Origin of the sequence: Nocardia sputorum (assembly GCF_027924405.1) — a bacterium.
GTDB lineage: Bacteria > Actinomycetota > Actinomycetes > Mycobacteriales > Mycobacteriaceae > Nocardia > Nocardia sputorum.
The window spans coordinates 7,090,281-7,319,568 of record NZ_AP026978.1; the positions used below are offsets into that span (position 1 = coordinate 7,090,281).

The 229,288-nt window shown below is 68.5% G+C and carries 209 protein-coding genes, 4 tRNA genes and 1 pseudogene (2 of these 214 only partly in view); 110 read left to right on the forward strand and 104 right to left on the reverse strand.

What is annotated here, in order from left to right:
- Window positions 1-1,961, reverse strand: partial view of a bifunctional lysylphosphatidylglycerol synthetase/lysine--tRNA ligase LysX gene (gene lysX, locus QMG86_RS31935; protein ID WP_434086134.1) — the 5' portion only. Its footprint begins 1,363 nt before the window's first position; 1,961 of the gene's 3,324 nt are visible here — the first part of the coding sequence; its start codon is at window positions 1,959-1,961; its stop codon lies off the left edge, out of view.
- A 303-nt stretch (window positions 1,962-2,264) separates the two neighbouring features.
- Between lysX and QMG86_RS31940 the strand changes: the two genes are divergently transcribed.
- On the forward strand, window positions 2,265-2,483 hold the full coding sequence (locus QMG86_RS31940; protein WP_039794186.1) for an RNA-binding S4 domain-containing protein: 219 nt from the start codon (window positions 2,265-2,267) through the stop codon (window positions 2,481-2,483).
- A gap of 35 nt (window positions 2,484-2,518) precedes the next feature.
- Here QMG86_RS31940 and rraA read toward each other — a convergent pair whose 3' ends face one another.
- The 9 genes from rraA to QMG86_RS31985 form a co-directional block, all read right to left on the reverse strand.
- Entirely contained in the window at window positions 2,519-3,007 is a 489-nt protein-coding gene (gene rraA / locus QMG86_RS31945) for a ribonuclease E activity regulator RraA (protein WP_281876597.1), read from the reverse strand.
- 534 nt (window positions 3,008-3,541) lie between these two features.
- Window positions 3,542-3,907 (reverse strand): DUF5313 family protein, encoded by a 366-nt coding sequence (locus QMG86_RS31950; protein ID WP_195085088.1) that lies wholly within the window; start codon window positions 3,905-3,907, stop codon window positions 3,542-3,544.
- Window positions 3,908-3,957: 50 nt separating this feature from the next.
- A complete protein-coding gene (locus QMG86_RS31955) occupies window positions 3,958-4,266 on the reverse strand; it encodes a DUF5313 family protein (protein WP_281881229.1) in 309 nt (102 codons plus the stop codon).
- A gap of 320 nt (window positions 4,267-4,586) precedes the next feature.
- Window positions 4,587-5,042 (reverse strand): SRPBCC family protein, encoded by a 456-nt coding sequence (locus tag QMG86_RS31960; RefSeq protein ID WP_281876598.1) that lies wholly within the window; start codon window positions 5,040-5,042, stop codon window positions 4,587-4,589.
- Between the two features lie 33 nt (window positions 5,043-5,075).
- Entirely contained in the window at window positions 5,076-6,029 is a 954-nt protein-coding gene (locus tag QMG86_RS31965) for a CopD family protein (protein ID WP_281881231.1), read from the reverse strand.
- Between the two features lie 5 nt (window positions 6,030-6,034).
- Complete coding sequence (locus tag QMG86_RS31970) at window positions 6,035-6,574, reverse strand: copper resistance CopC family protein (protein ID WP_281876600.1); 540 nt, start codon at window positions 6,572-6,574, stop codon at window positions 6,035-6,037.
- Entirely contained in the window at window positions 6,571-7,227 is a 657-nt protein-coding gene (locus QMG86_RS31975) for a YcnI family copper-binding membrane protein (protein ID WP_281876601.1), read from the reverse strand. Before QMG86_RS31975 ends, QMG86_RS31970 begins: the two co-directional genes overlap by 4 nt.
- 40 nt (window positions 7,228-7,267) lie before the next feature.
- Window positions 7,268-7,798, reverse strand: a complete 531-nt coding sequence (locus tag QMG86_RS31980; RefSeq protein WP_281876602.1) for a hypothetical protein — start codon at window positions 7,796-7,798, stop codon at window positions 7,268-7,270.
- A 14-nt stretch (window positions 7,799-7,812) separates the two neighbouring features.
- On the reverse strand, window positions 7,813-8,457 hold the full coding sequence (locus tag QMG86_RS31985) for a DUF6474 family protein (RefSeq protein WP_281876603.1): 645 nt from the start codon (window positions 8,455-8,457) through the stop codon (window positions 7,813-7,815).
- A 379-nt stretch (window positions 8,458-8,836) separates the two neighbouring features.
- Here QMG86_RS31985 and QMG86_RS31990 point away from each other — a divergent pair, with 379 nt between their 5' ends.
- The 3 genes from QMG86_RS31990 to QMG86_RS32000 all read left to right on the forward strand — a co-directional run bounded on the left by QMG86_RS31990 (window position 8,837) and on the right by QMG86_RS32000 (window position 13,627).
- Window positions 8,837-10,648: a TM0106 family RecB-like putative nuclease gene (locus QMG86_RS31990; protein WP_281876604.1), complete on the forward strand. Its 1,812-nt coding sequence runs from the start codon at window positions 8,837-8,839 to the stop codon at window positions 10,646-10,648.
- Window positions 10,649-10,674: 26 nt separating this feature from the next.
- A complete protein-coding gene (gene htpG, locus QMG86_RS31995) occupies window positions 10,675-12,633 on the forward strand; it encodes a molecular chaperone HtpG (RefSeq protein WP_281876605.1) in 1,959 nt (652 codons plus the stop codon).
- Between the two features lie 175 nt (window positions 12,634-12,808).
- Window positions 12,809-13,627, forward strand: a complete 819-nt coding sequence (locus tag QMG86_RS32000) for a class I SAM-dependent methyltransferase (RefSeq protein WP_281876607.1) — start codon at window positions 12,809-12,811, stop codon at window positions 13,625-13,627.
- A gap of 62 nt (window positions 13,628-13,689) precedes the next feature.
- On the opposite strand, the gene QMG86_RS32005 is transcribed toward QMG86_RS32000, so the two are convergent.
- Window positions 13,690-14,457, reverse strand: coding sequence for an SDR family NAD(P)-dependent oxidoreductase (locus QMG86_RS32005; RefSeq protein WP_063019304.1), 768 nt, complete (start codon window positions 14,455-14,457; stop codon window positions 13,690-13,692).
- Window positions 14,458-14,767: 310 nt separating this feature from the next.
- On the opposite strand from QMG86_RS32005, the pseudogene QMG86_RS32010 reads away from it, so the two are divergent.
- Window positions 14,768-14,824, forward strand: a pseudogene (locus QMG86_RS32010) (hypothetical protein); the annotation flags it as partial.
- 379 nt (window positions 14,825-15,203) lie between these two features.
- Here QMG86_RS32010 and QMG86_RS32015 read toward each other — a convergent pair.
- The 3 genes from QMG86_RS32015 to QMG86_RS32025 form a co-directional block, all read right to left on the reverse strand.
- A complete protein-coding gene (locus QMG86_RS32015; RefSeq protein ID WP_281876610.1) occupies window positions 15,204-15,980 on the reverse strand; it encodes a TMEM165/GDT1 family protein in 777 nt (258 codons plus the stop codon).
- Between the two features lie 295 nt (window positions 15,981-16,275).
- Entirely contained in the window at window positions 16,276-16,803 is a 528-nt protein-coding gene (locus QMG86_RS32020; RefSeq protein WP_159849138.1) for a peptidase, read from the reverse strand.
- 306 nt (window positions 16,804-17,109) lie between these two features.
- The gene (locus tag QMG86_RS32025; protein ID WP_039794275.1) at window positions 17,110-17,733 is read right to left on the reverse strand and encodes a superoxide dismutase; all 624 of its coding nucleotides are present in this window, start codon (window positions 17,731-17,733) and stop codon (window positions 17,110-17,112) included.
- Between the two features lie 191 nt (window positions 17,734-17,924).
- On the opposite strand from QMG86_RS32025, the gene msrA reads away from it, so the two are divergent.
- The gene (gene msrA, locus QMG86_RS32030) at window positions 17,925-18,605 is read left to right on the forward strand and encodes a peptide-methionine (S)-S-oxide reductase MsrA (RefSeq protein ID WP_281876611.1); all 681 of its coding nucleotides are present in this window, start codon (window positions 17,925-17,927) and stop codon (window positions 18,603-18,605) included.
- Between the two features lie 64 nt (window positions 18,606-18,669).
- On the opposite strand, the gene QMG86_RS32035 is transcribed toward msrA, so the two are convergent.
- Entirely contained in the window at window positions 18,670-19,281 is a 612-nt protein-coding gene (locus QMG86_RS32035; protein WP_281876613.1) for a hypothetical protein, read from the reverse strand.
- 516 nt (window positions 19,282-19,797) lie between these two features.
- Here QMG86_RS32035 and QMG86_RS32040 point away from each other — a divergent pair.
- The 4 genes from QMG86_RS32040 (at window position 19,798) to QMG86_RS32055 (ending at window position 23,022) form a co-directional block, all read left to right on the forward strand.
- Window positions 19,798-20,166 (forward strand): rhodanese-like domain-containing protein, encoded by a 369-nt coding sequence (locus tag QMG86_RS32040; RefSeq protein ID WP_434085624.1) that lies wholly within the window; start codon window positions 19,798-19,800, stop codon window positions 20,164-20,166.
- Between the two features lie 20 nt (window positions 20,167-20,186).
- The gene (locus QMG86_RS32045; protein ID WP_281876614.1) at window positions 20,187-21,236 is read left to right on the forward strand and encodes a DUF4328 domain-containing protein; all 1,050 of its coding nucleotides are present in this window, start codon (window positions 20,187-20,189) and stop codon (window positions 21,234-21,236) included.
- A complete protein-coding gene (locus QMG86_RS32050) occupies window positions 21,233-22,000 on the forward strand; it encodes a glycerophosphodiester phosphodiesterase (protein ID WP_281876615.1) in 768 nt (255 codons plus the stop codon). Before QMG86_RS32045 ends, QMG86_RS32050 begins: the two co-directional genes overlap by 4 nt.
- A 101-nt stretch (window positions 22,001-22,101) precedes the next feature.
- Complete coding sequence (locus tag QMG86_RS32055) at window positions 22,102-23,022, forward strand: DUF5926 family protein (protein ID WP_281876616.1); 921 nt, start codon at window positions 22,102-22,104, stop codon at window positions 23,020-23,022.
- Between the two features lie 218 nt (window positions 23,023-23,240).
- Here QMG86_RS32055 and QMG86_RS32060 read toward each other — a convergent pair whose 3' ends face one another.
- The 5 genes from QMG86_RS32060 to QMG86_RS32080 all read right to left on the reverse strand — a co-directional run bounded on the left by QMG86_RS32060 (window position 23,241) and on the right by QMG86_RS32080 (window position 27,655).
- Complete coding sequence (locus QMG86_RS32060) at window positions 23,241-23,789, reverse strand: ferritin (protein ID WP_281876617.1); 549 nt, start codon at window positions 23,787-23,789, stop codon at window positions 23,241-23,243.
- A 71-nt stretch (window positions 23,790-23,860) separates the two neighbouring features.
- Window positions 23,861-24,412, reverse strand: a complete 552-nt coding sequence (locus QMG86_RS32065) for a ferritin (RefSeq protein WP_281876618.1) — start codon at window positions 24,410-24,412, stop codon at window positions 23,861-23,863.
- A gap of 10 nt (window positions 24,413-24,422) precedes the next feature.
- A complete protein-coding gene (locus tag QMG86_RS32070) occupies window positions 24,423-25,691 on the reverse strand; it encodes an LCP family protein (RefSeq protein ID WP_434086221.1) in 1,269 nt (422 codons plus the stop codon).
- A 261-nt stretch (window positions 25,692-25,952) separates the two neighbouring features.
- The gene (locus QMG86_RS32075; RefSeq protein WP_281876620.1) at window positions 25,953-26,747 is read right to left on the reverse strand and encodes a CPBP family intramembrane glutamic endopeptidase; all 795 of its coding nucleotides are present in this window, start codon (window positions 26,745-26,747) and stop codon (window positions 25,953-25,955) included.
- 140 nt (window positions 26,748-26,887) lie between these two features.
- Window positions 26,888-27,655 (reverse strand): DUF2470 domain-containing protein, encoded by a 768-nt coding sequence (locus QMG86_RS32080; protein WP_281876621.1) that lies wholly within the window; start codon window positions 27,653-27,655, stop codon window positions 26,888-26,890.
- A gap of 144 nt (window positions 27,656-27,799) precedes the next feature.
- Between QMG86_RS32080 and QMG86_RS32085 the strand changes: the two genes are divergently transcribed.
- From QMG86_RS32085 to QMG86_RS32095, 3 genes are all read left to right on the forward strand, one after another.
- Window positions 27,800-28,213 (forward strand): hypothetical protein, encoded by a 414-nt coding sequence (locus tag QMG86_RS32085; RefSeq protein WP_281876622.1) that lies wholly within the window; start codon window positions 27,800-27,802, stop codon window positions 28,211-28,213.
- 95 nt (window positions 28,214-28,308) lie between these two features.
- Complete coding sequence (pheA, locus tag QMG86_RS32090) at window positions 28,309-29,223, forward strand: prephenate dehydratase (RefSeq protein ID WP_281876623.1); 915 nt, start codon at window positions 28,309-28,311, stop codon at window positions 29,221-29,223.
- The gene (locus tag QMG86_RS32095; protein WP_281876624.1) at window positions 29,220-29,888 is read left to right on the forward strand and encodes a histidine phosphatase family protein; all 669 of its coding nucleotides are present in this window, start codon (window positions 29,220-29,222) and stop codon (window positions 29,886-29,888) included. The genes pheA and QMG86_RS32095 overlap by 4 nt, the downstream gene beginning before the upstream one ends.
- 7 nt (window positions 29,889-29,895) lie before the next feature.
- Here QMG86_RS32095 and QMG86_RS32100 read toward each other — a convergent pair whose 3' ends face one another.
- The 6 genes from QMG86_RS32100 to QMG86_RS32125 all read right to left on the reverse strand — a co-directional run bounded on the left by QMG86_RS32100 (window position 29,896) and on the right by QMG86_RS32125 (window position 35,678).
- Window positions 29,896-30,723, reverse strand: coding sequence for an ESX secretion-associated protein EspG (locus QMG86_RS32100; RefSeq protein WP_281876625.1), 828 nt, complete (start codon window positions 30,721-30,723; stop codon window positions 29,896-29,898).
- Window positions 30,720-31,883 carry a PPE domain-containing protein gene (locus QMG86_RS32105; RefSeq protein ID WP_281876627.1) on the reverse strand — a complete coding sequence of 388 codons (1,164 nt, stop codon included), beginning with the start codon at window positions 31,881-31,883 and terminating at the stop codon, window positions 30,720-30,722. Before QMG86_RS32105 ends, QMG86_RS32100 begins: the two co-directional genes overlap by 4 nt.
- A gap of 48 nt (window positions 31,884-31,931) precedes the next feature.
- A complete protein-coding gene (locus QMG86_RS32110) occupies window positions 31,932-32,243 on the reverse strand; it encodes a PE domain-containing protein (protein ID WP_159849106.1) in 312 nt (103 codons plus the stop codon).
- A 164-nt stretch (window positions 32,244-32,407) separates the two neighbouring features.
- Entirely contained in the window at window positions 32,408-32,758 is a 351-nt protein-coding gene (locus QMG86_RS32115; protein WP_281876629.1) for a metallopeptidase family protein, read from the reverse strand.
- 10 nt (window positions 32,759-32,768) lie between these two features.
- On the reverse strand, window positions 32,769-33,908 hold the full coding sequence (locus QMG86_RS32120; protein WP_281876630.1) for a septum formation family protein: 1,140 nt from the start codon (window positions 33,906-33,908) through the stop codon (window positions 32,769-32,771).
- A 69-nt stretch (window positions 33,909-33,977) separates the two neighbouring features.
- Window positions 33,978-35,678 (reverse strand): aldehyde dehydrogenase family protein, encoded by a 1,701-nt coding sequence (locus QMG86_RS32125; RefSeq protein WP_281876631.1) that lies wholly within the window; start codon window positions 35,676-35,678, stop codon window positions 33,978-33,980.
- 92 nt (window positions 35,679-35,770) lie between these two features.
- Here QMG86_RS32125 and serS point away from each other — a divergent pair, with 92 nt between their 5' ends.
- The 6 genes from serS (at window position 35,771) to QMG86_RS32155 (ending at window position 43,222) form a co-directional block, all read left to right on the forward strand.
- Entirely contained in the window at window positions 35,771-37,033 is a 1,263-nt protein-coding gene (gene serS, locus QMG86_RS32130) for a serine--tRNA ligase (RefSeq protein WP_195085061.1), read from the forward strand.
- 206 nt (window positions 37,034-37,239) lie between these two features.
- On the forward strand, window positions 37,240-38,997 hold the full coding sequence (locus QMG86_RS32135) for a putative bifunctional diguanylate cyclase/phosphodiesterase (RefSeq protein WP_281876633.1): 1,758 nt from the start codon (window positions 37,240-37,242) through the stop codon (window positions 38,995-38,997).
- Between the two features lie 144 nt (window positions 38,998-39,141).
- Window positions 39,142-40,650, forward strand: a complete 1,509-nt coding sequence (locus QMG86_RS32140) for an MFS transporter (RefSeq protein ID WP_434086135.1) — start codon at window positions 39,142-39,144, stop codon at window positions 40,648-40,650.
- A gap of 44 nt (window positions 40,651-40,694) precedes the next feature.
- Complete coding sequence (locus tag QMG86_RS32145) at window positions 40,695-41,636, forward strand: DMT family transporter (protein WP_281876635.1); 942 nt, start codon at window positions 40,695-40,697, stop codon at window positions 41,634-41,636.
- Between the two features lie 54 nt (window positions 41,637-41,690).
- Window positions 41,691-42,716, forward strand: a complete 1,026-nt coding sequence (locus QMG86_RS32150; protein WP_281876636.1) for a MauE/DoxX family redox-associated membrane protein — start codon at window positions 41,691-41,693, stop codon at window positions 42,714-42,716.
- Between the two features lie 164 nt (window positions 42,717-42,880).
- A complete protein-coding gene (locus tag QMG86_RS32155; protein WP_159849085.1) occupies window positions 42,881-43,222 on the forward strand; it encodes a BP74-related protein in 342 nt (113 codons plus the stop codon).
- A gap of 51 nt (window positions 43,223-43,273) precedes the next feature.
- Here QMG86_RS32155 and QMG86_RS32160 read toward each other — a convergent pair whose 3' ends face one another.
- Complete coding sequence (locus QMG86_RS32160) at window positions 43,274-44,812, reverse strand: Rieske 2Fe-2S domain-containing protein (protein ID WP_281876637.1); 1,539 nt, start codon at window positions 44,810-44,812, stop codon at window positions 43,274-43,276.
- Between the two features lie 42 nt (window positions 44,813-44,854).
- On the reverse strand, window positions 44,855-45,775 hold the full coding sequence (locus QMG86_RS32165) for a hypothetical protein (protein ID WP_281876638.1): 921 nt from the start codon (window positions 45,773-45,775) through the stop codon (window positions 44,855-44,857).
- A gap of 121 nt (window positions 45,776-45,896) precedes the next feature.
- Here QMG86_RS32165 and QMG86_RS32170 point away from each other — a divergent pair, with 121 nt between their 5' ends.
- The 3 genes from QMG86_RS32170 (at window position 45,897) to QMG86_RS32180 (ending at window position 48,752) form a co-directional block, all read left to right on the forward strand.
- Window positions 45,897-46,643 carry a lysophospholipid acyltransferase family protein gene (locus QMG86_RS32170; protein ID WP_281876639.1) on the forward strand — a complete coding sequence of 249 codons (747 nt, stop codon included), beginning with the start codon at window positions 45,897-45,899 and terminating at the stop codon, window positions 46,641-46,643.
- Between the two features lie 11 nt (window positions 46,644-46,654).
- Window positions 46,655-47,398: a lysophospholipid acyltransferase family protein gene (locus tag QMG86_RS32175; protein ID WP_281876640.1), complete on the forward strand. Its 744-nt coding sequence runs from the start codon at window positions 46,655-46,657 to the stop codon at window positions 47,396-47,398.
- Window positions 47,399-47,558: 160 nt separating this feature from the next.
- Window positions 47,559-48,752: a glycosyltransferase gene (locus QMG86_RS32180; RefSeq protein ID WP_281881235.1), complete on the forward strand. Its 1,194-nt coding sequence runs from the start codon at window positions 47,559-47,561 to the stop codon at window positions 48,750-48,752.
- A gap of 84 nt (window positions 48,753-48,836) precedes the next feature.
- Here the strand turns inward: QMG86_RS32180 and QMG86_RS32185 are convergent, their stop codons facing one another.
- The 3 genes from QMG86_RS32185 to QMG86_RS32195 all read right to left on the reverse strand — a co-directional run bounded on the left by QMG86_RS32185 (window position 48,837) and on the right by QMG86_RS32195 (window position 51,832).
- Entirely contained in the window at window positions 48,837-49,244 is a 408-nt protein-coding gene (locus QMG86_RS32185; RefSeq protein WP_281876642.1) for a hypothetical protein, read from the reverse strand.
- A gap of 104 nt (window positions 49,245-49,348) precedes the next feature.
- Window positions 49,349-50,176: an alpha/beta fold hydrolase gene (locus QMG86_RS32190; protein WP_281876643.1), complete on the reverse strand. Its 828-nt coding sequence runs from the start codon at window positions 50,174-50,176 to the stop codon at window positions 49,349-49,351.
- A gap of 195 nt (window positions 50,177-50,371) precedes the next feature.
- Window positions 50,372-51,832, reverse strand: coding sequence for a sugar transferase (locus tag QMG86_RS32195; RefSeq protein ID WP_281876644.1), 1,461 nt, complete (start codon window positions 51,830-51,832; stop codon window positions 50,372-50,374).
- Window positions 51,833-52,340: 508 nt separating this feature from the next.
- Here QMG86_RS32195 and QMG86_RS32200 point away from each other — a divergent pair.
- Genes QMG86_RS32200 through QMG86_RS32215 form a run of 4 tightly spaced genes read left to right on the forward strand, consistent with a single transcriptional unit; the run spans window position 52,341 to window position 56,081 of the window.
- Window positions 52,341-53,624: a class I SAM-dependent methyltransferase gene (locus QMG86_RS32200; RefSeq protein WP_281876646.1), complete on the forward strand. Its 1,284-nt coding sequence runs from the start codon at window positions 52,341-52,343 to the stop codon at window positions 53,622-53,624.
- On the forward strand, window positions 53,621-54,394 hold the full coding sequence (locus tag QMG86_RS32205) for a sugar phosphate nucleotidyltransferase (protein WP_281876648.1): 774 nt from the start codon (window positions 53,621-53,623) through the stop codon (window positions 54,392-54,394). Before QMG86_RS32200 ends, QMG86_RS32205 begins: the two co-directional genes overlap by 4 nt.
- On the forward strand, window positions 54,391-55,041 hold the full coding sequence (locus QMG86_RS32210) for a PIG-L deacetylase family protein (RefSeq protein ID WP_281876649.1): 651 nt from the start codon (window positions 54,391-54,393) through the stop codon (window positions 55,039-55,041). The genes QMG86_RS32205 and QMG86_RS32210 overlap by 4 nt, the downstream gene beginning before the upstream one ends.
- A 5-nt stretch (window positions 55,042-55,046) precedes the next feature.
- Window positions 55,047-56,081 carry an NAD-dependent epimerase/dehydratase family protein gene (locus QMG86_RS32215; RefSeq protein WP_281876650.1) on the forward strand — a complete coding sequence of 345 codons (1,035 nt, stop codon included), beginning with the start codon at window positions 55,047-55,049 and terminating at the stop codon, window positions 56,079-56,081.
- Here QMG86_RS32215 and QMG86_RS32220 read toward each other — a convergent pair.
- On the reverse strand, window positions 56,059-56,622 hold the full coding sequence (locus tag QMG86_RS32220; RefSeq protein WP_281876651.1) for a dTDP-4-dehydrorhamnose 3,5-epimerase family protein: 564 nt from the start codon (window positions 56,620-56,622) through the stop codon (window positions 56,059-56,061). The two genes, QMG86_RS32215 and QMG86_RS32220, sit on opposite strands and share 23 nt — an antisense overlap.
- Before the next feature lie 14 nt (window positions 56,623-56,636).
- Here QMG86_RS32220 and QMG86_RS32225 point away from each other — a divergent pair, with 14 nt between their 5' ends.
- Both QMG86_RS32225 and QMG86_RS32230 read left to right on the forward strand, forming a co-directional pair.
- Window positions 56,637-57,737 carry a class I SAM-dependent methyltransferase gene (locus QMG86_RS32225; protein ID WP_281876652.1) on the forward strand — a complete coding sequence of 367 codons (1,101 nt, stop codon included), beginning with the start codon at window positions 56,637-56,639 and terminating at the stop codon, window positions 57,735-57,737.
- 89 nt (window positions 57,738-57,826) lie between these two features.
- Window positions 57,827-58,033, forward strand: coding sequence for a hypothetical protein (locus tag QMG86_RS32230; protein ID WP_281876653.1), 207 nt, complete (start codon window positions 57,827-57,829; stop codon window positions 58,031-58,033).
- Window positions 58,034-58,075: 42 nt separating this feature from the next.
- Here QMG86_RS32230 and QMG86_RS32235 read toward each other — a convergent pair whose 3' ends face one another.
- The gene (locus QMG86_RS32235) at window positions 58,076-58,894 is read right to left on the reverse strand and encodes a glycosyltransferase family 2 protein (RefSeq protein ID WP_281876654.1); all 819 of its coding nucleotides are present in this window, start codon (window positions 58,892-58,894) and stop codon (window positions 58,076-58,078) included.
- A 260-nt stretch (window positions 58,895-59,154) separates the two neighbouring features.
- Here QMG86_RS32235 and QMG86_RS32240 point away from each other — a divergent pair, with 260 nt between their 5' ends.
- The 10 genes from QMG86_RS32240 to QMG86_RS32285 all read left to right on the forward strand — a co-directional run bounded on the left by QMG86_RS32240 (window position 59,155) and on the right by QMG86_RS32285 (window position 71,732).
- Window positions 59,155-60,231, forward strand: coding sequence for a glycosyltransferase family 4 protein (locus QMG86_RS32240; protein WP_281881237.1), 1,077 nt, complete (start codon window positions 59,155-59,157; stop codon window positions 60,229-60,231).
- Window positions 60,228-61,358 carry a glycosyltransferase family 4 protein gene (locus tag QMG86_RS32245; protein ID WP_281876655.1) on the forward strand — a complete coding sequence of 377 codons (1,131 nt, stop codon included), beginning with the start codon at window positions 60,228-60,230 and terminating at the stop codon, window positions 61,356-61,358. Before QMG86_RS32240 ends, QMG86_RS32245 begins: the two co-directional genes overlap by 4 nt.
- 158 nt (window positions 61,359-61,516) lie before the next feature.
- Complete coding sequence (locus QMG86_RS32250) at window positions 61,517-62,776, forward strand: lipopolysaccharide biosynthesis protein (protein WP_281881239.1); 1,260 nt, start codon at window positions 61,517-61,519, stop codon at window positions 62,774-62,776.
- On the forward strand, window positions 62,773-63,789 hold the full coding sequence (locus tag QMG86_RS32255; protein ID WP_281876656.1) for a CgeB family protein: 1,017 nt from the start codon (window positions 62,773-62,775) through the stop codon (window positions 63,787-63,789). Before QMG86_RS32250 ends, QMG86_RS32255 begins: the two co-directional genes overlap by 4 nt.
- Before the next feature lie 14 nt (window positions 63,790-63,803).
- Window positions 63,804-65,138: a hypothetical protein gene (locus QMG86_RS32260; protein ID WP_281876657.1), complete on the forward strand. Its 1,335-nt coding sequence runs from the start codon at window positions 63,804-63,806 to the stop codon at window positions 65,136-65,138.
- Window positions 65,139-65,149: 11 nt separating this feature from the next.
- Entirely contained in the window at window positions 65,150-66,415 is a 1,266-nt protein-coding gene (locus QMG86_RS32265; RefSeq protein ID WP_281876658.1) for a Wzz/FepE/Etk N-terminal domain-containing protein, read from the forward strand.
- Complete coding sequence (locus QMG86_RS32270; protein ID WP_281876660.1) at window positions 66,412-67,770, forward strand: glycosyl hydrolase family 28-related protein; 1,359 nt, start codon at window positions 66,412-66,414, stop codon at window positions 67,768-67,770. Before QMG86_RS32265 ends, QMG86_RS32270 begins: the two co-directional genes overlap by 4 nt.
- Window positions 67,767-69,101 (forward strand): GNAT family N-acetyltransferase, encoded by a 1,335-nt coding sequence (locus QMG86_RS32275; RefSeq protein ID WP_281876662.1) that lies wholly within the window; start codon window positions 67,767-67,769, stop codon window positions 69,099-69,101. Before QMG86_RS32270 ends, QMG86_RS32275 begins: the two co-directional genes overlap by 4 nt.
- A 172-nt stretch (window positions 69,102-69,273) precedes the next feature.
- Complete coding sequence (locus tag QMG86_RS32280) at window positions 69,274-70,641, forward strand: glutamate-1-semialdehyde 2,1-aminomutase (RefSeq protein ID WP_281876663.1); 1,368 nt, start codon at window positions 69,274-69,276, stop codon at window positions 70,639-70,641.
- Complete coding sequence (locus tag QMG86_RS32285; protein WP_281876665.1) at window positions 70,638-71,732, forward strand: glycosyltransferase; 1,095 nt, start codon at window positions 70,638-70,640, stop codon at window positions 71,730-71,732. Before QMG86_RS32280 ends, QMG86_RS32285 begins: the two co-directional genes overlap by 4 nt.
- 114 nt (window positions 71,733-71,846) lie before the next feature.
- On the opposite strand, the gene QMG86_RS32290 is transcribed toward QMG86_RS32285, so the two are convergent.
- Together QMG86_RS32290 and QMG86_RS32295 are read right to left on the reverse strand one after the other, a co-directional pair.
- Window positions 71,847-72,320, reverse strand: coding sequence for an NUDIX domain-containing protein (locus QMG86_RS32290; RefSeq protein WP_281876667.1), 474 nt, complete (start codon window positions 72,318-72,320; stop codon window positions 71,847-71,849).
- Window positions 72,321-73,499: a helix-turn-helix domain-containing protein gene (locus tag QMG86_RS32295; protein ID WP_281876668.1), complete on the reverse strand. Its 1,179-nt coding sequence runs from the start codon at window positions 73,497-73,499 to the stop codon at window positions 72,321-72,323.
- 67 nt (window positions 73,500-73,566) lie between these two features.
- Here QMG86_RS32295 and QMG86_RS32300 point away from each other — a divergent pair, with 67 nt between their 5' ends.
- Entirely contained in the window at window positions 73,567-74,055 is a 489-nt protein-coding gene (locus QMG86_RS32300) for a DNA-directed RNA polymerase subunit beta (RefSeq protein WP_281876669.1), read from the forward strand.
- Complete coding sequence (locus QMG86_RS32305) at window positions 74,045-74,320, forward strand: hypothetical protein (protein ID WP_281876670.1); 276 nt, start codon at window positions 74,045-74,047, stop codon at window positions 74,318-74,320. The genes QMG86_RS32300 and QMG86_RS32305 overlap by 11 nt, the downstream gene beginning before the upstream one ends.
- Window positions 74,321-74,641: 321 nt before the next feature.
- On the opposite strand, the gene QMG86_RS32310 is transcribed toward QMG86_RS32305, so the two are convergent.
- Window positions 74,642-75,469, reverse strand: a complete 828-nt coding sequence (locus tag QMG86_RS32310) for an AraC family transcriptional regulator (protein WP_281876671.1) — start codon at window positions 75,467-75,469, stop codon at window positions 74,642-74,644.
- Between the two features lie 85 nt (window positions 75,470-75,554).
- On the opposite strand from QMG86_RS32310, the gene QMG86_RS32315 reads away from it, so the two are divergent.
- Both QMG86_RS32315 and QMG86_RS32320 read left to right on the forward strand, forming a co-directional pair.
- On the forward strand, window positions 75,555-76,418 hold the full coding sequence (locus QMG86_RS32315; RefSeq protein WP_281876672.1) for an NAD(P)H-binding protein: 864 nt from the start codon (window positions 75,555-75,557) through the stop codon (window positions 76,416-76,418).
- Between the two features lie 105 nt (window positions 76,419-76,523).
- On the forward strand, window positions 76,524-76,868 hold the full coding sequence (locus QMG86_RS32320; RefSeq protein ID WP_159849012.1) for a hypothetical protein: 345 nt from the start codon (window positions 76,524-76,526) through the stop codon (window positions 76,866-76,868).
- 229 nt (window positions 76,869-77,097) lie between these two features.
- Here QMG86_RS32320 and QMG86_RS32325 read toward each other — a convergent pair whose 3' ends face one another.
- The 3 genes from QMG86_RS32325 to QMG86_RS32335 all read right to left on the reverse strand — a co-directional run bounded on the left by QMG86_RS32325 (window position 77,098) and on the right by QMG86_RS32335 (window position 79,511).
- Window positions 77,098-78,168, reverse strand: a complete 1,071-nt coding sequence (locus tag QMG86_RS32325; protein ID WP_281876673.1) for a threonine aldolase family protein — start codon at window positions 78,166-78,168, stop codon at window positions 77,098-77,100.
- Entirely contained in the window at window positions 78,165-78,560 is a 396-nt protein-coding gene (locus tag QMG86_RS32330) for an ectoine synthase (protein WP_281876674.1), read from the reverse strand. Before QMG86_RS32330 ends, QMG86_RS32325 begins: the two co-directional genes overlap by 4 nt.
- Before the next feature lie 159 nt (window positions 78,561-78,719).
- Complete coding sequence (locus tag QMG86_RS32335) at window positions 78,720-79,511, reverse strand: SDR family NAD(P)-dependent oxidoreductase (RefSeq protein ID WP_281876675.1); 792 nt, start codon at window positions 79,509-79,511, stop codon at window positions 78,720-78,722.
- A 147-nt stretch (window positions 79,512-79,658) separates the two neighbouring features.
- On the opposite strand from QMG86_RS32335, the gene QMG86_RS32340 reads away from it, so the two are divergent.
- Window positions 79,659-80,120 (forward strand): winged helix-turn-helix transcriptional regulator, encoded by a 462-nt coding sequence (locus QMG86_RS32340; RefSeq protein WP_281876676.1) that lies wholly within the window; start codon window positions 79,659-79,661, stop codon window positions 80,118-80,120.
- Between the two features lie 59 nt (window positions 80,121-80,179).
- Here QMG86_RS32340 and QMG86_RS32345 read toward each other — a convergent pair whose 3' ends face one another.
- The 5 genes from QMG86_RS32345 to QMG86_RS32365 form a co-directional block, all read right to left on the reverse strand.
- Window positions 80,180-82,426 carry a heavy metal translocating P-type ATPase gene (locus QMG86_RS32345; RefSeq protein ID WP_281876677.1) on the reverse strand — a complete coding sequence of 749 codons (2,247 nt, stop codon included), beginning with the start codon at window positions 82,424-82,426 and terminating at the stop codon, window positions 80,180-80,182.
- A 37-nt stretch (window positions 82,427-82,463) separates the two neighbouring features.
- The gene (locus tag QMG86_RS32350; RefSeq protein ID WP_281876678.1) at window positions 82,464-83,402 is read right to left on the reverse strand and encodes a DUF8832 domain-containing protein; all 939 of its coding nucleotides are present in this window, start codon (window positions 83,400-83,402) and stop codon (window positions 82,464-82,466) included.
- A gap of 16 nt (window positions 83,403-83,418) precedes the next feature.
- Window positions 83,419-83,625, reverse strand: coding sequence for a heavy-metal-associated domain-containing protein (locus tag QMG86_RS32355; RefSeq protein ID WP_281876679.1), 207 nt, complete (start codon window positions 83,623-83,625; stop codon window positions 83,419-83,421).
- A 134-nt stretch (window positions 83,626-83,759) separates the two neighbouring features.
- A complete protein-coding gene (locus QMG86_RS32360) occupies window positions 83,760-84,377 on the reverse strand; it encodes a carboxymuconolactone decarboxylase family protein (RefSeq protein ID WP_281881240.1) in 618 nt (205 codons plus the stop codon).
- Entirely contained in the window at window positions 84,362-84,505 is a 144-nt protein-coding gene (locus QMG86_RS32365) for a hypothetical protein (RefSeq protein ID WP_281881292.1), read from the reverse strand. The genes QMG86_RS32360 and QMG86_RS32365 overlap by 16 nt, the downstream gene beginning before the upstream one ends.
- Window positions 84,506-84,623: 118 nt before the next feature.
- On the opposite strand from QMG86_RS32365, the gene QMG86_RS32370 reads away from it, so the two are divergent.
- Window positions 84,624-85,181 (forward strand): TetR/AcrR family transcriptional regulator, encoded by a 558-nt coding sequence (locus QMG86_RS32370; protein ID WP_281876680.1) that lies wholly within the window; start codon window positions 84,624-84,626, stop codon window positions 85,179-85,181.
- 501 nt (window positions 85,182-85,682) lie between these two features.
- Here QMG86_RS32370 and QMG86_RS32375 read toward each other — a convergent pair.
- Complete coding sequence (locus tag QMG86_RS32375) at window positions 85,683-86,399, reverse strand: sterol desaturase family protein (protein ID WP_434086136.1); 717 nt, start codon at window positions 86,397-86,399, stop codon at window positions 85,683-85,685.
- Between the two features lie 8 nt (window positions 86,400-86,407).
- The gene (locus QMG86_RS32380) at window positions 86,408-87,145 is read right to left on the reverse strand and encodes a FadR/GntR family transcriptional regulator (protein ID WP_281876681.1); all 738 of its coding nucleotides are present in this window, start codon (window positions 87,143-87,145) and stop codon (window positions 86,408-86,410) included.
- A gap of 484 nt (window positions 87,146-87,629) precedes the next feature.
- Here QMG86_RS32380 and QMG86_RS32385 point away from each other — a divergent pair, with 484 nt between their 5' ends.
- Window positions 87,630-88,148, forward strand: coding sequence for a GNAT family N-acetyltransferase (locus QMG86_RS32385; protein ID WP_281876682.1), 519 nt, complete (start codon window positions 87,630-87,632; stop codon window positions 88,146-88,148).
- Window positions 88,149-88,217: 69 nt separating this feature from the next.
- Here the strand turns inward: QMG86_RS32385 and QMG86_RS32390 are convergent, their stop codons facing one another.
- From QMG86_RS32390 to QMG86_RS32420, 7 genes are read right to left on the reverse strand one after another with little or no spacing between them, the layout of a single operon-like run.
- Window positions 88,218-88,880 carry a hypothetical protein gene (locus QMG86_RS32390; protein WP_281876683.1) on the reverse strand — a complete coding sequence of 221 codons (663 nt, stop codon included), beginning with the start codon at window positions 88,878-88,880 and terminating at the stop codon, window positions 88,218-88,220.
- Window positions 88,877-90,547, reverse strand: a complete 1,671-nt coding sequence (locus QMG86_RS32395) for an ABC transporter family substrate-binding protein (RefSeq protein WP_281876685.1) — start codon at window positions 90,545-90,547, stop codon at window positions 88,877-88,879. The genes QMG86_RS32390 and QMG86_RS32395 overlap by 4 nt, the downstream gene beginning before the upstream one ends.
- Before the next feature lie 38 nt (window positions 90,548-90,585).
- Window positions 90,586-92,235, reverse strand: a complete 1,650-nt coding sequence (locus tag QMG86_RS32400; protein ID WP_281876686.1) for an ABC transporter family substrate-binding protein — start codon at window positions 92,233-92,235, stop codon at window positions 90,586-90,588.
- Window positions 92,236-92,273: 38 nt separating this feature from the next.
- Window positions 92,274-93,959: an ABC transporter family substrate-binding protein gene (locus tag QMG86_RS32405; RefSeq protein WP_281876688.1), complete on the reverse strand. Its 1,686-nt coding sequence runs from the start codon at window positions 93,957-93,959 to the stop codon at window positions 92,274-92,276.
- 13 nt (window positions 93,960-93,972) lie between these two features.
- A complete protein-coding gene (locus QMG86_RS32410) occupies window positions 93,973-95,850 on the reverse strand; it encodes an ABC transporter ATP-binding protein (RefSeq protein WP_281876689.1) in 1,878 nt (625 codons plus the stop codon).
- Window positions 95,847-96,767 (reverse strand): ABC transporter permease, encoded by a 921-nt coding sequence (locus QMG86_RS32415; RefSeq protein ID WP_281876690.1) that lies wholly within the window; start codon window positions 96,765-96,767, stop codon window positions 95,847-95,849. The genes QMG86_RS32410 and QMG86_RS32415 overlap by 4 nt, the downstream gene beginning before the upstream one ends.
- A complete protein-coding gene (locus QMG86_RS32420) occupies window positions 96,764-97,741 on the reverse strand; it encodes an ABC transporter permease (protein WP_281876691.1) in 978 nt (325 codons plus the stop codon). Before QMG86_RS32420 ends, QMG86_RS32415 begins: the two co-directional genes overlap by 4 nt.
- Before the next feature lie 154 nt (window positions 97,742-97,895).
- On the opposite strand from QMG86_RS32420, the gene QMG86_RS32425 reads away from it, so the two are divergent.
- A complete protein-coding gene (locus tag QMG86_RS32425) occupies window positions 97,896-98,735 on the forward strand; it encodes an HAD family hydrolase (RefSeq protein WP_159849150.1) in 840 nt (279 codons plus the stop codon).
- A 113-nt stretch (window positions 98,736-98,848) separates the two neighbouring features.
- On the opposite strand, the gene QMG86_RS32430 is transcribed toward QMG86_RS32425, so the two are convergent.
- Complete coding sequence (locus QMG86_RS32430; RefSeq protein ID WP_281876692.1) at window positions 98,849-101,422, reverse strand: N-acetylmuramoyl-L-alanine amidase; 2,574 nt, start codon at window positions 101,420-101,422, stop codon at window positions 98,849-98,851.
- A gap of 290 nt (window positions 101,423-101,712) precedes the next feature.
- On the opposite strand from QMG86_RS32430, the gene QMG86_RS32435 reads away from it, so the two are divergent.
- The 3 genes from QMG86_RS32435 to QMG86_RS32445 all read left to right on the forward strand — a co-directional run bounded on the left by QMG86_RS32435 (window position 101,713) and on the right by QMG86_RS32445 (window position 105,129).
- Complete coding sequence (locus tag QMG86_RS32435) at window positions 101,713-103,239, forward strand: SpoIID/LytB domain-containing protein (protein ID WP_281876693.1); 1,527 nt, start codon at window positions 101,713-101,715, stop codon at window positions 103,237-103,239.
- Window positions 103,240-103,500: 261 nt separating this feature from the next.
- The gene (locus tag QMG86_RS32440) at window positions 103,501-104,259 is read left to right on the forward strand and encodes a MerR family transcriptional regulator (protein WP_281876694.1); all 759 of its coding nucleotides are present in this window, start codon (window positions 103,501-103,503) and stop codon (window positions 104,257-104,259) included.
- Between the two features lie 150 nt (window positions 104,260-104,409).
- Window positions 104,410-105,129 (forward strand): hypothetical protein, encoded by a 720-nt coding sequence (locus QMG86_RS32445; RefSeq protein ID WP_281876695.1) that lies wholly within the window; start codon window positions 104,410-104,412, stop codon window positions 105,127-105,129.
- 50 nt (window positions 105,130-105,179) lie between these two features.
- On the opposite strand, the gene QMG86_RS32450 is transcribed toward QMG86_RS32445, so the two are convergent.
- Window positions 105,180-105,812, reverse strand: a complete 633-nt coding sequence (locus QMG86_RS32450; protein WP_281876696.1) for a TetR/AcrR family transcriptional regulator — start codon at window positions 105,810-105,812, stop codon at window positions 105,180-105,182.
- A 109-nt stretch (window positions 105,813-105,921) separates the two neighbouring features.
- On the opposite strand from QMG86_RS32450, the gene QMG86_RS32455 reads away from it, so the two are divergent.
- From QMG86_RS32455 to QMG86_RS32530, 16 genes are all read left to right on the forward strand, one after another.
- Complete coding sequence (locus tag QMG86_RS32455; protein WP_281876697.1) at window positions 105,922-106,644, forward strand: SDR family NAD(P)-dependent oxidoreductase; 723 nt, start codon at window positions 105,922-105,924, stop codon at window positions 106,642-106,644.
- A gap of 239 nt (window positions 106,645-106,883) precedes the next feature.
- Entirely contained in the window at window positions 106,884-108,110 is a 1,227-nt protein-coding gene (gene glf / locus QMG86_RS32460; RefSeq protein WP_281876698.1) for a UDP-galactopyranose mutase, read from the forward strand.
- Window positions 108,111-108,117: 7 nt separating this feature from the next.
- The gene (locus tag QMG86_RS32465) at window positions 108,118-110,052 is read left to right on the forward strand and encodes a glycosyltransferase (RefSeq protein ID WP_281876700.1); all 1,935 of its coding nucleotides are present in this window, start codon (window positions 108,118-108,120) and stop codon (window positions 110,050-110,052) included.
- A gap of 128 nt (window positions 110,053-110,180) precedes the next feature.
- Entirely contained in the window at window positions 110,181-110,690 is a 510-nt protein-coding gene (locus QMG86_RS32470; RefSeq protein ID WP_434085637.1) for a phosphatase PAP2 family protein, read from the forward strand.
- 1 nt (window position 110,691) lies between these two features.
- Complete coding sequence (locus tag QMG86_RS32475; protein ID WP_281876702.1) at window positions 110,692-111,618, forward strand: decaprenyl-phosphate phosphoribosyltransferase; 927 nt, start codon at window positions 110,692-110,694, stop codon at window positions 111,616-111,618.
- Window positions 111,619-111,622: 4 nt separating this feature from the next.
- Entirely contained in the window at window positions 111,623-113,554 is a 1,932-nt protein-coding gene (locus QMG86_RS32480; RefSeq protein WP_281876703.1) for an arabinofuranosyltransferase AftB family protein, read from the forward strand.
- Window positions 113,555-113,783: 229 nt separating this feature from the next.
- Entirely contained in the window at window positions 113,784-114,851 is a 1,068-nt protein-coding gene (locus QMG86_RS32485; protein WP_281876704.1) for an alpha/beta hydrolase, read from the forward strand.
- Window positions 114,852-115,156: 305 nt separating this feature from the next.
- Window positions 115,157-116,218, forward strand: coding sequence for an alpha/beta hydrolase (locus QMG86_RS32490; protein ID WP_281876705.1), 1,062 nt, complete (start codon window positions 115,157-115,159; stop codon window positions 116,216-116,218).
- Window positions 116,219-117,097: 879 nt separating this feature from the next.
- Window positions 117,098-118,138, forward strand: a complete 1,041-nt coding sequence (locus tag QMG86_RS32495) for an alpha/beta hydrolase (RefSeq protein ID WP_281876706.1) — start codon at window positions 117,098-117,100, stop codon at window positions 118,136-118,138.
- Window positions 118,139-118,359: 221 nt separating this feature from the next.
- A complete protein-coding gene (locus tag QMG86_RS32500; RefSeq protein ID WP_281876707.1) occupies window positions 118,360-120,156 on the forward strand; it encodes an alpha/beta hydrolase-fold protein in 1,797 nt (598 codons plus the stop codon).
- A gap of 146 nt (window positions 120,157-120,302) precedes the next feature.
- Window positions 120,303-120,797: a DUF732 domain-containing protein gene (locus tag QMG86_RS32505; RefSeq protein WP_281876708.1), complete on the forward strand. Its 495-nt coding sequence runs from the start codon at window positions 120,303-120,305 to the stop codon at window positions 120,795-120,797.
- On the forward strand, window positions 120,788-121,780 hold the full coding sequence (locus tag QMG86_RS32510; protein WP_434085636.1) for a cutinase family protein: 993 nt from the start codon (window positions 120,788-120,790) through the stop codon (window positions 121,778-121,780). The genes QMG86_RS32505 and QMG86_RS32510 overlap by 10 nt, the downstream gene beginning before the upstream one ends.
- A 170-nt stretch (window positions 121,781-121,950) precedes the next feature.
- Window positions 121,951-122,994: an LLM class F420-dependent oxidoreductase gene (locus QMG86_RS32515; RefSeq protein ID WP_159844753.1), complete on the forward strand. Its 1,044-nt coding sequence runs from the start codon at window positions 121,951-121,953 to the stop codon at window positions 122,992-122,994.
- A gap of 190 nt (window positions 122,995-123,184) precedes the next feature.
- Window positions 123,185-125,098, forward strand: coding sequence for a long-chain-fatty-acid--AMP ligase FadD32 (fadD32, locus tag QMG86_RS32520; RefSeq protein WP_195085007.1), 1,914 nt, complete (start codon window positions 123,185-123,187; stop codon window positions 125,096-125,098).
- 222 nt (window positions 125,099-125,320) lie between these two features.
- Entirely contained in the window at window positions 125,321-130,480 is a 5,160-nt protein-coding gene (gene pks13 / locus QMG86_RS32525; protein ID WP_434086222.1) for a polyketide synthase Pks13, read from the forward strand.
- Complete coding sequence (locus QMG86_RS32530; RefSeq protein ID WP_281876714.1) at window positions 130,477-132,021, forward strand: acyl-CoA carboxylase subunit beta; 1,545 nt, start codon at window positions 130,477-130,479, stop codon at window positions 132,019-132,021. The genes pks13 and QMG86_RS32530 overlap by 4 nt, the downstream gene beginning before the upstream one ends.
- Window positions 132,022-132,089: 68 nt before the next feature.
- On the opposite strand, the gene QMG86_RS32535 is transcribed toward QMG86_RS32530, so the two are convergent.
- Window positions 132,090-132,587: a peptidylprolyl isomerase gene (locus QMG86_RS32535; RefSeq protein ID WP_281876716.1), complete on the reverse strand. Its 498-nt coding sequence runs from the start codon at window positions 132,585-132,587 to the stop codon at window positions 132,090-132,092.
- Window positions 132,588-132,782: 195 nt separating this feature from the next.
- On the opposite strand from QMG86_RS32535, the gene QMG86_RS32540 reads away from it, so the two are divergent.
- Window positions 132,783-136,148 (forward strand): arabinosyltransferase domain-containing protein, encoded by a 3,366-nt coding sequence (locus QMG86_RS32540; RefSeq protein ID WP_434085621.1) that lies wholly within the window; start codon window positions 132,783-132,785, stop codon window positions 136,146-136,148.
- Between the two features lie 173 nt (window positions 136,149-136,321).
- Here the strand turns inward: QMG86_RS32540 and QMG86_RS32545 are convergent, their stop codons facing one another.
- Window positions 136,322-136,480: a hypothetical protein gene (locus QMG86_RS32545; protein WP_168434190.1), complete on the reverse strand. Its 159-nt coding sequence runs from the start codon at window positions 136,478-136,480 to the stop codon at window positions 136,322-136,324.
- A gap of 85 nt (window positions 136,481-136,565) precedes the next feature.
- A complete protein-coding gene (locus tag QMG86_RS32550) occupies window positions 136,566-136,967 on the reverse strand; it encodes a winged helix-turn-helix transcriptional regulator (RefSeq protein WP_281876718.1) in 402 nt (133 codons plus the stop codon).
- 97 nt (window positions 136,968-137,064) lie between these two features.
- Between QMG86_RS32550 and QMG86_RS32555 the strand changes: the two genes are divergently transcribed.
- A complete protein-coding gene (locus QMG86_RS32555) occupies window positions 137,065-137,997 on the forward strand; it encodes an NADP-dependent oxidoreductase (RefSeq protein ID WP_281876719.1) in 933 nt (310 codons plus the stop codon).
- A gap of 217 nt (window positions 137,998-138,214) precedes the next feature.
- Here the strand turns inward: QMG86_RS32555 and QMG86_RS32560 are convergent, their stop codons facing one another.
- The 5 genes from QMG86_RS32560 to dprE1 form a co-directional block, all read right to left on the reverse strand.
- Window positions 138,215-141,562, reverse strand: coding sequence for an arabinosyltransferase domain-containing protein (locus QMG86_RS32560; RefSeq protein WP_281876721.1), 3,348 nt, complete (start codon window positions 141,560-141,562; stop codon window positions 138,215-138,217).
- 11 nt (window positions 141,563-141,573) lie between these two features.
- The gene (locus QMG86_RS32565; protein ID WP_434085635.1) at window positions 141,574-143,445 is read right to left on the reverse strand and encodes a DUF6541 family protein; all 1,872 of its coding nucleotides are present in this window, start codon (window positions 143,443-143,445) and stop codon (window positions 141,574-141,576) included.
- A gap of 136 nt (window positions 143,446-143,581) precedes the next feature.
- Window positions 143,582-145,540 (reverse strand): galactan 5-O-arabinofuranosyltransferase, encoded by a 1,959-nt coding sequence (locus QMG86_RS32570; protein WP_281881246.1) that lies wholly within the window; start codon window positions 145,538-145,540, stop codon window positions 143,582-143,584.
- Window positions 145,541-145,751: 211 nt separating this feature from the next.
- Complete coding sequence (gene dprE2 / locus QMG86_RS32575; RefSeq protein WP_281876723.1) at window positions 145,752-146,513, reverse strand: decaprenylphospho-beta-D-erythro-pentofuranosid-2-ulose 2-reductase; 762 nt, start codon at window positions 146,511-146,513, stop codon at window positions 145,752-145,754.
- Window positions 146,510-147,997: a decaprenylphosphoryl-beta-D-ribose oxidase gene (gene dprE1, locus QMG86_RS32580; protein ID WP_281876725.1), complete on the reverse strand. Its 1,488-nt coding sequence runs from the start codon at window positions 147,995-147,997 to the stop codon at window positions 146,510-146,512. The genes dprE2 and dprE1 overlap by 4 nt, the downstream gene beginning before the upstream one ends.
- 118 nt (window positions 147,998-148,115) lie before the next feature.
- Between dprE1 and QMG86_RS32585 the strand changes: the two genes are divergently transcribed.
- Entirely contained in the window at window positions 148,116-148,571 is a 456-nt protein-coding gene (locus QMG86_RS32585) for a GtrA family protein (protein WP_281876726.1), read from the forward strand.
- A gap of 1 nt (window position 148,572) precedes the next feature.
- Here the strand turns inward: QMG86_RS32585 and QMG86_RS32590 are convergent, their stop codons facing one another.
- Window positions 148,573-149,400, reverse strand: coding sequence for an alpha/beta fold hydrolase (locus QMG86_RS32590; protein ID WP_281876727.1), 828 nt, complete (start codon window positions 149,398-149,400; stop codon window positions 148,573-148,575).
- Window positions 149,401-149,609: 209 nt separating this feature from the next.
- Here QMG86_RS32590 and QMG86_RS32595 point away from each other — a divergent pair, with 209 nt between their 5' ends.
- The 3 genes from QMG86_RS32595 (at window position 149,610) to QMG86_RS32605 (ending at window position 151,988) form a co-directional block, all read left to right on the forward strand.
- Window positions 149,610-150,545 carry an AraC family transcriptional regulator gene (locus QMG86_RS32595; protein WP_281876728.1) on the forward strand — a complete coding sequence of 312 codons (936 nt, stop codon included), beginning with the start codon at window positions 149,610-149,612 and terminating at the stop codon, window positions 150,543-150,545.
- Between the two features lie 360 nt (window positions 150,546-150,905).
- On the forward strand, window positions 150,906-151,187 hold the full coding sequence (locus QMG86_RS32600) for a hypothetical protein (RefSeq protein ID WP_281876729.1): 282 nt from the start codon (window positions 150,906-150,908) through the stop codon (window positions 151,185-151,187).
- A 201-nt stretch (window positions 151,188-151,388) separates the two neighbouring features.
- Window positions 151,389-151,988: a hypothetical protein gene (locus QMG86_RS32605; RefSeq protein WP_281876730.1), complete on the forward strand. Its 600-nt coding sequence runs from the start codon at window positions 151,389-151,391 to the stop codon at window positions 151,986-151,988.
- 294 nt (window positions 151,989-152,282) lie between these two features.
- Here QMG86_RS32605 and QMG86_RS32610 read toward each other — a convergent pair whose 3' ends face one another.
- The 3 genes from QMG86_RS32610 to QMG86_RS32620 all read right to left on the reverse strand — a co-directional run bounded on the left by QMG86_RS32610 (window position 152,283) and on the right by QMG86_RS32620 (window position 156,076).
- A complete protein-coding gene (locus QMG86_RS32610) occupies window positions 152,283-152,942 on the reverse strand; it encodes a pyridoxamine 5'-phosphate oxidase family protein (protein WP_281876732.1) in 660 nt (219 codons plus the stop codon).
- A 230-nt stretch (window positions 152,943-153,172) separates the two neighbouring features.
- Entirely contained in the window at window positions 153,173-155,359 is a 2,187-nt protein-coding gene (locus QMG86_RS32615) for a molybdopterin-dependent oxidoreductase (RefSeq protein ID WP_281876733.1), read from the reverse strand.
- Window positions 155,360-155,557: 198 nt separating this feature from the next.
- Complete coding sequence (locus QMG86_RS32620) at window positions 155,558-156,076, reverse strand: hypothetical protein (RefSeq protein ID WP_281876734.1); 519 nt, start codon at window positions 156,074-156,076, stop codon at window positions 155,558-155,560.
- A 710-nt stretch (window positions 156,077-156,786) separates the two neighbouring features.
- Between QMG86_RS32620 and QMG86_RS32625 the strand changes: the two genes are divergently transcribed.
- Window positions 156,787-157,362 carry a DUF4282 domain-containing protein gene (locus QMG86_RS32625; RefSeq protein WP_281876736.1) on the forward strand — a complete coding sequence of 192 codons (576 nt, stop codon included), beginning with the start codon at window positions 156,787-156,789 and terminating at the stop codon, window positions 157,360-157,362.
- Between the two features lie 204 nt (window positions 157,363-157,566).
- Window positions 157,567-158,436, forward strand: coding sequence for a helix-turn-helix domain-containing protein (locus QMG86_RS32630; protein WP_281876737.1), 870 nt, complete (start codon window positions 157,567-157,569; stop codon window positions 158,434-158,436).
- Window positions 158,437-158,459: 23 nt separating this feature from the next.
- Here QMG86_RS32630 and QMG86_RS32635 read toward each other — a convergent pair whose 3' ends face one another.
- Window positions 158,460-158,888, reverse strand: a complete 429-nt coding sequence (locus QMG86_RS32635; RefSeq protein ID WP_281876738.1) for a MarR family winged helix-turn-helix transcriptional regulator — start codon at window positions 158,886-158,888, stop codon at window positions 158,460-158,462.
- An 85-nt stretch (window positions 158,889-158,973) separates the two neighbouring features.
- Between QMG86_RS32635 and QMG86_RS32640 the strand changes: the two genes are divergently transcribed.
- Window positions 158,974-160,440, forward strand: a complete 1,467-nt coding sequence (locus tag QMG86_RS32640) for an MFS transporter (protein WP_281876739.1) — start codon at window positions 158,974-158,976, stop codon at window positions 160,438-160,440.
- Window positions 160,441-160,589: 149 nt separating this feature from the next.
- Here QMG86_RS32640 and QMG86_RS32645 read toward each other — a convergent pair whose 3' ends face one another.
- Window positions 160,590-161,138: a dTDP-4-dehydrorhamnose 3,5-epimerase family protein gene (locus QMG86_RS32645; protein WP_281881248.1), complete on the reverse strand. Its 549-nt coding sequence runs from the start codon at window positions 161,136-161,138 to the stop codon at window positions 160,590-160,592.
- Between the two features lie 2 nt (window positions 161,139-161,140).
- Entirely contained in the window at window positions 161,141-162,013 is an 873-nt protein-coding gene (rfbA, locus tag QMG86_RS32650) for a glucose-1-phosphate thymidylyltransferase RfbA (RefSeq protein WP_159844696.1), read from the reverse strand.
- A gap of 228 nt (window positions 162,014-162,241) precedes the next feature.
- Between rfbA and QMG86_RS32655 the strand changes: the two genes are divergently transcribed.
- Complete coding sequence (locus QMG86_RS32655) at window positions 162,242-163,231, forward strand: alpha/beta hydrolase (RefSeq protein WP_281876740.1); 990 nt, start codon at window positions 162,242-162,244, stop codon at window positions 163,229-163,231.
- Window positions 163,232-163,521: 290 nt separating this feature from the next.
- Here QMG86_RS32655 and QMG86_RS32660 read toward each other — a convergent pair whose 3' ends face one another.
- Window positions 163,522-164,229 (reverse strand): DUF8020 domain-containing protein, encoded by a 708-nt coding sequence (locus QMG86_RS32660; RefSeq protein WP_281876741.1) that lies wholly within the window; start codon window positions 164,227-164,229, stop codon window positions 163,522-163,524.
- 305 nt (window positions 164,230-164,534) lie between these two features.
- Between QMG86_RS32660 and rfbB the strand changes: the two genes are divergently transcribed.
- Window positions 164,535-165,551 carry a dTDP-glucose 4,6-dehydratase gene (rfbB, locus tag QMG86_RS32665; protein WP_281876742.1) on the forward strand — a complete coding sequence of 339 codons (1,017 nt, stop codon included), beginning with the start codon at window positions 164,535-164,537 and terminating at the stop codon, window positions 165,549-165,551.
- 57 nt (window positions 165,552-165,608) lie between these two features.
- Here the strand turns inward: rfbB and QMG86_RS32670 are convergent, their stop codons facing one another.
- Window positions 165,609-167,198, reverse strand: coding sequence for a DUF2142 domain-containing protein (locus QMG86_RS32670; RefSeq protein ID WP_281876744.1), 1,590 nt, complete (start codon window positions 167,196-167,198; stop codon window positions 165,609-165,611).
- On the reverse strand, window positions 167,195-168,169 hold the full coding sequence (locus QMG86_RS32675; protein ID WP_281876745.1) for a glycosyltransferase: 975 nt from the start codon (window positions 168,167-168,169) through the stop codon (window positions 167,195-167,197). The genes QMG86_RS32670 and QMG86_RS32675 overlap by 4 nt, the downstream gene beginning before the upstream one ends.
- A 144-nt stretch (window positions 168,170-168,313) precedes the next feature.
- On the opposite strand from QMG86_RS32675, the gene QMG86_RS32680 reads away from it, so the two are divergent.
- Together QMG86_RS32680 and QMG86_RS32685 are read left to right on the forward strand one after the other, a co-directional pair.
- Window positions 168,314-168,850 (forward strand): GtrA family protein, encoded by a 537-nt coding sequence (locus tag QMG86_RS32680; RefSeq protein ID WP_281876746.1) that lies wholly within the window; start codon window positions 168,314-168,316, stop codon window positions 168,848-168,850.
- Between the two features lie 134 nt (window positions 168,851-168,984).
- The gene (locus QMG86_RS32685) at window positions 168,985-170,901 is read left to right on the forward strand and encodes a glycosyltransferase (RefSeq protein WP_281876747.1); all 1,917 of its coding nucleotides are present in this window, start codon (window positions 168,985-168,987) and stop codon (window positions 170,899-170,901) included.
- A 109-nt stretch (window positions 170,902-171,010) separates the two neighbouring features.
- On the opposite strand, the gene QMG86_RS32690 is transcribed toward QMG86_RS32685, so the two are convergent.
- The 7 genes from QMG86_RS32690 to QMG86_RS32720 form a co-directional block, all read right to left on the reverse strand.
- The gene (locus QMG86_RS32690; RefSeq protein ID WP_281876748.1) at window positions 171,011-171,862 is read right to left on the reverse strand and encodes an SDR family oxidoreductase; all 852 of its coding nucleotides are present in this window, start codon (window positions 171,860-171,862) and stop codon (window positions 171,011-171,013) included.
- Window positions 171,863-172,004: 142 nt separating this feature from the next.
- Window positions 172,005-172,718, reverse strand: coding sequence for a PAT1 family protein (locus QMG86_RS32695; protein WP_236567058.1), 714 nt, complete (start codon window positions 172,716-172,718; stop codon window positions 172,005-172,007).
- A gap of 57 nt (window positions 172,719-172,775) precedes the next feature.
- Entirely contained in the window at window positions 172,776-173,822 is a 1,047-nt protein-coding gene (gene rsgA, locus QMG86_RS32700) for a ribosome small subunit-dependent GTPase A (protein ID WP_281876749.1), read from the reverse strand.
- A gap of 265 nt (window positions 173,823-174,087) precedes the next feature.
- A complete protein-coding gene (gene glfT1, locus QMG86_RS32705; protein ID WP_281876751.1) occupies window positions 174,088-175,023 on the reverse strand; it encodes a galactofuranosyltransferase GlfT1 in 936 nt (311 codons plus the stop codon).
- Window positions 175,024-175,093: 70 nt separating this feature from the next.
- Window positions 175,094-175,930: a galactan export ABC transporter ATP-binding subunit Wzt/RfbE gene (gene wzt / locus QMG86_RS32710; RefSeq protein ID WP_063019080.1), complete on the reverse strand. Its 837-nt coding sequence runs from the start codon at window positions 175,928-175,930 to the stop codon at window positions 175,094-175,096.
- 11 nt (window positions 175,931-175,941) lie between these two features.
- On the reverse strand, window positions 175,942-176,820 hold the full coding sequence (wzm, locus tag QMG86_RS32715) for a galactan export ABC transporter permease subunit Wzm/RfbD (RefSeq protein WP_434085620.1): 879 nt from the start codon (window positions 176,818-176,820) through the stop codon (window positions 175,942-175,944).
- Window positions 176,821-177,033: 213 nt separating this feature from the next.
- On the reverse strand, window positions 177,034-177,636 hold the full coding sequence (locus tag QMG86_RS32720; RefSeq protein WP_281876753.1) for a bacterial proteasome activator family protein: 603 nt from the start codon (window positions 177,634-177,636) through the stop codon (window positions 177,034-177,036).
- Window positions 177,637-177,888: 252 nt separating this feature from the next.
- On the opposite strand from QMG86_RS32720, the gene QMG86_RS32725 reads away from it, so the two are divergent.
- On the forward strand, window positions 177,889-179,091 hold the full coding sequence (locus QMG86_RS32725) for a cysteine desulfurase-like protein (RefSeq protein ID WP_281876754.1): 1,203 nt from the start codon (window positions 177,889-177,891) through the stop codon (window positions 179,089-179,091).
- Window positions 179,092-179,098: 7 nt separating this feature from the next.
- Here QMG86_RS32725 and QMG86_RS32730 read toward each other — a convergent pair whose 3' ends face one another.
- Window positions 179,099-180,103 carry an NAD(P)H-quinone oxidoreductase gene (locus QMG86_RS32730; protein WP_281876755.1) on the reverse strand — a complete coding sequence of 335 codons (1,005 nt, stop codon included), beginning with the start codon at window positions 180,101-180,103 and terminating at the stop codon, window positions 179,099-179,101.
- A 149-nt stretch (window positions 180,104-180,252) separates the two neighbouring features.
- On the opposite strand from QMG86_RS32730, the gene QMG86_RS32735 reads away from it, so the two are divergent.
- The 3 genes from QMG86_RS32735 (at window position 180,253) to QMG86_RS32745 (ending at window position 182,082) form a co-directional block, all read left to right on the forward strand.
- Entirely contained in the window at window positions 180,253-181,431 is a 1,179-nt protein-coding gene (locus tag QMG86_RS32735; RefSeq protein WP_281876756.1) for a lactate 2-monooxygenase, read from the forward strand.
- 131 nt (window positions 181,432-181,562) lie between these two features.
- The gene (locus QMG86_RS32740) at window positions 181,563-181,973 is read left to right on the forward strand and encodes a MarR family winged helix-turn-helix transcriptional regulator (RefSeq protein ID WP_350356422.1); all 411 of its coding nucleotides are present in this window, start codon (window positions 181,563-181,565) and stop codon (window positions 181,971-181,973) included.
- 24 nt (window positions 181,974-181,997) lie between these two features.
- Window positions 181,998-182,082: transfer RNA gene (locus QMG86_RS32745), tRNA-Ser, on the forward strand.
- A 61-nt stretch (window positions 182,083-182,143) separates the two neighbouring features.
- On the opposite strand, the gene QMG86_RS32750 is transcribed toward QMG86_RS32745, so the two are convergent.
- Entirely contained in the window at window positions 182,144-183,217 is a 1,074-nt protein-coding gene (locus QMG86_RS32750; protein ID WP_281881249.1) for a nitric oxide synthase oxygenase, read from the reverse strand.
- Between the two features lie 514 nt (window positions 183,218-183,731).
- Between QMG86_RS32750 and nicT the strand changes: the two genes are divergently transcribed.
- Window positions 183,732-184,763, forward strand: coding sequence for a Nickel transporter NicT (gene nicT / locus QMG86_RS32755; RefSeq protein WP_281881251.1), 1,032 nt, complete (start codon window positions 183,732-183,734; stop codon window positions 184,761-184,763).
- A 70-nt stretch (window positions 184,764-184,833) separates the two neighbouring features.
- Window positions 184,834-185,907 (forward strand): alpha/beta hydrolase, encoded by a 1,074-nt coding sequence (locus QMG86_RS32760; protein ID WP_281876758.1) that lies wholly within the window; start codon window positions 184,834-184,836, stop codon window positions 185,905-185,907.
- On the opposite strand, the gene hisC is transcribed toward QMG86_RS32760, so the two are convergent.
- Window positions 185,904-186,977, reverse strand: coding sequence for a histidinol-phosphate transaminase (hisC, locus tag QMG86_RS32765; RefSeq protein ID WP_281876759.1), 1,074 nt, complete (start codon window positions 186,975-186,977; stop codon window positions 185,904-185,906). The genes QMG86_RS32760 and hisC overlap by 4 nt on opposite strands.
- Window positions 186,978-187,094: 117 nt before the next feature.
- Here hisC and QMG86_RS32770 point away from each other — a divergent pair, with 117 nt between their 5' ends.
- The 4 genes from QMG86_RS32770 to QMG86_RS32785 all read left to right on the forward strand — a co-directional run bounded on the left by QMG86_RS32770 (window position 187,095) and on the right by QMG86_RS32785 (window position 188,870).
- Entirely contained in the window at window positions 187,095-187,799 is a 705-nt protein-coding gene (locus QMG86_RS32770; RefSeq protein ID WP_281876761.1) for a dienelactone hydrolase family protein, read from the forward strand.
- 88 nt (window positions 187,800-187,887) lie between these two features.
- A tRNA-Ser gene (locus QMG86_RS32775) sits at window positions 187,888-187,977 on the forward strand.
- A 34-nt stretch (window positions 187,978-188,011) separates the two neighbouring features.
- Window positions 188,012-188,084 (forward strand) — tRNA-Arg (locus QMG86_RS32780).
- Window positions 188,085-188,345: 261 nt separating this feature from the next.
- A complete protein-coding gene (locus tag QMG86_RS32785; protein WP_281876762.1) occupies window positions 188,346-188,870 on the forward strand; it encodes a YybH family protein in 525 nt (174 codons plus the stop codon).
- 78 nt (window positions 188,871-188,948) lie between these two features.
- Here QMG86_RS32785 and QMG86_RS32790 read toward each other — a convergent pair whose 3' ends face one another.
- The 5 genes from QMG86_RS32790 to QMG86_RS32810 all read right to left on the reverse strand — a co-directional run bounded on the left by QMG86_RS32790 (window position 188,949) and on the right by QMG86_RS32810 (window position 192,612).
- Window positions 188,949-189,665, reverse strand: coding sequence for a maleylpyruvate isomerase family mycothiol-dependent enzyme (locus QMG86_RS32790; RefSeq protein WP_281876763.1), 717 nt, complete (start codon window positions 189,663-189,665; stop codon window positions 188,949-188,951).
- A 65-nt stretch (window positions 189,666-189,730) separates the two neighbouring features.
- Window positions 189,731-190,123, reverse strand: a complete 393-nt coding sequence (locus QMG86_RS32795) for a RidA family protein (protein ID WP_281876764.1) — start codon at window positions 190,121-190,123, stop codon at window positions 189,731-189,733.
- Complete coding sequence (locus tag QMG86_RS32800; protein ID WP_281876765.1) at window positions 190,116-190,838, reverse strand: DUF998 domain-containing protein; 723 nt, start codon at window positions 190,836-190,838, stop codon at window positions 190,116-190,118. Before QMG86_RS32800 ends, QMG86_RS32795 begins: the two co-directional genes overlap by 8 nt.
- 218 nt (window positions 190,839-191,056) lie before the next feature.
- Complete coding sequence (locus QMG86_RS32805; RefSeq protein WP_281876766.1) at window positions 191,057-191,482, reverse strand: very short patch repair endonuclease; 426 nt, start codon at window positions 191,480-191,482, stop codon at window positions 191,057-191,059.
- Window positions 191,479-192,612 carry a DNA cytosine methyltransferase gene (locus QMG86_RS32810; protein WP_281881253.1) on the reverse strand — a complete coding sequence of 378 codons (1,134 nt, stop codon included), beginning with the start codon at window positions 192,610-192,612 and terminating at the stop codon, window positions 191,479-191,481. Before QMG86_RS32810 ends, QMG86_RS32805 begins: the two co-directional genes overlap by 4 nt.
- A 328-nt stretch (window positions 192,613-192,940) precedes the next feature.
- Here QMG86_RS32810 and QMG86_RS32815 point away from each other — a divergent pair, with 328 nt between their 5' ends.
- Both QMG86_RS32815 and fadD32 (QMG86_RS32820) read left to right on the forward strand, forming a co-directional pair.
- Complete coding sequence (locus QMG86_RS32815) at window positions 192,941-194,191, forward strand: KasA/KasB family beta-ketoacyl-ACP synthase (RefSeq protein WP_281876767.1); 1,251 nt, start codon at window positions 192,941-192,943, stop codon at window positions 194,189-194,191.
- A 108-nt stretch (window positions 194,192-194,299) separates the two neighbouring features.
- Complete coding sequence (fadD32, locus tag QMG86_RS32820) at window positions 194,300-196,228, forward strand: long-chain-fatty-acid--AMP ligase FadD32 (protein WP_434086137.1); 1,929 nt, start codon at window positions 194,300-194,302, stop codon at window positions 196,226-196,228.
- Here fadD32 (QMG86_RS32820) and QMG86_RS32825 read toward each other — a convergent pair.
- Window positions 196,225-196,503: a putative quinol monooxygenase gene (locus QMG86_RS32825; RefSeq protein WP_281876769.1), complete on the reverse strand. Its 279-nt coding sequence runs from the start codon at window positions 196,501-196,503 to the stop codon at window positions 196,225-196,227. The genes fadD32 (QMG86_RS32820) and QMG86_RS32825 overlap by 4 nt on opposite strands.
- A 349-nt stretch (window positions 196,504-196,852) precedes the next feature.
- On the opposite strand from QMG86_RS32825, the gene QMG86_RS32830 reads away from it, so the two are divergent.
- From QMG86_RS32830 to QMG86_RS32840, 3 genes are read left to right on the forward strand one after another with little or no spacing between them, the layout of a single operon-like run.
- On the forward strand, window positions 196,853-198,547 hold the full coding sequence (locus QMG86_RS32830; protein WP_281881258.1) for an ABC transporter ATP-binding protein: 1,695 nt from the start codon (window positions 196,853-196,855) through the stop codon (window positions 198,545-198,547).
- Window positions 198,544-200,499 (forward strand): ABC transporter ATP-binding protein, encoded by a 1,956-nt coding sequence (locus QMG86_RS32835; protein WP_434086138.1) that lies wholly within the window; start codon window positions 198,544-198,546, stop codon window positions 200,497-200,499. The genes QMG86_RS32830 and QMG86_RS32835 overlap by 4 nt, the downstream gene beginning before the upstream one ends.
- Before the next feature lie 49 nt (window positions 200,500-200,548).
- The gene (locus tag QMG86_RS32840) at window positions 200,549-201,163 is read left to right on the forward strand and encodes a putative glycolipid-binding domain-containing protein (RefSeq protein ID WP_195084967.1); all 615 of its coding nucleotides are present in this window, start codon (window positions 200,549-200,551) and stop codon (window positions 201,161-201,163) included.
- 310 nt (window positions 201,164-201,473) lie between these two features.
- On the opposite strand, the gene QMG86_RS32845 is transcribed toward QMG86_RS32840, so the two are convergent.
- Window positions 201,474-202,424 (reverse strand): prephenate dehydrogenase, encoded by a 951-nt coding sequence (locus QMG86_RS32845; RefSeq protein WP_434086139.1) that lies wholly within the window; start codon window positions 202,422-202,424, stop codon window positions 201,474-201,476.
- A 58-nt stretch (window positions 202,425-202,482) separates the two neighbouring features.
- On the opposite strand from QMG86_RS32845, the gene QMG86_RS32850 reads away from it, so the two are divergent.
- From QMG86_RS32850 to QMG86_RS32865, 4 genes are all read left to right on the forward strand, one after another.
- Complete coding sequence (locus QMG86_RS32850) at window positions 202,483-203,022, forward strand: tRNA adenosine deaminase-associated protein (RefSeq protein ID WP_063019013.1); 540 nt, start codon at window positions 202,483-202,485, stop codon at window positions 203,020-203,022.
- 43 nt (window positions 203,023-203,065) lie between these two features.
- Window positions 203,066-203,500 (forward strand): nucleoside deaminase, encoded by a 435-nt coding sequence (locus QMG86_RS32855; RefSeq protein WP_281881260.1) that lies wholly within the window; start codon window positions 203,066-203,068, stop codon window positions 203,498-203,500.
- A gap of 57 nt (window positions 203,501-203,557) precedes the next feature.
- Window positions 203,558-203,645, forward strand: a tRNA-Ser gene (locus tag QMG86_RS32860).
- Between the two features lie 88 nt (window positions 203,646-203,733).
- Window positions 203,734-204,189: a deaminase gene (locus tag QMG86_RS32865; protein ID WP_281876771.1), complete on the forward strand. Its 456-nt coding sequence runs from the start codon at window positions 203,734-203,736 to the stop codon at window positions 204,187-204,189.
- A 6-nt stretch (window positions 204,190-204,195) separates the two neighbouring features.
- Here the strand turns inward: QMG86_RS32865 and QMG86_RS32870 are convergent, their stop codons facing one another.
- The 5 genes from QMG86_RS32870 to QMG86_RS32890 are packed head-to-tail and all read right to left on the reverse strand — an operon-like array spanning window position 204,196 to window position 207,896.
- Window positions 204,196-205,143, reverse strand: a complete 948-nt coding sequence (locus QMG86_RS32870) for an antibiotic biosynthesis monooxygenase (RefSeq protein ID WP_281876772.1) — start codon at window positions 205,141-205,143, stop codon at window positions 204,196-204,198.
- A gap of 6 nt (window positions 205,144-205,149) precedes the next feature.
- On the reverse strand, window positions 205,150-206,556 hold the full coding sequence (locus tag QMG86_RS32875; protein WP_281876773.1) for an amidohydrolase family protein: 1,407 nt from the start codon (window positions 206,554-206,556) through the stop codon (window positions 205,150-205,152).
- 52 nt (window positions 206,557-206,608) lie between these two features.
- Window positions 206,609-207,226, reverse strand: a complete 618-nt coding sequence (locus QMG86_RS32880) for a carboxymuconolactone decarboxylase family protein (RefSeq protein ID WP_281876774.1) — start codon at window positions 207,224-207,226, stop codon at window positions 206,609-206,611.
- Between the two features lies 1 nt (window position 207,227).
- Window positions 207,228-207,551 (reverse strand): hypothetical protein, encoded by a 324-nt coding sequence (locus tag QMG86_RS32885; RefSeq protein ID WP_281876775.1) that lies wholly within the window; start codon window positions 207,549-207,551, stop codon window positions 207,228-207,230.
- A 57-nt stretch (window positions 207,552-207,608) separates the two neighbouring features.
- A complete protein-coding gene (locus QMG86_RS32890) occupies window positions 207,609-207,896 on the reverse strand; it encodes a DUF6191 domain-containing protein (protein WP_281876776.1) in 288 nt (95 codons plus the stop codon).
- Between the two features lie 181 nt (window positions 207,897-208,077).
- On the opposite strand from QMG86_RS32890, the gene QMG86_RS32895 reads away from it, so the two are divergent.
- Both QMG86_RS32895 and QMG86_RS32900 read left to right on the forward strand, forming a co-directional pair.
- Window positions 208,078-208,278: a hypothetical protein gene (locus QMG86_RS32895; protein ID WP_281876777.1), complete on the forward strand. Its 201-nt coding sequence runs from the start codon at window positions 208,078-208,080 to the stop codon at window positions 208,276-208,278.
- Between the two features lie 261 nt (window positions 208,279-208,539).
- On the forward strand, window positions 208,540-208,737 hold the full coding sequence (locus tag QMG86_RS32900) for a hypothetical protein (protein ID WP_281881261.1): 198 nt from the start codon (window positions 208,540-208,542) through the stop codon (window positions 208,735-208,737).
- 52 nt (window positions 208,738-208,789) lie between these two features.
- Here the strand turns inward: QMG86_RS32900 and QMG86_RS32905 are convergent, their stop codons facing one another.
- Window positions 208,790-211,084: an MMPL family transporter gene (locus QMG86_RS32905; RefSeq protein WP_281876781.1), complete on the reverse strand. Its 2,295-nt coding sequence runs from the start codon at window positions 211,082-211,084 to the stop codon at window positions 208,790-208,792.
- Between the two features lie 203 nt (window positions 211,085-211,287).
- On the opposite strand from QMG86_RS32905, the gene QMG86_RS32910 reads away from it, so the two are divergent.
- The 6 genes from QMG86_RS32910 (at window position 211,288) to QMG86_RS32935 (ending at window position 217,890) form a co-directional block, all read left to right on the forward strand.
- A complete protein-coding gene (locus tag QMG86_RS32910) occupies window positions 211,288-211,878 on the forward strand; it encodes a TetR/AcrR family transcriptional regulator (RefSeq protein ID WP_281876783.1) in 591 nt (196 codons plus the stop codon).
- A gap of 36 nt (window positions 211,879-211,914) precedes the next feature.
- The gene (locus QMG86_RS32915; protein ID WP_281876784.1) at window positions 211,915-212,418 is read left to right on the forward strand and encodes an RrF2 family transcriptional regulator; all 504 of its coding nucleotides are present in this window, start codon (window positions 211,915-211,917) and stop codon (window positions 212,416-212,418) included.
- Window positions 212,419-212,505: 87 nt separating this feature from the next.
- Entirely contained in the window at window positions 212,506-214,239 is a 1,734-nt protein-coding gene (locus QMG86_RS32920) for an ABC transporter ATP-binding protein (protein WP_281876785.1), read from the forward strand.
- A complete protein-coding gene (locus QMG86_RS32925; protein WP_281876787.1) occupies window positions 214,236-216,140 on the forward strand; it encodes an ABC transporter ATP-binding protein in 1,905 nt (634 codons plus the stop codon). The genes QMG86_RS32920 and QMG86_RS32925 overlap by 4 nt, the downstream gene beginning before the upstream one ends.
- Window positions 216,141-216,393: 253 nt before the next feature.
- Window positions 216,394-216,984 (forward strand): TetR/AcrR family transcriptional regulator, encoded by a 591-nt coding sequence (locus tag QMG86_RS32930; protein WP_281876788.1) that lies wholly within the window; start codon window positions 216,394-216,396, stop codon window positions 216,982-216,984.
- Between the two features lie 21 nt (window positions 216,985-217,005).
- Window positions 217,006-217,890: an alpha/beta fold hydrolase gene (locus tag QMG86_RS32935; RefSeq protein ID WP_281876789.1), complete on the forward strand. Its 885-nt coding sequence runs from the start codon at window positions 217,006-217,008 to the stop codon at window positions 217,888-217,890.
- A 25-nt stretch (window positions 217,891-217,915) separates the two neighbouring features.
- On the opposite strand, the gene QMG86_RS32940 is transcribed toward QMG86_RS32935, so the two are convergent.
- Window positions 217,916-218,422 (reverse strand): SgcJ/EcaC family oxidoreductase, encoded by a 507-nt coding sequence (locus tag QMG86_RS32940; protein ID WP_281876790.1) that lies wholly within the window; start codon window positions 218,420-218,422, stop codon window positions 217,916-217,918.
- A gap of 62 nt (window positions 218,423-218,484) precedes the next feature.
- Between QMG86_RS32940 and QMG86_RS32945 the strand changes: the two genes are divergently transcribed.
- Window positions 218,485-218,952, forward strand: coding sequence for a MarR family winged helix-turn-helix transcriptional regulator (locus QMG86_RS32945; RefSeq protein ID WP_281876792.1), 468 nt, complete (start codon window positions 218,485-218,487; stop codon window positions 218,950-218,952).
- Window positions 218,953-219,020: 68 nt separating this feature from the next.
- Window positions 219,021-220,253 (forward strand): tRNA guanosine(34) transglycosylase Tgt, encoded by a 1,233-nt coding sequence (gene tgt / locus QMG86_RS32950; RefSeq protein ID WP_281876793.1) that lies wholly within the window; start codon window positions 219,021-219,023, stop codon window positions 220,251-220,253.
- A 100-nt stretch (window positions 220,254-220,353) separates the two neighbouring features.
- Here the strand turns inward: tgt and QMG86_RS32955 are convergent, their stop codons facing one another.
- Window positions 220,354-221,133, reverse strand: coding sequence for a queuosine precursor transporter (locus QMG86_RS32955; protein ID WP_281876795.1), 780 nt, complete (start codon window positions 221,131-221,133; stop codon window positions 220,354-220,356).
- Between the two features lie 29 nt (window positions 221,134-221,162).
- Here QMG86_RS32955 and QMG86_RS32960 point away from each other — a divergent pair, with 29 nt between their 5' ends.
- Entirely contained in the window at window positions 221,163-221,675 is a 513-nt protein-coding gene (locus tag QMG86_RS32960; RefSeq protein WP_281876796.1) for a DUF4190 domain-containing protein, read from the forward strand.
- Window positions 221,676-221,750: 75 nt separating this feature from the next.
- Here the strand turns inward: QMG86_RS32960 and QMG86_RS32965 are convergent, their stop codons facing one another.
- The 3 genes from QMG86_RS32965 to QMG86_RS32975 are packed head-to-tail and all read right to left on the reverse strand — an operon-like array spanning window position 221,751 to window position 223,934.
- Window positions 221,751-222,431, reverse strand: coding sequence for an RDD family protein (locus QMG86_RS32965; protein ID WP_281876797.1), 681 nt, complete (start codon window positions 222,429-222,431; stop codon window positions 221,751-221,753).
- Between the two features lie 46 nt (window positions 222,432-222,477).
- A complete protein-coding gene (gene gluQRS, locus QMG86_RS32970) occupies window positions 222,478-223,395 on the reverse strand; it encodes a tRNA glutamyl-Q(34) synthetase GluQRS (RefSeq protein WP_281876798.1) in 918 nt (305 codons plus the stop codon).
- Between the two features lie 56 nt (window positions 223,396-223,451).
- A complete protein-coding gene (locus QMG86_RS32975) occupies window positions 223,452-223,934 on the reverse strand; it encodes a DUF309 domain-containing protein (RefSeq protein WP_281876799.1) in 483 nt (160 codons plus the stop codon).
- A 491-nt stretch (window positions 223,935-224,425) separates the two neighbouring features.
- On the opposite strand from QMG86_RS32975, the gene QMG86_RS32980 reads away from it, so the two are divergent.
- Window positions 224,426-224,569, forward strand: a complete 144-nt coding sequence (locus QMG86_RS32980) for a DUF397 domain-containing protein (RefSeq protein WP_350356423.1) — start codon at window positions 224,426-224,428, stop codon at window positions 224,567-224,569.
- 95 nt (window positions 224,570-224,664) lie between these two features.
- On the opposite strand, the gene qcrB is transcribed toward QMG86_RS32980, so the two are convergent.
- Entirely contained in the window at window positions 224,665-226,305 is a 1,641-nt protein-coding gene (qcrB, locus tag QMG86_RS32985) for a cytochrome bc1 complex cytochrome b subunit (RefSeq protein WP_281876801.1), read from the reverse strand.
- Between the two features lie 172 nt (window positions 226,306-226,477).
- Between qcrB and QMG86_RS32990 the strand changes: the two genes are divergently transcribed.
- Window positions 226,478-228,103: a WS/DGAT domain-containing protein gene (locus tag QMG86_RS32990; RefSeq protein ID WP_281881262.1), complete on the forward strand. Its 1,626-nt coding sequence runs from the start codon at window positions 226,478-226,480 to the stop codon at window positions 228,101-228,103.
- Between the two features lie 18 nt (window positions 228,104-228,121).
- Here QMG86_RS32990 and QMG86_RS32995 read toward each other — a convergent pair whose 3' ends face one another.
- Complete coding sequence (locus tag QMG86_RS32995) at window positions 228,122-228,760, reverse strand: hypothetical protein (RefSeq protein ID WP_281876803.1); 639 nt, start codon at window positions 228,758-228,760, stop codon at window positions 228,122-228,124.
- Window positions 228,761-228,860: 100 nt separating this feature from the next.
- Window positions 228,861-229,288 carry the 3' portion of a hypothetical protein gene (locus QMG86_RS33000; protein WP_281876805.1) on the reverse strand. It continues 52 nt past the right edge of the window, so the window shows 428 of its 480 coding nt (coding positions 53-480); its start codon lies off the right edge, out of view; its stop codon occupies window positions 228,861-228,863.

A 229,288-nucleotide genomic window follows, 5' to 3' on the forward strand; every position in this document is an offset into this window, starting at 1 on the left:
TGCGTCGGGGGATAGGCGACCGGATAGGGATCGATACCGGCATCGGCCAAGCGCGCCAGTTTGTCCATGCGCACGCGGACCTGTTCGGGCCTGCGCGGCAGTTGCTCCTCGGCCTCCGCCTCGGTGATGTCCGGCGGGCTGCCGTCGGTGTGCAGCCCGGTCACGGTGGCAGGCACCGCGACATGCTCACCGGTGTGGGCGGCGGCGTCGGGTTCCTTGCCGAACCGGGGCAGGAATCCCTCGGCCAGCGCGCTGGCCACCGCGACGCGCGGCAGCTGCCTGCGCTCTTCGAACAGGAAGAAGCGCGGCGCCCAGTACGGCTGGTACTTCACGTTCGATCGATACAGCGCCTCCAGCTGCCACCAGCGGGAGAAGAACAGCAGCACGCCGCGCCACAAGCGCAGCACGGGACCGGCTCCGATCCGCCCGCCTTCCTCGAACACCGAGCGGAATACCGCGAAATTGAGCGACACCTTGGTGATGCCGTACTGCTCGGAGTTCAGCGCGAGCTGCGAGATCATCAGCTCCATCACGCCGTTGGGCCCGCCGGGGTCGCGGCGCATCAACTCCAGCGAGGCGCCCGTGCGGCCCCACGGCACCAGCGACAACATGCCGAGCACCCGATCCTGCGGGTTGACGGCCTCGACCAGCAAACAGTCGCCGTCCAGCGCATCGCCCAAGCGGCCGAGCGCCATGGAGAACCCGCGCTCGGTCTCGGTGTCGCGCCAGGCGTCGGCGCGGGCGATGATCCGGGCGAACTCCTCCGCGGGGATGTCGCGGTGCCTGCGGATACGGACGATGACGCCGTGTTTGCGCAGCCGGTTCGCGGCCTGGCGCACCGGTTTCATCTCCGGCCCCGCCAGCGAGAAGTTCCTGGTGTCCAGAATGGCCTCGTCGCCGAGGCGCAGCGCGGACAGGCCCGCGCGGCGGTAGGCCGTCGCACCGAGTTCGCTCGCGCCCATCACCGCGGGAGCCCACCCGAAACGATCGGCCAAGCGCAGCCAGGCATCGATCGCCTGCGGCCACGCCTCGCGGATGCCGACCGGGTCGCCACTGGCCAGGCACACGCCGAGCTCCACCCGATAGGTCACCGCCGCTTTGCCGCTGGGGGCGAACACCACCGCCTTGTCCCGGCGGGTGGCGAAGTAGCCGAGGGAATCCTCCACGTCCGAGCGGTCCAGCAAACCGCGGATGGCCGACTCGTCGGTACCGGTCATCGCGTTCGCCGCCCGCTGCGAGCGCAGCAGGATGACCACCGCGGCCAGCAGCGCGACCGCGCCGAACAGGCCGAGCAGGAAGTTGACGAACGGCGGCGGATGTCCGTCGAAGTGCTCGTTGTCCGCCAGCACGGCAGCGGTCACGCGATAGACCGCCCACCCCGGTCGCTGCACGCCCTGCGGGAGGCTGCCGGGGAACAATTCCACCAAGCCCCACCCGAGCAGCGCGCCGATGGCCAGGCCGCCGGCCAGCACGCCGAGCGCCTTCCACCCGGCGCCGCGGCGCACCTTGGTGTAGAACTCCGGCCAGGCCGCGACGAGCACACCGATCGTGGCCAGGTGCAGCACCATCGCCACCAGCGCGTGAATACTGCCCCGATCGGCGAAGGTGACGGCGTTGACCACGGCGTAGATCGCGAGATAGCCGACCAGCAACCACCAGGCGATCCGTTTGCGGCTGGCGATCGCGCCTGCCGTCAGCCCGACGACCAACGCCCACATCAGGTTCGTGTCGGGCGCGTCGAAGTAATACGTATCGATATAGCGGCGCGGCACCTGGGTCAGGAAACGCAGGCCGGGTGAGAGGCTCCAGAGGAAGCACAGCACCGCGAATACCCCGAGCGTCAATCCCGCGATATGCGGCACTTCCGAAAGTCGTCCGTGACCCCGGTGGGGAACCGGCGGAGTCGGTTTATCCGCGCGTGGTGCGGTATCGAGGTGTTGCTGGGCTTGCGTGGAGGTCACGGAACCAGTGTGTACGTGAGTGTGTCGGATTTGCCAAGCCTGCGGGGCGCGTGTTTGTGCGGTGTTTGTGCGGGCGGTACTTCGTCGCGACGAGTATGCCGCAGGTCGGAGCCGAACACGAACTTTCCTGATTCCGCGGCGCCCTGCACGACAGGGCCGAGCGAATCGGAGTGAATTTCGATACGTGCGATAGCAGCGATCGGATTTCGGTCGATGCCCGGCGAGGGTTCGAGTTGCTCCGAGATCGCTGGGCGTGTGGGGCGGTGTCCGGCGAGTTGGGGTGAGGGAGTAAGTATTTACCCCATGTCGGAACCAGTCGAAGTACCGATCGATGACGACGTTATTCGGCTCGGCCAGTTTCTGAAGCTGGCCAACCTGATCGACTCGGGTTCGGAGGCGAAGACGGTCATCGCCGCCGGATTGGTGCGGGTGAACGACGAGGTCGAACTGCGGCGCGGGCGGCAACTGCACATCGGCGACGTGGTGGCTCTCGCCGGTCACAAGGCGATCGTGTCCGCCTGACGGCCGGAGCGGTCCGGCCGCGCCGCCGAACCGGCTCAGTCCTCGGCGCGCACCACGATGCCGTCGTGGTCGCTGTAGAGCATGTCGCCGGGCACGAACGTCACCCCGCCGAACTCCACCGGCACATCGCGGTCACCGCTCCCGGTCTGCGTGCTCTTGCGCGGGTTGGTGCCCAGCGCCTTGATACCGATGTCCAGGGTCCGCAAGATGGCGGAGTCGCGAACCGCGCCGTTGACGACGACGCCCGCCCAGCCGTTCTCGACGCCGCGCCCGGCGATGATGTCGCCGACCAATGCCGTATGCACGCTCGCGCCGCCGTCGACCACCAGCACCTTGCCCTCGCCCGGCTCACCGAGCGTCTGCTTCACCAGGAGATTGTCCTGGAAACAGCGGATGGTGGTGATGCGTCCGGAGAACGCCGCCCGCCCGCCGAACTGGATGAACTGCGTATCGCAGCTGCGGATCTCCGGGCCGATCTCGTCGGCCAGGTCGGCGGTGGCGATTACATTCTGCGATTCGGTCACGGTGTTTATTCTCCAGCGCCTGCGGCGCTGGGTGTTCGCGGCCCCCTCATGGCTCGCGTTTGCGCGACCGCCGCTTGCTCCTTCGTCGCGTGCGCGGCGGCCGCGCAAACGCGAGCCGGGTCGCGAACGGCGGATGCTCGGGTCTCGCTTCGCTCGAAACCGGGAGTCGAGGTGCGCTGGGTGCGTGGGGTTCGAAGGTCGGCCCCCGGCACGCGGTTCAGCGTGGCTGGTGGCACGAGACTCCCTCGTCTAGACGGCAGTAACGCGAACGGGAGCTTGGCCGTGAGCGGTGAGGGCTCGACCTCGCTTGCTCGGAAGACGTGGGCAGGTGTGATTGCGGTGGCGCAGGGTCGTCGCTTGCTCATTTGTTGCGGAGCAGGTCGTTCGGGTGTGCTCCTTGGGGGTGACCGGCCGGGTTCGGATTGCCGGGTGGTCGGAGGGGGATGGGGTGGCGCTACCCGGTGGATCGGCTTCGTTCCGTAGGCGTGCACAGGCGGCGCGCGTGGTTGTCAGCGCGCGAGGCGGTGGGCGGCGTTATCGGTGGCCGTAGCGCAGTTCGTACAGGTCGCGGTCGTGTTCGGTGCACTTGCCGTGGTCGACCAGGTCTGGGTTGAGGCCGTGCTGGACCAAGCGGAAGCGGCGCCATACGTAGCTGAGGGCGACCGTGAAGACCACCATCGGGACGATCATCATCACGATCAAGCCGATCTTCAGGGGCATCGGCCCGGGGAACAGCAGCACCAGGGCGAAGAACGGGATGATCGGCCCGAGGAAACGGACGAGATAGCGTTCCATGGCCCCGTGCCCGACGAGGTCGTGGGTGACCCACTCGTGCAGCTCCTCGGGGAGCTCGCGGCCCAGATCGTAGGCGACCCGCTGCCTGAACGTGGGGGTTTGCATATCACAAGGCTATGCCTGTGGTATAAGTCACCGCTAGTTCCCGGCGCGGCTCACCCGCGTCCGTGCCTGCGCTCGTAGTCGAGCCGTTCGCGCTCGTCGCGGCGACGGGCGTCGGCGTCGGCGAGCGCGGGGTCGAGACCGTGCTTGATCAGCCGATGGCGCCGGTAGACGTACAGCAGCGCCACCGTGAAGTAGATCAACGGGATGTACAACAGCGCCATCATCGCCAGACCCATCCACAACGGGCCGGGCAGCAGCAGGAAGAGCATGAGCACCGGAAGCACGGGCACCAGGAATCGCACCAGATAGCGCCGCGTGGCCCCGGGCCCGACCAGGTCGTCTCGCACCCAGTCGGACATCGATTCCGGCAGGGTACGGCCGAAGATATAGCCGACCCGTTGGCCGAACGAGGGGGAAGCGCGCACGCCTCCAGCATCCCGACTCCGCAATCACCCGCGCAACTACGCCCCACCCGCTTCGCGGAACGCGACCGGACCAAGATTGCGGCCATCGTCCCGCCTCATGGCCACCGCCGGTGGACTCTGGATCGATAGCGCGGCCGGGCATACGACATCTCCTGACGTAACTGCTCGCCCTGCCGGCCGATGGCGCGGTACCAGTCACTGACCGCGAACACTCAGCGCCGCAGGCGCTGAAAACCCAACACAGTCGCGGCCGATCAAACACGTCCCGCATGGAACGCGGCGATCTGCGTAACCAGGTTGTGCGTCGTGTGCTGCACGGCGATCTTCACGAACGGTTCGATGGTCTTACCGAGGGCTCGCCCCGCCAGGCCGCCGGGCACTCGGAAGTCCACGATCGCGTCGACGGTGCACAAGTCGTCGCCCTTGGCGTGGAACAGGAACGTGGATTCGACGTCGAAACCCTTGATCGACTCGACGCCGATCGCGAAGTTCTCCTCCCACCGAATCACCCGGATCCGCGATTTCAGTGCGGCGGGACCCAGCTTCATGTGCCCATCGAACGTGGCGCCGACCCCTTCGGTCTGCTCGCCGACCGGAGTGAAGGACTGGATGCCGTGCAGGAATCGCGACAGGTTCCGGTAATCGTTCACATAGGCGAACGCTGACTCGGCCGAGGCCACGCAATCCTCGACGATCTTCACTTCGGTCATGCGCAGACCCTAACCGGGGCGGGCCGATCCGGCTCAGGCTGTCACCGCCAAGGTGGCGGCGAGGCCGAAGGCGAGCGCCATCACGATCACCTCGGCTATCGCGCGGCGCAGCGAGTCGTCGGCGTCCATCCGGTGGTCGGCCGCCTTCGGCACCCAACTGCGCCGCCACCACCAGCCGAGAGCGAGCAAGCCGAGCAGCACCACGGTCTTGGCGAGCAGGATCCGGCCGTAGCCGGTGCCGACGAACGGAGCTACCCCTCCGACCCGGATCAGCCCGTTGAGCAGCCCCGTCACCGCCACGATCGCCACCAGGGGCAGCGCCACCGCCGAATACCTCGGCAGCACCACCGCCCACTCGCCGCGGGTCCGCACGACCAGTGCCAGCGCGATCAGCAACCCGAACCAGGCGCCCGCCGCCAGCGCGTGCACCGCGGCGAGCACCGACCCGAACGCCTGCTGCGACATGTGTCCGGTGATCGGCCGCAACGCCAGCGCGACCGCGGCGAACACCAGCACCAGATCCGCGGAGGCGGACCCGGGTCGCCGGAAGGCGAGCGCCGACCCGCAGGCCACCGTCGCGACGCCGGCCAGGATCGCGATCCCGATCTGCCCGCCGCTGACGTCGACCAGATAGGTGCCGAACTCCTCGGCGCCGAGTTCGCGTACCGGAACGCCGACCACCTCGGCTGCCTCGAAGATCAGCACGGCGAATTCCGCGACCGCCCAGATTCCGGCGAGCACCGCCAGCAGCCGCCACGGTGTCGTCAACCGCGGCGTCACGCGGGGCAGGGCCGCCAATCCCAGTGCGGTCGCCCCGACACCGTCGGCCACCACCCGGACCACGGCCTCACCGGGCAGCGGACTCGGCAGGATCAGCACCCAGGCGAGTGCGACGCCGAGCAATCCGGCCGGGAAGGCCAGGAGCAGCGCGGGCCAGGGCGTTCGGCCGGGAGCGCGCCGCGCGCCGCCTCGGCCGCCGGTCTTCACGTCGCTCACCGCTTCTGGTCGCGGCTCCTGCCGCCGAACAACGCGAACGCGAGTCCGCCACCGAACAGGACCACCGCCCCGGCGACGAACACCCACAGCGGAATTCCGTCCGAGCCGTCGGAGCTGTCGTGCGCCTTCGCGTTCGGTTTCGGTCCCGGCGTGCCGTTGCCCGGCTTGCTGAGCGTGAAGTGCCGTTTGCCGCTGACGGGGTGTCCGTCGGCCGAGGTCACCCGGTAGGCGATGGTGTATTCGCCGACCGGCCCCAACTCGCCCAGGACGACGCTCACCGTATTGCCTTCGACCACGGGGTCGCCCTTGGACCAGAGGTTGCCGTCCGGTCCGACGACGGTGAGCGACGGGAAGCTGGGCTGCAGTGCCTCGTTGAACGCCACGCTGGCGCGCTCGGGCCCGGCGTCCACTGTCGCGTTGTCGTCCGGGACGCTTCCGGTGGCCGCGGAGTGCGCGGCGGCGACCCCGGTTGCGGCGATACCGAATCCGAGCAGGAACAGGCCCGTGACAAGGGCGGCGAGGAGTCGGCGGTTCATGAGCGACGTCCGCGAACGACATTGCCGAGGCCGAGCGCGACACCGAGCAGGCCGAGCGCGAGGCCGATCCCGCCGAGCCAGCGGGCCGTCTCGTCCTCGTGCTCGGAGTCCTCGTCCGCGGCTTCGCTGCTCACTTTGTGCCCGTCCCCATCCTCTTTCCCGGGGGCCAAGGTGACCGACGGGGCCGGATGTTCGGGTTCGTCGCCGTCCTTCTCGACCGGTTGGTCCCAGCTGACCACCTTGCCGTCGGAATAGGTCTGCTTGGCGGGGAAGCTCACCGAATCCTGCGCGGGCAGGGGGCCGAGGGACACCGCGAAGCGCTGGAACTGACCGGGCGGGATACCCGGCGCGCCGGGATCGGCGGTCCAGGTGATCGCGGTGATCTCCTTCTTGTCGTTGCGTTCGACCTTGGCCGACCATCCCGGAATCGGCTCGGTCCGCGCCGATTTGAGATTGGGCAGGGTGACGGTGAGCGCTGTAGTGCCCGCGGTATCCGATTCGGTGGGCACCCGGAAGGTGGCGACGGCGTATCCGCCTTGTGTCGCGCCGGGAGCGTCCACCGTGACGTGGGCGGCGGCGGTGCCGCCCGCGAGGAGGACGAGTGCCGTTGTCGTGACGGTCGTTCCGACGGCGCGCGAAAGAGAGCTGTGCATGCTGAAGCTTCCTGTGCGAAGGTACATGGGTGTCGGGCGGTCAGGCCGACACCGGCGGCGCGCGCGGGCCGAGCGCACCGAGCGGAGCACAGCGATAGGGCGGAAGGCCGGAATCCGGCCAGAGCGGCGCGCCGACGATCCGTGCCCTCCGCGGCGGCGCGAGTATCGCGCGAAGTGCGCCGGAGGCGGCGGCGTAGAGCCGCTCGGTGAGCACGATCAGCGCCGCGCAGGCGGCAGTCGCGACGATGTGCGCGAGCAGCATCCCTCCGGTCGGCAATGGGGATGACGTTGCGCTGGAGCCGCTTTCGGTGTGGTCGTGGCCGAGCAGAACCGACAGCGCGACGTGGCTCAGCAGCTGACCGGCGCCGAGCGACCCGGCCACGACGCACGGGTGCGCCCGCAGGGTTCCCGCGGCCGAACCGAATCCGGCGGCGATCAGCAGCAGCAACGTCAGTTCGGTGGTGCGCGGCGCACCTCCGCCCGCCGCCCCGTGCGCCGCCACGGCCAAGACGCCGACGAGCACGCCGACCAGGCCACCACGCAGGTGGCCGGTGATCGGGTGCGGGGACATCGGGACGGGGACGCTCAGCGCACGCCGAGCCGGGCCAGGATGTCGGACTCGATCCCGGACAGTTCGTGGGAGATGGACGCGTGCACCGAACGGCGGCGGTTGGCAGGCATCTGGTCGGAGGTGTGCACCGCCGCCGTCAGACTGCCGAGACGGTCCTTGGTGGCGGTGACGAACTTCTGCGTCTCGCCTTTGTCCTTGCCGTCCTGCGCGCCGATCTTCGCCAGGGCCGCTTCGGCATTCGTGATGCGCGCCTGCAGTTTGGCGCCGTGTCCGCTGAAGTCGCCGAGCTGGTCGATGCCCACGCCGAGTTGCTGGGCGCGGCGGGTGTCCAACTGCCCGCGCAGGAAGGTGGCGCCGCGGTAGGCGAGCGGGGCGAGCACCGGGATGAGCACCCGCGCCACGCCGAGATACTTCTTCACCTGGCCGGCGCTGAACGGATCGCGTTCGGCCTTGGCGGCCACCTTCAGCGCGGCCTTCTCCTCCGCCTGGAACGCCGCGATCTGCGCTTTGGCCACCTTGCGCTGGGTGCGGGCCTCGGCGCGGCGTGCCTTGCGGTCGTTCTTCGCGGCGAGCTTGGCCTCGATCGCGGCCTTGTGCTTGAGGGCTTTCGCCTCGGCCCTGCGGCTCGGCCGCCGCTTGCGCTTCGTGAACAACCCCATCGAAGGCCCTCCGTCATGCTGGTTCGCCATGGCAGTACGACGCCGGGGAAGCCCGTCCGCCCATGTCACACGCTTTGCCGCTACCCTATCGGGTCCCCGGTCTCAGCTGCGAGGGTAGTGCGGCCCCCGCACTCCGCACCTGCCGAAGCGGCATCACCTCGGTCGACCGAACTTTCGGCCCCGAGCGAGCCGGCCAGATATCTCGCGTCCCTGCTGCCTGCGCTGGATGCGGCGATTACCACCTGACGCAACCACCCACCTGAACTCCCGGTTTCGAGCGGAGCGAGACCGAGCATGCGCCGTTCGCGGCCCGGCTCGCGTTCGAGCGGCCGCCGCGTCCGCGACGAAGTCGCCAGCGGCGGTCGCTCGAACGCGAGCCATGAGGGGGCCGCGAACACCCAGCGCCGCAGGCGCTGGAAATTTAATACTGTCGGGGGTAGGGACCATACTGCTTAGCGTGGATTCGGACATCGGTGACCGGGATGGTCGCAAGCGCAACGGAACGGCCGTGGATCGGGCCACCGACGTGCCGACCGCCTTCATCGATGCCAGGGCGCTGATCGGCTGCCGCCATCGGCTGCATCTGGACGCCGCGCACCCCGGCGCGCTGGCGGGCGTCGTGGAGGACGCGGGCGTACGCCAGCGGCGGGACGCCGCCGCCGCGCACCGCGCCCGGGTGCGCGACGCGCTGGTCGGCGCCGATCCCGACGCCTGGGTGGTGATCGATCCCGGTCTACGCGCCACCGAGCGCGCCGAAGCGACTATGCGCGCGTGCGAAGCCGGCACGCGGCACATCTGGGGCGGACTGCTACCGCAGGAGCCGGACACCGGCAGGCGCGGCGGCTCGGAGATCCTGTTGCGCGACGCCGACCGCGGCGGGTACATCCCGGTCATCGTGGTGAACCACAAGGTGACCGACCCGCGTCAGCCCGAACCGGCCGACTTCCACCCCACCACCTCCGACCCTTACCACTGGAATCCGCGACCGGACCCGCACCGCAAGCTGCGGCAGCAGCCCCGCGACCAACAGCGGCTCGCCCATCTGCACCGGATGCTGCAACGTCACGGTCTGGCCAGTCCCGCGCTGCTCGGCGGTGTCATCGGCTTCGACTTCGATCGCATCCTGGTCCACGATCTGGCCCCGCTGCTGGCCGATTACGACCGTCGTTACGCCGACCGGATCGCGGTGGTGCGCGGGGAGCTGCCGACCGTCCCCTCCAAGGTGCCGGAGTGCAGGCAGTGCCCGTGGTGGACGCGCGGCATCGAGGGCCCGAGCTGTGAGGACTGGCTGATCGAGCACCGCGACGTCAGCCTGGTGGCGCCCGGCTCGCGGGCGGACGTGCTGCGCAGGCACAACGTCGAGACGATCGACGAGCTCGCCGCCTGGGTGGGGGAGGATCCCGAGGATTGGCAGCACGGCCCGTTCGACGAGGCCGTGGTCACGGCGCGGGCGTGGATCGCGGGCGCGCCGGTGGTGCGGCGAGTCGAGCGCGTGCGGGTGCGGCGGGCGGACGTGGAGGTCGACGTCGACCTGGAGAGTTTCCAGGAATACGGCGCCTACCTCTGGGGGACGCTGCTGAACGGTGTCTACCGCCCATTCGTCACCTGGGATCCGCTGCCCACCGAGGACGAGGGCCGCTCCTTCGGCGAGTTCTGGACCTGGTTGATGACGGTGCGCGCCGAGGCGGCCGCGGCGGGCAAGACGTTTGCGGCGTATTGCTATTCGCGCACCGCCGAGGACAAGTGGCTGTACGAATCGGCGCGCCGGTTCGCGGGCCGACCGGGCGTGCCGACGGTGGAGCAGGTGCGCGCGTTCGTGGACGGGCCGCAGTGGGTGGACATGTTCCAGGCCGTCTCCGACCAGTTCATCTGCCCGAACGGCAAGGGGCTGAAGAAGATCGCGCCGGTCGCCGGGTTCTCGTGGCGCGACCCCGAGGCGGGCGGCGAGGCGTCGATGAGCTGGTATCGGCTCGCGGTCGGCTACGACGGCGCCGCGCCGGATGCGACCCAGCGCACCCGGTTGCTGGAGTACAACGAGGACGACGTCCGCGCCACCCAGGTGCTGCGCGAGTGGATGACGAACCGCGCCGACGCCGAGGTCCCCGGTCTCGCCGACTTCCCGCCGCTTTCCGATCCGCGGTCGCCCGAGGCCGTCGCGGGTTACGCGGTGGTGCCTCCTTCGACTCCCTAGCCGGCGCGCAGCGGTACCATCGCGACGTGACAGAGCACGTCGAACAACTCGAGTTCCAGGCAGAGACCCATCAGCTGCTCGAGCTGATGATCCATTCCGTCTACTCCAACAAGGACACCTTCCTGCGGGAGCTGATCTCGAATTCCTCCGACGCGCTGGACAAGCTGCGGCTGGAGTCCTTCCGGGACAAGGATCTGCACGTCGATACCTCCGACTTGCACATCGAGCTGGAGGTCGACAAGGACAACCGGATCCTGACCGTGCGGGACAACGGCATCGGCATGTCGCGCGCCGAGGTCGTCGACCTGATCGGCACCCTCGCCAAGTCCGGTACCGCCGAGCTGCGCAAGAAGCTGAACGAGGCCAAGTCCGAGGCGGCGGCCGAGGAGCTGATCGGCCAGTTCGGCATCGGTTTCTACTCGACTTTCATGGTGGCCGACAAGGTCACGCTCACCACCCGCCGGGCGGGGGAGACCACCGGCACCCGGTGGGAGTCGAGTGCGGGCAGCTCCACCTACACGATCGAAGAACTCGACGAAGCCCCGCAGGGCACGTCGGTCGCGCTGCACCTCAAGCCGGTGGACGAGGAGGATCACCTCTTCGACTACACGCTGGAATGGAAGCTGCGGGAGATCGTCAAGAAGTACTCCGACTTCATCGCGTGGCCGATCCGCATGCAGGTCGAGCGGACCGTCACCGAGGGCGAGGGTGCGGACGCCAAGGAGACGACCGTCCTCGAGGACCAGACGCTCAACTCGATGAAAGCGCTGTGGACGCGCCCGAAGAGCGAGGTCTCCGACGAGGAGTACAAGGAGTTCTACAAGCACGTCAGCCACGGCTGGGACGATCCGCTGGAGATCATCCCGTTGAAGGCCGAGGGCACCTTCGAGTACCAGGCGTTGCTGTTCATCCCCTCGCACGCGCCGTTCGACCTGTTCACCCGCGAGCACAAGCGCGGCGTGCAGCTCTACGTGAAGCGCGTGTTCATCATGGACAACTGCGAAGAGCTCATGCCGGAGTATCTGCGCTTCGTCAAGGGCGTGGTGGACGCGCAGGACCTGTCGCTCAACGTCTCCCGCGAGATCCTGCAGCAGGACCGGCAGATCCAGATGATCCGCAAGCGCCTGGTGAAGAAGGTGCTGTCCACGGTCAAGGATCTGCAGGGCGCCGAGGACCAGACCAGCTACCAGACCTTCTGGAAGGAGTTCGGCCGCGTCCTGAAGGAGGGTCTGCTCTCGGATTTCGACAACCGCGAGACGATCCTGCAGGTCTCCTCGTTCGCCTCGACGCACTCCGATACCGAACTGACCACGCTGGCGCAGTATGTGGAGCGGATGCCCGAGGGGCAGGACACGATCTACTACATGACCGGCGAGACCCGTCAGCAGGTCGAGAGCTCCCCGCACTTGGAGGCGTTCAAGGCCAAGGGCCGCGAGGTGCTGATCCTGACCGATCCGGTCGACGAGATGTGGGTCGGTTCGGTGCCGGAGTTCGACGGCAAGGCGTTCCAGTCCATCGCCAAGGGCGAGGTCGATCTGGAGACCGAGGAGGAGAAGAAGGCCTCCGAGGCGCTGCGCGAGCAGCAGGACAAGGACTTCGCCGATGTCCTGACCTGGCTGGGCAAGACGCTGGAGCAGAACGTCAAGGAGGTGCGTCTGACCAACCGGCTCACCACCTCCCCGGCCTGCCTGGTCGGCGACGTCTTCGACTTCACGCCGATGCTGGAGCGGATGTACCGCGCGTCGGGCCAGGCGTTGCCGGAGAGCAAGCGCATTCTGGAGCTCAACCCGACCCACCCGCTGGTCACCGGCCTGCGCGATGCGTACGCGGCGAAGAAGGACGAGGCCGACGCGGGTACGGCGACCGAGCTGTCGGAAACCGCCGAACTGCTGTTCGGCACGGCGGTGCTCGCCGAGGGCGGTGAACTGAAGGATCCGGCGCACTTCGCCCATATCCTCACCGATCGGCTCACCCGCACCTTGTGACATCGCCCGCGACCGGAGGACCACGCCGTTGTCCTCCGGTCGCGGCCGGTGCGGTCGGCGGTATTTCGGCCATTTCTCGGCTACGGTGACCGCCGAGATGGCATATTCGCAGGACTGGGGAGTTCGCCCCCGGGTGGCGCGGTTAGATGTGGATGTCTGAAAGGATTGTCACAACATGTCCGCAAACCCGCTTGCCGTGTCCGAGCCGTGGGATCTGGTCGCCGACGGATACGCAGAGTTCGCACCCGCCATCATGCAGCCGTTCGCGGTGCGGGCGCTCGAGTTCGCGTCGTTGTCGCCCACATCGCACATCGTGGATGTGGCGGCGGGGCCGGGCACGCTCAGCTTGCCGGCCGCGGGCCAGGTGGCGCAGGTCGAGGCGCTGGATTTCGCGGAGTCGATGATCGCGCGTCTGGCGAAGGACGCCGCCGCCGCCGGGCTGACGAACATTCGCGCGAGGGTGGGCGACGGCCAGGATCTGCCGTACGAATCCGACCGCTTCGACGCGGGGTTCTCCATGTTCGGCCTGATGTTCTTCCCGGATCGCGCCCGCGGGTTCGCCGAACTGTTCCGCGTGCTGCGGCCGGGTGGCACCGCGGTGGTGTCGAGCTGGGCGCCGATCGCGGACTCGCCGCTGATGCGGATGATGTTCGGCGCCTTGGCCGCGGCCGACCCGAACATCCAAGAGCCGCAACCGAACTTCCTGAGCCTGGAGAATCCCGAGGTCTTCGAATCGGAGATGCGCGGCGCGGGCTTCGAAGCCGTGTCCATCCAGCGGCATTCGATCGCGCTGACCTTCGGCGACCCCGAGGAGATGTGGGAAACCATGGTGCGCAGCAGCGCCCCGCTGGAACTCATGCGCCACAGCGTGAGCGCGGAGGAGTGGGCTCGGCGCGCCGCCGTCATGAAAAGGTTCCTGGCCGAGAAATACCGGCCGAACTCCCCGTTGTCCACCACGGCGTACCTCGGCATCGGTCACAAGCCGCAGGCGTGACAGACGACAGCGCGCGACTCTTCCGAGGAAGAGCCGCGCGCTGCCGGGAGAGCGGAACGGAATTACCGCGGCGCCATGCGCAGTGCGCCGTCCATGCGGATCGTCTCGCCGTTCAGGTAGTCGTGCTCGACGATGTACTGCGACAGCTGCGCGTACTCGTCCGGACGGCCCAGCCGGGACGGGAAGGGCACGCCCGCCTCGAGGCCCTTGCGGTACTCCTCGGTGACGCCGGCCAGCATCGGGGTGTCGATGATGCCGGGGGCGATGGTGTTCACCCGGATGCCGAACTGAGCCAGGTCACGCGCGGCCGGGACGGTCATGCCGTGCACGCCGCCCTTGGACGCGGAGTAGGCGATCTGACCGATCTGGCCCTCGAAGGCGGCGACCGAGGCGGTGTTGATGATGACGCCGCGCTGGCCGTACTCGTCCACGGCGTCGGTCTTGGCGATCGCGTCGGCGGCCAGCCGCATGACGTTGAAGGTGCCGAGCAGGTTAACCGTGATGACCGTGCGGAACAGCTCCAGGTCGTGCGGGCCGTTCTTGGACAGGATGCGGCCCGCCCAGCCGACACCGGCGCAGTTGACCACGATGCGCAACGGCGCGCCGGACTCGGCGACCTGCGCGACGGCCGCGCTGACCTCGTCATTGCTGGTGACATCGGCGGGAATGAGGGTGACCCCGGCGGGTACATTGTCGCCGGCGCGCTCGATCGACTGCGGTACATCGAGTCCGAAGACGGTGGCGCCGAGCTCGGCGAAACGCTTGGCGGTGGCGGCGCCGAGGCCCGATGCGCCTCCGGTGACAATGGCGGCGGAACCCGAAATCTCCACGATGGTCCTCTCGTTTGTGACAGCCAGTTGGCCTTTCGTCAATTGCACCCTAACCGGTGCTCGGCGCGCGGCCCCGCATGGCTCCCGCGACTCGTTACCGATCGGTGTTCCCGGCGCGCCCCCTGTCCGGCCGGACGATAGAACCGACCGCGCAGAATGGAACAGCCCAGTCAGCTCGACCGAACACCGGAGTCTCCGTATGACCGAATCGGCCCTCAGCGCACGTCTGCCCCGCGGGAGGCACGGCCTGCCGCGGGAGCAGGTGATCGCCTCGCAGCGCGAGCGGATCCTCGTCGCGACGGCGGAGGCCATGGCCGAGAACGGTTACATCGGAACGTCTGTCGCGGCGATCCTCAAGCGGGCGGGCGTGTCGCGGGAGACGTTCTACGAGCAGTTCCGTTCCAAAGAGGACTGTTTCGAGGCGGCCTATCAGCGCGCGGTGCAGTTGTTGCTGGACCGGATCGCCGAGGCCACCGAACAGGAGGAGGCCGCGCCTGGGCAAGGCGACAGCGACGCCGTGGCTCGGATGGATCGGATCCTGCGCGCCTATCTCCACTATCTGGTGGACGACCCGGCGAGCGCGCGGCTGTTCTTGGTCGAAGTCTTCGCGGTGGGGTCGGCGGCCATCGCGCGCCGGGCCCAGTTGCAAGAGCGGTTCGTCGAGTTGATCGCCGCCGTGCTCGACGCGCGGACCGAGCAGCAGCGTTTCGCCTGTCAGGCCCTGGCCGCGGCGGTCGGTGCGATGGTCACCGCTCGGATCGCGGCCGGGGACTCGGCCGGCCTGCTGGCGCTGCGGGAACCGCTGCTGGATCTGTTGCGCCGGGGCGGCGGACTGTACGGGGCCGCGCTGGACGTGCGCGGCGAGCCATCCGCGTGAGCAGCAGCGCCGCACCGGCCAGCGCGGGGGCGAGCGCCGCGAGCCCGGCCACCGCGACGCCGCCGAGACCGGGTGCGGCCGCGCCGAACAGCGTCGCCGCACCGAAGTAGAGGAACAGCAGGCCCGAGCCGATGCCGATGGCGTGCTCCGGCAGATGCTTGCCGACCAGGATGCCCAGCGCGATGGCGAGCGCGTCGGCGGCGACCATGCCGATGGTCGAGCCCAGCCAGACGCCTACCCAGTCGTAGTCGGTGGCCAGCGCCGCGGTCGCGAACATGGTGCGGTCGCCCAGCTCGGCGAGCAGGAACGCGGACAGCACCACGAAGAACGGCGCACCGGCGGCCTTCGGCGTCTTCGGCTCGGGGTCGTCGTCGCCGGGACCGAAGTGCTCGCGCAGGGTCCACAGGCCGACGGCGAGGAAGGTGACGGCGGCGATCAGCGCGATCGCCGTGGTCGGCAGGGCGGCACCGAGGAAGTGGCCGACGCCGACCGAGATCAGGTGTACCGCGGCGGAGGCGGTCGCGATGCCGCCGAGCACCACCCACCAGCGATAGCGCAGCGCGAACGTCAGCGCCATCAGCTGGGACTTGTCGCCCAGTTCGGCGAGGAAGACGATGCCGATACTCAGCAATACGGTGGCGATCATGTGTTGGCGGCTCCCAGGTCTCCGGCCTGCCGGCCGGAGATACGGGTGGACTCCGGCCGACAACGAAATGGTTGTCCAGGCCGAAGGTCTCGCCCACCGGACGGATGCCGGTTCACACAGCCGGACCCGGGCCCGAATGGACCGGCGGGTCAGTATGTCGACTGCGCAATTGGGGGCTACTCCCCTTCGCTGCAGCCGACTCTACCGGCGCGAGCCGCTCCTGCCAACCCGCTGTAATCGAAATCGCAATGCGCACAATAAGTTTGGCGATCCACGTCCGGAAATTCGGTTACCCTCACGCGGCCAGCAGCATGGCCAGAACCGCGGTGTCGGGATCGCTGATCGGATCGAGCCCGACCCGGCTGACCAGGGAGGTAACCGTTCCGTCCGACTCCGCCTCCACCCAGGCCGCGCGGTGTTCCAGCCCCAGATGGGGCACACCGGGCAGCAAGACGCAGCCGGATGCCGCGCCCGCGCATTCGGGCAGCGAGGGGCGCGTCTCGCAGGGCGGATGCAACATCAGCAGCGCCGGTGGCACGTGCTCGGCGAAATGACCCGGCTCGACCGCTTCGTCGCCGAGAACGGGGCCTTCGGCGATCACCAAGCCGACCGTGCCAGGGGCGGGATCGTCGGGCAGGTCCTCGCGGACTCCGAACACCGTCGAGGTCGTCAGCAAGCCCGGTAGCGTGGCCACACGCACCGCTAGTACCAGTACCTGGGCCCACTCTTTGGTCGTGTCCGGCCAGCGGCCGGAGATCACGAAGCCGCGTAGCGACCCGCGCGAGTGAAAAGGCGTGATGCCGATCGGTTCGTTCGTGCGCATTCCTGCCTCCCGTTGTCGAACCCGGGGGCGACCTTGCCCGTGCTATTTGTGTGGATTTCCGAATATGAACCACGAGTCACCTGGCACACAAGTACCAAAGAGTGCCAATCGGACAGCCGGAGACCGGTCGGCGGGCAATCGTGCTGCGTACGCGGCGGATAGGGCCTCACCTCGCCGAGCCCGCATACGCGGCGCGGGGCGGCGTGCTCGGCAAAGCGTCCGCGTCGCCGGAAAACAGAACGGGCCCGCGATCCCGGCCGCGCGGGGCGGACGGATTCGCGGACCCGGTTCGGGTGCTGAGCCGGCTCAGCCGAAGATGAGGCCCTTGGCCTGCGAGGTCGCCTTGGCGAAGCGCTCCTGCACGTCGGCCCAGTTGACGACGTTCCAGAAAGCGGTGACGTAGTCCGCCTTGACGTTCTTGTACTGCAGGTAGAAGGCGTGCTCCCACATATCGACCTGCAGCAGCGGGATGATGCCCAGCGGGACGTTGGCCTGCTGGTCGTAGAGCTGGAAGGTCAGCAGCTTCTGGCCGAGGGTGTCGAAGCCGAGCACCGCCCAGCCGGAGCCCTGCAGGCCGTTGGCCGCCGCGGTGAACTGCGCGCGGAACTTGTCGAACGAACCGAACTGGTCGTCGATCGCCGCGGCGAGCTCGCCGACCGGCTTGTCGCCGCCGTTGGGGGAGAGGTTCTTCCACCAGATCGAGTGGTTGACGTGCCCACCCAGGTGGAACGCGAGGTTCTTCTCGTGCAGGAAGATGGCGCTGTGATCGCCCGACTCGCGAGCGGCTTCCAGCTTCTCCAACGCGGTGTTCGCGCCGGCGACGTACGCGGCGTGGTGCTTGGAATGATGAAGCTCGTTGATCTGCCCGGAGATGTGGGGCTCCAGGGCGCTGTAGTCGTAATCCAGATCTGGCAGCGTGTACTCAGCCACGATGTCCCTTCCTATGTCGGGCCGGTTGTGCCCGTTGTTCCGAGCACAGCCAACCATCATTCGTACACCCGGTCGATTCCAACTCGGGCCCACGCCCGCACATTCCGGTGACGCCGCTCACACACATCGGGTCGCGCACCGTCACATCCCGCACATCGGCCCCAGTGGAAACGCACGCGTAGCATCGAACCATGTCGTGGTACGACGAACTAGTGGGGCGTCTGAGCCTCCCCGAACCCGCCATGGTCGCGCCGGAGCGAGCACTGCCGGGCCGGGCGGAGCCGCTCGACGTGCCGGATACCCACTACGTCAACGGTCACCCGATCCATCCGCCGTTCCCCGAGGGGCTCCAGCTCGCGGTCGTCGCGATGGGGTGTTTCTGGGGTGCGGAGAAGAGTTTCTGGGAACTCGACGGCGTCTACACCACGGCAGCCGGTTATGTCGGCGGGTACACGCCGAATCCAACCTACGAAGAGGTCTGCAGCGGGCGGACCGGGCACACCGAAGCGGTGCTCGTCGTATTCGATCCCGCCGTGATCGGCTACGCAGGCATCCTCAGGCACTTCTGGGAGAACCACGACCCCACCCAGGGCATGCGTCAGGGCAACGATCGCGGCACCCAATATCGTTCGGCCGTCTTCACCTTCGGCGCCGAGCAGGCCGATCTGGTCCGGTCGACGGCCGAGGCATACGGCAAGCGCCTCGCCGCGGCGGGATACGGGCAGATCACCACGGAGATCTCGCCGCTGCCCGGCCTGGCGGCCTTCTACTATGCCGAGGGCTATCACCAGCAGTACCTGGCGAAGAACCCCGGCGGATACTGCCCGGTGCATGCCACCGGAGTGAGCTGCCCGGTGGGCACGGGCGCCTGAACACAGGAACCGCACCTCCGTCGACGGATGCGCGGTTCGCTCGTGATGATCGCGGAGGCAGCGCTCACAGCGGGGGAGCGATGCCGGGACGGGTCGCCCGGGGATCACCCGCGTCATGCGCCTGCCACCACCGCGCGCCGCCCGCGATGAAGTCCGCCAAGGGGATCTCTTTGCCGCGCGCGTCGTGCACGACGATGTCGTCGAACCACACCCGGATGTCCAGTTCGCGCGGATCGATGCCCTCCTCCTGGGAGAACTCCAGCACGTGCGTGGACTCGTGATCGCGGATCCGGGTGTCGAAGCTGAGCAGTTCCCTCCACAACGCCCAGCTGCTGTCGTCGAGGTCGACGAACTCCCAGCCGTGCAGCCGACCGCCGCCGAAACTCCGGATGGCCTCGTCCAGGCCATCCATTTGCAGCGGCAGCACCTGCGGCTCGAGGTCGTCCCAGTGCTGTGTGCGCAGGGACGCGGCGACCCGGCTCACGCCGGTCAACGTCACCTGCACCCGATAGTCCTCGTTCGCCGTCCCCTGCTCGGGGAGAGTCAGCACCTCGAGGTCGAGCCGCAATTCGCCCGCGGGCTCGTCGACCGCGAGACCGAGGCACGTGGCCTCGGACAACGCGATGTTCAGCCCTGCGGTATCCAGTCCGTGGCGTAGCCCCCTGCTCGCGTTCATAGCCCCAGGCTACCGATCGCCACTGCCGGATCGCGGTATTTCGGCGGTGTTCACGATTCGATGGAACCGATCGCGGGCCGGGCCCGTCCAAGTAGTTATCGGAACCTCTTCGGCCGCAGGTTCCGAGGTCGGCGACGAATGGCCGCTCCGGGATGGACAGGAGGGGAGTCCCGGATCGGCCATTCGCATCGCTGCCCGTTGGGGCCGAATCCAGTCATCAGGTATGGGCACACCGCTCGATTGCGGACCAGAAGTATGGAAAATCCCCGCAGTAGGTAACTGAACAGTAGCTAATGAGTGCCGCGAGCTGGGTGGACGCTGGTCGGCAGCACGCCTTGTGGATCAGGCTGTGGATTATGTGGATAACTTCGCCCGAGTTATGCACAACCCGCATCGAGCGGGGGCGCGGTCGAGTTCCGGAGCAGAGAACATACCTGAAGTCGTCGCGCGCTGTCGAGGCCGCTCCCCGGGCATGGAACTGCACGGCGGCCCGCCGCCCATGGCAGGATCGAATCTGTGACGAGCCCCCACGTTCCGTCGGTGACGGTGGAGGACGTGCCTGCCGAATTCGACAGCGTCCCCGCGTCGGCCGACACGCCGCGACCGATCCTGCTCGACGTCCGCGAGGACGACGAGTGGCGGCTCGGACACGCCCCGGGAGCGATCCACATCCCGATGGTCGACGTCCCCGCCCGGATCGACGAGCTGGAGTACGACGCGGAGCTCTATGTCATCTGCCGGCAGGGCGGCCGGTCCCTGCAGGTGGTCGAATACCTCACGCACATCGGCTATGAGGCCGTTCAGGTCCACGGGGGCATGGTGGCGTGGCAGCAGGCCGGTCGACCGCTGGTCGCGGAAGGCGACCACGAGGCGAAGATCTACTGACGAAAGAACGAGGTGCGCGGGTGAGTACGGTGGTGCAACCTTGTGCGCGCTGCGGGGCGCGCTGGGCCGTGCAAGGGACGCCGATGCACTGGTGCCCGCGCTGCCGCGGCGTTCTGCTCTCGCCCGCGCCGATCGACGCGCCCGCCGACCGCCGCAACTATCGCTGGGTGGCACGCAGACCAGACCAGCGCGGTCGCCGAGCGCAGCCGCCCGCCCGGCCGGTCACGCAGAGTCGCACGCCCCGGTACACGCAGATCCCGCGCTGGGGGCTGATCGACCCGCCACCGCAGGCCGGTGCTGCCGCACGCCGCCCGTTCGAGAAACTGACCGACTCGGTGACCAAGTTGCTCGTCGCGACCGCGAGCGTGTTCGGGCTCGCGGCCGGCGCCGAGCTGGCGCGGTACGGGGTCTTGCTGCGCAACCGGACGCGCCTGATCCACCCCGCCGTCCTCTTCGCTTCCGATGCCCTGGTGATCGGCGCGGGCGTGCTCGCCATCGTGCTCGCTCTGCTGGCGGCCGCGGCCGCGACCGGAAGGCTGATCGAGGTCAGGCGGTCGGCCTACGCGGCCGAGGGCAGGCGCGACCCGCGGTCGCCGCGAGCGCTCGCGCTCGGGTCTCTGGTCCCGGTGGTCAACTTGCTGTGGCCCGGGGTTTTCCTGAGCGAAGTGGCCGCGCTGCGAGGTGATCCCCGGATCGGCCGGGCGGTCCGGATCTGGTGGGCAGCCTGGGTCTTCGGCGGCCTCGTCGCGGCCGCCGCGCTACTGTGGCGGACCGCGGATTCGTTGCAGGCCCAGGCGGACGGGGTGCTGTTCACCGCGTTCGCCGACGCGGTCGGCGCGGCGGTCGCGCTGCTGACCCTCTGGCTGCTGCGCACCATCGAGGGGCGTGATCTGCTCGGACGCCACCGGACCGCGCGCCGCTGGCTGATTGCGGTCGACCCCGCCGTGCCGGTGATCGAACCGGTGCATCCCGGCGGACGGCGAACCGCGGCCGAACCGGTGGACGCCGGACCGGCGCACGAGGAAAACGGTGCTGAGGACCGTGAGCAGGAGGAGGTTATGGCCAAGTGAGCCAGGGCAGTCGCGCGCCTTTCGTCGTCGCGCATCGAGGCGCCTCGGCGGCGCGCCCCGAGCACACGCTCGCCGCCTACGAGCTGGCGCTGCAGGAGGGCGCCGACGGGGTCGAATGCGATGTCCGGCTGACCAGGGACGGGCATCTGGTATGCGTGCACGACCGCACCGTCGACCGGACGTCCTCGGGCAGCGGGCTGGTCAGCGAGATGACGCTGGAGGAGCTGCGGGCCCTGGATTTCGGCGCGGACGGCTCGCCCGCCTCGGTGCTGACCCTCAGCGAGCTGATCGGCCTCGTGCTGGACTGGCGCAGCAGGCCGACCAAGCTGTTCATCGAAACCAAGCACCCGGTTCGCTACGGCGCGCTGGTGGAGAACAAGTTGCTCGCCGAACTCCAGCGCTTCGGCATCGCCACCCCGGCCTCGGCCGACCATTCCCGAGCCGTCGTGATGTCGTTCGCGGCCACCGCGGTCTGGCGCATTCGCCGCGCCGCGCCGCTGCTGCCCACCGTCCTGCTCGGCGAATCGTCGCGCTACCTGGGCGGATCCGCCGCCACGACGGTCGGCGCCACGGCCGTCGGCCCCTCGGTGAAGACGTTGCGCGAGCACCCCGATCTGGTCGACAAGGCCGCCGCCGCGGGCCGCGCCACCTACTGCTGGACCGTCGACGACCCCGACGACGTCCAACTGTGCGCCGACCTCGGCGTCAGCTGGATCGCCACCAACCACCCCGGCCGCACCAAGTCGCTGCTGCCTGCCGCCTGATCCGGTCAGATCGGGCGGACCGGATCGTTTCACCGACCGGTCATACGCGACACGCCGCGCCGCGGGCGCGGCAAATCAAACACTGTGTAGGTTGACCCCTCGTGGGTAAGAGCAAGCGCAATAGTCCTAAGCCCGGCGGTAACCGGGCGCAGCGTCTCGCCGAGCGGCGGGCAGCGCAGGAGCAGGCGGCACAGGCCGTCACGCGTCCGTTCGAAGGTCTGGCCGCGGAGTGCGATCTGGTCGCGCTGCGCGAATTCGTGCCGTCGGCCACCGCGGAGTTGACGCTGGCGGCAGCGGTCGCGGCGGAGCGCCCGGTGGTGCTCGCCACGGTGCTGCCCGGCGCGGTGGCCGCGTTGGTGCGCGCCGGCGACGAGCCGAGCGGGTATGTCGGCGCGCAGGTGCAGTTCCAGGGTGCGGACCCGGCCGCCGATCTGGCCGCGGCGATCTTGTGGACCCAGTCCGCCGAGCCCGGTGACTCGCTGACCTCCGTGGAGAGCGTCGCCGGTGGGCCGCGGCTGGCCGACGTCATCGATCCCGGCGCGAGCCTGGACCTGACCGTGCACCAGGACTTCGATTGGTGGGTGCCGGCGGGTGTCGAGCCCGATCCGCAGGTTGCCGCCACCATCGAGCAGGCCAAGCAGGCGATCATGCCTTCGGCGCGGCTCGGGCTGGACGCGGACGCGATCGGCGCGGCCTGGTGGGTGGACGCCGGCGAGAAGGCGCATATCCGCTGGGTGCGTCCGGAGGACGAGGACGCGCTGATGCTGGCGCTGGCGCGGGTACACGCGTCCGGCGGTCTACACCTCGGCGAGGGTTCTCGGTTCGCGGGGTCGTTCCGCACGCACGGCCTGCTGGTCCCGGTGTTCGATCTGGATCGGGAGCGGCACCCCGACGAATGGGTGAAGCCGGCGGTCGAGTTCGGTGCGCGACTTTCCGAGGCGCTGGCTGTCGACGCCCCGCTGAATGCCGACGAGCGGCGCTCCCGCGACGGCTTGCGGTCACGTCAGGTCACTTTGCGCTGAGTACCGGAATCCTGCGAGATGTCCCGCGACTGTCGAGCGGCGAACAAGGTTTACTGTTTGCCGCCGATATCGCTGGGGATAGGTAAGTCTGACCGAACTGCCGCGAATGCGGGAGAATCCTTCTCCCGGAATTTCGGATTTCGACAGGCAATGGGCCCGGGCAGCGACAAGCCCGGTTCCTGGGGAACCGGGCCTGTGCACCTTTCCGGCAAGCTCCGTCAGACGGAGCCGCCGGCCACCGAAGGCGCACCGGAGGCGTCGCTCGGGCCGCTCATTTCCCGGGCGACGAATTCCTCCAAGTCGAACAGGTTCGACCCGGCGCGATCGGCGATGGTGAGCAGTGTGGTCATGTTCGCGACTTCCTCGACCTGTTCCTTCAGGAACCACTGCATGAACTGTTCGCCGAGGTAATCGCCCTCTTCGCGGGCGGTGCTCGCCAGTTGGATGATCTGCTCGGTGACCGTCTTCTCCTGCGCGAGCGCGAGCGCGATCGGTTCCCTGGCATTCTCGAACCGTGATTTCGCGGCGTCGATGCCGGAGAGTTCGATGCTGATATCCCGGTCCAGGAAGTACCGCACGATCATCATCGCGTGATTGCGTTCTTCGACGGCCTGCTTGTAGAACCGCTTCGCCAGCTGCGGCAGGTCGGCATTGTCGAACCACACCGCAATCGCGATGTACTGATGCTCGGCATTGAATTCGTGCCGGATCTGATCGTGCAACAGGCTGTGAAATTTGCTGCGTGGGGATTCCGGATGGCTTGACATGGCATCGACATTAGCGCCGGTGCGGTCGCGTGTCATCCAAGTACAACCTTAATGAGGCTAGTGTTGCCTAATTAATTCTGCGCCGCTCCAGCCATTTTCGGCGCCGGGATTTCGGTGTGCGGCCGCGTCCGCATCTCGCGGGCGACGAACTCCTCCACATCGAACAACTGCCCGTCGGCGCGGTCGAGCACAGACAGTAGCGTGGTCATCCGGGCGACGCTCTTCACCTGTTCCTCGAGGAACCATCGGACGAATTGCTCACCCAGATAGTCCCCGGAGTTGCGGGCCGCGCGAGCCAGACCGCTGATCCGGGTGCTGCGGTCCTGCTCCAGCTCCAGCAGCAAAGCGATTGCGCCGCGCGGGCTTTCGAACGTTGACGTGATCGCCTCCAGGCCGCCGATCTGCACCGGGAGATCCCGGTCCAGCAGGTACTGCACCATGCGCAGCGCGTTGCCGTAGTGCTCGCGCGACCGGCCGTAGGCATGTCCGGCCAACTGCGGCAGCCGATGCGCGTCGAAGTACACGGCGGCGGCGAGATACTGCTGGGCGCTGGTGAATCCGTGTCGGATCTGCGTGCGCAGCAAGTCGGGGAAGGACTCGTCGGCCTCGTCGATGTCCGGCATGGCAATGACGCTACCGCGTCAGCAGGTCCTCGGGGATAGGGCGGTCGGCGGCCAGCGCGTCGAAGAACCGCCCGGCCTTCTCCTTGTCCCAGAGCAGGACGTTGCCGCTGTCCGTGTCGTCGAATCCACCGACCGGCACCGTCGTGGCGACGGTCTCGCCGCGCAGCGCCCAGCCCAGCCCGCCGAGGTTCCAGATGTGATCGCCGTTGTCGACCTTCAGCGACTTGGCGGTGTCGGAGGCCAGCGGCCAAAGTTTGAACGGGTTGGCCAGCGTGGCGCCGCTGGTCGCCTTCTTCAGCAGGGCGGCCATGAAGATCCGCTGGTTGTTCATCCGGTCCAGGTCGGCCAGCGCGGTCGCGCGGCTGCGGACGAAGCCCAACGCCTGCGGTCCGTTCAAGCGTTGACAGCCGGCGGGCAAATCAATGCCGGCGAGGGGGTCGTCGATCGCTTTGGGGACGCACACGTCGATACCGCCGAGCGTATCGACCACACTCGCGAAGCCGCTGAAACCGATCTGCGCGTAGTGGTCGATGCGCAGGCCGGTGGCGATCTCCACCGTCTGCACCAGCAGCGCGGGGCCGCCGACGGCGAACGCCGCGTTGAGCTTGTCCTTGCCCTGGCCCGGGATGCTGACGTACGAGTCGCGCGGAAGGCTGACCAGGGTGGTTTTGCCCGATTTCGGCACGTGCACGAGCATGATCGTGTCGGTGCGCTCCGGACCGACCTCGCCGCCGGTGGCGAGTTCCTGCTCCTGTTCAGGGGTCAACCCGCCGCGGCCGTCGGAGCCGACCAGCAGCCAGTTCGTGCCGGGTGTGTCGCCGACTCGCTTGGCGTAGTTCGCCAGCGCGGGGATGCGGTTGAGGGAGTTGTCCAACTGGATGACGGCGCCGACGGCGGCCAGTACCAGCACCAGGAGGATCACCAGGAACCAGCGGAACGGGTGGCGCTTGCGGCGCGGTCGCGGCGGGCGTTGGCCGCGCGGCGGCACCGGGGGTGGTCCCTCGCGGAACCGTCGTGGTTTCCGGGGCGGTGCGGGAGGTGGACCTTCGTGGTAGGGCATCGGGCGCTGTGTGGGCGCGTGCGTCGGCCCGTCGTGATGCGGCACCGGCCGCTGTGTCGGGGCGTGTGGTTGACCTTCGTGATGCGGCACCGGGCGCTGTGTGGGGGCGTGCCTGCGGGCCGGGGGAGGCGGTGGCATTCGCCGGGCCTGTTCCGGCGGGACCTGCGAATACGCCAACGGCTGCGCGTGCGGGTCGCCCGTTCCGTCGCGGCGCACCACCTGGGTGGGCTCGATCGGTGGCGGCGCGCCGGGACCCGGAGGAGGCATGCGCCGGCGCATCGGAGGTTCACCGGGTCTGCCGGGCGGCGGCATCCGGCGCGTACGCGCGTTGCGCTGGGGGTCGTCGCCGTTCATCACTGAAACTCTACTTATCGGGCGGTTGTGCGGTGCCGCATGTGGACACTGGCGCACGCGAAGCGGCGCTGTTTCCTAATTCGCGGGCGGCATCAGGTTGTTAGCGTTCCGGAGGGCACGGTTGCGTCACGGGAGCCACGAAACATGGCCGCGCAGAACGGTGTAGCCGATGTAGGCGACCGCGTCGATGGTCGCATGGGCGAGGACCAGCGGCCACAGCCGGTTCGTGCGCTGCCAATAGCGCCCGAATATGACGCCCATCACACAGTTTCCGAGCCCGCCGCCCAGTCCCTGATACAAGTGATAACTGCCACGCAGGAGGGCCGAAGTCAGCAGAGCCGAGTTCTCCGACCAGCCGAGCCTGCGCAGCCGGGTGAGGAGGAACGCCACCACGATGACCTCCTCGGCCAGGGCGTTCGCGCAGGCCGACAGGACGAGCGCGGGCAGCCGCCACCAGTAGTCGCCGAGCGAGGCGGGCACGATCGTCACGCTGAAACCCAGCGCATGGGCCACGAGGTAGAGCCCCAAGCCGGGCAGGCCGATGATCGCGGCGAGGGTCAAGCCGGGTAGCACGTCCGCGCGCCACCGGATTCGGTTCGCCAGCCCGATCAGTCGCGGTCCGATGCCGCCGCGCCACAGCAGATACAGGCCCAGTGCCGCCCACCCGAGCAGCCGTAGCACGCTGAGCAGCTGGAACAGCAGGTCGATGGTGGATTGCGTGGACCGCGACGGGTTCAGCGCGACGGTCCGCCCACCGATCCCGCCCGGCGCGAGCGCGCTCTCCACCAGCGAGAGCGCGGCGCTGAGCCCGCTGAGCCCGAACGTGACGAGCAGCACCACCGCGATCTCGAGTTTGATCGCCAGCCGCTCCCGATCGGTCGGCTCGGTCTCGTCCCACTGGGCATCGGACTCCGCGCGCATGAGTCGAATCTATTGCGCTCCCCCTGTCCGGCGCGCGGCGCGTCGCCGTGGAAAAGTGCGACCGGCCGGACCACGGTCTTTACGGCCGCCGTCGGTCGCGTGCGCCCGATGCTCGCGCCTGATCCCCTTACAGCGGGCGGTCAGATGCGGCGCAGGCCGTTGAGGAACGGGCACCCGGCCAGGGTGCGTACGGCACGGCTGAGGCCCTCGATGTCGTCGGCCGGGGCGTTGAACGGCAAGCGGACGTCGTGATCGCCATCGTGTCCTTCCACCCGCAGAGTGAGCCCGTACCGGTCGATGGCCAGCGGGTGCACGATGCCGCGCTGCAGGTGCGCGGGCAGGTGCCTGGCCAGCTGGGCGACGATATCGGCGTGGTCGGCCTGCATGTGCTGCAGCCACGCGGATTCCATGGCGCAGAACGGATCCGGTTGCGCCAGGCGCAGCTCGTCGCTGGACACCGATTCCGCGCCGGTCGAGTCGGCCACCACCGCCGAGTTGATCACCAACCGCAGCAGCGTGGCGCCGAAGCCGACGTCGAGCAGTCCGGGATGGGGGAGCTCTTTGGCCACCTCGCCGGCCAGCGCGCGCTGCGCCTGGGTGGGCACCGCGCGCACCCAGCCGCGCAGCCAGACCAGCGCGCGCACCGGCTCGCGCAGCGGCAGCGGCGCGTGATCGGTGAGTTCCAGCACCGCGGGTGCGCCGTGCTCCCCGGAATTGCCTGCCAGGATCGCGGCGACCGAGGCGGTCGGCACCGCGATCACGGCGTCGCCGCACTGCCGTACGTGGTGCACGGACGCGGGCGTCGGGTCGATGCCCGGCATGGCCAGCACCGCCTGCTCCGCGTGGGCGCACGCGCTACGCACCCGCTCGGCGGTGGACGGTGCGACGGTCGGAGATGGACGCGGCATTCAAACCTCCGGGGAGCGGGCGACGCAGCAAGCTGAGGATTAGGTTACCCTAAGCTAAGTGACGATGCTCGGTTCCGCAAGCGTTCCGATCGGACTGAGCGAAGTGCGTCGATTTCGTTCGACGCGGGTTGTTACGGTTGGGGCGTGTCGGAAGGAATGGAACCGGGCGAACCGGTGCTGGTGTCGTTGTCGGCGCCTCCGCGGCGCAGTCTCTCGGATGGGTTGGTCCGCAACATCGGCGCAAGCCCCGCCGCTCCGACGCTCGAGCTGGACGCCCCGGACGCGGAGATCGCCGCCTTCCTCGCGCACGTCGCCCACTCCGATACCGGCTTCGTCGCGCGTACCTCTTCCGGCGACCGCGCGGTGGCCGTCGTCGCCGCCACGGCCGCCGCCCTGTGCGGCGAAGACATCGGCACCGCCTTGCGCAACCCCGATATCGCCTTCCTCACTTCTCTGAAACCCCCGGCGATCGACGCGGTCCGGTCCGTCCTGCTCGCCATCGAAACCGAAGCCGTTGACCAGGTGAACGCCGCATTGCGGGTGTTCGGGAGAGGTTGAACGCCGCTCGTGCGGCCGTCGAACAGATGCCGCGCGGTGGCCGTGCCTCCGCAATTGGTGGGGAGCCGGGCGAACGCGCAAGTAATCTCGTAACCGTGCCGCGAATCGCGTACTTCGGGCCGTCCGGAACCTTCACCGAGATGGCCCTCGCTCAACTGGAATCCTCGGGAACCTTCGACGGACCCGTCGAGCGGGTCGCCGCGCCCAGCCAAGGGGCTGCGCTCGAGCTGATCCGCTCCGGCGACGTGGAGGGCGCGGTGGTGCCGATCGAGAGCTCCGTGGAGGGGTCGATCTCGGCGACGCTCGACTCGCTGGCAATCGGCCCGCGGCTGCAGATCGTCGCCGAGACCGAACTCGAGGTGAGCTTCACGATCCTCGGCAAGCCGGGCACGGCGCTGCCCGACGTGCGCACCCTCGCCGCATACCCCGTGGCCGCCGCGCAGGTGCGGCTGTGGGTGGCGCGGCATCTGCCCCAGGCGCAGCCCTACACCTCGACGTCCAACGCCGCGGCCGCGGAAGACGTGGTGGCGGGCCACGCGGATGCCGCCGTGTCGACCGCCCTCGCCGGTGAACGGCTGGGGTTGATGGCACTGGCCTCCGGGGTCGCGGACCATGAGCAGGCGATCACGCGGTTCGTACTGTGCACCCGGCCCACGGTGGCGCCACCCCCCACGGGAGCCGATCGCACCTCGATCGTGCTCGAGCTGCCGAACGTCCCGGGCTCGCTGATGCGCGCCTTCGCCGAGTTCGCCACGCGCGGCATCGATCTGACCAGGATCGAGTCCCGGCCCACCCGGACCGGCATGGGCACCTATCGTTTCTATCTCGACTGCGTCGGACACATCGACGACACCGCCGTGGCGGAAGCGCTCAAGGCATTGCATCGCACCGCGCGGATCCGCTTTCTCGGGTCGTGGCCGGCGACTTCCGCGACCGGCACGCCACCACCGTCGGACGAAGCCTCGGCGGAGTGGTTGATCCAGTTGAGAAAGGGGATGGCGGACCTATGACCGGGAGGTTGATCCTGGTCCGGCACGGGGAGACCGAAGGCAACGTCGCCAAGCTGCTGGACACCAGGATCCCAGGACTGCCGCTGACCGAACGCGGTGCGGCACAAGCGAAGACGTTCGGGGAGAACCTGCTCCGACCCCCGAAGGTGTTGTTCTCCTCGGCGGCGCTGCGTGCGCGCCAGACCGCCAGTTACATCGAGGCGGCGACCGGTGTCGCCGCCATGGTGCTCGACGGGCTGCACGAGGTGCAGGCGGGTGACCTGGAGGGACAACACAGCGAGGAAGCGCACCACACCTTCCAGGAGATCTACCGTGCCTGGCACGAAGGCGATCTCACGCTGCGAGTGCCCGGCGGCGAATCCGCCCAGGACGTCCTGAATCGGTTCCTGCCTGCGATCGCGGAATTGCGGAACACGTATCTGACGTCGGATGACGACGAGCACGGCGACGTGATGGTGGTCAGTCACGGCGCGGCCATGCGGCTCGTCGGCCGCACGCTGGCGGATGTGCGGCCGCCGTTCACCACGAACAACCACCTGGACAACACCGAGACCATCGAGCTCGTGCCGATGCCGGATGGCGGGTGGGAGTGCATTCGGTGGGGCCGGTTCACGCCGCCGTTCGGCTACGACGTCGCGCCGACCTCCGACGATCCCATGGGTTAGCGCCTGTTCAGGACAGTTTCGGATTCCGCGGGAACTCTTCGCGCTCCGGCAGCGAATGGATCAGATCCTGCACCGCCGTGCGCAGTCGAGCGGGGGTTCCGCTGCTGAGCGATGTCCACTTCACGCCGTCGTCGGACTTGCTCGCGGTCGCGATGAATCGTCCTGCCCGCGTGTTGAAGACGGCGATGTGATTGTCGGCCATGTCTCTCGTGCCGTCGCCATAGACCACGCCGACGATCTCGGCGAACGAGTGGATCTCGACCAATGCCGCCGCCAAGGTCTTCGCATCCTGGGCAGGGTTGCCCACTTTCGTGAGCCGCTCCGCGGTGGCCGCGGCGTCACCGGTGTCGCCGAAGATCGTGGCGAGTTCTTCGGTCGGGGCGTTCATCCCGTACAGCTCCAGCGGCTCGGCGTAACCGAGTGCCGCGAGAACCGTGCCGGGCAGATCGTTGCCCGCCTCGTCGATGACGTAGGAGTCCTGCCCTCGAAGGGCGACGACCTCGAGGTCGACGCCCTTCGCCAGGCAGAAACGACTCACCCAACCATCGACGATCAATCGCAGCGCGATGATCCAGTGTGGCCGGTTCAGCGCGCGCAGCCGATTCTCCAGATCGCGATGCAGCACATCGTCGAAGAGGAGTTCCCGCTGGGCGAGCGACTCGGCGGCCGCGTCCATCGCCGCTTTGTGATCGGTCAGGTTGTCGTAACGCGCCCGAGCGTTCAAGACGACGGGGACTTCGATTTGCAGTTTCTCTACGAGAAACTGCATTTCGTCGAGCGACAGGACGACCGCATCCAGCGTGGACGGATCGCGGCCCGCACCGAGTACGGTCACCTAACCGTCCCGCTGAGGTCACCGCCGATGACTCCATCGGCGGTGAAACGGCCGTCGTTGAAGTGCTCGGTCGACCGCAGGTAGTCCCGGCCGTTGTGCTCGGCCTCGTCGTCCTCGTCGCTGCGCGCCTGGTTGCCGAGCAGGGGGTTGCCGTTGCCGTTGGTCGCCGACCGGACCGGCGCCGCTTCGACGGGCTTGACCCCGACCGTCTCCTGCACCGGGGCGGCGCCACCGATCGTGCCGCTGGAGCCCCAGCCTTCCGGAAGCTTCAGCGAGCCATTGCTGATGCCGGCCGCCGACCCGAGGCCGGAGAACGACACCGCGCGAGTCGCGGCGCCGGTGGCCGCCGCACCGGCTCCCATGACCATCGGAGCCATGCCGGAGAAGGTCGGCGCGGAGGTGGTGGTCGCCGCCGCGATCGCGCTGCCCGCGACGTTTCCGACGGTGGAGACACCGGTGGTGGCGATCGAACCGACCGCCTGCGCGGCCTGGGTGGCAGCGCTCGCCACGCCGGGGTTGCTCAAGAACGCCTGGGTGGCGGCGACGGCGGCCTGGATCGGATCCGCCGGAACCTCGGTGGTCGTGTCCGCCGCCTGCTCGGGGCTGGCCGTTCCGGCGCCCTTGGCGATCGGCGGCGGCAGCAGGAACTCGGCGGGCGTGGCGACCATGGCGCTGGTGGCGGCCTCGTAGGTCTCCATGACCAGAGCCGCACGGATGTCCATGGCGTTCCTGGCGACTTCCGCGACCTCGAATGCGCCGCTGAGCACACCGGGCGGGTTCGCCGACGCGGCCAAGGCGGCGTTGACGGCCGCGATCTCCGGCGGGCTCGGCATCGCCAAAGATGCGACGGTGTAGGCGGTGGCGTTCGCCGCGGCCTTCGCACCCATCGCGGCCGCTTGCACGCCCTGCTGCTCGGACCAACCGAGGAAACCGGTGAGCTTGCTCAGCGCGGCGATACCGTTGATGCCCTGCATCCCGACGCCGAGTTCGGCCATCACCCTGGCGACGGTGGTCGTCGCGTCGATCCAGGCGGCGGTGAGGCCGCCCCAGGCGGTGGCGGCGGCCGAGATCGGAATCGCGTGCGCGCCCGCGTGAAGCGTGGCCGAATTGATCTCCGACGGGCGCGCCGCCCAGATCACCCCGGTGACTCCTGCAACCATGTTTGACTTCTCCCCTGCTTGGCGTTGCTGATGGATCCGGTTCCGGAACTACACCTGAATGGCGCTGATGCCCGCGGCGCGCACCACGTCACCGGCGACGTGCTGCGCCAGCTGCATGCGCAATGTGGCCGCGGCGTGGTGGCATTCCAGAATCGCCTGCGCGATCGCGCGGTCGTGCGACATGGCCCCCTGGTTGAAGTGGCTCGCGCTGAGGAAGGAGACCTCCTCGGCGCCGGAGGGCAGCACGTGTGTCGCGGGCGCGGTGATCGCCGCGGCGGCGGCCAGACGTTCGGCGACGAGGTCGAGTTCGGCCGCGGCGGCGAGAATGGCTTCGGGTGCGATCAGTACATGTCCAACCATGACTCGACTCCTTCTAGTGGCTGTGGGGCGGAACCACGAGAATTCCCCCTTCGAGTGATAGGACGCGACAGCAACGCGATCGGTTCCATCGAATCCCCAACTTTTCGATCTCCGTGCCGATTACACACCCACCGGTCGGGGCGCGCAATACAGCTCGGATCAGACTATCCCCATCCCAGCTGATGCAGGCGGTCTTCGTCAATGCCGAAATAGTGTGCGATCTCATGGATCACGGTGATGGCCACCTCTTCCACCACTTCCGACTCGTCGGCGCAGTGCTCGAGAATGGCGTCCCGGTAGATGGTCACGGTGTCGGGAAGCGCTCCGCCGTAATGACTGTCACGTTCGGTGAGGGCGATGCCGTGATACAGACCGAGCAGATGCGGATCCTCCGGATTGCGCGGCTCGATCAGCACGACCACATTGTCGATCGCGCGAGCCAGCTCGGGCGGAATGAGATCCAGTGCGTCGCCGACCAATTCCTCGAAGCGGTCGGCGGACATCGATACGGGCATCGGCGTGCGGCTACCTCGGCTGGGGCTGCGGCGGCAGCGGCGCGGCGCCGGGCAGCGGTGCAGGCGTGGAACGTCCGCTGTTGGGCGGCGGCACCGGAGCCTGGCCGTTGATCAGGATGTCGCCCCTGGCCGAGCCGGTGATCGGCGCGAAACCCTCCCGGTCGGCTCCCTTGCCGATCATGCAGTCCAGCTTGCGGCTGCCCGCCATCCAGCTGCGGGCATCGATGTAGTCGAAGAACAGCGTGAGCGTCTTGTTGCGGATGACGTCCGGCGCGCCCAGGTATTCGGTCGAGGTGCGGGTGCACTCCTCCTCGACGAATTTGTCCTGCTCTTCCTTCGCGGGCGGGCCGCCGGTGAAGTGGGCGGACAGATCGACGGTGGAGACGATCTCCACGGCGTGCGGCTGGGCGCAGTCCACCGGATCGGTGGGCAGATTCTGATTGATGCCGAGGCACACGCCCGGCTCGTACACCCTGGATTGGTCGTGCTCGGTGGCGCTGCCGACCGACGGCGGGGTGCCCGCGCTGGCCGCGACCTGCAGGCCGCAGCGCAGGGTGCGGTCACCGTGCTGCCAGCCGTCCGGACTCGGGTACATCAGGCCGACGATGTACTTGCCGCGCGGGTCGAAGCGCCCGCCCATGTACTTCTGCACCGCGGGCACGCAGTGCTCTTCCTTCAGCTCGGTGAGCCGCAGCGAGTCCGGGAACCGCGAGCCGGGACCGAACTCCTTGCCCGGATACCTGCTCATGTCGATGTCGGCCGCGACCTCGAACATGTGCTTGCTCGAGCAGTTCACCTTGACCAGATCGGCCCGGTCGGGCTTGGTCCAGCTCAGGCAGTCGCCCTTGGAAGCGGTGCCGAACTCCTTGTCCAGCAGGGGCTGTGCCGGGGCGGCGGGATTGTGCGCCTCCAGGCCCTTCTCGTTGTCGAAGCCGGTGATGAACAGCGTCACCAAGGCCGCGACCACGGCGCCGACGGCAACGGCGAGCAGGCCCCGGCGCAACGTGGGCGCCGACAGGTGGACATCGCGCAGATCGCGGTCGGCGAGGGCGGCCTTGGCCGAGTCGAACGAGCGGCGTACCGAGTCGGCACGCGACGATGCGCCGCGCTTGGGCGCCTGCGGGGACCGGGACCTAGGTTCGGAGGACATCGCGGTCCATCATGGCAGCGTCCGTGCCGTGGTGCCACGACCTGCCCCGATCGGCGCGGCACGGATGGTTCAGCCGCGCATAGCCGACAGGAAGACGCCGGGCAGCCGGGCGGGGTTGGTGTCGGCGTAGAACTCGGTGAGCTTGCGGCCGGTGGTCGCGGCGGTGGCGTTGCCGACGAACCACGGCGGTTTCGGGGAGAGCGCGAGTTCGCCGCCCAGCAGTGAGCGCGGCGCGGGCCGGAACGGGCCGCGCACCACCGTGCGTTCCACGTCGTCGAGCAGCAGGGCGTTGTGCACTACGCCGATTCCGCTCTGCACGTCGTCGAGGGTGTGCCCGGGGAAGGCTCCCCAGGACGCGCGCGGTGCGAGGAAGGCCAGCCCCGTCCAGGTGTTCACCGCGATAGCGCCGTAGCGCAGCCGCTCGATCGCGCGGTCGAAGGCGACGCCGAGCCTGCGGATGGTCGTGGGATGGGCGATCACGTTCGCGCCGAGCGTCCCGGTGAGCTCGGCATTCGCGAAGTCCACCGCCCGTTGCAGGAAATCGCCGCCCGCGTAGGGCAGCTCCACCACGCCGAGCACGGGGGAGAAGTACTCCGTGCGCAGCAGGGGCGTGCCGGTCCGCGGCAATCCGTCGACCAGCAGCCGTCCCGCGCCGAGCCGCTCGGCCTCCGGATACGAGGCCAGCGCGTCGGCGACGCGGGCGTCGCTGCCCGGGTAGTACGCCGTGCGCTGCGGCGCCCGCTCCATGGCCAGGCGCAGCTCGGCGAGGAATTCATCTCTGCGGTCCCACTCGGAGGCGATCACCACCGCCTGCGCGGCCACACAGTTGTAGCCGCCGTTGTGCAGCCGCTGGGTGGCCACGTGCTCGGCCTGGTAGCGCAGATCGGCGTCGGACCAGTCGCCGGGCACCACGATGGTCGGCGAGACGCCGCCCAGCTCGCTGGTGATCGGCTTGTCCAGCAGGGGACGGCTGTCCTGCTTGCGCTGCGAGCCCTCCGCACCGGGGCCCCACACGATGGCGTCGTGGGTGTTGGCGCTGCCGGTCATGTGCACATGCGCGACGTCGGGATGACGCACCAGATAACCGCCCTGCTCCGCGCCGCCGGTGAGGATCCGCAGCACGCCGAGTTCCAGTAGCGGTTCGAACACCATCTCGAACACGGTGAACAACGGGTCGGTGATCGGGTTGAGCTTCAGCGCCACCACGCGGTTGTGCGCGTACAGCTCGTACAGCGCGTCCAGCGGCGGTATCGAGGTGATGTTGCCCGCGCCGAGCACGGCGCCGATCCCGCCGGTGGCGGTGGGATCCAGCTGGGCCAGTCCGGCTCGCCTGCGCGCGGTGTCGGCGTCTACGCCGGGCCGCAGCCACACCTCCCCGCGAAAGCCGTTGAGCAGTAACCGGTCGTAGACGCCGAACGGAAAGATCGGCACCGCGACTCGTCCGCCCGGCGCCTCGCGCAGGGTGACGCCGGTGAGCGGGCTGCGCCCGGACTCCAGTGCGGCGAGGGTGACCGACAGCGCGTCCGTGGCTTGCAGCAGGGCCAGCGGGCCCGACATCCATTCCTCGCCGACCAGCGGGGAGTGCGCGTCCAGGTCTTTGACGACGCACGCGGCCCGCACCCAGTCCTCGGCGAAGCGGCCGGTCCGGGCGTGGATCTCGTCGAGCAGCTCACGGCGTCGGCGCAGCGAGGTCGCGGCCCACGTTTTCTCGCCGGCGGTGAGGTCGGCCAGCGCGTTGTCGATGGCTGTCTCGTCGAAAGGCGTGCCCACAAGCCCACTATGCGCGCGATCCGGCGGGTATGGACCGCATCCTGGGATATCGGCGTGAAACGGCAACACATCGACTACTAGGCTGATGGCCCATGATCGACCTCCGATTCCTGCGGGACGACCCCGACGCGGTCCGCGCCTCGCAGCGCGCCCGCGGCGAAGACCCCGCCCTCGTCGACGCGCTGCTCGAGGCGGACGCGGCGCGGCGTGCCGCGGTGGCCACCGCGGACAACCTGCGCGCCGAGCACAAGGCGATGGGCAAGCTGATCGGCAAGGCGAGCAAGGAGGAGCGGTCCGCGCTGCTGGCGCAGGCGTCGGAGATGTCGGTCAAGGTCAAAGAGGCCGAGGCCGCGCAGCACGCCGCCGACTCGGACCTGGACGCCGCGCACCGCGCCATCTCGAACGTGGTGCAGGAGGGCGCGCCCGCGGGCGGCGAGGACGATTACGTCGTGCTGCAGACCATCGGCACGCCGACCGAGTTCGACTTCGAGCCGAAGGACCACCTCGAGCTCGGCGAGTCGCTCGGTCTGATCGACATGGAGCGCGGCGCCAAGGTCTCCGGCGCCCGGTTCTACTTCCTGACCGGCTACGGCGCGCTGCTGCAGCTCGGCCTGCTGCAGTTGGCCGCGCAGAAGGCCGTGGCCAACGGCTTCACCATGATGATCCCGCCGGTGCTGGTGCGCCCCGAGGTCATGGCGGGCACGGGGTTCCTCGGCCAGCACTCGGCCGAGGTCTACCACCTCGCCGACGACGACCTCTACCTGGTCGGCACCTCGGAGGTGCCGCTGGCGGGTTACCACTCGGACGAGATCCTCGACCTGAGCGGCGGCCCGAAGCGGTATGCGGGCTGGTCCTCGTGTTTCCGCCGGGAGGCGGGCAGCTACGGCAAGGACACCCGCGGCATCATCCGGGTGCATCAGTTCGACAAGGTGGAGATGTTCGTCTTCACCACGCCCGACCAGGCGGACGCCGAACATCAGCGCCTGCTCGCGTGGGAACAGGAGATGCTCGCGGCGATCGAGGTGCCCTACCGGGTGATCGATGTCGCGGCCGGGGATCTCGGCAGCTCCGCCGCGCGCAAGTTCGACTGCGAGGCGTGGGTGCCCACGCAGCAGACCTACCGGGAGCTCACCTCGACGTCCAACTGCACCACCTACCAGGCGCGGCGGCTGGCCGTCCGCTATCGGGACGAGAACGGAAGGCCGCAGATCGCCGCCACTTTGAACGGCACGCTCGCGACCACCCGCTGGATCGTGGCGATCCTGGAGAACCATCAGCAAGCCGACGGGTCGGTCCGGGTTCCGCCCGCCCTGGTTCCCTTCGTCGGCACGGACGTGCTGCGACCAGCCAACTGACAACGCGCGAATGACATCCAGATGAATAGCTACTGGTTCGCCATGCCGGATTCCCGGGATGTGGCAACCGGCGGGATTCCTTGTGTCTAGGCTATTCGTCGTGCGAGGAATCGGGTCTCGCGGCGATACCCGAACCCGGGTGCGGGCCGCGTCTGCGCTGGCGACGGCAATGGTCATGGCTCGGACTACCGGGGCCGTTCTACGTCATGGGCGGGGTGCTCGGTCTGCTGATCACCGCCATCGCCCCTGGTGAGGAGGGTAATCGCCCGCTGGTAGGTGGGGCGGCAGCGGTAGCGCTGGTGCTCGGCCTGACGCTGCTCGCCTGGGGGCCGCGACTGCCGCATTCGATCCACCACGTCTACGTCGCGATCGCGACGGTGCTGGTGACGATCGCGGTGCACTCGTTCCCCAACACGGTGGGCGCGATCAGTCTCGCGGCGTTCTACGTGTTCATCGCCTGCGACGCGGCGCTGTTCTTCGCCTGGTCGCAGGCCGCCGCCCATATCGCCTTCGCTTTGGCGCTGTGCCTATGGGTGCTGCCGGCGCGGCCGGTGAGTCCCGGGCTGCCGTGGTGGTCCGGCCTGATCCCGGCCGGGGTGACCTTCGGCGTGGGCGTGGTGGTCGGGATCCTGACCAGGATGGCGTCCGAAGCCGACATCGACGTGCTCACCGGTCTGCTCAACCGGCGCGGGTTCGACCGGGCATTGAACACCGCGATCCAGCAGGCCACCAGGTCCGGGCACGGCCTCGCGCTGGTCTTGGTCGACCTCGACCGCTTCCAGAAGATCAACGACCATCTCGGGCACCGCGCCGGTGATGCCGTCCTCCAGCGGGTGGCCGACACCTGGTCGAAACTGCTGACTCCCGAGCAGCGCCTGGCCCGCTACGGCGGCGACGCGTTCGCCTTGCTGCTGCCGAACACCACCGAACAGGCCGCGATCCTGCTCACCGAACAGCTGCGCGCGGCGGTGACCACCGGCTGTTCGGCCGGTGTGACCTCCTGGCAGCCGGGCGAGTCCGGGTCGCTGCTGGTCAGCCGCGCCGACGTCGGTCTGTACCGGGCCAAGCAGGCCGGGCGCAACCGGACGGTGCTGGAGTCTTCCCGGCAGCTGCCGCTGGCGGTGGAACTGCGCGAGGCGATCGACCGCGGCGCCCTGGACGTGCACTACCAGCCGATCGTCAGCCTGACCGAAGGCGGCGGCAAGGCGGTCGGCGTGGAGGCGTTGCTGCGCTGGTCGTCCAGCGCGCAGCCGGACGTCACCACCGAGGGCTTGATCCGCGTCGCCGAGGAGTACGACCTCATCGCCGATCTGGACGAGCTGGTGCTGCGCCGGGCTTGCGCCGACGCCGCGCGGTTGCAGGAGACCTTCGCGCAATTGGATCTGACGCTGAACGTGAACGTCAGCGGGTTGGAGCTGGCCGAGGCCGGCTACGCCGACCGGGTGGCGGGCATCCTCGCCTCCACCGGATGGCCCGCCGATCAGCTGGTGCTCGAGGTGACCGAGAGCGAGCTGGCCGCCGAATCGCAGACCGCGATCGAGAATCTGCACCTCCTGCGCGACCGGGGCGTGCGCATCGCCATCGACGATTTCGGCACCGGCTACTCCTCGCTCAGCCGACTCGCCACCCTGCCCAGTGACATCCTCAAGGTCGATCAGTCGTTCGTCGCCGCGATCCGCTCCGACTCGCCCGCGCCGCCCTTGCTCGGCGTGATCGCCGCCCTGTCCAACGCGCTGGACCTGCAGGTCATCGCCGAGGGTGTGGAGACCGAGTACCAAGCCGCCGTGCTCACCGAACTCGGCTTCGCGCTCGCGCAGGGTTATCACTACAGCGACTCGCACCCGGTGTCGGAGCTGATCAGTGACCTCAACGAGAACAAGGGCCGGATCGGATCCGGCGTCGCCGACGGGGAACTGGGTGACGGAGACTCGGTGGCCGCCAACGGCTGGGTACCGCTGCCGTAATTCGCTTGACCGCGCGGGCCCACGGTGCGCATGCTGATCGACATGCGGTTGCTCGTCTACGCCTATTGATTCGCCGAATCGCTGCGCCCTTCCCGGGCGGATAGCACACGTACCATCGGCCTGCGCTCGCTGACGGTTCGGGCGGTGCTCTTCAAGAGCATCGGTGAACTGATTCCGCTGTACGCGCTGTACGCCCTGCTGTTCGCCGACCATGGCCTGAGCACGGGGCAGATCTCTTCGCTGTTCGCGCTCTGGTCGGCGACGTCGTTCCTGCTCGAGGTGCCCTCCGGTGCTTGGGCCGACACGGTCTCGCGGCGCGGGCTGCTCGTCCTCAGCGGTGCGTTGCTGACGGCAGGCTTCGCACTGTGGACGGCGGCGCCCTCGTTCGCGGGTTTCGCCGCCGGATTCGTGCTGTGGGGAACCTCGGGGGCGCTGGCTTCCGGCACCTTCGAGGCGCTGCTGTACGACGACCTCGCCGCCCGGGGCGAATCGTCGGCCTACCCGCGCATCCTCGGTTACACCCGGGCCGGCGCGGAAGTCGCCGTCGTCATCGCGATCGTCGCGGCGACGCCCCTGTATCTCTACGGCGGCTACGCCCTGGTCGGTTGGGCCAGCGTCGCGGTCGCGGCCGTGCACACACTGATCGCGCTGGCGCTGCCCACCGCGCCCAAGGCGGTGTCCGCAGTGCATGTGGACGACCTGGAAGAGGAAGAGTCGGTCGTTCCCGCGCGCGTGTCGATGTCGGCCGATGACGTGGGCAACTCCGGCCCGGTCGGGGCGTGGGCTCCCGGCGCGGAGGCGGACGGACGTGGTTCCGTGGCGGTATCCAACGGGTGGGACGGGATACGGCCGAACGATCCGGCGCTCACGAGCGATCACGACGACGGCGGTCGGATGCCGCGCGCCGTCGGGGCACCGCCTACCGCTGATTTCGCCGCTGCCCGTGCCCACGTTGCCGGGGAGGCTTCTGTGGATCGCATGCCCGAGCGAACCGGGGTCGAACAGATTGCGCGACATCCCGGCCCGTTCGCGCGCTACCTCGCCATGTTGAAGGCCGGTGTGGGCGAAGCGGTTCGGGTACCGGTCGTGCGCTACGGCGTGCTGCTGGAGGCGCTGCTGTTCGGGATCACGGCGTTCGACGAGTATTTCGCCCTGCTCGCGGAGGAATCGGGGGTCTCGACAGCCGTGGTGCCACTGCTGGTCGGTCTGACCGTGCTCGGTTCACTGACCGGTTCGGTGCTGGCGGGGCGCACCGAGGGGATGTCGGGCCGGACGATGTCGATCGCGGTGGCCGCCGCCGGCGTGCTGTTTCTCGGCGGCGCGCTGATCGCCGGTCTCGCGACCGGCCGTCCGGACGCGGTCTACCTGCTCACCGGCCTCGGTTTCGGTTCGATCGGCGTCTCCTACGGCATCGTCTACAACGCGGGAATCGTCGCGGCCGCCCGCCTCCAGGACGCCATCGAAGGCCCCGCCCGAGCCACCGTGACCTCGGTCTCCGGACTGCTCGGCGAGGTGTTCGCCCTGGCGGTCTTCGGCTTCGCCGCGCTGGTCGCCCTCCACGCCTCCATCTCCACCCTCCTGGCCCTCCTGGGCGCGTCCCTCCTCGCCATCGCCACCCTCACCCCCCGCTGGCTCCCATCCCGCGCCGCCTGACGCGCAACCATGTGCCGCTCGCGACGGTTGGGTAGCGTGCGGGAGTGCGGTTGGGGCTGGTGTTCGGGTTCGGGATCGGTGCCGGGGTGGCGGTGCAGGGGCGGATCAACGGTGCGCTGGGGGCGCGGCTGGCGGATGGGATCGCCGCGGCGACGATCAGTTTCGGGGTGGGGCTGGTTGTGCTCGCGGCGGCGTTCGCGGTCAGTGGGCGGTTGCGGGAGGGCGGGCGACGAGTGCGGCGGGCGTTGTCCGCGGGCGCGCTGCGGCCCTGGCAGTTGCTCGGGGGTCTGTGCGGAGCGTTCTTCGTCGCGTGCCAGGGGCTCACCGTCGCCGCCATCGGCGTTACCGCGTTCACCGTTGCGACCGTCGCCGGGCAGTTGCTCAGCAGCCTGGCGGTCGACCGGCTCGGCCTCGGCCCGAGCGGACGCACGCCGGTCACCGCGGTGCGCCTCGTCGGGGCGACACTCGGCGTGGTCGCCGTGCTGATCGCCGGAGTCGGGCACACCCGCGCCGCCGGTGGTCTGTCCGTGCCCGAGGCGCTGCGCGGCACGCCGACCGTGCTGCTGATCGCGTTGCCCGCGCTGGCCGGCATCGGGCTGGCCTGGCAGCAGGCGGTGAACGGCAAGGTGGGCGCCGTCGGCGGAGCGCTGACGGCGGCGCTGGTGAATTTCGGCGTCGGCTTGGCCGCCCTGCTCGTCATCGAGGGGCTGGTCATCGTGTCTTCCGGCGGCCCGGCCGAATTTCCGGCCGAGCCGTGGCTGTATCTCGGCGGATTCATCGGCGTCGCGTTCATCGCCCTCGCCGCGCTGACCGTCCGCTGGATCGGCGTCCTGCTGCTCGGGCTCACCTCGGTGGCAGGGCAGCTGCTGGCGTCTCTGATTCTCGACGTACTCGCCCCGACCAGCGCGGGACTGTCGATCACCGCCGTCGTCGGCTGTGCGCTGACTCTGGTCGCGGTCGCCGTCGCCGCTCGGTCGCAGTCCTGAGGACACTCGCCGCGCATTCATACGTAAACCGCATAAGTGTGGAATGGTGCGCTCATGCTGATCGAATACGGGGTGTGGGTTGCGCGGCTGGGTCTGGCTGTCGTGTTCGGGTTGTCGGCGTGGGGCAAGCTGGCGGATCGGAGCGCGACGCGGCAGGCGGTGGGGGACTTCGGGGTGCCGCTGCGCTGGGTGCCCGCGGTGGCATGGGCGTTGTCCATCGCGGAGGCGATCATCGCGGTAGCGGTGCTGATTCCCGGGGTTTCCGGCGTGGCCGCGCTGTCGGTGCTGGTTTTGCTCGCTGTGTTCACGGCGGTGATCGCGCGCCTGCTGCGGCGCGGCGAGCACCCTTCCTGTTCCTGCTTCGGCGCCGCGAGCGCCACGCCGATCGGGCCGAAGATCTTGGTGCGCAACGGTCTTTTCGCAGTGCTCGCCGTGCTGGTCGGCATCGGCTCGCAGACCCATCCACGGGTGCCGATGGACCTGCCCGCCGATGACGCGATCGGCTGTGCCGTAGTCGCGGTGCTGGTCGCGGTTTTGATCAGGCTCGCCGGACAGCTTCGGATCCTGCGCCGCCGGGTGGACGAGCAGGCGCTGTCCACGTTGGGCGCGGAGGGCCTGCCGGTCGGCGCGGTGGCGCCGGAGTTCGAACTGCTCGGCCCGGATGGAGCGAAGACCACGCTCGAGGATCTGCTGAGCGCGGCGAAGTCGGTGCTGCTGGTCTTCGTGCACCCCGGGTGCGAACTGTGCGCGGCGCTGGCCCGCGAACTGCCCCGCTGGCGCGCGCGAACCGGTGACGCCCTGGCGATCGTGGCGGTCGGCAACGGTGATGCCGCCGAACAGGCGGCGTGGGGCATCGAGCACGGGTTGGGCGATATTCCCTCGCTGGTGCAGCAGGGCAACGAGGCGGCCTTGCGTTACCGGGTGCGCGGTACGCCTTCCGCCGTGCTGATCGATCCCGACGGGCGCGTCGCCGCGCCGGTGGCCAGGGGCGGGATCGCGATCCGCGAGTTGATCGGCACGGTGCGACCGGCGTCGCGCGAGCCCGCGCGCGACAGGATCCCGGCCGGCGCGGCCCGCTAGTTTCGGGGCGTACCTCTTTTCCTGCCGTCGAGACCGACCGCGGTTCGGTTATCCATCGGTTGGCTAATTTCTAGCTAATTTCTGGCGGTGCGCCGATAGGATCGAGTCGCACCGGTGCGGAATTCGCCATCCATCGACCAGACCCATCGACAGAGGGGAAAGACATGGCGCTCTTCGCATTCACCGACTACTCCGGCAAAGAGTTCATCATCCAGCTGACCAACGAACAGCGGATCGCCGAAGCCCGCCGCATCCTGTCGGGTGACGAGCAGATGTCGGTACACGTCATGGGACGGATCAGGAAGGTTCCGGCTCCCTACAACCCCGGCTGGAGCTTCCATCTGGACCCGGACACCATCACCTTCTTCACCATGGCGATCGAGGTCTGTGACGCCAGCATCATGTACGTCGAGGATCACCTGGACGAAGCGTGCGGCGCGTTCCTGCCGGGCTGCTTCTGGTGTCCGTGGTCGTCGAAGATGACTCGTGAGGTTGCGGACAGGTAATCTCCTGGCAAATGCTTCCGGCCGGCGGAATCGCCGGCCGGAAGTCTGGGGTCAGTCCAGCTTGCGCGAGCGCAGTTCGTGCCCCTTGGACGTCTTGCACCGTCCCGACTCCAGGTCCCACTGCCAGCCGTGCAAGTTGCAGGTGAGCGTGTTGCCCTCCACCACACCGAATTTCGACAGGTCCGCCTTCAGGTGCGGGCAGCGGCGCTGCACCTCCCAGCCGCTGAGCTCGGTGGAGGCGGAATCGTCGTGCGCCTCGGCGAACCAGCCGTCGGCGTAGGCGATCCGCTCGTCGGTGAGGCACTTGAAGAACGTGTAGAGGAATTCGTTGTACCCGCCGATGCGCCAGGCCTGGAAGCGGGTGGACAGGAAGATGGTGTTCACCCAGTCCGGCTCCCGGTCGCGCAGCACCGTGCGCACCAGTTCCGGCGCGATGCGGAAGCCGTAGCGGTAGCGGCCCTCGCCCTCGATCGGCTCGCGTACCGTGCGCTTGGGGAAGTCCAGCACGATGGTTTCCTCCCCGATCACCAGGCCGACCGGGTAGCCGATGCCGTCGCAGATCACATCGCTCTGCGCCATGATCGGCTCGAACAGCTTCTGCAGCGGTTCCAGCAGGGAGCCGTCGCCGCGCTCCCAGGTCGCCTTCTCGGCTTCCAGCACCGGCGCGAGACGCTGGGCCATCCGCTCGATGTACTCGGCCTTGTTGTCGTAGATCTCGGCCGGGTCGCTGGGATGGGTCAGCGTCAGCTGGGCGCCGCGCACGTCGGCGACCGAACCGGGGATCATCAGGATTCCGCCGGCATTGCCGTGGATCTCCATCTGCTCGAGGAACACCTTCTGGTCCGGGAAGATGTTGCCCTCGTCGCCGCGGTCGTCGTTGAGGTAGCGCAGCTCGTCGTCCAGGAACACCGGCGGGCCCGCCGACGGCACCACCCACGTCGCGCCGACCTGCTCGATGTAGCTGCGCGCGCGGTCCATGCCGCGCTGACGCTTCTGCTTGCCGAAATTCGACTTCGTGCGCGCGGGAATGTCGTAGACCATCGGGTACCAGATCGCGCCCGAGTACTGCAGCAAGTGGATGTCGACGTGGCCGAACGCGTCGTGCAGCACGTCCATGTCGACCGGCCGGGCGTCGTTCATGTTGAAGCAGGTGGTCTCGCCGTCGGAGACGACCAGCCCGGAGTCGCCGATCGGGCCGTCGGCCGGGGCGCGCAGCGCGATGATCATGACGTCCAGGTCCCCGCCGGGGCCGGTCACCGTGTGCTTGACCGAGTCCTCGGTCTCGAAGAACTTGTGAAAGCCCAGCTGCTCGAGCTCGCGGCGCAGGTCCGGCACGGGATAGTCGGGCAGCAGGACGGTGGCGTCCTTGTTCACGTGCTCGGTCAGCGTCTTCGCGTCGAAGTGGTCGCGGTGCAGGTGCGAGACGTACAGGAAGTCGCACGCGCCCAGCTCGTCCCAGTCCAGCTGGGTGTTGTCGGGGAACGGGAACCACGAACCGAAATACGCGGGGTTCACCCAGGGATCGCAAAGGATCGACCCGGCCGCGGTGCGGATGTGGAATCCGGCGTGTCCGACGCTGGTGATCTGCACTAGCTGCTCCTCCTGCTGTTTACCAGCCAACCAGGGTAGTAGTTACGGCGAGATGTCGCCGATGCAGTAGCCGTCCGGTCCGGAGCGCAAGGTGAAGGTGCGGGTCTGCGTCACACCGGAGGAGTTGGTCACCGGCACGAGCACCGCGATGTAGTCGGTGTTCACCTGCTCCGACCGGATCTGCTGGTCGGCGAACTCGGTGGCCCCGGTGAGCGCGCCCTGGTTGTTCGCCAGCGGCGCGGGGCTCGGACGCCCGGTGCCTTTGGGGTCCCAGGTCGCCGGGGACGCCTTACAGATCAGAGGGTAGTCGCCTTCCTTGTCGGCGGGGTCGAGCGGAGTGCCGACGAACCGGGACAGGTACCGGCGCACGGTGTGGCGGGCGTCGGCGTCGTCGTAGGCGATCTCCGAGCCCGCCGTGGCGACGCGCGGGCAGGCGTAGCCGGTCGCGAGCTCGGCGCGCCGGACGGCGACCGTGGCGTCGGCGCCCTTCCACACCACGGCGTCCTCGGTCGCAGCGCCGGGCTGGGCCAAGGCGGTGAGGACGGCCTGCTGGTCGGCGTACATGTCGGCCACGTTCTTCGGCGCGACGGTCCAGCACTTGTCCTGCATCTCGGCGAGGGTGTGCGAGCGCAGGTCGGCGGCCCAGCGCTGCAACACGGGGGCGGCGGCGGGTAGTCCGTCGACCGCGCCGACCGGCGGCGCGTCGGGGGGGACCGGCGGCAACGCCGAGGTGCTCGGCGGGGGCGCGGCGGGAATGGCGGCCGGTGGTGTCGTGCGTCCCGCCGCCTGCGGGGCGCTCTCGTCCGGGATGCCGACGACGGAGTCACAACCGGTGAGGGCGAGCGCCGCGATCAGGACTCCGCCGGCCAGCGCACCGCGGGCCGCTCGCCCGCCCGAGGTCCGGTTCCGCTCGTGTGCTGCACCGGGGTCGTACTCGCGCGGTACCGATCGGGCGCGTTCCACTTCGACGATCCTCTTCTCTCAAGGCGTGCGGTCGGGGCTGCTCGTGCGTCCTCGTCGCGGCGCGGCGCGCGGTGGCGGCGCACTGCCGGTGGGGACGAGCAGCGACTACGCTAGCGGACTTGTGGAACCCGTCTACCGGACGATCATCGGCCTCGCCCGTACCGTCTTCTTCATCGAAGGTCTGAAGTTCACCGTCAAGGGCGATGAACACATCCCCGCCCGAGGTGGCGCCGTGCTCGCGGTGAACCACACGGGCTACATGGACTTCACCTACGCGGGCCTGCCGGTGCGCACGCCGAAGCGCTACATCCGGTTCATGGCCAAGAAGGACGTCTTCGACAACAAGATCTCCGGCCCGATCATGCGCGCGCTCAAGCACATCCCGGTGGACCGTTCGGCGGGCGCGGATTCCTATCAGGCCGCCGTGGAGTACTTGCGCCGTGGCGAGTTGGTCGGCGTGTATCCCGAGGCGACGATCAGCCGCAGTTTCGAGATCAAGGAATTCAAGTCCGGCGCGGCGCGCATGGCCATCGAGGCGGAGGTGCCGATCATCCCGATCGTCATCTGGGGCGCGCAGCGGGTCTGGACGAAGGGCTTCCCGAAGCGGCTCGGCCGCACCAACACGCCCATCTCGATCGCGGTCGGCGAGCCGATCCAGCCGTTCGAGCCCGCCGCCGAGCTCACCGCCAAGCTGCGTTCGACCATGCAGGAAATGCTGTTGGACCTGCAGAAGGATTACGTGCACGAGCCCGGCGCGTACTGGGTTCCGGCGCGGCTGGGCGGCAGCGCTCCTACCCTGGAAGAGGCGGACGCGATGGATGCCGCCGAAGCGGAGGCCAAGGCCGCGCGGAAGAACGCGGCGGGGTAACGGGAGCTGTGATGGCGCGGGAACCGGTTTACGACATCCTGACCGGCTTGGCCCGCGCCATCTTCTTCGCGCAGGGCTTGCGCATCGATATCCAAGGGCAAGAGCATTTTCCGCGTTCCGGGGGCGCGGTGCTCGCCGTGAACCACACGGCCTACCTCGATTTCATGGAGGTCGGGTTGGTCGGGCGGAAGTCGGGGCGCAACGTCCGGTACATGATGAAGGCCGAACTCGAGCACGGGATCGTCGGCTTTCTCATGAAGCATTGCAAGGCGATCGGCGTGGATCGCACAGCCGGGGCCGAGTCGTATGCCCGCGCGGTGACCGCGTTGCGCGAGGGCGAGGTGGTGGTGGTCTATCCCGAAGCGACGATCAGCCGCAGCTTCGAACTGAAGGAATTCAAATCCGGCGCGGCGCGGATGGCGGTGGAAGCCGATGTCCCGATCGTCCCCATGATCATCTGGGGCGCGCACCGGATCTGGACCAAGGACATCCCGAAGCAACTCGGCCGCCACCGCTTCCCGATCAATATCCGTATCGGCGCACCGATCCCGCCCGGCGAACCGGCCGAGAAACTCACCGCCACCCTGCGCACTCGGATGAGTGAACTGCTGGAACGCGCGCAACGCGACTACCCGATGGTGGAAGGCGCCCGCTGGGTGCCCGCCCGGCTCGGCGGGACCGCCCCGACCCTCGCGGAGGCGGCTGTGCTGGAACGCGAGGAAATGGAGCGGCGGCGGCGCGCGAAGACGCGGTGAACCCGTCGAATTGCGGCACAGGGCGATTCCCCTGTGTGGGAACGACTATGGCGTCGCCGTAGGCGCTTCGGCTCGATGATGGCCGGTATGAGCGCAATCGATGAGCTCGTTCGAACCGGGTGGGCAGGCGCGGATCCAGCCAACGGAAGTCGGTGAAGACGTGCGAGTGCTGTTGACGGCGAGCGGGTCGCGGGGGGACGTCGAGCCGATGTTGGGGCTCGCGCTGTGGTTGCGGGAATCCGGAGCCGACGTGCGAGTGTGCGCGCCACCAGACTGCGCGCCGCGATGCGCCGGCCTCGGCGTGCCGCTGGTGCCACTGGGGCCGCTGAAGACCGGTTCGGGAGCCGGAAGGCCGTCGCGCGACGAGCTGTCGCAGTACGTAACCGACTGGCCCGCGATCCAGTTCGACACGATCTCCACAGCGGCCGCGGGATGTGACGCGGTAGTGGCCTCCGGCGTGACACAGGTTGCGGCCAGGTCCGTCGCCGAGAGGCTCGGCGTCCACTACCAATACGTGAGCTACCAGCCGACCACGCTGCCCTCGCCGCATCATCCGCCGATGCCGCTGCCGGGCGATCGGCCCGCACCGGCCGCGATCGACAACCAGCTGCTGTGGGAAATCGACGCCCACGGTTGGAACGCCCAGTTCGGCCATGCGCTCGACACCGGCCGCGCAGCGCTCGGGCTGCCGCCGGTAGCCGATGTCCGCGACCACGTCATCACCGGGACCCCATGGCTGGCCGCGGACCCGGTGCTGGGGCCATGGCCGCAAGCGCCGGGTCTGGATGTCGTGCAGACCGGCGCCTGGATCGTGCCCGACGAACGCCCATTGCCTGCCGAACTGTCGGCGTTCTTGGACGCGGGCGCACCACCGGTGTACGTGGGGTTCGGCAGTATGCCGATGCGTCCCGGCATCGCCCGGGTGGCGATCGAAGCGATCCGCGCCCACAGCCGCCGTGTGCTCCTTTCGCGTGGCTGGGCCGAGTTGGCGCTGATCGACGACCTTCCCGACTGCATGGCCATCGGCGAGGTCAACCATCAGGCGCTGTTCGCCCGGGTCGCCGCCGTCATCCACCACGGGGGTGCGGGCACGACGACGGCCGCCGCCCGAGCCGCTGCGCCGCAAGTGGTGGTACCCCAGATGATGGACCAGTCGTACTGGGCGCGCCGGGTGGCCGATCTCGGCATCGGCGCGGTATGTGCCGACGCGGATCCCAGCTCGGCGGCCTTGTCTACCGCTCTGGACGTGGCGTTGGCGCCTACCACCCGAGCGCGCGCGAACGAAGTGGCCGGCATGATCCGTTCGGACGGAGCGACGGTGGCCGCGAAACTACTGCTCGACGCGATCGGCTGAGCTGACGCCGCTGCACACCCTGCCGTGTCACGAGGCCCGGTGCGGACCCCGTGACAGGCTGTGGCAGTGCGGGCCGGCATCCGATCAGGCGGCGTCGAGCGCTGCGGTGATCTTGCGGGTCATGTCGGCCAGGACGGGGCTGGGCGCGCCTTTGCGGGTTCCGATGGCTGCGTCGATGGCGACGAGGACGGTGCTGCGGAAGTTGTCGGCCTCGGCCGGATCCTGCTTCTGCAGCAGGTTCATCGCCGCGGTGAGGGCGGGCAGCACGTGGTCGGCGAGTTCGGCGACGTTCTTGCCGTTCAGGGTGATGTCCTTCGACTTCGCGGCGAGTACGTGCCCGACCAGGCCGGTCGCGGACGACAGGGCGATGGAGCCGTGGGTGGCGGCCTTGTGGGGCGAGCCGGTGGCGTCAGCGGCGGCCAGCAGCGAGACAGCGCCGTACGCGGCGGTCCGGATGGTGGCCTTGTCCTGGTCGGTCAGGGTGACGGACATGGTGGTTCTCCTTCGGAATGTGTGGAAATGCGATCCGTGGTCGAATGCGCCGGGGGTTGGTTGTGGGCGAACGGGGCCGCCCAGGCCGGTGGTCGGCCGGTCGGTCAGCGGCTCGGCGATCCCTGCTGCTCGTGGGCCGATGCGGTCTCGCGGACGGCCTGGGCGATGGCGCGGAAATCCTTGCGCAGGAGCGCTCCGTGGTTGCTGGCAACCTTCGCGCTGATGCGGATATCAGGGTTGCGGTCGCATACCGCGTCGAGGCCGGCGCGGATCCGTTCCTGCTCGTCACCGCGGCTTCCGAACGATGTCCCGGAAGCGACCACATACCGCACCGGCACGCTGATCTCGTCCAGCACGGGACCCAGCTCCCGTTCGCGGGAGAGCCTGCCGAGTTCGATATTGCTTTCGGCCATCTGTTCGGCGGTCATCCGCGGGGTCAGGCCGGTCGGGCGCAGCAGCGGCATGACCCAGCTCAGCCGCTTGAACAGCTTGCGGATCCGCTGCTCCATGGCATGGTCGAGCCAGTCGTACGGGAACGCGCCGTCGACCAGCACCGCACCGATGGCACGGTCCGGGTTCCGGGCGGCCCAGTGCGCCGCGACGACCGCCCCGTAGGACCAGCCGACCAGCAACGCCCGGTCCACGTCACGCGCGGCCAGGACGGCATCGACATCCCGGACCGCGGCCTCGAAGGAATAGTCCGCCGAACGCCGCGATTTGCCGCGAGCTCGCTCGTCGAAGGTGATGTGCCGGTATTCCGGGCCGAGCTCGGCGATGACCCGCCGCCAGTACCCCTGAGTGGCGAACTGGCCATTGCAGTAGACCACGGGGATGCCGCGCCCGCCGGTGTCGGTGACGGCCAGGGCCGTATCGTCGACCGGCACCATGCCGGTCCACTTCGAAGCGGTGGAGGAGGTGCTGTTGTTCGTCATGAGAACCACTGTCGGCGTCCGGCCTGACACCACGCTGACACTCGCCTGATACGGCCACTGACACCGTGCGTTCCCTGCATGATCGGCCCGATCGGTTGATATCCGGCTTACGAAGGGATTTCACGGCGGCGAAGCTCGGCAGCCCGCCCCAGCGCGGGCGATGGTCGGCACTTCGCGACCACCGCCCCGCAGGCGTCAGTACGCTCCCTCACCTCGCGCCACGACACCGACCGTGCGCGCGATCAGCCGCAGGTCCATCCTCATGGACACGTTCTCCACGTAGGACAGATCGAGTCGCACCGCGTCCTCGAGCGGAAGGTCCGACCTGCCACTGACTTGCCACAAGCCGGTCAGCCCCGGCTTCACGAGCAGGCGTCGGCGCATCATGTGGTCGTAGGTGTCGACTTCCCGCCGCACCTGCGGTCGCGGCCCGACCACGCTCATGTCGCCACGCAGGACGTTGAGGAACTGCGGCAGCTCGTCGAGACTGTACTTGCGCAGGAACCGCCCGACCGGCGTGACCCGGGGGTCGACCTTCATCTTGAAGAAGACCGGATTTCCACCCTGCTGTGCGATCAAGGCTTCGGCATACCGGTCGGCGTCGTCGTACATACTGCGGAACTTGATCATGCGGAAGGGCAGGCCGTATCGGCCGATGCGTTCCGACAGGTAGAAGACCGGGCCGCGGCTGGTGGTCTTCACCGCGATCGCGATCACCAGGAGCACCGGCAGGAGCAGCAGTAGGCACACTGTCGCGAAGCCGATGTCGAAGGCCGTCTTGCTGACCGATCGAGCCCGCTCGTACTGCGGTTCGGCGATGTGCATCATCGGCATCCCCGCGACCTGCCGATTGGTGAGCCGGGATATGGCGATGTCGATTGCCCCTGGCGCCAGCATGAACTCGACGCCGAGCGCGTCGAGTTCCCAAGCGAGCCTGCGCAGCTCGGTCGGCCCGAGATGCCGGGTGGGACCGATGGCGACGGTGTCGGCGTGGGTGTGCAGGACCGCTCGCAGCACAGCGCTGTCGTCACCTACGACCGCCACCGTACCGCCGGCGAAAGCCAGCGGCGCATCGCCTGATTGCCCACCCGGCACGCAGGCGCCCACGACGTCGTAGCCGGCGCCCGGGTCCGCGGCGAACGCCGCGGTCATCGCCGCGGCCGCATCGGCAGTGCCGACCACGAGTACGGCCGAACGATGGCGTCCCCGGCGGCGTTCCCTGGCAAGCTGATGACGCCACCACAGTCGTCCACCGATCACCGCGAGGACGCCGGCCGGAAAGGCGATCGCGAGATAACCTCGGGCGAATTTGATTTCGAGTGCCAGTGACATGAGTGCCAGTACGCCGAACAGGTGCATGGTCGCCGACATCAGCCGCCGGAATTCCTCGACACCGCTGCCGACCAGTTGCGGCGCGCGGCTACCCGCGCTGCCGAGGATCGCGAACCAGCCCATGGCGAGCGCGCCCGATACCACCGTGTAACCGATTCGGTACGGCTGATCCCAGGCCAGCGGCGGAGCGCCACTCCCATTGAAGCGGATCAGCTGCGCACTCCCCACGGCGAGGGAAACGGCGGCGAAATCGGTGATGGCGAGACGACGTACGTACTCCGATCGCCAGGCCTTACGGGTCGAGACGGTAATCGGTGGAGCCACGAAGGATCGTGGGGATTCGGCGGTCCCATTCCATTCCGGGACAGCCTTGGATTTCATCAAGAGAACACCCCTCCTGGGGCAACGGTGGAATTGCTACCTGATCCGGAGATCGTCTTTCCCGGCAGCGTCCCGACCGCCTCTACCGAGCGCTTCATCGGCACTTGATCGGCAAGTGTCACAACGTCTCTCGCCGATCAGAACGTTTGCGCGAAGCAGCGCGATCGGGATGTTAACTGATCCAGATCTCCTCGGCGACCGATCTCGATACGCATCGGGAATAACACCATGAAGGTGAATATGGAATGTGCTCTATATCACAGTTTGTAACGCTTATCTGTAATCCAGCCGATATTGCCGTCGGTACGCTGACGGTCGCGACAGTGCGGCCCGTACCACGAATGACGTTCTCGTCGCGCGCATCTCGTGATACGCCGGGCAGCTACCGCTTCCGTGCGCCGCGACAGGCGTTCCGACGGGGCCGGGACGTTTCGAGCAAAGGATCGGATCTGTGCGCTGTCGACTCTGTGACTCCGGCAGACTGTCCAGCGTTCTGGATCTCGGCGCCACACCGCCGTGCGAATCCTTCCTCACCGCCGCCCAGCTCGACCTGCCCGAGCCGACCTACCCGTTGCATTTGCGGGTGTGCGTCGACTGCCTGCTGCTGCAGATTCCGGCGCTGATCACACCGGAAGAGACCTTCACCGAATACGCCTACTTCTCCTCCTACTCCGACAGCTGGGTCCGCCACGCGGGTGAGTTCGTCGACACCGCGGCCGACCGGCTGGGGCTGGGCAGGGACTCCTTCGTGGTGGAGGTCGCCAGCAACGACGGCTACCTGCTCCGCCACGTCGTCGACCGCGACATCCGATGCCTGGGCATCGAGCCCTCGGTCAACGTCGGAACAGCGGCTCGCGAGTCGGGCGTACCTACCGAAACCGCCTTCCTCGACGAGGATTCGGCTCGCCGGATCCGTGCCGAACACGGCCCCGCGGATCTTGTGGTCGCCAACAACGTCTATGCCCATATCCCGGATCTGCGCGGATTCACCCGTGCGCTACGCGTCCTGCTGGCGGACGACGGCATGCTGACCATCGAGGTGCACCATGCGCTCAACTTGGTCGGGCTCGGCCAGTTCGACACCATCTACCACGAGCATTTCCAGTACTACACCGTGCTTTCGGCACAACGTGCGCTCGCTGTCGCGGGATTGACCGTGGTCGACGTCGATCAGCTGCCGACGCACGGCGGATCGATCCGGCTGTGGGCGCGCCCCGATGCCGCCGTGGCGGCGGTGAGCGACCGGGTGCGGGAAGTGCTCGAACTCGAGCGGTCCGCCGGACTGCACTCGGCGGACGGCTACACATCGCTGCGGCGGCGTGCCGAGTCGGTGCGGCATGAGCTGCTCGGGTTCCTGCTCGACTGCCGACGCCGGCGCCGACGCGTCGTCGGATACGGTGCGCCGGGCAAGGGCAACACACTGCTCAACTATTGCGGGATCCGGCCCGACCTGATCGAGTACACCGTCGACCGCAATCCCTACAAACACGGCAGATTCACGCCGGGAACGCGAATCCCGATCCACCCGCCGTCCCGGCTCGACGCCGATCGTCCGGACGTGGTCGTGGTGCTGCCCTGGAATCTCGAGCACGAGATCACCGCACAGCTCCGGCATGTCGCCGAGTGGGGCGGCCAGCTCGCTTATCCCTTGCCCGAGCTGCACGTGGTCGACCCGGCGTCACCGGCGCCGACCCGGCCGGCCGGAGCCGAGTCGAAAGGAAACCGGCGCCGATGAAAGTCGTCCTGTTCTGCGGTGGCTACGGCATGCGCATGCGCGGCGGCACCGATGACATGGTGCCCAAGCCGATGCAACTCGTCGGCCCCCGCCCGCTGCTCTGGCACGTGATGCGGTACTACGCGCACTACGGTCACAACGAATTCATCCTGTGCCTCGGATACGGCGCCGAGCACATCAAGAATTTTTTCCTCGGCTATCGGGAGTCGGCGTCCAACGACTTCGTGATCCGCAACGGCCGGGTCGAATTGCTCGGCAGCGATATCGACGACTGGACGATCACCTTTGTCGATACCGGCGTGGAGTCGGCCATCGGAGAGCGATTGCGCCGGGTGCGCGAGCACCTCGGCGACGACCAGTACTTCCTGGCCAACTACGCCGACGTCCTCACCGACGCTCCCCTGGACGAGATGATCGCTCAGTTCCACGCTTCAGGGGCGGTGGCATCTCTCATGGTGGTGCCACCGCAATCGTCGTTCCACTGTGTGGACCTCAGCCCCACCGGCGAGGTCAAGGAAATCGTTCCCGTGGCGAATATGCCACTGTGGGAAAACGGCGGCTATTTCGTGCTCGGCCGGGAGATATTCGACCTGCTGCCACCAGGTGGCGATCTGGTGGAAGACGCCTGTGGGACGCTCGCGGGCCAGGGCCGGTTGTTCGGCTACCGCCACGATGGATTCTGGAAACCGGCAGATACTTTCAAGGAGCGCGCCGAACTCGATGCGGCCTACCGCCGCGGACACCGGCCATGGATGGTGTGGGAGCAGTGATCGCTCTGCTTTCCCCGCGGCCGGCCGAGATCGCCCTGCTCGGCGCGCATTGCGATGACATCCCGATCGGCATGGGAGCCACGCTGCTGTCGCTGACCAGCGCCCATCCGGGTATGCGGGTGCGCGCTCTGGTCCTTTCCGGCGCAGGCACCGAGCGCGAGCGGGAAGAACGGGCGGCGCTCACCGCCTTCTGCTCGGGACGGGCACCGGAATTGACGGTGCTCGACGTCCCGGACGGACGCGCACCGGCGCACTGGGATCGGATCAAGACGGCCGTAGCGGAGTTTCGCCGTGCGGGTGAACCGGACCTGGTGTTCGCCCCGCAACCGGGCGACGCGCACCAGGATCACCGCACGCTCGCGGAGTTGGTGCCGACCGAGTTCCGCGACCACCTGATCCTCGGCTACGAGATCCTCAAGGCTGAGGTGGACACACCGGCGCCGACCGTGTTCCACCCGGTCGACGCGGCACTGGTCCAGCGGAAATCCCGCCTGCTGCACCGGTATTACCCGTCGCAGACCGGGCGCGACTGGTTCGACGAAACCGCGTTCCTGGCCACCGCGCGGATCCGCGGCGTGCAGTGCCGCACCGAGTACGCCGAAGCCTTCGTGGTGAACAAGGCCGTGATCTCATGGGAAAAGGAGTGACAACGATGCGGGTCCTGGTCACCGGGCATCAGGGATATCTGGGCACCGTCATGGTCCCGATACTGCAAGCCGCCGGGCACGAGGTCATCGGGCTCGACACCGGCTGGTTCGCCGACTGCCTGCTCGGTGCGTTCGCCGGCGACCCGGAGGGCCTGCGCCTCGACCTGCGATCGGTGCGGATCGACGCCCTTCGCGGCTTCGACGCGGTCGTCCATCTCGCCGCGCTGTCCAATGATCCCCTGGGCGCGCTCGCGCCGGAAGTCACCCACGAAATCAACCATCGCGCCTCGGTGCGTCTGGCTCGGCTCGCGAAAGAAGCCGGTGTGTCCCGGTTCCTGTACGCCTCCACCTGCTCGGTGTACGGTGCCGCCGGAGACGAACTGGTGACCGAGTCGGCGCCGCTGCGGCCGATCACCCCCTACGCCGAGTCGAAGGTGCGCGTCGAAGACGATGTCGCGGAGCTGGCCGACGACGACTTCGTTCCTGTCTTCCTGCGCAACGCCACCGCGTTCGGATTCTCCCCTCGTCCTCGCGCTGACATCGTGCTCAACAACCTCGTCGGACACGCCGTCCTCACCGGTGCGGTCAAGGTGCTCTCCGACGGCACGCCCTGGCGGCCGCTGGTCCACGCCCGCGACATCGCGGCGGCCTTCGAACGCTGCCTCACCGCACCGGCGTCGGCCGTCGCGGGCCGGGCGTTCAACATCGGCACGGAGCGAAACAATCTCACCGTGGCCGAGATCGCCGAGTCGGTGGTGGCCACCGTGCCGGGGTCGCGACTGCTGATCACCGGGGAGACCGGCGCCGACCCCCGCTCCTACCGGGTCGACTTCTCCGCCGCCCGCGCAGTGCTCGGTTTCGAGGCGCAGTGGTCGGTGCCTGACGGCGCCGCCGAACTCTACCGCGAGTACACCGAGCGTGGCCTCACCGAAGAGGCGTTCTCCCAGCGATTCACCCGGCTCGCGTGGCTGCAGCGGCTGCGTGCGTCCGGCGCTCTGGACCCGCGACTGCGTGCGGTCACCGCGCCGGTGACAGGATAGCCCGCAGATGGCTCCATCGTCCGGCGTTCGCGTCGCGATCCGACACCGCCGTCACCGGCAGCGGCCAGGCGATCGCCAGGTCCGGATCGTCGAAGGCGACGCTGAGATCCTCGGCGGGATCGTGCGGCCGATCGATGCGGTAGCACACATCGGCGGTGTCGGTGAGTGCTTGGAATCCGTGCAGAAAGCCCGGTGGCACGTACAGGTGCCGGAACTCCTCGTCGTCGAGCCGGAACGCCTGCGTCCGGCCGAACGTCGGCGACGACGGCCGGATGTCGACCAGCACGTCATGCACCGCGCCGTGCGCGCAGCGGACCAGTTTGGCCTCCCCGCGCCCGGACCGGCCGTGCATGCCGCGCACCACCCCGCGGTGCGACCGGGACTGCGAGTCCTGCACGAAACCGGCCGAGAACCCCGGAATTCCCAGATGGGAGTCGAATTCCGCGGCATCGAAGGTCCGGGTGAACAGGCCACGGTCGTCCCGGACGGGCGCTGGGACCAGCACCACCACGCCGACCAGGTCGGTCTGCTCGATACGCACACCGACATCGTGTCATGACCGGCCGCTGTCGCGCCTGCTCCGGCGCCGTTCTGCACACCGTCCTCGATCTCGGGACGGTGCCCGCAGCCGATGATTTCCCGCCCGCGGGCCGGCCGGTGACACCGGCGGAGACCACGCACCCGCTGCGGATGGTGCGGTGCCCGCGCTGCGAGCTGGCGCAGCTCGCCGAAGACGACACCGTGGCCGCCGAACCCCGTGGCGTGGAGCCGCGGGCCCTGCGCGATCAAGCGGCCGATGCGATTGCCCGGGTCGACGCGGCCGGTCTGCTGCGCGGGCGCACGGTCATCGAGTTCGGTAGCCCGCACGGTGGTTCCTGGCTGCCGTCGCTGGCCGAGCGTGGCTGCACCGCAGCCGACGCGGCGCGAGCGGACCTGGTCGTGGACTGTTTCGGCATCATGCACGAACCCGACCAGCGGGCCGCGTTCGCCGCACGCGCCGCGGCCACCGCGCCGGACGGGCTGCTCCTGCTGCAGTTCCACTCGCTGGCCGCCATCGTGGCACAACGGCAGTGGAACGCGTTGCGGCACGGGCATTTCGCGTACTACTCCCTGCATGCGCTGAGCCTGGCGCTCACCGCCGCGGGCATGGGCGTGACCACCGCGTGGGAGTTCGACCTCTACGGCGGGACGGTGCTGGTAGCAGCTCGGCGCGGCCCTACCGAGCCGGACCGCGCCGTGCGCGAGATCCTGGCCCGCGAACGCGAAATCGTCACCCCGGCATCGCTGCATCGGCTCCAGCGGTTCGTGGACGACCATGTGCGCGCGCTGCGGAACTGGCTGATCGATGCGGCCGCGGCCGGGCAGCGCGTCTACGCCTACGGCGCCGCGTCCCGGGCGGTTGCTCTGCTGTCGCTGGCCGGTGCGCACCAGGGACTTGTCGCCGGAGTCGCCGACGCCGCGCCCGCCAAACGGGGACGCCGGATGCCCGGCACCGACATCCCGATCATCAGCCCGCAGGATCTGATCGCGGCAGCACCCGACCGGGTGTTGTTGACGCTGCCCGACCTACTGGACGAAGTGTCGACCGAACTTCCAGAACTCGACGGTCGCTGGTTCGTGGACGATCCGCGCGGACCCAGAAGGGCGAGTGGATGACCGACCCCCGACCGTGTGACTCCATCCCGCCGACCACGATTCCCGGGCCGCACCCGGCCAGCAGTTCCCGAGCGAGGACAGCCGTACCGATGAACACCACCTCTCGGATGCGCCGACAACCGCATTCGCCGGCCGACGCGGTCGCACCGGCCATGGCGCCGACGGTCGTGGCCGACCGGTCCGGCGGTCTCGTGCGCGCCGCAGGCATCGCGGCGATCGGACCGGTGCGTGGACGCCGCCGCGCCGAACCGATGTCGCCCAGCGGCGATGTCGACTTCCCGGCCTCGACGGTGTGATCGGCGGTGGCCACTACCGGACAGCAGCAACCGCGGTCTTGTTCAGCGGCCGACCGCGGCCCGCGCGCGCACCCGCAGCCGCGTCCCCAATGCCCGGACCAGGCGCAGGTCACCGGCCAGCACGTCGGCCGTACCGACGAGCTCCGGGTGATCGGCGCCCAGCCGATGATGGAATCGCAGCTGCTCGGTGAGCTTGCTGCGGGTCGACGTGCGGCTGCACAGGTTGAACGAGGAGTTCCGCCAGGCGGCCACGATGTCGCCGAGCCCGAAGAAAGCGCCGCGGCTGCCGACGCGGGCGAACAGGTCCACATCCATCGGGAATACGAGGTCGCCGCGCAGTCCGCCGACGGCGTCGTAGTCGGCGCGCCGGAACATGGCGGCCGCGGTGGGGCCGAAGTCCGCCGCCCCGCGACGCACGATCACCCGGGCCAGCTGGCGGCTGTCGTGCCTGCCGATCAGCTGCGGCAGCCCCAGCCCGGTCTCGAGGAGGTCGCCGGACTCGTCGATCACGTCGAACCTGCCCGCGCACAACGCGATCGCGTCCTCGTCGAACACCGCCGACTGCGCGGCGAGGGTGCCGGGACGCAGGAGGTCGTCGGCACAGACCACCTTCACGAGGTCCCCGGTGGATTCCCGGATCGCCCGGTCCCAATTCGCGCCGATCGGCAGTACGCGATCGTTGCGCAGGACCCGCACCCGCGGATCGCGCCGCTCCCGCGCGATGTCACCGGTGCGGTCGGTGCTCGCGTTGTCGAGGATCACGACTTCGAAATCGAGGTCTTGGGTCAGTACCGAATCCAGGGTCGCGGAGAGCGTTCGTTCCGCGTTGTAGGCCGGCACGCACACCGACAGTTTCCGCATCGCCAGCCGCCTTTTTGTCAGAACCGCAATCGGACATTGCCTCGTAATTGCCCGAACTATGCCATATTTCGCGCCGGGTCGGCATCCGGACTCGTGCGGACCGGTGCCGAATATCGGATACCGCGCATCGGCGTGAGAAAGCCGAAACCGGTGGTCAGCCCGATACTTCCCGGCCGCGAACGAGTTCGGCCGACGACTTCACGGTGCGGCATGCGGGATGAGGGGGCCGGGTCATGATCAGCGCTTCCGGCGCGGTGCGGGTGCACATGACCGGATCGGAATGGTTCGGCGCCGCGCCCGGCGGCCTGGGCCGATACTTCACGGATCTGCACGGCGCATTGCTGGACGTTCCTGGGATTTCGTTGTCTGCCGCCGCCTTCGGCCCGCCCGACCGGACGGTTGCCGGTACCCGGTCCTGGGGGCCGGTCGGCGGTTCGACACTGCGCCGCGCCCGCACCGCGTTCTGCGCTCGCGACGCGTTGGACCCCGGCACCGTCGTGGATCGCCACTTCTGCCTCTACGGCCCGGTCGCCCGAGACCGGCGCGGTCGCGGGCTACCACTGGTCGTGCATTTCCACGGTCCGTGGGCAGCGGAAAGCCGAATGCACGGACAGCATCCCGCCGCAGCCTTCGCCAAATACCTCATCGAACGTTTGCGATACGTTTGCGCGGATCGTTTCGTCGTGCTTTCCGATCACTTCCGCACGGTGTTGTGCGAGGACTACCGCATCGCGTCCGATCGTGTCGAGGTGATCGCGCCCGGAGTCGATCTCACCCGGTTCCGAGCCGCCCCGTTCCCCGCGTCCCCGCCGGTCGTCCTGTGTGTGCGGCGGCTGGAGCGCCGGATGGGCATCGATGTGTTGCTGCGCGCGTGGCCCGGGGTGCTCGCCGAGCACCCGGAGGCTCGTCTCGTCATCGTCGGAACCGGCAGCGCCGAGGCGGATCTCCGGCGCGGAGCCATCGAGGGCGGGCTCGACGGCAGCGTCGAGTTCACCGGCCGGATTCCCGACCAGGAACTCGCCGCCCGCTACACCTCCGCCGCGCTCACCGTGGTGCCGACAGTGGCCCTGGAGGGATTCGGCCTGATCGCCCTCGAGTCGCTCGCCGCGGGCCGGGCGCCGGTGGTCACCCGGTGTGGTGGTCTGCCCGACGCCGTGCGGGGCCTGGACCCCTCGTTGATCGTGCCGCCCGGCGACCCCGCCGCGCTCGCTGATCGGATCAGCGCGGCGATCTCCGGCTGCCGGCCGACGCCGGAGCAGTGCCGCGCCCACGCGGAGACCTTCAGCTGGCATGCGGCCGCACAGCGGCACGCCGCGCTGTATCGGGAGCTCGGATGAACGGGCCCGCGGTCTTCCTCGGCCACACCGCCGCGCCGTCCGGGGCCGAATTGGCCACCCTGCGGCTGCTGCGCACGCTGCGCGCGCATGGCGCCGAAGTGGCGCTGGTGTGCACCGAAGACGGCCCGGTGATGGCTCGTGCCCGCGACGCGGGGATCGACACCCGTGTCGTGACCGGCCGATTCGACAGCCGGGCGATGACCATCGGATCGGGCCCGTTGCGGCTGATCAGCGGGTTTCTCGCGTTGCTGCGGCTGGGCTGGGCGGTCGGGGGTGCGGTCCGCGACTTGCGCGCCCGGGTGCTGGTCGCCGAGAGCACCAAGGCGCTGGTGCTGGGAGCGGTCGCGGCCCGCCGCGCCCGGGTGCCGCTCGTCTGGCAGGTCCACGACCGAGTATCCCGGGACTACTTCGGCCTGCTCCCTGCCACCACTATCCGGCTGCTGGCCGCACTGTTCTGCCGGGGACTGCTGGCCAACAGTCACGGCACCCGGGAGACACTGCCCGCGCGCATCCCGGCGGTCGTCGCTTACCCGGGCGTCGCCCTGCCCGCAACACCGCCGCCGCCCCGCACCCGCGCGGCCGCCGACGCGGTCGTGGTCGTCGTGGGACGGCTGAGCCCCTGGAAAGGCCAGGACGTGTTTCTGCGCGCCCTGGCGGCGGTGCCGACCCGGCCCGCGGCGGTGTACTTCGTCGGCGGGACGTTCTTCGATGAACAACCCTTCCGGCAGTACCTGGAACAACTCGCTGACGAACTCGGCCTGGCCGTGACGTTCACCGGTCACGTCGACGACCCCCACCGGTATCTCGCCGAGGCCGACGTGCTCGTGCACTGCTCGGTGCTGCCCGAGCCGTTCGGGCAGGTGGTTGTGGAAGGCATGGCCGCGGGTTGCGCGGTGATCGCGACGGTGCCCGGCGGCCCGGCCGAGATCATCGCCGACGGGCGAACCGGCCGCCTGGTGCCCGCCGGTGACGAAGCCGCGCTCACCGCGGCTCTCACCGAACTGCTCGGTGATCCGGCCGCGCGCGCCCGGATCGCCGCCGCAGGCGCCGCCCGCGCCCGCGACTTCGACATCGGCACCACGGCACGCGTGGTCACCCGCTTCCTCGACGAGGTGGCGCCGCCGTGACCGAACCCGACTACCTCGCCACGCTGACCACCGACGTCTTCCCTCGGGTCGAACTGCCCCGGCGTCCCGGCGGGGTGCACCGTCGCGCCGACGGGGCTCGCGGGCCGGGCGGTGGTGGCGCGCACAGCAAGCCGAGCCGGTTCGAGGTACTCGGCGATATCGCACTGGTGAGTTTCGGCAGATACGGTCAGTACATCGTCACGGTCGTCACCGTGCCGCTGATCGCCCGGGTACTCGGCGCCCACGGCCTCGGCCTGCTGGCCATCGGCATGTCGGCCTACTTCATCGGCTCGCTCGTCGTGGATCTGGGAGTCACGCAGTTCCTGTCCGCCCGCGTGCCGGAGATCAACGCGCGCAAGGGCACCCGGCTCCGGGAGATGAACCAGCTGCGTGGCGACTATCTGGCCATCCGTCTCGCCACGGCGACACTGTTCGGTGTCGCGCTCGCCGTAGCCTTTGCCGTGCGCGTGCCCGAAGCCGCGCAGATGGTGCTGCTCGGCCTGTTCGTCGGTGGCTTCTGGTCCCTGTCGGAGGACTGGCTGCTGATCGGGGAGGGTCGGTTCGGCACCTCCACCGCCTATCAGAGCGTCGGGCGGCTGTGCTATCTCGGGCTGCTGGTGGGCCTGCTTCCGCAACTGCCGAACCCGCACGTCGCCTTGCTGTGCCTATTGCTGTCCTCCGTGCCGACGGTGGCACTGACCTGGTGGGATGCCTGGCGCCGGTACGGGGCACCGGCCCGTCCCCGCTACTACGGCGTCGTGCTGCGCCGCAGCGTGCCGGTGTTCGTCTCCCGGTTGCTGGTCACCGGCTACGGGCAGGGTGCGGCGACGCTGTACTCGGCCGTGCTCGACGCCGTCTCGCTGGGCTTGTACTCGGCCGGCGACCGCCTGGTGCGCGCGGTCCAATCACTGCTCGACGCCATCGGCTTCGCACTGCTGCCACGCATGGCTCGACGCGGCGACCATCTCGGGTTCTGGCGGTACAGCACGCAGGCGCTGGCCGTGACCGTCGCCGTCGCCGCACTCGCTTCGGCGAGCCTCTGGCTGGCCGCGCCCCAGCTGATCCGGCTGGTCTTCGGTACCGAATTCGCCGCGTCCACCGGTCTGTTGCGGATCGAGGTGCTGATCCTGCCCGCCACGACGGTCACCTCGTTCATCACCACGGCCATCCTGCCGGTGCGCCAGGACACCAGCGGGGTCCTGATCGGCGCGCTGCTCGGGACTCTCGTCGCCATCGGCGCATTGCTGCTGACCGTCTGGACCCGCTCGGTGCACACCTTGGTCTACGGCCTGCTGCTTGCCGAAATCACCGTCGCCACCTGGCATCTGCTGCGGATGCGGTTCCTGGCCCGCCGCGACCACGCCGAAGCCGACACCGTGCCGCTGCCTGTCGTGCCCCGGAAGGAAACCCGACCATGAGAATTCTGTTCGTCGGCGACGACTGGCTCGGCAGCAACGCACGTTCGCTGGCCGACGGCTTCCGTCAAGCCGGCCACGACGTGCTCGTGGTCGACTCGACACCGGTGACTCTCCCGGCCAGGTTCTCGCCACCGTGGGTGTACGCGAAGGCGACCGGTCGGCGCGACCGGCGCACGGTCGAACGAGTGCACACCCGGATCGAACGCAGCGCCGCCACATTCCGGCCCGACATGCTGTTCGTGTTCAAGGGGATCCATCTGGACCAGCAGCGACTGCTCGACGTGCCCGCGGCACTGCACGTGCACTACAGCCCGGACGACGTGTCCAACCCCGAGAACCTCACCGATGCGTACCTGGCGGCGGAACCCGGCTGGGACCTGATCGTCACCACCAAACAGCACAACGTGCCGGAGTTGCGGGCGCGTGGCGCCCGGGCCGCCGGTTTCGTGCTCAGCGCTTACGACCCGGCCTGGCATCATCCGGCGGCGCGCCGCGGCGCCGATGACTATCTGGTCGGTTTCATCGGAGTGTGCCGGCCCGACCGCCGCGCCGAACTGGTGTCCCTGGCACGCCGCTACGGACCGCGCCTGCTGGTCCGCGGCCCCGGCTGGCGCCGCGTTCCGGAGTTGCGCGCCACCCGCGCCGTCGTCGGCGGCGCGGTGTACGGTCCGGGGTATTCGGCCGCGATCGCCGAGGTGACAGCCAATCTGGTGCTGCTCAACTCCGGCAACCGCGACACCCACACCTGCCGCACCTTCGAGGTGCCCGCGGCCGGTGGATTGTTCGTCGGTGAACGCACCGGCGAACACGCCGACCTGCTGCGCGACACCGTCGAGTGCTTCCTGTTCGACGGCACCGACGAACTGGTCTCGATTCTCGATTGGGTTGCCGCCCATCCCGAGCGGGCGGCCGAGGTCGCGGCGGCCGGGCACCGGCGGATCACCGCCGAAGGGCATCGTTACGTGGATCGCGCCCGGCAGATCGTCGGCCTCGCCGCGGAGGTCGGGAACTGAACGCCTACACCGATGTGGCCGCCGTCGCGGCCGCACTGATCACGGTCGCCGCTGCCGCACTGTTGGTTCCGGGCATCGCCCGCGTGTTCTTCATCGCGCAGGCCCTTTTCTGGTCGCTGTCCTACGTGGCGCGGCCGCTGGTGCTGCTCGCGGTGCAGCCGGACCCGCATTACGGCGACAACATCTCCGACCCCCGGCTGGCTGGTCTGGGGTACGACCGCGGCATCGGTCTGGTGCTCGACCACGTCGTGTTCGGCTTGTGGTGTTACGCGCTGCTGGTGATCGGTTACGCGCTCTGGCGGCGTCGGCACCCGCCTCGCCCCGTCCCGGCCGCGGTCGCGGACCCCGGCGTGATGCCGACTCTGCTGGCGCTCTACGCGCTCGGACTGTTGGGGCGGGCGGCCTCGGTGGCCACCGGATCGCTGGGCGCCGCCGGTGAGGTCAGCAGCGGCAACCCCCTGCTCAGTTTTGTCGCCACGTTCGCCGGGATCGCGGCGCTCGGGATCATCGTCTTCCTCCGGCCCGCCCGGCCGCAGACCACGGCGCTGGTGCTCGGCGCGCTCTTCGCGGGCGAACTGTACTGGTCGTCGGCCGTGCAGTCCAAGACACCGATCCTCGCCGCCGCACTCGCTCTCGCCGTACGGTTCTCGATGCTCGGCTGGAACCGGCGCACCACGATCGGTGTGGCACTGATCGGCGTGCTCGGCGTCGCCGGATTCGGCTGGCTGCAGTCGTTCAAGAACTCCGGCACCGCCGCGCTCGACGCCACCCTCGTCGACTCCCGCTACCCGGCGGACGTGCGGCCGTTCCTGAGTATCCTGCGGCGCTTCGACCTGCTCGAAGCCGCCACCGATGCCTACTTCGTCGGCCCACGCGGCTGGTTGTCCCCCGGCGAAGTGCTGCACCACGCGAGCCTCAGCCTGATCCCGGCGCAGGTGCTCGGCGCCGAGAAGCTCCAATCCGGCACGGCTTGGGCGAACGACGTGCGTGGCGCGTCGGTGGATATGAGCACCGTGTCGGTGTCCCTGGCGGAGGGCAACGTGAACGAAGGCTATCTGCTCGGCGGCGCGGCGGGCGTGGTCGTCGCCGTCGTGTTCACCTTCGCGCTGCTGCTCGCCTGGGAGCGATCGCTGTACTCGCGGTACTTCCCCGTCCTGGTGCTGGGCCTCGCGATCACCGGCGCCTCCACCCTGTTCGAACGCGGCATCCTCGGCAGCTTCGAGAATCTCGGCAAATTCGCGCAGTCGGCCGTGCTCGCCTGGTTCGTCCATCTGATCGTCACGGAATTCCGCCGCCGCCCGACGCCGCTCCCGGCACCGGCGCACGCTTCAGCAATTACGAAGACATGAGGTCGCAGTCCATGGGTTTGATCGATATCTGGCACATCGTTCGGCGGCGGTGGGTACTGATCGCCGTGATCGCGCTGACCGTGACGGGGGCCGGCGTCTGGTACGCCTCGTCGCGGGCGGTGACGTACGTGGCCAGCAGCACCATGTACGTCTCGATGGCCACCGGTACCTCGGTCAACGACTCCTACCAGGGCGGCCTGGCTGCCCAGCAGCGCGTGCGGTCCTATCTCGAACTGGCCACCAGCGCCGCGGTCGCGGAGCGGGTCGTCCACGATCAAGGGCTGACGGAATCCCCCGATGAGTTCCGCGGCCGGATCACCGCCTCGTCGCCGCCCGCCACCACCATCCTGGAGATCGCGGTCGCCGCGCCCACCGCACAGCGGGCGCGTGATCTCACCGACGCCACCGTCGCCCAGTTCCGGGCCTTGGTCGACAGTCTCGAGTCCATCGAGACCGGCGCCGCTCCCGCCGCCCGCGTCTCGGTCGTCGACCGTGCCCGGCTACCGGCCGCTCCGGCCGGTCCCGGCACGAGCCGGTTCGTCGCGATCGGCCTGTTCGGTGGACTGTTACTCGGCTTCGCCGCCGCATTCCTGCGTGAACGCACCGACCGGCGCGTTCGCACCAGCGGCAACCTCGCCGATGTCGCGCCGGTTCCGGTGTTCGCCGACTTCGGCAACGGTGAATCCGCCGCGGAGTCGGCCCGGCGGCTGCGCAATCACCTGCGGGGCGCGCAGACCATCGAATGCACCAGCCTCACCGACCGATCGCGGTCCAAGGTGGCGCACACTCTGGCGCTGGCCTTCGCGGATGCCGGTCATCCGGTGATCCTCGTCGACGCCGACACCTCCGGCGGCGGAAGCTCCGGTGCCATGCCAGGTCCGGGCCTGACGACACTGCTGCGCGGCGGCGTACCACTGGACCGGGCGATCACCGCCGACTGGGGCGGGACCGGGGTCGCGGTGCTGCCGATCGGGCACATCGAGCCGGACACCTCCGACCTGATCGCCTCGGAGCACTTCGCTCATCTCGTCGCCGATCTGCGCGAGCGTTACTACCGCGTGGTCATCGAGACCGCGCCGGTCAGCTCCGCCGCCGACGCGGTCGCCGTGGCGCCCTTATCCGATGCCGTCCTCGGCATCGCCGATCTCGGCAGACTCACCGAACCGCAGTTGCGTGCCGCCCTGACCGCGTTCGGCACGGCCGGGCTGACCGGTGTGGTCAGCCACCGCACACCCGGTTCGGCGGTGGACCGGCTGATGGAAAGGTTGAAGGTATGAGCGACGACTTTCTCCGGCGGCGCCGCTTGCTCGCCGCGACTCTGGGTGCGGCGGCCGCGATTCCGCTCACCGCCGCCTGCGGCACAGCCGAGCCGGACGACCCGCAGTTCCGGTCGCCCACCACCGATGCGCCCGGAGCGCGCAACGTCCGGGATTTCGGAGCCGTCGGAGACGGAATCGCCGACGACACCAAGGCATTGGCCGCAGCCGTGGCCGCGGACCCGAACGGGCCGCTGGTGCTCTACCTGCCCGCCGGGCACTACCGGGTCGAGTCGATGCCCGATCTGCCGGACTATGCCACGATTCTCGGCGACGGCGCCGACGTCACCACGATCGTCTACGCGGGCAACGGCACGCTGGTGCGGCTGCGCAAGCGCAGCCGGGTCCGTTTCGCCAGGCTGGGGATCTTCACCACGGGTCCCGGCTCGACCGCGGTCGAGCTGTCGGAATGCTTCCGCTGCTCCTTCGACGCGGTGGTACTGCGCGGCAACCACCTCAGCGACAACCATCCGCAGTACCTCACCCAGCGCGGCGTCGTGTTGCGCGACAACACCGGCGGCACCGCCTTCATCAACTGCGATATCAACAACTTCGGGATCGGACTGACCACATCCTGTATCCAGAACTACGTCACCTCCTCGAAGTTCACCAGCAATCACACCGGCGTCCTCGGCACCGGCAACGACCACAACGCCGGGCTGGCACTCACCAACGTCGAATTCGTCTCCGACCAGAACCCGCTCACCACCGACCGCCACCTGCGGGTCGACGGCGCCGCCAACGACTGGTGGCTGACCAACGTGTGGTTCGAAGGAGCCGAGGTCGCCCTGTCGGTCGGTGAGAACGGGCGCGGTGGACCCGCGCAGTTCGGCATGGTCAACGCGAAGGTCGCGGCCCGTTCGGTCGGGCTCGAACTGAACTACTGCCGACAGCCGTATCTGGCGAACGTGATCTTCGACGCGGAGTCGCGGCCGCCGGGCATCCCGGTGCGCGTGGATCCCGTCGGCTGTCCGGAAGGCACCGCGGTCGGCTTGATCTCCGGGATCACCGACGACATTCCCGTCGAGACGTTTCCGACCGGCTGGAACATCCTCGGCCGCAAGGGCATGCGCACGCCGCGCTTCACCGGCACCGTGGTGTCCCAAGCGGGGCCGCACGGCGCGGACGTGTTCCAGGCACAGAGCGGCGACGGCGCCGTCCGCGCCGCGGTGACCGCCGACGGAACCTGGGTCTGCGAGCACGCCGACAACGGTCCCGTGCTCAAGGCGCCCGACGGCGGATACTGGCGGCTCACCGTCTCCGACGACGGGAAGCTGAGCACGGTAGCGCTCGGCAGGAAGCGTCCCGGCGGATGACTCGACGACAGCACCGCCGCATCGAAGCGCAGCCTGCCATCACCGGTCCCATCGGTACGGCGGTGCGGTTGCGGCCGCCGCGCTTCGACGATTTCGCGGAGTGGCGGCGGATCCGGCTCCGTGACCGCGCGATCATCGAGCCCTACTGGGTCAGCTCGGAACAGGACTGGCCCGCCCGCCACACCGCCCGCCACTGGGTGCGGGAATGCCTCGACAACCGGGCCGACGCACGCGCCGGGCGACGGATGAGCATGGTCATCGAGGTGGCCGGTCGGTTCGCCGGGCAGGTCGAACTGGCCTCGATCGACGCGGCGACAGGCAGCGCCGAGCTCGGCATCTGGATCGGCTCCGCCGTCGCGGGCGGCGGTATCGGCGCTCTCGTCCTGACCATGATGACGGCCTTCGGATTCGACAGCCTCGGCCTCATGCGAATCAGCGCACCGATCGCGCCCGGCAACATCGCCGCGGCCAAGATCGCGGCCGCGGCGGGCCTGCGGTACGAAGCCCGGATGCGCGCCTATTTCGATGCCGGTGGCGCACGCCGCGACCACGAGCTGTGGGCGGTGACCCGCGCCGATCGGCCCGACCGCGGGTTCACCTCCGACTATGTGGCCCGGCAACGCCTCCACCCGACGACGACGCGACTGCCCGCCGCCTCTGCCGCCCCGCACGGGCCGCCCCCCATGAGCATCGCGGCCGCGCATCTGCGGTACCAGCTATCCCGATTGCGGCGGGTGTTCCGGTGGCTGCGGGGCAGCGCCGCCATCGCACTCACCGACTCCGACGACCGCGGGCGGGTGCTGGTGCGATCACGCCGTGTCGCCGACTTCCGGCAGCGCCGCGCGGCCCGTATCCGCAATCGTGCGACGCTGGCACGTGATCCGCACATGTCACCCGCCGCCTGGCTGCGCCGGCATTCCCTGCGCCACTGGCTGGCCGAACTCGCCGAAGCCAGAACGGGCCTGCGTTCCCGGCCAGGGCTGACGCTGACGATCCTGGACGACGGCCGCTTCGTCGGTGAAGTCCGGCTGCACGGGCTGGACATGTTCGATCGCAACATCCGGCTCAGTATCTGGACCGATGCCTCGGCTCGCCCGGAACTCCGCGCACGCGTGCTCCGCCTGCTGGTGCACCATGCGACCGAACGGCTCGGGATCCTCCGCATCGCCACCGCGATCCCGGTATCCGACCTGGCCGCCGCGGCTGCGGCGGCCGCGGCCGGGTTCGCCGAGGAGGGGCGGATGCGCGGGCACCTCGATGTCTTCGGCCCCCGTGGCGATCACGACCTCTGGGCGTACAGTCATCCGGCTGCCACGACTGCCCCCGGATGACGTGCCGACCCGTCGACGGCCGAGTCCGTGAGTTCGGCGACCGCGTGCACCCCGCCGCACGACCACAACGCCCGTGACCAGCTCGACGCCGGAGCGTAGCCCGGTCCGACACTTCCGCTCTGCTATCCCGGCTTCCCGCCGGTATCCGCCCGCACCGCACACGGAGCATCAGATGAACCTGCACCCCGACGTCCCACCGCACCACGGGTTCGCCCGCAGCAATGCGCTGCAGCGTCGGCTGCACGAGCTGGTTCCAGGCGGCGCGCACACCTACGCTCGCGGAGCCGACCAGTACCCCGAGCAGATGGCGCCGATATTGGTGCGCGGCAAGGGATGCCGAGTCTGGGATGCCGACGGCAACCAGTACGTCGAATACGGGATGGGACTGCGTTCGGTCACCCTCGGCCATGCCTACGCACCGGTTCTCGACGCCGTGACGACCACGATCGCCGACGGAGTGAACTTCAGCAGGCCGACCGAGCTGGAATTGCTCGCGGCCGAGGACTTCCTGGACCTCGTTCCCGGTGCGGACATGGTCAAGTTCGCCAAGAACGGCTCCGATGCCACAACAGCCGCCGTCCGGCTGGCCCGGGCCGTGTCCGGTCGCCGGCGGATCGCCGTCTGCGAGCAGCCGTTCTTCTCGGTCGACGACTGGTTCATCGCGACGACACCGATGTCGGCGGGCATCCCCGATCATGTCGGCGCCGAAATCGTCCGGTTCCGCTACAACGACGTCGACGCTCTCGCCGCGGTCCTGGTGGGCGACAGCGTGGCCGCGGTCGTCATGGAGGCGGCCACCGCCACGGCGGAACCCGAGCCCGGCTACCTCCAAGCGGTACGCGCGCTGTGCGATCGGCACGGCACCTTGCTGGTGTTCGACGAGATGATCACCGGATTCCGCTGGGCCGCCGGCGGCGCGCAGTCCGTCTACGGCGTGACTCCCGACCTGTCTTGCTGGGGCAAGGCCATGGGTAACGGATTCCCCATCTCGGCCCTCGCCGGACGGCGCGAATACCTCGAGCGAGGCGGCCTGCGCACCGGCGCCGACCGCGTATTCCTGCTGTCCACCACGCACGGCCCGGAAACCAGCGGGCTCGCGGCCTTCCGCGCGGTCGCCGCGGCCTACCGGACCGGCGAACCGATCTCTCGTATGGAATCGGCCGGCGCCGCACTGGCGACCGGATTCGCCTCGCTAGCAGACGAACTGGGCATCGGTGACCACCTCCGGGTCCGCGGTCGCTCCTCCTGCCTCATCTTCGAAACCCTCGATTCCCACGGAAAACCCAGCCAGGCATTCCGCACCTTGTTCCTGCAAGAACTGCTCCAACGCGGAGTACTCGGGCAATCCTTCGTCACCTCGGCGGCACACGACCACGACGCGATCGCCGCCACCTTGTCGGCTTGCGCTGACGCGGCCCAGGTGTACCGCATCGCCCTCGAACGCGGCACCGTCGACGGACTGCTGCGCGGACGATCGGTCGCTCCCGCGCTTCGCCGCACCGCAGCACCGCGACAGATCGAAACGAGCACATCCCGATGACCGCACCCCGCATCGCCATCGTCCACGAACGATTCACCGAATTCGGCGGGTCCGAAGCCGTGGTGGGCGAGTTCGCCCGCACCTGGCCCGGCGCGGACATCTACGCGCCGATCGTCATGCCGAACGGAATCCGCCCGCCCGTCCAGCACGTCCACGACAGCTGGCTGTCCCGCGCCCACATGCTGACCCGCGGTCGGCACGCCCCGCTGCTGCCGCTCGTCCCCCGTTCCCTGCGACGTATGCCGTTGCGGGGCTATGACGCCGTGGTCGTCAGCCACCACTCATTCGCCACTCAGGCCGCACTGGCCACCGACGCGCCCGTGATCGCCTATGTGCACAGCCCTGCCCGGTGGGCCTGGGATCGAGAGTTCCGCATCCGCGAAGCCGGCGGACGGGCCGGCCAGGTCGCGCTCGGCGCCCTGGGCGCACTGGCCCGTCACGCCGAGCTGCGAGCCGCGCCTCGCTTGGCCAGGGTGATCGCCAACTCGACCGCCGTCGCCGACCGGATCCGCGACTGGTGGGGCGTGCCCGCCACCGTGATCAATCCCCCCGTCGATGTCGACCGCTTCACCCTCGATCCCGCACGCGCCCGGGAGGACTTCTTTCTCTACGCCGGTCGCCTCGTTCCCTACAAACGCGCCGATCTCGCCATCCGAGCCGCCCAACTCGCCGGGAAACGGCTGGTCGTGCTGGGCGACGGACGGTTCCGGTCCCAGCTCGAAGCTCTCGCCGGACCCGAGACGACTTTTCTGGGCGCCACCTCTACCGACACTCTGCGGGACATGTACCGACGCTGCCGAGCCCTGCTCATGCCCGGCGTGGAAGACTTCGGCATCGTCCCGGTCGAAGCCATGGCCTGCGGTACCCCGGTGATCGCCATCGGCGCGGGCGGCGCGCTCGACACGGTACGACCCGGCACGACAGGCGAACACGTCGCTCCAGGCGCCGATCCGGACGTCGTCACCCGCCTGGCCGCGGCAATGGCGAACTTCGACACCGCCCACTACGACCCCCACGTCATCCGCGCCCACGCGGAAACGTTCGCGCCCCCCGCATTCCGGGCACGAATGGCCGCATGCGTCGACGGGTGATCGACCTCGTATCGAGTTGCCGCCTGATCCGGCCGCTCGCGCGGTGTCCTCCATGATCACGCCCTGTCCGCGGACGCTTGCACAGCCTGCTGCCGATGCGGACCGACCGCTTGCTCAGCCCAGGTAGGGCTGCGTCCGGCCTTCGATATGGTGTCGCAAACGGAGGCGGACGGTTTCGTGGATCGGCTCGTGCCGGAGCTGTCGCGGGTGGAGAAACCGGACGTCGGTGGATTCGTCGCTGACCGTCACATGGCCGCCGATCACACGGGCGTAGTAGGTGATGTTGAACTCCTGGCGCACCTCGCCATCCGCGTAGGCGATGACATGTGCCGGGTCGGTGTAGATGCCGAGTAGACCGGTGATTTCGATGTCGAGCCCGGTTTCCTCCTTGGTCTCCCGGATCACGCACTGTTCGAGAGTTTCACCTATTTCCATGGTGCCGCCCGGCAGCGACCAGTTGCCGGAGTCGGCTCGGCGCTGCATGAGAATCGCTCCCGCGCCGTCGATGATCAGAGCGGAGCCGCCCGGCACCAGATTGTTCGGTCTGGGGGCATGCGGATCTCGGTAGTAGTCGCGACGCTTGGTCATTCAGGTCAGCATTCCCCGGACTTCGGCGATACGCCGATCCAGCCGTGCCGAGTGCGCAGTGGCCGCTGCGGTCTGCGCCTGTCGGAGAGTGGCGCGTGCTGCGTCGAGTTCACGCTTCTTCAGGTACGACTCCGCGAGCCAGGTGCGATACAGGGCCACTTCACGGACTCGGTCGGCCGAGAGTTGTCCGATCGCACGCGACAGCAGCGGGCTTGCCTTGGCCGGTTCGCCCAACTCCACATAGCATCTGCCTGCCATCACATCTATCTCGGTGCGGTCTACCCAGTACACCCACTCGGGCTCAGGTATCTCCGATGACCTGCGGTCATACGACTCATCTACCGCATCGAGCGCCCGTTCGGTTCCCTCGTGATCTCGTGAGCGTGCGCATGCCCACGCCAAGCGGTCCGTCAGCAGGGATCGGACCAACGGAGGCGCGCCCGTCGCGCCTTTGACGGCGGTACGTGCGAGCAGCGTCGCCTCGCTGGGATTTCCGATATTGGCGATTTGATAACTCAGGCTCGACAGGAGTTGTGCCGTCAATACGCGATCTCCGGCGTTGTCGGCGGCCGACGCGCCGTTCATATACAGCCGTTGGGCGTCGTCGTATCTGCCTGCGTCGCTGGCCACCCACCCGGCAAGTTGTGCGAGCTCACCCGCGACTGTCAACAGCCGCTTGCCCACTCGTTCGGAGTAGCTGCATTCCGCGATGACCTTTCGCGCGCTTTCGAACTCCTGTCGTACCAGGGGGAACAAGTCCTCGCTACCAACGCTGTCATCCAGATGCCGGAGCTCGACGACGCGCCGTTCCATTTCGGTCGCCAATGATTCCCCGACACGCCGACCAGCGGAGGCATGCGTTCTGGGCGGGGAATCCGCCACCAGCCATTCGTGTGCGACTCGGATCGGGTCCGGTGATGGTGCCAGGAGAGCTTCCATCGGAATGTTGAGGGCTCGCGAGTAGCCGAGGATGTGCTCTTGCTTCACATCGCGCTGCCCGTTCTCCAGCATTCCGAGCAGCGACTTACTGTAGTTGGTCTTCGCCGCGAGCGCAGCAAGGCTGACCCCTCGGCTCAGCCGGGCTTTTCTGAGCAGGAATCCAGGATTCTCCATCGAGCCGACGCACCCCCGCTTCTGTGGACGCTTGTGGACTGCAAACCGATTCCGCGCCTGACCCATTGATTCGAGACTACTACGTAGCGCCTGGTCGAGGCCGACCCGAATCGTATGGGAGTGGGGGTTACAGATGGATACGCATGGAGATACACCGTTGTCGCGGTGCCTGTTCTACCGGCGGGAGTGCGCCCTCCCCGCTGTGGTCGATCCGCCGGAACTCGGGCGAATCGTCATGCGCGCGGGATCGGTGTGGGCGATGACGATGCCCACTCGTCTCGGGCAGGCGGTGAAAGCGCACCTGCAGAGCGGAGGTGTCGCACTCGGGCCGATCGTGGGGCATCCGCGTTCGGGGCGGTGGACCTTTCTCACGCAGCCTGATCTGCCCGATGACGTGCGGTTGTTCGCCGAGTTGTTCCGGCTGGACGTGGCGGTCGCGCGGTCCGGAGCGACGATCGCGCTGCCTTCGCCCACCGCTGCCGTGGGAGCGATCCGGCATTGGGTCGTGCCTCCGCGCAATGCCTTTCGCCCATCGGGTCACTTGGTGGTCGAGGCCGTTCGGGCATGGGCGGATCAGATGCCGCGTACTCGGCGCAGGCCGGGAAAATCCCATGTCGGATGACGTCTCTCGCGCTCGGCGGTTCCTCCGCGTCGAGGAGTTGCGGTCGCGGCTGGCGCATGACAATCCGCAGTGGTCGGTATCAAGTCCCGCGAATGCCAGGAATGCGCTCGAGCTGCACTACGACTGCGACTATTCATCGTGCGCGACGCGCGTCGCGGCGGTGATCGTCAGCCGCGAGGACTACCGATACTTTCGCCGCGCCGAAACGAACACCGCTGAAAAGGTAGCTGGCCGCAAGACGCCCACACCGGGATCAGGTGCCTGATGTGCGGCGGTTCCTGCACGAATCCATCGGACGACGTCCACGTGAGCGTATTCCTGCACGGTCTTCGAATGGATTTCGCCGCATGCGTCACGGCGGCTATGACGTTCGCGCGCGAATGGCGGCACGCCCATTACCCCGACGCGGTCGAAATCCTCCCGGACGGCGCAGAGGGCTTCCCCCGCCTCCCTTGCGAACGGCTGTATTGCGAGCGTGCCGCACACCGAGTCAGCGGTAGCGGGTAAGCGCACGCCCCGGGAGGGGGCGGTCGGTCAGCTGACGTTGCGAATCATTTCGACGGAAACGAAACCGATGGCGACCCGATCAGCGGCGACGGGTGAGTGCGCGGCATGGGGAAGGGGCCGGGACCTCGCCTCGGAGGTATGAGGTGGGCGGGACGCCCATCAGGCTGCGGAAATCGGCTGTCATGTGGGACTGGTCGTAATAGCCCGTGCCGGTGGCGATATCGGCCAACGGTGTGCCGTCGGTTCGGGACAGCACCCGGCGGACTCGGTCGATGCGTGCGAAGTGTTTGGGGGAGACGCCGATTCCATTGGCGAACAGATTGCGGAGTTGGCGTTCGCTGACCGAGAGGCGCGCGGCCAACTCGGTGACGGAGAGCGGGTGGTCGGCGGCGATGGCGGCTACGGCGGTGGTGAGGAGTCGGCGGTTGGCGCGCCGGGCCGGATCGTCGGGGATGCGGCGCGGCAGTTCGTTCTCCAGGTACGGCACGACCTCGTCGTGGTCGAGTTCGATCAGCTCGGCGGCCAGGTGCGCGACGGGGCCGGGTAGATCGTCCAGTCGCAGTACGCGATCGGTGAGGTCGGCCGCCGGAACGCCGAGCAGCGCGGGGACCGTACCCGGGGCCAGCCGCAAGCGGATACAGCCCGCGGGTTTGCTCGCGCGTGAGTAGCTCGCCTTGGTCTGCGGCCCGACGACGAGCGCGACACGGTGCTCACCGATCTCGGCGTGCTCGGTGCGCAGCACGATCGTGGTGGCGGTCTGCGGCACGTGCGCGAACGGCTCGGACAGGTCGAGCACGGTCGGTATGCGGCCGAGTTCGGCCAGCCACGGCCGCAGCGACTCCGGCGCGGCCTCGGACGTCTCGACCGACTCGGCGGTCACGACGGCCGGGCGCAACAGGGTGGTCACCGCATCCACTGTAGGCAGCCGCGCGCTGCCCGGGTGTGCCGGAATTTCCTAGAGACCTGCGCGAACGCCCGGCACGGTGATTCGCATGATCGTGATCACCGGTGCGACCGGCACCATCGGCAGTGAAATCGTCCGGCAGCTGAGCGAGCGCGGGACCGCAATCCGCGCCGTCACCCGCGACCCCGGCCGGGCCGCCGTCCCCGCGGGCGTCGAAGTGGTGCGCGGCGACTACACCGACCTGGCGTCCATGGCGAAGGCGATGGCCGGTGCGGAGGCCGCGTTCATCGTCGGCGTGCTGGGCCCGGAGTACGTGGAGCTCGACCGTGCGCTCATCACCACGGCGCGGGACGCGGGAGTCGGCCGCATCGTCAAACTGTCCGCCATCGGCACCGGCGACACCGGTCTCGGCCGCGTCGGCACCTGGCATCTGCCCGGTGAGCAGGCCGCGCGAGAGAGTGGCGTCGACTGGACCATTCTGCGCCCCAGCTCCTTCGCCTCGAACACCCTGAGCTGGGCCGCAGCGATCCGTGCCGGACATCCGGTGCCGAATATGACCGGCGACGCGGCTCAGGGCGTCGTCGATCCCCGAGATGTCGCCGGAGCCGCCGTCGAGGCATTGATTTCCGCCGATCACGCGGGCCGGATCTACCACCTGACGGGACCGGAATTGCTCACCACGCATGATCTGGCCGCGACTTTGGCGACAGTCACCGGCCACCCGGTGGATGTGACCGATATTCCCGAAACCGAAGCGCGAGCACATATGCTCGCGTCCGGAATGTCCGCCGAATTCGTCGACGGCGCACTGGCGGGGCAGGCATATGTGCGTGCCGGGCACAACGCGATCGTGACCGCCGATGTAACCGAAATACTCGGCCGTGCAAGGAGTTTCGCCGAATGGGCCGCCGATAACGTGAATGCCTTCACGGCTGTCGGCAACACACCGTAGGCTGCTTGTGATCAGTGCCACATCGAATTGCCGAACGATGCACACTCGGCAAAGGTGACATGACCGGCCGTGCGGCCGGTGTGCTTACACGAAAAGGAAATTCGGATGCGTCAACGGGTCATGACGGTCTTGGTAGCGCTTGTGGCAGGCGGGTCCGCCGCCGCGTTCGGCGGGGCGAGCGCGTCCGCCGTGGCGGTGAACCCTTTCCCCGGCGGCACGGAGGTCTACTTCGACAACAATGAATCCGCGGCGATCGCGAACCTGAATCTCGGCCCGGCGTTGAGTCAAGTGGCCGTCGCTTGGTCGCCGGGCGCGAAAGCGATGCTCGGCGAGGGGATCACCGAGCACGCCCGGTGGGCAGGCGAATCCCCGACCGGCGGAGTGTCGATCGAGGTCTACGGGTCGTTCCTCCAGCCCTCGCTGGTCACGGTCACCACCCTGCGCGGCTGAGCTATTTCCGTTTGTGATTCGGTGTGCCAGGGGTATGCTCGCCCATGGCGTTATGCGCATGCATTGCCCGAATCCGCTGTGCTCGAGCGTAGGGTTCGGGCAGCGGCGGCGAGCAAGCGCGCGGCCAGACATCCGGCTGCCGCGCCTTCGGTGCTTACCGACCTGGAGACCTCCTGGCGGATGCCCGGACGGGACGACACTACGTGTGCCGTCCCGTCCGGTGTTTCTCCTAGGCAGCCATTTCCTGGTCGATTGCCGCCGCGAAGGCGTCCACATCGGCCTCGGTGGTGTCGAACGAGCACATCCAGCGGACCTCGCCGGTGCGCTCATCCCAGATATGAAAGCGGAACCGCTTCTGCAGTCGCTCGGTGACTTCCCTGGGCAGCGTGGCGAAGACGGCATTGGCCTGGACCGGCCGGACGATCTCGACGCCGGGTACCCCGGCGACGGCCGTGGCCAGCCGGGCCGCCATCGCGTTGGCGTGCCGGGCGTTGCGCAGCCACAGGTCGCCCTCCAGTAGCGCGACGAATTGCGCCGACACGTACCGCATCTTGGAGGCGAGCTGCAGCCCGGCCTTGCGCAGGTACGGCACGCCGCGCACCGCGTCCGGGTCGAGCACGACGATCGCCTCGCCGAACATGAGGCCGTTCTTGGTGCCGCCGAACGACAGCACGTCCACCCCGGCGTCGGTGGTGAACGCGCGCGGCGGCAAGTCGAGGGCGGCGGCCGCGTTGGCCAGCCGGGCGCCGTCGACGTGCAGCAGCATGCCCCGCTCGCGCGCCAGCGCGCCGATCGCCGCGATCTCCTCGGGCGTGTAGAGGGTGCCGAGTTCGGTGCTCTGGGTGAGGGAGACGACCTTCGGCTGGGCATGGTGCTCATCGCCGAAGCCCCACGCGTACCGGTCGAGTAGTTCCGGGGTCAGCTTGCCGTCCGAGGTGGGGACCGGGATCAGTTTCAGCCCGGCCACCTTCTCGGGCGCGCCGCACTCGTCCAGGTTGATGTGCGCGGACTCCGGGCAGATCACGGCGCTCCACCGGTCGCACATGGCCTGTAGCCCCACCACGTTCGCGCCGCTGCCGTTGAAGACCGGATAGACCTCGGCGCGCTCGCCGAAATGGCGTTTGATCAGCTCGCGCAGCCGGGCGGTGTGGACGTCCGCGCCGTAGGCCGGCTGGTGGCCCACGTTGGCGGCGGCCAGCGCCGCCATGATGTCCGGGTGAACCGGGGCGTTGTTGTCGCTGGCGAATCCGCGCGGTGGTTCGCCCCCGTGGTCGCCGAGCTCGGGAGAGCTGTCGCTCACCGGTCCCCCTCGGTCAGCAGCGGAAAGGCGCCGTTCTCGTCGTGGACCTCGCGGCCGGTGAGGGGCGGGTCGAACACGCAGACCGCCCGGAACCGCGTGTGGGCGCGCAGGGTGTGACGTTGGTGCGCGTCGACCAGATACAGCACACCGGGCGCCAAGCGATGCGTCTCCCCGGTCTCCTCGTCGACCACTTCACCCTCACCCTCGATCACGTAGACGGCTTCGATGTGGTTGGCGTACCACATCTCGAGCTCGGCGCCCGCGTCGACCACGGTGTCGTTCAAGGAGAAGCCGGCCTTCTCCCGGGCGAGAACCAGGCGACGGCTGGTCCACGTGGGGCCCCGCACTTCGCGCTCGGTGCCGATGGTCTCCTCCAAGGAACGGACGATCATGGGTTTCCTTTGTTCGTGCTCGGCCGGGGTGGATCGAGCGGGGTCCCGGCGCTGAGTGTTTCTGCGAACTCCCTCCGATCATGGCTGTCGGCGCAACTCGTCCAACAGTGGCAGGAATGCCCCATATCGTAAAAATCAAGCCATTTCGGATGGGCTGCGTCAGTCGACGAACAGGCCGCCGGTGAGGTTGGCGACCGCCCCGGTGATGGCGCCGGCGCGGTCGGAGGCGACGAAGGCGGCCACGTCGGCGACCTCGGCGATGGTGGGCAACTGCTTTCGCAGCGTCCGGTCCGCCATGCGAGCCTCGAATGCGTCGCGGCTGATGCCGTAGGCGTCGGCATGCAACCCGTACACCTCGGAAAGCTGCGGCGATTCCGGCATTCCCGCGGCGTTCAGGCACACGACTCGCACACCGCGCGGTCCGAGTTCGGCGGCGAGGCCGCGTGACAACGCTTCGATCGCCGCCCATGCCGGCGCCATGCCGCCCATGAGCGGGACGGCCGTCCGCGACGGAGACGCGGTGATCGTCAGGATCACGCCCGACCCCTGGTCGGTCATGCGCCGGGCGGCAGCTCTGGCGGTCAGGAAATTGGCCTTGGGGTAGGTGGCCATCGGCAGATCGAAATTGTCCACCGGGAGGTCGACGATGGCAGTGCCCTGTATCCCGGTCTGCGGCAGGCTGATCGCGTTGAACGAGATATCGAGGGACCCGGCGTCGCGGACCACCGCATCGACGTGCGCGTCCACCGCGTCTTCATCCAGGACATCTACCGTGGCGACGTCGGCGACCCCGCCGGTTGCCCTGATCTCATCGGCCACCACCTCCAGCGTGGAGCGGGTGCGCCCAGCGAGGAAGACTCGCGCCCCCTCCGCGGCGAAAACCTGCGCAACGACTTTTCCAACGGCTCCGCTCGCTCCGTAGACGATCGCGTTCTTCTTCTCAAGCAGCACTGATGACTCCTCGTTCCGGGCTGTGCGCCGATTCGGCGTGGACGTCGAGTTCGACGCCGCCAACCGCCAACTAGTTTCATGATGAAACTGGATGGAACATAGCAGGAGGTGGTTTTGTCATGCAACCACTTCGGATATGCTGCACAGATGCTCGGCCGTACCTACGAAACCCAGGATTGCTCCGCGGCGCGGGCGCTCGAGATCGTCGGCGAGCGCTGGAGCCTGGTGATCATTCGGCACGCGCTCTTCCGGGGTATCACCCGATTCGGCGATTTTCAGCGCAGTCTCGGGATCTCCCGCAATATCCTCGCGGCGCGGCTCGACCGATTCGTCGAAGACGGGGTCATGCGGCGTCAGCCCGACGCGGCCGGGTCGGCCTACCACGAGTACGTTCTCACCGAGAAGGGGCGCGAACTGCAACCAGTGATCGTGGCCCTCACGCACTGGGGTGACCGCTGGGCAGCTCCGGGCGATCCTCCCGTCGTCCTCAGACACGCCCACTGTGGCGGCGCGGTGCACCAACGAACCGTCTGCCGAGATTGCGGTGAGGCCGTGGCCATCGACGAGGTAGAAGCGCACCCCACGGCGCAACGGGCGCCGCGACGGTAACCCCCTCGAACCCAGGACCGCCGCGGGACGACACCACGTGTGTCGTCCCGCGGCGGTGTTCAGTTCGCGGTCGAGCGGAAACCGCGCAGCCGCAGGCTGTTGCTCACCACGAAGACCGAGGAGAAGGCCATCGCGGCGCCCGCGAGCATCGGGTTCAGCAGTCCCGCCATGGCCAGCGGGATCGCGGCCACGTTGTAGGCGAAGGCCCAGAACAGGTTGCCCTTGATGGTCGCGAGGGTTCGGCGGGACAGCCGGATCGCGTCCGCGGCCGCCCGCAGATCGCCGCGCACCAAGGTGAGATCGCCCGCCTCGATCGCCACGTCGGTGCCGGTGCCCATGGCCAGGCCCAGGTCGGCCTGGGCCAGCGCCGCGGCGTCGTTCACGCCGTCGCCCACCATCGCCACCACTTTGCCGTCGGCTTGCAGCCGCTGCACCGTGTCCACCTTGTCCTGCGGCAGCACTTCCGCGATCACCTCGTCGATGCCGACCTGCGCGGCGATCGCCTCGGCGGCGGCCCGGTTGTCACCGGTCAGCATGATCGGGGCGAGTCCGAGGGCCCGCAGCTGGGAAATCGCCTCGGCGGAGGTCGGTTTCACCGCGTCGGCCACCACGAGCACGCCGCGCGCCGCGCCGTCCCAGCCCACCGCGACGGCGGTCTTGCCCTCGGCTTCGGCCGCGCGCATCGCCTCGGTCAAGGCTTCGTCGAGGTGCTGTGACCAGTCGGCGAGCAACCGGGCGCGACCGACGACCACCGCGTGGCCGTCCACCATGCCCTGCACGCCCAGGCCTTCGACATTCGCGAAATCCTCGACCGGCTTCAACTCGCCCACCCGCTCGCGGGCGCCTTTGGCGATGGCTTGGGCGATCGGGTGCTCGGAGGAATCCTCCAGGGCTCCGGCCAGCGCCAGAATCCGCTCGACCTGCTCGCCCTCGGCGGGGATCACGTCGAGCAAGCTCATCTTGCCCGCGGTGACGGTGCCGGTCTTGTCCAGCACGATCGTGTCCACCCGCCGGGTGGACTCCAGCACTTCCGGGCCCTTGATCAGGATGCCCAACTGCGCGCCGCGTCCCGTGCCGACCATCAGCGCGGTCGGCGTGGCCAGTCCGAGTGCGCACGGGCAGGCGATGATCAGCACCGCCACCGCCGCGGTGAACGCCGCGGCCACCGATCCGCCGGTGCCGAGCCAGAACCCTAGCGTCGCGACCGACAGCGCGATCACGATCGGCACGAAGAACCCGGAGATCCGGTCGGCCAGCCGCTGGGCCTGCGCCTTGCCGGTCTGCGCGTCCTCGACCAGCTTCGCCATCTGCGCCAGCTGGGTGTCGGAACCGATCCTGGTGGCACGCACCACGATCCGTCCGCCGACGTTGACGGTGGCGCCGACCACCGCGTCGTCCGGGCCGACCTCCACCGGCACCGATTCACCGGTGAGCATGGAGGCGTCGACGGCGGAGGAACCTTCCGTCACGACGCCGTCGGTGGCGATCTTCTCGCCGGGCCGCACCACGAACCGGTCGCCGACCCTCAGCTGCTCCACCGGGATGCGCTGCTCGGTTCCGTCGCGCAGGACGGAGACCTCTTTGGCCCCCAGCTCGAGCAGTGCCCGCAGCGCCGCACCCGCGCGCCGTTTGGCCCGCGCCTCGAAGAAGCGCCCGGCCAGGATGAACGTGGTGACGCCCGCCGCGGCCTCGAGGTAGATGCTGCCGGTGCCGTCCATCCGCGAGATGGTGAACTCGAACGGATGCGTCATGCCCGGCGTGCCCGCGGTGCCCCAGAACAGCGCGTACAGCGACCAGCCCAGGGCGGCCAGCGTCCCCATCGACACCAGGGTGTCCATGGTCGACGCGCCGTGGCGCAGGTTGGTCCATGCCGCGCGGTGGAACGGCAGCGCGCCCCACACCACCACCGGCGCGGCGAGCGTCAGCGACAGCCACTGCCAGTTGGTGAACTGCAAGGCCGGGATCATCGCCATGGCGATCACCGGCACCGACAGCACCAGCGAGACCAGCAGGCGGGTGCGCAGGGCGGCGGCGGGATCCTCCTCGACGGCGTTCTCCTGCGGCTTCGGCGGAGCGGGCAGGGCCGCGGTGTAACCCGCCTGTTCGACGGTGGCGATCAGGTCGTCCGGCGAGACGTCGCCGGTGACCTCGACCCGGGCCTTCTCGGTGGCGTAGTTCACGGTCGCGGTGACGCCGTCGAGCCTGTTGAGCTTCTTCTCGATGCGGGCGGCGCAAGACGCGCAGGTCATTCCACCGATCACGAGTTCGACCTGCCCGGAGGGCGGCGGTTGTGTCGCGGTGGTCATCGTGGGTGCTCCGTTCTGTGCGCGGACGGTCGTCGGGTCAGTGCGCGTGGCCGTCCGGCTGCTGACCAGTGTGTTCTTCGTGGTTAGAGGCGTCTACGGCGGGGGTGCCCGGCGCGACGGTCAGGGTGAATTCGGCGGTGCGGACCACGCCCTCGTGCTGGAAGTCGAGGAACAGGCGGTAGTCGCCCGCGCTCGGCGCCGTGACGGCGAAGGTGATGCCCGGTCCGGCCGCGGTCACGCCGTCGCCGGGGTGGCCTTCCGGATGGACGTGCAGATAGCCCAAGTCGGCGGCGCGCAGGGCCACCAGGTGGCCGTAGGCCCCCAGGTAGGGCTGTAGATCCGTCACCGGCTTGCCTGCCCGGCTGACCGACAGGGTCACCTGCGAGGCCCGGCCCGGGACCACCGCGCCGTCCAGCGTGACGGTGTAGTCGCCGACGTTCGCGGTGGAGGTCGCCGCAGGCAGCTGCTGGGGGTCGTAGCGGCCCGCCACCCGCAGGTCCGCGCCGAGTGTCAGGCCGGCGCCGCCCTCCGGGGTGAAGTCGGCGAATACCCGGTAGTCACCGGCGCGGGTGAGATCCAGCGGGACGCTCCACGTTCCGTTGCCGTCGAGCACCGGGTGCACGTGCTGGAAGGCGGCCATATCGCGGCGCACGACGATCAAGTGCAAGTCCTTGTCGTGGCTGCGCACGTACCGGGTGACGGGCTTCCCGTCGCGGTCGAGGATCGTGAAGCGCAGCGGTACGTTCGCCGCGGCGGTGGTCTGGGCGGTGTCCAGCCGCAGGGTGTAGCCGCGGTCGGTGGCCATCAGTCCTGCTGGTAGTGCGTCGGCCCCGACCGAGTCCGCGTCGTGAGTTTTCGCGTCGTGGGCGGCGGGTTCGGCGGGCTCCGGCCCGATCACCGCACCGGCCGCGAGGGCGACCCCGAAGACGGCGGCGAGGCCGAGGGCGAAGCCGCCGAATTTGGTGGATGCGTTCATCGAAGTGCTCCGTCCGTCAGTCGGCGACGGCATAGCCGGCGCGGGCCACGGCGGCGGTGAGTTCCGCGCGCTCGATCGGGCTCGCGCTCTCGACGGTCACCAGTCCGTCGGCGAGATCGACGGCGACGGAACCCACGCCGTCGAGGCGGCCGATCTCGGTGCGGACCGAGGCGGCGCAGCCGCCGCAGGTCATGCCGGTGACGGTCACGGTGGTTGTGCTCATGGTCGGTGTCCTCCTGCGGTTGTTCTCGAATACAATTCTACCCTACCCCCCTAGGGTATGTGGATGTCAAGTTCCCGCGCAGACGAAAGCCCGGCCCGCGCCATGATTCGCGGACCGGGCTTGATGAAACGGGATCAGCGGTAGGTCACCAGCGCGACGGCGGGCGCCGAGACCACCTGCACATCGGCGGAGTCGGACACCTTGACGTGCAGGAACCCGCCCTCGATCGCGATCCGGACGTCATCGACGGTGCGTGTGGTCCGCCCGTCCCGGTCCAGCAGTGAGTAGCCCTCGACCAGGACGACCTTGCTCGCGGGCCGCCATTTCGCTTCCATTCCGGCGCCTTTCGTCGGCGCCACCGGCGGGAAGTCGAGTTCCGGCTCGGCGACGTGGTTGAAGTAGTTGGACAGGACGTTCAGCGCGACATGGCCCACGATCTCGCCGAGTTCGGCGTCGCTCACCCCGCGAGAGCGCGCTGAGTCGAGTGCGGCGTCGTCGATCCGGCCGCGGGAGCGGAGTATGTCCCGGGCGACGTGCAGGATCGCGTCGGCGTGCGGGTCGTCGGCGCGTGCCGCGAGGGTGTCGGTGATCGCCTGCTCGGTGAAGCCCATGCGCTCGGCGCGCATGCTGTGTGCGGCGGTGCAGTAGTCGCAACCGTTTTCGCCGGCGACCAGCAGGGCGAGCTGTTCGCGCACGCGGGCCGAAAGCTTTCCTTTGGTGAGCGCGTCGCGCAGGTTCAGGTATCCCCGCAGGTGACGGGGCTGTTGGCCATGGCGGCGTAGAGATTCGGGACCCGGCCCAGCTGGCGCTGTACCTCGCCCAGCAGGTCGGCCTGCTCGGCATCGGCGGAGTCGGGAGATACAAGGGGCAGGCGGGACATCGAAGCCTCCAGCTCGAACAGACGGTACCGATCGGTTCCGAGGCAAGACGGTACTGAGTGGTTCCGTCTTGGTCAAGCGTGATGGTACTGATCGGTTCCGTTCTGCTATCGTGGCGTCATGCCAACCCAGGCCAAGCAGCGTTTGCTCACCACCGCGGAAGAGCTGTTCTACGCCGAAGGGATTCGCGCCGTAGGCATCGATCGCCTGCTCCAGGAATCCGGCGTGGGTCGCGCCTCCTTCTATCGCCACTTCGCGAGCAAGGACGACCTGGTCGTCGCGGTGCTGGAGGATCGGGACCGCCGCTGGCTGAGCTGGCTGCGGGAATCGGTCGAGGTGAAGACCGGGGACCCGGCCGCCCGGCCGCTCGCGGTCTTCGACGCCCTGGCCGACCGGTTCGCCCGCAAGGATTTTCGCGGCTGCGCGTTCATCAACACCATGGTCGAGGTCGCCGATCGAGGCAGCGCGGCGCATCAGGTCGCCGATCGGCACAAGCGCCGCGTGATCGAGTACTTGAGCGAACTGCTCACCGAGGCGGGGAGGTCCGACGCCGCGGAACTGGCCGCCGAACTCGCGCTGCTGGTCGACGGCGCGATCGTCACCGCCGTGCGCGAGGGGACGCCGGACGCGGCGTCTCGTGCACGCACCATCGCGGAGCGACTGCTCGCAACGCCATGAGAGCCGACCTGCTACCGCCGGTCGGTATGCGGCGATGCGTCATCGTGTACTCGCTCGCGGGATTCGCCCGACTCGTCTCGCTGTCGCAGCCGGACGCGAAGCCGGGAACCGCGCGTCCACGGGCGGATTCGGGCTCGCGACGCGACCGGCGGCTACCGACCGCCTAGCAATTCGACCCGTGGCGATCGCGCCTACTCCGCTCAGTGTTGCGGACCCGTCCGCCGGGACTTGCCGGAGCTTGCCGAGAGGGACCGATGTCGGCGTCGAATGTGGTCGAGGCGGGAGCATTGCCACGAACCGCCGCGCCGGGGCGGCCATCGCCGGAGCCCGCTGTTGTGGGCATCGTGGCAGGCCGACTCCGGAACCTTGGCCGCGTCGACCGCCCGGTGGAGTCGCCGGGGGACGGCCGGAGCGATCGGAATTGCCCGGTAGGGGCGGTGCGGAGGTGGTCATGCGCACCGGTGCCGCCCCGCTGACGTCGCGGGGCGGCACCTGCTCGGATCAGGCCGAATGCAGGTTGCGTGCGGTAGGTGAGGTCTCGGTCGTGGCCGGGTCGGGGTAGGTGCCGAAGAGGCGGTCGGCGGTGCCGGAGCTGGTGACCGTGAACCAGTAGTGCTCGTTCTTGTAGTGGTGATGGCGGTGATTGCGCCAAACCGCGCGGTAGAGCGAGCCTTTCGGCTTGTAGTCGGTGTGGATCAGGTAGTGCGTCCACTCGTAGCCGAGGCCGAGCAGCGTGATGGTGATCAGGAAGGTGAGGCCGAGGCCCGGGCGGGGAAAGGCGAAGCCCGCCAGCGCGATCAACACCACGACCAGCACCGCCAGAGTTCTCGTCGGGATGAAGATCAGCGGGATGTCGCGCGGATCGACGTGATGCTCGCGGTGCTTGCGGGCCAGTTCGCTGTCCAGCGCGAGCGGGCCCACCCGCCGTGGTTTCCAATGCAGCACGGTGACGTGCACGATCCACTCGAAGACCGGGAAGACCGCCAGCATCGCGGCGGGGACCAGCAGGTCGGTCGGCTGCCAGTCGCCGACGACGACACGGGCGATCAGCGCGCCTGCCAGCGTGGTTCCGATCATCCACGGCGAGGGATGCCGGACGAATTCTGCGAATGCCTGGCTAAGGGTGAGCCCGCGACGCAACGCCCGCTCGTCCCTGCGCACTCGCGCCCGCGCGTCCGCCTCGACCGAGGCCCGTTCGGATGCTTTGGATTTCGTCATGTTCGTTCCTAGCTGTGCGTGACCGGCGGTCCGCCGAGGACCTCGATCAGGGCGGTGGTCGCCGGCTCGAGCAGCGCCCGAGCGGTGGTGGCGGCCTTCTGCGGCCGGCCCGCCGCGATGGCGGCGGCCAGTTCGCGGTATGCCTCGACGTTGCCCACCTCGGCGGACATGATCGGGGCCAGCGCCGCGAGCGCCGGTTCATAGGCGGCGCGCAACATGTTGAACATCAGCCGGAACACGATCGAGTCGGCCGCGTCCACGATGTGATCCCAGAACTCCATCGCGTGCCGCTGCCGCGCGATCGGGTCCTGCTCGGCGGCAAGCGCTTCGACGGATGCCGTCAGCAGGGGACGAACCCCGTCGGCGCCGATCGCGCCTACCCGGCGCGCGGCCAGCTCCGCCACCTTCGGTCCGTTGTGCAGGCGAGCCTCCAGAATGCTGCGGGCGACCGCTGGGTCCAATTCCCCGGCCTGCACCAGCAACCTGGGCAGCACCTCGAGCCCCGCGCCGCGGCGATAGTCCAGCACGGTGGTGGCGTCTCCCTGCCGCACCGACACCAGCCCGGCCGCGGCCAGTCGCTGCAGCGCCTCCCGCACCGCGGGCCGGGACACCCCGAGCGCCTCCGCCAACTGCCGTTCGCTCGGCAAGGTCGCCCCGGGCGCCAGCTCGCCGCTGAGCACATCCGCGGCGATCTGCTCGAACACATCCGCCGACACCGACCGCTTGACCACAGGTTGCAACGCCATGCGTCTACTGTGCGCCGATTTGGTCAGGAGGTCAAGTGGCCAGACCAGTTGCGGCTGCATAGCTATCCCTCGACGGCCATAGCGTCCAGCACATTCCGGAGAACGTGCACGACGCCTACTACGGGCTGAGCGATATCTTCCGCCCCGCCGAGCGCCGGTTCCGACCGGAGCGGCGATCGATCGGACCCGTTCGGAACGCTGCGCCGACAGGTGCCGGTCCGCAGCCCTAATTCGGTGGCCCGCTTGCCGTCGGGGAGTTAACATCCGCTCGTCCGTATTCGAGGTGGAAAGCATTGCCGAGGAGGTGGGGCGGGATGACCGCGCCGAAGACCGCCGTCACACGCGACGCCCGGACTGTCCCAACGTCCCGGGTCCCGGTCTGATCCCTCTTCGTCCGGCGTTCGTGTTGCGGGCTTTCGGCTCGCGTGACGGTGGTGCTGTGTCCGTGACCGGGCCCGACCATCATGAACACGGAGAATCCGAGTTGAGTTCCACCATCGATTGGCGCGTGCGCGCCGAAACCGCTGCCGACATTCCCGCGATCCACGAGATCAACGTCGCGGCCTTCGAGCGGGCCGACGAGGCCGAGCTGGTAGACGCACTGCGCGACGACCCCGCATGGATCGACGGCTTGTCGATCGTCAGCACGCTGCCGGACGACACCCCCGTCGGCTTCGCACTGCTGACTCGCTGCCACGTGCACACGACGCCCGCGCTGTGCCTCGGCCCGTGCGCGGTGCTGCCCGGCTACCAGAAGACCGGTGCGGGTTCCGCCGCGATCAGGGCCGCGCTCGCGGCGGCGGCGCGGATGGGCGAGCGTTTCGTCATCGTGCTCGGTCATCCGGCGTATTACCCGCGCTTCGGGTTCGGCCGGGCGTCCGAGCACGGAATCGGCCTCACCATCGACGTTCCGGATGAGGCGTTGATGGCGCTGACCCTCGACCCTGCTCAGCCGCTGCCGCGCGGCACGGTCCGCTACGCCGCCCCTTTCGGCATCGACTAGCACCGTCGGCGTGACAGTACCGACGGTGGGGCGGAGCCGAATCCGCCCCCCCGTCGGGTCGGCGGGAGGTCAGCTGGGGTCGGAGCCCCGGATGGCGGACAGCCAGATCGAACACGCTGCGGCGACCGTGGTGGCGGCGAGGAAGACCGGGAAGCCGCCGCCGTCGAGATACACCCACAGGAGTGCGGCGACGGGGGCGGCGACGGTGGATTGCGCGTCGAGCAGAAGGCGACGGCGCAGCCGGGTGGCCTTCGCTGTGTGGGCGGGCGCGTCCGGGTCGGGGCGGCTGGGATTGTCGATGAGACGACCGGGCGGTTCGGCGTCGCGGATGCGGCCGGAGGGGTAGAGCCGTCGTCCGGCGACGTGGATCGTGCGGTCGGTGAGTTCCGCGTCGGTTTCGGTCAGGACGATCAGCGCCGGGTCGAAGTACACCGGAAGCCACCGCGGCCGCCCGGTGCCCGCGACTTGCAACCACGACCGGCTGTCCAGGCGATGCTGCTGGCGGATGCGGGTGACCCGCACGGTGCGCGCGGCGCCCGAACGCCAGAGCGGGAGCAAGCCGAAGGCGACGGCGAGCCGGTACCCCGTATACCCGACGATGCCGAGGGCAACGGCGACCAGGGCCGCCACTTGGTCCAACGTGCCGAACGGCGCCCAAGCGGCACAGACCGCGAGAGCGCCGATCGTCACGGTGAGCGGATAGGCCAGCGGGTGGCCCGGTCCGGCGCTCACTTCAGGAAGCCGACCTTGGTGTAGTCGCGCGAGGCGAGGCCGAACGCACCGTAGTTCGCCAGATCGGTCCGGACGGCGTAGGTGCCCGCGGCCTGGTGCAGCGGGATGGAGTACCCCTCTTCGAAGATCATCCGATCGCATTCGTTGGCCAACTGAATGGCCTTGTCGGGGTCGAGTTCGGACAGGGTCCGATCGATCAGCGCGTTGAGTTCCGGGGTTCCGATCCGCGCCTTGTTGCCCTGCAGATTGGCAGGGTCGTAGTAGTAGATCTGCCGCAGTCCGCTCAGCGGGAGAACGCTACCGTTCCAGCTGAATTGGGCCAGATCGAAATTGCCGGGGTCGATGACGTTGGTGAACAGTCCCGTGCCCGGCACCGTCTGAATGGTCAGTTTCACGCCGACTTTCGCGAGATTCTGCTGCACGATCTGCGCGGTCTGCACCCACTGGTCCTGCTGGTACATCACGTCGCGGAGTTCGAGCTTGCGGCCGTCCTTCTCGCGGACGTCGCCGTTGAGCTTCCAGCCGAGCGCGTCCAGCATCCGGGCCGCCTCGTCCGGGTCGTAGGCGATGGGCGCGGCGTTGTCCTGGTAGCCCTTCTGCCCCGACACGAAGACGTGATTGTTCAATGGCTTCGGATCGTCGACGACGCCGTGCTGCGAGGCGGTGACCACGCCCTGCCGGTCGATCGCCTTGGAGATGGCGATCCGCAGTTGCGGGTCGGCCAGCAGCGAACCGGGCGCCCCGTTGAACGTGATGTGCGACCAGGTCGGCTCCGGCGTGCGCCGGATGACCACATTCGCCGCGTTGCGCGCCGCGCTGACGTTCTCGATGCCGGACATGTAGGCGATGTCGAGCTCGTTGTTCTGGATCGCGGGCAGCCAGGCCGAGTGGTCGAGCACGCTGAAGGTGACCGAATCCAGTTTCGGCGTATCGCCCCACCACCGGGGATTGCGCCCGAGCACGATGCGATTCTGGCTGCGATCGATGGAGGTGACCGCGAAGGGGCCCGCGCTGACCGGCAACCCGTTCTTGGCCGCGTTGGTGAAGGTGTCGGGCGTCGCGGTGACCGATTTCGGGTACAGCGGGTTGAACAGTCCTTGCCATTCGCTGTAGGGCTGGTCGAAGGTCACCACGGCTTGCCGGTCGTCGGCGCCGCGCTCGACCTTGCCGACCCGTTCGAAACCGCCGGTGCCCGAGACGAGGAACGCGTTGTCCTTCCCGCTCAGGGCATTCGCCTGCGACCGCAGGTCTTCCCAGGTGATCGGTGAGCCGTCGGACCACATGGCTTTCGGATTGATGGTGTACTCCACTTGCTGGGGGTTGGTCCCGGTCAGCTTGATATCGGTGAAGAAGTCGTGGTCGATGCTCAGCTGTCCCGCCGCGTCGCTGACGAAGGCGGTGGGCATCGTCGCTTCGACGATGGAGAAGACGCTCTCGGTGCCGCCGTCCACATGCAGGTAGTTGAAGGTCTCCGGGAAGTTGGTGAGCGCCAACCGCAGATTGCCGCCGTCGCGCAGTTCGCCGGGGTCCCTCGGATTGATGTCGTTGGTGCTGCCGACCGTGCTGGTGCCAGGCGCCGCGGCGTTGTCCCCGCCACAACCCGTGACGGTCAGCCCGATCACGACCAGCGACAACGCCAGCCGGGCACACGCAGAGGTAATCCGCATGGTGATCCTTCCTGCTCGTTAGGTCCTGCGGAACGGCCTCACTTCTCGAAGCCCACCCGGAGATAGTCCGGGGAAGCCAGCCCGAAGGCGCCGAAGTTGGCCAGCCCCGCTCGAACGGCCACATTGCCCGGCGATTGCGCGATGGGCACCGAGTGGCCCAGCTCGAAGATCATCCGGTCGGCCTTGTTCGCCAGCTCGATCGCCCGCTCGGGGTCGAGTTCGGAAATGGTCTGCTCGATCAACTCGTTCAGTTCGGGTGACCCGATCCGTCCCTTGTTGCTCAGCGGGTTCGCCGGGTCGTAGGCGTAGATCTGCGGCAGCGCGCCGAGCGGGAAAATGCTTCTGGACCAGCTGAACTGGGCGATGTCGAAGTTGCCAGGGTCGATCACATCGGTGAACAGACCGTTGCCGGGGAAGGTCTGGATCACCAGTTTCACCCCGACCCGCGCCAGATTCTGCTGCATGATCTGCGCCATCTGCACCCAGGTGTCCTGCTGGAACATCACGTCCCGGATCACCAGCTGCCGTCCGTCCTTCTCGCGGACGTCGCCGTTGAGCTTCCAGCCGAGTTCGTCCAGCATGCGGGCCGCCTCGTCGGGGTTGTAGGCGATCACCGCGGAGTTGTCCTGATAGCCCTTCTGCCCGTCGAGATAGATGTGGTTGTTCAGCGGCTTGGGATTCTCCACGATCCCGTTCTGCAGCGCGGTGACGATGCCCTGGCGATCGATCGCCTTCGCGATCGCGACGCGCAAGCGCGCATCCGCGAGAATCGATCCCGGCGCGCCGTTGAACGTGATGTGCGAGTTGTACGGGCGCGAGGCGCGACGCACGATGATGCCCGGCGAGTTGGTCGCGGACTTGACCTCTTCGATGCCGGAGATATCGATGGCGTCGAGTTCATTGTTCTGCAAGGCGTTGAGGCGGGCCGAATAGTCGAGCACGCTGTAGGTGACGGTGTCCAGCTTCGGCGTCTCGCCCCACCATTTCGGGTTGCGGCTGAGCACGATTCGCTGCTGCGCCCGGTCGACGGAGGTGATCACGAACGGTCCGGCCGACTTGGCCAGCCCGTTGCGGTCGCGCTCGTTGAACGCCTGCGGCGTCTCGGTCGATTCCTTCGGCATCAGCTGACTGAACAGGCCCCGCCACTCCGCGTAGTGCTGCGCGAAGGTGACGATCGCCTGGCGGTCGTCGACGCCGCGCTCGACCTTGGCCAGCCGGTTGTAGCCCTGCGTCGCGGCGACCCGGTATTCCGTGTTGCGGCCGCTCAGCGCCTCGGCTTGGGAGCGCAGGTCCTCCCAGGTGATCGGGCTGCCGTCGGACCAGACCGCCTTGGGATTGATGGTGTAGACCACCCGCTGCGGATTGGTCTCGGTCAGTGCGATATCGGTGAAGAAGTTGTGATCGATCGACAGTTCGCCCGCGGCGTTGGCGGTGATCGGCCCTGGCAATGTCCAGTCGACTACTTCGGCGAGGTCACCGTCGGCGTCGACGTGGTGCGAATTGAACGTCGCGGGGAAGTTCGTGATCGCGAGACGCAGGTTGCCGCCGTCGCGCACGTCGCTCGGGTCTCGGGGATTGATGTCGTTGGTCGATCCGATCGCGCTGGAACCCGACTCGACTTCGTTGCCGCCGGCGCCACAGCCGACCAACAGCGCGAGCGCCGTGCCAACGGTAAGAGCTCGGACCATCACCTTGCGTGTCCGCCACCGGCGGTTCTGTGCTGGTCTCATTTCGCGAATCCGATCTTGGTGTAGTCGTAGGACGCCAGCCCGGGGGAACCGATATTGGCGAGGTCCGCGCGGGCGCCGAAACTGCCGTCGGACTGGGTCAGCGGCAGGGAATGCCCTTCCTCGAACACCTTGCGGTCGACCTCGTTGGCCAGTTCGATCGCCTTCTTCGGGTCGAGTTCGGTCAGCGTGCGCTCGATCAGGGCATTGAGCTCGGGCGAGCCGATACGACCGTAGTTGCCCTGCAGATCGTTCGGGTCGTAGTAGTAGATCTGCCGGATCGAACTCATCGCGAAGGCGTCCCCGGAGAAGATGAACTGTGCGGCGTCGAAATCACCGGGGATGATGACGTCGGTGAAATAACCGGCCCCCGGCTTGGTGTCGATGGTGAGCCGCACGCCGATCCGGGCCAGATTCTGCTGGATGATCTGCGCGATTTGCACCCACAGCGGGTCGTTGTACATCACGTCGCGGATTTCCAGCTTGCGTCCGTCCTTCTCGCGGACGTCGCCGTTGAGCTTCCAGCCGAGCGCGTCGAGTTCCCGTGCCGCCTGGTCGGGGTCGTAGGCCACCGGCGCCGAATTGTCCTGGTAACCGTCTTGCCCCTGCAGGAAGATGTGGTTGTTCAACGGCTTCGGATTCTCGACCAGGCCGTTCTGGGTCGCGGTCGCGATACCCTGCCGGTCGATGGCCTTCGCGATCGCCACCCGCACGCGCGCATCCGCGAGAATGGAACCGGGCGCGCCGTTGAAGGTGATGTGCCGCCAGCGGTTACCCGGCGCACGGCGGATCACCAGCCCGTTGGTAGTGCGGACCGTCTTGACCTCGTCGATCGAGGCCAGCCGGGCCAGATCCAGTTCGTTGTTCTGCAGGGCGCCCACCCACGCCGCCTGATCCAGCACACTGTAGGTGATGGTGTCCAGTTTCGGCGTCTCGCCCCACCATCTCGGATTACGGCTGAGCACGATCCGGCCCTGGACACGGTCGGTGGACTGGACGACGAACGGGCCCGCGCTGGGGCCGAGCCGGTCCACGAGTCCCTTGTTGAACGATTCCGGGGTCGCTGTCACGGATTTCGGGAAAAGCGAGGAGTTTCCCGCGAACTGTCCGCGCCATTCGCCGTAGGGATGGTTGAAGGTGAGGACCGCCTGCCGGTCGTCCACACCGCGCTCGACCTTGTCGACGAACTCGAAGCCGTTGGTGATCGCGATCAAGAAGCGCTTGTCCCGCCCGTTGAGCGCGTGTGCTTGCGCGGCGATGTCCTCCCAGGTGATCGGCGTGCCGTCGGACCAGACCGCCGCGGGATTGATGGTGTAGGTGACCTGCTGCGGGTTGGTGCCGGTCAGCGCCACATCGGTGAAGAAGTCCCGGTTCACGGTCAGGTTGCCCGCCGCGTCGACGTCGAACGCGCGCGGCATGAGCGGACGCTCGATGTCGCCGATCTCGCCGTCGTTCCCGTCATTGGACAGGGTGTTCCAGTTCGCCGGGAAGCTGGTGACCGCCAAGCGCAGGTTGCCGCCGTCGCGCACCTCGTCGCGGTTCTTGGGATTGATGTCGCTGGTGGTGCCGAGCGCGTCGGACAGTCCCGCGGCCGACTCGTCGGGGCCGGTCGCGCAGCCCGCGGCGATCAGCGTGACCGCCGCCAAGCCCGCGGTCCACCGCCATCGGTCGAAACGGATCCGCATCGCGCTCTCCTGACTATCGGCTGACTGCTGGAACCGGCACCGCGTCGATCAGCGCCCTGGTGTACTCGTGTCGCGGCTCGGCGAATATCTGCTCCGCCGAACCGTATTCCACGATCTTGCCGCGATACATGACGGCGATGTCGTGAGCCAGGTTCCGCACCACGGACAGGTCGTGCGAGACGAACAGATACGAGAGTCCGCGCTCGGTCTGCAGGTCACGCAACAGATTCAGCACGCCTGCCTGGATCGAGACGTCCAGCGAGGAGACCGGCTCGTCGAGCACCAGCAGCTCCGGGTCCAGCGCGAGAGCGCGGGCGATGCTGATGCGCTGCTTCTGTCCGCCGGAGAAGTCGGCGGGGTAGCGGTCGGCGTGCTCGGGGCGCAGCCCGACCTGCTCGAGCAGCTCCGGTACGCGACGGGCGATCTCGGTCCGCGAACGCCCGTCGATGCGCAACGGCTCGGCGAGCGCGTCGAAGATCGGCAGGCGCGGATCCAGCGAGGCGGTGGGGTCCTGGAAGACGATCTGCATCTTCCGGCGGATCTCCCGCTTGCGCGCCTTGCTCAGCGACGCGACGTCGCTGCCCATGATCTCGATCGTGCCCTCCTGCGGAGAGACCAGATCGAGGATCTGGGTGAGCGTGGTGGACTTGCCGGAGCCGGACTCGCCGACCAGTGCCAACGTGCGCCCGCGGCGCACCTCGAAACTGATGCCGTCGACCGCCCTGATCTCGCCCTTGCGACGGCGCAGCACCACGCCCGACGTGAGGGGGAAGACCTTCACCAGATCCGAGACCCGCAAGACCACGTCCGAATCCGGCTCGGCCTCGGCGTCCGGCTCGGCGATCTCGCGGCGATAGGCCTCGAACAACTCGTCGGTGCCGACCTCGGCGGTGCGGATGCAGGCGGCCGTATGCCCGGGTTCCACGCCCTCCAGCGGCGGTTCCGCCGCCCGGCACTCGTCGATCGACACCGGGCAGCGCGGTGCGAACGAGCAGCCCGGCGGCAGCGCGTGCATGGCGGGCGGCGCGCCGACGATCGGGATCAGCGGCCGCCGCGGCGGACCGTCCATCCGCGGAATCGAGCCGAGCAGACCGACGGTGTAGGGCATCCGCGGTGTGTTGAACAGCTCTGCCGCGGTGGCGGTTTCGACGATCCGGCCCGCGTACATGACGGCCACGCGATCGGCCAGCGTCGCGGCGATGCCCATGTCGTGGGTGATCATGATGACGCCCGCGCCGGTGATGTCGCGCGCCTTGCGCAGCAGGTTGAGGATCTGCTTCTGCACCGTCACGTCCAGCGCGGTGGTCGGCTCGTCGCAGATGATCAACGCCGGATCGTTCGCGATCGCCATCGCGATGACCACGCGCTGGCGCTGGCCGCCGGAGAACTCGTGCGGAAACGCCTTGGCCCGCGTCTGCGGGTCCGGGATGCCGACCAGGTCGAGCAGCTCCACCGCGCGTTTCGCGGCTTCGCTGCGGCCCATCTTGCCGTGCGCCAGCAGGGCTTCGGCGATCTGATCGCCCACCCGGTACACCGGCGTGAGCGCCGAGAGCGGGTCCTGGAACACCATGCTGATGGAACTGCCGCGCAGCTTGGACAGGTCGCGATCGCCGAGGCCGAGCAGTTCACGGCCGCGGAACCGGATGGAGCCGGTGATCCGCGCCTGCTCCGGCAGCAGTCCCATCACCGCCAGCGAGGACACCGACTTGCCCGACCCGGACTCACCGACGATGGCGAGCACTTCGCCATCGGACACCGTGTAGGTGACGCCGCGCACCGCGTCGATCCGGCCCTCCTCGCTGGGGAAGGACACCCGCAGATCGGTGATCTCCAGCAGGGGCGCGGTCGAGGTCGTCTCGACCGTCTGCTCGGTTGTTCCCGCGCTCGTCATGCTTTCGCCTTCTTCTTCGACCGTGCCCGCTTGGCGCCGGGGTCGAACGCGTCGCGCAGCCCGTCACCGACGAGGTTGGCGCACAGCACGGTGATGATCAGCAGACCACCCGCGAACAGGAACAGCCAGGGATAAGTCAACGCTGATTTCGTCCCCGCGGCGATCAGCGATCCGAGCGACACATCCGGCGGCTGCACGCCGAAACCGAGGAAGCTCAGGCCCGTCTCGGCCATGATCGCCGAGCCGACGGTGAGGGTGGTGTCGATGATCAGGATCGAGGCGATGTTCGGGATGACATGGCTGAGGATCACCGTGCGGGTGGGCGCTCCCATGTACCGCGCGGCGCGGACGAATTCGCGATCACGCAGGCTCAGGGTCAGGCCGCGCACGATCCGCGCGGAGATCATCCAGCCGAAGCAGGACAACAGGATGATCAGCAGCAGGATGGAACCGCTGCCCTTGGTGCGCGGCGCGAACAGCGCGATGACGATGAAACTCGGGACCACCAGCAGCAGGTCCACCAGCCACATGATTGCGCGGTCGGTCCAGCCGCCGAGCAGGCCGGCCAGTGAACCGGCGGTGGCCGCGATCGTGGTCGACAACAACGCGACACACAGGCCGATGACCAGCGATTTCTGCAGTCCGCGCAGGGTCTGCGCGAGCACGTCCTGGCCGATCTGCGTGGTGCCGAACGGATGTTCCGGGCTCGGCGGTTTCAGCAGGGCGGTGTAGTCCAGCTGCTGGTAGTCGTAGGGCAGCAAGGGCGGCAGCGCGAAGCTCGCGACGAACAGCGCGATCAGGATCAGGCCGCCCGCGACAGCGGGCTTGTTGCGCAGGAAACGCCGCAGCACCAGCCTGCGCCGCCCCGTCGCGGTGACCTCCGGCGCACCTTGGACGATGATCTCGGCTTCCGTCATCCCACACGCACCCTTGGGTCGAGAATCGCGTACACGATGTCGGACAGCAGACCCGACACCAGCACCACCAGGCCGGCGAACGCGGTCACCGTCACCACGACGTACAGGTCCTGGGCGTTGATCGAGTCGACCAGCCACTCACCGACACCGTGCCAGCCGAAGATCTTCTCGGTGAACGTCGCGCCGGTGATCAGAGCGCCGAGGCTGTAGGCGAACAGCGTGGCCATCGGGATCAGCGCCGTGCGCAGGCCGTGCTTGTACAGCGCCTTGCTGCGCGTGAGTCCCTTGGCGCGGGCGGTGCGGATGAAATCGCTCTGCAGCACGTCGAGCATGGCGTTGCGCTGGTAGCGGCTGTAGCCGGCCATGGCGCCGAGGGCCAGTGCGGTGGTGGGCAGGATCAGGTGCTGGATGCGGTCGAGCAGCTGCGGCCCGAACCCTTCGATCTTGTTCGCCGACGTCTCGCCGGTATAGAGGAAGATCTGCGATCCGGCGAGCGAATTGATCTCCAGCGCACCGTATTTGAGCAGCGTCGCGAGCAGGAACACCGGCGTGCTCAAGATCAGCAACGACACCACCGTGGTGAAATAGTCGCTGAACTTGTACTGCCGGATCGCGCCCGCCGCGCCGATCAGCACGCCGAGCACCGTGCCGACCAGCGAACCGACGACCAGCAACCGCAGGCTCACCGCGACCCGCCGCGGCAGCTCCTCGCTCACCGGCTGCCCGGCCAGCGTGGTGCCGAAGTCGCCGTGCGGGATGCCGGCGAGCCAGGTGAGATAGCGCTCCGGGATCGGGTCGTTGAGGTGCAGCTCCTCGGCCTTGGCGTCGATCACTGCCTGTGGCGGGCGCGGATTGCGTTGTTCGAGACTGTCCAGCGGACGGAACGTCAGGGACGCCAAACTGAACGTCAGGAACGAAGCCAGCAGCAACAGCACGACATAGTTGAGCGCGCGTCGTAGCAGGAAGCCGGTCATCAGTCCTCTGGTCTTTCGGCTGGACGAGCCAGCGTCGGTATTAGCCCCCGATCATAAGGACGTGGTCGGCGGCGCGCGTGCCACCCGACATCCGGGCATGTCCGGGGCTCGAGCGGGCACCGGTCCGGGCGCGAGACCGGCGTTGTCCGGCAGGATGGAATGGGTGACGCCCCTGCACCTGCCCAAGCCGAAGATGGTCGCCACCGATGTGGACGGCACGCTCATCGATCACGACGAGCGGGTCACCGCGCGGACCAAGGCGGCGGTCGGCGCCCTGATCGCCGACGGCGTGCCGTTCGTGCTGGCCACGGGGCGTCCGCCGCGCTGGATCGATCCGGTGGTGCAAGGTCTGGGGTACGCGCCGCTGTGTGTGTGCGGCAACGGCGCGGTGATCTACGACAGCGCCGCCGACCGGGTGCTGGTGAGTATGACGTTGGACGTGCCGACGCTCGCCTGGCTCGCCGACGTCGCCGAGCGGGCGTTGCCCGGCTGCGGTCTCGCGGCCGAACGCGTCGGGGAGAGCGCGCACGACGCGGTGACGCCGCAATTCGTCAGCTCGCCACAGTACGAGCACGCCTGGCTCAACCCGGACGACACCTCGGTCGCCCGCGAGGAGGTCATCGACGCGCCCGCCATCAAGATGCTGATCCGGTTGCCCGGCGCGCGCAGCTCGGACATGCGCGCGGTGCTCGCTCCGCTGATCGGCGAGCGTGCCGACATCACCTATTCGACCGAGCACGGGCTCATCGAACTGTCCGCGCCCGGCATCACCAAGGCCGCCGGGCTGGCGGTGGTCGCCCAGCGGCTCGGCGTGGACGAGTCCACCATCGTCGCGTTCGGCGACATGCCCAACGACGTCCCCATGCTCACCATGGCCGGTCACGGCGTCGCGATGCGCAACGCCCATCCCGAGGCGCTGGCCGCCGCCGACGAGATCGCCGAGGCCAACACCGACGACGGAGTCGCGCGCGTCCTCGAGCGCTGGTGGGTGTGAGCTGTATCGAACCGCTTCCGGCCCGGGAGGGCTCCACGAGCGCGTGGAGGTGCCGGAACGACTCGGAGCCCGCGCATGGGGCGCGGGCTCCGGGCGACAGTCACTTTCCTGGATCAGCCTTCAGGTGATGGCGATGGAGCGGCGAACGCGGCTTGGGCCGGGGCCGGATCGTGTGGTGAGTGCACGGCGGCCGGGTGCTGCGGGTCCGGTTGCGACGGTCCGGTGAAGGCCGGTGCGCCTGGCCGTGCCGGTGTCTGGGCGAGTGGGGTTCTCGGCTCAGGTGTCGTGCCGACGGACGGTGCGGGGGTGGCTGAGGCCGGTGCGCCGTTCGCGTTCTGCGCGTCAGCCGGAGCCGGGGCGGCCGGAGCGCCGTTGGCCGGGGCGTTTGGAGCTGTGGCGGCCGGAGCGCGGTTGGCCGGGAGAGCCGGAGCCGTTGCGGCCGGAGCGGGGGCATCAGCCGGGGCGCCGTTGGCCGGGGCGCCGTTGGTCGGGAGGCCCGGAGCGGTGGCGGCCGGGGCGCCGTCGGTCGGGAGGCCGGGAGCCGCTGCGGCCGGAGCCCCGTTCGCCGGGGCGGCCGGAGCCGGAGCATCGGCCGGAATCGGGGCGCTTACCTGCGCCGCGACCGGGTTCCGGCCAATCTCCTCTCGGTAAGTGTCGTTGTAGGTCTTCCACACCGTCGTGACGAGGCCCGTCAGCTGGTTGAGTATCAGTGAGCCGTGCTCGAAGTCGGCGCGCAGGCCGTCCGGGACCGGGTAGGCGTTGTGCAGGGGGAGGCCGAGCACACCCGTGTCGGCGCCGAGCTGCAGGAAGCGGTCCAGGATCGTGCCGAGCACCTCGACGACCTGTCCGTCCGGCGCGGTGTAGACGTAGCCGTTGGAGAACTTGGCGAACTGTTGGCCCTGCGCGGCGGGCAGCACGTCCGACCGGACGGCGCCGAGCGGGCCATTCGGTCCGCCGGACTGCGACCAGTGCTTGGCGATGATGTTGTCCTGCACCATGTTCAGCAGCTTGGTGGTCAATGCCGCGAGGGCTGACACGTCGACCTCGCCGGTTGCCGGGGGCGGGCTGTCGGCGCCGCTGGGCGCGCCGGGCGCGCCAGGAGCGCCCGCGGCGATATCGCGGATTCGATCCATCAGCGCGTACGCGGCGTCGCCGGGACACGTGGTGTTGCCGACGTCGCGGTGCGCGAAGACGACCGGCAACCGCACCGACTCGCCTTGGGCGTAGGGGGTGTAGGAAGTCCCCTCGGAGACCATCGTGGTGGAGCCCTTGGGGTCGAGTCCGGCCACCTTGGTGCGCCAGCCCACGAACGCGCCGATGGCCTCGATCGCCGCTTCCGTCGGTTGCTCGGACTCGTAGTTGCCCATCAGGGCGACGCCGGAGGTGTTCTCGTTGAACCCGCCCGCGTGCGCGCCCTGCACCGGGCGGTCGAGGCCGCCGAAACGTCCCTCGAAGATCTGGCCGTACTTGTCGACCAGCGCGTTGTAGCCGATGTCGCACCAGCCCAACGTCTTCGCGTGATAGGTGTAGATCGCGCGGACGATGCCCGCCGACTCGGACTTGCTGTAATCGTTGCGGCCCGCGGTGTGGTGCACCGTGACGCCGCCGAGACCGTCGTCGTAGGTCGGCTCGTCGCAGCGGATGGATTCGTCTGCGCCCCACTGGGCGCGCGTGATCACGGTGGGCCCGCCGCCGGGCAGCGCCGCGGCGACGTTGCGCAGTTCGCCGTCGGTGGCGCCGCGGCCGGGATCGATGAGGACGGCGGTCAGGTCCGCGACTTGCTGGGCCGAGTCGTCGGAGCGCGCGGCCGGTTGCCGAGCCGGGTCATCCGGGGCCGGTTGCGCCGGGTCGGCCGCGACGGGTGCCGGCTGCGCCACCGGCTGGATCGCGCCCGCTGCCGTCTGCTTGCGGGTGACCAGGACTTGGACGGCCGTCGTGTCGCCGACGTAGATCGGCTCGGTGCCGTCGGTCGCGCCGGGGCCGGATCGGTCGGTGCGGTGGGTGTCGACCGGCTCGGTGTCGTACCACGGCCCCCAGGTGCCGTCGGGCTGCCGTGCCCGGATCGTGGCCTTGGTGTCCGTCAGCTCGCGGGCGGTGAGGGCGACCATGCTGAACGGGGTGTCGCTGGAGAGTTCCTTCACCTGGGCCCCCACTCGACTCAGCAGGTCGGGGCTCACGGCGCCGGGAGACAGCGCGGGAGTGTCGGGCGTGGTGCCGGGCTGCAGCCGAGTGGGATCCGCGATGAAGCGCACACTGCCGGTGGCGTGTCCGGAAATCGGCTGAGCAGCGGAATTCGGGTGCTCAGGTCGTCGATTCGGATCGAATTCCGGTTCGGAGGTTTGGCCGGAATTCGAGCTGGGTAGTCGTATTCCTTCCGGTGGCCGCGCGTCCGGTGGCAGAGGTGCGTCGGGAATCGGAATGGACGCGGCGCCCTGCAGCATGCGCAGATCGGAAAGATGCAGATCAGGCAGGGTCAGTCCGGCGAGTTCGCGCAGCGGCAACACGATATCGGGAGCGTGCGTGAGCGCGACCTCGGCCAGTTCGGCCGGAACGGCGGCCGGTTCGCTGTTGGTGGCGGTGCGGTAGTCGGACGAATCGCCGAGGGTGAGAGTGCCGAGCGGGGCGGCTACCGCGAGGGTGGTGACCACCGGGAGGACGTAGGAACGTTTCGGTTTGCGGTACCGCACGAGCGTCTCCAATCAGGTCGAACCAGTGATCACGGGTGATTCCGAGTTACTTCCTGATGTATCAATGGTCACAATAGCCACATTTGTCACAGGGCTAAACCTCTGGTTGAGGATTATGTGATTGCCTGAATGTAGCTGGTTGATTGCTGGCGCGTCTCGGAAACCAATGTAAAAGGTGGATAACTACCGGCCCTGGAAACCGTGGGAGTGAACGGATGCCTCGTCAAGCACGCATGCGGGGGACGGGAAAATGCGGCACGCGCCCGGGCGGCACCGGATCGGCGCCCGTCATGCTGATCGGAGTCGGCATGATCGCCGGCGCCCTCTTCGCGGTCTCGGGTGGGCCGGTCGATACGCCGTATCGCCCCCTGGCCGGACCGGGGCACGGGCGGGGCATGAGCCAAGTCGGCGCCTTCGACCACGCGCGAGCGGGGTGGAGAGCCGAACACATACTCGCGCACTACTACCGTGGCGCGACGCTCGCCACCATCGCGCCCACGGCCGTGCGGGTTCGCCTCATGGCGCGGGACGACTCCTCGCTGGGCGTCTTCGCGGCTGCCGGTCTGCGGGTTGCGGGCCGGGAGGTGGCGCCCGGCCAGGTTGCGCACCTGACGGCGCTGCCGGGCGGCGGCGCGAGCGTGGTCGTGACGGTCGGCTGCGACGGTGCGGTGCTATGGCAGGCGGCGACCGACGACCCTTGGATTCATCCGGTCGATCCCGAGCCGAACCGCCCGGCGGCGGAACATCTCACATTGTGCGGTGGTCCGGCGTATCGCGGCGCACTGGGCGTCGCCCTCGAGGACGGCGCGGCCCGCGTGGTCAACCAGGTGGACGTCGAGGACTATCTGCTCGGCGTGGTCCCGGCCGAGGTGCAGCCCAACTGGGCGGACAAGGGCGCGGCCGAGGCACTGCGGGCCCAGGCGATCGCGGCGCGCTCCTACGCCCTCGCCGAACAGCGCTACCCGTACGCGCAGACCTGCGATACGACCGCCTGCCAGAGGTATCCCGGTACCGCGCAGGAGGATCCGCGCACCGCGGCCGCCGTCGCGGCCACGACGGGTGCGGTCCTGCTGCGCGAGGGCCGGATCCTGCGAACGGAGTACTCCGCCGCACCCGGCGGAGCGGAGCCCACCGACATCCACACCTTGGATGTCGGACCCGCGCCGGAGGAGTTGGTCACCACCGCGCCCGCTGAAGATCCCCGCACGCAGGTGGCGGTCACGCCCGGTTCGCCTGTGGATCCGCGTGGGCAGGTGGCGGTCACGCCCGGTTCGCCTGTGGATCCGCGTGGGCAGGTGGCGGTCACGCCCGGTTCGCCTGTGGATCCGCGTGGGCAGGTGGCGGTCACCCCCGGTTCGCCTGTGGATCCGCGTGGGCAGGTGGCGGTCACCCCCGGTTCGCCTGTGGATCCGCGTGGGCAGGTGGCGGTCACCCCCGGTTCGCCCGGGGGTCCCCGTGCGCAAGCGGCGGTCGCCGAATCGGCAGTCGATGCCGAGTATCGCCGCATCGGCGGCGCCGCGAGCGGTATCGGGACGCCGCTCGGACCAGAGATGATCCTGCCGCAGCGCGCGGGCACCTACCGGATGTACACCAACGGCGTCATCATCGTGACGCCCACATTGGGCGCGCAGGTCGTGGACTACTCCCGCATGCTGCAAGAGGTCCCGGAATCCGCTGGATCGCAGGCCGTTTCCCCCAGCACGGCACCCGGCCCGGCTACGTCCAGCGCTGCTGCACCCAGGGGGATCGTGGCGCCTGAGGTCGGTGGCGTTCCCACGACTGATCAGGCGGGCACGCTCGGTGGTACGAGCTCGTAACTCGACCGAACTGCGGCAACCCTCTGGCGGGCGCTCACCGCGCGGCGATGCTCGGTACCGCGACCACTCTGAGCGACGCCCGGTCCATAGGGTGGTCCGCGCACCGCATGCCCCTGCTCGTCCTGGCCGGCGCTCGTCCGGTCCGCTCCCGCACCGGTATTTCGGTCAGGGTGAAATTGCCCCGCGAAAGCAGTTGACCTTGACGTAACGTCAACTTGCAAGCTGGTTACACCGACGAGAGCAAGAAACGAGGGGCAGGTCATGCGGACCGGGGAATGGTCCATTCAGGATCTGGCGAAGGCGGCCGGTACCACCAGTCGCACGCTGCGCCACTACGGGCAGCTGGGGCTGTTGCCGCCCAGCCGGATCGGGGCCAACGGCTACCGCTACTACGACCAGGCCGCCCTCGTGCGGTTGCAACGCATCCTGCTGCTGCGTGAACTCGGCCTCGGCCTTCCGGTCATCGCCGAAGTCCTCGCCGGAGAGCAGGACACCGCCGCCGCGCTGCGCACGCACCTGGGCCTGCTGCGGCAGGAACAGGATCGGATCCGGCGGCAGATCGAGTCGGTGCAAACCACGCTGCACAAGACGGAAAGAGGTGAACAACTCGTGGCTGCGGAAGTTTTCGACGGCTTCGACCACACGAAGTACAAGGACGAGGTGATCGAACGCTGGGGCAAGGACGCCTACGAGAGCGGTGACCGCTGGTGGCGCTCGATGTCCGACGCGGACAAGAAAGCCTTCCAGCAGACCCATCTCGACATCGCCGCCGACTACGGCCGGGCCCGCGCCGCCGGGCTCGCGCCCGACGCCGAGCAGGTGCAGGCCATCGTCCAGCGCCACTACGACTGGATCGGCATCGGCTGGCAGGGGCGTCCGGTGGTGCGGGAGGCGTTCGTCAACCTGGGCGAGATGTACGTGGCCGACCCGCGTTTCGCGCAGAACTACGACGTGCACGGCGCGGGTACCGCCGAGTTCGTCCGGGACGCGATGAAGGTCTACGCCGAACAGCGGCTGTAGCACACAACCATCCGGCGGCCGGTACGCATGCGCGCGTACCGGCCGCCGGTCGTTCGGTCGTCGAAGGCCGCCCATTCCCTTGTGCGAGTGTCGCTCTCGGGTCGATTTCTGTCGGGACGGAGCGGTAGGGTTCGGTGCCGAGGGGGTTCGATGAACAATTCGTACGGTCAGCCCGGGGTGCGGGCCGGCAACAAAGCGCCGTCGACCTGGCACGCCGCGTTGGCGGTGATCGGGGCCTGTCTCGGTGGTGGCGGAATCTGTGTCGGCGCGCTGTTCGGCATCAGGGAACTCAACAGCTCGACCAGCGGACTTCCCGACGCGACCAAGGATTTCGACGCCTGGTGGGCTGCGACCCGTATTCGTAGCGTGCAGGAAATCCTGCTCGCGGTATCCGCGTTGCAGGCGCTGGTCCTGATCGCCGGTGCGGTCCTGCTGCTGCTCGGCAAGTCGGCTGGGCGGCCCGCGGTGCTGATCGGCTCCGCATGGGGATTCTTCGGCGGCCTGATAACGGCGACCTATGGCGGCGAGTACGGTGTGGCGGCGCAGTCGGCGGCCTCGCCGTTCTACCTGATCCTCGGGGCGGCTCTCTGCTCGGTCGCGCTCGTCGCGATCGCGACGAGTCCGCCCGGCCGCCCGACTGTTTCACCTGCGCCCCTGCCGCAGCCCGGCCACCGGTCGCCAGTGCCGCAGTTCGGTACCCAGCCACCAACGCCGCAGTTCGGTGCCGAGTCGCCGATGCCGCAGTCCGGTGCCGCGTCACCGGTGCCGCAGTCCGGTGCTGCGTTTCCGGTGTACCCATCCGGTGGTCAGCCACCGGAACCGCAGTTCGGTCAACACCCGCCCGCCCCGCAGTCGCGATCGCCACGCTGACGCGCTGTCAGGGGCTCACTCGGTGCGACTCGAGCCCACGGCACGGCCCACTAGGTCTGGTCGTCGCGCCCGAGCGCGTGCATCAGTTGATCTTCGGTGATCGGCGGCACCGGCAGCGGATGGGCCGCTTCCGCGCGCAGGCCGTCGAGTATCAGGCCCAGATGGCGACGCCAGGCCTCGGGGGCGATGTGACTGGTCGCCTCGACGATTCTGGTGTGTGACCAGGTGATGAAGGCGATGTCCTCGAGTACCCAATCGGCGCGCAGGACCCCCGCCTCCTGCGCGCGGGTGATGATCCGGCGCATCAGGCCGTGGCCGTACTCCTGGGCGCGCGCGATGGCGCGGCTGGGCGCGGCCCGCACGGCCAGTTCGCTGAGCAGCCGATCGGCGGCTTGCAGCGCGCAGACCTGCTCCACCAGGTAGACGAACGAGTCCCAAGGGTCATCGATGGCCAGCGCGTCCTCGGCGATGCGGCTGCCCGCTTCGATCCGGTCCTCGACCGCGGCGGCGATGAGGTCGTCACGGGTGGGGAAGCGGTTGTAGAGCGTGCCGATGGCGACTCCCGCGCGGGCGGCGATCTCCTTGAGGGGCGCGTCGAGGCCGCGTTCGGAGAAGACGGCGCGGGCGGCGGTCACGAGCGCGTCCCGGTTGCGCTGGGCATCGCTGCGTAACGGCTTGTCCACGGCCCGATCCTACAAATCGCACGCATCCGGATATGTTGATCATAGATTCAACTTAGGTGTACCGTCGGCGGTGAACTTGAACCATGTCTCAACTTATTCAGGAGTGGCAATGTCCAAGACCATCGCGATCTTCGGGTATGGACCCGGTCTCGGCGTCGGCACGGGACGCCGATTCGGGCGTGAAGGGTTCCGGGTGGCCGTCATCGGGCGCGACCCCGAGAAGGCACGGCGGCATGCCGACGAGCTGACGGCCGAAGGCGTCGAAGCCGCCGCCTTCCCCGCGGACGTGACCGTCGCCGCGCAGGTCACCGGCGTGATCGCGGAGATCGAGGCGACCTTCGGGCCGATCGACGTCGCCATGCACGGCGCGGCGGGCAACATGAGCGACCGGCTGCCATCGACCCTGGAGGTGGACATCCCTTCGCTGGACGCACCGGTCGCGTTGAAGTTGCACTCGCCGATCCTGGTGACGAGGGCGCTCGCGCCGAAGATGGTGGAGCGAGGCGACGGCGCGTTGCTGTTCTCGTCGGGCTCGTCCGAGCGTTTCGTGGCGCCCTACCTGGCCAACTTCGGCATCGCGCTGGCCGCGCAGCGCGGCTACCTGCGCCAGCTCGAGGTGGAACTGCGCGGCACCGGCGTCTACGTCGGACTGCTCAATATCGGCGCGCTGATCGAGGGCAGCAAGGCCGCGCGGATCGTCGACGAGCATCCGGAAGTGGTGCCGGAGGGCCTGGAGATCGTCCGCATCAGCGGCGACGAGCTCGGCGAGCACTATTGGCGGCTGTACACCGACAGGGACAAGGTCGAGCTCGACGTCGGTTTCCCGGCCTGAGCAGACGCGGAAGGACGGTTGATCGCGCCCGGCCGGACGCGGAGCGCACCGCGAAACCGGGCGCGATCCTGCGGCCGCCGGAGTAAACAACCGGTCGGTTGCCAGAGAAGTCCATTACGGCAAACTTCCGGCGAAATGCCGAGGTCGAGGACGTGAAAACGGGTACGCCGAGCGGTGCCGGTGCGCACAGTTCCGACTCCACCCGGACGTGGCGGGGACTTCCGATACTCTGGGCTCCCGTGACCGTCGCATCGTCCCCGGGTAACTCCGTCCATTCCGCCTCACAGTTCGATCTGATCGTCGTCGGCTCCGGATTCTTCGGGCTGACCGTTGCCGAACGCGCCGCCACCGTGCTGGGTAAACGGGTTCTGGTGATCGAACGGCGCCACCACCTCGGTGGCAACGCCTATTCCGAGCCGGATCCGGAAACCGGGATCGAGATCCACAAGTACGGCGCGCACCTGTTCCACACGTCGAACAAGCGGGTGTGGGACTACGTCACCCAGTTCACCGAGTTCACCGGCTACCAGCACCGCGTCTTCGCGATGCACAAAGGGCAGGCCTACCAGTTCCCGATGGGCCTCGGTCTGGTCTCCCAATTCTTCGGCCGCTACTTCTCGCCGGACGAGGCGCGCGCGCTGATCGCGGAGCAGGCCTCGGAGATCGAGACCAAGGACGCGCAGAACCTCGAGGAGAAGGCCATCTCGCTGATCGGCCGCCCGCTGTACGAGGCGTTCGTGCGCGACTACACCGCCAAGCAGTGGCAGACCGACCCGAAGGAACTGCCCGCAGGCAACATCACCCGTCTCCCGGTCCGCTACACCTTCGACAACCGCTACTTCAACGACACCTACGAGGGCCTGCCCCGCGAGGGTTACACGAAGTGGCTGGAGAACATGGCCGCCTCCGACCTGATCGAGGTGCGCCTGAACACCGACTGGTTCGAGGTGCGCGAGCAGCTGCGCGCCGAGAACCCGGACGCGCCGGTGGTCTACACCGGCCCCCTGGACCGCTACTTCGACTACAGCGAGGGCGAGCTGGGCTGGCGCACCATCGATTTCGAGACCGAAGTGCTGCCGGTCGGCGACTACCAGGGCACATCGGTGATGAACTACAACGACGCGGACGTGCCCTACACCCGCATCATCGAGCCGCGCCACTTCCACCCCGAGCGCGACTACCCCACCGACAAGACCGTGATCATGCGGGAGTACTCCCGGTTCGCGCAGACCGGCGACGAGCCGTACTACCCGATCAACACCCCCGAGGACCGGGCGAAACTGCTGGCCTACCGCGAGCTGGCCAAGCAGGAGACCGCCACCGCGAAGGTCGTCTTCGGCGGCCGCCTCGGCACCTATCAGTATCTCGATATGCACATGGCGATCGGCAGCGCGCTGAGCATGTTCGACAACGTGCTGCGCCCGCATCTCGCGGACGGCGCTCCGCTGGTCGACCAGGAGGCGTAGGAGCGCGATGACCTCCCAATCCATTCTGGAAGACATGACCACCGAGACCCGCGCGAAGTCGCTGTTGCAGCGCATCATCCTGCCCCGGCCGGGTGAGCCGCTGGACGTGCGCACGCTCTATGTCGAGGAGTCGGAGACCAACGCAAGGCGTGCGCACGCGACCACCCGCACCTCCCTGTCGATCGGCGCGGAGTCCGAGGTCTCGTTCTGCACCTACTTCAACGCGCTGCCCGCGAGCTACTGGCGGCGCTGGAGCGTCCTGTCGTCGGTGGTGCTGCGCTTGGAACTGGCCGGCCACGGCCGGGTGGACGTGTACCGCTCGAAGGCCGATGGTTCGCGAATCCACGTGCAGGGCAAGGAGTTCGCGGTCGCGACCGGCGCCGACTCGGTCGTCGTGGAATTCGAGACCGATCTGAGCCCGTTCGAGGACGGCGGCTGGATCTGGTTCGACATCACCAGCGACACGGCGGTCACGCTGCTGTCCGGGGGCTGGTACGCGCCGGTCGAGGCGCCCGGCGAGGGCAGCATCGCGGTCGGCATGCCCACCTTCAACCGGCCCACCGACGCGGTGAAGACGCTCGCCGCCCTCGGTTCGGACCCCCTGGTGCTGGAGAAGATCAAGGCCGTCATCATCCCGGACCAGGGCACCAAGAAGGTCGTCGACGAGCCGGGCTTCGCGGAATCGTCGGCGGCGCTCGGTGACCGCCTGTCCATCCACGACCAGCCCAATCTCGGCGGGTCCGGCGGCTACAGCCGGGTGATGTACGAGGCGCTGAAGACCACCGATGCCGAGTACATCGTCTACATGGACGACGACATCGAGATCGAGCCCGACTCGATCCTGCGCGCGCTGGCCTTCGCCCGCTTCGCCAAGTCGCCGGTACTGGTCGGCGGCCAGATGCTCAACCTGCAGGAACGCTCGCACCTGCACGTCATGGGCGAGGTCGTCGATCGCGGCATCTTCATGTGGACCGCGGCGCCGAACGTCGAGTACGACCACGATTTCTCCAAATACCCGCTCAAGGACCGGGACAACTCCAAGCTGCTGCACCGGCGCATCGACGTCGACTTCAACGGCTGGTGGACCTGCGTCATCCCGCGCCGCGTCGCCGAGGAGCTGGGCCAGCCGCTGCCGCTGTTCCTGAAGTGGGACGACGCGGAGTACGGCCTGCGCGCCCGCGCGGCCGGGTACCCGACGGTCACCCTGCCCGGCGCGGCGGTGTGGCACATGGCCTGGAGCGACAAGGACGACGCCATCGACTGGCAGGCGTACTTCCACCTGCGCAATCGCCTGGTCGTGGCCTCGCTGCACCTGCCGGGCAACGGGCGCGGCATGGTGGTCAACACGATCAAGGCCACGCTGAAACACCTGCTGTGCCTCGAGTACTCGACGGTCGCGATCCAGAACCTCGCCATTCGCGACTTCCTCGCGGGCCCCGAACGGTTGTTCCAGCTGCTGCCCAGTGCGCTGGGCGCGGTGCACGAACTGCGCAGGCAGTACCCCGACGCGGTGATCCTGCCCTCGTCCACGGAACTGCCGCTGGCCAGCCACATCGGCGTCGGCGCGGTCGGCGAGCCTGCCAATCCGATCGCCAAGGTGGTCCGGCTGGCCAAGGGCGTGGTGCACAACTTCCGCCCCGCGCATCCCGAACATCACGAGACCCCGCAGTTGAACGTGCCGACCCTGGACGCGCGCTGGTTCCTGCTCTCGCAGGTCGACGGCGTCACCGTCACGACGGCCGACGGGCGCGGCGTGGTCTACCGCAAGCGCGACCCGCGCCAGGCGCTCGGCCTGTTCAAGGAGGCCATGCGCCTGCGCAAGGAGCTGGCCGCCCGCTTCCCGGAGATGCAGCAGCGCTACCGCGCCGCCCATCCGCAGCTGACCAGCACCGCGGCGTGGGAGAAGGTCTTCGGCATCGACACGAAGGATGGACAGCAGTGAGTCTGGGAGCGAGCGCCGCCGACGACGCGGTGGCGCAGCCGCCGTTGCACAGCGCCAACGGGCACGGCGGCCCGGTGTCCGCGCAACCGGCGGCGGCGGGGCGGCAGGCGCCGGCTGAGGTCGCCGTCATCAACGCCGTGCAGGCCGCCCTCGGCAGCAAACCCGCCGTGGTATCCGCGGCGCGCGGCCTGTCGCACTTCGGTGAGCACGCGCTCGGCTGGGTCGGCATCGCCGCCGCGGGCTGGCTGGTGGACAAGCCGCGGCGCAGACAGTGGGCCGGGGTCGCGGTCGGCGCGGTCGGCGCCCACGCGGCCTCGATCGTCATCAAGCGCATCGTCCGCCGTCCCCGTCCGAACGATCCGTCGGTGCAGGTCAACGTGGGAACGCCGAGCAAACTCAGCTTCCCGTCCTCGCACGCGACCTCGACGACGGCAGCGGCCGTGTTGCTCGGCAGACTGACCGGGCTACCCTTGCCTGCGGTGCTCGTCCCCCCGATGCTGCTTTCCCGGGTGGTCCTCGGGGTGCACTACCCCACCGACGTGCTCGCCGGTTCCGCGCTCGGCGCCGCGTCGGCCGCCGCCCTGCTCGCCGCCGAAAAGAGACTCGACAGTGACCGCACAAGAAAGAGCCTTGGTTGACATGAGTGAAGAGCCGACCGGCGCCGACCTGGCCGAGGCGGTTGTCAAGGGCCCGCCCAAGACGCTGGCCGGCGGTCTGTTCAAGGCAGTCCGTCCACGGCAGTGGGTCAAGAACGTCCTGGTGCTCGCCGCGCCGCTGGCAGCGGGGACGGTCACCGACGTGGACGTGCTGGCGCACGTCGGCATCGCCTTCGTGGTGTTCTGCATGGCGGCCTCGGGCATCTACCTGGTGAACGACGCGCTCGATGTGGAAGCCGACCGGGCGCACCCGACCAAGCGGTTCCGGCCGATCGCCGCGGGCGTCGTCCCGGTGAACCTGGCCTACCTGCTGTCGGCGCTGCTGCTGTCGGGGTCGATCGCGGGATCGTTCCTCGCCTCGTGGCAGCTGGCCGTGGTGATGGCGGTCTACATCGGTATCCAGCTGGCCTACTGCTTCGGGCTCAAGCATCAGGCCGTGCTGGACATCTGCATCGTGTCCTCCGGCTTCCTGCTGCGCGCGGTGGCCGGTGGCGCGGCGGCGGACATCGATCTGTCGCAGTGGTTCCTGCTGATCATGGCCTTCGGCTCGCTGTTCATGGCGGCGGGCAAGCGCTACGCGGAACTTCAGATCGCGTTGGGCACCGGCGCCAAGATCCGCAAGTCGCTGGAGTACTACACCCCCACCTACCTGCGTTTCATCTGGACGCTGGCCGCGACGGCGGTCGTGGTGTTCTACGGTCTCTGGGCGTTCCAGCAGGACGGCATCAAGGACACCAACTGGTTCGGGATCTCGATGATCCCGTTCACGATCGCGATCCTGCGTTACGCGGTCGACGTCGACGGCGGCGAGGCCGGGGAGCCGGAAGAGATCGCGCTGGGGGACCGCGTCCTGCAGTTCCTCGCAATTGCCTGGATCGGAGCGGTAGGTGTCGCTGTCTATCTCACCTGACGAGATGCTGGTAGCGGAGCAAACGGAATACGCGGCGGAGCGGCCTGCCGATGCGCAGGCCCGCTCCGCGTCGCGGTTCGCGCGTCTATCCAAAGCCACGTTCGTCGGTGGGATCGCTCTCACCGTTGTCCTTTTCGCGGTCGGAGGCTGGCAGCGACGGTGGATCGCGGACGACGGTCTCATCGTGTTGCGCACCGTGCGCAATCTGCTGGCGGGCAACGGTCCCGTCTTCAACGCGGGCGAGCGGGTCGAAACCAACACCAGCACCGCGTGGACCTACCTGGTCTGGTTCTTCAGCTGGCTGACCCAGGCGCGGCTCGAGTACGTGGTGCTCGGCGTCGCCATCACGGTGTCGCTGGCGGCGATCGTCTTCGCCATGCTCGGTTCGGCGCGGCTGTGGGGCGGGACGGGCGCCGGCCTGCTGCTGCCAGCGGGCGTGCTGGTCTACATCGCGCTGCCCCCGGCACGCGACTACGTCACCTCGGGCCTGGAAAGCGGCCTGGTGATCTGCTGGATCGGCCTGCTGTGGTGGCAGCTGATGCGCTGGAGCCAGGCGAAGTCGGTGCGTCTGCCCGGCCTGCTCGGGTTGGTCTTCCTCGCCGGGCTCGCGCCGCTGATCCGTCCCGAGATGACGCTGGTCGGCGCGTTGGCGCTGCTGATGATCTTCTTCGCCCCGATGCCGGAGAGCAGGCTGCGGCCGATCGTGCTGCGCTCGGTGATCGTCGCGGTGGCCGGGCTGGTTCCGCTGGGGTACCAGATCTGGCGAATGGGCTACTACGGGCTGCCCTACCCCAACACCGCCGTCGCGAAGGACGCGGGCGGCGCCAAATGGGGGCAGGGCTTCACTTACCTCTGGGACCTGGTCGGTCCGTACTTCTTGTGGGCGCCGCTGCTGGTGCTGCTGGTCGCCGGTGTGCTCGCCGCACGCACGCGGCCGGGCCGGAACGCCGGTGACGAGACGCGCGGCTGGTCGGTGCACCGGTTTCGGGAGTGGCTGCGCTCCCCGGGCGCGGTGGTCACCACGGTCCTGCTCAGCGGGTTTCTGCTGACCGTGTACGCGCTGCGGGTCGGCGGCGACTTCATGCACGGCCGGATGCTGCTGCCGCAGTTGTTCCTGCTGTTGCTGCCGGTCGCGGTGCTTCCGATCCGGGCGCCGCAGGGCGGGGTGCGTGCGGCGACCACCGCCGACTGGTCCCTCGCGGCGATCGCGGTGGCGTTCGTCGCGGTCGCGGGCTGGGCGCTGTTCGCGGCCGACACCACGGCGATCAAGACCGGCACCAAGATCACCTCCACCGGCATCGTCGACGAGCGCGTCTACTACGTGCTCAACACCGGGCACGACCACCCGATCCTGGCCGAGGACTACCTGGACTATCCGCGTATTCGCGCGATGGTCGACGACATCGCCAACAGTCCGAACGGTGGGCTGCTGCTCAACTCGCCGTCGTTCATGTTCTGGTACATCGCTCCACCGCCCCAGCCGATTCCGGACGGCGGCGCCGGGCACACGGTCTACTTCCTGAATCTCGGGATGACGAGCATGAACGTCCCGCTGGACGTGCCCGTGATCGATCCGATGGGCCTGGCCTACCCGCTGGCCGCGCACACCGATCGGCTCACCGACGGCCGGATCGGACACGACAAGAGCCTGTACCCGGACTGGGTCGTCGTGGACACCGGCATGGTGGACAAGAAGCCGTGGATGCCCTGGTATCTGGACGAGAAGTGGGTCACCCAGGCGCGCACCGCGATGTCCTGCCCCGACACCCAGGCGCTGATGATCTCCTACCGCGATCCGCTCACCTTCGAGCGTTTCCGGCACAACCTGCGCAACGCGCTGCGGTTCGCGAAGTACCGCATCGATCGGGTGCCGAAGTACGAGATCCAGCGTTGCGGACTGGTCGATCCGTTCCCACAACCGGTCGCGCCACGCTGACCCCTGGAATCACACTGGGCCCATCGGACACGGTGGGCCCAGTGGCCCCATTGTGCGAGGTAGGTAAAGTGGCGTACCTCGCTTTATCTCTTTTTGGTAACGCCACCGTGTCGATACCGATATACGCTACGACCGTATGCCCGGCCTGGCGTCCACCGGTCGTGGGCATCGGCGGGTTACCGTGTGGACGGCTTGCCGCTGTCGCTTGTGAAACGAAAGGTTGAAACTGATGCGAGGCGTGATCGGGCGTCGTCTTAAAACTCGAAGAGCAGGTTCCTGGCTCAAGCGATCCATGCTGGTTTCGCTGGCTGTTCTGCTACCGCTCGGGGTGTCGGTGGCAGGCCCTGCCGCCCCGGCCTCCGCCGCGTTCAATCCGGATGGCTTCGACTTCTGGGTCGATTCCGAAATGGGGCCGATCAAGTCGCGCATCTTCCGCGCCGCGGACGGCAATACCGGGCGCGTGGTCTACGCGCTGGACGGCATGCGGGCGCGCACCGACTTGAGCGGCTGGGAGATCGACACCGAGGTCGCGCGCGAGCTGACCAAGTGGAACATCAACGTTGTCATGCCGGTCGGCGGCCAGTCCAGCTTCTACGCCGACTGGAACGGCCCCAGCGACTTCTTCGGCCTGGGCAGCGCGGGCTCGTCCTCCACCGGTTCGGCGAACTCGGGCTCCGGCCTGCTGACCGGTTCCGCGGGCGGCCCCGGCAAGACCAGCACCTACAAGTGGGAAACGTTCCTCACCAACAACTTGCGCTGGGCGCTGCGCGACCGGCTCGGGTTCAACCCCAACGGCAACGGCGTGTTCGGTCTGTCCATGGGCGGCAGCGCGGCGCTCACCCTGGCGGCCTACCACCCCGACCAGTTCCGTTACGCCGGTTCGTACTCCGGCTACCTGAACATCTCCGCGCCTGGCATGCGTGAGGCGCTGCGCGTGGCCATGCTGGACGCGGGTGGCTACAACATCGACGCGATGGCGCCGCCGTGGGGCCCGCAGTGGCTGCGGATGGACCCGTTCGTCTTCGCGCCGCGACTGAAGGCGAACAACACCCGCCTGTGGGTCTCCGCGGGCAGCGGTCTGCCGAGTGGGGCGGACGGCATCAGCTTCAACACGCTCAACGCGATGGGTCTGGAAGCGCTCGCGCTGGCCAACACCCGCGCGTTCCAGGTTCGCATGCTCACCCTCGGCGCGAACAACGTCACCTACGACTTCCCGGCCGTGGGTGTGCACAACTGGAACTATTGGGCCGACGAGGTCTACCGGATGATTCCGGATCTGTCCGCGAACATCGGGTAGTAACCCGGCAGCAGCGACGAAAGACCGCTCCGCGTCACCGGCGCAGGGCGGTCTTTCGGCGTTTACGCGGGCGTCCGTGGGTACTTAGGCAACGAATAAGAAGAGAAAACGGCTTCGGTAGTTGTGGTCTGGATCACCATCCAGCAACATGAAGGCATTCGTTGTCGATTGATACCTGTTCACCATGCACCGAGTTCGATTCGTCCCGGTTCTCGATAGACGCTGCGGACTCGCCACTCGGTGTGGATCGGTAGAGATCGCTAGGAGTTTGCCGAATCGGCCGCCCGAGGGAAAGGTCCACTGTGATGCGTAGTGCGCGCGGGAAGCGCGGGCCCGGAAGGTCTCGAACATCCGGTTCGTGGTTGCGACGGTCTGTCCTCGGCGTCGCCGTCGCGATGCTGTTGCCGCTCGGCACGGCCATCGGCGGCTCCGGCGCCACGGCATCGGCGGCGTTCGACCCCGCGGCCTTCGATTTCTGGGTCGATTCCGGGATGGGCCCGATCAAGACCCGGATTCTGCGCGCCGCGGACGGCAACACCAATCGGGTCGTCTACGTGCTGGACGGCATGCGGGCGCCGGAGACGCTGAACGGCTGGGAGATCGAGACGAACATCCCGCAAGTCCTGGCGAGCCAGAACATCAACGTGGTGATGCCGGTCGGCGGCATGTCGAGCTTCTACGCCGACTGGATCGCGCCGAGCGAGTTCTTCGGAGTCCCGGCCGGCTCGGGCTCCAGTACCGGCTCCGGCGGGCTCGACGGTTTCGCGGGCGGTCCGGGCAAGAGCTACCGGTACCAGTGGGAGACTTTCCTGACCAACAACCTGCGCTGGGCGCTGCGCGACCGGCTGGGGTTCAATCCCTACCGCAACGGCGCCTTCGGTCTGTCCATGGGCGGCAGCGCGGCGCTCACCATGGCGGCCTACCACCCGGATCAGTTCAGCTTCGCGGGCTCGTTCTCCGGGTATCTGAACAACTCGGCGCCGGGCATGCGCGAGGCGATCCGCGCCGCCATGCTGGACGCGGGCGGCTACAACGTCGACTCGATGGCGCCACCCTGGAGCCCGCAGTGGCTGCGGATGGACCCCTTCGTCTTCGCGCCCAACCTGATCCGCAACGGCACCCGGCTGTGGATCGCAGCGGCCAGCGGCCTGCCCTCGGCCTCCGACCCGCCGAGCTTCAACACCCTCAACGGCATGGGTCTGGAGACTCTGGCGCTGGCGAACACCCGCGCGTTCCAGGTCCGGATGGCGACCCTGGGCGGCGGTAACGCCGTCTACTCGTTTCCGCCGTTCGGCATTCACGCCTGGAACAACTGGGCGGACGAGGCCATGCGAATGATCCCCGATATGTCGGCGAACATCGGCTGAGTTGATTTGCGGCTGTGATTGTTTTCCAGCGCCTGCGGCGCTGGGAGTTCGCGGCCCCTTCACGGCTCGTGTCAGGGCGGACGAGACTCGCGCCTGTGGCGCATACGCTTCGTCCGCTCTGACACCAGCCGGGCCGCGAACGTCACTCGTAAGACTCCCGCCCCGGGGGCAGTGCGGGGGTCTTGCGCTTTGTGGTGTGCACTTGGTCGGGGGCATTTGTTCGGGTTTTGTGTAGTTAGTGGGGGTTCGGGGTGGGCCTTTGAGCAGGGTAGGGGGTTGAGGCAACGAGCTAGGGGGAGTGGGCGCGTGCCTTAGGGGGCACGTGGGGCGACTTCGGGGACCGTGCCGTGCGAACCGCGCGATGTTTGCTGAATGATCGCTACAGAGCGGTAGATGGTGCTCGAAGGCATTTGCCAGGCGTATTCTCGGTGGCTATCACGGCAGATATCGGATGTGATCACGGTGCGGTCACTGGGGTAGCGGGAGTCGCTTCGACCACAGGGGCTGGTCCCAGGGTCGACATCCGGGGCGTGGCGGATGCCGGGATTGCGAAGATCTCGGAGCGGTGACAGTTCTCGCCAGGAGAGCAAATATCTTGCGTTCCAACACGACATCACCGGGAGAACGCGATAAGGTCACCGCATCATTACCTTGCGCGAACGGACGGATTTCGCCAGTGGAAAGACCACGGATCTTGCTAAAGCGAGGGCCGTCGAATATCGTCCAGCGAGCGCAAGTGTGACCAGATCGTTGTAGCGCCGTCATGGGTGTCGGATTGTCGGGACCATGTCCGTGACGCGCGTCTCGTTGGCAACACGGGTGCCGCTTCGCCCCTAGGGCGGCGAGTGGCACCACAACAGCAGAAAGAGAGCAGGATTCATGCGTTTCGGCAGGGCGGCCGCGCCGAAGAGAACACAGTCGGGACGGCGAGGCGCGGCTCGCGGTTGGCGTAGTCGAATTCTGGCTGTCGGTGCCGCCGTTACGGCGCTTCCGATCGCCGCAGGTCTGGCGACCCCGACGCTCGCCACCGCGGCGCCGTCGGCGCACGCGCCGGTGTTGCGAGCGCCCGCGGGTGGCTTCGAGGACCTGATGGTCCCCTCCAGCATGGGCCCGATCAAGGTGCAGGTGCAGTGGGCCGCGCGCGGTGGCAACGCGGCGCTGTACCTGCTCGACGGTCTGCGCGCCCGCGACGACCGCAACGCCTGGTCGTTCGAGACCAACGCGCTGCAGCAGTTCGGGAACGACAACATCACCCTGGTGATGCCGGTCGGCGGCCAGTCCAGCTTCTACACCGACTGGTACGCACCGTCGAACCTGAACGGCCAGAAGACCACCTACAAGTGGGAGACGTTCCTCACCAAGGAGCTGCCGGCCTTCCTGGAGGGCTACGGCGTCTCGCGCACCAACAACGCGGTCGTCGGCCTGTCCATGGGCGGTAGCGCGGCGCTGGCTCTCGCGGCCTACCACCGCGACCAGTTCAAGTTCGCCGCCTCCTACTCGGGCTACCTGAACATCTCCGCGCCGGGCATGCGCGAGGCGATCCGCATCGCGATGCTGGACGCCGGCCGCTACAACGTGGACTCCATGGCCGCGCCGTGGAGCCCGCAGTGGCTGCGGATGGACCCGTTCGTGTTCGCGCCGCAGCTGCGCGGCCTGCCGATGTACATCTCGGCCGCCAGCGGTCTGCCGGGTCAGTTCGACCAGCCGAACTCGGCGGTCGGCGTGTTCAACACCGGCAACGCGATGGCGCTGGAGGCCCTCTCGCTGGTGAACACCCGCGCGTTCCAGGCCCGCTTGAACTCGCTGGGTATCCCGGCTCGGTTCGACTTCCCGGCTGCCGGTACCCACTCCTGGAAGTACTGGGAGGGCCAGCTGTTCGCCTCGCGCAACATGATCCTGGACGCCACCGGCGCCTGGTGATCTGATTCCCCCTTCGCATTCAGGCCGCACCGCTTCGGTGCGGCCTGAATTGCGTTCGGGGCCAGGCGCGACCGCGTGCCGGCGAACATAGTTTGCTGGACAGCGCGTGTCTCCCGTAAACGTCGCTATAACGGGAGTACAAAGCTTTTGTGACAGGGATTACGCGCGGTAGCTGTGGCATACGCGGGCGTCTCGTCGCTCGTTCGGCACGCGAGCGGCTCATGCTGCTCGCCACCGCACTGGTGATCCCCCTAGCCGCGAGTACGTCCGTCGAGGCGCCCGCGGGCGCGGAGCCCGCGATGGCCGCGGCCGCGCCCGCGCTGGAGAAGGTGCAGTGGCTCAGCGACCGCCGCGTCGCCCTCTGGGTGACCTCGCCGTCCATGGGCGTGCCGATCCAGGTCCAGTTGCTGCTGGCCCGGGACTGGAACGCCCGCCCGGAAGCCCGGTTCCCCGTTCTCTTCCTGCTCGACGGCCTGCGCGCGACCGACGACGAGAACGGCTGGACGAAGGAAGCGGGCGCGGTCGATTTCTTCGCCGACAAGAACGTCACCGTCGTGCTGCCGGTCGGCGGGCAGTCCAGCTTCTACACCGATTGGCTCGAGCCGGACAACGGCCGCACCTACAAGTGGGAGACCTTTCTCACCAAGGAGCTGCCGCCGCTGCTGGAGAGCCATTGGCGGGCGACGCCGGTGCGCGGCATGGAAGGGCTCTCGATGGGCGGCACGGCCGCGATGCTCCTCGCCGCCCGCAACCCCGGCTTCGTGCGGCATGCCGCCTCGTACTCCGGCTTCCTGACCACGACGACGCTGGGCATGCCGCAAGCCATCGAGTTCGCCATGCGCGACGCGGGCGGTTACGACGCCGCCGCCATGTGGGGCCCGCAGACCGGCCCGGAGTGGGAGGCGCACGACCCTTACATGCTGGCCGACAAGCTGCGAGGCGTCAGCCTCTACATCTCCAGCGGCAGCGGCGCGATCGGGCCCTACGACCAAGCTCTCGGCATACCCGGAGTGAGCACGAACGTCGCGGGCATGGGGCTGGAGATCCTGTCCCGGCTCACCTCGCAGAACTTCGTGACCAAGCTGGCCAAGCTGGCCATTCCGGCGCAGGTGAACTATCGCCCGTCCGGCACCCATTCCTGGCCGTACTGGGATTTCGAGATGCGTCAGTCCTGGAATCAGGCCGCCTCGGCGCTGGGCGTCGACCAGGGCAAGCCCGCCTGCCAGCCGGGCGGCGCGATCGGTCCGGTGGCGGCCGCCGCGAGCTGGCTCGGCGAATGCCTGACCGGGGAATACGCGGTGGCCGGAGGAACCGCGCAGGATTTCAAGGGCGGCCGGGTGTTCTACGCGCCGGACAGCGGGGCGTACCCGGTCGGCTTCTTCGGCGCGGGCTATCAAGCCGCGGCCGGTCCCACCGGTCCGCTGGGGCTGCCGACGGGGGAGGAGCGGGCGCTGGAGGACGGCCGCGGCAGGTTCCAGTCCTTCCAGAACGGCTCGCTGTATTGGACGCCGCAGACCGGCGTGCACGTGGTGCGCGGCGCGATCCTGGACGAGTGGGGTAAGCAGGGGTTCGAACGCGGCCCCGCCGGTTACCCGATCGGACCGGAGGTCAAGACGCCGAGCCGCGACGGCGCCGTGCAAGGCTTCGAGAACGGTCCGTTCTACTACAGCCAGTCCACCGGCGTGCACCGCGTCCAGGGACTGATCCTGGGCAAGTACGCCCAGTTGGGCTTCGAGAACAGTCCGCTCGGCTTCCCCGTCGCGGAGGAGCAGCCGCTGAAGGACCTGGGCCGGTACAGCCGATTCGAAGGCGGCAACATCTATTGGAGCCCGGTCTCGGGCGCCTGGGCCGTGCGCAACGGCCCGATACTGGACGCCTGGCGCGAGACCGGCTATGAGAACGGCAAACTCGGCTACCCCACCGGCGACGAGTTCCCCATCTCCGACGGCGTCCAGCAGAACTTCCAGGGCGGCTTCATCACCCTCCGCGACGGCAAACCGGAGGTGCACAGCTTGTGACGAAGAGTCGGATCGCCGAACTCTTGACGGCACCGGCCGCGGGCGCGGCAAATTAGACCCAGCTAGCCTGGGGGGCGACCCGACCCCGCTCAGCGACAGATCGAGGACAAGAATTCATGCATCGGACCCGTGGAAAGGTATTCGGCGTGGTTGTGGCGATAGCCGCGACCGGCCTGCTCGCCGCGTGCGGCGACAATGATTCGACCGCGACGAGCACGCCGACGACGCCCAACCGCACCACGACGGCGACGACGACGTCGCCGGCCGCATCGACGCCCGCCGACACCGGTCAGCCCGCTCCCGCGCCGGAGCAGCCCACGACGACGGTGGCGCCAGAGCGTCCGCAGCCGGTGCCGACCGAAGCCGTCCCGCCCGCGGACACCTCGAAGCTCACCGACAAGGACAAGAAGTTCCTGGACGAGCTGGCCAAGCAGGGCGTCACCCCGTCCAGCCCGGACATCGCGCTGAGCATCGGCGCGTATGTCTGCCAGGGCACCGCCGCGGGTGCGTCCGATCAGGATCTGATGACGTTCGTCAACGCGATGGCGGGTTCCGATCCGTCCTTCGATCCGGCGAAGATGCCGGTGGAGAAGGCCGGGCAGATCTACATCTCCACCGCTCGCGCCACGTACTGCCAGTGAGTTCGCGCGTTCGTTCGACCTCCCGCCGGTCCAAGCCGGCGGGATGTCTGGTCGTGATCGGCGTGGTCCTGCTGATCGTCCTGGTGGTCCTGCTGTTGTGGTACCTGCTCGCGGGGCGTCTGCGTCCGCCCGGGCCGGGACCGAAACCGCCGGAGCGGCCGACTTCCCAGCCGGCCAGTTGCCCGGACGTACAGATGATCTCCGTGCCCGGTACGTGGGAGTCGAACAGTTTCGACGACCCGCACAATCCCACCGCGAACCCGGTGTCGCTGATGCTGAACGTCTCCGGGCCGATCGCCCAGCGGTTCCCGAGCGAGCGCGTGGACGTGTACACCGTTCCCTACGTTGCGCAGTTCTCCAATCCGATCGCGATCCCGCCGGACGGCCAGCAGTCCTACAACAACAGCCGGTCCGAGGGCACGGCGCGGATGGTCGAGACCATGGCAGCACGGCACCAGGAGTGCCCGCTGACCACCTACGTGCTGGCCGGGTTCTCCCAGGGCGCGGTGATCGTGGGGGACGTCGCGGCGCAGATCGGCGCGGGCAAGGGTCCCGTGCCCGCCGATCTGGTGCTGGGCGTGACGTTGATCGCCGACGGACGCCGTACCGGCGAGAACGGCCCGGGGCAGGCGATCCAGATCGGCACACCGCCGCCCGGTGTGGGTGCCGAAGTCGCGCTGAAGGGGTTGAACGTGCCCGGCATCACGATGACCGGTCCCCGTCAAGGGGGGTTCGGCGCACTGGCCGACCGCACCTACACCATGTGCGCGCCCGGCGATCTGATCTGCGACGCACCACGGGAGGCCTTGAGTCCCTGGAACATCGTGGGCAGTGTGAACACGCTGGTCCGGGCGGCGGGGAACCCCGTGCACACCCTTTACAACAGTTTCGTCGTGGACGGCGACGGCACCACCGCCACGCAGTGGACGGCCAACTGGGCGGCGGGCCTGATCGAGGCAGCGCCGCATCCGGCCCATTCGTGAAAATTCACAGTCCGTGAGATACCCCGCACCCCCTTGGCGTGACAAGCGCAACTCGAGGTGGGTACCACGCTGTAAAGTGCGCTGGTGATCGCGACGCCGGACACCACCGCAGCGCAGCCCGAGGGCGGGCGTCGCGCCCGTACTCCCCTTACAGCCAGGAGCATGAGTTCATGACAGAAGCCGCCGCACCGGCCACCACGGCGAGCCGTGACGCGGATGCTGCGTTGTCCGCGCTGGGCACTCCGTTGCGCCCGTTCCGCTTCGCGGCGGCCGGCGAGGGAAACAAGCAGGAGGGCGGCGCGCGCAAGTTCGTGCAGACCGCTCAGCAGGCCGAAGAGTACGGCTTCGACACCTTCGTGGTGCCCGATCACCTCGGCGAGCAGATCGGGCCGATCGCCGCGCTCGGCGCGCTGACCCAGGCCACCGAGCGGATCCGGCTCGGCACCTCGGTGCTGGCGAACGGTTTCCGCCACCCCGTCGTCCTGGCCAAGGACCTGGCGACCATCGACGTGCTGTCCAAGGGCAGGCTCGAGGTCGGTCTCGGCGCGGGCTGGATCAAGGAGGAGTTCGACAACGCGGGCATCGCCTACGAGTCGCCCGGTGTCCGGCTGGAGAAGCTGGACGAAGCGCTGACCATTCTCGACGTGCTGCTGCGCGGCCAGGAGTGCACCTTCGAAGGCAAGCACTACCAGGTCCGCGGCATCAAAGGCACCCCGCGGCCGCGGCAGGGCCCGCGCCCGCCGATCTGTACCGGCGGTGGCGGTCCGAAGATGCTGCGCCTGGCCGCCAAGCACGCCGACATCATCTCTGTCGTTCCGGTGACCACCAAGAACGGCAAGGGCCTCCTCTCCGGCATCACCATCGAGAAGGCCGTGGAAAAGGTGAATCTGATCAAGGAGGCCGCCGGAGACCGGTTCGCCGACATCGAGTTGAACTGGGCCATCACGGCCGTCGTGATCACCGACGATCGCGAGAAGACCGCGGAGATGGCGTTGTCGGCGTTGGACCGGGGACTGCACCCGAACCTGGAGGTCGACGTTCAGCTGTCCGTCGAGGACATCCTGAACTCGCCCTACGTGGCGATCGGGACATTCGAGGAGATCGCCGAGCAGATCCGCCGTGTGCGGGAACTCACCTCGATGTCCTATGTCGGCGTGTTCCCCACCCAGATGGACGCGTTCGCCCCCGTTATTCCCCTGCTGCGGGACGAGTGAGCCGGTCTTCTCTGTAACATGACTCTGGTTTGAGTACATCTAGCCGATAAGCGGTCACCGCGCAGACCGCACAAAATCTGCAGGCTGGCTCTGCACTTGGAGCACCCGCGGGCGAAAGCGAGTCGGGGCCTCACAGGTAAAAGCGGCGATCTCGCCGTCTTGCTGCGTGTGCCTCGGAGGAGAAGAAGGAATGGAAGAGACTTTCGACGACTACCTGGACGAAACCGGGAACATCCGCATTCCCGAGGATCACACCCTGGTTGATCACGTCGAGAAGCACACCCGGAACGACGCGAACACCCTGGCGTATCGCTACATCGACTACTCGCGCGAGCGCGACGGCGAGGCACAGGAGCTGACGTGGCGTGAGTTCGGTATTCGGCTGCGCGCGGTGGCCGCTCGACTGCAGCAGGTGACCAACCCGGGCGACCGGGTCGCGATCCTCGCGCCGCAGGGCTTGGACTACGTGATCTCCTTCTTCGCCGCGATCTACGCGGGCACCATCTCGGTGCCGCTGTTCGACCCGGACGAGCCCGGCCACACCGATCGCCTGCACGCGGTGCTCGGCGACTGTGAGCCCTCGGCCATCCTGACCGCGAGCTCCTCCGCGGCCGGGGTCCGGCAGTTCTTCCGCTCGCTGCCCGCCGCCCAGCGTCCGCGCATCATCGCCGTGGACGCGATTCCCGACAGCGTCGGCGAGAGCTGGGTGCGCCCGGACATCGCGATCGACGACATCGCCTACCTGCAGTACACCTCGGGCTCCACCCGGGTGCCCGCCGGTGTGGAGATCACGCACCGCGCGGTGGGCACCAACCTGCTGCAGATGGTCGACGCGATCAACCTGGACTGGAACTCGCGCGGCGTCACCTGGCTGCCGCTGTTCCACGACATGGGGCTGCTGACGGTGATCCTGCCCGCGGTGGGCGGCAAGTACATCACCATCATGTCGCCGAGCGCGTTCGTGCGCCGTCCGTACCGCTGGATCAAGGAGCTGGCCGCGGTCTCCGACGGCGCCGGAACCTTCGCCGCGGCACCGAACTTCGCGTTCGAGCACGCCGCCGCGCGCGGTTTGCCGAAGAACGGCGAGTCGCTGGACCTGTCTAACGTCATCGGCCTGATCAACGGCAGCGAGCCGGTGACCACCTCGTCGATGAAGAAGTTCAACGAGGCGTTCGCGCCCTACGGCCTGCCCAAGACCGCCATCAAGCCGTGCTACGGCATGGCCGAGGCGACGCTGTTCGTCTCCGCCACCAAGGCCGAGGACGAGGCGAAGGTCACCTACGTCGACCGCAAGGAGCTCAACGCGGGACGGATGGTGAAGGTCGACCAGAGCCACGAGGACGCGATCGCCCAGGTGTCCTGCGGTTACGTCGCGCTGTCGCAGTGGGCGACGATCATCGATCCGGAGTCCGTGGAATCCGGCGGTGGCCGCGAGGTGCCCGACGGGCACGTCGGCGAGATCTGGCTGCACGGCAACAACATGGGCATCGGCTACTGGGGTCGTCCCGACGAGACCGCGGCGACGTTCCAGAACAAGGTCACCGAGCGCCTCCCCGAGGGCAGCCACGCCGAGGGCACCGCGCCGGACGCGAACTGGATGCGCACCGGCGACTACGGCGTCTACTTCGAGGGCGAGCTGTACATCACCGGCCGGGTCAAGGACCTGGTGATCGTGGACGGCCGCAACCACTACCCGCAGGACCTGGAGTTCTCCGCGCAGGAAGCCAGCACCGCGCTGCGGCCCGGCTTCGTGGCGGCGTTCTCGGTGCCCGCCAACCAGCTCCCGGCCGAGGTGTTCGAGCAGGGCAGCCATTCCGGCTTGCAGTTCGACGCCGACGACGCGTCCGAGCAGCTGGTCATCGTGGGTGAGCGGGGTCCGGGTGCGGGCAAGGCCGATCCGCTGCCCATCGCCGACGCGGTGCGCGCGGCGATCTCGCAGCGCCACGGCGTGACCGTTCGAGACGTGCTGCTGGTGCCCGCCGGGTCGATCCCGCGCACCTCCAGCGGCAAGATCGCCCGCCGCGCCTGCCGGGCGGCCTATCTGGAGGGAACGCTGCGGGGTGGTTACACCCAGCAGGCTTTCCCCGATGCACCGGAAGAGTAATTGCTCAGGGGCGGCCTCGGACCGACCATCGACGCTCGGCGCCGACCTTCCCACGCGCCGGGCGTCATTTCACGGTACGCCCGGTACGCAGACAGGTAGCTTGAGGAATTGATGGCTGACAACGAGGGCACGCCCACCCAGACGACCGACACCCCGCCCGTGGAGCCCGTCGCCGACGCGGCGGCCCCGGCCGAGTCCGCGAAGGGCGGCGCGCAGACCGACATGTCGGTGGCGGAGCTGCGCGAGTGGCTGCGGCGCTGGGTCTCCGAGGCGACCGGGCAACCGATCGAGCAGATCACCGTGGACCGGCCGATGGAGGAGTTCGGGCTCGCCTCGCGTGACGCCATCGCCCTCGGCGGGGACATCGAGGAACTGACCGGCGTGATGCTGAACGCGACGATCGTGTACCAGCATCCGACCATCGCCTCGCTGGCCGAGCGGATCATCAACGGCGAGCCGGACCTGCCGGAGGAATCCTCCGACGACGCGTTCTACACCGCGGGCTACCGCCCGGGCGAGGCGCACGACATCGCGATCGTGGGTCTGTCGACCCGGCTGCCCGGCGCGGGCGACACCCCGGAGTCGACGTGGGAGTTCCTCATCGGCCGCGGTGACGGCATCCGGGAACGGCCCGAAGGACGATGGTCGGAGTTCCTGGAGGAGCCGCAGCTGGCCGAGGCGATCGAGAACGCCAACACCAAGGGCGGCTACCTCGATCAGGACGTCGTCAAGGGCTTCGACGCCGAGTTCTTCGCCATGTCGCCGGTCGAGGTCGAGCGGGTCGATCCGCAGCAGCGCCTGATGATGGAGCTGACCTGGGAGGCGTTGGAACACGCCAGGATTCCGGCCAGCGAACTCAAGGGCGAGCCGGTCGGCGTGTTCATCGGCTCGTCGGGCAACGATTTCATGCTGCTCGCGGCGCTCGGGCTGGGCAGCGAGCGCGACCCGAACGTGCCGGTGTCGGCCGAGGCCTACGCGATCATGGGCAGCGTCAGCTCCATCATCCCGAACCGGGTCTCCTACTTCTTCGACTTCCGCGGTCCCTCGGTGTCCGTCGACACCGCGTGCTCCTCGACGCTGGTGGCGGTGCACGAGGCGGTGCAGGCGCTGCGCAACGGTGACGCGGATCTGGCGCTGGCCGGTGGCGTGAACATGCTGCTCGCGCCGATGGCCACGCTCGGTTTCGACGCCAACGGCGGCGTCGCGAAGGACGGGCACATCAAGGCGTTCTCCAGCGACGCCGACGGCATGGTCCGTTCCGAGGGCGGCGGTCTGGTGGTGCTCAAGCGCCTCGCGGACGCCGAGCGCGACGGCGACACGATCTACGCCGTGATCAAGGGGACGGCGGTCAACAACGACGGACGGTCCAACGGCCTGCTCGCCCCGAACCCCGACGCGCAGGCCGAGGTGCTGCGCCGCGCCTACCGGGACGCGGGCATCGCGCCTTCCACCGTCGACTACATCGAGGCGCACGGCACCGGCACCCTGATCGGCGACCCCATCGAGGCGGACGCGCTCGGCCGGGTGGTCGGCCGGGGCCGCGAAGCCGACAAGCCGGCGCTGCTCGGTTCGGCCAAGACCAACTTCGGTCATCTGGAGTCCGGCGCGGGTGCGGCGAGCCTGGCGAAGGTGATCATGTCGTTGCAGCACAACGTCATTCCGCCGAACATCAACTACGCCGGGCCGAACCCGTACATCCCGTGGGACCAGGCGCACCTGAAGATCGTCGACGAGCCCACGGAGTTCCCCCGCTACAGCGGTAAGGCCACCATCGGCATCTCCGGCTTCGGTTTCGGCGGCACGAACGCGCACGTCGTCGTGCAGGAGTACACGCCTGCCGCCGACGCGGCCGAGAACCAGGCCCCGTTCTCCGAGCTGGAGACCCAGTTCGACGAGGACGCGCTGGACGAGACCGCCGATGCCGCCGCGGCCTCCGATGCCCTCGCCGCCGCGGCCGAGGTGGCGGCCGAAGCCGCCGCGCCCGCCGTCGAATGGACCGCCGAGCGCACCGAGCCGCTGCCCCAGATCCTGCCCGTGTCGGGTTACCTGCCCTCCCGGCGCCGCCGGGCCGCCGCCGAACTGGCCGACTGGCTGGAGTCCGAGGCGGGCGCGCGGACGCCGCTCGCCGATGTGGCGCGGTCACTGGCCAAGCGCAGCCATTGGCGTTCGCGCGGTGTGGTGCTGGCCAAGACGCACGAGGAGGCGATCGCCGGGCTGCGCGCCATCGCGGCGGGCAAGCCCGGTCCGGGCGTCTTCACCGCGGACGCACCCGCGGCCATGGGCCCGATGTGGGTGCTCGCCGGTTTCGGCGCGCAGCACCGCAAGATGGGCAAGCAGCTCTACCTGGAGAACTCGATCTTCGCCAACGCCGTCGACGAGGTCGACGAGCTGGTGCAGGACGAGGCCGGATACTCGGTGCGCGAGCTGTTCCTGGACGACAGCCAGGACTACAACGTCGGCACCTCGCAGGTCGGCATCTTCACCATCCAGATCGGCCTGGCCGCGCTGCTGCGCGCGCACGGTGCGGAACCCGATGCGGTGGTGGGGCACTCGATGGGTGAGGTCGCGGGCGCGTACATCGCCGGTGGTCTCTCGCTCGAGGACGCGGTGCGCGTGATCTGCGCCCGTTCTCGCCTGATGGGCGAGGGCGAGCAGATGATCAGCGACGACGACGTGCGCAACATGGCGCTCATCGAGTACAGCGCCGAGGATGTCGCGAACCTGCTGCCGGACTACCCGGACGTGGAGGTCGCGGTGTACGCGGCGCCGACGAACACGGTGATCGGCGGTCCGCAGGATCAGGTGGCGGCGATCGTCGCGCAGGTGGAGGCGGCGGGCAAGTTCGCTCGCGTGCTGCAAACCCGCGGCGCGGGCCACACCTCGCAGATGGATCCGCTGCTCGGCGAGCTGGCCGCGGAACTGGCCGGTATCGAGCCCACCAAGCTGAAGACCGGCCTGTACTCGACGGTGCACAAGGAAGAGTTCTTCCGCGCGGGCAGCGACCCGATCCACGACGAGGACTACTGGGTCAAGAACATGCGCCACAGCGTGTACTTCACCAACGCGGTGAAGCTCGCGGTGGACGCGGGCCACACCACATTCCTGGAGCTGGCGCCGAATTCCGTCGCGTTGATGCAGGTGCTGGGCACCACCTTCGCCGCGGGCGTGCACGACGCGCAGCTCATCCCCACGCTCAAGCGCAAGGAGGACGAGTCCGCGGGCGTGATCGCCGCGCTCGCCCAGCTCTACGTGCACGGGCACAAGGTCGATCTGTTCTCGCTGCTCGGCCCGGGCGACTACGCCGACGTTCCGCGCACCACGTTCGTGCGCAAGGAGTACTGGCCGAAGGTGCGGCTGTCCGCGGGCGGCAACGGCCGGGTTCCCGGGGCGCACGTCGCGCTGCCGGACGGCAGGCACGTCTGGGAGGTGCAGGCGTCCTCGGTGACCGATCTCGCCGGACTGGTGCGCGCCGCGGCGGCGCAGGTGCTCAGCGACGTGTCGCTGGGCGCGGCGATCCCGCACGCGCCGATCCCGGCGGCGGGCACGCTCACCACCACGCTCACCCCGCATCCCGGCGGCGCTTCGGTGCAGGTCCATGCCAAGGAAGGCAATGTCTTCCGCCTGGTGTTCGACGCGGTGGTGACCTCCGGCGCCCCGCTGCCCGAACCCGTTGTGGCCGAGCCGGTCCCGGCGGCGGCCGCGCAGCCGCAGAGCGACGCCGACCTCGAGGTCGTGGAGACCTTCGGTGACCGGTGGGATCCCAACGGCACGCAGACCGTCGAGGAGCGGCTCGCGCTGATCGTCGCGGAATCCATGGGTTACGCGGTCGAGGATCTTCCGATGGAGATCCCGCTGATGGAACTCGGCTTGGACTCGCTGATGGCGATGCGCATCAAGAACCGGGTCGAATACGAGTTCGACATCCCGCAGCTGCAGGTGCAGGCCGTGCGGGACGCCAGCCTGCACGAGGTCGGCAAGGTGCTGCGGTACGCGATCGAGCACCGCGACGAGGTGCAGGCGATGGCCGATCAGCAGGCCGCCGACAAGGCGGCGGGCGGCACGGGGGAGCTGGCCGTCGACGCCGATTTCATCGCCACCGCTCGCCAGGCCCTCGCCACGGGAGGCGATCCGGTCGCCGCTGTCGCGGGCGTTGCGCCCACAACGCCGGACGCCGCGCCGGAAACCACTGCCGCCCAGCCCGATACGGCTCCCGTCGCGCAAGCGGTCGCCCACACCGCACCGGCACCGGCCACGCCCGCGGCCGTCTTCGGCGGCGCGCAGCCGTCCGCCGACGAGGACGACGTCCCGCCGCGTGACGCCGCCGAGCGCCTGACCTTCGCCACCTGGGCAGTGGTCACCGGTAAGTCGGCCGGAGGCATCTTCAACACGCTGCCGATCCTCGACGAGGACACCGCGGAGAAGCTGGCCGCGCGCCTGACCGAGCGGGTCAAGGCCGAGGTCACCGTGGACGACGTGCTCGACTGCGAGACCATCGAGCAGCTCGCCGACATCGTCCGCACCCTGCAGGACAGCGGCGCGGACGTGGACGGTTTCGTCCGTCCGCTGCGGCCCCGGGCCGAGGGCTCGAACGCCGTGCCGGTGTTCGTGTTCCATCCGTCGGGTGGCAACACGCTGGTGTACGAGCCACTGTTGAAGCGGCTGCCCGCCGAGACGCCGATGTACGGCTTCGAACGGGTCGACGGCTCGATCGAGGAGCGGGCTCGCCAGTACCTGCCCGAGCTGCGCAAGATCCAGGGCGACGGTCCGTTCGTGCTGTACGGCTGGTCGCTGGGCGCGGTGCTGGCCATGCAGACCGCGCAGCTGCTGCGCGCCGAGGGCGCGGACGTGCGCACGGTCGGCCTGATCGACCTGGCCATCCCGACGCAGGGCGAGGACAACAGCCCCGAGGAGCGGGTGCGCCGGATCGAGCGTTATCAGGCGTTCGCCAAGAAGACCTATGGCGTCGACGGGGAACTGGATCGCGAACAGCTGGAGACGCTCGCCGCGGCCTCCGACGAAGAGCAGTTCAAGATGATCAGTGACCTGATCAAGATCAGCGGCACCAAGATTCCCGGTGGTGTGCTCGAACACCAGCGCACCTCGTGGATCGACAGCCGGCACCTCGCCCGGACCCGCCCCTCGCACTACGACGGCAACGTCGTGCTCTACCTCGCCGATCGCTATCACGACGGGATGATCGAGCTCGAGCCACGTTTCGCCGATCGGGTGCCGAACGGCGGCTGGGACGAATACATTCCGAATCTGGAGGTCGTCCACATCGCCGGCGACCACCTGCAGATCATCGACGAACCGCGGATCGGGAAGATCGGAGCCGACCTGGCCGCGAAGCTCGCCGCGATCGAGGCGAAAGGGGCCAAGTGAGCACGACTGCCGAAAAACTCGCCGACCTGCGTAAGCGCCTGGAACTGGCGCAGGAGCCGGCGGGTGAAGCGGGGGTGGCCAAGCGGGCGAAGAAAGGCATTCCCAGCGCCCGCGACCGGATCAACATGCTGCTGGATCCGGGAACCTTCGTGGAGATCGGTGCGCTGGTCCGCAAGCCGGGCGATTCCGCCGCGCTCTACGGCGACGGCGTCGTCACCGGGCACGGCCTGGTCGAAGGCAGGCCCGTGGCGGTGTTCTCGCACGACCAGACGGTCTACGGCGGTTCGGTCGGCGAGATGTTCGGCCGCAAGGTGGCCGGGATCCTGGAGTACGCGGCCAAGGTCGGCTGCCCGGTGGTCGGCATCAACGACTCCGGCGGCGCGCGCGTGCAGGAGGCGGTGACCTCGCTGGCCTGGTACGCCGAGCTGGGCCGGCGCCAGGAGCCGCTGTCCGGCCTGGTGCCGCAGATCTCGATGATCCTCGGCAAGTGCGCCGGAGGCGCCGTCTACGCGCCGATCAACACCGATGTGGTGGTGGCGACCGAAGAGGCGTACATGTTCGTCACCGGTCCGAAGGTGATCCGCGAGGTCACCGGCGAGGACGTGAGCCTCGAGGAACTCGGCGGGGCGCGCAGCCAGGCGGAATACGGCAACATCCACCACGTGGCCAAGGACGAGACGGCCGCGTTCGAGTGGGTGCGCGAATACCTGAGCTACCTGCCGACCAGCTGCCAGGAGCAGGCGCCGATCGTGAACCCGGGTCTGGAGCCGGAGATCACCGACAGCGACCTGGAGCTGAATTCGATCGTCCCGGACGCCGACAACTCCGGGTACGACATGCACGAGATCCTGGTGCGCATCTTCGACGACGGCGCTTTCCACGAGTTCGGCGCGTCGGCGGGCCGCAACGTCATCACCGGGTTCGCCCGGGTGGACGGGCGCAGCGTCGGCGTGGTCGCCAACCAGCCGATGGTGTACGCGGGCGCGTTGGACGCCCGCGCCTCGGACAAGGCAGCGCATTTCGTGCGCCTGTGCGACGCGTTCGAGATCCCGCTGGTGTTCGTCGTCGACACGCCCGGCTTCCTGCCCGGTGTGGAGCAGGAGAAGATCGGCGTCATCAAGCGCGGTGGACGGTTCCTGTTCTCCTACGTGGAGGCGTCGGTGCCGAAGGTCACGGTGGTGATCCGCAAGTCCTACGGCGGCGGTTACGCCGTGATGGGCTCCAAGCAGCTGGGTGCCGACGTGAACCTGGCCTGGCCCACCGCGCGCATCGCCGTCATGGGCGCCGAGAGCGCGGTCAGCTTGATCGGAGCCAAGCAGATCGACGCCGCGCCCGAGGACCAGCGCGCGGCGATTCGCCAGCAGATGATCGACTTCTACAACGCCACCGTGGCGACGCCGTGGGTGGCCGCCGAGCGTGGCTACGTCGACGCGGTCATCGAGCCGGCGGCGACCCGGCTGGAGATCCGTCGCGCGCTGCAGTTGTTGCGGGACAAGGATCTTCCCCGCAGTCCGCGCAAGCATCACCTGCTGCCGTTGTAGCACCCGGAACACGATCGGGCCGCACCCTTGTGGGGCGCGGCCCGATTCGCGTCGTGTGCGCCGAATCGTCAGCTGATGCCGGCGGATTCGATAACGACGTCGTCGACCGGAACGTCCTGGTGCATGCCGGCCGAGGAAGTGGCGACGCCCGCGATCTTGTCGACCACGTCGGTGCCTTCGGTCACCTTGCCGAAGACGGCGTAACCCCAGCCCGCCGGGTTGGGCGCGGAGTGGTTGAGGAAGGCGTTGTCGGCGACGTTGATGAAGAACTGCGCGGTGGCCGAGTGCGGGTCGTTGGTGCGGGCCATCGCGACGGTGTACTTGTCGTTCTTCAGGCCGTTGTTCGCTTCGTTCTGAATCGGGTCTTTCGTGCCCTTCTGGCGCAGCCCGGGCTCGAAGCCGCCGCCCTGGATCATGAAGCCGGGAATGACGCGGTGGAAGATCGTGCCGTTGTAGTGGCCCGCGTTCACGTAATCCACGAAGTTGCGCACCGTGTTCGGCGCTTTCTGATCGTCCAGTTCGAGCACGATCGATCCGTAGTTCGTCGAGAGATTCACCTTGGTCATACGCCCACCTTTCCATTGTGGTCGGCGCCGGTCAGCAGGACGGGGTCGATTGGCCGTCCGCGGGGCGGCCGACGCGAATTTTCCGGCTCGTCGGCACACCATTCTGGCAGTCGGCTCCGAACATACTGAGGACCCGCGATTTCTCCCGGCGGCGCGACGCCCGCGCGGACAGACGGGCAGCTAGCATTGCCAACCGTGCCCGACGCCGCAACCGCTGTTCTGACGAAACCCCCCGCCGCCCCGGTGGTGGCCCCGAGCGATTTCCGGACCGCCCGGCTCATCGCGCTGGTCGCCGGGTTGCTCGGCGCGCTGTTCGCGCTGGCGACTCCCTTTCTGCCGGTCGCACAGACCACCGCGGTACTGAAGTGGCCGCAGAGCGGGACGCTCGGCAATGTCCAGGCGCCGCTGCTGTCCCAGGTCCCGATCGATCTGACGGCGACGATCCCGTGCGAGACGATCGCCCAGCTGCCCGAGCGCGGCGGCATGCTGCTGGCCACCGCGCCGCCGCAGGGCGATCGGGCCGCGCTGGAGGCCATGTTCGTGCGGGTGTCGGACACCTCGGTGGACGTCATCGACCGCAACGCGGTGGTGGTCTCGGCCGACCGCAGCCGCATGGGCGAGTGCACGTCGCTGAGCATCAGCTCCGACAGCGAACGCACCTACGCCGTTTTCAACGGCCTCACCAGGCAGGTGGAGCGGCCGGTCGAGGGCGCGGCGCCCGGGACGACCGAGTCGGCCACCGTGCCGGTGGAGGGGCAACTGAGCGGTGATCTGCGGCCCCAGGTGGTCGGCGTGTTCTCCGACCTCAAGGGCGCGGCGCCTGCGGGGTTGTCGTTCGACATGACGGTGGACACCCGCTTCTCCTCCAGCCCGACCGCGATCAAGCTGATCGCGATGGTCGCGGCGGTGCTGTGCACGTTGATCGCCCTCGCGGCGCTGGCCCGGCTCGACAGCAGTGACGGGCGCGGGCACCGCCGGTTCCTGCCCGCGAATTGGCTGAAGCCGACCTGGGCGGACGGCGCGGTGGTCGGCACGCTGCTGCTATGGCACTTCGCGGGCGCGAACACCTCCGACGACGGCTACATCCTCAGCATGGTCCGGGTCGCTCCGCACGCGGGGTACATGGCCAACTATTTCCGCTGGTACGGCGTGCCGGAGGCGCCGTTCGGCTGGTACTACTACGTGATCCAGATCTTCTCGGAGATCTCCACCGCCAGTCCCTGGGTCCGGTTGCCCGCGCTGGCCTGCGCGATCCTGTGCTGGCTGGTGATCAGCCGCGAGGTGGTGCCCCGCCTCGGCCGGGGGGTGCGCACCAGCAAGGTGGCGCTGTGGACCGGCGGACTGGTGTTCCTGGCGTTCTGGCTGCCGTTCGACAACGGGCTGCGTTCCGAGCCGATCGTCGCGCTCGGCGCGTTGCTGACCTGGGTGTCGATCGAGCGGGCCATCGCGACCGGACGGCTGCTGCCCGCCGCGGTGTCCGTCCTGGTCGCGGCGTTCACTTTGGCGGCGGCGCCCACCGGCCTGATGTGTGTGGCGGCGCTGCTGGCCGGTATCCGGCCGATGGTGCGGATCGTGGTGCGCAAGCACCGGCAGTTCGCCGCGCTCGGCGCCGGGCGGTGGGGTTCGACGCTGCCGCTGCTCGCGCCGATCGCCGCGGCGGGCGTGCTCGTGCTGACGGCCGTCTACACCGACCAGACCTTCGCGGGCATCCAGGAGGCCAACCGGGTGCGTCAGGTGACCGGGCCGAACCTGGCCTGGTACGAGGATTACCTGCGCTACTACTACCTGTTCGTGGAGACCGTCGACGGCTCGCTCTCACGCCGCTTCGCCTTCCTGGTGATGCTGCTGTGCCTGTTCACCACCATGCTCGTGCTGCTGCGGCGCAGGCAGGTGCCCGGCATCGCCAGCGGGCCGACCTGGCGGCTGATGGGCGTGGTCTTCGGGACGATCTTCTTCATGATGTTCAACCCGACGAAGTGGACCCACCACTTCGGCGCGTACGCGGGCATCGCGGGTTCGCTGGCGGCGGTCACGGCCGTCGCGGTCTCGGCGAGCGCCCTGCGGGCCCGCAAGAATCGGGCGATCTTCCTGGCCGGCTTGCTGTTCGTGCTCGCGGTCGCGTTCTCGGGCATCAACGGCTACTGGTACGTGTCCAGCTTCGGCGTGCCGTGGTTCGACAAGCGGATCTCGCTGCACGGCTACCAGTCGAACACCCTCATGCTCGTCCTGTTCGGGCTGGCGCTGGCGCTGGTCGGCTGGTACGCGCTGCGGGAGGACTACACCAAGCCGCAGCCGTCGGCGAAGACGGCGCGCGGCAGGCGGATCCGCCGGTTCGCCGCGATCCCGCTGACCGTGGTCGCCGCGCTGATGGTCGCGCTCGAGGTGCTCTCGCTGGTGAAGGGCGCGGTCTCGCAGTACCCGGCGTACTCGCTGGCCCGGTCGAACGTCGACGCGCTCGGCGGCAGCACCTGCGGCCTGGCCAACGACGTGCTCGTGGAGCCGGACCCGAACGGCGGCAGGCTGGAGCCGATCGTGGACCCGGCGCACCCGCCGACCGATCCGTCCGACCCCCTGGCCGGCGTCGACCCGGTCGGTTTCGATCCGAACGGCGTGCCCAACGACCTGTCCGCCGACAGCGTCGAGGTGAAGCCGGGCACCGGTAACACCTCCACCCAGTCGGTCGGCGCGGCGTTCGCGGAGGGACAGAGCGCGGGCACCGGCGGCGGTCAGGGCGCGCGCGGCGTCAACGGCTCCACGGTCGCCCTTCCGTTCGGCCTGGACCCGGCGACCACGCCGATCCTCGGCAGCTACCAGAACGGTGTGCAGCAGCCGGCGAACGTCACCTCGAGCTGGTACCAGCTGCCGGCCCGTTCGGCGGACAAGCCGCTGGTGGTGATCTCGGCCGCCGGTCGCATCCTCTCCTTCGACGACACCGGCGCGATGAAGTACGGCCAGTCGCTGACCGTCGACTACGGCAAGCGGCAGCCCGACGGCAGCGTGCAGAAGCTCGGCACCTACCTGCCGCGCGACATCGGCCCGTTCCCGTCCTGGCGCAATCTGCGGGTGCCGCTGGACGAGATCGCGCCCGACGCCGACGCGGTGCGCATCGTCGCCAACGACCCGATCCTGATCGGGGACCAGTGGCTGGCGTTCACGCCGCCGCGGATGCCGAAGTTGCAGACGCTCAACAGCCTGCTCGGCTCCCAGCAGCCGATCCTGTTGGACTGGGCCGTGGGCCTGCAGTTCCCTTGCCAGCGTCCGTTCGACCACCGCAACGGCGTGGCCGAGGTGCCCGGCTACCGCATCCTGCCGGACCGCCCGCTGGCCATCAGCTCGACGAACACCTGGCAGGCCGAGGAGTTCGGCGGTCCGCTCGGCTTCGCGCAGATGCTGGCGAAGTCGACGACCGTGCCGACCTACCTGAAGGACGACTGGGCGCGCGACTGGGGCTCGCTGGAGCGCTACGACCAGTACGACCGCAACGCCGTCCCGGCAAAGCTGGACACCGGCACCGCCACTCGCTCCGGCTTCTGGTCCCCAGGCAGCATGCGGGTGTTCTGATCAGGGTCAACCCGGTAGCCAGGGCCGCCGCGTAGGAGCTGACCCCGCGCGGCGGCCCTGCCGTCTTGCTGTCAGCGAATCGGCCACGGGATAGCCACCCAGACACAGGGCCGCCGCGCAGGCGAATCCTGCGCGGCGGCCCTGCCGTATTTCGCCGGTGCGAAACCGGGCGCTCAGACCTTCAGCCGAAGACCGAGCTCGCGCCGGAGCACCTCTTGCGAAGGGAGGCGGCCGAGCACGCGCAGCACCGCAGGCCGCAGCTCCCGTTGTTCCTCTTCGCTGAGCAGTCCGACAAGATCGCGCAGATCCATTTCATCGAATGCCGTTGTCATGGCAATCAGATTAAGGCCACGGAACTGATTCGTCCTCCGATGTTTAGCCACAGGTGGGAGCACATTTCCATACCGTACAACCGGTTTACTGCCGGTTACTGTCGTAGTGCGCCCGCGCGGCGAGGACATCGTCCATGCGTGCCTCCGCCCACGCTTTGACGGCGCTCATGACCGGCTGGAGGCTGTGGCCGAGCGGGGTGAGTTCGTAGTCGACTCGGACCGGCACTTCCGCCGTGACACGCCGCTCCAGCAAGCCGTCGCGTTCCAGTCCGCGCAGCGTCTGGGTGAGCATCTTGGGGCTCACGCCCGCGATGATCCGGTTCAGTTCGGCGTAGCGGCGTGGGCCGTCGGCGAGCGCGGCCAGGATCAGGCTCACCCATTTGTCGCTGATCCGGTCCAGCAGCTGCCGGGTCGGGCACTCGGCGATATACGCGTCGTAATGCTGTTTGGCCAGCTCACGGTGTTGCGCCGCGGTTTTCGTCGCCATCTGGGTACCTCGCCACCTCTAACGCACTTTCGGGTAACTACTACCCAACAGATAGTAGTTCTTCGTACGTTGGGCGTAGCCGAAAGGGAGGAATGTCATGCGAGCAGTAGTTGTCCGCCGGCCGGGACCGGAAGCCGTGGCGGAGATCGTGGAAGCGCCGACGCCGCAACCCGGTCCGGGCGCGATACGCATCGCGGTCGCGGCGGCGACGGTGAATCCGGTCGACCTGATGGTGCGGGCGGGCGTCGGCGGCACGCCGTTCGCCGCGCCGCGCGACCAGTGGGGCGTCGGCTGGGACGTCGCCGGCACGGTGGACGCGCTCGGCGCGGGCGTCACGGAGTTCACGGTGGGGCAGGCGGTGATCGGCATCAGCGACCGGCTCGACGTCTCCTTCGGCGCGCAGGCCGATTACGTGGTCCTGGAAACCGGAAATGTCGCGCCCGCTCCGCTTTCGGTGTCCCCGGTGCGAGCGGCCACCATCCCGCTCAACGGCCTCACCGCGATACAGGCCCTCGACGCGCTGGACCTAGCGTCCACCGACACCCTGCTGGTGACCGGCGCGGCGGGCGCGGTCGGCGGCTTCGCCGTCGAACTCGCTGCGGCGCGCGGTATCCGGGTGATCGCGTCGGCCTCGCCCGCTGACGAGGACACGGTCCGCGCTTTGGGCGCCACCGATTTCGTTCCGCGGCAGGCGTCCCTGCCGGATGCCGTCCGCGCCCTCGTCCCCGGCGGAGTCGACGCCGCCTTGGACGCGGCCGCGCTCGGCCCCGCGACGCTGGCGGCGGTGCGCGGCGGCGGGCGGTTCGTGTCGATCAGCGTCCCGAACACGCCGATCCCATTGCGAGGCACCACCGTACACACGGTCCTGGTCCGCGCCGACCGGCGACAACTCGACCGGCTGGTGGCCCACGTCGACGCGGGTGAACTCACCCTCCGCGTGGCCGAAACCCTCCCCCTCACCTCCGTCGAAGCCGCCCACAAACGCCTGGCCGCAGGTGGCCTACGCGGCCGCCTCGTCCTCACCCCGTAGCCCGCGAGGGACACACCGCTGCCGAGAAGTGCGAGCGGCCCTCTTCACCGTCTGCCGCTCGTGGACATCGAGTGGTGGAACGTTCCGACGTCCGCGACTGCGGTTCGCCCGCCAGGAACGTAAGCCAAGACGCGGTGCAATCGCGGACAGGTTTGTTCCGGGTGTCTGCGCACCCATTCTCGCGTGGGACGCGGCATGGGTGCGTCCCACGGCGCGGTCAACGGACGCGGATGGGATCGTCGGTGTCCAGGCCGGTGCGGGTTTGAGGAGTGACGTGGATGGTGGCAGGAGTGGCCTTCGGGTCGTAGGGGGTGAAGCGCTCGAGGGAGCCCCAGTCGCGGGACCAGTCGTGGTCGAGGTAGGCGGGGACGGTCTGGGACTTCAGCAGCAGGCCGGTCCAGCCGAGGGGACCGCCGCCGATGTCGTCCTGCCAGGCGTTGGAGGCGTCGGAGCCGACCCGGTCGGGCAGGATGCGCCAGCGCGGGATCTCGCCGACGCCGTCCTTGTGGTCGAACGGCCGCTGGCACGGGAAAGCCAGGCCGACGTGCCAGTCGAGCAGCACCGGATCCGTGGAACCGACCACGGAATTCAGCGTGGCGAGCTTCGGCAGCCGGGGTGGGGTGACAGCCAGCCACTGCTTGGGCGTGATGTCGTTGTCCACCGCGACCAGTCGCACGGCGTTCACTTCCCCGGGCAGCCGGTCCAGCGGCACCCGCAGGTTGCGCCAGGACGGCGCGGGGCCGATGTCCAGCGGATCGATCGAGCCGAGGGTGCGTACCTCGCCGTCCGGGCCGCGGACGCCGTACTCCAGGTGCAGTTCCTGTCCGTAGGTGAGCACCCCGTCGTCGTCCACCGACCGGATCCGGCCCGCCGCGGTGATCGCGAGCACCTGGTAGGAGGGGTCGTGGCGCATGCTGTCGGTCAGGTCCAGCCGGTACCACTGGGTGGTGAGCTCGGCCTGCTGCTGCTCGCCCTCCTGGTAGCTGCCCAGCACCGGGGTCTTCGCCGGGTCGAGGCCGAACGGCAGCGCGACGGTGCTGCCGTTGACGCCCGCCTGTTCGGTGGTGCCGCCTCCGGTGCCCGCGCCGGTCGTCTTGGTGGTCTTGTTCTCGGAGTCCTTGTCGACCGAGTTCGCGCCGCCGGTGACCGTCTCCTCGGCGTCGGCGGTCAGGTCGCGCGCCACGCCGTTCGGCGTGAATCCCTTGTTCTGCGCTGCCAATCCGTCCGCGGGCGACCCGGTGAAGGGTTGCAGCAGCGAATCGGCGGTGTCGGTCTCCACCAGCACCTCGTTCGCCAGCGCGCAGGCGTCCCCGCCGACGGATTCCACGTTCGACTTGGTGATCGAGTACGCGGGGTACTGCGTGGCCGCGGCCTTGGCGAGCGAGGCGACCTCGAAGATCACCAGCAGGGCGGCCGCCACGGTCAGCGGCGCCGACGCCCACCGATCGAAACGGCGTGGCCCCGCGGCGCTTTCGCGCCGGTACGGTTCCCGGTAGTGCTGCCAGATGGCCACCAGCAGCGCCACGCCGCTGAGTCCGAGGAACAGCGTGGACAGTCCCTTGCCCGCGATCAGCGGCGCCTTGTCCCACCACGGGACACCGTAACTGGACACGTACCACCACCCGTTGGAGCCGGTGAAGGTCACCGCGAGCAGGAACAGCACGGCGGCGGCGAACAGCGCGCGATTGCGTGGCGAGCGGATGCCGGTGGTGCCCACCGCGACCGCCGCGAGCGCGGCCAGCGATCCGGCCAGTCCGGCGTACACGCCGAAGTGGTGCGTCCACTTGGTGGGGGTGAACATCATCAGGAACAGCGACGCGAACACGATGCCGAGAATGCGCACCGACGGTCCGCGCGAGGTACCGGGAATCCGGCCTTTACGCAGCACCTGCAGCACGCAGACCAGCAGGCACAGCAGCATCACCAGGACGCCGAACCGCCGCGCCAGCGATCCGTCCGGCGAGAGCATGAGCAGCGAGTCCCAGCGGGTGCGCTCGTCGAACCACGCGACGTTCGGGCCCACGATCGTGCGGACCCGGGTCGCTTCCAGCACCGTCGCGAGGGTCTGGTCGGCGAAGATCACCACGAGCACCAGCGTGCCCGCGGCCAGGCCGGGGGCCAGCAGCGCGGCGAACCGGAACACCGCGCCCGCCCGGGACGGCTCGCGCACCTTCGCGGGCGCGTTCACCGCGGCCGCGGCTTCGGCGGAACCGGCGGCGGCCGCGTCCGCGTCGGGCCCGGTCCGGACCGGGACCGCCCCGCGCGCCCGTTTGACGATGATCAGCAGCACCGGCCGGGACCCGGCGATCAGCGCCGCGATGCAGATCAGGCCGGTGGGGCCCGCCGCGAGCGAGAAGGCGGCGATGAGCACGGCCGCCGCGGCGGGCAGCAGCCGTCCGGTCGCGATGGCGCGTTCGATCGAGCACCAGGTGAGCAGCGCGCCCGCCGCGATCAGCGGCTCGGGCCGCAGACCGTTGTCGTAGGGCAGCCAGAACGCGAGGAACACCAGCCCGGCGGTCCACAGCGCCACCTTGTTGCGCCGCACCCGTGCGCCGAGGCGCGGCAACACCTCCCGGCTGATCACCAGCCAGCAGACGACCCCGGCCAGCAGTGTGGGCAGGCGCATCCACAGGCTGGCGTCGGAGATCCGGGCCATCCACGCCAGCACCTCGTAGGACCACCCGAACGGAGCCTCCGGGACCGCGAACCAGCGGTAGTAGTTCGCCATGTAGCCCGCGTGCTCGGAGGCGCGCGCCATGTTCAGGATGTAGCCGTCGTCGGAGGTGTTCGCCCCGATGACATGCCACAGCGCCAGCGTGCCGAGCACGACGCCGTCCGCGGGGGTGACCCGCCACCAGTGCGCGGGCAGGAACCGCCGCGCTTTGCGCCCGTCTGCGGTGTCCAGCAGATGCAGTGCGACGAGTGCGATCAGCGTGAACACGGCGGCGGCGATCATGGCGGCCAGCTTCAGCGGCGTGGGCGAGGAGGAGAAACGCGAGTCGATATCCGCGTGCACCCGCGCTCCGGCGAGCCGATCGGCGGCCAGGTCGGTGAACACGCCGACCAGCTGCGGCCGGATGTCCCGGCCGATCGTGGTCCGGAACGGCGTGCCGTCCTGGCGGTTCACGCCGGTGAGTTCCACGGTCGTCGCGGCGGCGTCGGACTCGATGCCGATCGTCGCGCAGGACCCGACCTCGGCCAGTGGCGCGGACAGCAGCGGAATGTCGCGCAGTACCACCGAGAGTGCGCCGTCGGCGACCGAGACCACCAGCCCCTTGGTCGCCGCCTGGCCCGACGCGACCGGGACGGTGGACAGCATCGTGCCCCCGGTGCCGAGTTCGCCGGCCAGCGAGCAGGGCAGCGTCGCGCGCAACCGTAGCGGCTCGTAGGACACCAGCGGCGCGGCCACACTCGCGGCGCCGGACTCGGGCCAGTCCAGACTCGCTCGGTCTTGCCGCACCGGCAGGATCGGGGTCAGCAATGCCAGCAGGAATCCGAGAAGCCCGGAGAGGAGGGCGATCAAGCGGATACGGGTGAACGCTCGAGAAGATCGGTCCGGTCGCACGGTGGTTGATGCTAGCTACCGTCCGGTGTGATCCCGACTGCCCCCGACGAGCGCAGCGTATGAACGTCCCACAACCAGACGTCCGACACCCGCGTCGGCGTGAATCCGAACAGCTGCGTGACGGTCTCCCGCAGCACCTCGCCGTTCTTCGTCGCGGGCAGCACCAGGACGTCGGCGCGCCAGAATCGCAGGTCGTCCAGCGCCCGAGCGCGCGCGACCGCGTCGATCGGCGGAACCACTCCGGTGTCCTGCGCTTGCACCAGCAGCGTGGCGGTCGGGCGGGCCTCGGGGCCGTAGATCCCTTTCTTGGTCGTACCGGTCGGCCCGACGAAGTAGCCACCCGCCAGCGGGAAGGAGAACTCGGCGTCGGCCTGCCAGCGCAGCGCCCGTGCGTCGGGCGGCCGGGGTGGCGGCACCAGCACCACCGAGCCGTCGCCGACGTAGCGGCGGACGGTGCCGTCGGCGAAGAAGTCCGGTGTGGGCGTCCGCTCGACCACCGGCAGGATGGTCGGGATCAACGGCAGCAGGGCACACGTGACGGCGCCGAACCACGCGAGCGGCTTCCAGTCCACCGCCGACTGCGTCCAGGTCGTCACCGCGCGTTCGGTGGCCGAAGCGAGCACGACCGCGATGGCCGGGATCGCGGCCATGCTGAGTCTGCTCTCCAGCACCGTGTTCAGCAGCGGAACGTGCTCGGCCCAGCGCCACGGCAGTTCGACGCCGGTCGGCCGCTTGCCGATCGTGGCGACCGCGCCCAGGGACAGCACCCCGAAGACCGCGATCACCGCGCTAGCGGCCCGCACCACCCGCTCGCGCCACAGCAGTCCCACGGTGATTAGCACCAGGAGCAGCAGCGGCCAGCCGAAGTACGCGTTCTGCTCGGTCGGGTTGATCGCCACGTTCTGCCCGGGAGCGAACACGCCGCCCAGCGATTCGGACGGGAATTGCACCAGCGCTTCCAGGTCGTTGCCCATCGGCCCGTGGTCGATGGACCGGTAGCTCTGCGGACCGAAGAACTGCCACCACAGCGGGATCTCCGCCAGCGCCAGCGTGATCACCGCGGCCAGCACGAGGGTGGGGGCGAGCGCACGCGTCACGTGCAGCGCGACGCGCGGAGTGTGCAGGTAGTAGACGAAGGCGAACAGCCCGAACGCGAGGGCGAAGATCAACAGCGGTTCCTCGCCGAGCGCGATCTGCATGGCGACCAGCAGGCCGAGGACGACCGCGTCGCGCACCCGCCCGCGCGGCCGTTCCGGTTCCGCCCCGCCCGCTCGCCGCGCCATCCGGATCAGCCGTCCCGCGATGATCGGAAGCAACAGCAGCACGACGAAGTTCGGGTGCGCGTTGGCGTGCGAGATCATCCCGGGCGCGAAACCGCAGAACAGCCCGCCGAGCACCGCCGCGACCCGGGACCGGACGAGCTCGCGGGCGAACAACCGGTACCAGGCGAACGCCGTCCCGCCCAGACCGACGGTGAGCACGAGCACGAACGTGACGGTGGGCCCGAACAGCAAGGTGACCGGCGTCAGCGGCACGCCGACGCCGAACATGGCCGTGTTGGCCATCATGTTCACGCCGGCGGGGAAGTTCTGCAGGTCGGTGCCGAGCGGGTTGCGCATGGTCTCCACCGAGTGCGCGGTGACGGCGAAGAACCATTCCCACATCGTCTGGTCCTGACCGCTCTTGACCAGGTAGCCGCTGTCGGTGTTGCGCCACTGACCCGACAGCACCACCGCGGCCAGCGTCAGGTAACCGACGCCGACGAGCAGATCGGCGCCACGGTCCCGAGACCGGGGGAGCCACCGGGTACGCGCGGGACCGGTGAGCACCCCGGCCGCCGTCGCTTCTTCCGTCGCGACCGCGACCGACGTCGATTCCGTCACCGAGCCGGTCTCGACGTCCTGTGCCCGTGTCACCCGCGCATCACTCCTCCACAGCGTCCTGGCGTACCCACCACGCTGTGCGTGGACCGACAAACGAGAGGGGTATCCACTTCGCGCGAGTTCAACCGCCGTGATGTCAGCGGTGGAGGGTGACCAGCGTGAACGGACCGATGTTCGTGGTAGTGAAACGCGGGTCGGCGAACAGTTCCTTGGGAAAGCTCACCGAATAACGCCGGACATTCGGATCGTTCGGATAGACGTCCTCGGCCAGCCGCAAGGTGTAGGCGTCGCCGTTGCGCCGGAACAGGAACGCGTCCGGCGCGCGCCACGGGCTCGCCGCCAGCGCGTCGAGCAACTCCTGCGACGTCTTCAGGTCGCTCCAGCTCTTGATGGTCTCCGCGCGGCCCGCGAAATCGGCGAGCGGGTTGGCGTAGTGCGAGGTGAGCGCCTGGAAGCCGAAGTAGGGGTAGAAGGAAAGGAAGCTGGTGTCGGCGGTGAGCACCACCGTCTCCGAGCGCGGCCGCCCGGTCTGCGCGATGAGCGCCTCGTCCACCTCGCGGTAGTGCGACACCGCCGAGGCGGCCCGTTTGTCGGCCCGATTTCCGTCACCGTCGGTGTCTGTGTACGCGGTGGTGATCTCCGGAGTCAGGACATGCGGGATGTCCTGCGCGAACGCCAGCGCGCCGACTGTCGCGACGACGATCGCCACGAGCCGGAACCGGGCGGGCTCGTTCAACGCCTGGTAGATCGCGCGCGCCCCCTCGACGAACCCGAACGCTCCCGCGACCGACAACAGCACCAGCAGCACCGGCTCCAGCCGGAACGACAGCAGCGTGGTGCCCGCGGCGGTCGCCACCATGGACAGCAGCGTCCACAGGTAGATCGCCGCCACCCCGATGCCCAGCGCCTGCGCCCGCCGCGACGACGCGCCACGCAGTACCAGCCAGATCGTGCCGAGCAGGCACAAGGCACCGAGCAGGGAGAACTGGAACATCGGCAGGGGCAGTTCCGCTCCTGACTCCGGCAGGTAGTGCAAGGCGGTTCCGGAGCTCGCGGTCGCGCCGCGCAGCGCCTTCGCCAGGTATGGCGCCCACACGACGAGCGCGACCAGCCCGGCGATCACCGCGATCACCATGAGCCGGACCAGCGGCGCCACCGCCGCGCGCCAGGCCGGGCGGCTCGCGTTCGTTGTCGTGCGAGCGCGCCGCGGATGATCGGCGGCGCGCTGCGCACGCACCGCCAGGAAGGCCGCCAGCAGACCCATCAAGGCGACCGCGAAGGCAGCCACGAGGAAGTAGAGGGTGTAGAACGTGGCCGCCCAGCCGAGGAACAGTCCGGCCCCGACGACCGCGCCCCACCCACCAGCGGTGCGCTGCTCGGTGCCCGCGGCCTGCCGCACGTCCTCCAGGGGCCGGTAGAGCGCCCCCCAGGCGAGCACCAGCGCGGGCGGTAGCAGCAGCACGATGACGGCGCTGTACGCCTCGGGCGCGGCGTAGGCCAGGGTGACCGCCGTGCTCGCCGCCGCGACGCCCACCGCCCAGTCCGCGCGGATCAGCTGCGACCACAGCACCAGCGCGACGACCGCGGCCACCGCGAGGAAGCCGATAGCGTACGGCTTGAACACTTCCCAGCCGTCCAGCCCGAGCAGATTCCCCACTCGCCCGCCGATCCAGAACCAGCCGGCGGGATAGAACGACGGCAGATCCGCGTACGTCATATCGCGCAGCGCGGCGGAATCGGTGAGCCGGGTGAGGAACTCGGTGCGGAACTCCTGATCCACCGAGACGCCGAACAGATACAGCTTCGTCGCCGCCAGCGGCATGCCGAGCGTGAACGTGACGAACGTCGAAAGACCGACCCAGGACAGTAGTTTCGCGACCCAGGGCCACTTGTGCAGCCGCAGCAGCGCGATGGCGACGGCGAGCAGGACCGCCGCGCCCACCTGCCCCACGGTGGTGAGCGCGCGCGTCACGTTCGAGGAGTTGAAGGCGGGCCACTGCACCAGCGAGAACGCGACGAGCCCGACGGCGGCCACCAGCGCGGCGACGAGCGCCGCGAGCGCGGCCTCGCCGGCGCCCGCGACGATCTGCCGCACCGCCAGCGACTTCCGCCCCGGCGCCGGGGCCGGATCGGCGGGCCGCGGCGGCGCTTCGTCCGTCGCCGTCGCCGTGCTCAACGGACCGCTCCGCGCTCGTCGCACTGGATTACTCGCATGGCGCCTCCGGGGTTCACAAGGGTCCACTCCGTCAGACGATAGGTGCCCGCGCGATCACCGATCACGCGGGCACCGAGCTCGTTCGCCGAAGTCAGATCGGCAGTCTGCGGAAGATCGCGCGCGGGACGTGCCGCAGCACCATCATCACGTAGCGGAAGGCTCCCGGCGCCCAGACCAGCTCCTTACCCCGCTGCGAGGCCGCGACCGCCAGCGCGGCGACGTCTTCCTTGTCGACGGTGAGCGGAGCCTCTTTGACGTGCGCCGAGAACTTGGTGCGCACCATGCCGGGCCGGATCACCAGCACGCGCGGGCCGTGCGGCCGCAGCGCTTCGCCGAGCCCGAGGTAGAACCCGTCCAGACCGGCCTTGGTCGACCCGTAGACGAAGTTCGAGCGCCGCACCCGCTCACCGGCGACCGAGGACATCGCGATGATCCGCCCGAAGCCCTGCGCCTTCATCTTCTCGCCCACCAGCACGCCGACGGAGACCGCCGCGGTGTAGTTGATCTGGGCGACCCGCACCGCCTTGCCCTGGTTCTGCCACAGCTCCTCGGGATCGCCGTCGAGGGCGAAGGCGACGATCGCGACGTCCACGTCGCCCGCGTCCCAGGCGGCGTCGATCACCTTCGGGTGGCTTTCGGTGTCGAGCGCGTCGAAGTCGATGACGTCGACCTGGCTCGCGCCCGCCGCCTTCATCTGGGCGACCGCGTCCTCGCGCAGCGGGTCACCGGGCAGTGCCGCGAGGGTGACGCGCGCGGGGCCCTTCTTCAGGTACTCCGCGCAGATCGCCAAGCCGATCTCCGAGGTGCCACCCAGCAGCAGAATCGACTGGGGGTTGCCAACGGCATTGATCACTGCAGCTCCAGCCTTCTCGCCATATCGGACATGAATACGCCTGTGGGGTCGACGCTACGACGGACCTTGATCCACTCGTCGATCCGGGGATACATCTTGTGGAAGGTCTCGGCGGTGGTCCTCGAGTCCTTCGCGGTGTACAGCCGCCCGCCGAACTCGAGCACCCGCCGGTCCAGCTCGCCGACCAGCTCGTTGAGGCCCGGCTTGATCGGGAAGTCGACGCAGATGTTCCAGCCCGGCATGGGGAAGCTCAGCGGGGCCTGGTTGCCCGGGCCGAACAGCTTGAACACGTTCAGCGCCGAGTAGTGCCCCGAGGCCTGGATGTCGACGATGATCCGCTTGAACTCCTCGACCGCCTCGGTGGGCACCACGAACTGGTACTGGAGGAAGCCGTTGGAGCCGTAGCCGCGGTTCCACTCCGCGATCATGTCCAGCGGGTGATAGAACTGCGTCAGGTTCTGCACCTTGCCGGTGTAGTTGCCGCCCATCCGGTAGTACGCCTCGCCGATGGACATCAGCGTGAGCTTGTTCATCGTCCAGTTCGGGAAGATGTCCGGGACGGTCATCAGCTGCGGCGCGTCGAACTTCAGCGGTTTGCTGCGCAGCCGCTTGGGCAGCTCGTCGAGCTTGGCCAGCCTGCCCCGGGTGATCGTGGCCCGGCCCAGCTTGGGCAGCGGGCTGATCACGTCGAACCAGGCGCTCGAGTAGGTGTAGTTCGCCTCGCTGCCGTCGCTGTGCGCGGCGATGGTCTCGTCGAGCGTCGTGGTCTTCACGCCGTCGTTGAGGAAGTAGGCGGTCTCCGTGGGCACCATCTCGATGGTGGCGCGCAGGATGATGCCGGTGAGCCCGTTGCCGCCGACGGTCGCCCAGAACAGCTTGGCGTTGCGCTTGGGGGTGATGTGCTGCACCTGCCCGTCGGCGGTGAGCAGATCGATCGAGCGCACGTGGTTGCCGAAGCTGCCCTCGCTGTGATGGTTCTTGCCGTGGATGTCGGAGGCGATCGCGCCGCCGATGGTCACCTGGCGGGTGCCGGGCAGCACCGGAACCCAGAGCCCGAACGGCAGCGCGGCCTTCATGAGCTGGTCCAGGCTGACGCCGCCGTCCACGTCCACGATGCGGGTGTCGCGGTCGATGCGGTGGATGTTGTTCAGCGCGGTCATGTCGACGACCAGGCCGCCCGCGTTCTGCGCGTGGTCGCCGTAGGAGCGGCCGAGGCCGCGGGCGATCACGCCGCGCCGCAGGTGGGCGGGCTTGCCGTCGTTGTCCTCGGCGACCATGGCGACTGCCTTGGCGATCAGTTCGGGATCGCTGGTCGAGAGCACTTCGGAAGAGGTGGGTGCGGTGCGACCCCACCCGGTCAACGTACGGGTGCGCGTCGGAAGAGTGAACGCGGTGCCCGCGGCCGGGCCGTCGTTCGCGACGCCGGCGCCTTTGTCGTTCCCGGTTGTCTTGGTGGCGGTCGGAGCTTTCGTGGACATCGGCATAGAGGCTACAGGTATGACGGCAGATGGGAGCGGGGTCGCTCTACCCATGGGTAGTGACGAACTCGTCGGTTTAGAACCGAATCACTGCCTTCGCCGGTTCGACGCTACGCTCGTCGGCGTGCAAGCCGAACCCCACCTGCCGCTTCCGGCGGAGTTGCCGCTGGTCGACGAGCCTGCCGGCAGTGATGTCGACCTCAAGACGCAGATCGTCCGGTTCACCCTCACCGGCGGGTTCTCTGCCGTCGTCGACTACGGGCTCTACAGCCTGCTGCTCAACCTGGTCGGTCTCCCGGTCGGCGTCGCCAAGTCCATCGGCTTCGTGGCGGGCACCACAACCGCCTACCTGATCAATCGCCGCTGGACCTTCCAGGCCGCGCCCAGCCGCATCCGCTTTCTGGCGGTCGTCGCGCTCTACGCGGTGACCTTCGCGGTGCAGGTCGGCATCAACAACCTGCTCTACTTCACCCTCCCCGGCGAGTGGTGGCGCCAGCCCCTGGCTTTCGTCATCGCCCAGGGCACCGCCACCGTCATCAACTTCGTCGTCCAGCGCTTGGTGATCTTCAAGATCCGCTGAGCTATCCGCTCGTCGCGGCTCGGTCGGCCAGGAAGGCTCCGACCAGGCGATTCACTTCGTCGGGGACCTCGGCGGCCGCGAGGTGTGCGGCTCCGTCGAGGACCACGAGCTGCGAGCCGGGGATGGCGTCCGCCATCACCTGGAGTTCGGGTACGGGAAAGGTACGGTCCTCGCGACCTCCGACGACCAGCGTGGGACAGGTAATCGAGGAGAAGAGGTCGCGCTGGTCCGGGCGGTCGATCACCACGGATCGGACAGCGTGCACGAGCGACGCCGGATCATTGCGGCGGGCGACGTCGAGGACCTGCCGGACGACCTGCGGGCGCGTTCGTTCGGTCGTCGGACCGAGGAATGCCCGGACCACCGATCCGGTGAGCGGCGGCCGAATCCCGCCGAGAATGCGGATCGTCATCAAGAGCATCCGATACTGCGTCCGCTGCGCGAGCGGGGCCGATGACGCTGTGCCGTTCATCAGGATCGCGGATTCGATGCGGTCGGGGAATTCGGCGGCGAAGGTGCCGCCGATCATGGCGCCCCAGGAGTTCCCGAGGAAATGGGTCCGCGGTAGTCCCAGCTGATCGAGGATGTCGACGACGCACGCGGCGCACTCGTCGAACGTGAAGGGCCGTCCGAGGCGGCTGGACCGCCCGTGTCCGGGCGGGTCGACCGCGATGGTCAGGAAATCCCCTGCGAAATAGTCGACTTGGGCATCCCAAAGGGCAGCGTCCATGAGAAGGCTCGGCCACATCACGATCGGATGCCCGCTGCCGGTCAGGACGACGTGCAGCAGCCCCAGCCGGGTGGGTATGTGAATATGCCTGCGGTCCATGAGCATTCCTTGCGGTGAGCGGCGGGTCCGCGCGAGCTCGCGCCGTAGGTTCCCGCACACGGTGACGGGTTCCGCCCGGCTACGACGCACCGGCGTCCGGGGCGGTGATCTGTACGATCGGACTCACGTTAGGCGTGGACCGTTGCGCGCTCGACCTGATCCGTGCACGGCTCTGACGGAAACGCGCACATCGGTCTGGGAGGTTGCTCGTGACGATCGCCGAGCCGTATCTCGTGGAGCGGGTCGATACCGGCGCGGTGCTGCCCCGCGAGTCGGCCGACTTCTGGGCTGAGCACGTCTGCCGTAACCAGGGCACCTTGCAGTGCCGTTTCGCCAGTCCGGCCTCGTTCCGCGGAGCGACGGCCGTGCAGCGATACGCGGGCTATCAGCTGATCGACTTCTGGTCGGACAGCATCGTCTACTCCAGAACCCGGGCGGATATCCGGCGTGACGGCGACGAGAGTCTGCGGGCGATGATCCCGACCGACGGAATATTGCGTCTTCGACAAGACGACGCCACCGCCGAGGTGTCACCGGGGCACGGCGCGGTGGTCACCAAGACACGCCCGGTGGATTTCGACCAGCCGCTGACTGCGCGTGGGTGGGTGATGAACATCCCCGCGGGCACGCTACCGCTCCAGGTCGGTGCGGGACCTGCGTTGATCGACCTTCGATCGGGCTTGGGCTCGGTCGTCGCCGGCATGGTCGGCGAACTCGGCAGGCAGCGCGCGAATGTCGACGGTCCCGAGTTCGCCTCCGCCTGTGACACGATCGTCGATCTGCTCGCCCTTTGCCTACGCCGCCGCAACGCGATGCCCACCGTGCTGGCGACGGTGGACACCGCGGTTCGGGATCACGTCCGCAGGCACGCCGACAACCCGAACCTGACACCGGCCGCAATCGCTCGAAGCCTGGGCTGGTCCCTGCGGCAGATCCAATTGGCCTTGCACCACACCGGCACCACACCGTCGGAGTTGATCCGCGCCGAGCGCCTCGACCGCGCGCACCGCCGCCTCCGCGAAGCCCCGCCCGCCCGCACCGTCGCCGACATCGCCTACGCCAGCGGCTTCCGTTCCCTCAGCGCCTTCGGCTCCGCGTTCAAAGCCCGGTTCGGGGTGACTCCGCAGGAAGCACGACGGCGCTGACGCCGTTCGGCGCTCGGCGATCTTCGAGACCTGCTGACGATCGCCCGAGCCCGTGCGGCCGCGCGCGACCCTGCCTCATCGACAATCCGATTCCGAGAGAGGTCCATCCCCGCGTCATGGCCCGCTTCCTGCTGATCAGCGGTCGAATCACGCCGCTGGTGTGGCCGCATCGAGGAACGCGACGTCGACGCGAATCCTGTCGGGTTCCGCTGCGACCGCTCTCGAACCACCTGGCTCCGGATAAGGTCATCGCTCACGCCCATTGTCCTGGATAGGAGGAAGGTTCCGATCGATACATCCCGGCACACCGCCACCGCGCCGGGTGGCGCGGCGCTGACGGGGACTGTCCTCGGTGTTGCGGTGCTCTTGTGTGTCCATCTCGAATGGTCGCCGTTCGTCGGTGATCCGACCGTCCCCGATCAGCTCGTCGGCCTGGTGATCGGCGGGATTCTGCTGAGTGTGTCCCTGCCGGTGTGGGCGATCAAAACGCTGTATCTGGTCGGCCGAGAGCGCAGGTGGTCCTGGAAGGTCGTCGCGGTGCCGGTTGTCGTGCTCGCCGGACTGATAGCCGGACTGCTCCTCCACCCTGCGGGCTCCCACTCCACCCCGCCAGAAATCGCAACCTCCACCGCCCAAGACTGACCGCGAGTGGCGCATGGTTGCGGCATCTGCCGACAAGAGATCTCCACGGTGTGCCACTCGTGGGCAGGAGGGGGCGAGTCGTGGCAGGCGGTGACGACGAGATAGGGCTGGGCCGGAGTGGATGTCGGTAATCGTGGGAACGACTGGGGAGGTTGTGCACGTGGTCAAGGATGAGCGGCGGTCATCGATCGGCTGTGGGCGGTGATCGGTACCGATCGAGAGATCGTGTGGCGGTGGGCGATGGCGGGCCATATACCGCTCACCGCCGTGGATGATTTTCGCAGACAGTCGCCGATCGAACGCGACTTCGTGGATGGGTTGCTGCTTCGGTTGAGCGGAGCCCATCTCGATGACGGAACGTTCGACAGCTTTACTGTTCCTGTCATGCTCTACAGCCGATTCATTCGGGAGGGCTGCTGGGCGGGAGAACGATTTCTCCCGAAATCGGTAAGCGGTGAATTGGAGCGGCTGGCCTCATCGTTGGCTCCAGACCAGTCGGTTCTTCCCGCGCAGGCGACCGAATTCATGGTCCGTATCGCCGACAATCCGATCCCGAGAGAGGCTGCTCTCACGGTTCGTGCCGCAATCTTCGCCAGCCGCATATCAGAGGATCTCGTGCACCCGATTGTGGGAGCTGAACGCTGGCCCACCCCGATGGCTGAGTACGACGAGGACTCGCCCGCTGCCGCAACGATGCGCCAGTTGCCGAGGCTCGTTGATCGCTGGTTGCACGACGTCATGTCCAGGGACTCGATCGAAGCCGAGGTCAGGCGACTGGCAGCCGTGCATCGGTGGCATTGACCGATCTCATCCGGTGACCGGCGAGTTCGCCGAGGTAGCGGAACGCGGCGATCGACAGTTCGATCAGCTGTCGTGAATGGGTGGATGGTAGCCGCCGCGAGACGAGACAGCCCGGCTCCCCGGACGTACGAGTCGGTGAGCCGGGCCGTGCCGGCCGATGCGGTCAGTGACGGTTGAATTCGCCGTGCGTCATTCGGTCGCGTACGCAGCCGTACCTGACCGCGAGTGGTACATGGTTGCGGCATTTGCCGAGAAGAGGTCCCATGGTGTGCCGCTCGTGCGGCGGGCCGGTGCTCAGGTTGTGGAGGATTCGCTGGCGAAGAGGCCGAGCCACTCGGGTGTGTCGGCGAGCTCGCTCTTTTCCGCCTTGGCCCCGAAATAGTCGCCGCCCTTGGCGCGGACGTTGTCGGTGCCCCACTCGCGAAGTTCGCGCGGGGCGGGGACGAGGTGCGGGATGTGCTTGCGGCAGTGAATGTAGGCTTCCTCCACGTCGACCACCACCCACTGCTGGGCGGCGCGGCCCTTGTGGTTGACGGGCAGGTCGGTGACGGTGGCGCGGAGAGCGGGGTCGTCGACGATGCGGGCCGAACCGTTGATGTGCAGTCCGATGAGGTCGCGCACGAAATCGATGAGCAATATCCCGACGTGCGGGTTCTCCAGGATATTGCCGAGGCTGGCCATGACGCCGTTGCCACGATATTCCGGATAGGCGATCGTACGGTCGTCTATCACGTGCAGGAAACCGGGCAGTCCGGCACGGAAGCTCGCGTCGCATTCGCCGCGTTTGTCGGCTGTGGCGATGAACGCCATATCCATCCGTCCAATGAATTCGATCATCGTCGGATTGAGCCGGTCGAGCACCTGGTCGTCGTAGAACCGCTGTGCCCGATCCTCTGTGCCGTACCGTTCCTGCAGCTCACGCTCACCGTGGCTGCCGTTGTGTGTGCCGGGCATCGCCGCCCCTCTGGTCGCCGGAATCCGGGGTCCACCAGGCTCGACGTTGAACCGCGGTCGTACCGAGATGCATCTATTTTAGATGATAACGGCACGGTTAAACGTCGGAATCCCGGCCTGGAATATCTCCGATTTTCGTGCGTACCAAGCATTTCGGACGATTAGCTAAAAGCCGACCGGCCGGAACTGTTTCCGGCCGGTCGGGATTTGCGGGAGCGATTCGAGGGATGTCAGGCCGGGGTCAGCGTGACCGGAACCCCATTGAACACGGCGTTTCCGGACGGCGCGTCGACCACCGAATCGTCGGTGAGCACATTGGCATTGACGCCCGCGTGCGCGCGGGCCACGGTCTGCCCGCTGTCGCCGTGGCCCCAGCCATGCGGCAGGCTCACCACGCCGGGCATGATGGCCTCGGTCGGCTCCAGCGGGACGGTCAGCGTCCCGGCGGCCGATTTCACCACCGCCTGATCGCCGAGCCCGAGCCGCTCCACATCGGCCGGATTGATATGCAAGGTGCAGCGATTCGATCCGCTCACCAACGGCGCGATGTTATGCATCCAGCTGTTGTTGGACCGCAGCTGCCGCCGCCCGATCAGCACGATCTCCGGTGCGGCGTCGGACAGCCGCGCCCGCATGCGCGCCACATCGTCCAGCAGCGGCTGCGGGGCCAGATCCACCCGCCCGCTCGCCGTGCGCAGCACGCCGGGTAGCCGCGGCCGCAACGGGCCGAGGTCGATGCCGTGCGGATTGTCCAGCAGCGCCTGCAGATTGAGCGTGCCGCCGTTCCATTCGCCGTACGGCCCGAGGCGCAACATCAGGTCGATGCGCTGCTCGGTGCTGTTCTCCCCGATCAGATCACCCCGCCGCTCCGCCAGCCCGGCCTTGTGCAGCAGACCCGCGATGACGAGTTCGTCCATGGCGGTGAGCGGGTCGACCCCGTCGGAGCCGTCGTGCGGCCTGCCGTTCAGCGCGGCCGCGAGACGAGCCAGGACAGCGGGCTCGGAGGGCCGGTCACCCAGCGGCACCAGCGGACGCGAGTAGCGGGTGTAGTTGCGCACGGCGAACTGCAGGAGCGCGAAATCGTAGTGCGGGGACTGGGTGGGGCGCGGGGGAGGCAGGATCACATCGGCGTGCTTGGTGGTCTCGTTCACGTAGCGGTCCACGCTCACCATGAAGTCGAGCTCGGCGAACGCCTCGTCCAGGCGGGCGCCGCTCGGCGCGGACAGCACCGGGTTGCCCGCGACCGTCACCAGGGCGCGGATCTGTCCCTCGCCCGGCGTGGTGATCTCGTCGGCGAGCGTCGCGACGGGCAGCTCGCCCATCGCCTCGGGCAATTCGCGGACCCGGCTGGTCCAGCGTCCGGCGCGGAACGGCCTGGTCCGGGGGATGCCGCCGGCCGCGGCGGTGGCGAACATCGCGCCGCCGGGGGAGTCGAGGTTGCCGGTCAGCGCGTTGATCGCGTCGACCAGCCACTGGGTGATCGTGCCGAATTCCGCGGTGCAGGTGCCGATGCGGGCGTACACCGCGGCGGTCGGCGCCCCCGCGAGCTCACGGGCGAGCCGCACGATCGTCGATGCGGGTACTCCAGTGCGTGCCGCGACTGTGTCCGGATCGAACGGGGCGGCGGCGCAACGCAATTCCTCCAGCCCGGTGACCTCGACGCGCAGGTCGGTCAATTGCTCGGCGAAGAGCGTGTGCACGATGCCGAACAGCAGATACGCGTCGCTGCCCGGCCGGATGAACAAATGCTCGTCGGCGAGTTTCGCGGTGCGGGTCACCCGCGGATCGACCACCACGAAGCGACCGCCCCTGCCGCGCAGCGCCTTCAGCCTGCCCGGGAAATCCGGTGCGGTGCACAGCGAGCCGTTCGATTCCAGCGGATTGGCCCCCAGCATCAGCAGATAATCGGTGCGGTCCAGGTCGGGCACCGGCACGGTCAGCGGATCACCGAACATCAGCCCACTGGCCACCTGCTTGGGCATCTGATCCGCGGTGCTGGCCGAGTAGATGTTCTTGGTGCCCAGCGCCCGCAGCAGCATCGGCACGTACAAGGTGCCCGCCACGGTGTGCGCGTTGGGGTTGCCCAAATAGGCGGCGGCCGATTGATTCCCATGCTCGGCCACGACGGCGGGAAACCGTTCGGCGATGTAATCGAAGGCTTCGTCCCAGCTCACGGTGCGCCAGGTGCCGGTCGCGCGATCGCGGATCAGCGGTTCGGTCACCCGGTCCGGATCCTCGTCGAGGTGGCCGAAGCTGGCTCCTTTAGGGCAGATGAAGCCCTTGCTGAAGGGGTCGCTGCGGTCGCCGCGGACCGAGGTCACGTGGTCGTCGGGATCCAGGGTGATGTCCAGGCCGCAGACCGCCTCACAGAGCGGGCAGGTCCGCAGCAGATTGCGCGATTGCGTGATCGGGGCCATACCCCATCTTGGCGTCCGGTCGTGAAACTGAAAAGAGAACGCTCGACATCCGTGCGCTCGATATCCGCGATGCCAAACGACCGGTACCCGGTGGCGCTCCGGGGTGGGGATCCGGAGCGCCGGGACGGATACCGGTCGCAAACAGGCCGGGTAGCGCGGCCCCGGCCCGCGATCAGCAGGTGAACTGGATCAGGGTGTTCAGCAGGCGATGGTCAGCTTGGCGCGGCGCGACGAGGTGGCGGCGCGCACGGCCGCGGCGATCGCGACGACCGGCGGCACCCAGCGGGCCTCGGCGGGAGCGACACCCCAGCAGGCCGAACCGGCCGAGAGCTGGGTGGGCGGCAGCGGGATGCCCGCTCCGTCGGTGTACACGGTGGCCCCGGCCTCGCGCAGCGCCTCCAGCGCCATCGCGGCCTTGCGGACGCCGGTGACCAGGTGGATCTCGCGACGCTCCGGGCCGGGAATCTCGATCACCGCACCGGACAGGTTGTTCGCGCGCAGGAAGCGGCGGACCTCGCCGGCCAGTTCGCCGGTGACCTCGATGCCGGACACGTTGTCGTCGGTGATCAGGCTCAGACCATTGGCCGTTTCGGCGACCGTCCACCCGCGCTGGTCGTAGTCCTGCGCAGCGGCGGTCAGCTCGGCCGCCTGGACGGAAGTCGGAAACGTGGTGCGCACTGTCTTCTCCATTCCCCGGTAGATCTCTGGGTCCTGCATTCATGGGTCGTATCGGCGGGGGCCGCCTTGGGTGTTACGCGTTATCCGAGAAAATTTCCGGAGTGTCGCCTACGTCTCATTTCCGAGAGGTTCGTTCGCGTATCGCCGGGCATCCCGAGGTGGCTCGCGGTGGTTGCCACGCAGCCACTTTCGGCCCTGGACCTGGCCACTCGCTGCGCCGGAGCTGTGAGGTCGCTGTGGATGGCCCCTAAGGGGTCGCGGGTGCGAAAACATACCGGTGGCGTGCGTTTCCGGCTGGATCCGCTCGCCGCGAGCAGGAAGGATTCTCAGCATGAGCGGTCAGGCCCGGAGGCGGCAGCGCAGCGTGACCACGCAGGGCCCCGCTCATGCCGACAACAGACACGGCATGAGCGGTCAGGCCCGGAGGCGGCAGCGCAGCGTGACCACGCAGGGCCCCGCTCATGCCGACGACAGACACAGCATGAGCGGTCAGGCCCGGAGGCGGCAGCGCAGCGTGACCACGCAGGGCCCCGCTCATGCCGACGACAGACACAGCATGAGCGGTCAGGCCCGGAGGCGGCAGCGCAGCGTGACCACGCAGGGCCCCGCTCATGCCGACGACAGACACAGCATGAGCGGTCAGGCCCGGAGGCGGCAGCGCAGCGTGACCACGCACACAGCATGAGCGTCGGGCGCGGCGGCGGTCGGCGTGACCACAGAGGGCCCGCGCATGTGGAGGAGGACCTGGCATGAGTGACGAATCCCACGACACCGGCGCGCCCGCGGACCGCCCGGTCGCGGACTCCGAGGAGTCCGAGGCCGAGCGCCGGCTCGCGTGGACGGAGTCGGCGGCCAAGCGCTTCGCCGGAGCTGCCTCCGACGAAGAACAGCCCGCCGAGCCGTTCCGCAGTCCGCGTGCCTTCGCGCAGTGGAGTGCCGCGGCCGCGCGCGCCCTGGTCGACGTGCAGTTCCACCGCCCGGCCACCCGCACGCTCTTGCCGCTCGCCTACATCCTGGGGTTGGTGTTCGCCGTCGCCGTGCCCATCACGCTGACGGTCTCGGCATGGCGGGTGTCCGCGGTGCTCGGGGTGCTCGCCGCGATACTGGGCGTCCCGCTCGGCCTGACCATCGCGGCCGCCGTGCGCCTCATGCTCGAGTTCCTGGTCAACGCCTCGCGTCTGGCGACCAGGGTGGAACACATCAGCGAGCTGGCCGACGACCTGTTCCAGGCGTTGTCGGACGTGGCGGAGCCGGTCAACCAGCTGTCCGAAGACGTTCGCGCGGTCCAGTTCTGGCGTTTCCGCAAGCGCAGCCCACGCAGGTAGGGGCGAAATCGCACCGTGCGGAAGTGGTTTGACTCGCGGTAGCCATCGGCCTGGCTGAGACACGCGCCGTGACCGCTGCGAGTTTCACTGTGAACAATGCTGTTCGGATACCCGGCACATCCACCTCGGGTGTCCGGGAAGGGCGCCCTGGACCGCTGACGGACATGATTCGCGGGGCGGCGCACGGTGAAACAGGGGGGAAGCATGGCTTTACCGCAAGGAACGACCGGATCGACCATGCCGCGGCGGCAGCTCGGCAGACACTTGCGTGACCTGCGCAACCGGGCCGGGATGACCACCCGGGTGGCCGCGCAGCAGCTGGAGTGGTCGGAAGCGAAGATCTGGCGGATCGAGACCGGTCAGACCTCGCTGCGCGGTCTCGATGTCGAAGCGATGTGCAAGGTCTACGGCGCGCCGCCCGACCTGCTCGAACCGCTGCGCGCGTTGGCGCGCGACACGAAGGCCAAAGGCTGGTGGACCGCCTACGGCGACGTGATCCCGGAGGGCTTCGACGTCTACATCGGGCTGGAAGAGGCGGCCGGCCGGCTGTTCACCTACGAGAACGAGCTGGTCCCGGGGCTGCTGCAAACCGAGGGCTACACCCGGGCGGTGTGCACGGCGGCGCACCCGGAGCTGTCCGCCGACGAGATCGACCGCAGGGTGCGCCTGCGTCAGGCCAGGCAGGCGCTGGTCACCCGCCCGGACGCGCCGCTGGAGTTGGACGCGCTGATCGACGAGGCGGTGCTGCGCCGGCGCATCGGTGGTCCGGAGGTGACCGCCGGGCAACTCGATCACCTGCTGCGGATGACCGAGTTGCCCAACGTCCGGATCCGGCTGGTGCCCGGGGATTGCGGCTATCACGACGGTATGGCCTCGGGCCGGTTCGTGCTGCTGGAGTTCCCCGATTCCGGTGAGCCGCCCGAACCGCCGGTGGTCTATCTGGAGGCCTTCACCGGACCGGTCTACGTGGACAAGGAACACGAGATCGCGCGCTTCCGAACGGCATTCGCGAGCATTGAGGCGGCGGCGGTCGATCCGCGCGCACGCATCGAGGAAGTCCGGAAATCGCTTTGACGCGCACGGCTATCCGGCGCTGATCAGCACCTCGGCGGCCCGGGCAGGTCCCAGGTGTCGCTCAAAACCGCGCGGTGGGTGGGCAGGGCCTGCTCGTAGACCGAACGGCCCTTCTCGGTGAGGCAGACGAACACGGCGCGGCGGTCTTCCGCGCACATGGTGCGCTGGACCAGGCCGTCGCGCTCCAGCCGGGCCACGGCTCGCGAGAGCGCGCTCTGGCTGAGGTAGATGTCGTTGGCCAGGTCGCTCATGCGGTAGTCGCCGCAGTTCGCGTCGACCAGCCGGTCCAGCGTCTCGAATTCGCTGAGCCCGATCCGGTGACCGTTCTGTAGCGCCTTCTCGAGTGCGCAACTCACCGCCGCATGCCGGTCGAGCAGCTCGCGCCACTCGCCGACCAGCCCGGTCGGCGCGAGGGCGCGCCGCGGTGTGCTGACGGTGGTCGGCTTCGACATGGCCCCATCTTAGTGGCCCCGCCGAATCCATGCAACAGCATTAAATGTGTTGGCATTTAATGCACACGCATGTAATGTTCCCCGCATGACTTCACCAGCAACGCTCTCGGCCGCTCAGGCGACCGATCCGGCCAGATGGTCAGCCCGGCTTTGGGGCATGCTGATCACGCTCTGCATCGTGTTGTTCCTCGACGGTCTCGACGTTTCGATGATCGGTGTCGCGTTGCCGTCCATCGGCGCGGAACTCGACCTGTCCACCTCCACCCTGCAATGGCTGGTCAGCGGCTACGTGCTCGGCTACGGCGGTCTGCTGCTGCTCGGCGGCCGCACCGCCGACCTGCTCGGGCGGCGCAAGGTCTTCCTGATCGCGCTCGCGGTCTTCGCGGTCGCCTCGCTGGCCGGTGGCCTGGTCAGCTCGGGCCCGCTGTTGATCCTCACCCGCTTCGTGAAGGGCCTCGCCGCCGCGTTCACCGCGCCGACCGGCCTGTCCATCATCACCACCAACTTCGCCGAGGGCCCGGCCAGGAACAAGGCGCTGTCCATCTACACGGTGTTCGGCGCGGGCGGCTACTCCATGGGCCTGCTGTTCGGCGGCCTGATGACCGGTGTCGGCTGGCGTTGGACGTTCCTGCTCCCGGTGCCGATCGCGCTCGCCGCGCTGGCCGCGGCCTTCGTGCTGGTGCCCAAGGATAAGCCCGCCGAGGAGGGCGGACACGACCTGCTGGGCGCGCTGCTGTCGACCTCGGCCATGTTGCTGCTGGTCTACACCGTGGTCGCCGCGCCGGAAGCCGGCTGGGCCTCGGTGCGCACCATCGGCTCGTTCGTCGCGGTCGCCGCGTTGTTCGCCGGGTTCGTCGCGGTGGAGAAGCGGGTGCGCTACCCGCTGGTGCGCCTCGGGATCCTGCGCAAGTCCTCGCTGGTCCGGGCCAGTCTCGCGATCGTCGCGGTGGCCGGTTCCTACTTCAGCTGGCAGTTCATCGTGACGCTGTACTTGCAGGACACGCTCGGCTGGTCGCCGCTGAAGCTGGCCATGGCGCTGCTGCCGGTCGGTCTGCTGGTCGTGCTGTCGGCCTTCTTCTCCGACAAGCTCGTCGATCGCTTCGGTACGGGGCCGGTGATCGGCGTGACCATGACCGTGATGGCCGTCGGCTACCTGCTTTTCCTGCGGCTGGACACCGCGCCCTCCTACCTGACGATGCTGCTGCCCGCAGTGCTGCTCATCGGCATCGGATGGGTCGGCTTCCCGGCCATCAACATCCAGGCCACCAACGGCATCGATGACGAGGAACAGGGTCTCGCCGCCGGAGTCCTGCAAACGTCCATGCAGGTCGGCGCGGCCATCGTGCTCGCGGTGACCACGGCGATCATCTCCTCCGGCGCGCATGCCGACATCTCGGCCGCCGGGATGCTCGACACCTACCGTCCGGGTCTGGAATTCGCCGCGGGCGTGTCCATCGTCGGCGCGCTGGTCGCCCTGCTCGCCTTCGTGCCGCGCTTCCGTGGTCAGGAGCGGGCAGCGGAGGAAGAGAAGGAACTGCAACTCGTCGGCTGATCGAAGTAGCCGACGCCGAGCGCCGCCACCAAGCACTGGTTGGCGGCGCTCGGCGTACGCGGCTGCTTCCGGTGGGACTCAGGTTTTCGGACGGATGCGCCGGGCCGGTGTTCGCGCGGCCCCTCTTCGGAACGACACCACGTCCCGGGTCACGAAAACGGCGGGGCCACGGAATCTTTCGCGGAGCGGATGAAAGTGAGTTCCCTGCCGTCGCGACCGACCCGCGGCCACTCGATGCCCAGCGTGGGATCGAACGCATCGATGTCGTGGTCGAACTCCGGCTGGTACTCCAGGGAGCACAGATAGGTGACCGTCGATCCGTCCTCCAGGGAGAGGATCGCGTGGCCGAGACCTTCGGACAGAAACACCGAGCGCCGGTCGACGTCGTCGAGCAGCACACTGTCCCAGCGCCCGTAGGTCGGTGAGCCGGGACGCAGATCGACCACCACGTCGAGGAACGCTCCGCGCACACAGGTCACGTATTTGGCCTGGCCCGGCGGGTCCTCGGTGTAGTGGATGCCGCGCAGCACCCCGGCGGCCGACACCGAGCAGTTGACCTGCCGCAGGTCGAACGGTCGCCCGGTCGCCTTCTCGAACTCCGAGGCCTTGAACCCCTCGAGGAACATGCCGCGATCGTCTCCGTGCTGGCGCGGCGTGATCACCCACGCGCCCGGCACCGCGAGTTCCCGGAACTCCATGCTCACCAGTCCCGTCCGCGGTCGAGCAGATCGAGCAGATAGCGGCCGTACCCGGAGCGGACCATCGGTTCGGCGAGCCGGCGCAGCTGCTCGTCGTCGATGAAGCCCATCCGCCAGGCCACCTCTTCGGGGACGCCGATCTTGAGGCCCTGCCGCTCCTCGATGGTGCGGACGTAATTGGCCGCGTCGAGCAGGGAATCGAAGGTACCGGTGTCCAGCCACGCGGTGCCGCGGGCGAGCACGTCCACGCTCAGGCGATCCTGTTCCAGGTAGGCGCGATTGATGTCGGTGATCTCGTATTCGCCACGTGCGGACGGTCGCAGCGACCGGGCGATCTCCACCACGTCGTTGTCGTAGAAGTACAGCCCCGGAATGGCGTAGTTCGACCGGGGGACCTTGGGTTTCTCCTCGATGGACACCGCGCGTCCTTCGGTGAACTCCACCACGCCGTAGGCGGTCGGGTCGGAGACCCAGTACGCGAACACCGCACCGCCGTCGATCCCGTGGAAGCGATTGAGGCTGGTGCCGAGACCGGGGCCGTGAAAGATGTTGTCGCCGAGCACCAGTGCGGCGCAATCGCCGCCGATGTGATCGGCGCCCAGGACGAAGGCCCTGGCCAGGCCGTCCGGCTCGGGCTGGACCACGTAGTCGAGGGACAGCCCGAACTGCGTGCCGTCGCCGAGCAGCCGCCGGAACGCCGCGGCGTCCTCGGGCGTCGTGATCACCAGGATGTCCCTGATCCCCGCGAGCATCAGCGTGGAAAGGGGGTAGTAGACCATGGGTTTGTCGTAGACCGGGACCAGCTGCTTGCTCACCCCGCGCGTGATCGGGTGCAACCGGGAGCCGGTGCCGCCCGCCAGAATGATTCCGCGCATGCCTGGAGTCTGCCAGTCTCACGGCTCCGGGATTCGATGAGGTTCCGAGTAGTCCTCGATTCGGTCACGGCCGTTTCGCCGCGGCGGGGTTGGAGCGATTCTGTTGCGTAGGTCACGATGCGCATGGTCTTCTGAAAAGACACTGCGTGAGATGTCAGCGCCGACAGCTCGCCTGGGCGACCTCGGTCCGGTCGTGATTCGGCGCACCAGTTGTGAGGTAGGTGCGCGATGGCGACCAGAGACGGCGAGCCCGGCGTGGTGATGAATCCGAAGGGCCCCAGCGCGCAATCGCGCCTGCTGCTTGCCACCTGTATGGGCGTGGTCCGGCCGGTGCTGCGAACCTTCCCCGTGACCAAGGCGACCATCCCGGTCGGCGCCGCCACCGTGGACGGGCTGGCGCGATTGCGTCCCCGCCCGTACGGCATCGATCGGGAGCAGGTGTCGTTGCATCGTCTCCGCCTGGAGATCATCCGCCCGGCCGGTGCGGCGCGTGCGCTGCGCCACGGCGCGGTGCTCTACATGCACGGCGGCGGCTTCGCGATCTGCAGCACCCGCAGTCATCGTCCGATCGCGGCGAGCCTGGCTCGCCGCACCGGCCTGCCCGTGATCAATGTCGAGTACCGCCAATTGCCCGGCACGCGGATCGCCGACTCGGTGCGGGACTGCCTGGCCGCCTACCGCTGGCTGTTGCGCCACGGTGCCGATCCGGCGCGGATCATCTTCGCGGGTGACTCGGCGGGCGGCTATCTGACTTTCGCGACCGCGCTGCTGGCCGTGGAGTCGGGGTTGCCGGTGCCGGCCGGGTTGGTCGGCTTGAGCCCGCTGCTGGACCTGGACTACGGGGCGAAGCGGGACTACGTGAACGTCGCGCGGGATCCGTATATCCCGTTGTCGGCGCTGGAAGCGGTGGTGCGCATCGGCGCGGAGGTCGACGGAGTGCTCGATCCGGCGCTGTCGCCGGTCAACGCGGTGCTGTCCGCGCTGCCGCCCGTGCTGTTGATCGCCGCCGAGGACGAGGTGCTGCGCTTCGACTCCGAACTGATGGCGCAGCGGCTCACGGCGGCGGGCGTGCCGAACGCGCTGGAGCTGTGGCGCGGCCAGGTCCACGCCTTCATGAGCATCGCGCCGAACCTGCCGGAGAGCAGGGCGGCGCTGGCGCGGGTCTCGCGGTTCGTGCGGGCATGCATCGAAGAGGACCAGCGGGCTCGGACGGCGTAACCGGTCGGGCCCTGCCCAGGCGAGCCCCGCCCCGCACCGGACGGGACGGGGCTCGCGTCTGCGTGGGGCAAGTTCGCACCTCGGCGGTACCCTGCGCCCGCCGCGGACTATTTCCGATTCGAAGTTATCTGTCCTTGATAGCCCAGGTCACAAGTCCGCGATTTTGATTTTTTGCATATTGTTCAATAATCGTTCACCTTTCCGTTTGCTGCCGGAACAACTGAAGCCCCGCCCGGGCTGTCCGCGCGGGCGGGGCTTCTGTGTTGTTCGATTATGCGTTCGGCCGCGGATTACTTCGGGGCGTTGAACGGCTGGTTGATGGTGGTGAAGTACTGGATCGCGGCACCGATCGCGACCGGGGCGGTGATCAGCAGCTGGCCCGCGAGGGTGCCCAGCGCGCCGACGGCGATGATGCCGCCGAGGCAGCCGATGGCGGCGGCCGGGATGAACCCGCCGAACAGGCCGATGATGGCCGCCGAGGCGACGGTGGCGCCGGCGATGCCGCCGAGCACGCAGCCGACGGCGCCGCCGCCGATGCCGCCGACCAGGGTGCCGATGGTGGCGCCGGTCGAGATGGTGTCCTTCATGCGGTTGAAGGCGGCCTGCTCACGGTCGTACTCGCTCTTCCACGGCGCCTTGTCCTCGAAGGGGAGGGCGACCGGCTTGTAGGTCGCGTGCGCCATGTCGAACTGCGGGGTCAGGGTGGCGGTGCGGTCCGCGATCTCGGCAGCGATCGGGAACTCGAAGTCGTCCACCCGGAAGGTCAGCGGCATGCCGGTGAGCACGTCACCGTTGGCGGCCTTGACCTTGAACGTGCCATCCTCGACGACCATGGAACCGGCATCGGTCGTGATGATGGACTGGGTGTCGGTCGCGTGGGCGGTGAAGTTCACCGCGCCATCGGCCTCGGAGGCCGGAGCCGCGTTCACGGTGCCGGCGGTGACGCCGAGAGCGGCGATCAGCAGTGCCGACGTCGCGGCGAATTTCCTCATCAGCATTTTGTTTCGAACCTCGATTGGAACGTTCGGAGGGGACTAGACGAGCAAAATCTAGACCAGCTAACGCGTGGTGAACCCGTTGTGACTGTTTATTCAAATTTTGTTCACCGCTGCGACCCACGGCTCGGTGGGGTCGCGGAAATGTGGGCGCTGACCGGGCTTTTCCGAGAGAAACCAATCCGGAAGTTCTTTGCACTGAGAAGTCAATGAGACGAAGGTCACAGATCGAAATCACGGAGTGGCCCTCAGCCGCACCGGATTCGAGTCCGTCGCCGGTGCGCCGCGGCCCCACGTACAGTCAGGGGGTGCGATTGCTCGTCACCGGCGGCGCCGGGTTCATCGGCGCGAACTTCGTCCTGCAGACCGTGTCCGACCATCCGGATGCGACCGTCGTCGTTCTCGATGCCCTGACCTATGCCGGGAACCGGGCCTCGCTCGACCCGGTGGCCGACCGCATCGACTTCGTGCACGGCGACATCGCCGACCTCGATCTGGTCGACCAACTGGTCAGCGGCGTGGACGCGGTGGTGCACTTCGCCGCCGAGTCGCACAACGACAACTCCCTCGCCGAGCCGTGGCCGTTCGTGCAGACCAATATCGTCGGCACCTATTCCCTGTTGCAGGCCGTGCGCAGGCACGACGTGCGCTACCACCACGTGTCGACCGACGAGGTCTACGGCGATCTGTCCCCGGACGATCCGGCGTTCACCGAGGCCACGCCGTACAACCCGTCCAGCCCGTACTCGGCCACCAAAGCCTCCAGCGACCTGCTGGTGCGGGCTTGGACCCGCTCGTTCGGCGTGCGCGCCACCATCTCCAATTGCAGTAACAATTACGGCCCGTACCAGCACGTGGAGAAATTCATCCCGCGCCAGATCACCAACCTGATCGATGGCGTGCGTCCCCGGCTGTACGGGGCGGGGCATCAGGTGCGCGACTGGATCCACGTCGACGATCACAATCGCGCCGTGTGGGAGATCCTGCGCCGCGGCCGGATCGGGCAGACCTATCTGATCGGCGCCGACGGCCAGCTCGACAACAAGTCCGTGGTGCGGATGATCCTCGCGGAGTTCGGCCGCGACCCCGACGATTTCGACCACGTGACCGACCGCCCCGGTCATGACCAGCGGTACGCGATCGACGCGACGTTGCTGCGTTCCGAACTCGGCTGGCGGCCCCGCTACGCGGACTTCCGCGCCGGACTGGCCGCCACCATCCAGTGGTACCGGGACAACGAATCCTGGTGGCGTCCCTACAAAGACGTCACCGAGCGCGCCTACCTCGCGGCCGGGGAGCGGACGCTCAGCGCGGCGGGCGACTGAAACGGCAACGGCGCCCCGGGGACAGCCCCGGAGCGCCGCGACGGAATCCTCTGCCGCTCAGCCCCAGACGATGGTGTAGTACTTCGCCGCCGCCGCGATCAGGGCCACACTCGCCGCCACCAGCACGGTGACGGCCGGGCCGACCGTCGGGGTCTTCCCGGCGGAGTCGGTGAGCCGCAGCGGCATCCAGCGCAGCAGCACCGCGAGCGTCACGATCGCCAGCGGCACGAAGTAGCGGCCCTGCACGCCGTCGATGATGTAGTAGCCGACCGGCGTGAACGACATGTAGAGCGTCACGTAGATCATGGCGACGCTGGCGGCCATGGTGAGCGCGATGATCAGGGTGCGGCGGAAGGCCGGGGCGGTCATCCGTTCGGCCACGCCGAGGCTCACGGCGAACGCCAGCAGACAGGCCAGCATCGACAGCGCGGGCACATCGACGTAGGCGAAGCCGAGCTCGCCGAAGAACTGGCTGAACCAGCGCTGGTCGCGCAGCGCGATGCTCTCGCCGAACACGTGCGCGAACTCCGGCGGATCGCGCAGGATGCCGCTGAGCTGATCGCCGGGACGCACCGAGTGCCACTGGTGCGGCGGCCGCATCAAGCCCATCCCGTCGCCGGTCGGCGCGGCGATCTTCATCCACACCGCGAAGGCGAGCCCACCGGCAGCGGCGAAGGCCCATGGGATTGCGCGCCGCCAGCCGCTGAACCCGAACCGGTCCGCGGGCACCAGGGCCACCAGGAGTGCGAGCAGCACATAGGTGGGCTTGCTCACCGGGAGCAGGATCGTCGCGGCCAGCAGAGCGGCGATCTCCGCCCGGCCCAGGCGCTCGCCGAGGAACACGGCCTTCACCAGCAGCGCGGAGACCAGGATGGCCAGCGCGTTGGTCATCGTGTCGGCGGTGACCGTGCCCGCCTGGAACACCGCGATCGGCAGCACGGCGACGGTGAACGCCAGCCACTGCACCCGGTGCGCGCGCAAGGCGTACAGGCCGAACCCGACCACCGCGAGGTAGGCCACCAGCCCGGTGAGCCGGGTGAGCAGCAGCAGGCCACCCACGTCGAGCCCGAAGAGTTCCCCGAGCCGGATGCCGATCGCGGCCGGGATGTACGGGACCGGCGAGTACGCGGCGGTGTTGGTGAACCAGACCGGTTCGGTGGCGTCCGAGACCGCGGCGCTCGTCAGCTGGTCGTAGCGGCCCGGATCGGCCACCATGGGGTCGGGCTCGTCCGGGTTGGTGGTGTAGTCCCGCAGCGCGTAGCCCATCAGCTCGGTGATGCTGGACGGGACGTCGCCGCCGTAGGCGATGCCGCGATCGTCGTGGATCTTCTGCGGCAGGAAGCCCCCGTGTGCGACCTGGTAGGCGCGACCGAACTGGGTGATCTCGTCATGACCCCAGAACGGCGGGGTGAGGACGGTGAACAGCGCGCCGAAGATCGTGGCCAGCAGGGTGAAGGCGATGGTCGCCCCGCCCAGCCGGGTCACCAGTCGGCCCGCGAAGCCTTTCGCTGACCGGTCCGCGCCGGTGGTCACCTCGGCGTCCACCGCCGGTAGCGGCGCGGTGTCGGTCGCGGGCAGGGGGGCGGTGTCCGCGCGCTCTGCCACATCCTTGTCGGGCGTGGCGGTCGGATCCGTCGAGGTCGTCAACGCGGGGCTCCGCCGTTGCCCGCGGTCCGCCGGTCGTCCGCGCCCACCGCGGTGTACCGCAGGTAGACCAGACGCGAGGCTTCGTGCCGAGAGCGCCGGATGCCGTCGAGGATCAGGCCCGCGGTCCACGCGAGGCTGCCGAGCAGCAGCAAGGTGAAGCCGAGGAACAGCGTCGGGAACCGCGGCACCGCGTGGGTGTTGTAGAACTCGACGACGATCGGAATCGTCAGGACGATCGAGACCAGCCAGGCCAGCGTGCCGAACAGGCCGTAGAACGCGACCGGCCGTTCGTGCCGGGCCAAGCCGACGATCAGGGCGAGGATCTTGAATCCGTCGTGGTAGGTGCGCAGCTTGCTCTCGCTGCCCGCCGGACGGTCGCGGAAGCCGACCGGCACCGCGGTCTGCGGCACCCGCAGGTGCAGGGAATGCACGGTGAGCTCGGTCTCGATCTCGAACTCACGCGACACCGCGGGGAAGCTCTTCACGAAGCGGCGGGAGAACACCCGGAAACCGGAGAGCATGTCCTCGACGTTCTCGCCGAAGACCTTCCCGACCACGCCGTTGAGCACCTTGTTGCCGGTCTCGTGTCCCGCGCGGTAGGCCGAGGCGCCCTCGTCCTGCTTGCGCACGCCGAGCACGTGGTCGTAGGGGCCGTCCAGCAGGGTCTTGATCATCAGCGGCGCGGCCGACGCCTCGTAGGTGTCGTCGCCGTCGATCATCAGATACACGTCGGCCTCGATGTCGGCGAAGGCGCGGCGCACCACGTTGCCCTTGCCCTTGGTGTGCTCGTGCCGGACGATCGCTCCGGCTTCGCGGGCGCGCTCGGCGGTCTTGTCCGTGCTCAGATTGTCGTAGACGTAGACGACGATTCCCGGCACGGCGGCCTGCAGGTCGGCCACGACCTTGGCGACCGAAGCCTCTTCGTTGTGACACGGAACGACGGCGGCAATACGGAGCTCGGTGGAGTCCACCCGGGTCAATCCTCGCGATCGGTGAATGTGGGAACACGGGGAGGGTACAGGGAACTCACAGCTGGTGCGTGGCCGACCTCACCGCCTGCGGGAGTGGAATTTCCCGTCGCGGACGGTTCCGCGAGCCTGCGGTACCGTCGGGCCGTGCCATCCAGTGAGTCCACCGCGCCCGCGGGCGAGCCAGTGACGCAGGAGACCGGAACGGTCGTCAGCAAGGTGCTCACCGCCCTGCGCAGAGGCGGGGCTTTCCTGGTGGTCGGCGCGATCGGCTTCCTGGTCGACGCGGGCACGTACAACCTCCTGGTCTTCTGGGGTGGCGAGGGCGTGCTGTATCACTACCCATTACCGGCCAAGATCATCGCGATCGCGGTGGCGACGGTGGTGACCTATTTCGGCAACAAATGGTGGACATTCGCGCACAAGCGGACCGACAATCCCGGCCGCGAGTACCTCCTGTACGCCGTGTTCAATGTGGTGGCGATCGGCCTGCAACTGGGCTGTCTCGGCTTTTCCCGCTACGTGCTCGAGCTGTCCAGCCCCCTCTCGGACAACCTCTCCGGTACGTTGATCGGGCAGATCGTGGCCGTGGTGTTCCGGTACTGGGCTTACGACAAATTCGTCTTCACCGGGGCGCGAGCGGGCAAGGACAGTGCTACCGACAACGAATCGGCGAACGTTTAGCAATGGTTCGGGCACACGTCGGCATGGCTGTACGGCGGGCAACCGCACACGGCGGTTGATATCCTCACCCCCGCCGTTCAGGCATCGAGGGGCGTGTCTGTCCCGTCCGGCACAATGAGAATTTCGAGGATTTCATGGATCAGTCGGCTATCGAGGCCGTTACCGAAACAAACGATCGCTCGACGGCCGCTGAGGCGCCTGCCGCGCTGCGTGCCGACCATCGGGCGCCGGACCGGTTAGTGCTCCAGCGCGGTATCTTCACCGGTCCGTCGGCCAAGGTGAGCGACGAGTTGTACGCCGTCGTGAAAGGCGGCGCGCACCGGGAACGCCAGACCCTGCGCCTGGACAAGGGCGCGACCGCGCACACCAACACCTACTTCGGCCGGTTCGCCGCCAGCTACTGGCAGCGCTGGACCACGGTCACCGAGGTACGCGCCACCATGGTGCTGGAGGTGGTCGCCAAGGCGAGGATCCGGCTGGTGGCCTCGGACATCGCGGGTCACCGCAGGATCATCGACACCGCGCGGGTCGACGCGAGCGGTTCGGTCACGCTGAGCGCCCCGCTCGACCAGTACGTCGACGGCGGCGCGCTGTGGCTGGAGTTCGACGCCATCGGCGGCGCGCTGGGCATCGCGGAACTGAGCTGGACCGCCCTCGCGCCGGAACGCGTTCGTCCGGTCGCCATCGCGATCTGCACCTTCAACCGTGCCGAGGACTGCGCCGAGACGGTCGCCGCACTGTCCTCCGATCCCACCGTACTCGCCGCGATCGACGCGGTGTACGTCGTCGACCAGGGCACCGATCTGGTGGAGAACCGGCCGCGCTACCAGGAGGTCGCGCCGGTCTTCGGCGAGAAGCTGCGCTACCTGCGCCAGCCGAACCTCGGCGGCGCGGGCGGCTTCACCCGGGGGCTCTACGAGGTGTCCGCGGTGAACGAGCACGCCGACGTCATCCTGATGGACGACGACATCCTGTGCGAACCGGAGACGGTATTGCGGCTCAACGCATTCGCCAACCTGACGGTCGAGCCGACCCTGGTCGGCGCCCAGATGCTGTTCCTGCTCAACCCCGACTACCTCAACGTCGGCGCCGAGGAAGTGCATCTGAACCGGCTGCGGCACGGCCAGAAGGTGGCGAAGGCGCTGCGCAACACCAGCATGCTGAAGAAGAACCAGGAGCGCCGCGTGGATGCCGGCTACAACGCCTGGTGGACCTGCCTGATCCCGGCCGAGGTGGTCGCGAAGATCGGCCTGCCGATCCCGATCTTCTTCCAGTGGGACGACGTCGAATACGGCATCCGGGCGCGTGAGCACGGGTTCGTCACCGTCACGCTGCCCAACGCCGCGGTCTGGCACGCGGACTTCTACTGGAAGGACTACGACGACTGGGCGCGCTACTTCAGCACCCGCAACTCGCTGATCGTCGGCTCGCTGCACACGGAGCTGAACGGTAAGGAGATCGCGGGCAGGCTGTTCCGGGAGATGTCCGAGCAGCTGGTCGCGATGCAGTACGGCCTGGTGCACACCACCCTGCAGGGCATCGAGGACTTCCTGAAGGGCCCGAAGGTGCTGCGGGACGGCGGTATCGAAGCATTGGCCGCCGCACGCACCAGCCGCGCCGACTACCCCGAGACGATCAAGCACCCGGCCGCGACGCCGCCGGTCCGTTCCGCGGACATCACCTTGCGCCGTGCCGGTGGCGAACCCAGCCGCGCGAAGCTGGTGCTGATCAAGCGCGCGATCAATCAGTGGCTGGGCCGCACCCAGCACGGCATCATCGGCATCACCAGGGAAGACGCCTACTGGTGGCATGTTTCGCTGTTCGACCACGTGGTGGTCACCGATGCCTCGCAGTCCGGCGTCCGGGTGCGCAGGCGCGACAAGGCTCGCGCGCTGCAACTGCTGCGCCGGATGGTGCGCGTGCTGCGGCGCTTGCGCCGGGAACTGCCCGCGGTGCAGGCGCAGTACCGCGCCGCCATGCCGGAGCTGACCAGCCGCGAGAACTGGGAGCGGTTGTACGGGATCGAAGGGTCCGCCGCTCCGCGCTCCTGAACCGTGGCCGAAGCGCCCCCGAACCAGGGTCGGACACCCGACCCTGGTTCGGGGGCGCTGGTGTCTTACGCGAAAAGGGTTCTAGGACATCTCCGCGCAGAAGCGAGCGTCACAAGAACAGGTCGGTGGTGAGTTCGCCGTGACCCGGGGTGACGCGGTACTTGTCGAGGTCGGTTATGCCGTGGGCGGCGAGGACCTCGTCATCGATGAAGAAGTTGCCGCTGGTCTCCTTGCCGGGCGAGGTGAGCACCAGGTAGGCGGCGTCGGCGTAGATGTCGGGGGTGCGCGAGGTGGAGACCATCTCCTCGCCGCCGAGCAGGTTCTTCACCGCCGCCGTGGCGATGGTGGTGCGCGGCCACAGCGAGTTGACGCCGATGCCGTCGCCCTCGAGTTCCTCGGCCAGCCCGAGCGTGGTCAGCGACATGCCGTACTTGGCGATGGTGTAGCCCAGCGCCATGCCCGCCCACTTCGGGTCCAGATTCAGCGGCGGGGACAGGGTGAGGATGTGCGGGTTGCGCCCGGCCCTCGCCGATTCGCGCAGATGCGGGATGCTCAGCTTGGACAACAAGAAGCTGCCCCGGCAGTTGATGTCCTGCATCAGGTCGTACTTCTTCATCGGCAGTGCGTCCGTGGGGGACAGGTCGATCGCGGAGGCGTTGTTCACCACGATGTCGATGCCGCCGAAGCGCTCGACCGTCTGACGCACCGCCTCGGCCACCGACTCGTCGATGCGGACGTCGCCCACGAACGGCAGCACCTGCCCGCCCGCCTGCTCGAGCTCCGCGGCGGCGGTGTGGATGGTGCCAGGCAGCTTGGGATGCGGCTGGTCGGTCTTCGCGATCAGCGTGATGTTGGCGCCGTCGGCCGCGGCCCGCTTGGCGATTTCCAGCCCGATGCCGCGGCTGCCACCGGACATGATCATCGTTCGTCCCGCCAGCGGCTTGGATCCGGGTTCCGTCATCTGACCTGCTCCTTCGTTTCCGCCGCAGGCAGCGGCCCGCAGCTGTACGCGCGCTTGCAGACTAAGCGTAAACCCGCGTGCTATGCAACTAGTTGCATAGGAGGGGCGAAGAGAGGGCACCGGTCGCCGGTGCCCTCTCGATTCAGACCGAGGCGATCAGGACGATGTTCAGCAGGAACATCACTGCGACCAGGGCCCAGACGATGTACAGGAACACCATGCCCGGCGCCTTCTGCGGAACAGGTCCGATCGCGCCGTTGAGGAAGATCACCACCGGCGGCTTGTAGTAGAACCGGGTCGCCTGTCCCTCGGCGATCGGCACGGTGACGTTCGCCTGACCCATGTCGAACAACCACGGGGTGGTGACCCGGACGTGGTACTGGCCGGGTCCGACCGGGATGTGGTTCGCGCCCCAGCGGGTGTTGGGCACCCGCTGGCCGTTGACCAGGATCTTCGGCTTGGTCAGCGCGAGCATGAACGTCCACAGCGAGTACGAGGCGTCGATGGTGATGCCCGGCGGATCGGCAGGCTGACCGTAGCCGGGCTGACCGAATTGCTGCGGTTGCCCATACGGTTGCGGCTGCCCGAACTGCTGTGGCTGGCCGTACGGCTGCGGCTGACCGTATTGCGGTGCGGGCTGGGCGAATTGCGGCGCAGGCTGCCCGTACGGCGGCTGGCCCGCCTGCGGTTGGGCGAGGTGCGGTTGGCTCGGATGCTGCCCCGCGGGCGGCGCGTACTGCGCGGGCGCCTGCGGAGGCGGGTACTGGCCGACCGGCGGCTGCTGACCGAACGTCGGCTGCCCGGGCCAGGGGCCGGGCTGCTGACCGGGTGGCGGGTACCCGCCGGGTTGACTCATCTATCCCTCCCAGATAGCGAACGATGCGAGGGGCACCCTACCGTGCCCCTCGCTCGATCAGCGTCCCGAGTTCCGCTCCTGGTACATCCGGCGCTGCTGTTTGACGATGCCCCGCCACGCCCGCTGGCGCTCGGCCTGCAATCGTTTGTCGGTGCGCGCCCGCATCCATTCGTTCTCCCGGGCCAGCTTGTTGTAGCTGTCGAGCCTGCGCTGGGTCAGCTCGCCGCTGTCGATCGCCTCCCGCACCGCGCACCCCGGCTCGCCGTGGTGCGCGCAATCGCCGAAACGGCACTGCGCGGCAAGGGATTCGATGTCGCTGAAGGTCTTCTCGATTCCTTCGCCCGCATCCCACAATCCGACGCCGCGCAGCCCCGGCGTATCGATCAGGGTGCCGCCGCCGGGCAACGGGCGCAGTTCCCGGTGCACCGTGGTGTGCCTGCCTTTCTTGTCCGTGTCGCGCACGGAGTTGGTGGCGAAGACCTCCGCGCCGAGCAGTGCGTTGGCGAGGGTCGACTTCCCAGCACCGGAGGGTCCGAGCAGCGCGACGGTGCCGTCGAGCATCGCCGTGAGCACGTCCAGCCCCAGGCCGGTATTCGCGCTCACCTCGAGCACGGCAGCGCCCGGCGCGACGGCGCGCACCTCGTCGAGCGGGACGTCGTCGGCCGCGTCGGCCTTGGTGAGCAGCACGATCGGCTGGGCGTTGCTCTCCCAGGCCAGCGCGAGCATGCGTTCGATGCGGCCGAGATCCACATCGCCGTCGGCGGCGGTGCAGATCAATACGGTGTCGACATTGGCGGCGAGCACCTGGCCCTGCGACCGGCCGGATACCGACGAGCGCACGATCGCGGACCGGCGGGGAAGCAGCCGCCGCACGGCCGAGGTGGCGTCGACGGTCACCCAGTCGCCGGTGCACAACCCGCTGACCTCGGAATCCGGGCGCGGGCAGCGGACGCGGGCGAGCCCGTTCGGCGTAATCGCGTCGCATTCACTGCGATCCATGCGAATCACGCGCGCGGGCACGCAGTCTTCCTCGATCAGCGCGGCGTAGCTGGTGGAAACGGCTTCGGTCCAGCCGTAAGGGACGAGAAGGTCGTAGTCGACCATTGTGGAAGGAGTCCTTCGTCGGGCGCCGAACCCGAGAAGGGGTTCAGCGAGCGGAGATTGAGGGGGAATTTCGTGTGGCGGCACGACGGAGGTCAGCTCGCCAAGACACGACAACCCGAACGTTCCTCGTCACGGTCCACACCTCCTTACCTCTCTCGCAGCTCCGCTCACCTTCGCACCCGGTCCCTGCTCCGCGCAACCGAATTTCCGATTCGATCGGAAAGCGCCTCGCGCATCCCCGACTCGACACGCCGGCCCGCCGGACTCAGTCGGGTTTGCCGAACTGCTCGTGGCGGCCGAGGGAGCGTAGGTGGAACCATTCGCGCAGGCCGGCCGGATCGCGGCGGGTGACGAGGAAGAACCAGGAGAAGCGGACCCATTCCTGGGGAAGCAGTTTCCGCATGCCCGGCTGGGACATCAGGTAGCCGCGGTTGCGGTAGGTGAAGTAGCGCTTCACCGGATCGTCCGGGTACTGCGTGTGCATCCGGCCGCCGAGGATCGGCTTGAACTCGGCCGCCCCGTTGGGATGCAGGTACGCCGTCTGCAGGCAGGTGCCGAACGGCAGCCCGGAGCGCACCAGCCTGCGATGCACCTCGACCTCGTCGCCGCGCACGAACAGGCGCAGGTCCGGCACCCCGATCACGTCGACCGCGCGCGCGGAGATCAGCGCGCCGTTGAACAGTGAGGCGATGCCGGGCAGGAAGTCGTCGTCGCCGAGTTCCGAGCGCAGCCGGCGCCAGACCACGCCGCGGCGCAGGGGGAAGGCGAGGCGGTCGGGTTCATCGATGTCGCAGACCACGGGCGATACCTCGACCAAGCCGTGCCGGTTCGCGCAGTCCAGCAGCGTGGACAGCACGTCGGGGCCCTCGGGCCTGCCGTCGTCGTCGGCGAGCCACACCCAATCCGCGCCGATGCTCAACGCGTGCAGCATGCCGAGCGCGAACCCGCCCGCGCCGCCGAGGTTGTGCGCCGAACCCAGGTAGGTGGACTCCACCGGCTGATCGCGCACCAGATCGGCGACCTCCGGCTCGTTGCCGTTGTCGACCACGATCAGGTGATCCACCGGCCGGGACTGGGACGTGACGACCTTCAGCGACTCCGCGAGCAGCTCGCGGCGCTTGTGCGTGACGACGACGGCCACGATCCGCTGCTGCGCACCGGAGTTCGTTCCAGCGGATTCGGTCCCGGTCGGCTCACTCATGCTGCGGCCTTTCCTGCACGAGCGGGACCCTCCGTGGTCACGCTTCGCCGCCGCCTCCGGGCCTGACCGCTCATGCTTGATTCCGCTCCAATTCTCGCTGGTCTGTCCCGGCCCGTTCGGCTTCCATTTCGCGCAGCACGGTCGCGACGTGATTCCCCGCCTCCGGCCCCTCGTAGGCTCGCACCACTTCTTCGATGCCCCCGCGCAACCGGATCTGGCCGTGGTCGATCCACAGGGCGGTATCGCACAGCTGCGCGAGGAATTCGTTGGAATGGCTGGCGAAAACCAGGATGCCGGACCGTGCGACCAAGGACTGCAACCGCAGCCGGGCCTTCTTCATGAATTCCGCGTCGACGGCGCCGATCCCCTCGTCGAGCAGCAGGATTTCGGGATCGATCGAGGTGACCACGCCCATCGCCAGGCGCACGCGCATACCGGTGGAATAAGTGCGCAGCGGCATGGACAGGTATTCGCCGAGTTCGGTGAAATCCGCGATCTCATCGATCTTCGACAGCATCTGTTTGCGCGTCTGCCCGAGGAACAGGCCGCGAATGATGATGTTCTCGTAGCCGGAGATCTCCGGATCCATGCCGACGCCGAGATCGAACACCGGCGCCACCCGCCCACGGATGCGCGCACTGCCCCGCGAGGGCTCGTAGATGCCCGAAAGCAGGCGCAGCAGCGTCGATTTGCCCGCGCCGTTGTGCCCGACCAGGCCGACCCGGTCGCCCTCTTTCAGCGACAGGTTGATGTCCCGCAGGGCCTCGACCACCACGACGTCGGACTGATTGCGTCCGATCGCGCCGCCCGCCTTGCCGAGGAACGCCTTCTTCAGCGACCGCGATTTGGCGTCGAAGATCGGGAATTCGACCCAGGCTTCCTGGGTCTCGATACTCACACGACTCATCGGGGGCGCTCCTATACCCAGTACGGTACGCGCGAACGGTACTGCTTCATGGCCAGGATCGCGACGATCCAACCCACCAGGGTGATCGCGCCGACGACCAGCCAGTGCCGCAGCTCCTGCGGTTCGCCGAGCAACGGCGCCCGGACGATTTCGAGATAGTGGAATGTCGGCACGAGTTCGGCCAGTTTCGCGCGGTCGCCGGTGATCTGCGATTGCAGGGTCTTCGTCGTCCACATGACCGGCGTCAGCACGAACAGCATCAGCGTGGTGCTGCCGAGAATCGGCGCGATATCGCGGTAGCGCGTGCTGAAGATGCCGAACACGATCGATACCCACATGGAGTTGAGGAAGATCAGCGCGATGGCCGGGATCGCCATCAGGCTGGCCACCCCGAGATGGCGCCACACGCCGAACGCGGCGAGCATCACCAGGTAGATCACCATGTTGTGGGCGAAGAACAGCAGCTGCCGCCACACCAGCCGGTAGACGTGCACGCTCAGCGCCGAGGGAAGCTGCTTGATCAGGCCCTCGTTGGCGATGAAGACCTCCGAGCCCTCCAGGATGCTTGCGCTGATCACGTTCCAGATGATCAGCCCCACCGTGACGTAGGGCAGATACTCGCGCAGCGGCTGGCCGAGCAGCGCCGCGTACAGCACGCCCATCGCCACGGCCTGCAAGCCGGTGGCGATGGTGATCCAGAACGGGCCGAGCACCGAGCGGCGGTAGCGCTGCTTGATGTCCTGCCAGCCCAGCGACAGCCACAGTTCACGCTGCGCGAAGCCACCGGCGAAGTCCTGGAACGCACGGCGGAACGTCTGGGAGTCCGGCACGATCTTCGCGACGGTGGCCCCGGCGTGCAGAGTCTGCGCCTCGGGCGTGGTCGCGCTCACCGGACGCTCCTGGGAGTCGTCGCCGGACGGCGCCGTGTGCTCGGCCGATTCGGACGGCGAGCTGTCATCTGAACGCGCTTGGTCATCGGAACCAACTGAGCTCTCTTCAGGACGCACCGCACTCGGGTCGTTGACCGAGTCGGAGCGAGCGGCAGCGGCGGGCACGGTGCACGAGACTACCCTTGCGGCTTCGCGCCACCGCGTGGCACACGCTCACAGGTATTGGCCGGAACCGCCGGTGACGTGACTCGGCTGGCCGCCGCGCGGGTCGGCGGCGTGGATGCCGGGCGGCAACGCGCCCTGGCGCATCTGTTCGAGCTGGGCGCGCGCGGCCATCTGCTGGGCGAACAGCGCGGTCTGGATGCCGTGGAACAGGCCCTCCAGCCAGCCGACCAGCTGCGCCTGCGCGATCCGCAGCTCGGCGTCGGACGGCACGCCTTCGTCGGTGAACGGGAGGGTGAGCCGTTCGAGTTCCTCCCGCAGTTCGGGGGCGAGCCCTTGCTCCAGCTCCCGCACCGAGGACGTGTGGATCTCCTTGAGGCGATTGCGGCTGGCCTCGTCCAGCGGAGCCGCGCGCACCTCCTCGAGCAGCTGCTTGATCATCGTGCCGATCCGCATGACCTTCGCGGGCTGCTCGACCATGTCGGCGAGCGATTCGCCGGAGTCGTCCCGGTCGTCCGACTTGTCCTTGTCATCGTCGGTCACCACCTGCGCGGTGAAGGGCGCCTCCGATCCGGCCGCCGCGGGGATGGCCAACGGCCTGCCGTCGGGTCCGACAACGACGATGTGGTCCGGTGCCTCGTCCGAGTGCGTCATGGTCCCTATCATGTCGTGTCCGGCCCGAACGCGCTAAGCCGGTGCTCCGAGGCCGGGCGTCGCGGCACGCTCCGGCGCGCGCCGCCGGTCCGCTCCGCCGCTCGGGCCTGGCGTTCTATTCTGTTCGGGTCGTGTGGTTCGGATTTCTCGAAAGTCGGTCGCCATGCTGAGTCGCAGGTCGCTGTGCTCCCGCCACGATGTGGAGGGGAACGCGGTTACACAGGCTCGCCCGCTGCCCTTAGAGTGGCCAGCATGACTTACGACGTCGCGAGGGTTCGGGGCCTGATACCGTCCCTGGGCGACGGCTGGATCCATCTGGACCCGCAATCGGGCATGTTGGTTCCGGACGCGGTGTCCCGCGCTGTTTCGACGGGTTTCCGGACTTCCTCCTTCTCGCATATCGGCCGCAACGGCGCGGCGGTGCGCAGCGCGGCGATTCTGGACGCGGCGCGCGAGGCCGTCGCCGACCTCGTCGGCGGTGACCCGGCGGGCGTCGTCCTCGGCCCCGACCGCGCGGTCCTGCTGGCCTGGCTCGCCGAATCGCTGAGTTCGCGGCTGGGCCTCGGCACCGGCATCGTGCTCTCCCGGCTGGACGACGAAGCGAACGTCGCGCCGTGGCTGCGCATCGCCAACCGCTACGGCGCGCACGTGCGCTGGGCCGAGGTGGAGATCGAGACCTGCGAGATGCCGTCCTGGCAGTTCGAGGAGCTTATCGGCCCCACCGCGCGACTGGTCGCGCTGACCGCGGCTTCGCCGATCGTCGGTTCGGCGCCCGCCGTGCGGGTGGCCGCGGACCGGGTGCACGAGGTGGGTGGCCTGCTGGTGGCCGACGCGTTCGGCGCCGCGCCCTACGCGCTGATCGACATCGACGAACTGAACGCCGACGTCGTCGCGCTGAGCGCGCCGGCATGGGGCGGTCCGCAGATCGGCGCGCTGGTCTTCCGTGACCCGGCGTTCCTGGACCGGATCCCGTCCATGTCGTTGAACCCCTATGCGAAGGGCGCCGAACGGCTGGAGGTCGGTGGGCACCAATACGCGCTGCTCGCGGGTTTGACCACCTCCATCGACTTCCTGGCCGGACTGGACGAGCGGGCGCACGGCACCCGGCGCGAGCGCCTGGAGATGTCGATCACCTCGCTGCAGGACTACCACGACCAGCTGTTCGAGCACTTGATGAGCGTGCTGGACTCGATTCCCGGGCTCACCGTGATCGGCCGCGCCTCCACCCGCATCCCCACGGTCAGCTTCACGCTCGCGGGCATGCAGGCGGAGAAGGTCGCGGCCAAGCTCGCGGACAACCGGATCGGCACGGTGAGCGGCGTGCACGGCGGCAGCAGGCTGCTGGACGCGCTCGGCGTCAACGACGAGGGCGGCGCGGTGACCATCGGTCTCGCGCCCTACACCACCAAGTTCGAGATCGATCAGCTCGGCAGGGCACTGCTCGCGCTGGAGTGAGCGGCGCTCACAGCCCCGCCACCCGCAGCACCACCTTGCCGAACACCTCGCCGGAGTCCAGCAGCCGGTGCGCTTCGGCGGCCTCCTCGATCGGCACTTCGGCCGCGATGACGGGCGCGACCGTGCCGTCGGCGATCAGCGGCCACAGCTGCCGGTGCACCTCCGCCACGATTTCCGCTTTGCTGCCGACCCCGGTCGCGGGCCGCGCGCGCACGTTGGTGGCGTGGACGGTGCCCCACTTGCGCAACAGCACACCCAGATTCAGTTCGGCGGTCACGCCACCCTGCATGCCGATCACCACGAGGCGGCCGTGCTCGGCCAGCGCGTCGACGTTGCGCCCCAGGTAGACCGCGCCCATATTGTCGAGGATGACGTCCGCGCCGGGGCCGCCCGCGCCCGATCGCTCGGCGCGCACGGCGGCGACGAAGTCGTCCTCCTTGTAGTTGATCAGCACGTCCGCGCCGAGCTCCGCGCAGCGCGCCAGCTTCTCCGCCGACCCGGCGGTCACCGCGACGCGCGCGCCGAGCGCCTTGGCGACCTGGATGGCGTGCGTGCCGATGCCGCTGCCGCCGCCGTGGATCAACAGCAGCTGGCCGGACCGCAGCTGGGCGGTCATCACCAGGTTCGACCACACGGTCGCCGCCGCCTCGGGCAGCCCCGCCGCCGCGCCGAGATCGAGGTCGTCCGGGACGGGAAGCACCTGGGTCGCGGGCACGACGACACGCTCGGCGTAACCGCCGCCGGACAGCAACGCGCAGACACGATCGCCGACCGTCCACTCGCGCACTCCGTCGCCGATCTCGGCGATCACACCGGAGCATTCGAGACCCAGGAGCGGGCTGGCTCCCGGCGGGGGCGGGTAGTAGCCCTGACGCTGCAGCAGATCGGCCCGGTTGACGCCCGCCGCGGCCACCTCGATCAGCACTTCGCCGTGGCCGGGCTTCGGATCCGGCACCTCGGCAAGAGACATGACTTCGGGGCCGCCGGAACCTTTCAGATCTATAGCGCGCACCGTGCCATACTGCTCCGCGCGCGCCGACGGCTGCGCGCTGCCCCCCGGCGTCGGCGTGCCGCACCCGGAGCCCGGACGGAAACACTCTGCGCAAACGCAATCGGGCAAGCGGCCTGCGGTGACCGGCGTCACGGACTACCGTTCCGGTGGTGAGTGGCGGCTTCATCGATTTCCAGAACGAGATCTACTTGGCTGGGCTGGGTGGTTCCACGCCCGAGTTGCCCATGACCACCGCGGGTTTGGAGTCGCTCGCACAGCAGAGGCTGGATCCGGCCGCTTTCGCGTATGTCGCGGGTAGCGCGTCCGCCGAGCGCACCGCCGCGGCCAACCGGTCCGCCTTCGACCGATACCGCATCCTGCCGCGGATGCTGCGCGGCTCCACCGGGCCCGGCGCCCGCGATCTGTCCGTCGAAGTGCTCGGCACGAAACTGGCCGCGCCCGTGCTCACCGCGCCGATCGGCGTCCTCGAACTGCTGCACGAGGGCGGCGAGGTGATCGCGGCCGAAGTGACCGCGGAACTCGGCATCGGCACCGTGCTGTCCACCGCGGCCTCCTCGACCATAGAAGACGTCGGCGCGGCGGCCGGTGCGTGGTGGTACCAGCTGTACTGGCCCGCCGACGACGAACTGGCCTGCTCCTTCGTCCGGCGTGCCGAGCGGGCCGGGGCCTCGGCGATCGTGGTCACCGTGGACACCCCCACCCTCGGCTGGCGGCCGCGCGACCTGGAACAGGCCCACCTGCCGTTCCTGCACGGCAAGGGCATCGCCAACTATCTGTCGGACCCGGTGTTCCGGGCCAAGCTGCCCGCTGCGCCGGAGGAGAGCGAGGAGGCGATGCGGACGGCGATCCTCACCTGGGTGGGGCTGTTCGGCAACCACACGTTGCGGCCCGCCGATCTCGCCCGGCTGCGCGAATGGACCGACCTCCCGATCGCGGTGAAGGGCATCCTGCATCCCGACGACGCGCGCCAGGTGGTGGACGCAGGCGCGGACGCGGTGGTGGTGAGCAATCACGGCGGCCGCCAGGTGGACGGCTCGATCGCGGCGCTGGACGCGCTCCCGGCGGTGGTCGCCACCGTCGGCGACCGCGCCGACGTGCTGTTCGACTCCGGGCTGCGCACCGGTTCGGACGTGCTCGTCGCGCTGGCCTTGGGCGCGAAGGCGGTGCTGTACGGGCGGCCGTGGGCGTACGGTCTCGGCTTGGCGGGAGCCGCGGGCGTCCGGCACGCGCTGCGGGCGCTGCTGGCCGACTTCGAGTCCGCGCTCGGCCTCTCCGGGTGCACCAGTCCGGCCGAGGTGAACCGCGCACTGCTGTCCACGGTGCGCTGACCTGCGAGAGTTGCCCATTTCCCCAGTTCGCCACGCATAGAATGGCCACCGTGCATCCCGAACCGAGCGGTCGCGTCCTGGCCGAGCCACGCTGGCTCACCCCGGCGCAGCAGCGCGCGTGGCGCGCCTACATGGACGGCCACCAGCGTTTGATGACGGCGCTGAATCGTCAATTGCAACGGGACAGCGACCTGACCGTCGCCGAATACCGCATCCTGGTCCTGCTCTCCGAGGCGCCCGACCGCTCGCTGCGGATGAGCGAGCTGGCCGACGGCGTGCTGTCCTCGCGCAGCAAGCTGACCCATCAGATCCGGCGGCTGGAGGCGCAGCAGATGGTGCGCCGCAACACCTGCCTGGAGGACGGCCGCGGCGTGCTGGCCGAACTCACCGACGAGGGCTTGCGCCGCCTGCAAGCCGCCGCGCCCGGCCACGTGGAAGCCGTCCGCCGTCACTTCATCGATCTGCTCGCCCCGGCCCAGCTCGAGGTGATCGGCGAAGTCTTCGAACGCGTCGACGAGGAAATCGGCAAGCACTCCGGCTGATCCGTCCGCTACGATCGGGTCCCTGGAGACGTGGCAGAGCGGCCGAATGCACTCGCCTTGAAAGCGAGCGTCGCGAGAGCGACCGGGGGTTCAAATCCCTCCGTCTCCGCTCCACTCGCTGGGCGACCCATGCTCATGGAGAGCATTCGCGGCGGCTCGTTCCGCAATGGTTACAACCCCAGGTCCGCCGCGAAGTCCCTGCGGACGAAGTTCGGGCGGATGTCCATGTCGGGCGGGTCGTAGTAGCGGTGGAAGGTGGGAGTCAGCCCGGAGGAGATCGGTGGGTTGATCCAGGACCAGTCGGTGGGGCAGGCGCGGCCCGCGGCTTCTTCCCGCTTGACGTGATCGCAGAACTGTTTGGCCACCGTGTGGTGGTCGACGATGTACACGCCGGACTTGCGGAAGCTGTAGAGCACCGCGCGGTTGAGTTCCACCAGCGCCTGATCACGCCAGAGGTTGCGTTCGGCCCTGGTGTCCAGGCACATCATCTCCGCGATCAGCGGAAGGATGTTGTAGCGGTTGGCGTCGCTGAGATTGCGCGCGCCGATTTCCGCGCCCAGGTACCAGCCGTTGAACGGCGCGAACGGGTAGGTCATGCCGCCGACCTCGAGATTCATGTCGGACACAGCGGGCAGTGCGTGCCAGCGCAGGCCCAGACCGGCGAACCACTCGAACTCCGGGTGCTCGAGTTCCACCTCGCGCGCGAGCTCGGGCGGGATGTCGAACCAGCGGATCGGCTCGTCCGGTGTGCTGATCAGCAGCGGAAGGATGTCGAAAGGCGTTCCGGCGCCGCGCCACCCGAGTTTCATGGCGAATTCGGTGAGCTCGACGTTGGCGGCGTCGCCGGTGACCGTGCCGTCTCCGTTGCGATAGCCCGCGTAGCGGATGATCTGCGGGCTGACGATGCGGAACTCGCGCCCGTCCGGCTGCCGCGGCGGCCCCACGGTGATCATCGACTGGATCGCGCCGCCATTGGTGGCCATGTGCAGGTGTTGCCAGCAGACCTCTGCGAGATCACGCGCCGTGCGAACCCGCCGGGCGTCGAGCAATCTCAGCGAGCGCCAGTGCTTACGGCCCACGCAGCGGGCGTGATTACGCCACGCGAGTTTGGCTCCGATCAGGATCTCCTCGGCGGTCTGGAGATAGGTGCCGGTCATTTCGAGCTGCTCCAGCGCGCTGCGCCTGCGCTGGCGGCTCAGGTGCGCCAGTTCCGGCAGCCGGAAGAACTCGTCGCACTCCCGCATTCGGCGTTCCAGATCGGGAAGACAAGCGGTTGTGTTCGATTCGTGCTCGAGCGAGTAGGCGGGTGGCACTGGATTCACGGTTTTCTCCGGTCGGGCATGGATCCTGCGACGGAACAGAAGAATCAAGCAGCGAATTCGCGCCGGTACCGCCGGCGTCGCGGGGTTCGCGAAGGCGCACGAGGCCGATGCCACGAAATAGCCTCCGCGCACGCCTCGCCGGGATGACGGAAGGGCTGTCGCGACTGCGAACCGGGCGGCCGGTCCGCATCGCGCGCCGCAGCGCAACGCGGTGACCTCGACGCCAGCGGTGCGAATGCCCGATCATGCCCGTCCTAGTTCGATACCCGGAAAAGGCCCGGCGCTCAGCGTACGACCGGTGTGCTGATGGTGTGCCACGATTTGCTGGATTTGCTGGATCGGCCGGAGACGCGAACCGGGACAAGTGGTGTCGAGTATCGTTGACGCGTCTGCTTTTCGGGGGGTGAGGGGTTCGCTCGTGCGCAGTGTCATCGGTATGGCCGTCACCGTCGTCGCCCTGCACGTCCTCGGCTGGGGGACGCTCCTGCTGTTCGTCGCGCCGAATCACTATGTGATCGAGGGTTCGGTGTTCGGCGTGGGCCTCGGAGTGACGGCGTACACGCTCGGTATGCGGCACGCGTTCGACGCCGACCATATCGCCGCGATCGACAACACCACGCGGAAACTGGTGGCGGAGAGCGGGAAGAAGAGGGTTCAGACGGTCGGCTTCTGGTTCGCACTGGGCCACTCCACGGTGGTGTTCGTGCTCGTGGCGTCGCTCGCGTTCGGCGTCCGAGCACTGGCGGCCGGCTTGGAAGACGAGGATTCGGCTCTGCAACGCTGGACCGGCCTGTGGGGCACCAGCGTCTCCGGCGCGTTCCTGATCCTGATCGGCCTGCTCAATCTGGCGTCCTTGGCGGGGATCTGGCGGGTGTTCCGGCAGATGCGCCGCGGCGAGTACGACGAGGCGCAGCTGGAAAGGCAGCTGGACAGCCGGGGCCTGCTCAACCGGGTGCTGCGGCCGGTGATCGGCCTCGTTCGCAGGCCCAGGCACATGTATCCGGTGGGCGTGCTGTTCGGCCTCGGCTTCGACACCGTCACCGAGGTCGGGCTGCTGGTGATCGCGGGCGGCGCGGCGGCCACCGGGCTGCCCTGGTATTCCATCCTCGTGCTGCCCGTGCTGTTCTCGGCGGGCATGGCGCTGTTCGACTCGCTGGACGGCTCCTTCATGAGCTTCGCCTACGACTGGGCCTTCGCCAGGCCGGTGCGCAAGATCTACTACAACCTGGTGATCACGGGACTGTCGGTCGCGGTGGCCCTGCTGGTCGGCGGGCAGGAGATCATCTCGATCTTCGCCGAGCGGCTCGAGGTGGAATCGGGCGTCCTCGCCTGGATCGGGAATCTCGATTTGGGCGATCTCGGCTTCATCATCGTCGGGCTGTTCGTGCTCACCTGGGCGGTCGCCATCGCGGTGTGGCGTTTCGCCGGTATGGAGCGGCGCTGGCAGGACGGTCTGGCCGTACGGTGAGCGCGGTCGTACTCCTCGACAAGACAACGGGCTTCGGTCCACCCTCGACGTCTCTGGCAGGATGGTTCGCATGCTGTGTCGCCGCGGGGTGCGGCGTTGGCTTTCCAGCGCCTTGATCAGTGCCGCACTCGTCTCCGGTGCGGTGTCCTTCGGTGCCCCGCAGGTCACGGCGGCGCCCGGCAAAACGCCGCCGGTGAATACCGGATCGGCCGACGGCCCCGGCCCGGCCGAGCCGACCAGCAAGCAACCTTCCACTCCACGGATAGAGCGCATCGAACCGATCAACGATCGGTGGCTGCGCGTGTACGTCGCTTCGCCCGCGATGAGCCGGGTGGTCGAGGTGCAGGTGCTGCTGCCGCGCGATCAGTCGCGGCCCCGGCCCACCGTGTACATGCTCGACGGCCGTAGCGCGAGCCCCGACAGCAACAACTGGACCGAACTCGGGCACGCCGACCGCTTCTACGCGGACAAGGACGTCAACGTCGTGCTCACCGTCGGCGGTCCGGCCAGCTTCTACACCGACTGGCAGCAGCCCGACCCGGTGCTCGGGACCAACAAGTGGGAGACGTTCCTGACCAAGGAGCTGCCCCCGCTGATCGACGCGAAGTTCGACGGCAACGGCACCAACGCGGTCATGGGCGTCTCCATGGGCGCGGAGGCCGCGATGATGCTCGCGTTCCGGCAGCCGGCGCTCTACAAGGCGATCGCGGCGCACAGCGGCTGCTTCTCGATGGGCACCGACATCGGCCAGGCGCAGGCGCGCGCCGTGGTGGCCACCTACATGGGCGAGCCGGACAACATGTTCGGCAAGCAGGACGACCCGGCCTGGCTGGCGCACGACGTCACCCTGCACGCGGACGCGTTGCGCGGCAAGACCATCTATCTGTCGGTGGGCAGCGGCCTGCCCGGCGTGCACGACGTGCCCGGAACGCCGAACGTCGACCTGCCCAGCGCCATCACGTTCGGCGGGCCGCTGGAGGCCGCCACCAACGCCTGCACCCGGCGGCTCACCGACCGGCTGCGGTCGCTCGGCATCCCGATCACCGCCCACTTCCGGGCCACCGGCACGCACTCCTGGCCGTACTGGGAGGACGAACTCGCCCTCTCCTGGCCGACGATCGCGCCCGCGATCGGGGTCCGCTAAGGCAGGAACCGGGCGAGCACCTCCGGCGCACCGGCGAAGCTCAGGAAAAGATCGTTCTCGTGCGGGTCGCCGATGGTGACGCGCACCCCGTCGGTTCCGTACGGGCGCACCAGCACCCCGGCGGCGGCGCTGGCCTCGCCGAACTCGGCGCTGCGCGCACCCAGCGGCAGCCAGACGAAGTTCGCCTCACTCGGGGGCACCGGGTACCCCAGCGCTACCAGCGCGTCGCGCACCCGTTCGCGTTCGGTGACCAGAAAGTCGGTGCGATCCAGCAATTCGTGGCGCGACTCCAGCGACGCGATCGCCGCCGCCTGCGCGAGCCGGTTCACGCTGAACGGGATGTGCACCTTCAGCAGCGCCGTGATCACGGCCGGGGCGCCCACCGCGTAGCCCACCCGCAGGCCGGCCAGGCCGTATGCCTTGGAGAAGGTGCGCAACACAACCACATTGGGCCTGGTGCGGCCGATCTCGACGCCGTCGGGATGGTCGGCCAGCCGCACGTACTCGTAGTACGCCTCGTCCAGCACCACCAGCACGTGCGACGGCACCGCGTCCAGGAACCGGACCAGCTCGGTTTTGCCGACGGCGGTCCCGGTCGGGTTGTTCGGGTTGCAGACGAAGACCAACTTGGTCCGCTCCGTGACGGCGGCGGCCAGCGCGTCCAGATCGTGCACCTGCCCGGGCGTGAGCGGGACCTGCACGGCGGTGGCGTTGCCCACCCTGGTGACGATCGGGTAGGCCTCGAACGAGCGCCACGCGAACAGCACCTCGTCGGACGGGGACGAGCAGGTGATCTGCACCAGTTCCTGGCAGAGCGCGACGCTGCCGCAGCCCACCGCGACATTGTCGTAGCCGACGCCGAGGAACTCGGCCAGCGCCGTCCGCAGCTCGGTGACCTGGTTGTCCGGATACCGGTTCGCCAGTTCGGCCGCCTCGGCGATGGCCTTGGCGGCGGCGGGCAGCGGCCCGACGGTCGTCTCGTTGCTGGCCAGTTTGACTGCGCCTGGATTGCTGCGGCCGGGGGTGTACGCCGGGATCGATTCGAGGTCCGGCCGGATCTGCGCTGTCACACTCCAACCCTAATCCGCGCCGTCGCGGACCCGATCGGCGTACCGGAAATTCTCTGGGTTATAGGCCCTCACGTGCAATTTCTACCGCAGATCAGCAACTCGCCCTACGCTGGTTTCATGTCGGGCACCTACGACGATATGGCCCCGCTGCGGGGTAGCGACCAGGAAGACGAGCGGCCGGCCAGCGGTGGGCAGGTGCCCATCACAGTGGTGGAGCCGGAAGGAAACGCCCGCGGCGGGATCGTGGTGCTGCACGAGTCGCGCGAGTTCACCGGCGCGTTACGCGACCTGATGAACGCGCTGGCCGGCGAAGGGTGGACCGTCATCGCGCCCAAACTCTTCCATCGGGAGGACGAGGACCCCGGTGTCGGGGTCTTCGGTGACGAGCTGTTCGAAGACTTCGACGCCTGCTTCGACTGGCTCACCCGGCGCGGGGTGTTCCCCGACACCATCGGCGTGCTCGGCTTCGATTCCGCGGGCACCGCCGCGTTCCTGGTCGCGACCAATCGTCCGATCGGCGCCGCGGTGAGCGTCGCGGCGCACGGCATCACCGAGCCGCTGACCGATCAGGCCGACGCCCTCGTGCGCGCCGCTCCCCACCTGCAGGCGCCGTGGCTCGGCCTGTTCGGCGCGGACGACCCGGCCACCCCGCCTGCCCAGGTCGACGAGCTACGTGACGCGACCGCCCGCGCCGCGGTCGCCAGCCTGGTGGTCACCTACCCCGGCCTGCACCACCGTGCCGACACCTCCGAGGCCGACGACGGGGATGCGGTCGATTCGCAGACCAGAATCTTCGATTGGTTCGACAGTAACCTGCGCTGACCAGCCGTTTTGTGATCTGGACGGTAGCTCCTGTAACCTTTCTGCTCGGCGGTTCGAAAGGACCGGTGCCCTCGAAGAGAAGGCTCCAGGAGGCGTGCCAGAGCGGCCGAATGGGACTCACTGCTAATGAGTTGTCCCTTCACGGGGACCGGAGGTTCAAATCCTCTCGCCTCCGCCACGCCCGGGAAACCGGGTACAACTGAATAACACATGCGCCCGTAGCTCAACGGATAGAGCATCTGACTACGGATCAGAAGGTTAGGGGTTCGAATCCCTTCGGGCGCACGCAGGTAGAAGGCCCCTCCGGTAGCAGCGGAGGGGTCTTCTCGCATCTCTGACTCTGCGCCGTGCCGCGGTAGCGGGAATCTGGGCACTGCCTCCGCTGGTACGCGGCACACAGCGCTTCTGCTTCGCACCTTGCGCTGTATCGCGGTGATGCCGGGGTGGCGCCTCACATTCGTCCGGGCTACATCGTCGGATTACTGCAAGCACGGGGTCGGCTGCCAGGTAAGCGGCTGCCGCCGAGGAATCTCGAACGGAGACCCGATGATTTCGCATGAAGCCCAGGTCAGAGCGTTCCTGGAGAGCCGCACCGACGCACAGCGGTCCAAGGACATCGATCGCCTCATGTCCTTCTATTCACCAGACATCGTCTATTACGATGCCGTGGCGCCGCTGCGATTCACGGGTCCCGATGAAGTGCGCCGCAACTTTGTGCGATGGTTCGACGGGTACATCGGGCCCATCGGCTTGGAAACTCACGATTTGACGGTGAGCACAGCTGGAGACACGGCTTTCGCCCACATGCTCCACTTGGACTCTGGCAAGCGTCGCGGCGGGATCGACCTGCCGATCTGGGTGCGCGAGACAGTCTGTCTGCGACGGACGGACGGTGCCTGGGCGATCACGCACGAGCACATCTCGCTTCCGGTCAACCCGGCCAATTTCCAGGTCTGGTTCGCGTGCGAAAAGGACTCACCCGCCCGAGGTGGCGGACGATCCATATTCGGGCTGGTCACCACCAGCTTGCTCGTGCGTCTCCGCCTGCGGCCGAAAGCGTCGAGTGACTAATTGCGCACCGATGCTCACGAGTGGCACACCACGGAGGGGTCTTCTCGGCCGATGCCGCGGCGGTGTGCCACTTGCTGGTCACTTCCAGGCGGGGAGGGGTGGGAGGTCGCCGGTGAGGTCGGTGCCGGGGGTGCGGCCGAGGAGCCAGGCGGCGAGGGAGGAGGCGGGGCCGGAAATGGTGTGGGTGGGGGAAGCGCCGATGGTGGCGGTGTAGTCGGTGTCTGTGGCCTGGATGGTGAAGGAGGGTGCGGTGTCGGCCGTGAGGCGGGTGAGGTCGGCGGCCGCTTGGGGGAGGATGCGGGCGACGAAAGGGGCAGGCCAGTTGGCGGGCGAGTAGGCCGCGTTGAGGTCTACGTGGTGGATTTCGACCTCTTGCAGACGCATCCACAGGACTTCGGTCGCGGGGATGGGGCGTCCCTGGCGGGTGCGGACCTGTGCTCGCCACGCATCGTCGGTGAGGGAGCGGGCCAGCCCGAGGAAACGGGTGGCGGCGGCCTCGTTGTCGGCGAGTTGCTCGGCAAGTGGGCGGGGCGCGCCGGCCTCGATGTCGGCGTCGCGTAGGAAAGCGCTGGCGTACTGCGGGATCTCGACGCCGGTGTGCGCCCACAGCAGAAGGTTCACCAGGCTGTCGGCGTTGCGGGCCAGGTGCGCGAGGACGTGGCCGCGGGTCCAGCCGGGGAGCAAGGAGGGCTCGGCGACGGCGCTCTCACCGAGTCCGCGGATGGTGTCGAGCAGGCGCGTGGTCGCCTCGGCGACGGTGTCGAGTTGCACGGGGGTCTGCGAGGCGGTGGTCACGGTTTCGACCCTAGCGAGGCTCGGTCCGGTCCGCCGCGAACGACGGGGCGGGTCCGAAAACGTTCCTACCCGCTGACGATCGCGTCGGCCTCGATCTCGACCAGCAGGGCCGGGGTGATCAGACCTTTGATCTCGTACATCGCCGTGGCGGGGCGGATCTCGCCGAACACTTCGGCGTGCGCCTTGGCGACTTCGGGCCAGCGGGCGATGTCGGTGACGAAGATGCGGGTGCGCACGACGTCGGCCAGGCTCGCGCCCGCCTCCTCCAGCGCGGAGCCGATGCGCCGCAGGGTCTCCCTGGTCTGCTCGCCGATGTCGTCGCCGCCGACAGCCGTGCCGCCGGGGGCCGAGGCCGTGGTCCCGCTGACCGCGATGACATCGCCGAGCCGGACCGCCCGCGAGTAGCCGACGATGTCCTCGAATTCCGAACCCGAGGAGATGTTCACGCGATCACTCATGGGCGACAGCATCGCACGGCCCCCGGCGCGGCAGTCGCCGGTCCTCCACGATGACCGCGACGGTCAGGGTGATCAGCCACAAGGACATCGATCCGACCTGGATCCGCTGGGCGATCCCGAGGGCGTAATTCCCCGGCAGGTTGTCGGCCACCAGCATCCACACCGTTGCCAGCGCACCGGCCACCAGCACGACCGAGCCGAATTCACGTAGTACCCGCCAGCGTCGATAGCGGAACGCGGCGAGGCTGAAGGTGAAGGCGGCGACCGCGATCGCGGTGACCGCCAGCGTGCTCGTCAGCGCGTGCGGCTGGTGCAGCTGCGGGAACAGCTCGCTCGGGCCGCCGCATCCGCTCTCCCCCGGCGTGCAGTCACGCAGCGGCAGCAGGACGTCGGCGATGGTCGCCGCGCCGAAGCAGAACAGCGCGATCCAGCCGACGTCGGTCGGTCGGCGGCGCGGGAACGACAGCAGCCCCGCGATCGCCGCGGGCATGAGCACGGCCCCGACGATCAGGTCCGCGGTCGCGAAAACTTCACGGTACGGCTTGCCCTCGGCGTCCAGTTCGCTGAGGAAGGTGTCGACCGGGTCGAGATCGATGGGCAGCACGAACTGCAGCAGCCAGGACGAATAGCACAGCCCCGCGATGGCGATCGCCGCGGCGACCAGCACCGATACCGGTCGTACGCGCCGAACGGCGTTCTCCGAGCCACCCGTCACGTCCCCATTGTGCTGTTTGCTAGAGCGCGCCGGACAGCGGCAGGCCGCACACGTCACTACCATCCGGCACACAGGGTCTTGTCAGCTACGCCCGGCACGCTGGACGACAGCTGCAACTCGAGGAGGTTCCCATGCTCGGTTTCGCGACTGCCGCCGCCGGAATCGCGGTCATCACCGTGATGGTGATGTCCGGTTATCTGGCCGCACACGCTCCGCGTTCACTGGTGCGGGTCCGGCACCGCTGACAACGTCGACTGGACTCGGTCGGCCGCGCTGACGGGATCCTCGTGCTCCCAGACGCGGACCACGCGCCATCCCGCCGCGGCGAGCGCCGCGTCGGTGGCGCGGTCGCGGGCCACGTTGCCCGCCAGTTTGGCCGCCCACCATTCGGCGTTGTTCTTCGGATCGGTGGCGTGCTGCGGGCACCGGTGCCAGAAACAGCCGTCGACGTAGACCGCGACGCGGCGGCGCGGGAAGACCAGGTCGGCGCGCCTGCGCTGGCCGCGGATGGGTGCGCGGTCGACGAAGTAGCGCAGCCCGCGGCGATGTAGTTCCCGGCGCAGCGCGAGTTCGGGGTCGGTTCCGGTGCGACGTTGGCGCGCCATCCGCGCGCTGGTGGCCGCGTCGGTAGTCGGCCGGTTCATGCCGCCCAACCGCCCATCCGGTCCAGATGACTTTCCACATCGGCCAGGAAGCCGGGCGGGAAACGCAGACTGCCCATGGTGGTGCGGCGGAGGAACCCGGCCGTCGCGCGCGCGGAGAGCAGCTGCGCGTCGGTGAGGAAGCCGGCCAGATCCTCGTACGGCTCGTGCACCGGCCACGTCGAGACCGGCACGCGATAGGCCACACCGGCGTGCCCCCACGCGGCGACCGGCCACGGCGTGCCCGGCGCCAGCGGTTGATCTCCGGAGATCGGCTCGAGCGGAGCGGCCAGCCGCGACCCCACCCAGGACGCCATCCGCACGCTCACCGCGTTGCCGACCAGCTTCCAGCGGTGGCCCTTCCTGATGCCCGGCAGTTCGGTCGCGGGCGCTGTCCAGCCGGCGTCGAAGCCCTGGAGGCGTTCGGCGTCGGCGATGCCGGGCGTGACGATCTCCCCGGACGGCAGCCGCACCGCGGGCGGGCTCGCGATGCCGAGCGCGGAGCCGCCCTTCAGCGTCGGCACCGCGTTCACCGCCCAGCCGAGGCCGCGCACCCCCTCGGTCCAGTAGAAGCCGCACGGATCGATCGCGGGATCGCCGATCGTGCGGGGACCGGCGTCCTCGCCGAACAGCACCCCGCGCGGGTCCTCGGTGCGCGAGGCCAGCATCACCACCCGCTGCCTGCGTTGCGGCAGCCCGAAGGCGCGGGCGTCCACCACGCGGTAGGCCCAGGTGTAGCCGAGTTCGTCGAGCGCGCCGGTGATGTGCCGCATGGCCGCGCCACGGCCCAGTTGCAGCATGAACGGCACGTTCTCGATCACCAGCCAGCGCGGGCCGCGTTTGCGACGCACCAGCCGGAACACTTCGTCGACCAGACCGGAACGGGTGCCGGTGATGCCCGCGGTGCGGCCTGCCTGAGAGAGGTCCTGGCACGGAAATCCCGCCGCGACCAGTTCCGTTCCCGCCGGGATTGCCCGCAGCCGGGTGATGTCGGAATGCAGCGGCACGTCCGGGAAACGAGCGGCGAGCACGCCTTGGGCCCCGGGCTCGATTTCGCACAGCAGTTCGGTATGCCAGCCGTGCCTGCCGAGGCCGAGCTCGAGCCCGCCGATCCCGGCGAACAGCCCGACCATCCGCGCGCCCGTCAACGACCTTCCCTTTCTCGCGTCCACACCGGACGCCGCCCGCGCGCCCGGGGAGCAGGTTACTCGAGTCGTCGGGGGCGATCCCCCAACACGCGACCATCGCCACCTGCACCTGGTACGGTCCGCGTGTCACGCCGTGCGATCGGTGCGCATTTCCAATAATGCACAAGGGTGGTCGCACACGGACGTGATGACCGGCCGTTCCGCCTGCGCTCCAGTGCCATCCGTGCGGGCCGCCCACGATTCTGGTGGCGTGCTCGCGCACTGCTTTTGCTCGACGAAGTTCCAGAGCGACGCTAGGGAAAGTGAGCGAAACATGCAGATGCCTTCCACGAAAAACGGACGATTTCCCTCCGTTGTGGTCACAAGCCTCGCGGCCACCACGTCCCTCGCGGGTGACGTGGATTCCACGTGGAAGGGCTTGCTCAACGGCGACAGCGGTATCGACGTCCTGGAAGACGATTTCATCGACGATTTCGAGCTGCCGGTCCGCATCGGCGGGCATCTGAAAGTTCCGCCCACGGCGTATCTGGACGCGGCGGAGTCCCGCAGGCTCGCCTACGTCGAGCAGCTGGCCGTCGTGCTCGGGCGCGAGGTCTGGCGCAACGCGGGCAGCCCGGAGGTGGACAAGCACCGTCTGGCGGTGTCCATCGGAACCGGGCTCGGTGGCGCGGAGGCGATGATCCACGCTCGGGACAAACTGCACAACGGGGGCTACCGCAAGGTGTCGCCGTACACCGTCCAGGCGGTGATGCCGAACGGCGCAGCGGCCTGCGTCGCAGTGGAACTCGGCGCCCGGGCCGGGGTGACGACACCGGTGTCGGCCTGCTCCTCCGGCGCGGAGGCGATCGCCAACGCGTGGCGGACGATCGTCATGGGCGATGCCGACATGGTGGTCACCGGCGGGGTGGAGGGCTCGATCCAGGCACTCGCGATCGCGGCGTTCTCCATGATGCGCGCGATGAGCACCCGCAACGACGCGCCGAAGAGCGCCTCGCGCCCGTTCGACGCCGACCGCGACGGTTTCGTCTTCGGTGAGGCGGGCGCGCTGCTGGTGCTGGAGACCGAGGAGCACGCGAAAGCGCGCGGCGCGACCATCCACGCCCGGCTGATGGGCGCGGGCATCACTTCGGACGGCTTCCACCTGGTGGCGCCGGACCCCGAGGGCACCGGCGCGGCGCGCGCGATGACGCGGGCGATGCGGACGGCCGGTTTGGCCAAGGCCGACGTCACGCACGTCAACGCGCACGCGACCGCCACTCCGATCGGGGACACGGCGGAGGCGCGCGCGATCGGCCAGGCGGTGGGCAGCCACGCGTCGGTCTACGCGCCCAAATCGGCCCTCGGCCATTCCATCGGCGCGGTCGGCGCGCTCGAATCCGTGTTGACCGTGCTCACCGTGCGCGACGAAATAGTCCCGCCCACGTTGAATTTGGACAATCAGGACCCGGAAATCGATCTCGACGTGGTGCACGGCAGCTCCCGGCCCGGCCGGATCGATTACGCCCTGAACAACTCGTTCGGATTCGGCGGCCACAACGTCGCGCTCGCCTTCGGCCGGTACTGACCGCTAGGTGGCCGGGACACCTGCTAGCCTTCCCGACGCTTCGTTATCGACCTGTGTTCGGTGTCATTGCACGGCCCGAGTGTCTGTGCGCTGGAAAAGGATAAGGCGATGATCGACGAAACCTTCGACGACTATTTGGACGATCAGGGCAATATCAGAATTCGGGGGGACAAGACTCTGATCGACTTCGTCGACAAGCACAGCAGGGAGAACGGCGACGACCTCGCCTACCGCTTCATCGACTACTCGCGGGAAAGGGACGGCGAATACCTGGAGCTCACCTGGCGGCAGTTCGGTGTGCGCCTGCGCGCGGTGGCGGCGCGGCTGCAACAGGTCACGCAGCCGGGCGACCGAGTGGCGATCCTCGCCCCGCAAGGGCTCGACTACGTCGTCGCGCTGTTCGCCGCCGTGTACGCGGGCAATATCGCCGTTCCGCTGTTCGATCCGGAGGAACAGGGGCACACCGACCGCCTGCACGCGGTGCTCGGTGACTGCACGCCCGCCGCGATCCTCACGGTGGGTTCCGCGGCGAGCGGCGTTCGGAAATTCTTCCGGCACCTGCCGCCGCCGCAGCGTCCGCGCATCATCGCGGTGGAGGCGATCCCGGACACTGTCGGCGCCTCCTGGGTGCGCCCGGACATCAACATCGACAGCGTGGCCTATCTGCAGTACACCTCGGGCTCCACCCGGACGCCCGCGGGCGTGGAGATCACCCACCGCGCGGTGGGCACCAACCTACTGCAGATGATCGACGCCATCGGCGTCACCGAGAATTCGCGGGGGGTCACCTGGCTGCCGCTGTTCCACGACATGGGTCTACTGGCCGTGATCCTGCCGACGGTCGGCGGCGGGTTCATCACCATCATGTCGCCGAGCGCGTTCGTACGCCGCCCGTACCGCTGGATAAAGGAACTGGCCGCCGCTTCCGACGGCGCCGGGACTTTCGCCGCCGCGCCCAATTTCGCGTTCGAGCACGCCGCGGCGCGTGGCAAGCCGAAGCCGGGCGAGGAATTGGACCTGTCCAATGTGATCGGGTTGATCAACGGCAGCGAGCCGGTGTCGGTGTCGTCGATGAAGAAGTTCAACGAGGCGTTCGTGCCGTACGGGTTGCCGGAGACGGCGATCAAGCCCTGCTACGGCATGGCCGAGGCGACGGTGTTCGTCTCCGCTACCCGGGCGAAGGACAAGGCGAAGGTCGTCCATGTCGACCGGACCGAGTTGAACGCCGGGCGGATGGTCGAGGTCGCCGCGGATGCCGACAACGCCATCGCGCAGGTGTCCTGCGGATACGTCGCGCGGTCGCAGTGGGCGGTGATCGTCGATCCGGAACACGGCACCGAGCGATGTGACGGCGAGGTCGGGGAAATCTGGCTGCACGGCGAGAACATGGGCATCGGATACTGGGGCCGCCCGGAGGAGACCGAGGCCACCTTCCGCGCCCAGTTGGCCGAGCGGCTGCCCGAGGGCAGTCACGCGGAGGGCGCCCCGCCGGACGCCAACTGGATGCGCACCGGCGATTTCGGGGCCTACCTCGACGGCGAGCTGTACATCACCGGCCGCGTCAAGGACTTGGTCATCGTCGACGGCCGTAACCACTATCCGCAAGACCTGGAGTTCTCGGCCCAGGAATCCAGTACGGCCCTGCGTCCCGGATTCGTCGCGGCGTTCTCGGTGCCCGCCAACGAATTGCCCGCGCTGGTCTTGGAAGGGGGCAGCCGCTCCGGCCTGACCCGCGACGCCGAGGACGTCTCGGAGCAGCTGGTCATCGTCGCCGAGCGCAATACCGGTGGCGGCAAGGTGGAGTCGGAGTCGGTGGCCGACACGGTGCGCGCCGCGATCGCGCAGCGGCACGGCGTCATGGTCCGTGACGTGCTGCTGGTGCCCGCGGGTTCGATTCCACGCACGTCCAGCGGCAAGATCGCCCGCCGCGCCTGCCGGGCGGCCTATCTGGAGGGCACGCTGCGCGGCGGCCACCAGCAGCAGGCTTTCCCGGACGCGCCGCAGGAGTGGGAGTCCGAGACCGCGGTCGTCGGCTAGAGCCGGGTCTCGGTCTCGTACTCGAATTCCCGGACGTCGGCGCTCACGATCTGGGCGTCGAGGTCGCCCGAGGTGCCCGTCCCGCGGAAGCGTTCCACCGCGGCACGGGTCGCCCAGCGCTCGTAGACGTTCACCCGATCGGATTCGATCAGGTCCGCGCCGAGGCTGAAGTCGAGGCAGCCTTCGGCGGCGCGGGCGAGGGCGACGACTTCCCGGCAGCTGTCGAGGTAGCGCTCGCGATCGGTGACCCGTAGACATCCGGCGACGATCAGCATGGGGGAATCTTAGATCCGCGCGGCTTGACCTCGAGTTCGCTCGAGGTTGTCGACTTGGCGAATGAGCGTGGAACCCGTCGCCGCGACGAGCGCGGATGTCCGGCGGCGGCCGGAAAATCGGTTGGTCGACGCACGTTCCGGTGCGACCCTGGAATGTCGGACCCCGCTGCGAACATCACCGTGGGTCCCGTTCTCCGCCGCCAGTCGCATACCTCGAGGGGGAGTCTTGTCTGTCGCACTGGACGTTTCGCCGGCCGAACCGGAGGCCGACAGAACGGAGCGGCCCGCCGCCACGGGCCGGCTGCATTCGCTGCGCCGATTCTGGCCGTACCTGCGTCCGCACATCGGGATGCTGCTCGCCGCCAGCGGCCTCGCGCTGCTGTCCGGCCTGACGGCCGTCGTCATTCCGCTGATGATCGCCCGGATCATCGATGGCCCGGTCGCCCACCGCGATCTCGGGGGCGCGCTGTGGCCGGTGGCCGCGGTGCTGGCGCTCGGCCTGCTGGAAGCCGGTGGCGTGTGGGGACGCCGCTGGCTGATCGCCGCGCCCGCGACCCGGTTCGAGATCACGTTGCGCGCCAAGATATTCCGGAAACTGCAAGCGCTGTCGATCGGCAGGCACGACGCGTGGGAGTCGGGTCAGCTGCTCTCGCGGGCGATCGACGACCTGGCCACCATGCGCCGGTTCGTCTCCTTCGCGGGACCGTTCCTGCTCATCCACGGTGTGATCATTCCGGTCGGCCTGCTCGTGCTGATCGCGCTGAGCCCGCAGATCGGCGCCATCTTCGCGGTGATCTCGATCCCGCTGGTCATCGGCTGCATCCGTTTCGAGCGCCGGTACGCGGTGGCCTCGCGGCGGTCCCAGGACCAGTCCGGTGACCTGGCCACCACCGCCGAGGAGTCCGCGCAGGGCGTACGGGTGCTCAAGGCGTTCGGACGGGGCGTTTTCTTCGGACGCCGTTTCACCGCCCAGGCGCAGGAGCTGCGGCAGACCGAGTTGCTGAAGGCGCGCCTGGACGCGACATTGTGGTCGAGCATGGTGAGCCTGCCGCAGCTGGCCATCGCGTTCGCGCTCGGCTACGGCGGGTACGCGGTGGCGCACGGCACGATGACGCTCGGCACCTTGATCGCGGGCATCACGCTGGCGACTTTCCTGCAGTGGCCGATCATCTGGACCGGCTTCCTGCTCGCCGAGCTGAACGACGCGCGCACCGCGGCCGACCGGTACTGGGAGATCATCGACACCCCCGTCGACATCACCGACCCGGCCGATCCGGTGGACCTGCCCGAGCGCATCCGCGGCGAACTGCGGTTGGACGCGGTGCGATTCGCCTTCCCCGACGCCGAGAAAGACGTGCTGCGGGAGGTGTCGCTGCGAGTTCGCCCAGGCGAGACGGTGGCGCTGGTCGGCGCGACGGGAAGCGGTAAGACAGCACTGCTGAACTTGATTCCGCGCTTGTACGACGTGTCCGGCGGCGCGATCACCATCGACGGCATCGATATCGCGACGATGCGCGTCGCCGACCTGCGGTCGCTGGTCTCGGTGGCGTTCGAGGACCCGGTGTTGTTCTCCGCGAGTGTGCGGGAGAACGTCGCGCTCGGCGACCCGGCCGCCACGGACGCCGATGTGCGCCGGGCGCTGGAGGTCGCGCAGGCCACCGAGTTCGTCGACGACCTGCCCTGGGGCTTGGACACCAGGATCGGCGAACAGGGCCTGAGCCTGTCCGGTGGCCAGCGGCAGCGACTCGCGCTGGCCCGTGCGGTGCTCACCGGCGCGGGCGGGGGCGAGGGCAGCCGGATCATGGTGCTCGACGACCCGCTGTCCGCGCTCGACGTGGAGACCGAGGAGCGGGTGCAGGCCCGTCTGCGCACCGTGCTGGCCGACGCGACGACGCTGCTCGTCGCGCACCGTCCGTCCACGGCGGCGCTGGCCGACCGGGTGGCGGTGCTCGCCGACGGCCGGATCGTCGCGGAGGGAACCCACGACCAATTGCTGCGTACCAGCAGAAGCTACCGCGAACTGATGGGAGGTGAGCAGCTGTGAGCATCACGACCACCGAATCGAAAGACGAGGCGCCGGAGGAGCTTCCGGAACCCGAGGAGCGGGCGGCCGACTGGCGCGGCATCGCGGGCGAGGACAAGGAGGTCACCGAGACCGGGAATCTGGTGCTGGCCGGACGCTCCCGGCGGCTACTGCTCGACCTGGTCAAGCCCTACCGCAAACTCACCGCGCTCGCGCTGGTGCTCATCGTGCTGGACAACGTCGCCAAGGTGTCGGCGCCGCTGTTCGTCGCGCACGGCCTGGACACCGGCATCGCGCGCGGTGTCGAGGGGAACTGGACGCCGCTGGCGTGGACCGTGGCCGGTTACCTCGGCTCGGTCCTGATCAGCGTGATCAGTACGTACTCCTTCCTGCGGGTGTCCGGCAGGCTGAGCCAGAGCGTGCTGTTCGACCTGCGCGTCCGCGCGTTCGCGCACACACAGCGGCTCAGCGTCGCCTTCCACGAGAAGTACACCTCGGGCAAGGTGGTGGCGCGGCTCACCGGCGACATCGAGACGCTGCAGGAACTGCTGGAGAGCGCGCTCAACCAGGCGCTGAGCGCGATCCTGTCGGTGGTCACCATCGCGGCGCTGCTGATCTACCTGGATCAGACGCTCGCCGCGATCGTGCTGACCGGATTCGTCCCGCTGGTGCTGGTCACCCGCTGGGCGCAGCGCAGGCAGCGCGCGGGCTACCGGCGCACGCGCGCCGCGATCGCCAAGGTGGTCGTGCAGTTCGTCGAGTCGATGGGCGGCATGCGGGCGGTGCAGGCGTTTCGCCGGGAGCAGCGCAACGAGTCGGTGCTTGCGATCGAGGACTCCGAATACCGCCGGGCGACCACCGCGGCCATGCGCGGCATGGGTGACTACGCCGGCCTGACCAAACTGCTCGGCAATCTGACCACCGTGATCATCATCGTGGTCGGCGCCTGGCGGGTGATCGAGGGTGATCTCGCGGTCGGCGTGCTCGCGGCCTACCTGCTGTACCTCAACGAGTTCTACGGGCCGCTGGACGAGCTGGCGCAGGTGTTCAACGCCTACCAGTCCGCGGCGGCCGCGCTGGAGAAGATCTCGGGCGTGCTGGAGGAGGAGCCGTCGGTGCCCGAGCCTGCGCGTCCGGTGGCGCTGGACAAGGCGTCCGGCGCGGTGCGGATGGAGAAGGTGTGGTTCGGCTATTCGAGCGCACCTGCGGCGGACGCCGGCCACTCGCCGAGAGCCGATGCCTCGACAGGGTCGTCCACCGAGCCGGGCAAGCCCGATCGGCGGACGCGGCCGGTGCTGCCGGAGTTCACCCTGGACATCCCGGCGGGGCAGGTGATCGCGCTGGTGGGTGCGACCGGCGCGGGCAAGTCGACGCTGGCGAAGCTGCTGACGCGGTTCTACGACCCGTCCGGCGGCACCGTCACCCTGGACGGCATCGACCTGCGCGACCTCGCCGACGTCGACCTGCGCCGCAACGTGGTGATGGTCACGCAGGAGTCGTACCTGTTCTCCGGGTCGGTGGCCGACAACATCCGGTTGGGCAGGCCCGAGGCCACCGACGCCGAGGTGTTCGCGGCGGCGCGCGCCGTTGGTCTGTACGACTTCGTGCAGGCGCTGCCGGAGGGCTTCGCCACCGACGTGCGCAAGCGCGGCGGCAGGCTCTCGGCGGGGCAGCGGCAGCTGGTCGCGTTCGCTCGGGTGTTCCTGGCCGATCCCGCCGTGATCGTGCTGGACGAGGCCACGTCGAGCCTGGACATTCCGAGCGAACGGCTGGTGCAGCGGGCGCTGGAGACCGTGCTGCGCGGGCGTACGGCGGTGATCATCGCGCACCGGCTGTCCACGGTGGCGATCGCGGACCGGGTGCTGGTGCTGGAGTCCGGCCGGATCGTCGAGGACGGCACGCCGGAGGCCCTGATCGCGGGGACCGGTCGGTTCGCCGGCCTGCACGCGGCGTGGCGGGAGTCGCTGGTGTGATGAGCGGCGGTTGTACGGGCCGGGGCCGGGTGTCGCTTACGGTAGATACGTGACGACCCCAGCCTCCGACCCCGAGAGCGCCGCCGCGAGCCCGCAGGAATCCCGGTGGCCGGCGATCCTCACCTGGCGCGCCCACGACGCGACGCGCATGGAGTCGGTGCGGGTGCAACTCAACGGCAACCGCATCCGCGCCGCCGGGCGCATGATCGGCGGCGCGAGCGCGGACCACCCCGCGTTCAGCGCGTCGTACGACCTGGTCACCGACGAGAACGGGGTGACGAAGCGGCTGTCGGTGCGCACCACGACGGCCGCCGGTGAGCGGCACGCCTCGATCGCCCGCGACGAGGAGGACTACTGGCTCGTCGACGCCGGCGGCAACCATGTGCGCTCGACCTTCGCCGGGGCGCTCGACGTGGACGTGGTGCTCAGCCCGTTCTTCAACACCCTGCCGATCCGCCGCTACGACCTGCAGCACGCGGTCGAGGACCGGCAGGTCCCGGTGGTCTACGTCCGCCTGCCCGACCTGCTCGTCCAAGAGGCCACGCTGATCTACAGCAGCGCCGCCGACGGCATCAGCGTGCTGTCGCCGGTGTCCAGCGCGACCGTCACGGTGGACGCCGACGGATTCGTGCTGGACTACCCGGGCCTGGCCGAACGCATCTGAGGCGACACCGCGGTACGCGAGTCGAGCTTTCGCGCCGAGGAGGGCCATCGAGTCCCGAGGTTCGAGTAATCTCGCCGACGCTCAGCCGGGGCCGCCGACGGCAGCGCCGAGCCGACACCCCGGACGAACTCGTTGTTCGGCAGCTACTCGACGGGGGAGTGTCGCCGGAGCTGCCCGGCTCGTCCTCGCACAGTTCGACGCCTGCGGACCTGCGGCCGAAGGGAACGTGGCAGTCGCGAGGTATTCACTCACGATCAGCAGCGGCCGGGCCGACTCCGGCAGGTCGGGGGAGTGGACGGCTCTCGCACGGTCAGTCCAGCCGGGTGATGACCCCGCCGCGCTCGCCTGCCGCGCGCAGGTGCTCCAGCCAATCGCGGTCACCCGCGCGGATATCCGTGATCTCCCAGCGCCGCGCGGATTCGTAGCGTCGCCGCGCGTCGTGCCCGGCCTCGACCAGATCCGCGAGGGACGTCGCGTCGCGCAGGCTGTCGCGGGCCGTGGCCAGCACCGTGAGCGTTTCGTCCAGAACCTCCAGCAGCGCGGTCGAATTCGGTTCGCAGATGGCGCGAACCAGGTCGGGCGCCGTGCCCGCGACCCGCGTACCGTCCCGGAACGACCCGGCCGCGAGTCCCAGCGCCAGATCACCGCCACCGGCGCCCGCCAGCGCCAGCGCCTCGGCAAGTACGTGCGGGAGATGGGAGATGCGCGCGACGGCGCGATCGTGCTCGGCGGCCACCACCGGAACCACCACCGAGCCGCAGTCCAGCGCGAGCCGCACCACGCGGGTCCACGGGTCGGCCCTGGTGCCTTCGTCCACGCCGACCGCCCATACCGCGTCGCCGAACAACTTGGCATCGGTGGCCGCCCAGCCCGATTCGGACGTGCCCGCCATCGGGTGACCGCCCACGTACCGGTCGGCGAGTCCGTGGGCGCGCACGGCCGCCGCGACCGGCGCCTTCACGCTCACCACGTCGGTGAGCGCGCACTGCGGCGCGTAGGTCGCGATGGCGGAGAGCATGTGGTCGACCGCGGGCATCGGCACCGCGACGACGATCAGCGCATCGGCCGCGGCCGCGCGGCGCAACGCGGCGGGCAGGTGTTCGGTGACGTCGAATCCGTCCGCGCGCGCGGCCCGCGCGCCCGCCGCCGACCGGTTGTAGCCCCAGCCGTCGTAGTCCGCGGCGACGGCCGCGCGCAATAGCGACCCACCGATCAAACCGGTCCCGAGGACGCATACGGGAGCTTTCTTCGCCGAAGTCACCGGAACAGATTCGCATACGACTTCAACATTTCCCCTCGAGCCGACTACCGTTGCGGCCATGGCAGCACAGCGCTCGGGCACGAACAGGGCGGCGTCGGACGATTACGACGACGTGGAAGGGTTCGCAGTGGCGGTTGTCCGCGAAGAAGGCAAATGGCGGTGCAGTCCGCTGAGCCGGGACGCCCTCACCGATTTGTCCGCCGCGGAGAGCGAACTGAAGGCTTTGCGCAGCTCCGGAGCGGTGTTCGGGTTGCTCGACATCGACGACGAGTTCTTCATCGTGCTCCGGCCCGCGCCGAGCGGAACCCGGATGCTCGTCTCGGACGCCACGGCCGCGATCGATTACGACATCGCCGCGGATGTCCTGGAAGCCCTGAACGTGGAAATCCCCGATATCGATCCGGACGAACTGGACGACGTGGAGCCGTGGGAGGAGGGCGACCTGGGGGTGCTCGCCGATCTGGGCCTGCCCGAACCGGTGCTGAGCGTCATCCTCGCCGAGACCGATCTCTATCCGGACGAGCAACTCGGCATGATCGCCCAGCGCCTCGGCTTCGCCGGAGAATTCGCCGCGGTACTGGACAAGCTGCCGCGCTGACGTGGGCGTTCCCCCGGACGACCCGATCCCGTCGGACGCCGACATGGTGCGCGCCGCCATCGCAGCCGCGGCGGCCGCCGGGGCTCGTGACGTGCCGGTCGGTGCGGTGGTATTCGACGCCGCCGGAAGAGAACTCGCGCGAGCCGCGAACGCCAGGGAGGCGCTCGGCGATCCGACCGCGCACGCGGAGATCCTGGCGCTGCGCCGGGCCGCCGCGGTCCACGGCGACGGCTGGCGACTGGAGGGCGCCACCCTCGCCGTCACGCTGGAGCCGTGCACCATGTGCGCGGGCGCGCTGGTGCTCGCGCGGGTCGGCCGCCTGGTCTTCGGCGCCTGGGAGCCGAAGACGGGCGCCGTCGGGTCGCTGTGGGACGTGGTGCGCGACCGTCGTCTCAACCACCGGCCCCAGGTGCGTGGCGGCGTGCTAGAGGACGAGTGCGCGGCGCTGCTCGACGATTTCTTCCGCGCCCAGCGCTGAGCCCGCAGGTCAGCAGGCGATTTAGTGATCCGGCGACGGTCCGGTATGGTTGTCGGCGGTGGCGTGTCCGAGCGGCCTAAGGAGCACGCCTCGAAAGCGTGTGAGGGGTAACCCCCCTCCGAGGGTTCAAATCCCTCCGCCACCGCTCCAGCCCCTCATCTGTTCGCGCAGGTGAGGGGCTTTTTCGATCGGTCGAAGGACGAGTGCGTCAGCAGCCGAAGGAGGGCGATACGGTGACCGAGCCCGACCACCGCTACTGGATGAACCGGGCCATCGAGCTCGCGCGCCTGTGCCCGGTGGCGGCGGGCGCGTTCTCGGTGGGGGCGGTGATCGTCGCCGACGGCGTGGAGATCGCGACCGGCTACTCCCGCGAGTCGGACCCGAAGGAGCACGCCGAGGAAGCCGCGCTGGGCAAGCTGGACCCGGCGGATCCGCGGCTGGCGCGGGCCACGCTGTACAGCACGCTGGAACCGTGCTCGGAACGCGGGACGAAGGATCGGCTGCCGTGCACGGATCGGGTGCTGCGGGCCGGCATCCCGATGGTGGTGATCGCGTGGCGCGAGCCGTCGACGTTCGTGGTGAATTGCGTGGGCGTGGAGAGGTTGCGGCAGGCGGGTGTGACGGTGGTGGAGCTTCCCGACCTGGCCGAGGCCGCGATGTCGATGAACCGGCACCTCGATCTGTCCTGAGCGGGCTCAGTCGTAATCCCAGTACTGCAACCAGCGCACCGACGCGAACAGCAGCAGCGTCAGCGCGTAGAGCGCGACGACCACCGCCGCGCCCATGACGCTGACGCGCGGGCTCGCGCCGTCGATCGGATCGAGCCAGCGGCGGAACCAGCTCGCGACCGCGGGCGAGAGGAAGTAGCTCATCAGGCCCACGCTGATGATCTGGCTGAGCCACAGGGCCAGCCACGGTGGCGCGGCGAGCCGGTCGAGCACCGGCCCGAGGAAGCGCGACAGCACCATTACCGTCGGATACAACACCAGCAGCACCATCATGGCGGTCTTCCAGGTCGGCGTCATCCTGGTCTCACCGCCGACCGTTCGCACGGTCGAGCCGAACGGCGTGGTGTGCGCGTCCACGGTGAAGTCCTCGGTCAGTTTCTCCCGCAGTTCCGGTAAGGCGGCGGCGCGTTCGTCGGAGCGCAGCCATTCCGACAATTGCCGTTCCGTGCGGAATCGAAGCACCGAGAACCAGCGCCCGCCGTCCGACGGGAACAGGGCAGCGCCTTCGAATCCGGGGAACTTCGAGCTCACGGCGACCAGTCGCGCCTCGGTCGCCTCGAATTCGGCTTCCTTCTCGCGTGCGACGCTGTGCCGGAAAACGCCGATGCCCGGCGGCGGCGACTCGCCTTCCACGAAGACCAGATCCGAACTCTTGCGATGGAAGCCGAGCGCTGCGCCGTCGGACAATGCGCCCGCCCGTTCGGCCGAGTCGAGGAATGCGTGCAGCGCCGGTTCGGATCGGAATGTGACGCTGCATCCCGGATCCAGCAGCGGATTTTCGGTCACCGCCACGGACGCATTCACGAATCCGTCCTTCTCGCGGGCTAATTCGGTCATCCGCGCCAGCCATTCCCGGAAAGCCGCGTCGTGCGCTGGTCGGTGGAAGACCGTTACGGCGGTGGCGGCGGCGTCCATCGGGAACTATGCGGCGTCGACCCGACGGCCCCGCACGTAGACCTCGGTGATCGCGGGCTCGCGAATACCCATCAGCAGCGCGAACAGCGTCTGATCCCGCGCCAATGCAGGGTCGTCGGAACGAATGCCGAATGCCAGGCTGCTTTCCAGCGCCGGAACGCGCCCCGGTTCGATCACGAGGAAATCGGCCTCCTTGCCGATGTCGAAGTTCCCGAACCGGTCTTCCATATCCAAGGCGCGTGCGCCGGCCAGCGTGCCGGTGAACAGCATTTCCGCCGGATGCATCGACACGCCGAGCTCGCCCGGCTCGGAGATGTGCACCTTGAACGCGGCCGACAGCACCTGCGGGATCAGCCATTCGTCGCCGCCGCCGTAATCGGTGCCCGCGGCCACCGTGACGCCCGAGGCGAGCGTCCGCTTCCACGGCATGGTGCCGGAGCCGAGGAACTGCTGCGATACCGGGCAGTGCGCGACCGACGTGCCGGTCTCGGCCATCCTCCGCAGCTCGGCGTCCTGACAGTGCACGCAATGGGCGAGGATGCTGCGCCTGCCGAGCAGGCTTTTGCCCCCCGTGGCCGATCCGGGCAGGAACTTCCCGTCGTAGGTGTCCAGGTAGGTCGTCACGCCGTATGCCTGCTTGGTGCTGTCGACTTCACCGGTGCCCGGGCGGTTGTTCTCGTTGAGGTGGGTGTGGAAGTAGACGCCGCGCCCGCGCACCGAATCGTAGAGTTCGCCCAGGTTCTTCAACGTCGTCCGAGTGACCGCCAAGGAGAACCGCGGGACGATCGCCACGTGCAGTAGCGCGGTGCCCACCTCACCGGTGTCGGCCGCGTGCCACTTGCCGATCTCCTCGCCGGTCAGGCGAATGGCATCGTCTTCGGAGGTGATCAAGGGCGCCGCCGCGGGTTCTCCCGTCGTCTGGATGCCGCGGCCACCGACCATCCGGAGCCCGCGCCGCCGGGTTTCGGCGAACAGGGCGTCTTGCGCGTGCGGGAAGGCCGAGCCGAAGACCATCGCCGCCGTGGTGCCCGCGGCGATGCGGCGCGCGCAGAATTCGGCGGCCGCGCGCCGGGCGAATTCGGGGTCGGCGTACCGGGATTCCGCCGGATAGATGCACAATTCGAGCCACTCCAGCAGCTGCCCGCCGCCGTAGGCGTCCCCCGCGAAGGTCTGCGGGAAATGAATGTGGGTGTCGACGAATCCGGGAAGCAGGAATCCGGGGCGATGATCGAACACCTTTTCGGCGCGGTACTCGGCCGGAATATCGGAGCGCGGTCCGCAGAATGCGACACGGCCACTGTCGTCGATTATCAGCGCGCCGTCCGGGACGTCGACCAGCGCGTCGGACACAGCGCCGGCAGCGGGACTTCCGGCGATGTGAAAAATGTGCCCCAAGTGGACTTGGCTCACCATTCGAGGAGAACACACATCGATCCGGGACGCGAGCGGATCGCGTGAAATGAGATCAGACGCCGCGCGAGAACAATGTCACCGGTGGCGGCATACGGTAGCCGGCGAGTTTGATGAATCGCGCGCTCACGCCGCGCTGCCTGTCCTCCAATGGTCCCGCTCCGACGGTGTTCATCATGCGGTTGATCACGTTGAAGCAGGTGCCCACCCAGACGGCCTCGTCGAACGCTTCGCGGGAAACGCCCGCCAGCCGGACCAGCGCGGCGTCCTCGGCGGTCAACGCGTCGGGGTCACGAGCCATCTTCGCGAGGAAATCGAGCATGACCCGGGCCTCGGGGCGCAGCGGGGAGTCCTTGCCGCCGGCCAAGGCGCGGGTCACCACGTCGGCGTCGGCGTACGCGCCCGCGATCGCTTCGTGCGAGGTGGCGCAGAACGGGCACTCGTTGGCCTGGGAGGTGTGCGTCGCGAAGATCTCGCGTTCGGCGACGGTCCAGTAGGAGGGGCCGCGCATGACGTCCTGAATCAGCTCCGACAGCGGGGATCCGAAGAATCTGTGCCGGTAGAACAGCACCTTCAGCACCGCGGGGACTTCCACGCGGCTGAACCGCCGCATGGTCCACAACACGAGCCGGGTCGGCCGGTCGTGGCCGGATCGCACCGCTTCCAGCCACATCTCAGTACCCCTCCCACGCCAGGCGAGCCGCGCGCAGGCGCCGGTCGGCCGCACCGTAGGCGGCCACCGCGGTCGCCTCGAAGATCTCGTCGTCGGTGTGCCCGGCCGCTTTCAGTGCCGCGATCTCCTGCTCGGTGACCCGGTAGGACCGCTCGGCCACCAGGTCGCCGAAGGCGGCGAGTTCCGGCGCGACGTCCTGGCCGGAGTCGGCGGTCCCGGCAGCCCCGTCGCGCAGGACGCGGCGGACCTCGCTGGGCAGCTGTCCCGGCGCGGACGCGAGGTGCTCGCCGAACCGCCGCCATTTCTCATCCATCGAGGCGCGCATGGCCTCATTCTGGCCGACGACCGCCGCCTTCGCTGGAAATCTCAGGGGCGCAGCGGTTCACTCTCCCGCTTCCCGGCGCAGCACCACCTTGTGTCCGTCGAGGTCGACACCGACCAACGGCGGCGCGCCCTCGTCCTGCTCGTCGCGCAGCATCGACACCGATTCGCGATGATCCAGCTCCATGCGCTTGGTGGCGTACAACAGCGCGGTGAACTCGTCGGTGAAGGTGCCGGAGATCGGTGTGCGGCGGCGTCGGCGGCGTTTGTTCACGGTGAGCTCGAAGACCGCCACCAGCACGAGCAGGATGACCCACCCGGGAATCCACCACTGCAACACCGCCGCCATACCTGCCGAAGCTACCAGCCGACGGCCCCCGCCGCCCCCGCCGAACGGCACGAAAACTGGCCCGTTCCGCGACGGGTAATCGGCGCGATCGCGGGTATACGCCCGATACGGAAGTGCGGGAAGGACGCGATGCCAGATGCGCCGTCGGACAATCCGCGCGGGAACGATGCGCGAGAGAAACATGAGAATCGGAAGTGTAATCGTCTTGATCTGGTTGCTGATCGGCGTGATCGCCGCGGCACAACGCCACTATTTCGACAGTGGACCGGTCAACTGCGCCGGTTTCGGCACTATCGCCGTCACTGTCATCGCGGGACCGCTCAACTACATGGGCGTGAATCCGAAGATCGCGGATTGCAATGTCCCGCAACCGAGTCCGTAGTCCGATCGAGTGAACGAGGACGGCCGGGTGGCAGGCCACCCGGCCGTCGCTTTTCGTCTGCCGGAATGTGAACCAAGTGTTTGCTACTCCGCGATGCAATCGCTGCTACCTCGGGTTCGTTGGGTAACTGTCGGTATGGCCGGGTATTCCCCCTCGACGGGGGCCACGGAAGGAACCGATGAGATGCGCGATTACGAACGTCGTGGGCGTGATTACGAACGTCGTGCGCGTGCCGGGCGTGGCCCCGGCGTAGGCTCCCGGCTGCTCGGGTTCCTGCTGCTGGCCTGGCTGGCGGTCGGGTTGCTCGCGGCCGGTCAGCGGCACTATTTCGACAGCGGCCCCCCGCTGAACTGTGCCGGTTGGGGCACGATCGGTCTCACCGCCCTCGCCGGCCCACTCAACTACATCGGGGTGAATCCGCGGGTCGGCGACTGCGAACTCCCGCAACCCAGCCGGTGAAACGCACTCGGCCCCGCATCCGGACTCCGGATGCGGGGCCGAGGCCGCCGGATCAGTTGACGCCGACCGGCACCTTCGCCGTCTCGGCCGAACGCTGCTGCAGCTCACGCAGCTTCGAGCCCTCGACGTCGATGTCGGGCAGGATGCGGTCGAGCCACTTCGGCATCCACCACGACCACTTGCCCATCAGCACCAGCAGCGACGGGATCAGCACCATGCGGACCACGAACGCGTCCAGCAGCACGCCCGCCGCCAGGGCGAAGCCGAACGACTTCGCCGTCACGTCGGTCTCCAGCAGGAACGAACCGAACACCGAGATCATGATGATCGCCGCCGAGGTCACCACGCGCGCGCCGTGGTGGTAACCGGCGACCACCGCCTCCTTGGCCGACTTGCCGTGCACGAACTCCTCGCGCATCCGGGTCACCAGGAAGACCTGGTAGTCCATCGCGAGGCCGAACACCAGGCCGATCAGCATGATCGGCATGAAGCTGACCAGCGGATGCGGATCCTCGATCAGGCCCAGCTTGCCCTCCTGGAAGATCAGCACGGTCGCGCCGAAGGTCGCGGCCATCGACAGCAGGAATCCGAGGGCGGCGGTGAGCGGCACCAGGATCGACCGGAACACCAGGATCAGCAGCACGAACGCCGCGCCCGCCACGATCGCCAGGTAGGGCACGATCTTGCTGAGCAGCACGTGGTCCACGTCGGCGTAGATCGCCGTGGTGCCGGTGATGCCGTACTCGATGCCGTACTCGGCCTTCAGCTGGCCTTCGGCCTCCCTGGCGTCCTGCACCAGGTCCTTGGTGGCCTGGTTGTTCGGCCCGGACTTCGGCACGCCGTCCAGCAGCGCGCCCTGCTGGTCCTGGCTCCACTGCGGCTCGGTCACGTAGTCCATGCCCGGATAGGACGCGAGCTTGTCGCGCAGCGCCTTGACCGCGGCATCCCGGTTCTCGGCGGGCACGGCGCTCAGGTCGACGGCCACGTTCAGCACGCCGTTGCTGCCCTCGCCGAAGCCCTCGGTACGCAGCTCGTAGGCCTTCCGGATGGTGGAGGTCTTCGGCATGCTGTCGTCACCCGGCAGGCCCAGGTTCAGACCGGCCGCGGGAGCGGCGAGCGCGCCGAGCACTACGACGCTCAGCACCAGTGCGACCCACGGCATACGGCCGATCAGCCGGCCGAAGCGCATGCCGTTGGTCACCGAGCTGTCGTCCTCGGGATCGTGCTGGGCGACGACGGGCAGCTTCGGCTTGAACAGGAAGCGGCCGAACGCGCCGAGCAGCGCGGGCATCAGCGTGATCGCGGTGAGAACCGCGAAACCGGCGGCGATCGCGCCACCGAGGCCCATGAAGGTCATGAACTCGACGCCGACGATGCTCAGGCCCGCCAGCGCGATGATGACGGTCAGGCCGGCGAACACGACGGCGGAACCGGCCGTGCCGAGCGCGGTGCCCGCCGCCTCTTCCGGCGCGTCCTGGACCGCGAGTTCGTGCTTGTACCTGGACACGATGAACAGCGCGTAGTCGATGGACAGCGCGATGCCGATCATCGAGGCGAGGAAGGTGGTGAAGCTGGGGACCTCGATCACCGACGTGCCGAGCATGATCAGCGAGGTGGCCGCGCCGAGGCCGACGATCGCGGTGACGATCGGCACGAACGCGGCGACGATGGCGCCGAACGCGACGATCATCACGACCAGTGCGACGGCCATGCCGATCATCTCGGACTTACCGCTGGGCGCTTCCTGCTTCTGCGCGATCGAACCGCTCATCTCGACCGTGAGCCCGGCGTTGCGCGCGTCGGCGGCGACGTCGTACGCCGCTTCCCGGTGCGCGTCGGTGACGTCGGTGAACTTCGCGATCGTGAACGGGACGTTGATCACCGCCACGGTCGCGGGCGCGGTCTTGCTGAGCACGTTCAGCGGGGCGCCACTGCACTGCGCGGGGTCGGGGGCGGTCAGGCAACCCATCTTCTCGGTCGCGTCGACCGGATTGGTGATGGGCTTGCTGTGATCGACGATGTCGAGCTGGCCGAGCTTGGCGATGAACGCTTCCAGCGCCGCACGGTTGGCCGGATCGGTCAGCTTCTGTCCCTCCGGCGCGGCGGCGACGTAGGTGCCGGTGACCGCGTCGAACTTGAACGCGGCCGAGGCGCCGGGGAAGTGCTTGTCGAGGATTTCGTTGGCGCGTTCGGAAGGCAGGTCCGGCATGCTGAAGTCGTTGCTCATCGGCTTGCTGAGCTGTGCTCCCAAACCACCGAGGAGCACGAACAAGACGAGCCAGACGGGAAGGACTATCCATTTCCGGCGGAAGGCGAACTTCCCCCATCTGTACAGATAAACGGACACGAGTGCTTACTCCTAGCGATGACTGGGATCGTGCTGGGTCTGCGTGTAGACAGCACTCGCGGAGGTGCCCTGCCTGCCTCCGCCTCCACTGACGCTTTCTGCCTACCGTGCGGTAGGTAGACTACCCAGGAGCTAAGCGGAGGTACAACCTCTATTCTGCGGGCGACATTCGCTCGATGCGAAGGTGATGAGAGGATCATCGAATGGCTGTGCGTGACACACCCGGCGCTGTCGCCGCAGGTGGAGGCACTAAAAGCGCGATTCGGGACGCTGCGGTGAAGCTCTTCGGAGCCAAAGGATTCGAGCAGACCAGCCTGCGCGAGGTCGCGGATGCGGTAGGAATCACAAAGGCGTCGCTCTACTATCACTACGCGTCGAAGCTCGATCTGCTATTGGCGATCATCGACCCGATCGTCGATCACATGCGTTCGGTCGTGGACGATCTCGACCAGATGCCGCACGATGCCGAGAGCATCCGCCAGGTCCTGCGGACGTATCTACGCGGCCTTATCCATCATCGTGACGCCGGAGCCCTGGTCGTGCGCGACACCGTCACGATCATCAACGCCATGGCCGACCGTTACCCGGATCTGATGGACGCCAGCCAGGCGCTGCGTGAGTGGCTGGCCGGGCCGGACGCCACCGAGGAGGCGCAGTTGCGCGCCTGCGCCGCGCTCGAGGTGATCGGTGTGGCGCTGGTGTCCAAGGAACTCGTGCCTGGCGCGGACGATTCGCTGGTGGAATCGTCACTGTTGGATGCCGCGACCTGCGTGCTGGCAGGTGGCGGCGCGTAGATTCGACGTATCCCCTCGACGCCAGGAGTCGCCGCTGTGCACATCACCGCGAAGGTCGATTACGCGGTGCGGACGCTGCTCGAGATCGCAGGCGCGCCGCGGCTGGAACAGTCCGTGGCCGGGCTCGGCGCACCTCTCGTGCAGGCCGCGCCGGTGGTCAAGGCCGAAGCGATCGCCACCGCCCAGCGGATCCCGCCCAAGGTGCTCGAATCCGTGCTCGGCGAGCTGCGCCGGGCCGAACTGGTGATCAGCAGGCGAGGACCGGACGGTGGCTATTGGCTGGCCAGGCCCGCCGCCGACATCTCCATCGCCGATGTGATCCGCGCGATCGAGGGTCCCCTCGCGTCCGTGCGCGGTGCGCGCCCGGAGGACGTCCGCTACTCCGGCGTGGCGGAGCCGTTGCAGCGGGTGTGGATCGCACTGCGGGTCAACATCCGCGCGGTGCTGGAGAACGTCACGATCGCCGACATCGCGAGCGATCGGCTGCCCGGATTCGTCGAGGCGCTCACCGAAGACCCGGGCGCGTGGGCGCGCCGCTGACACCGTCGACCCCCACGGGAGCCCATCCATGCAGGTCAGAAATGTCCACGACGCGTCGCGCCGACAGCCGGTAGCCTGCGATTCATCATGCTGATCAGACTCCTCCGCACGCATCTGTACCCTTACCGCGCCCAGCTGGCGGGGGTCGTTGTGCTTCAGCTGATTTCCGTCATCGCGATGCTGTATCTGCCGAGCCTGAACGCGGACCTGATCGACGACGGCGTCACCAAAGGTGATCTCGGTTATATCTGGACCACCGGCTTGTGGATGCTCGCCGTCACGGGCGTGCAGATCGTCGCCTCGGCCGCTTCGGTCTATCTCGGCGCGCAGGCGGCCATGGGCGCGGGCCGCGACCTGCGCGGCGCGCTGCTGCACAAGGTCGGTACGTTCTCCGCGCGCGAAGTGGGCATGTTCGGCGCACCGTCGTTGATCACCCGCAACACCAACGACATTCAGCAGGTGCAGCTGCTCATCGTGATGTCGGCGACCATCCTGGTGATGGCGCCGATCATGTGCGTGGGCGGCATCATCATGGCGTTGCGCGAGGATCTCGGCCTGTCCTGGCTGCTGCTGATCGCGGTCCCCGCGCTGGGGCTGTCGATGGGCGTGCTGATCTCCAAGATGGTGCCCGGCTTCCGCGACATGCAGGCCAGGATCGACGAGGTGAATCGGGTACTGCGCGAGCAGATCACCGGTATCCGCGTGGTGCGCGCTTTCGTGCGGGAGCGGCAGGAGACCTGGCGGTTCGGCCTGGCCAATACCGAACTCACCGACACTGCGCTGCGGGTCGGCCGGTTGATGGCGCTGATGTTCCCCACGGTCATGCTGATCAGCAATGTCACCGCCGTGGCGGTGATCTGGTTCGGCGGACACGCGATCGACGCGGGGCACATGCAGATCGGTTCGCTCACCGCGATGCTGTCCTACATCATGCAGATCCTGATGGCCGTGATGATGGCCTCGTTCCTGGCCATGATGGCGCCGCGCGCCGCGGTCTCCGCCGACCGGGTCGGCGAGGTGCTCGACACCGAGTCCTCGGTCCACCCTCCGCGCCTGCCACAGCCGTTCACCGACGACCCGGCCGTCGTGGACATCCAGTTCGCCGAGTTCGCCTTTCCCGGCGCCGAGAAGCCGGTGCTGAAAGCGATCCGGTTCCAAGTGCGGCCCGGCACCACCACCGCGATCGTCGGCTCCACCGGCGCGGGGAAGACCACGCTGATCAATCTCATCCCCCGGCTGATGGACGTCACCGACGGCGCGGTCTACGTCGGCGGCACCGACGTTCGCCACATCGACCTGGAGATCTTACGTTCGCAGATCGGCCTCGTCCCGCAGAAGGCGTACCTCTTCTCCGGCACGATCGCCAGCAATCTGCGCTACGGCAATCCGCACGCCACCGACGAGGAACTCTGGCGCGCACTGGAGATCGCGCAGGCCGCCGATTTCGTCCGGGAGATGCCGGAGGGGCTGCAAACACCCGTAGCCCAGGGTGGCACCACCGTCTCCGGCGGGCAGCGCCAGCGGTTGGCCATCGCGCGAGCGCTGGTGAAAAGGCCGAGGGTGTACCTGTTCGACGATTCGTTCTCCGCGCTCGACGTCGCGACCGACGCCCGGCTGCGCGCGGCGCTGAAGCCGGAGACCGCGGACGCGTCGGTGCTCATCGTCGCGCAGCGCATCGCCACCATTCGGGACGCGGACCAGATCGTGGTGCTCGAAGACGGCGCGGTGGCGGGCATCGGCACCCACGAGCAGCTGCTGCGGGATTGCTCGGAGTACCGGGAGATCGTCGAGTCGCAACTGAGTGCCGAGGAGGCGCGATGAGGCCCGGAATGCCCACTCCCGGTGCGCCGGGCACCAAGGCGAAATCGTTCGGACCCTCGCTGAAACGGCTGCTGCGCAGGCTCGCGCCGGAGCGGGTCCAGGTCGGGCTGATCGTCGCGCTGGTGATCGTCTCGGTGGTGCTGAACACCATCGGCCCGTACATCCTCGGCAAGGCGACCAATCTGGTCTTCGACGGTGTGGTCGGCAAACAGCTGCCGCCCGGCGTGTCCAAGGACCAGGCGATCGAAGCGCTGCGGGCCAAGGGCGACAACACATTCGCCGACATGCTCAGCGCCATGGACGTGGTGCCCGGCGTCGGGGTGGACTTCGGCGCGGTCGGCCGGGTGCTCACCTTGGTGCTGCTGCTGTACATCGGCGCGGCCGTCTTCGGCTGGTTGCAGGGCTACCTGCTCAACGTCGTGATCAACCGGACGGTCAAGCGGCTGCGCAGTGAGGTCGAGGACAAGATCCATCGGCTTCCGTTGCGCTACTTCGATTCCGCTCCGCGCGGCGACGTGCTCAGCCGGGTGACCAACGACGTCGACAACGTTTCCCAGAGCCTGCAGCAGACCATGAGCCAGCTGCTCATCTCGGTGTTCTCGGTGCTCGGCATCCTGGTCATGATGTTCTGGATCTCCTGGCAGCTGGCGGTGATCGCGTTGCTCACCGTGCCGGCCGCCATCGTGGTCACCGCGCAGATCGCCAAAAGGTCCAAGCCGCACTTCGTCAACCAGTGGAAGTACACCGGCCTGGTGAACGCCCAGGTCGAGGAGGCCTACACCGGCCACGAGGTGGTCACCGCGTTCGGGCGCAACCGCGAGGTCGGCAAGGAGTTCGACCAGCGCAACGAGGAGCTCTACCAGGCCAGCTTCAAAGCGCAGTTCATCTCCGGCCTGATCATGCCCGCGATCATGTTCCTCGGGAACGTGAACTTCGTGCTGGTCGCGCTCGTCGGCGGCCTCAAAGTGGCCACCGGCAGTCTCTCGCTCGGCGAGGTGCAGGCGTTCATCCAGTACTCCCGTCAGTTCAGCCAGCCGCTGACGCAGCTCGGCGCGATGGCCAACCTGTTGCAGTCCGGTGTCGCTTCGGCCGAGCGGATCTTCGAGATCCTCGACGCCGACGAGCAGAGCCCGGACCCGGTGATGGCCGACGCGCGCCCGGTCGACCGCGGCCGGGTGGAGTTCGAGGCCGTCTCGTTCCGCTACGAACCGGACAAGCCGGTGATCGAGCGGCTGTCCCTGGTCGCCGAGCCCGGGCACGTGGTCGCCATCGTCGGCCCCACCGGCGCGGGCAAGACCACGCTGGTGAACCTGCTCATGCGGTTCTACGAACTGGACGCGGGCACGATCACCATCGACGGGGTCGACATCACCGAGATCACCCGCGACCACCTGCGTTCGCGCATCGGCATGGTCTTGCAGGACACCTGGCTGTTCCGGGGCACGATCCGGGAGAACATCGCCTACGGCAACCCGAACGCGAGCGAAGAGGAGATCCTCGCCGCGGCGCGCGCCGCCTACGTGGACCGTTTCGTGCACGCGCTGCCCGACGGCTACGACACGGTCATCGACGAGGAGGGCTCCGGTGTCAGCGCCGGCGAGAAACAGCTGATCACCATCGCGCGCGCGTTCCTCGCCAAGCCGTCCATCCTCATCCTGGACGAGGCCACCAGTTCGGTGGACACTCGCACCGAACTGCTGGTGCAGCACGCCACCGCCGCCCTGCGCCGTGACCGGACCAGTTTCGTCATCGCCCACCGCCTGTCCACCATCCGCGACGCCGACCTGATCGTCGTCATGGAGGAGGGGCGGATCGTGGAACACGGCTCGCACGAACGCCTGCTCGAGGAGCGGGGCGCGTACTACCGCCTGTACAACGCGCAGTTCGCCGGCGCTGTGTAGGTCTCGCAGCGCCGACGGCGCGCTTCGTTCGAAGGATGCCGGCGTCGGCCGGGGCGCGTCGAGTTGTGACCGCGGCACTGCGGAGGGTTTCGTCGTCGCCAGGGGCAGCGCTCGAACCCTGCTCGGGCTGGAGTCACATCAGCCGCAGCGAGGAGTTAGGATACGAAACGTGCCGTATCTTAACCAGGACCGAGGGGCGCATCGCGGAGGTCGCCCTCGCGATGACGCACGCGAAGGCGAGATCCTCCAGGTGGTGAACGCGCTCCTGGTCGAGCGGGGCTATGAAGGCGTCACCTTCGAAGAGGTCGCCCGTCGGGCGAGCGCGTCCAAGGCCACTCTCTACCGGCGATGGAAATCGAAGCGGGAGATGGTGGTCGCCGCTTTGAAGGCGGGCCCGGCTCGGCGCGAGGGCCCCGATGACATCGACACGGGGAGTCTGCGCGGTGACCTGATCGCGCTGTGCCGACGACTGATCACGACGATGCGCTCGACGGACGGCCGGACCGCGCTGTTGCTGCTGCAATCGGGCCTCGAGGACCCCGAGCTCTGCGACGCGATCGAGGAGGCCGTCGGTCCGACCGGCGCGCGATTGCCCGCCTCTGTGATCGAGTCCGCCGTCCTCCGCGACGAGCTGCCCGCCGATGTCGATCCCTTTCCGTTCGAGGAGGTGGCCGGGGCGGTGCTCCTGCTGCGGCGGCTGAATGGGCTCGACACCGGCGACGACTACCTCGGGTCGCTCGTCGACGCCGTCCTCATCCCCGCCCTGCGGGCGACCTCCGCCCGGCCACGCTCGCTCCCCGCCGGCATCTTCTCCGGCAGGCCGACCCCCGAATCGAACCTCTGACCAGCGAAGGAAACCGCGACCATGCCCATGATCGATGGATTCGACTATCGGACGCTACCTGGCGAGCAAGGCGTCGAGCTGAACGTCGCAGTGGGAGGGACTGGCCCGGCAGTCGTCCTGCTCCACGGCTTTCCGCAGACGCATTACATGTGGCGCGAAGTAGCTCAGCGGCTTGTCGAGGAGTGCACGGTCATCGTTCCGGACCTGCGCGGCTATGGCGAAAGCGGGAAGCCGCCGGAGAACAGTTCGCATACGTACTCCAAGCGGACCATGGCCAACGACATCGTGCAGATAGCCGGTGCTCTCGGTCATCACAGGTTCGGTCTGGTGGGCCACGATCGGGGCGCTCTCGTCGGTGTCCGCGCCGGTCTCGATCACCCGGGCGTGGTGCGGTACCTCGGAATCCTCGACGTGCTGCCCACCCTCGACACGTGGGGCGTATTGCGCGGCGTGGAGGCGAAAGTCGCCTGGCACCTCTATCTGATGGCCCAGCCGGTCGGGCTGCCGGAGAAGATGATCGCAGCGGTGGCGGACGAGTTCTTCGCCTCGTTCCTCGACGCGTGGGACACCGACGGCGCGACCTTCACCCCGGAAGTGCGACGGCACTACATCGATAGCTCGGTCGGGGCCGTGCACTCCATCGTCGCCGATTACCGCGCCACCGCGGGCATCGACCTGAGCATGGACCGCGAAGATCGAGACGCCGGACGGCAATTGCGGATGCCGGTGGGCGTGATCTCGCAGGACTGGGGTGCGCGGCTGGGCTTCGACGCCGCGGCACTCTGGCGAGTATGGGCGCCCGACCTGACCTACGAGCCGATCGACGCCGGTCACTTCATGGCAGAGGAGAAACCCGAAGAGATAGCTCGCTTCATCCGCGAACTGTCGGTGCGTGGCCGGGAGTGACTTCCCAAACGAAGCCCGGCAGCGCTCAGGCCCGTCTGCGTCCGAAGCCGAGGCGGCGGGCCAGGCGGGCCATGAGCTGGGACATCCTCGAAGGGAAGGAGTCCGGCTCGGGGATTCGCACCGGCCGGACGCGGCCGTTGTGCAGTGCGGTGATCTTCCAGCCCTGGTCGGTGCGAACGGTCACCAGGGTCTGGCGGGATCGGCGGCGCTCGGGCAGGTGGGAACGCCACGGCATCAGGACCGAGGCGGTGCCGTGCAGGAGCGCGACGTCCGGGGCGACGAAGCGGATCGACTCGAGCTCGCCGACCAGCGCGGAACCGGCCAGGACGCCGCGGAAGAGCTTGTCGTGGTTGTCCTGATGCTCGGCGCGCCCGGTGGCCCGGGTGCCGTCGTAGGAGACGTAGTCGGAGTCCTCGGTGAACAGGGCCGCGTAGGCGGTGGCGTCGTTGGCGGTCCAGGTCCGCATGAGGTCGTCGAACAGGCTGCGCAGGGCGCTCTCGTCGGTGCGGTGCTGATCGAGTGTCACGTTCATGGACGGGTACCTTCCGATGCTAAGATTCGATCGTCGAAATGTACGATATCAGAAAGTTTCGAATGTCGAAAGATGAATTGATCGCCGAGATCGCGCAGGAGTTGCGGCTGCTGCAGCGAAGTTTCGACGCGTTCGACGAGGCCGCCGCCGTGCGCTTGGGGTTGAATCGCACCGACCTGCGATGCCTGGACATCGTGCTGGCGCGTGGGCCGCTGGCGGCGGGGGAGCTCAGCGCCGCGTTGCGACTGAGTCCCGCCGCCACCACCACCGTCGTCGACCGGCTGGTGCGGGCCGGTTTCGTCACCCGGGCGCAAGATCCCGGCAATCGGCGGCGGATACTGATCGAAGGCACTACGCGGGCCAGGGAGGTCGCGCGAGAGATCTTCGAGCCGGTGGGGGTGGCCGGGGCCCAGGCTCTCCTGCGTTTCGATACCGGCGAACTGCGCATCGCGCTCGACTTCTTGCGCACCGCGCTGGCGGTGCACCAAGCGGAAACCGAGCGGGTGTCGCGCGCCGGGAAACCCGGCTGACCGCGCTGACGGGCCGGCAGGCGGTGGCCTGGTTCGGGCGGTGGCTGCCGAACTGCGAGGATAGCGGGGTGTCCGGTCCCGAATCGTTCTCCTTCACCGTCGGTACTCGCCTGGACGGGCGGCACGGCCGGTCCGGTGTGATCGCCACGCCGCACGGGCCGATCGCCACGCCCGCGTTCATCCCGGTGGGCACCAAGGCGACGGTCAAGGCGGTGCTGCCGGAGACCATGCGGGAACTCGGCGCCCAGGCGCTGCTGGCCAACGCCTACCACCTCTACCTGCAGCCCGGCGCGGACATCGTGGACGAGGCAGGCGGGCTCGGCGCGTTCATGAACTGGCGCGGGCCGACCTTCACCGACAGCGGCGGATTCCAGGTGATGTCACTGGGTGTCGGCTTCAAGAAGGTGCTGGCGATGGAGGCGGTCGACGTGCGCAGCGACGACGTGATCGCGCCCGGTAAGGAGCGGCTGGCCACCGTGGACGACGACGGCGTCACGTTCCGCTCCCACCTCGACGGGTCCACGCACCGGTTCACGCCCGAGGTGTCGATGGGCATCCAGCACCAGCTCGGCGCCGACATCATGTTCGCCTTCGACGAGCTCACCACGCTCCTCAATACCCGCGCCTACCAGGAGCGATCGGTCCAGCGCACGCACGAGTGGGCGCAGCGCTGCATCGATGAGCACGAGCGGCTGACCACCGCCCGCCCGCACCGTCCGTACCAGGCGCTGTTCGCCGTCATCCAGGGCGCGCAGTACGAGGACCTGCGCCGAAAGGCATGTCGCGGGCTCGAATCGATTCGCGGTAGCGCGGGGACGGGATTCGACGGTTACGGCATCGGCGGCGCGCTGGAGAAGCACAACCTGGGCGCCATCGTCGGCTGGTGCTGTGACGAGCTGCCCGAGGACAAGCCGCGGCACATGCTCGGCATCAGCGAACCGGAGGACGTCTTCAACGCCATCGAGAACGGCGCGGACACCTTCGACTGCGTGAACCCGTCCCGGGTCGCGCGCAACGCCGCCATCTACGTCGACACCGGCCGGTTCAACATCAACACCAGCCGCTTCCGTCGCGACTTCACCCCGATCGACGAGAACTGCGACTGCTACACCTGCGCCAACTACACGCGCGCCTACCTGCATCACCTGTTCAAGGCCAAGGAGATGCTCGCCGCCACGCTGTGCACGATTCACAACGAGCGGTTCACGGTCCGCCTGGTCGATCGCATCCGGGACAGCATCGAAGGCGGCTACTTCGACGAGCACAAGGCCGAGACATTGGGCCGCTGGAGTGGTGCCTGACACAACGGAAGGCGCGGGCCGGGCGGATGACCGGTGGCTGTACTGCTTCCGCGGTCGTCTCGCGTGGCTCGCGCCCTCCAGGGGTGCCGGCTGGGATTCGTCAGGTGCGCAGCGGATCCGCTCCGGTCGGCGCGTAGCTGGGTTCGTGCTTCTTGAGCAACGCGATCACCCGGTAGGTGATCGGGAGCACGATCACCTCGCAGAGGGTCTTCCAGAGGAAACCGACGATCACGTAGTTGACGAACTGCTGCCAGGTGTCGATGCCGATGGCGCCCGCGGCGATCGAGCAGAAGATCAGCGTGTCGGCGAACTCGCCGACGATGGTCGATCCGATGAGCCTGGCCCACAGGTACTTTTCCTTCGTCCGCTCCTTGATCAGCACCAGCGTCGCGGAATTCAGCAGCTGGCCGACGAAGTAGCCGGCCAGGCCCGCGATGACGAGCCGCGGCGTCGTCCCGAGGACGGTGCGGAACGCCTCCTGGTTCTCGTAGAAGCTCGCGGCGGGCAGCCGGATCGCGATGGCGAAGCACACCACCGTCAGCAGCAGTGCGGCGAAGCCGTAGTAGATGGCGCGGCGGGTGGCGCGGAAGCCGTACACCTCGCTCAGTACGTCGCCGAGGATGTAGGCCAGCGGGAACAGGAAGAAGGCGCCATCGGTGGCGATCGGCAGGATTTGCAGTGGTCCCAGCGACACCGACCGGTCGCCGAAGAACTCCACCCCCTTGGTGGCGCAGATGTTGGAAATGATCAGTGTCGCAGTGAACAGGGCCACGATCGGTGCGTAGTACCCCCGCGCGACCTGGGCGAATGCCGCATGGTCCGCGGGGCGTCCAGGCCCGCCGTGCTCTTGCGTGGTTTTCGACTCACTCACCCGCATCATCCAACCAGGTTGTGGAATACGCTGTAGCAATGACGAATCCCGGCGATTCCGACGAGTGGTGGAAGCAGTACGGCGGCCAAGGCGTGTCGCCGGAGTCCGGTGGCCAGAGTTCGGTTCCGCAGTATCCGAGCCCGGAGCAGCAGCCGTCGGGCTACCCGTCGGCGCCGCAATACCCGGTCCAGCCGCCCTCGCAGCCGATGACGCCGCCTCCGCAGCCGCAGTACCCGTCCTATCAACAGCAGCCGTATCCCCAGCCGAGCTACGGCTATCAGACTCCCTACCAGCCCTACGGAGTCCCGGCGCAGGGCACCAACGGCATGGCGATCGGTGCGCTGATCTCGTCGCTGGTCGGGTTCGTCACCTGCGGGCTCGGCTCGATCGTCGGCATCATCCTCGGCGTGGTCGCCCTCAACCAGATCAAGCAGAGTGGCCAGGAAGGGCGCGGTATGGCGCTCGCGGGCATCTGGATCGGTGTCGGCGCGATCGTGCTCGGCATCCTGTGGTTCGTCGTCGTGATCATCGCGGGGGCGACCAGCGCGTAGCGGCACGGCCGGGAACCAACAGGGGGCGCACCCGAATCGGGTGCGCCCCCTGTGCGTTTTGTGCCGCGGTGGCGATCAGGCCTTGACGACCTGGGTGCCGCCGGCGAACTTGTCGTGCCAGCCCTGCTTGTTCGGGTCCTGCGAGATGGTGACCATGATGTAGATCGCCAGGATCAGCGAGATGAGGCCACCGACGCAGGGGATGATGCTCGCCGCGATGAAGATGTTGCGCTTCAGCGAGGTGACCGGGTCGATCTTGGCGGCGCCGCCCGGGGCGAGCACCTTCAGGCCGAGGATCTTCTTGCCGAGCGTGGTGCCCTGCGAGGTCTCCATGCCGACGAAGTAGCCGAGCTGGACCAAGGTCCACACCAGGCCGAGACCGATGGTCAGGCCCAGCGAGTTGTCGACCAGGACGTACAGGATGAAGTACGGGATGTAGAGGATGATCGCGTCGATGACGCGGGCGCCGATGCGGGTGCCGAGGTCACCCGGCTGGCCGCCGTAGTTGTTGAACCCGGGCTGCTGCGGGTACTGACCGTAGGGATCCTGCCCGTACTGGGGCTGCTGCTGGCCGTATTGCGGCTGCTGCCCGTACTGGGGCTGCTGGCCGTATTGCGGCTGCTGCCCGTATTGGGGCTGCTGCTGGCCGTACTGAGGCTGCTGCCCGTACTGGTCACCCCCCTGCGGGTACGGCTGCTGCCCGTACGGCTGCCCGCCCTGCGGATACTGGTTGGGGTCGTACCCACCGCTTGTCATAGTTATTTGTCCTCGTCGATTGATCAGTAGTTGGACGATGCGTACGTTACGGACATGGGCTGCTTCGCAACAACCCATGAACGTCGAGTATCCACGGTTCGCGGGGCAGCCGCCGGGTGTCGAAACGCGCGAGTAGCTCGGACGACGATGTCGCGGTGAAGCCGAGCGAAGCGGCCAGTGCCGAGACTACGTCCTCCGGCGTGTTGCCGAGCGCCAATCGTTCGCGGAGTGTCACCGCCCCATCCCGTTTCGCCAGTCGGCGTCGCTGCGTGTTGAGCACCAGCGGCACGTGGGCGTAGTGCGGCACCGGCAGATCGAGCAGCGTCGCCAGGTATGCCTGCCGCGGCGTCGACGGCAGCAGGTCGTCGCCGCGCACCACTTGGTCGACGCCCTGGTCCGCGTCGTCCACCACGACCGCGAGGTTGTAGGCGGGGATGCCGTCGCCGCGTCGCAGCACCACGTCATCGACCGGGCCCCGGTAGCGACCGTGCAGCTCGTCGCGCACCTCGAATTCGGTGGCCATGGCGCGCAGGCGCAAGGCGGCCGGGCGCCCCTCGGCGCGCAGCCGGTCGCGCTGGGCGGCGCTCAGCGCGCGGCAGGTGCCGGGGTAGGCGCCCATCGGTCCGTGCGGTGCTGTCGCGGCTTTCTGTATTTCCCTTCGGGTGCAGAAGCATTCATAGGTCAGCCCGGCGGCGGTGAGGCGTTCGATGGCCGCTGCGTACTGCGGCAACCGTTCCGACTGGCGTACCACCGGCCCGTCCCAGTTCACGCCGATCGCGGCGAGGTCGTCCACTTGCCGCTGCTCCGCACCGGGACGCACTCTGTCCAGGTCGTCGATCCGCAGCAGGAAGCGCCGACCGGTGGAACGAGCGAACGCCCACGCCAGCAGCGCCGTGCGGAGATTGCCCAAGTGCAGGTCCCCGGACGGGCTCGGCGCGTACCGGCCCGCGCCCGGCTCAGTCACGGGCTCTGCTGGTAGACGATGAGGTGCGCACGTCGGCCATGGTAGGAGCGGCGCGCTCAGCCGCGCAGACGTGGCCGCAGGTCGGCGTCCGCCGGCTCGGCGCCGGCCTCCAGCGTGGCGAGCAGTGCTTCGGCATGGGCGACCAATCCGGGGAGGTCGATACCGTAGGGCGCCTGGCCGCCCTCCGGCCGGTATGCCGTCAACCGCGACACCGCGCGGGCGAGCAGTGTACGCGCCCCCTTGGGATTTCCTCGTTGTATGTGGGTTAGTCCGACAGCGAACTGCGCCAGCGCCTGCCACAGCATCCGCTCGGCGAACGGTCCGTTCTTCCACGCGGCCTCTAAAACCTCGTGTGCATTGAATGCGAGTCCGTCGTCCAGCAGTTGCTGGGCGAAGGTCAAGGTTTGCTGGGGTGGAAGTTCGAGATCGTCCGGAATTCGGGCAACTCCGGTGCTGCCGGGCGGCAGCGGTCGCCCGAGGCGGTCGCGCGGACGGGCATTACGGGCGCGACCTGCGTCGTCGCGAGCGCGTTCGACCATAGGATCCATCATGCACGGTCCCTGCGCGCGCGTCGACGCGGGCCGTGGGGGCGCGCGAATTGTCGGCCGATAACAGAGCAATCACATCCGTTAAAAACATTGTGGATCATCGGTGTGTGGAATGAATGCCAGGAGCTGGCAATGTTCCCGCAACTTCCATGCTTCGCAAACGTGTGTGGTTGCGATGATTGAATAGGCAAGAGCCGGGCAAACTTTCGAAGGACCTGCTAGGGTTACCGCGCGGGGAGAGGCCCCGCGCGAGGTTAATTTCCTCTCGAACTCTCGATGTGCGATATCGACGCACCGGGAAAGTGCGCTCCGGCGCGGGGTGCACCACGGGATTCGGCTTTCCAGTCGGGTACCGATGCTAGCTGGAACGATGTCAGGAGAAATCTCGCTCTCGACGCAGCAAAGGAGCTAGTGCCGTGGAGGTTGATTGGGCGGGCGCTGTGTGGCGCAAGAGCACATACAGCGGTCCGGATGGGAACTGCGTGGAAGTCGCTTTCCTCGTCGACGGCAATGTCGCGGTTCGTGACACCAAGGACAGTGGAAGTGGCCCGGTCTTGGGGTTTGCGCCGGGCGAGTGGGATGCATTCCTAGTGGGGGTCTCGACGGGAGAGTTCCGGCGCGGCTGAACCGCTCCGGAATGGCCTGAACAAGGCAAAGCGGGCCCCGGGTCGTATGGACTCGGGGCCTTCGCGGTTCTCCGGACGGGTGTACCGGCGAATCCTCAATGGGCGGAGCCGTTTCCGCGGCCGTTCGCTCGTTCCTGGATTCTGCGCAACACGGTGAGTTGCCTGCGTTCTTCTTCGTGCTCGAGCTCGAAGTGCCGCACACTCTCCTCGCGCGGATCCGCGCGCAGGAAGCTGCCGGTGCCCGGCTTGCCCGCCGCACCCAGCTTGCTCATCTTCTTCGGCACGGGTGCGCCTTGGTATTCCAGCGGAAGCGGGTGACCGTGCGCGTCCACCGGGCCGAGCGGCTGGTGCACCTCGATGTACTCGCCGTGTGGCAGACGCTTGATCACGCCGGTCTCCACGCCGTGCTCGAGCACCGCGCGATCGCTGCGCTGCAGTCCGAGGCAGATGCGGTAGGCCAGGAAGTACGCGAGCGGGGGCGCGAGCAGGATGCCGATGCGGCCCGCCCAGGTGGTCGCGTTCAGTGAGATGTCGAACTTGTACGCGATGATGTCGTTGACGCACGACAGCGTCAGCACGACGTAGAACGCGATCGCCATCGCGCCGATCGCGGTGCGAACGGGCACGTCGCGGGGGCGTTGCAGCAGGTTGTGGTGCGCGCTTCGGTCGCCGGTCAGCCGCTTCTCGATCCAGGGGTAGGCGATGAGGACGACGAAGACCAGCCCCATCAGCATGGCGACCCAGAATACGGCGGGGACGGTGTAGCGGCCCAGGTACAGCTCCCACGGCGGCATCAGCCGGGCCATGCCGTCGGTCCACATCATGTACATGTCGGGCTGCGAACCGGCCGACACCTGCGAGGGGTTGTACGGACCGAGGTTCCAGATCGGGTTGATCTGGAAGAGACCGCCCATGATGCCCACGATGCCGAGGGTGAAGGCGAAGAACGCGCCCTGATCGGCGGCGAACACCGGCACGATCCGCGCGCCCACCACGTTGTTCTCGGTACGGCCCGGACCGGGGAACTGGGTGTGCTTCTGGTACCACACCAGGGCCACGTGCGCGGCGATCAGCGCCAGGATGATGCCGGGGAACAGCAGGACGTGAGCCACGTACAAGCGGGGAATGATGATCTCGCCCGGGAAGTCGCCGCCGAACATCAGCCAGTGCAGCCAGGTGCCGATGATCGGGATGGAGATCGTGATACCCGAGAACGCCGCCCGCAGGCCGGTGCCGGAGAGCAGGTCGTCGGGCAGCGAGTACCCGAAGAACCCTTCGAACATCGCCAGGATCAGCAGCAGCGAACCGATCACCCAGTTCGCCTCCCGCGGCTTGCGGAACGCACCGGTGAAGAAGATCCGGAACAAGTGCACGATGATCGACGCCGCGAACAGCAGCGCCGCCCAGTGGTGCACCTGCCGCACGAACAGGCCGCCGCGCACTTCGAAGGAGAGATCCAGCGCTGTCTCGTACGCCCGTGACATGGTCACGCCGCGCAGCGGCTGGTAGGCGCCGTTGTAGACGACCTCCGTCATGGAGGGGTCGAAGAAAAGGGTCAGGTACACGCCCGACAGCAGCAGGATGATGAAGCTGTAGAGCGCGATCTCGCCGAGCAGGAACGACCAGTGCGTCGGGAAGACCTTGTTGATCGACCGCTTCACGAACGCCGCGGCCTTGTACCGTTCGTCCGCCTCATCGGCTTGGTTGGCAATTGTGCGAGCTAGATCTATAGCCATGGCCGACACCCCGCCTGGGTGAGTGGTATCCGTTCTACTACAGACGGTAGCAGAGCTGGGTGCCGGAATCGATGGCGTTTTCCGGGCGATATGTGGAACAAGATCATTCACATTGCCCCGGGCTCGTCGGACGCCATCGAATCCGAGTCGATATCGTTTTACTGTGAGCGCGATGGCACCGCAGGACGCGACGATGTATTGGCTGTCCAAACGCACGCGCAACGACCTTTTTCTGGTGTATTGCTTCGCCGATCGCGGACTGCCCACCGAGGAACTGCGCGCCGCCGTCGCCGAACGCAGTGCGCGGATCGCGGACCTGCGGGTCCGGTTGCGCGAACTGCCCGGGGACATCGATTATCCGTTCTGGACACGATCTGAATTCGCCGCCGAGCAAATCGTGGAACACGAACTGCGGGAACGTAATTGGTCGTGCCTGCTGGAGGCCCTCGGCGAGTTGCTGGGTACCGGTGTCGACGCCGCGGTGCACCCGTGGCGGCTGCATCTGTTCCGTGCGATCGCCGACGCGCCAGGGCAAACGGGCGAGCCCGCGCTGGTGGTGGTGCTCCAGATGTCCCACGCGCTGGCCGACGGCCGGCGGGCGTCGGCGATCGCGCGTGCGCTGTTCGGCGGTGCGGGGAACCATTCCGGCGAGCCCGAAAGCCGTACTGGAGCGTCCGGCCCCGGTGGGGGACCGGCCGGCGACAGTGCCACTGATGCCGCAGGTACCGAGAGTTGGGGTGACAGGACTCCGGTCGCGGATCGATCGGTTCCGGGACTGTCCGTACCAGAGGAATGCGCGGTTGGCTGGACCGCGGTTGCCCGTGAGCGGACCGCGGTGCACTCGGTGTCGGCGAGCGGGTCGTCGGTGCGAGTGCGGGTCGGCTCGACGGTAGTGCGTGTGCGGACCCTCGCGGATGCGATGTGGGGGAGCGCGCTCCCGGCAAGAGTGCTGGTCGCTTCGGCTGTCGGTCTGCTGCGCGTTCCGGCCCGGCTGGCCGCGACCGCGGTGCGCGGCTACCAGGCGTTCCGAGCTCAGCAGCGGCTCGCGGCGTCGACCGAGGCGGGCGAATTGCCGCCGCCGGGGCCGGGTTTCCCGCCGACTGCGCTGAACCATGCGTCGGCGGAGGGGATCTCGCGACACGAAGCTCGGATGCTGGTGTTTCCGGCCGGAGAGTTGCGGGTGCCCGGTCGTACGGTCACGGTCGTCGTCCTGACCGCGGTGTCGCTGGCGCTCGCCCGCTACCTGGCCGACCGGGGTGAGCCGGTGGAGCGGCTCGGTGCGCAGGTCCCGATGGCCCTGGCCGAGGACACCGGTCCACGCAACAACTATCGCAGTCTCGGCGTCGACCTCTTCGTCGATGAACCCGATCCGAGTCTGCGCGCCGACAAGATCGCCGCGGCGCTTGCCGACCGGCGCGCCCGCGCCCGGCACCCGCTGCTGTCGGCGCAGGACCGGGTCACCGCGACGATTCCCGCCCCCATGCTGCGGCGGGACGTCGACCGCTATCCCCTCGATATCGTTCCCGGCTCGATAGCTGGGCACACTGTCGTCTCCAGTGTCGACCGCGGGCCGGCCGACCTGTCCTTCGGTGGCGGGCCGGTGCGGTTCACGGCCGGATTCCCGGCGCTCGGCTCCGTCATGCACCTCACCCACGGCGTGCACGGACTCGGCGACACCGTCACCATCTCCCTGCACGCCGACCCGAAGGTCCTACCGGATCTCGACGCCTACGCCGCCCACCTCCGCGCCGCGCTGCTGGAAGCGCACCGCGCCCTGGTCGGCTCCGCTCCGGCGTGACACTCGTTCGCCCGCCGATCAGGAACGGGCGAGGGCGGGCTGGGGCGTGGCCTGGTGGACCTCGGCGGAGATCTTGATCTCCAGTTCCAGCCGGGTGACGTTGATGACCGAGCGCTCCTCCTCGACGGTGTTCTCGATCGCCCGCGACCACAGCGCCTGGATCTCGGTGATCTCTTCGGCGGTGGCCTCGCCGTCGAGCTCGATCCGGCGGCGTTGCAAGCTGATGTTCAGCGCCGCGGTGAGCGTCCGCATCAGGTCCTCGCAGCGATTGGGGATCTTGCGGTGCGCCACCACGCGCAAGGTGCTGATGAAATCCCGCGAGCCGGTGATCACCTGCCGGACCTCCGCGTCGAGCTCATCCAGTTCCTCCGCATCCCAGCGATCGCAGTGCAACAACTGCTGGCGGACGTCGCTCGAGATGGCCAGCACGGACGAGACCGCCGCCAGCACCGACTCCCGCCGCCACTTGTCGAGCTCGCGCCGCTCGGCCGCCGCGTTCGTCAGCTCCACGTTGCGCTGCGCCGCGTCCAAGGTGGCCCGGTTCCGCTCGTCCGCTGCGGTGACCGCCGCCCGGTTGGCGCGGTTGTTGACCAGCACGCCGACCAAGACCGCAATGCCGACGACGAGAGAACCGAAAAGCGGGAGCCACTGAGTCACGGGGACGATCATTCCATCGGAATGGGAAGTCGCACAGCCTAGATCGGGCGAATCCGGCTCGTCCGGCTACTCGGGAGGAAATCCGAACGGCGGACCGGGGTCAGTCCCGTGCGGCGCCTTCCGGCCACACGACATCGACCGGCACACCACGTGCACGCGCGAGTTCGACCACCGTCCCGGTGCCCGCCTTCTGCCCGGCATCGCCATCCCACACGGCGATCAGTCGATCGACCGACTCCACCACGGCATCGTTGGCTGCTTCGTACGCTGCACGGCCCGCGTCGTCGAAATCCATCACCCGCACCTCCGCCGCGTTCTTCACGAGCTCGTCGAACAGCTCGGCGTGATCCGGTTTCACCTTCCGCTCGCGGTAGTTCCGGGACGGCAACACCACCTCGAGCCGCCCACCCGCATCGAGCACCGCCCGCGCGAACACCGAATCGGAACCGCGCGCAATACAACTCACTCCGACCAATTCGCTCGGATCGTGCTCGCCCAGCAGCGCACGCACCGCGTCGTACACCAACG

What these genes read in the sequence shown, in the direction of transcription:
- QMG86_RS31940 (WP_039794186.1), top strand. Translation starts at nt 2,265, where the DNA reads ATGTCGGAACCAGTCGAAGTACCGATCGATGACGACGTTATTCGGCTC.
- QMG86_RS31950 (WP_195085088.1), bottom strand. Translation starts at nt 3,907, where the DNA reads ATGCAAACCCCCACGTTCAGGCAGCGGGTCGCCTACGATCTGGGCCGC.
- QMG86_RS31955 (WP_281881229.1), bottom strand. Translation starts at nt 4,266, where the DNA reads ATGTCCGACTGGGTGCGAGACGACCTGGTCGGGCCCGGGGCCACGCGG.
- QMG86_RS31960 (WP_281876598.1), bottom strand. Translation starts at nt 5,042, where the DNA reads ATGACCGAAGTGAAGATCGTCGAGGATTGCGTGGCCTCGGCCGAGTCA.
- QMG86_RS31970 (WP_281876600.1), bottom strand. Translation starts at nt 6,574, where the DNA reads ATGAACCGCCGACTCCTCGCCGCCCTTGTCACGGGCCTGTTCCTGCTC.
- QMG86_RS31975 (WP_281876601.1), bottom strand. Translation starts at nt 7,227, where the DNA reads ATGCACAGCTCTCTTTCGCGCGCCGTCGGAACGACCGTCACGACAACG.
- QMG86_RS31980 (WP_281876602.1), bottom strand. Translation starts at nt 7,798, where the DNA reads ATGTCCCCGCACCCGATCACCGGCCACCTGCGTGGTGGCCTGGTCGGC.
- QMG86_RS31985 (WP_281876603.1), bottom strand. Translation starts at nt 8,457, where the DNA reads ATGGGGTTGTTCACGAAGCGCAAGCGGCGGCCGAGCCGCAGGGCCGAG.
- QMG86_RS31990 (WP_281876604.1), top strand. Translation starts at nt 8,837, where the DNA reads ATGAGGGGGCCGCGAACACCCAGCGCCGCAGGCGCTGGAAATTTAATA.
- QMG86_RS32000 (WP_281876607.1), top strand. Translation starts at nt 12,809, where the DNA reads ATGTCCGCAAACCCGCTTGCCGTGTCCGAGCCGTGGGATCTGGTCGCC.
- QMG86_RS32015 (WP_281876610.1), bottom strand. Translation starts at nt 15,980, where the DNA reads ATGATCGCCACCGTATTGCTGAGTATCGGCATCGTCTTCCTCGCCGAA.
- QMG86_RS32020 (WP_159849138.1), bottom strand. Translation starts at nt 16,803, where the DNA reads ATGCGCACGAACGAACCGATCGGCATCACGCCTTTTCACTCGCGCGGG.
- msrA (WP_281876611.1), top strand. Translation starts at nt 17,925, where the DNA reads ATGTCGTGGTACGACGAACTAGTGGGGCGTCTGAGCCTCCCCGAACCC.
- QMG86_RS32035 (WP_281876613.1), bottom strand. Translation starts at nt 19,281, where the DNA reads ATGAACGCGAGCAGGGGGCTACGCCACGGACTGGATACCGCAGGGCTG.
- QMG86_RS32060 (WP_281876617.1), bottom strand. Translation starts at nt 23,789, where the DNA reads ATGTCAAGCCATCCGGAATCCCCACGCAGCAAATTTCACAGCCTGTTG.
- QMG86_RS32065 (WP_281876618.1), bottom strand. Translation starts at nt 24,412, where the DNA reads ATGCCGGACATCGACGAGGCCGACGAGTCCTTCCCCGACTTGCTGCGC.
- QMG86_RS32075 (WP_281876620.1), bottom strand. Translation starts at nt 26,747, where the DNA reads ATGCGCGCGGAGTCCGATGCCCAGTGGGACGAGACCGAGCCGACCGAT.
- QMG86_RS32080 (WP_281876621.1), bottom strand. Translation starts at nt 27,655, where the DNA reads ATGCCGCGTCCATCTCCGACCGTCGCACCGTCCACCGCCGAGCGGGTG.
- QMG86_RS32095 (WP_281876624.1), top strand. Translation starts at nt 29,220, where the DNA reads ATGACCGGGAGGTTGATCCTGGTCCGGCACGGGGAGACCGAAGGCAAC.
- QMG86_RS32105 (WP_281876627.1), bottom strand. Translation starts at nt 31,883, where the DNA reads ATGGTTGCAGGAGTCACCGGGGTGATCTGGGCGGCGCGCCCGTCGGAG.
- QMG86_RS32110 (WP_159849106.1), bottom strand. Translation starts at nt 32,243, where the DNA reads ATGGTTGGACATGTACTGATCGCACCCGAAGCCATTCTCGCCGCCGCG.
- QMG86_RS32115 (WP_281876629.1), bottom strand. Translation starts at nt 32,758, where the DNA reads ATGCCCGTATCGATGTCCGCCGACCGCTTCGAGGAATTGGTCGGCGAC.
- QMG86_RS32120 (WP_281876630.1), bottom strand. Translation starts at nt 33,908, where the DNA reads ATGTCCTCCGAACCTAGGTCCCGGTCCCCGCAGGCGCCCAAGCGCGGC.
- serS (WP_195085061.1), top strand. Translation starts at nt 35,771, where the DNA reads ATGATCGACCTCCGATTCCTGCGGGACGACCCCGACGCGGTCCGCGCC.
- QMG86_RS32135 (WP_281876633.1), top strand. Translation starts at nt 37,240, where the DNA reads ATGGGCGGGGTGCTCGGTCTGCTGATCACCGCCATCGCCCCTGGTGAG.
- QMG86_RS32150 (WP_281876636.1), top strand. Translation starts at nt 41,691, where the DNA reads ATGCTGATCGAATACGGGGTGTGGGTTGCGCGGCTGGGTCTGGCTGTC.
- QMG86_RS32155 (WP_159849085.1), top strand. Translation starts at nt 42,881, where the DNA reads ATGGCGCTCTTCGCATTCACCGACTACTCCGGCAAAGAGTTCATCATC.
- QMG86_RS32175 (WP_281876640.1), top strand. Translation starts at nt 46,655, where the DNA reads ATGGCGCGGGAACCGGTTTACGACATCCTGACCGGCTTGGCCCGCGCC.
- QMG86_RS32185 (WP_281876642.1), bottom strand. Translation starts at nt 49,244, where the DNA reads ATGTCCGTCACCCTGACCGACCAGGACAAGGCCACCATCCGGACCGCC.
- QMG86_RS32190 (WP_281876643.1), bottom strand. Translation starts at nt 50,176, where the DNA reads ATGACGAACAACAGCACCTCCTCCACCGCTTCGAAGTGGACCGGCATG.
- QMG86_RS32205 (WP_281876648.1), top strand. Translation starts at nt 53,621, where the DNA reads ATGAAAGTCGTCCTGTTCTGCGGTGGCTACGGCATGCGCATGCGCGGC.
- QMG86_RS32215 (WP_281876650.1), top strand. Translation starts at nt 55,047, where the DNA reads ATGCGGGTCCTGGTCACCGGGCATCAGGGATATCTGGGCACCGTCATG.
- QMG86_RS32225 (WP_281876652.1), top strand. Translation starts at nt 56,637, where the DNA reads ATGACCGGCCGCTGTCGCGCCTGCTCCGGCGCCGTTCTGCACACCGTC.
- QMG86_RS32230 (WP_281876653.1), top strand. Translation starts at nt 57,827, where the DNA reads ATGAACACCACCTCTCGGATGCGCCGACAACCGCATTCGCCGGCCGAC.
- QMG86_RS32235 (WP_281876654.1), bottom strand. Translation starts at nt 58,894, where the DNA reads ATGCGGAAACTGTCGGTGTGCGTGCCGGCCTACAACGCGGAACGAACG.
- QMG86_RS32245 (WP_281876655.1), top strand. Translation starts at nt 60,228, where the DNA reads ATGAACGGGCCCGCGGTCTTCCTCGGCCACACCGCCGCGCCGTCCGGG.
- QMG86_RS32255 (WP_281876656.1), top strand. Translation starts at nt 62,773, where the DNA reads ATGAGAATTCTGTTCGTCGGCGACGACTGGCTCGGCAGCAACGCACGT.
- QMG86_RS32265 (WP_281876658.1), top strand. Translation starts at nt 65,150, where the DNA reads ATGGGTTTGATCGATATCTGGCACATCGTTCGGCGGCGGTGGGTACTG.
- QMG86_RS32270 (WP_281876660.1), top strand. Translation starts at nt 66,412, where the DNA reads ATGAGCGACGACTTTCTCCGGCGGCGCCGCTTGCTCGCCGCGACTCTG.
- QMG86_RS32275 (WP_281876662.1), top strand. Translation starts at nt 67,767, where the DNA reads ATGACTCGACGACAGCACCGCCGCATCGAAGCGCAGCCTGCCATCACC.
- QMG86_RS32280 (WP_281876663.1), top strand. Translation starts at nt 69,274, where the DNA reads ATGAACCTGCACCCCGACGTCCCACCGCACCACGGGTTCGCCCGCAGC.
- QMG86_RS32285 (WP_281876665.1), top strand. Translation starts at nt 70,638, where the DNA reads ATGACCGCACCCCGCATCGCCATCGTCCACGAACGATTCACCGAATTC.
- QMG86_RS32290 (WP_281876667.1), bottom strand. Translation starts at nt 72,320, where the DNA reads ATGACCAAGCGTCGCGACTACTACCGAGATCCGCATGCCCCCAGACCG.
- QMG86_RS32295 (WP_281876668.1), bottom strand. Translation starts at nt 73,499, where the DNA reads ATGGGTCAGGCGCGGAATCGGTTTGCAGTCCACAAGCGTCCACAGAAG.
- QMG86_RS32300 (WP_281876669.1), top strand. Translation starts at nt 73,567, where the DNA reads ATGGATACGCATGGAGATACACCGTTGTCGCGGTGCCTGTTCTACCGG.
- QMG86_RS32305 (WP_281876670.1), top strand. Translation starts at nt 74,045, where the DNA reads ATGTCGGATGACGTCTCTCGCGCTCGGCGGTTCCTCCGCGTCGAGGAG.
- QMG86_RS32315 (WP_281876672.1), top strand. Translation starts at nt 75,555, where the DNA reads ATGATCGTGATCACCGGTGCGACCGGCACCATCGGCAGTGAAATCGTC.
- QMG86_RS32320 (WP_159849012.1), top strand. Translation starts at nt 76,524, where the DNA reads ATGCGTCAACGGGTCATGACGGTCTTGGTAGCGCTTGTGGCAGGCGGG.
- QMG86_RS32330 (WP_281876674.1), bottom strand. Translation starts at nt 78,560, where the DNA reads ATGATCGTCCGTTCCTTGGAGGAGACCATCGGCACCGAGCGCGAAGTG.
- QMG86_RS32340 (WP_281876676.1), top strand. Translation starts at nt 79,659, where the DNA reads ATGCTCGGCCGTACCTACGAAACCCAGGATTGCTCCGCGGCGCGGGCG.
- QMG86_RS32345 (WP_281876677.1), bottom strand. Translation starts at nt 82,426, where the DNA reads ATGACCACCGCGACACAACCGCCGCCCTCCGGGCAGGTCGAACTCGTG.
- QMG86_RS32350 (WP_281876678.1), bottom strand. Translation starts at nt 83,402, where the DNA reads ATGAACGCATCCACCAAATTCGGCGGCTTCGCCCTCGGCCTCGCCGCC.
- QMG86_RS32355 (WP_281876679.1), bottom strand. Translation starts at nt 83,625, where the DNA reads ATGAGCACAACCACCGTGACCGTCACCGGCATGACCTGCGGCGGCTGC.
- QMG86_RS32365 (WP_281881292.1), bottom strand. Translation starts at nt 84,505, where the DNA reads ATGTCCCGCCTGCCCCTTGTATCTCCCGACTCCGCCGATGCCGAGCAG.
- QMG86_RS32370 (WP_281876680.1), top strand. Translation starts at nt 84,624, where the DNA reads ATGCCAACCCAGGCCAAGCAGCGTTTGCTCACCACCGCGGAAGAGCTG.
- QMG86_RS32375 (WP_434086136.1), bottom strand. Translation starts at nt 86,399, where the DNA reads ATGACGAAATCCAAAGCATCCGAACGGGCCTCGGTCGAGGCGGACGCG.
- QMG86_RS32380 (WP_281876681.1), bottom strand. Translation starts at nt 87,145, where the DNA reads ATGGCGTTGCAACCTGTGGTCAAGCGGTCGGTGTCGGCGGATGTGTTC.
- QMG86_RS32395 (WP_281876685.1), bottom strand. Translation starts at nt 90,547, where the DNA reads ATGCGGATTACCTCTGCGTGTGCCCGGCTGGCGTTGTCGCTGGTCGTG.
- QMG86_RS32400 (WP_281876686.1), bottom strand. Translation starts at nt 92,235, where the DNA reads ATGGTCCGAGCTCTTACCGTTGGCACGGCGCTCGCGCTGTTGGTCGGC.
- QMG86_RS32405 (WP_281876688.1), bottom strand. Translation starts at nt 93,959, where the DNA reads ATGCGGATCCGTTTCGACCGATGGCGGTGGACCGCGGGCTTGGCGGCG.
- QMG86_RS32410 (WP_281876689.1), bottom strand. Translation starts at nt 95,850, where the DNA reads ATGACGAGCGCGGGAACAACCGAGCAGACGGTCGAGACGACCTCGACC.
- QMG86_RS32415 (WP_281876690.1), bottom strand. Translation starts at nt 96,767, where the DNA reads ATGACGGAAGCCGAGATCATCGTCCAAGGTGCGCCGGAGGTCACCGCG.
- QMG86_RS32420 (WP_281876691.1), bottom strand. Translation starts at nt 97,741, where the DNA reads ATGACCGGCTTCCTGCTACGACGCGCGCTCAACTATGTCGTGCTGTTG.
- QMG86_RS32425 (WP_159849150.1), top strand. Translation starts at nt 97,896, where the DNA reads ATGGAATGGGTGACGCCCCTGCACCTGCCCAAGCCGAAGATGGTCGCC.
- QMG86_RS32435 (WP_281876693.1), top strand. Translation starts at nt 101,713, where the DNA reads ATGCTGATCGGAGTCGGCATGATCGCCGGCGCCCTCTTCGCGGTCTCG.
- QMG86_RS32440 (WP_281876694.1), top strand. Translation starts at nt 103,501, where the DNA reads ATGCGGACCGGGGAATGGTCCATTCAGGATCTGGCGAAGGCGGCCGGT.
- QMG86_RS32445 (WP_281876695.1), top strand. Translation starts at nt 104,410, where the DNA reads ATGAACAATTCGTACGGTCAGCCCGGGGTGCGGGCCGGCAACAAAGCG.
- QMG86_RS32455 (WP_281876697.1), top strand. Translation starts at nt 105,922, where the DNA reads ATGTCCAAGACCATCGCGATCTTCGGGTATGGACCCGGTCTCGGCGTC.
- QMG86_RS32465 (WP_281876700.1), top strand. Translation starts at nt 108,118, where the DNA reads ATGACCTCCCAATCCATTCTGGAAGACATGACCACCGAGACCCGCGCG.
- QMG86_RS32475 (WP_281876702.1), top strand. Translation starts at nt 110,692, where the DNA reads ATGAGTGAAGAGCCGACCGGCGCCGACCTGGCCGAGGCGGTTGTCAAG.
- QMG86_RS32480 (WP_281876703.1), top strand. Translation starts at nt 111,623, where the DNA reads ATGCTGGTAGCGGAGCAAACGGAATACGCGGCGGAGCGGCCTGCCGAT.
- QMG86_RS32485 (WP_281876704.1), top strand. Translation starts at nt 113,784, where the DNA reads ATGCGAGGCGTGATCGGGCGTCGTCTTAAAACTCGAAGAGCAGGTTCC.
- QMG86_RS32490 (WP_281876705.1), top strand. Translation starts at nt 115,157, where the DNA reads ATGCGTAGTGCGCGCGGGAAGCGCGGGCCCGGAAGGTCTCGAACATCC.
- QMG86_RS32495 (WP_281876706.1), top strand. Translation starts at nt 117,098, where the DNA reads ATGCGTTTCGGCAGGGCGGCCGCGCCGAAGAGAACACAGTCGGGACGG.
- QMG86_RS32500 (WP_281876707.1), top strand. Translation starts at nt 118,360, where the DNA reads ATGCTGCTCGCCACCGCACTGGTGATCCCCCTAGCCGCGAGTACGTCC.
- QMG86_RS32515 (WP_159844753.1), top strand. Translation starts at nt 121,951, where the DNA reads ATGACAGAAGCCGCCGCACCGGCCACCACGGCGAGCCGTGACGCGGAT.
- fadD32 (WP_195085007.1), top strand. Translation starts at nt 123,185, where the DNA reads ATGGAAGAGACTTTCGACGACTACCTGGACGAAACCGGGAACATCCGC.
- pks13 (WP_434086222.1), top strand. Translation starts at nt 125,321, where the DNA reads ATGTCGGTGGCGGAGCTGCGCGAGTGGCTGCGGCGCTGGGTCTCCGAG.
- QMG86_RS32535 (WP_281876716.1), bottom strand. Translation starts at nt 132,587, where the DNA reads ATGACCAAGGTGAATCTCTCGACGAACTACGGATCGATCGTGCTCGAA.
- QMG86_RS32545 (WP_168434190.1), bottom strand. Translation starts at nt 136,480, where the DNA reads ATGACAACGGCATTCGATGAAATGGATCTGCGCGATCTTGTCGGACTG.
- QMG86_RS32550 (WP_281876718.1), bottom strand. Translation starts at nt 136,967, where the DNA reads ATGGCGACGAAAACCGCGGCGCAACACCGTGAGCTGGCCAAACAGCAT.
- QMG86_RS32555 (WP_281876719.1), top strand. Translation starts at nt 137,065, where the DNA reads ATGCGAGCAGTAGTTGTCCGCCGGCCGGGACCGGAAGCCGTGGCGGAG.
- dprE1 (WP_281876725.1), bottom strand. Translation starts at nt 147,997, where the DNA reads ATGCCGATGTCCACGAAAGCTCCGACCGCCACCAAGACAACCGGGAAC.
- QMG86_RS32590 (WP_281876727.1), bottom strand. Translation starts at nt 149,400, where the DNA reads ATGGACCGCAGGCATATTCACATACCCACCCGGCTGGGGCTGCTGCAC.
- QMG86_RS32610 (WP_281876732.1), bottom strand. Translation starts at nt 152,942, where the DNA reads ATGCCCGGCACACACAACGGCAGCCACGGTGAGCGTGAGCTGCAGGAA.
- QMG86_RS32615 (WP_281876733.1), bottom strand. Translation starts at nt 155,359, where the DNA reads ATGGCCCCGATCACGCAATCGCGCAATCTGCTGCGGACCTGCCCGCTC.
- QMG86_RS32620 (WP_281876734.1), bottom strand. Translation starts at nt 156,076, where the DNA reads ATGCAGGACCCAGAGATCTACCGGGGAATGGAGAAGACAGTGCGCACC.
- QMG86_RS32625 (WP_281876736.1), top strand. Translation starts at nt 156,787, where the DNA reads ATGAGTGACGAATCCCACGACACCGGCGCGCCCGCGGACCGCCCGGTC.
- QMG86_RS32630 (WP_281876737.1), top strand. Translation starts at nt 157,567, where the DNA reads ATGGCTTTACCGCAAGGAACGACCGGATCGACCATGCCGCGGCGGCAG.
- QMG86_RS32635 (WP_281876738.1), bottom strand. Translation starts at nt 158,888, where the DNA reads ATGTCGAAGCCGACCACCGTCAGCACACCGCGGCGCGCCCTCGCGCCG.
- QMG86_RS32640 (WP_281876739.1), top strand. Translation starts at nt 158,974, where the DNA reads ATGACTTCACCAGCAACGCTCTCGGCCGCTCAGGCGACCGATCCGGCC.
- QMG86_RS32645 (WP_281881248.1), bottom strand. Translation starts at nt 161,138, where the DNA reads ATGGAGTTCCGGGAACTCGCGGTGCCGGGCGCGTGGGTGATCACGCCG.
- rfbA (WP_159844696.1), bottom strand. Translation starts at nt 162,013, where the DNA reads ATGCGCGGAATCATTCTGGCGGGCGGCACCGGCTCCCGGTTGCACCCG.
- QMG86_RS32655 (WP_281876740.1), top strand. Translation starts at nt 162,242, where the DNA reads ATGGCGACCAGAGACGGCGAGCCCGGCGTGGTGATGAATCCGAAGGGC.
- QMG86_RS32660 (WP_281876741.1), bottom strand. Translation starts at nt 164,229, where the DNA reads ATGCTGATGAGGAAATTCGCCGCGACGTCGGCACTGCTGATCGCCGCT.
- QMG86_RS32685 (WP_281876747.1), top strand. Translation starts at nt 168,985, where the DNA reads ATGGATCAGTCGGCTATCGAGGCCGTTACCGAAACAAACGATCGCTCG.
- QMG86_RS32690 (WP_281876748.1), bottom strand. Translation starts at nt 171,862, where the DNA reads ATGACGGAACCCGGATCCAAGCCGCTGGCGGGACGAACGATGATCATG.
- QMG86_RS32695 (WP_236567058.1), bottom strand. Translation starts at nt 172,718, where the DNA reads ATGAGTCAACCCGGCGGGTACCCGCCACCCGGTCAGCAGCCCGGCCCC.
- rsgA (WP_281876749.1), bottom strand. Translation starts at nt 173,822, where the DNA reads ATGGTCGACTACGACCTTCTCGTCCCTTACGGCTGGACCGAAGCCGTT.
- glfT1 (WP_281876751.1), bottom strand. Translation starts at nt 175,023, where the DNA reads ATGAGTGAGCCGACCGGGACCGAATCCGCTGGAACGAACTCCGGTGCG.
- wzt (WP_063019080.1), bottom strand. Translation starts at nt 175,930, where the DNA reads ATGAGTCGTGTGAGTATCGAGACCCAGGAAGCCTGGGTCGAATTCCCG.
- QMG86_RS32720 (WP_281876753.1), bottom strand. Translation starts at nt 177,636, where the DNA reads ATGACGCACTCGGACGAGGCACCGGACCACATCGTCGTTGTCGGACCC.
- QMG86_RS32725 (WP_281876754.1), top strand. Translation starts at nt 177,889, where the DNA reads ATGACTTACGACGTCGCGAGGGTTCGGGGCCTGATACCGTCCCTGGGC.
- QMG86_RS32740 (WP_350356422.1), top strand. Translation starts at nt 181,563, where the DNA reads ATGGACGGCCACCAGCGTTTGATGACGGCGCTGAATCGTCAATTGCAA.
- QMG86_RS32750 (WP_281881249.1), bottom strand. Translation starts at nt 183,217, where the DNA reads ATGCGGGAGTGCGACGAGTTCTTCCGGCTGCCGGAACTGGCGCACCTG.
- nicT (WP_281881251.1), top strand. Translation starts at nt 183,732, where the DNA reads ATGGCCGTCACCGTCGTCGCCCTGCACGTCCTCGGCTGGGGGACGCTC.
- QMG86_RS32760 (WP_281876758.1), top strand. Translation starts at nt 184,834, where the DNA reads ATGCTGTGTCGCCGCGGGGTGCGGCGTTGGCTTTCCAGCGCCTTGATC.
- QMG86_RS32770 (WP_281876761.1), top strand. Translation starts at nt 187,095, where the DNA reads ATGTCGGGCACCTACGACGATATGGCCCCGCTGCGGGGTAGCGACCAG.
- QMG86_RS32785 (WP_281876762.1), top strand. Translation starts at nt 188,346, where the DNA reads ATGATTTCGCATGAAGCCCAGGTCAGAGCGTTCCTGGAGAGCCGCACC.
- QMG86_RS32795 (WP_281876764.1), bottom strand. Translation starts at nt 190,123, where the DNA reads ATGAGTGATCGCGTGAACATCTCCTCGGGTTCGGAATTCGAGGACATC.
- QMG86_RS32805 (WP_281876766.1), bottom strand. Translation starts at nt 191,482, where the DNA reads ATGAACCGGCCGACTACCGACGCGGCCACCAGCGCGCGGATGGCGCGC.
- QMG86_RS32810 (WP_281881253.1), bottom strand. Translation starts at nt 192,612, where the DNA reads ATGGTCGGGCTGTTCGCCGGGATCGGCGGGCTCGAGCTCGGCCTCGGC.
- QMG86_RS32815 (WP_281876767.1), top strand. Translation starts at nt 192,941, where the DNA reads ATGCAGATGCCTTCCACGAAAAACGGACGATTTCCCTCCGTTGTGGTC.
- fadD32 (WP_434086137.1), top strand. Translation starts at nt 194,300, where the DNA reads ATGATCGACGAAACCTTCGACGACTATTTGGACGATCAGGGCAATATC.
- QMG86_RS32825 (WP_281876769.1), bottom strand. Translation starts at nt 196,503, where the DNA reads ATGCTGATCGTCGCCGGATGTCTACGGGTCACCGATCGCGAGCGCTAC.
- QMG86_RS32830 (WP_281881258.1), top strand. Translation starts at nt 196,853, where the DNA reads ATGCTGCTCGCCGCCAGCGGCCTCGCGCTGCTGTCCGGCCTGACGGCC.
- QMG86_RS32850 (WP_063019013.1), top strand. Translation starts at nt 202,483, where the DNA reads ATGGCAGCACAGCGCTCGGGCACGAACAGGGCGGCGTCGGACGATTAC.
- QMG86_RS32855 (WP_281881260.1), top strand. Translation starts at nt 203,066, where the DNA reads ATGGTGCGCGCCGCCATCGCAGCCGCGGCGGCCGCCGGGGCTCGTGAC.
- QMG86_RS32870 (WP_281876772.1), bottom strand. Translation starts at nt 205,143, where the DNA reads ATGGACGCCGCCGCCACCGCCGTAACGGTCTTCCACCGACCAGCGCAC.
- QMG86_RS32875 (WP_281876773.1), bottom strand. Translation starts at nt 206,556, where the DNA reads ATGGTGAGCCAAGTCCACTTGGGGCACATTTTTCACATCGCCGGAAGT.
- QMG86_RS32880 (WP_281876774.1), bottom strand. Translation starts at nt 207,226, where the DNA reads ATGTGGCTGGAAGCGGTGCGATCCGGCCACGACCGGCCGACCCGGCTC.
- QMG86_RS32885 (WP_281876775.1), bottom strand. Translation starts at nt 207,551, where the DNA reads ATGCGCGCCTCGATGGATGAGAAATGGCGGCGGTTCGGCGAGCACCTC.
- QMG86_RS32890 (WP_281876776.1), bottom strand. Translation starts at nt 207,896, where the DNA reads ATGGCGGCGGTGTTGCAGTGGTGGATTCCCGGGTGGGTCATCCTGCTC.
- QMG86_RS32895 (WP_281876777.1), top strand. Translation starts at nt 208,078, where the DNA reads ATGAGAATCGGAAGTGTAATCGTCTTGATCTGGTTGCTGATCGGCGTG.
- QMG86_RS32910 (WP_281876783.1), top strand. Translation starts at nt 211,288, where the DNA reads ATGGCTGTGCGTGACACACCCGGCGCTGTCGCCGCAGGTGGAGGCACT.
- QMG86_RS32920 (WP_281876785.1), top strand. Translation starts at nt 212,506, where the DNA reads ATGCTGATCAGACTCCTCCGCACGCATCTGTACCCTTACCGCGCCCAG.
- QMG86_RS32925 (WP_281876787.1), top strand. Translation starts at nt 214,236, where the DNA reads ATGAGGCCCGGAATGCCCACTCCCGGTGCGCCGGGCACCAAGGCGAAA.
- QMG86_RS32935 (WP_281876789.1), top strand. Translation starts at nt 217,006, where the DNA reads ATGCCCATGATCGATGGATTCGACTATCGGACGCTACCTGGCGAGCAA.
- QMG86_RS32940 (WP_281876790.1), bottom strand. Translation starts at nt 218,422, where the DNA reads ATGAACGTGACACTCGATCAGCACCGCACCGACGAGAGCGCCCTGCGC.
- QMG86_RS32945 (WP_281876792.1), top strand. Translation starts at nt 218,485, where the DNA reads ATGTCGAAAGATGAATTGATCGCCGAGATCGCGCAGGAGTTGCGGCTG.
- QMG86_RS32955 (WP_281876795.1), bottom strand. Translation starts at nt 221,133, where the DNA reads ATGATGCGGGTGAGTGAGTCGAAAACCACGCAAGAGCACGGCGGGCCT.
- QMG86_RS32960 (WP_281876796.1), top strand. Translation starts at nt 221,163, where the DNA reads ATGACGAATCCCGGCGATTCCGACGAGTGGTGGAAGCAGTACGGCGGC.
- QMG86_RS32965 (WP_281876797.1), bottom strand. Translation starts at nt 222,431, where the DNA reads ATGACAAGCGGTGGGTACGACCCCAACCAGTATCCGCAGGGCGGGCAG.
- QMG86_RS32975 (WP_281876799.1), bottom strand. Translation starts at nt 223,934, where the DNA reads ATGGTCGAACGCGCTCGCGACGACGCAGGTCGCGCCCGTAATGCCCGT.
- qcrB (WP_281876801.1), bottom strand. Translation starts at nt 226,305, where the DNA reads ATGGCTATAGATCTAGCTCGCACAATTGCCAACCAAGCCGATGAGGCG.
- QMG86_RS32990 (WP_281881262.1), top strand. Translation starts at nt 226,478, where the DNA reads ATGGCACCGCAGGACGCGACGATGTATTGGCTGTCCAAACGCACGCGC.